A 199,538-nucleotide genomic window follows, 5' to 3' on the forward strand; every position below is an offset into this window, starting at 1 on the left:
CAGTATTTCTTTCCCCAGTTTTCAAAATTCCACTCGTCGGAATAGGAATTGCATTCATAGTCAATGTAGTACAAAAGACCGTCACGCACAATAAAATTAGTGGGATAATAATCGATGTTCAGTCCCAGAGGATAAAGAATCCGGCACATCTCCTCCGCCTGCTCAATATATTCAGGCATTAAAAGTCCGGACTGCGCCAGCGATTCAACCGTGGGGCCGTCGATAAATTCCTTTACAAGCCTTTCATTTTTTGTGTCGCAGGAAATCATGCGCGGAATCCTGATGCCGGAAGCCTTGAGGCGGCTGTAGTCATTCAGCTCAGACTGAATTTTGTCCCCGAAAGTATAATAGCTGCACGGCTCATGATGAATTTGCTTCACCACAAAAAATTCTCCGCCGCAGGACGAAAGATATGAATATCCGCCTTTTCCCTTTCCGAGAAGCTTTTCAAGTCTGTATGTTTTTCCGCCGAGAGAAACACACGAATTCAGCTCAAGCACAGTTTTCCTCCGGCTCAGCATTATATAGAGTTTTCGGGCAAAAAGCGATATCTTCATCCGTCAACAGAAGCCGCCAAAAAACTCTGTTTTTTCAAGGCTGGCTAAAATGTCTTTAAAAACAGAACTTTCTATGATACAATCAGGCTATGCAGATTATTCCAGTAGCAAGCGGAAAGGGCGGTGTAGGAAAAAGCCTTTTAAGCGCAAACCTCGCGATTGCCTTGGGACAGGCGGAAAAAAAAGTACTTCTCATTGACCTGGATTTAGGTGCGTCGAACCTTCATCTTGTGATAGGGCATCCAAGTCCAAAAGCGGGAATCGGCACTTTTCTTACAGGCGAAAACAAATTCGAGGATATAATTTGCCCCACAGACTACAAGAACGTTTCATTCATCGCCGGGGATTCTGAAATTCCAGGCCTCACTTCGCTCAAGGTCAGCCAGAAAAACGAGCTGATAAAAAGTTTCACTGCACAGGAATCCAAGTTTGACTATCTGATTCTAGACCTTGGCGCAGGAACACATCTTACAATTCTTGATATGTTTCTGCTTTCTCCGCAGGGAATTGTTGTTACAGCTCCGACTGTCACAGCGACACTGAACGGATACCTGTTTTTAAAGAATGTAATGTTCCGCATGATGTACAATACATTCAAAAAGGGAAGCGCAGGATACAAGTATCTTGAATCGCTGAAAAAGGATTCCATGTCGCTCCAGCGGCTTTATATTCCGCGCCTCATAGAAATTCTTGAAAAGGAAGATCATGATGGAACCGAGCTTTTCAAAAAGCGCATAAAGGAATTCCATCCGCGCCTTATCCTGAACATGATAGACGACCCCAAGGATGCTGACCGCGCCCAGAGAATCCGCAGATCGTGCCAGCAGTACCTTGATCTTGACCTGGAGCATCTCGGCGTGATTTACCGTGACACGCTTCAGGACAAGGCTCTTGCATCGCGACTTCCGGTGATTGTCTACAAGCCGCAGTCAATTATAGGCCAGGCAATCTATAGAATCGCTGAAAAAATAATACAGTCTGAAACGCTGAAATTTGACGAAAACTATGACATGACACAGGCTTCAGACACTTCATTTGAAATAGCCTCGGAAGAAGCAACCGATGACTTCGGGCAGAAAATGGCATACATTGAAGAGCTTGCCGGAACAGGCGCCCTTACACCCGGAGAGCTAGCGGAAACAATAAAGCTTCAGCAGTACGAGCTTACAAGGCTGAAAAACGAAAATACTTTCCTTAAGAAAAAACTTCTGGAAGCTGCGGAAAAAGGCTTCAAGGTGTAAAAAATGCAGAATTTTCTTTATATAAACTATCCCTTCTGGATTCATCCGGAACTGTTTCCCGGAATTCCGCTGCTTGGGCTTGTGCGCTGGTACGGGCTGATGTATATATTCGCATTCGCAACAGCATTTTCGGTGCTGCGGCATCTTCAGCGTGAAGGCGCGCTGGACACTCCGGACTCAAAGGCAACAGAGGACGATGTTTTAAGCTTTATTGGCTTTGGAATTGTTTTTCTGCTGATTGGGGCGCGCGTGTTTTCAACTCTGGTGTACGACACTTCGGGGCTGTACTGGAAAAAGCCATGGCTCATTTTCTGGCCGTTCGATACTGTGACAAACCGCTTTACAGGTCTTGCAGGAATGTCTTACCACGGAGGATTTCTGGGCGGACTTATAGGACTTGTCATCTGGTGCAAAAAACACAAAAAGCCCGCGCTGAAATGGATTGATGCAATGGCTGTTGCAATTCCGCTCGGATACACTTTCGGCCGCATAGGAAATTTCATGAACGGAGAACTGTACGGACGAATAACAAAAGCTCCCTGGGGAATTGTGTTTCCGCGCGCAGAAACTTTTTCAGCGAGCCTTGGATGGGTAAGGGAATTTGCAGATGAAATAGGAATGTCCATCGATGGCTTCAGGCTGGTGAATCTTCCGCGCCACCCGAGTCAGCTTTACGAGGCATTTTTTGAGGGCATTGTGCTGTTTTTGCTCATCTGGAGCCTGCGCAAAAAAAAGCCCTTTGACGGATTTTTAACTGCCTGTTATATACTCGGATACGGTGCCGTCCGCTTTTTTATTGAATATTTCAGAGAGCCGGACGCGGATTTGGGCTACAGAATTTCAGTCACAAAAGATGCTGCCATTTATACAAATTCTTCCATGCTGAATCTGAGCACTGGGCAAATTTTCTGCCTTATGATGATTTTCGGCGGAACACTGATGATTGTTATTCTTGGCATTCTCAGCAGATCCTCTCATAAAAAATGACGGAAATAGAAAAGCACTACAATAAGCACAGGGAAGAAAACCGCCTGGCAACACGCCACGGAAAAGTAGAATTCGCAGTGGCAATGAAATATATCCATGATTTTCTTCCGGCGGAAAACAGGGCTGAATTCAAAATCGCCGACATCGGAGCCGGAACAGGCAGATATTCTGTTGCGCTTGCAAGAGAAGGCTTTGACGTTACCGCGGTCGAGCTTGTGGAGCACAATCTTCGGATTCTGGAAGCGAAGCACGAACACGTAAAATGCTGGCCCGGAAATGCGATGAACCTTGGATTTCTACAGGATGAATTCTTTGACGTTACGATACTCTTCGGGCCGCTTTATCATCTTCACCAGGAAAAAGACAAGCTCAAGGCCCTGAATGAAGCCGCCAGAATAACCAAAAAAAACGGCGTAATTTTCACAGCATATCTTTTAAATGACTACAGCATTCTTTCATACTGCTTTGCGCAGGACAGAATTTCAGGCCTGATGGAAAGCGGAAAAGTTTCCCGGGATTTTCATATCCACCCGGACGAAAATGAGCTTTATGACTACGTGCGACTTGAAGACATCGACAGGCTGAATCAACTGAGCGGACTGGAAAGGCTGAAAATTTTTTCCCCTGACGGGCCGGCTGATTTTATGAGAAAAGAACTCAACGCAATGAGCGAGGAAACTTTCAACAAATTCATTGAATATCAAATGTGCAATGCGGAGCGCAGGGAAATTTTAGGCGCCGGCTCCCATATAGTTGATGTGCTAAAAAAACGCTGATTAACACTTAAAGCAATTAATCAGCGTCAGTGGCAAATTCTAGTGGTGGAAAAGCCTTATTCCGGTAAACGCCATCGCTATATTATACTTATCGCAAGTTTCAATGACATTGTCATCACGGATTGAGCCGCCTGGCTGCGCAATGACCTTTACACCGCTTCTATGAGCTCTTTCGATGTTATCTCCAAAAGGGAAAAAAGCATCGCTGCCAACCGCAACATCTGTATTTTTCGCAATCCATGCCTTGCGCTCATCACGGGTAAACACAGGAGGTTTTTCCTCAAAGAAATTCTGCCATATTCCTTCCGCAAGAACATCCTCGTAATCATCGCTTGTATAGACATCAATCGTATTGTCCCGGTCGGCTCTCTTTACATCCTTTCTGAATTTAAGGCTCAAAACCTGGGGACTCTGCCTGAGCCACCATTTGTCAGCCTTGTCCCCGGCAAGACGTGTGCAGTGAATGCGGCTCTGCTGTCCGGCTCCAATGCCAATGGCCTGTCCGTCCTTTACATAGCAGACACTGTTTGACTGTGTGTATTTTAAGATAATCAGAGAAATCAGAAGATTGTCCTGCTCTTCCTTTGAAAGCGACTTGTTTTTGGTCACAAGATTTTTCAGGCAGGAATCATCAATCTTTATAAAATTATGCCCCTGCTCAAAAGTTATGCCGAAAACCTGCTTTTTTTCTGTTTCAGCAGGAACATAGTTTTCGTCTATCTGGAGAACACAATAACCGCCTTTTTTCTTTTCACAAAGAATTTCAAGGGCATCCTCGTCATAGCCGGGAGCAATTATTCCGTCCGAAACCTCTTTTTTTATCAAAAGAGCAGTCGCCTTGTCGCATTTGTCACTGAGAGCAATAAAATCCCCGAACGAAGACATTCTGTCAGCACCGCGCGCCCGGGCATAAGCACAGGCCAAAGGTGTAAGCTCAACGTCATCAGTATAATAAACTTTTTTCAGAGTATCGCTCAAAGGACGTCCTACTGCTGCACCGGCAGGAGATACATGCTTAAATGAAGAAGCAGCCGGAAGTCCTGTGGCTTCTTTAAGCTCTTTTACAAGCTGCCAGCCGTTCAGAGCATCAAGCAGATTTATGTAGCCAGGCTTTCCGTTTACAACTTTTACAGGAAGCTCGCCGCTTTCCATGTAGACTCTCGCCGGCTTCTGGTTCGGATTGCATCCGTATTTTAACTCAAGTTCTTTCATTATAAACTCCAATGAATATTTCTATAAAAACATCGAAAAGCAAAGTTTCCGAGTTGACTTTAAAATGCGCCAAGACAACAAAGTCTTTTATTTTTTATGCCGCCTGTCAAGCTCATCGTAAACATCCTGCCAGGATACTCCTTCCTTGTACATGAGAACGCTCACAAAATAAAGCAAATCGGCAGCTTCCCAGATGACTTCGTCCTTTTTTCCGGCTTCTGTAAGCTCTTCTGCTTCCTCCATGATTTTTTCGCGCACTCGCTTGGCATCCAAAGTGGCTGTATAGCTTCCTGGACAGGGATTTGCAAAACGCCCGGCGATTATTCCGTAAAGCCGCTCCATGCTGCTCTTTTCTCCGGCCTCGCCTGAAAAACACGTAAAGCTTCCTGTATGGCAAACTCCTCCATGGGGAATAACAGTGGCAAGCAAAGTATCCCGGTCACAGTCTGCCCTGATTTTTACAAGCTCAAGATAATGGCCTGATGTTTCGCCCTTTGTCCAGAGCGTGCCGCGGGTTCTGCTGAAAAAAGTAAGTCTTTTGGTTTCAAATGTCTTTTCAAGGGCATCGCGGTTTGAATATCCCATCATAAGGACTTCTCCTGCCGGACTCTGGGCAATGACAGGAACCATTCCGCCTGTTTTATTCCAGTCCAGACATTCAATAAAGCTGTCCTTCAGGCTTACAGCTCCTGTGTAGAGAGCCATTCCAAGCTGAACATCGCAGCCAAGTTTTTCAAGCTGGGAAATCTGCTCCAGCGAATTCACGCCGCCGGCCGCAACAACACGGCAGCTGACTGCGTCACGAAGCTGCTTCACCATGTCCATGTCAGTTCCCTGCATGCATCCTTCTTTTTCCACGCAGGTGAACAAAAGCTCCGAGGCATATTTTTCAGCTTCACGGGCGCCTTCAATCAGGGAAATATCCGCGGTTTCAGTCCAGCCCTTCACGGCGATTTTTCCGTTTATGGCATCAACAGAAATTATTATGCGCTGTTTTCCTATGGCGGCCCCAAGCTCCTCAAGGAATTCTGTGTTCAAAACCGAAGAGCCGTTTTTTCTGTCCAAATTCCATGCAGCGGAGCCGATTATCACTTTTTCCGCTCCGAGGGAAACAAGTTCCTTTGCCTTTTTTACAGTCCTTATTCCGCCGCCCACACGGACATTTCCTCTGCGGAGCAAGGACTTCAAAAGCCCGGTGTTTGCAGTTACGCCTTTTTCATCGACATTCCCGAGGGCCGCATCCAAATCTATGACTGCAACTTCGCCATATATATTGAATTCCGAAATCAACGAGTCCGCATCATCACGCTGAAGCACAAGCTCCTTTCCGTTCTTCAGCTGAACAACATGACCGTCCTTTAAATCAATAGAAGCAATTACCATTCGCCTATCCTACCAAAAAAAAATGACTGTTACAATGACGAAAAATCCGGGGCATGAAAAACAAGCCGGCCGTTAAAAAATGTAGCCTCAACAGCGCCGAAAAGCTTTTTTCCCTCGAGCGGCGTATATTTTCCCCTGCTCATAAACGAAGCTCCGCGGACAATCCAGCACTTGTCAAGATTGACAACAACAATATTCGCAGCATAGCCTTCCTTCAAAAGCCCCTCTTTTTTCAGACCGAGAATTTTTGCAGGGTTTGCGCTCATCAGCTGTGAAAGCCTCTTCAGGCTTATTCCGAATTTCCGCGAAAGCATTGTGTAGCATGCAGAAAATGCAGTTTCAAGACCGCTGAATCCGGGGCTGCCGTTCTTTTTGTCCTGCAAAGTATGCGGAGCATGGTCAGTTGCAATGCAGTCCGCATCTCCGTTTTTAAGCGCCTGAATCAAAGCAAGCCTGTCTGACTCTGAGCGAAGAGGCGGATTTACAATATTGAAAATTTCCGGGGCTTTTCCGCCGCTCATAAAAATATGGTGGGGAGTAATCTCAAAAGTCACATCAACGCCTTCCTGCCGGGCTTTTTTTGCGGCTTCTACACTGGCTGAAGTGCTCACATGGCACAAATGTATATGACAGCCGGCATCCTTTGCAAGCCTGAGATTTCTGAAAGTAGCAGCATCTTCCGCGCAGGCCAGAATTGAATCAGCGGCCTTTAGCTTTTCCACAGCCTCTTTTTTTTCTTTTGAGCCGCCGCCGTTTTCCGCAAGAATTTCCAGGGCAGCTTTTCTAAAAGGACGTGCAGATTCCGCTAAAAACGGATCTTCGCAATGACAGCAGACAACTATCTTTTTTTTGGCGGCGATTTTCATGGCGCCGAGCATCACAGAGCTGTCACAGACTTCCTTTCCGTCTTCGCTTATGACAGGAACTTTTGCGCGCTCAAGGCGGTCAAGATGAGATGTGGTTTTTCCATCAAAATTTTCGGTGATTGAAACAGACTGAAAGACTTTGCACAGACCAAGTTTTTCCGCCTTGCTGTTGTTGAACTCCGCAAGCTCCTGGGAGGAAACAACAGGATTCGTGTTCGGCATGAGGACACAGGTTGAAAATCCTCCGGCCGCAGCAGCAGAAGAGCCGCTCTCGATGTCTTCTTTTTGCGTAAAGCCAGGATCGCGGAAATGGGAATGCATATCAATAAAAGAAGGAAGAACACAGCAGCCCTTCGCATCAAGCTTCAAAACTGAATCATCCTTCAGGATTTCCTTTAAAGCTGACTTGTCAGGGAATTCCTTTATTTTTCCGTTTTCCAGAAAAATCGCCGCATTTTTTTTGTCCATGGTGGCGTCAACAAGACGTGCATTAAAAATAACAACCGCATTTCGCATGGAAACAGTATAAAGCGAATCCACGCAAACAGCAAGAAGCCTTGGTTTGCAGGAAGCTTCTTTAGCTTATGCGCTGGAATTTTCTGTTGAATTCTTCAATTTCAGCCCCGGAAATAGGCTTGGAATAATAATAGCCCTGGATATAATCGCAGTGGAAAGACTTCAGCTTTTCGTTCTGCCACTGATGCTCAACTCCTTCAACAGTAAGCTTCATTTCAAGAGAGTGGACAAGGCGCACTATGTTCTTTATAAAATCGCCCTTTTCGTTGGACAGATAATTGTCAACAATAGATTTGTCGATTTTTACAATGTTAATCGGAAGGAAAGTGAGATAGCTGAGCGAAGAATAGCCCGTTCCAAAATCATCCAGCGCAAGAGAAATTCCGCGGCCCACAAATTCATTCAGCAGCTTTGAAACTGATTCCCTGTTTGAAATGAGCAGGCTTTCTGTAATTTCTATGCACACAAGCTCGCTGGGAATATTATAGCGCTTTAAAAGCTCGTCAAGAAAATCAACGTAATGAATATCCGCTATCTGGCCGTAAGAATAATTTATTGAAACTCTATAAAGAGGAATTCCATGGTCGCGCCATTCTGCCATCTGCTTGACAACTTTTTCCGTAAGAATTCTGTCAATCTTTATAATCTTTCCGGTTTCCTCTGCAATGGGAATAAATTTAGCCGGGGAAATATTGTAGTTTTTCAGGCGCATCAGGGCTTCGTAGCCGTGGATTTCTCCGGTTTCGGCATCAATCTGCGGCTGATAGGCAACCCAAATTCCGTCGTTTTCAATGGCATCGTCAATGATTTTTGAAATGCGGTTATTCTCAAAAATTCTGTCACGCATCTGCTCATCAAAGAACACCGTTCTGTTTTTTCCGGAATTCTTTGCGCGGTACAAGGCAATGTCCGCATTCTGAACCATATTTTCTATTGTGCAGTCCTTGGAAGTCACAACTCCAAAGCTGGATTGAATATGAATTGTGTTTTCGCCGAAGAGAATGCTGCCTTCAAAAGCATCGCGGAGCTCCTGGATTTCTATTGAATCCTCGGAGAGCAGTCCGCCGATATAGAGCACAAGGAATTCATCGCCGCCGAACCTTGAAACAAAAATATCCTTTCCGGCGGTATACAGTTTAAGGCGGCTGGCAATCGTCTTTAAAACAATATCGCCGCAGTCATGCGAATAAAAATCGTTGATATTCTTAAAGTCGTCAATGTCAAAAAGAATGAGCGTATAAGGCTTTCCTGACTTTTTAACTTCAGCAAAAACAGAATTCGCCTTGAAGCGGTTCGGCAAATCCGTAAGCGAATCATGCTCCAGCATATATTCCATTTTTAAATTTGAACTTTTGAGAGCATGGGAATTTCTTATCTCCGAAATTATAAAGAAGAGAGCCAGTATAATAAAAACAGAAAGCGAAACAATGATTCCAAGTATTCCTAAAAAAATTCCCCTGCTGTTTTTCTTGAACTGATCCTGCATATTCACAAACACAGAATTGACAGGAAAAGAAGAATGTTCCAGGCCGCGCTCTTCGATTGCCTCATAGTCAAAAATAAATTTTCCTTCACTTATTTTCTGAAGAGGAATATTTTTTTCGCCGTCCAGAACGGAAACAACCAGATTGGCGGCAAGAACAGCGGCTTTTTCGTAGTCAAGCATTTTTCCTCCGATAAAGCCAAGTCCCACGCCGTTCGCATTGTGGCTGAAAACAGGAGCGGAAGTGCTGCCCACAATAAATTCAGCCTGCTCCTGCATGGAATATTTTTTCCCGAAGCTGTCAAGCAGCGCGCCCAGATAAAACACAACGGAATTTTCGTCAAGCGCGGACAGGTACAGCTTCATTGTGTTCCTGGGCATTTTTGATGTGTTCATGCCGGACAATTTTATTCCTGGAATCTTTTTTACAGCGTTTACAAAAATATCATAATTTTCCCATCCGGCGTCAGTGCCATCGTAGATTGCAACATAATGGTTCGCGGAAGGATAAAGCTTTCTTACAACAGAAACAGTGTCCGACAAAAACCGCGTTGTTTCAATTCCCCAGAAATTTTCGCGCGCATGAAGAAGGTTTGCGTGGATGTTGCTTTCTATGCAGAAAAACACAACGGGAAGTCCCGAAAAAAGAGCATCGTAGTTTTCTTCAATAAAAGTGCAGGCCCAGCCGCCGCTCACAAGCACCAGATCATATTTTTTATTCTGCTTCAGATAGCTGATTCTTTCATTGAGGAATTCAGGCAGCTTGTCTTCGTAAAAATTATCAAGCTCAAAATATTCAATATCAACGCTTATTTTGTTTTTAAGAAATACTCTTCTGAAGCCTTTTTCCTGGAGCGAAACAGCATAGGGACTTGGCATGGAGCTTAAAAAAAGAACATTTGCCCGGGTAGAGTTAAACTGAGTGTCTACAAAAGTAGAAGCAAAGCGGTTTTTATACAGAAAAAAGCAAAGGGAAAGAACACTGCCTAAAAGGATGCAGGAGGAGACAGCCATAAGAATAGATAAAAAGCTTTTTTTTGCCATAACACTACTCCTGATAAAGAATTGTACTCGACAAAAAAAAATTTTACAAGTATCCCCCCCCCGTATACAATACGGAAATTTCTATTTTTGCGGAGGATTTAAAATCCTGATTTTTGCGCGAAATTTCTGTTCTTGCGCCTTGGAAATGCTCAGCGGAGAATTCCTATAAGGTCTTCTCTTTTTGCCTGAATCAGTGCCTCCCTTACAAGCGCCCTGTTTTCCGGCTTGTTGAACTGAAGCAATGCGCGCTGAAGTCTTCTTTCTCGTGCGCCGCGGGCCACATAAACCGTCTTGAACTGCCCGGCTTCATCTGTTTCATGCGGATTGAGGCCCGTATAATACATGCAGGTGGAAAGGCTTCCCGGTGTAGGGTAAAAATCCTGAACCTGATCCGGCACAAAGCCCGTCTTTTTCAGATAAAGAGCCGTTTCTATGGCCTCTGGAATTCCAGCTCCCGGATGGCCTGCAATATAATATGGAACAAGATACTGCGAAAGTCCAAGCTCCCTGTTCATCTTTGCGTATTCCGCTGAAAATTTTTCGTACACGGAATGAGTGCTTTTTCGCATAAGGGCAAGAACCTTGTCACTTACATGCTCAGGCGCAACCTTCAGCTGCCCCGAAACATGGAATTTGCAAAGCTCGCGCAAAAATGTCTTGTCCTTGTCCAGCATAAGGTAGTCAAACCGTATTCCGCTCCTGATAAAAACTTTCTTGACTTTTGGAAGCGAACGCAGCTTTCTTAAAAGCTCTATGTAGTCACGGTGGTCTGCACGGACATTCGGACAAGGGGAAACTCCAAGGCAGTCCTTGTTTTTGCAGGCTCCCCTTGTTTTCTGAAATTCACAGGCATCAAGCCGGAAATTTGCAGTGGGGCCGCCGACATCATGAATATATCCTTTAAATGAAGAATCCCGTGTCATTTTTTCAGCTTCCCGCAGAAGACTTCTGTGGCTTCTTGACTGAATCCGCCTTCCCTGATGAAAAGTTATGGCGCAGAAACTACAGGCTCCAAAACATCCCCGGCTGCTCGTAAGGCTGAATTTCACTTCGGACAAGGCCGGAACTCCGGTTTTTCCATTCGAGGCCGCAGAATCATACATTGGATGCCACCTGCGCTCAAAGGGAAGCTCGTAAACAGCATCGAATTCAGACTGGCTCAAAGGAAAGGCTGCGCGCTCCTGAACCACAAAACGGCTTTCGGAAGGCTCCGCTAGAACGCTTCCATTAATCGCATCTGTGTTTTCCTCCTGAATTTTATACGAAAGGGCAAAACTCCGGCGGCCTTCGGGAGTATCCCTGCTGACTTCTTCAAACGAGGGAAGAATCACCGCTCCGGGCGGAAGCTCCTCTTTTTTTCCGGCATACCAGCATGTTCCCCTTATTCCACGAATCTGATGGGCGGGAACACCCTGGCGCAAAAGGGAGGCTATTTCAAGCAGCGGCTTTTCGCCCATTCCATAAATCAGCAGGTCGGCTTTTGAATCAAGAAGCACTGAATGTCTAACCTTGTTTGACCAGTAATCATAGTGGGATGTGCGGCGCAGGCTGGCTTCAATTCCGCCGATAATAATAGACACGCCCTTGTACGCTGAGCGTATTCCCGCCGCATACTGAATCACAGCCCTGTCAGGGCGATGGCCTTTTTCTCCGCCGTGTGAATAGCAGTCCTCCGAGCGCGGCTTGTTGTTTGCAGTGTAATTGGAAACCATGCTGTCCATCGCGCCTGCCGTAACAAGAAAAGCAAGCCGGGGTCTTCCAAGAGCCATGAAGCTTTCCGCGGATTTCCAGTCCGGCTGGCACAGAATTCCAACAGTGTATCCGTTCGCCTCCAAGAGTCTTCCCAGAAGAGCTGCGGCAAAAGACGGATGGTCAACGTATGCATCCCCGGAAACAAAAACAAAATCAAGCTCGCTTATTCCACGCTCATCCAAATCCTTCTTGCAAACAGGTAGAAACATTTTTTCACTATAGCCGAATATCCGATGCGCCGCAAGAACTTCACTCGGACAGTGAATTGCGGCTTGCGATGCGGACATTCATTTTTTTTGCTTCCTGAAGACCGCGGATATACTCAACGACATGGACAATCAGAAAAACCGCGGCGACAGTTATTTCCATTCCTATAATCATTTTTCCATTTCCAATTTTGAACCAGCCAAGCTTATATCCGACCGCCAGCACCATCAAATTCACAACCAGAAAATAAACCGCCCTGAAAAAAAGAAGCGCCGCCTTTGAAAATTCCCTTCCAGAAAAAAACGGAATATAAAACACCGAGGAAAAAAACGAAATCAAAAACACGCCCAGAATATATGAGAGGCTCAGCTGAACATCAGGCCCCCAGCATATAAAGCAGTAAATTCCCGAGCACAAAAAAATTCCTGTTGAAATCAGACAAAAAATATTCAGCACTTTAGAAAACACAGCCATAAATTTCTCCAAAAAAATTATTAAAAGTTTCAGCCCGATGTCCTACATTCCAAGCTTTTCCTTGAGCAGGGGCAGATACATTCTTGAAATGATAATCTTGTATCCGTTTTTCAGGACAGCCTCAAACCTTCCGCCGAACGCCGGAACAAGCCTGGTTATTTTGTTTATGTTAAGAACAACAGCCTTGTTCACTCTTATAAAGTCCCTGGAAAGCAGAGAATTTTCCAGCTGGTACAACTTGCTTTTGGATTCATACACGGAATCCTTTGTATAGGCAAACACATTGTTGTCCACGGATTCAAAGTAGTAAATTTCCTCCGGGGAAACAACAACTATCTCCGAAGGCGTGGAAAAAAACAGCTTGTCCTTTCCCGCCTTAAATGAATTCAAAAGCCTGAGTATGTCCGGGCTGAGATGCGAACACTTTACAATTATCTCATCCTCTGCATCAGAATCCTTGTCCAGTATTGTTATTTTCATTGTTTTATTTTACTGCGTTTGGAAAATTTTTTCTGCATAATACGCATACATTTTTGCATCTTCATCAAGACCGGCTTTTCTGAAATTTTCCGCGGCGCAGATATAATAATATGCAGAAACAACGGCTCGCTCATAAGAATTTTCTTCCCCGTACAGACCCTTGCAAAGCTCAGCGATGCGCACATAGTCCCAGGCTGCCACAGCGGATTTTCTGAATACAGTTTCCGGAACTGACGATGCGACTCCTGCGCGGTTCAAGAGAACTTCGATTTCCTCTCCGGTTCCCTCTGAAAGTGAGGCCGCCCTGTCAAGATAAACAAACGACTGATTTACAAGCTTCATCGCAGAAAACACGTTGGATTTTCCGCCGCGGATTGCAAGACAGGAACCATAATAAGCATTGGCAAGAGCAGAGCCGCTGTCTTCCTTTACAAGCCGCTCCAGAATTTTTTCAGCTTTTTCATGCAGCCCCTGCTCAAAAACACATACGGCGTATTCAAGTTTCTGTGCGAATGAAGAATCGCTGGCGGGTTCCTCCAGCAACGGAACAATTTTCTGATCCTGAATTTTTCCGAACTGCTCCTTCACTTTGCTTTCAAAATCTGAATCGCACTGCGCGCTGCTTTCCTGCATTTTCACTTCCACAGGGCAAAAAGTCCGCGATGAAAACTGCCGCGCCCGGGAAGCTGAATCAAGAGAACCGTCAAGCAAATCGTATATTTTTTCATTTCTGTCAGCTGGCAAAAAACCGCCCGTGTCCCACTTTGAAAAAGCTCCGGCAGCAACATAATGCCAGGTGGTTTTTGAAGCGTATATTTTTCTTAGCTCCTTGTCGGCAAGAGGAATCCGCACAACTATTTTTTTTCCGCCGTGCTTAAAATAATTTTCTGTTCCGCAGACTGCGCTGTGCTTTTCGTTGTAGACAGTTCCGCTTTCTCCGCTCAGCCAGACTGCGAAATTCCACGGATGAAGGCTGTCGAATTCAATGTTCTCTGCATTGTCAAACAGCGGAACAGTTTCGCCTCCGGGAATACAGTCTACGCAAATGTAAACCATCACATTCCGAAGCTCCTGGCTTCCTGCCTTGAATTCAAAGTCAAGCTGCCAGTATTCAGGGTTCTGCTGCCAGACAGCTTTGTAAACAGGCTCATGCACAGTGTAGCGGACTAAATCAAGCGAGCCGGGAACAAACTGGCTGTAGCGCGGATAGTTCAGAATTCCGCTTCCGGCATCATCCTCAGTTTCATCAAAAAAATCAGCAGCAACAGGTCCGCCGTTAAATTCCGGTGAAGTTTTTAAGCGAAGGGATTTCACAAGGAATTCACTGATAATGTCACTGCTTATAAGCGAAAAAGAAATTCCTGCTGTGCATACAACAGCGCAAAAAGCAGCCTTCAAATAGTAAGTTATCTTCAGCATTTTTTACTCCAGTCAACAATTTTGCGCGGAACATCCAGAACCGCATTCAGCCTTCATTTTTTACAGGCTTCCTAAAATCCTTGAAATAGAATCAACGGCAAAATTTCCGGACATGACAGTTCCAAACGAAAATGCCGCAAATCTGAACAAATTCGCCGGATCAAGAAAACTGCGTATTCCTTTTTCAAATCCGGAGGACGGCTCGGGAATTTTGCATTTTGCGGCAAACCTGAATTGATAGGAAATAGCATGCGCCGGGCAGACTGAAATACATTCGCCGCACTTTGCACACGTAAGCTCCGGGGACGTTTTTTTCTGGCGGATGGTTGCTATGTCAATAGCGCCGAACGGACAGGCATTAGCGCATTTCAGACAACCTATGCATTTTTCAGTGTCAATGCCCATTTTGAAAATGCTCACTCTGTCTGTTAACGAAGCAAATGCACCGAACGGACAAAGGGAACTGCACTGCGTCCTGCGCTTTGTCAAAAAAGGAAGGACAACCGCAAGCCCCAGAAAAAGCCCTATAAAAACAACGCCGGCAATAAGCCCTTCAATAGTTGTCATCGGGCTGAATTCCGTAACAAGCTTGAACGGACAGAACCAGCTGCAATAAACAGCGGACATTGTTCCAATACAGGCCAGAACTATAAAGAACAAAAAGCCGAACTGAAAATCCCTTATTTCCCTGTTCCTGCTGAGCAGATTTACTCTCTTCTTTTTTGCAGCGCGGGAAAAAGCTTCGTCCCAGCCGCCGTAAAAGCAAACCCAGCCGCACCAGCCTCTGCCGATTGTAAGCGTGAACATCAGCCAGATTCCAAGCATGCTGGCAATGGAAGCGTAATGCCCTGAAACTCTCGCCGGAAAAATAATGCTGTTTGTAATAAGAAAGGGAAGAAGAACCTGCGGAATCACAATGTGACAGAATGGAAGCTCGCTGCCTGCCATTGCCTCCGACGTGATTGCCATGCTTCCGCGCTCATCAAAAAGCGAGCCTATAAATGAAATGCAGAACAAAACCGCAAATGTGATTAAAAAAATTCTTCTGAACACCGAGCCGCTTCCTTTTTTTCTTGCCTCGGAAAATGTCATTCCAGAATACAGCGCTAAAAGAAAGATTCCATAAAAAACTGAAACAAGCGAAAAACCGTTGCCGGCCAAAACAAAAAATGTGATAACCAGCGACATCAAAAAACAAAGCACAATAGATACAATCATTTAATTTCCCCTAGAAAAACAAATTCACCGCGCCTTCAAAAAACAAAAAATAAATTCCAAGCAGAAACTGGACAATCCTTGAAATCCGCTTTACAGCAGGAAGAAGTTTCTGCGCGAACGGAATACCAAGCACTGGAATAAAAAACGGAAGCGTGCCTGCATAAAAAAACAGAAGATAAAAAATTCCGCACGCTCTGCTTTCGGCAAAAACTGACCTTGCAATAGCCGTCCACAGCGGAGCGCAGATATGAAGCCCCACAGCCGCGCCTGTAAAAACCGCAGTCAAAAAATCATTGCCTGCAATTTTCAGAGCCGGGCATCTGCATCCGTTTTCTCTCCAGGGAAATTTCACTGCGAGCGAATTCAAAAGCAAGGATGCTCCGCAGAAAATATACGCATACACCGAAAGCCTTCTTGCAAAATACGGATCAAAAAATTCCGCGGAAAGAATTCCAAGCCGGCTCAGAAAAAATCCAAGCGCAAAATACACAGAGAGCCTTGAAAGCAGAAAAATTCCCGTCAGCAGGGCATTGCGCCTGTATGAAATTTTTTGTGTTCCGCACAGAAAGGGAATCAAAGCCGGGCCGCAGTACATTGCGCAGTAAGTTCCTGTAGAAAGCCCAAGAAGAACCGCCTCTAAAAACATTAAAACCTCCGTTGCAGGAACTCTATAAAATAAGCGAAGAAGAAAAAACCGTATTTCAGGCAAGATGCATAAATCTGAATGTAAGCTGCGGAATTCACCGGGTGAAAAATTCCGGCCGCAGTGAAAAGTTGAATTTTTTTTTTCTTGTTAATATAATGAGCTGTATTTTTTATTTTAGAGGCATTTTATGGCTATGGTAATTCTTACATTGAACTGCGGATCATCTTCTGCAAAATACCAGGTTTACGACTGGGACAACAAGGAAGTCCTGGCGAACGGTGTTGTTGAGCGCATTGGAATAGAAGGTTCATGCATCACACACAAGGCAAAAGGAAGCAAGACAGAAATCAAGAGTTCCTGTCCTACCCACAAGGATGCAATAGAGCTTATTTTGAACACAATCACAGACAAGCAGATCGGTGTGATTTCTGACATGTCTGTAATAAAGGCAGTAGGTCACAGAGTGCTGCACGGCGGAGACAAATTCACAAAGTCTGTTCTGATAACTCCGGAAGTGCTTGAAACATTCCGCTCTGTTGTGGATTTAGGCCCGCTGCACATGCCGGCAAACATAATGGGAATTGAAGCTGCTCAAAAAGTAATGTCGGATGTTCCGCACTGCGCTGTAATGGACACAGCATGGCACCAGACTATGCCGGAAGAAACTTTCATGTATGCTGTTCCGCGTGAATGGTACACAAAGTATGCCGCGCGCCGCTACGGATTCCACGGAACATCTTTCCTTTACACTGCAAAAAGAGCCGCTGTGCTTCTTGGCAAAAATCCAAAGGACACAAACATTATTATCTGCCACATCGGAAACGGCTCTTCAATGTGCGCTGTAAAAAACGGCGTGTGCTATGACACAACAATGGGAATCACTCCGCTTGAAGGTCTTATAATGGGAACACGCAGCGGAGATGTCGACCCGGCGCTTCCATTTTACATTATGAGAAAAACGGGAATGTCCGCGGATGAAATGGACAAGTCCCTGAACAAAAAATCAGGCTGTCTTGGAATCACAGAAAAATATTCCGACCGCCGCGATATTGAAATAGCAGCCTCAAAAGGCGACAAACTTTGCCAGCTCTGCATTGAAATGGAAGCGCTGCGCATAAAAAAATATGTCGGCGCATATATGGCGGAACTCGGACACGTGGATGCAATCGTATTTACAGCAGGTGTCGGCGAGCGCGGACCTATCACAAGATTCAAGTCGCTGAGCGGCCTGGAAAACTACGGAATAAAAATTGATGCGCAGAAAAATGAATGGTCATTCACAGGAAATGCGGAAACCTGCATTTCAGCTGATGACAGCGCGACAAAAATTTTCGTTATTCCAACAGATGAAGAGCTTGTCATGACAGAAGATGCCTTTGCGCTCATGCAGGGAACCTACGATGTCCACACAAATTTCACTTACAGCTTCCAGTCGCCTGAATATGTAAACAAGGCGCGCGAAGAAGGACTGAAAGGAGATCTTGAAAAGCGTCCGAATATCGCAAAGATTATTGCGCGGCCTCCAAAACAGTAATGCTTTTCTAAGCCATGGTGTCAGGGCACGCTGATGCTTAAAGCTTAAATAATACGGGCTTCTAAAAAATCAATGATTTTTTAGAAGCCCTTTTTTTTACCATTGAATTAAATTCAAGATGCGTTTTTATTCCACAACGACCTTCATGTATTCTTCGTCCAGAACATAAAGCATAAGCACAGTGCCTTTTTTTACGCTGTATGGAATTGTAAGATGGTTTCCCGGATGACAGAATTCCGCAAGCGAAATGCACTTTCCATTCTGATCCTGGGAATCAAGCCTGACTGGAACCGGGTAGGGGTATTCCGGAAGCTCCGCAGAAAAAATTCCCTGCACTGCCTGCGATTTTTCAGACAGCGGCTGAATTTTTAAAACCGCATTGACCCTTGAAAAATACTCAACTTTTTTTCCGGCGGACTCCACCTCAGAGATGATTCCATCAGCAGGACTTTTTGAATCCTCCTCAAGATCAAAATCAAACACAACTTTCATGTCCTTCAGCCTGGCAAGAAGCTGCCTTATGGAAAGCCCCTTGATGTCAGGAACTTCTGTTTTCGGAATTTCCATTCCGCTGCTCACCACAAACTGAATTCCTGTATTTTCCTCAATCGGCGTTCCCTCGGGCGGATACTGCACAAGGATTGTTCCAACAGCCTGCTCGCTCTTTTGGTAAACAGGCGGAAAAATTTCCACAGAAGAATTCGCGCCGCTGAACAAAAGCTCCATGGCATTTAAAACCTCGTCTATGTTTCTGCCGGAATAGTCTTCCATGTAATCAATCGGAACTCCGCGGCTCACAGTCAGATTCACACTGCGGTATGCCTTCACAATCGCTCCCGGAACAGGATTCTGATCAAGAATAGTTCCCTTGTCGCCGGGAATTTCCGAATACTTCAGCTGAATTCTTGGATAAAGCTCCTTTGCCTGAAGCTCAAGCTGCGCCTCTGCAAGGCTTTTTCCCCTTACATCAGGAACCATAACTTTTTCAGCCCCCTGAACCGCGATAAAAAACACAGCAAGGCAGGATGCGCCCATTATAAAAATGGCAAGAATCATAGTGATTACAACAGTTTTTCCGCCGTCCTTCAAATCATCGAGCCAGCCCTTGAACTGCACCCTGGTCTTTAAAAGGGCATCCTTCAGTTTGTCAATACGCATCATTCACTCCAAGACAGTGCCTATAAAATTCCTGGCACCGTTCATAAAAGATTTATAGTCCATGGCTTTTTTTGTCTGCCACTGAAGCTCTGTAGCAATCAAAACTCCGCTTCCTGTCTGAATAAGAATTCCGCGCTGCTTGTTGTACTCAAGCACTGTTCCCGGAACCGCCGAAGTGTTCTTTACAACAGAAGGATCCTGTGCCGCTATTTTTGTTGCCGCGCGCGCCTTCAGAATTCTCAGCTGCATATCGCCTGAAAAAGCAAAGCATCCCGGCCACGGAGTATAAGCCCGTATCTGGGCGTCAATCTGCTCCGCGCTCTTGTTCCAGTCTATTTTTCCGTCCTCTTTTTTTATTACGGAACAGTACGAAGGCTGTCCTTCCTGCGGAAACGACGGGGGAAGATTTCCGGTGCGTGCAATTTCGCGCAGAATCTGTGTTATGTTCATTCCTCCGTAAAGAGCGCTGTTTTTCAGAACCTGCTCGGCGGTTTCAGTTCCCGTAAGGCGTTCGGTCTGCTGATAAAGAATATCGCCTTCATCCATTCCGAGCGACATTTTTTGAATCGAAAAGCCTGTTTCGTCATCGCCGTTCAGAATAGCCGCATTCACAGGAGTTGCTCCCCGGTATTTGGGAAGCAGCGAGGGATGAAGGTTTATTCCCCCGAATTTAAACAGGGAAAAGAATTTAGGGCCGAGAATATGCCCATAGGCAAAGCAGACAAAAATATCCGGCTCAAGCGCAGCGATTTCCTCACGCTCGGGCTGCTTTATATGCTCAGGAGAAAGCACCTTTATACTGTCATTTCTCGCCCTGTTCCAGATAAGCGCATACTGCTCGACTTCAGTGGGAATAAGCTCCTTGTGCCGCCCCTGCGCGGACGGAGGATTTGTAAGAACCCCGACAATACGGTAGCTTTCCTCCGGCACAGAATCAGACATGGCGCTGTCTTTCAGAATAAGCTCAAGCGCCTTTGCTGCACAGGCAGGGCTTCCGCCAAACAAAACCTTCAGCATTCAGCAACCTTTCTTTGCATTTTTCGCCGCAAGCTTTGCCTCAAGGCTGCGTTTTTTGGCTTCTTTTTCCGCCAGCTTTTTCTGGGCGCGCTCAGCCTTTTTCTTGAACAGCTCCACGGCCTTGTTCTTGAATTCCTCGGTTCCCCTGTCGATGTAAAGAATTCCGTCCAGATGATCGTTTTCATGCTGGATTATTCTTGCAAGCAGACCGTCAACATCAGTCAAAACAAATCTCTTGCCGTTCTCATCAAGCGCGCTGACCGAAATTTTCACAGGGCGGACGATTTTTTCAGACAGCCCCGGAAGAGAAAGACAGCCTTCCTCGTATTCAGAATTTTCCACGGAAGTCTTTATAATTTCAGGATTGATAAACACACGGCGCACGTTGTCATCTGAAATGACCACAAAAAAACGCTTTGAAATTCCAACCTGAGGAGCGGCAAGCCCGACTCCATCCGCGCTTATCATCGTTTCAAACATGGCATCCAGTGTTGAGCGCAGATTACTGTCTATTTCATCCGCCTGCACAGGAGCACACTTCTGTCTTAAAACATCCTCTCCAAGCTTACATATACGCATTGCTTCTGTTCTCCGCTATTCAAGTCTAAGCCTTGCCGCCGCCGCATGCGCAGCAAGACCTTCCGCATCGCCTAGAAAACCTGCCGCTTCCGCTGATTTTCTTGCGCCTGGCTTTGTATTATCCGTACGCAGTGTTGTGACGGTTTTTATAAACGCCCTCACGCTCAGTCCGCCTGTAAATCTCGCGCTTCCAGAAGTTGGAAGAGTGTGGTTCAGACCAGCGGCATAATCTCCGAAAACCTCAGCCGCGCCGTGTCCGATAAACAGCGAGCCGTAATTATGGATTCTTGAAAGAAGTTTCTGCCGCTCAGGACTTTCGCTCATTGCAAGCTCCAGATGCTCCGGAGCCTTTCTGTTGGCGATTTCAGCCGCCTGAGCCAGGGATTCCGTTATTATTATCCGGCCGAAGCCGCTTATACTCTGCGCCGCAGTTTCCTTTGTAGGAAGCATCTCAATCTGCCTCTCTATCTCAAGCGAAACATTATGCGCAAGCTCAAGGCTGTCAGTTGCAAGAACGGCCTGCGCTACAACATCATGCTCCGCCTGGGCAAGAAGATCCGCCGCAATCCACTTTGGATTTGCCGTTTTGTCTGCGATTATAAAGACTTCCGTAGGCCCTGCAATCATATCGATTCCGACTGTGCCATAGACAAGCCGCTTTGCCTCCGCCACGAATTTGTTTCCCGGCCCCACAATTACATCGACCGCAGGAATTGTCTGTGTGCCGAATGCCATAGCAGCCACAGCCTGTGCGCCGCCGCATGCAAAAACAGTCCGGATGCCGCAGATAAAAGCCGCCGCCATTATATTTTCGTCAGCATAGGGGGAACCGCTCCCGTCCGGATTTTTTCTCGGGGGAGTGCAGAGAATGATTTCCTTTACACCAGCAGCTATGGCCGGAGAGCTCGTCATCACAACAGTTGAAACAAGCGGAAATCTTCCTGCCGGCACATAAAGCCCCGCGCGCTCAACCGGAATATTTTTCTGGCCTGTGAAAATTCCAGGCTCAAGCTCCACTTCAAAATCATCAAACGATTCTCTCTGGCGGCTTGCAAAACGCACTGCCAGATCCCTTGAATAGCACAGAGAATCATAAAGCTTCGGATTTTCCGACTGCATTTTTTCAGCAGCCCGCCTCAATGTTTCCTCCGGGATTTTCAGCTCGCTGGGGGAATCCATGTCGAATTTCTTGCTGTATTCATGGAGGGCTTCATCTCCCCTGAGCTTTACGTCTTTTAAAATACCGCGAACCGATTCTATGGACTCTCCGAAATTCCGGCCGCAGAAAAATTCATCCTCAATCTCGCCCGCCTTCTGAATTCGTATCACTTTTATTTCTTCCTCCCGCAAAAAACTGAAAACTAAAGGGAACTAAAAAAACCGCATTTCCCGAAAAACATACGCCTTTATCAGTAAAACAAAATTATATCAGAAAACCGCAGCTTTTACAATTAAGCCACTTTCTGAATTTCCTTTCAGCTGATATTTGTAGCGCCTGCGCACAGAATCAGACAGAACAGTCCTTCTAATTTGACAGCATTTGAAATTCGATATACTATTAAAGAAGCCTAAAAAAAATTCAGTATACTAGATTAAAACTGTATTTTGCCGGAGCATGCAATTTTATGGATAACAATGATTTAGTGCAAGGTTTTAATGACGAAAAAGACGGAAGCCTGGAAATTCTTCTGAGTAAAATAGAAGAATCCCCTTATTCCATATTGGTAACTCTCAGCGGATATATCGACACATATAATTCCGCATACTTCCAGAAGCAAATGGCAAAGCTGATGGAAAAGGAATTCAAGAACATTGTATTCAACTGCCAGAACCTGAACTATATATCATCCACAGGAATCGGCTCACTGACTTCAATCGAAAAAAGCGCAAAGGCAAAAGGCGGCGAAATTGTTTTTGTAGGAGTGCAGCCGAAAGTCCTGGAAGTGTTCCAGCTTTTAGGATTCAGCAATGTATTTAATCTGAAGGATTCCATAGAGGAAGCGGAAGAATATCTGAAAAAGGAAAGGGACGACGGGGAGTCTCCGTTTCCAAAAGTCTTTGAATGTCCCGTATGCGCAAAAAAACTGAAGGCAATAAAAAGCGGCCGCTTCAGATGCTCTGAGTGCAAGGCGATTATCGTTATCAAGCAGGACGGAAAAATTTTCCTTGGATAAGAGCCGCTAGCTTTCATGAATTTAGACAATATCGTTATCGTTTTAGCGCGCCCGGAAGAGCCGCGGAACATCGGAGCCGTATGCCGGGCAATGGCAAACAGCGGAATTCACCAGCTCAGGATTGTAGGAAAAAAAGAAGACATTGACATTGAAAAAGTCCATGTACTTGCAATCCATGCATCTTATATTTTTGACCAGGCCGGATTTTTCAGCTCAATAACAGAAGCCTGTGCGGACTGCGCCTGTATCTGCGGAACCACGCGCCGGAGAGGAAAAAAGCGCAAGGGAAAGCTTCTTCTTCCCGAGGAATTTGCGGAAACAGCATCGAGAATTTCAGGTTCGGAAAGCGCCGGCGGAAAAGTTGCAGTTGTCTTTGGAAACGAGCGCACAGGACTTGACGACAAAGAAATTCTTGAATGTGAAATAGGGGTTGCCATTCCCTCAAGCGAAGAATTCGGATCGCTCAATCTAAGCCACGCAGTCCAGATAATATGCTACACTCTTTTCAGGCACAGCGGAAAGACAAGCACCGGATACACGCCCATACAAAACCAGAGGCTCATGCAGACCGTGAACACAATCGCAGACAATCTCCAGAAAATAGGATTCTTTTCTGTGGCGGGGCGGAGCGACATGGAAATTTTCTGGCGTGACATTCTTGCCCGCGCCGCGCTGAGCGAAGGAGAAGCAAAATATATAGAAAAAGTTTTCAACAAGGCTGCCGGGCTTGCTAGAAAAAAATAATGTCCCTGGCAAAAATTGTATCGCCCTTTGTGCAGACACAGGCACATTCAATGCAGTTTTTCAGCTGGCGGATATTGCCCGGCCATGAAAAATCCACAAGCTTTTCTACAGCGCAGGAAGAAAGCTTCTTTTTGAATTCCGAAGCGGTTTTTTCCGCAATTCCAGCTATCTCGTCTTTCCGTTCACGCAGCGGAGGCACTGTTATAACAAGCACGCTGATTCTATAGAAAAGCTGCCTTTTAAAAAGATTTTTTTCCATAAGCTCGTGTATTCTGCCGTCAGTGGCAAATATAAGGCGTGCATTCAGCGGACGCTTTCGGCTGCTTCCAACCCTACAGAATTCCCTGGAGTCAAGCACGCCTAAAAATTTTCCCTGCCCGTCAAGACTCAGCGCCGCTATCTCGTCAATAAAAAGCGTGCCGTCTTCAGCCTCTTCCAGAATTCCTGTTTTTTCCGCCGCATCAGTAAACGAGCCTTTTGTCGAGCCGAAAAGAGAGCTTTCAATAAGATTTGGATTTATTTCCGCAAGATTGAACGGAGTGAATTTTTTGTTTTTTCTTTTTGAATTATCGTGTATAAAACGGGCGGTGTAGGTTTTTCCAGAGCCGCTTTCGCCAAGAAGCAGAACTGTGGAATCGCTCCTGCATGCCGCCTCAAGAAGGGCAGAGTAGCTCCGGGAGCGCGCCTCTCGCAGTGAATGAGAAGGGCTTTCCACTGATTTTTCGCCGCTGAACTCCATGTCCAGGGGCGGATATTTTTTTGTCCGTCCGGGAAGAGCAGAAACAAATCTTATGCAGTCGCTTTTTTCCCGGCATATAAAAACAGGCCTGTCAAGCGTATTCTTGAAAAATTCCGCCAGAAAAGAAATCTTCAGCGAAGAAAGATTAAAGGCATCCAGCAGAACCGCCGACACAAGAAAAAATTCCGGATGAATGAAATCAAAATTATCTGTCGCAACATTCAGAAAAATAAATCCGTCCTGAAACGCAGACTGGCAAAAAGAAACAAATTCATTCCTGCCTGAAACAAGTAAAATCCTCTCCCTTGACAAAACCCTCTCAGTCCTTTTTAAACAATTTTGTCCAGACAAGGAGAATTATATACCACATAAATGGAAAAATCAAAAAAAACTTCAGCGGATTTCTTAGAAGCTCGCCCCATATTTCATAGCCGCGCTCAAACACCTTTGGATTTACTCGCTTTATTCTCTTGCTGAGAATTCCCACCGCATCCCGGTAGTACATAAAAATTCCAGTGGAAAATCTGTTTCTTCTGGAATAGCTCCAGTAATCCCTTTTCTTTATTCCCTCGCTGACCAAAACCAGTGACGGGGAAGCTTTTGAAATCGCCTGCACGATGTTTTCTTCCTCGGATTTCTGGTAGTAGCCCACGCACCGGCCCACAATCTGAAGCCCCCGGAAAGTTGCCCGCATATTTTTTTCTGCGTCTGTCAGAGCTTTTTTCTTTCCGCCGAACATATAAAACGACTTGTAGCGGCTCTCCAGTATTGAAAGGACTGATATAAAAACATCAAACGGATTATGCCTGAAGGGAACAGTCTTGCAAAGAAATTTTGCCCCGAACAAAATGCTCTTTGAAACAGGAATCACCAGATCGGCATTCCTTATGCTTTCCGCGTACTCGTTTTTTCCCCTGGCTCTTATAAAATCCCAGATTGTTATAAACGAAATTTGAGAAGGCGCGCCTTTTTCCAGAAGCTCCAAAACTTTTTCCTCCAAGTCCTGGCTGGAACAGACATCCACAGGAACACCAAGCAAATCTATGCGTTGAACCGCCATTTTCATTCTCCCAGATTTAAAACAGTCTGCAAAGCCGCAATTCCGTATAAAGAAGCGGTTTCGCACCTAAGTATATTCGTGTCAAAATGCACGGGAACAAAGCCGCCTTCCTTCATGGCATTGATTTCATCCGGGGAAATTCCCCCTTCCGCACCAACGGCAACAGCAATGCTGGCTTTTTTCTTTCCTATAATGTCGGCATTTTTCAGCGCTGAATAAAGGGGCTGTGTGCCAATGCTGCGCTCATACAAAACAACCGCCGCCTTGTTTTCCGCTGACAGGCTGCTCCAGAAGCTGCATGCCTCCTGCACAGAAACCGACGGGAAAATTCTTGTTTCCACAGGGGAGCCGCTCTGCTGTCTTGCCTCGGTTATAATCCGCTCCCACCGTCCGTCCGCTCCATCTGATTTTTTTCTGGCGGAATCAATATTTCCGCGCTGGCAGAATTCGCCTTCCACCGGAACAATGCCAAAAACTCCGCACTCTGCAGCCTGCCTTACAATTAAATCCATTTTGGGCGGCTTAGCTTCAAACTGAAACAGCCACAGTTCCGTTTCAGGCTTTTCAAGAACAGGAGCGGCTTTTGTCTGCGAATCCTGAAATGCACGGACTTCCGCCGCCTGAAGAATTATTTTTTTTCCGCTGGAATCAATGCGCGCCACCGTCATCGGCTGAACCTGTCCGCCTGAAAGCCTTGCATAAACCATGTCGCCGCATTTTACACGCAGAACTGAATTCAGATAATGGTACTTCTTGCCTTCAATGCAGATGCAGCCATCAGCCCCCAGAGGCGAATCCACAATAAGCTGTCTCATTGTTCCTGCTGCTCTTTGAGGGTTTTCGCCGATGACATCAGCTGCGCAAAATTTCCTTTCCTTATAACATCTATCGCCGCATTGAGCTGGGTATCATAGTCGAGATCGTAAAGCCGCGGAGAACGTGTCCTGTCAAGCTCATTGCGCACCATTTTTCTAATCAGCCGCTCCTCAAGCTTGTATTTTTTTCTAAGAATTTTTGCATAGGCGGAAATGTCCGCTTCTGTCATGTTCGGATGCTCGTCAACATAGGCAGCTATCGCACCCGACTCCTCCAGTGCATGCCAGTCGTTCTGCTCTTCCTCTGTGAATTCAGGATAAAGCACTTCTAAATCCGGCTTGATTCCAATCTTGTCTATATTTACATCGCTCGGGGAATAATATTTTGCCACGGTGATTTTAAAACCATCGTTGTTGACAAGCGGGCGCGGAACCTGAACACTTCCCTTTCCGAATGACTTTTCCCCCACAACGTAGGCAATCTTGGAATCCTTGAGCGCACCGGTCAGAATTTCACTTGCGCTTGCGCTCGCCCTGTTTATCAAAACAACGATAGGAATTCCTCGCACAGCCGTTTTTTTCTTCATTGCATAGTAAACAGCATTTTCCTGGGGCAGACGGCTCTTTGTGGAAACAATTATTCCGTCGTCAATAAATTTATCCGCTATATTCACTGCGCTGTCCAGAAGTCCGCCGCCGTTGTTCCTCAAGTCAATGATAAGCCCCTTGAACGAAGATTCCTTGAATGAATCCAGGGCTTCCTGAACCTTTGCCGCTGTGTTCACAGAAAATTCAGTGAGGCGTATATAGCCTATTTTTTCGTTCTGGATAAAACCGTATTTCACCGAAGGGCTTTGAATCACGGCGCGCACAAGGGTCTTTTCAAATTCAATGGTTTTTCTTCTGCGGATTTTCACTGTAACACTTTCGCCCACAGTTCCGCGAAGCATGCTCAGAACTTCGTCCATTGTGATTGTGGATGTGTCCACACCGTCAATCGCTATAATCAAATCTCCGGACTGGATTCCGGCTTTTGCGCCCGGTGTATTTTCTATAGGCTCAGCCACTTCAACGTACGCAGGCTTTTCCTCAGTAGAAACAGGCGGCTTTGTTATGGAAAGCCCAACTCCTCCGAAGTTTCCGACTGTAATATCAGTCAGGCTTCTCCATTCGGACTGGGGCATATAAAATGAATAGGGGTCGTCAAGAGCGCCTATCATGCCCTTTAAAGCTCCCTCGTAAAGAACCTCAGGATCGACATCGTCAACATAATTCTGCTGAATAAAATAGTAAAGCTGATTTATAACCTTCAGAAACTCACGCTGCCTGGACGCATCAACATCAGAAGACAGTGACTTGGATTCAGAAAAACACTGCGATGCAAAAACAGAAAACAAAAAAAGCGCCGGGAAAACCCTCGCCAGCCTTAGAAATTTTTTTATTACATTCATTGTTCTATTTTAAGACCTTTTAAAACACTGTTCAAGGGCAATCTCAACAGAACTTCAGGCAGGGAATAGACTTTCAGCAAAAACTGATATATAATAAGGTTATCCTGAAAAATTCTTCAGGAATATCCACAGTTTTTAGGGCGCTGTCTGAAACCAGGCAGCGCTATGTTTTTCTGTGATTTTTTCACTGTCGTTGCGGGTGGGCTTCGGCAGTTTTTTTGTAGAGATGACGGCTAATAGTTTTCTACAGCATTAGCCATGCAATAGAATTCCCGAAACGCCAACTAAGAAGCAATAATCATTTTTCAGATTCAGAATCATTCCTGCACACACTTGAAATAATTTTTGTCTTTTTGAAAGGCTATGTCCTGAAATAAAGTGGTAATGTTTAAATATTAACTAATTATGCATGATTAAACTCACAGATTGCTTTTTTGAAGAAGTTTATGGTCTTGCACGCTTACAAGACCAGTAAAAAACAAGAAAACTGGAATAGCCTTTCACAAGATTATTTTGAAGGAAAGAGCCTTGACGAATTTAATAATAACATGAAAAAATCTTCAAGACCCATAGAGAGGTCTAAAATAGGATTGTCTGAACGACAGTCTGAAAGACTTTTATACTTTGTTATTGTTTATTCATTAGTTATAATTAAATCAGCCAATCCAGAAGAACATAAAGCTCTCTGGAAAATGGCTCGCTTTTCAAGTGAAAAAGAAATAAATCAGAAAATTTAACTGGCAACGGTCAGAATTCCCTCACATCAATATAAAGTGTGCAAGGGAATAATTCCGAATTTTTCAACTAGAGCATGGACACAGGAATTCTATAAACGCTTCCGCAGTTCCAGCAGACAGCTTCCACCTCGTCATCTTTTTTCAGCTTTTCAAGATCCGCCGCGGGAAGCACTCCAAGACGCGCCCTGAATGTTTCCTGGCTGCACGGACAGTCAAATAAAACCGAGCGCCTGACCGCAATCTCGGGATTGAATTCGCGGAAAAGACCGTAAACTATGTCCTCTGATTTTCCTTTTTCCGAAAACCACTTTCCAAGCGAAGGGCATGCGGAAAATGCATTTTCTATGCGCTCCACAAGCTCGTTGTCCGCCGCCTGATCCGCACTGCTGTCCGAAGAAGAGCCGCGCCGCCTTGTTCCGCCGGTTTCAGGCATAACCTGAACAAACAGACCGCCCGCGCCTGTAACACGTCCTTTTGGATCCATAAAAATGCTCGTGCTGAATGCAGTGCTTATCTGCTCCGACTGCTGAAAAAACCATGCAAGATCCTTTGTGATGTTTCTGTAAAGAATTTCCACGGAGCTTGTCTGCGGCGATTTATCTCCGGGATGAATTTTTGACACAGTCATTGTTCCATTTCCCAGAAAAGGACTTAAATCCCAGCTTTCAAGCGGCTTTTCCACCGGGATATGCTTTTCATACAAAAATCCACGGACATAGCCGGAAGAGTCCGCTTCCACTGAAAAGCCCTTTGCCGGCCCGTCTGTGTCATAGCGCCATGTAAGATGCTCTTTTCCCTTCATCGTGGGAATCATCAAAGCCACGCATATTGAAGCCTGTCCAAGAACCATCGTTTCAAGTATTCCAAGACCATGCTGCGCCCGCATCTGGTTTACAAATTTAGTTCCGTGAAAAAGCGCACCGCGCGCCCTTCCGTCCGCCATAACAAAAACAGACATGCCGTCATCTTCAAGCGAGCCTATATGCTCAATCAGCTCGCTGTCATTTATCTGAGCCTTAATCATGTGCCACATAATAATCGCAAATAGAATTTATGTAAAGGAAACTTCAAGAACTGAAATTTTCCAGGCTAGGCCGTCTTTTCTGAAGGCTGCAAAAAATCACTGAAAATCAGTTTTTAAAGGTAGCTTTAATTGAACTGACTGCGCTTTTGCATTAAAATGCAGACATGGACAATGAATCAATAAAACAGATGCTTTTGGATATTTTTCCTTCGCAGCTCGACTTCAGCGTGACAATGACAGGAAAAGAAAGCTGCCGGGTAAACGGACTTTACAAACCTGAAACAAGGGAAATCCTTCTGCACAACAAGAATTTCAAAACTGAAAACGAACTTGTTTATACCGCAATCCACGAATACACCCATCATCTGATAAACGAAGAAAAAATCGAACTTTCAGGCGGAAGAAATCCACCGGCACAGCAAAGAAGCCACACCAATTATTTCTGGGCAAAATTCCATGCGCTTCTGGACACAGCGGAGCAAAAGGGCTACTACAAGCTTGATGTTTCAATGTCGCCGGAGCTTGAGCAGCTTACAAAGGAAATCCGCGAAAAATACATAGAGCCAAACGGGCACATAATGCACGAGCTGGGAAGAAGCCTTGTAAAAGCCCATGCGCTCTGCGAGCAGGCAAATATCCGCTATGAAGATTATCTGGACAGAATACTTCAAATTCCGCGGACAACAGCAAAAACCGCCTCAAAAGTGGGGCTTCTCCCGGAAGAAGACAGCGCGCTCGGATTCGATAACATGAAAATCATAGCCGCCTGCAAAAAGCCGGACGAAAAAGCAAAGGCCGTTGAAGCCATCAAGAGCGGAAAAAGTCCTGACAGCGTAATCGCCATGATGAAGAAAAAAGCAAAAGAAATAGACCCCAGGGAAAAACTGGAAAAAGAGCGGGACAGGCTCACAAAGACAATCAACGAGCTTACACACCGCCTTGAATTTGTGGAGGAAAGCCTTGCAAATCTTTAAAAAGCACACTGCGCTGATTGTATCGGCACTTCTTTCCGCCGCACACGCCCAGACTTCCATAGGCTCTGTCACTTCGCCGTCAATGCCGGTCATATCTTCCCCGGAAATCGGAAGCGGATTTTATGCGCCCGGCTCGATCCTTGAAAAAAATTTCAGCGGCGAAAAGGATTCCAAAAATTCATCCGAAGAAAAAAAATCAGCTGAAAACGAGGCGGCTCAAAAAAAAGAAATCCAGACTGAAAAAGCCAGGCAGCTTGCCGCAGCCCTCACTGCAAACGACATGTCGCTTTTAAAAAACAGGGGACTTTCGGGAGATATAAATTCGCTGATTTTTTCACTTTCATCATCTGAAGGCAGCTATGAAACAAACGCGCTGCTGAATAAAATTCTTGCGGAAATAGAAAAGCTCAAGGAAGATTCAAAGCCTTCCGATACCGCCGCGGAAAAACAGATTGCCGCAAAAACTTCAGAACCTGAAGGCATAAAAAAGCCTGCCAGAATTCTCAGGTTCAGCGTGAACGGCTACAACATTCTCAGCACGTGCCGCGCAATTTACATTTCTGATGTTCAGCTGGACGGAACTTTTCTTGTCACCGGCGACAGAATTTACTCAAGCGATGGGAAAAAGCGCACGGAAACTTTTCATATTCTTTTTAAAAGCTGTCCGGGCGACGACGGAATTTCAAACTACACCGCCGCTGTAAAAGTCACCCAGGATTTTCTGAATGAGAATTCGTTTCTATACCAGATGTCAAAGTCGGGGGAAATACAGGCGATGCGCGTTGGGAATTTTGTTTCAGTGCGGACAGAAGATCCCGGCTGGAAGCTGGAGCTCTTAATTGATTTGGGAGAAAAACAGACGTGAACAAAAAGCTTTGCGACGGGCTTGAACGGCTCGCACTTGAATTTTCATCCGGGCAAATTGAACAGCTTGAAAAATACACAGACTGTGTTCTGGAATTCAATAAAACCTACAATCTCATGAAGGCCGACTCGCAGGATGATTTTATTGTAAACCACATCCTTGACAGCCTTGCCGCGGCTCCTTCAATTTCTGCGCTTGTCCAAAGAATTCAGGAGCGCAAAAAAAATCAGCAGCTGAATATTGCGGACATCGGCTCAGGCGGAGGATGCCCCGGAATTCCTCTGGCGGTGGCTTTTCCACATTTGAATTTTAAGCTTGTTGAGCGCATGGAAAAAAGATGCGCCTTTCTTTCCGAGACAATCTCAAAGCTGAATCTTTCAAACGCCGAAGTATGGTGCACACAGGCAAGCCTTGTAAAGCCAAATTCATTTGACCTTGAAGTGTTCCGCGCATTTCATCCGTTTGATCCAAAAAACACGCGGCTGCTTTTAAAAATGCTGAAGAAAGGCGGAATTCTAGCGGCATACAAGGCGAGGTCAGAAAAAATTTCCGCGGAAATGGAATCCGTGAAATTCCTTATTCCCGCGTATGAAAAAATAAAACTGGAGGTTCCTTTTCTGGAAGACCATGAAAGAAACCTCGTTGTAGTGGAAAAATTATGACTCTTGAAAATTTATTTTTTGCTTTGTTTTTGGCAGGGGCTGTTTTTGATTTTGCATCAGGACAGTTTCTTGAAGCCATTGATTTTGTGTTCAGAAAAAAACACGGGAAAAAAATTCCTGCAAGGCTAAAGGAATTCATAAATCCGCAGGAAACAGAAAAAATCTGCGCCTACGAAAATGAAAAATATTTTTTATGGGTGCCGCTGAATATACTTGAATTCCTGCTGAAACTCGCACTTGTTTTTTCAGGATTTTATGCTTTGCTTTTTACCGGGCTTTTAAACCGCTTTCAGAATATTTTTGCCGCGGCGATTGGCTTTGCGTTTATTTCGCAGCTTCCAAATTTTATTCTGGGTCTTCCGTTTTCGCTTTTCAGTGAATTCCGCATAGAAAAGAAATTCGGATTCAGCAACATGACTTTAAAAACCTGGCTTGGTGATCTGGCGAAATCCGCTGTTCTTTCCGCAGTTTTGGGTGTTCCGATTCTCTGCGCTGCCGTTGCCCTTATTTGCAGCTTCAATAAAATATGGTGGCTTTTATTCGCGCTCATTTATCTTGCGTTTTCGCTTGCTGTCAGCTACGTGTACCCAATCTGGATTGCGCCGCTGTTCAATAAATTCACTCCGCTGGAGCAGGGTGAAATAAAAGAGCGTCTTGAAAATCTTCTTGCGCGCACAGGATTCAAGTCAAACGGAATTTTCAAAATGGACGCCTCACGCAGAAGCAACCACAGCAACGCCTATTTCACAGGATTCGGAAAAAACAAAAGAATTGTACTGTTCGACACAATACTGAGCCAGCTTGAGCCTTCTGAAATTGAAACTGTCCTTGCCCATGAGCTTGGACACTTTAAAAAGCATCATATAACAAAAAGGCTGTGCGCAATGGTTCCGCTTATTTTTATTTCGCTTTTTATATCAAGCATGGCGATACGGCTTCCCGGACTTTACAGCACATTCGGTTTTGGGCAGGCGGAGCTTCCTGTTCTGCCGCAGGTTCAGCTTTTGGGGCTGTTTTTCTTTGGAATGACAGTTGAAGGCTACGGAAGAATTTTTGCGCTGATTTCAAATTTTTTCAGCAGAAGAGATGAATTTCAGGCGGACTCATATTCAAGAAAACTGTGCGGAAGCGGACAGCCCCTTGTGAGCGCGCTCATAAAACTGAATAAAAAGAACCTTTCAGAGCTTGAGCCGCCCAAAATTTATTCGCTGTTCAACTACAGCCATCCGCCTCTCATGGAAAGAATAAATTCCCTGGAACGCCAAGAAAACGCTGAATAACTCCTAAGCCTTTCTTGAAAGAAAAAGAATAGAAGCTGCCAAGAACACCGCTGTATAAAAAACCGCCGCCGCAAAAACTGCCCCGGCGCCAAGGCCTCCAACCAGAACGTAGCTCAGCATATTGAAAAAATACAGAACAGCGTTAGAAGCCACAAGCATCACAAAGCCAAAAAGCGGAACAAGCAAAAGCCACTTGAACCTAAACATTTCGCCCGGATTTTCAATTCTATAATTCCACCCGATGCACGCGCAGAAAATAAAAAGGATTAAAATTATAAACGAAAATGTTCCGCGCTGAACAAGATTCTGTGCAAAGACTTCCTGCGAAAATCCATAGCCCGAAGCCCTTGGCAGAAGCTTGAACAAAACAGGCAGCGACATTTCCCTGGCTCCAGCGGCAGCGGCATTTATCAGATTAAAATCCGAAAACTGCATTGGAAGAATCATCATGGAGCTGACAGGCAAATCAGACGCATTTTCAGCAAGCAAAGCGGACGGACCGTAATCCAAAATGCCAAGGTTTCCAGCATCGGACGCGGAAAGCCCCGTGAGCGTATATGAATACACCGGCCGCGAAATCAGCCCTTCAGTATTTCTGTCAACAGACTGAAGAATCACAAACGGAACATATTCCCAGTCTTTTTTGATTCCCAGCAGCTCAAGGTTTTCCTCCCCGAATTCCGAAACAGGCTGGGCAACGGCTTTTGCAAACGGCACAAAAAAGGAATACACGAATTTTCCGCAGCTGTCATAATGCACAACATTGAAATTTTCCATGTAGCGCACAAGGCTGCCTTCCTTTTTTATGTCCATGGCATTTGAAATATAAAATACATTTTTTGAACCGTCGGGATAGCTCAGGGAAAAATAAATTTTATGGCTGTCAGAAATTTCATCCATGTATTTTGTTTCATCAAAAAAGAAATACTGATTTTCCATTTCCTCTTCTGAAAGCAAAAGAAATTTCTTTACATCCGGGTCATTGTCCGCGCCGGGAACATTGTTCTTCAGCCCAAGAAATGTGTAATATGCCTTTAAAAAATCTCCGCGGGAAAAAGCAGTATAGCCTTCCTTTTTTATTCTGTAGTAGTTTCTTTCCTGTGAGTTATCAAAGGCGACAGGCTCGCTCAGCATTTTCCAGGCATAATTTGATTTTTCCGCCGCCGCATCACGGTTTGTGTTTTTTCCATCGCAGGCTTCAAGCGCAAGGCTTGCCCAGTAGTGCGCATCAAACCACTGATTTTTTAAAGCCGCCTCGTCAGATTTTTTTAAAAGCTCCAGAATACTGTATCCTCGGTCTTTTAAATGAAGCGGCATTTCCACTTTTTTTATATCCAGCACAGTTTTTTTTCCGTGCACTTCGCTGTCGGCAAGAAGACTTGCGGCATCCTCTGCAAGCTTCAGAATTCTTTTTGCATCAGCATCTTTCGGAGCAATAGAGGCGGCCTTCTTTGCATACTGAACGGCCAGAACCGGCTGATTCTGCTCCAGAAAATGCTCTGCAACAGAAAGAGCCTCGGAAAATTTCGCAGGAGCTTCCCGCAGAAAATCAGTTTTCTTTTTTATTGCCGGCCTGAAAACCTCTTCATTCAGCGAAAGAAAAAGAACCAGCACAAGCGATGTAAAAAGAACAATCCTGTACCTGCTGAACATCGCCTGAGAAAACCTGGAGCGGCTGTTTCCTGTCCGCTTCTGCCATAGAACTGCGCACGCAACTGTAAATCCGCTGAAGCAAATTCCCGGCAGGAAAATCTGAAAAATATACACTCCGCGCAGAAACACAAAATTTCTTTCAGTTCCCGGTATAAGGAATTCCGGACGCCTGATAAAAACAGAAAGCAAAAAGCTGAATATCAAAACAGCAACAGTATATGAAACTGCAATGGAAATAATTTTTTTCATATATCATCTCCGTAAGAATCAAAAACAGCAGGCGTTGTATCCCGCCTTGAAACCAGCCACAAAACAAATGCCGCAACACACACAAGCAGATTGGCGGCGCACATCAAAAGCAGGTTCACAGAAACGTCTTTCAGCGGAAACGGAATTTTTTCAAAAAATGAGCCATTCATTTCCAGAATATAAAAATCCATAAAAAAGACAGCGGAGCAGCCCATCAGAATAAAAAGAACATTCACAAGCCGCCATGCGGAAACATTTCTTACAAGAACAGAGGAAACAAACACAAGAATAATAGAAGAAAAAGCCAGCCATCCGGCAAAATTTCCGCTGCAATGAAAATATATTTCTGATATAAAACGCTGAAAATACTTTAGAACATTTTCCAGAATCACCGGCATCTCAACAGTATTTCTTATGAGAGGGTCGGAAAATCCATTCTGGAATGAAGCCGGCTTTTCGCCTGTAAAAGTAAAAACATTGCCGCTCGATTTCACAGTGTCAATGCAAACGCCGGAGCAGAGGTTTCCAGGACCGGTTTCAGAGTAATACAAAATATATCTTCCGTTCTCCGACATTCTGAAATATCCGGGCGAAAGCAAAGATGCCTCAGGAGCTGTTTTTGCTGCCTGGGTTTTCAGAGTCAATTTTTCGGCTGCCGCAGGAATAAAAAAAATCCAAAGCGCCAGATGCAGAATCATGCACACAAGGCTTGAATACCACGGAATTTCCTTATGGCGTATCAGATAGAATGAAACAAAAAGCGGACACAGCAGCAGAACCATGGGAAGAGATAAAACCACGCCTTTCATAAAATAAGCCAGGCTGAATGCAGAAAATCTCTGCCCCGCAACAAGAACCGTGCAGAGAGAATGTGTCATATACAAAAATGCGCCTGTGCAGACTCCAAGCAGAATCAATGCGATATAGGCGGCAAAAATTTTTATGGAAGCGATAAATTTCATTATTTAAAAAGAATAGCACGTATATGTGATAAAATCAAACTACAAGCGCGCTTAAAATTAAAAGCTGGACAGCATTTAAATTTTTATCCGCCCCTGGAAGCTCCGCACAAGCGTAAGACGGTCAGCATATTCCAAATCTCCGCCGGCAGGAAGACCCGATGCAAGGCGCGTAACCGAAACTCCGGTATCCTGCAGAACACGCTGAATAAAAAGGGCAGTGGTGTCGCCTTCCACAGTAGGATTTGTGGCGATAATGACTTCTGTTATTCCGCCTGACTTTACACGGTCAAACAGCTGCGAAATTCTGAGCTTGTCCGGAGTGACACCTTCAAGCGGAGAAATCACGCCGCCTAAAACATGAAACAGCCCGTGAAATTCGCGGGAGCTTTCTATTGTGGAAACATCCTGCGGCTGCTCAACAACGCAAATAACGGACTTGTCCCTTGCAATATCAGAGCATATAGGGCACGGATCATTTTCAGTCCATGCGCCACATATAGAACACGGCTTTATTCTTTCCTGGAGCGACAAAATCTGATTTGAAAAACGGATATTGAAAGCCCTGTCTGTCTTTAAAAGATAACTCGCAATGCGCGATGCGGACTTTTTTCCGATTCCGGGCAGATGGGAAAATGTTTCCGACAGCTCATCCAGAGCATTCATTGTTCACGCACCCATTCCAGGAATATTAATTCCCGCCATTATCGGGCCAAGCTGGGCTTTTATTTCTTCCTGCATCTTTTCAAGAGCCGCATGATGAGCCGCGCGTATCAAATCCTGCAGCATGGGAACATCGCGGTTATCAACGCAGATCGGATCCAGCTTGATGTCAACTATCTCAAATTTTCCATTAATAGTAATCCGAACCATGTTTCCGCCGGAAGACCCCTCGGCTTCAAGCTCCGCAAGCTTTTCCTGCACCGCCTTAAACTGGCTCTGCATTCCAGCAAGATTTTTCATCATATCAAAAGGATTCATTTTTTTCTCCAGAAAACAGGAATCTTCTAAACGGAAAGCGGTCAACGGGAGTCGAACCCGCCTATCAGGCTTGGGAAGCCTGTGTAATACCGATATACGATAACCGCAAATTTCAAGGGCAGCCCGAACTTCAAGCCGCTCAAAATGATTTTTAAAGAATACCGATATTCCCGTTTTTTTTCAACACCCGCGGATAAAGGTTTTTGGCAAAATCTATTCTACTAAACAGAAAAATTCATTATGATTACAGGAACCTTGAAAAATGCGGGCTGAAACTCGCAGGACATTCTCGGAAAATATATTCACGGAGAAGAAAAATGCAATACGGGTATTTTGACGATGCAGCAAAAGAATATGTTGTTACACGTCCCGACACTCCTGCTTCATGGAGCAATTATCTAGGATCAACTGAATATGGCGCTGTCATCACAAATAATGCCGGCGGCTACGGTTTTTATAAATCAGGAGCGCAGGGAAGATTTATGCGCCTCAGATTCAATTCAATCCCGATGGATCAGCCGGGCCGCTATTTCTACCTGCGTGACACAGACAGCGGAGATTACTGGTCAGCTTCCTGGCAGCCGGTTGGAAAGCCGCTTGAAAAATACAAGTCAGAATGTCGCCACGGAACGGCATACACAATAATCACCTCTGAATATGACGAAATAAAATCAGAGACAAAGTACTATGTTCCGCTCGGCCAGACCTTTGAATACTGGAGGCTCAAGCTCACAAACACAGGCAGCAGAAAAAGAAAGCTGCGCGTTTTCAGCTACTGTGAATTTTCCAATCAGTGGAACACAACGCAGGATCAGGTGAACCTTCAGTACTCGCTTTTTATTGTCAAGGGCGAAAAATCAGCTCCAAACATGCTGCGTTATTCCATCCATGAAAACCTGTATGTGCAGCACCAGAAAAATCCGGCTGTGGAAGATTTCATGAGCGAATGGATGGCGCTTGCCGGTTCCCCGATGACAGGATTCGACACAAGCAGGGAAGCCTTTATCGGAACCTACGGAAGCTACAAGGAGCCGGCCGCAGTTCTCAAGGGCGAATGTTCAAATTCAGAGGCATTCGGAGACAGCTCCTGCGGCACAGTCCAGACAGACATCGAGCTGAATCCCGGAGAAACACGTGAAATCATGGTTCTCCTTGGAATCGGAGATGCAAATGTTGAAGGAAAGAAAACTGTTGAGGAATTCGGAACAACAGAGCGCGCCGACAAGGAATTTGAAAAGCTTGTAAAAAACTGGCACTCAAAGCTCGGAAGCTTCTCCGCGGTCACACCGGACGAAGACATAAACCACACTGTAAACATGTGGGGGCTGTACAACTGCCTTATAACATTCGCCTGGTCAAGGGCAGCCTCTTTGGTATACAACGGAGAGCGCGATGGCCTTGGATACCGCGATTCAGTCCAGGACATACTCGGAGTAAGCGCGGCAATTCCACAGGAGGCGGAAGAGCGTCTTGTCCGTCTTTTAAGCGGACAGTTTTCAAACGGCGGAGCGCTTCCTGTAATCAGCAAGGATTTTGAGGCCGGAAAGCAGAAAATGATTCCGCCTGAAGAATTCCGCTCGGACGACTGCCAATGGTTCTTCAATGCCGTTCCATGCTTTGTTGCGGAAACAGGAAATTTTGATTTCTTCAATAGAATTGTTCCATACGCCGACAAGGGGGAAGCCACAGTTTACGGACACCTCAAGCAGGCTCTCCTGTTCAACCTTGAGCGCATGGGAAAAGACGGACTTCCGTGCGGGCTTCTCGCAGACTGGAATGACTGCCTCAAGCTCGGCTATCACGGCGAAAGTCTTTTTGTTGCATTCCAGCTCAGGCTCGGACTTACAACTTACGCGGATATTTCCAGAAGGCTCGGCAAAAATGACGAAGCTGAATGGGCTGAAAACCAGCGCGCAAAACTGGATGAAAATATCCAGAAAAAATGCTGGGATGGAAAATGGTTCATCTGGGCAATCGCAGAGGACGGCACCATATATGGAACGCATTCAATAGAAGAAGGTCAGATTTACTTCAATACACAGGTCTGGTCTGTTCTTTCCGGAGCTGCAACACCTGAACAGGTAAAAACCTGCCTTGACTCTGTAAAGGAAAAACTTGCAACGCCGTACGGACTTATGCTGTGCGCGCCGCCGTTTATATATGCAAGCCGCGATATAATGAGCTCAGTTGTATATCTTCCGGGAATAAAGGAAAACGCAGGAATTTTCAACCACACCCAGGGCTGGGGCATAATCGCAGAAATCATGAACGGAAACGGAGACCGCGCATACGAATACTGCAAGGCTGCACTTCCTGCCGCATACAATACAAAAGCCGAAATCCGCCAGAGCGAACCTTATGTCATCGGGCAGACAACATACTCAACCTACTCAAAGCGTCCGGGAAACACAAGAGTTTCCTGGCTTTCGGGAGCTGCAACGTGGAACTATTATTCAATAACACAGTACATGCTCGGAATCCGGCCGCAGTATAACGGACTTCTTATTGATCCGTGCATCAAGCATGACTGGGACGGATTTTCTGTTGAGCGCCGCTGGAGAAAAATGAATCTTCATATTGAAGTAAAAAATCCGGAGCACGTTTCAAAGGGAATCGAGCATATTGAAGTGGACGGCAAGCGCATCAGCACAGCTACAATTCCGGCTGAAATTCTAAAGGACGGAAGCACTATTGTCGCTGTCATGGGAAAAAATGCGCTTCCTGTGACAAACGAGCGAATGTAGAACACTCATGGCTTGCACTGTAATACGGTTCAAGCTATTCAGTGTTTCCACAAAAATTTCCAGGGAGCTTTCTAAAAACTGAAAATGAATTTCGCAAGCTCCCTTCGCACATTTTTAGGAAAGAATTATGGAACAGTACAAGAAAGATTTTATTGATTTTATGGTTGAATGTAATGTGCTGAAATTCGGCTCATTCACACTCAAAAGTGGACGCACTTCTCCTTTTTTTATGAATGCAGGCGCATATACAACCGGAAGCCAGCTTGCACGCCTCGGGGAATTTTACGCAAAGGCAATCCATGACAACTTCGGAGACGACTTTGATGTTCTTTTCGGCCCGGCATACAAGGGAATTCCGCTCGCTGTGACAACTGCTGTCGCCTATTACAATCTCTACGGAAAAGAAGTCAAATACTGCTCAGACAGAAAAGAAGAAAAAGACCACGGAGCTGACAAAGGCTCCCTTCTGGGCTACAAAATCAAGGACGGCGACCGCGTTATAATAATTGAAGATGTAACGACTTCCGGAAAATCAATCGAGGAAACCTACCCGAAAATAAAAGCGCAGGAAACAGTTCCCGGTGGAATAAAGATAGCCGGAGAAATTGTGAGCCTTAACCGCATGGAAAAAGCCCCTGACAGTGAAAAAGCCGCCCTGGATGTCATATCAGAAAAATACGGATTCCCAGCCCGCGCCATTGTTTCCATGGCTGATGTTGTAGAAGCCCTGTACACATGCGGCGACAAAAAAATAATAACAGACGAAATAAAAAAGGAGCTCGACTCCTATTACAGCAAATGGGGCGCAAAATAAGTGGGCAGACACACAGGCAGAATACACATTCTTTTAGCCTCATTATTCCTTTTATGTTTCAGCCTGAATGCGGAAACCGCCGCTTCTGTGCAGAGGATAGTCTGTCTGTCACCATCGGGCGCTGAAATTCTGTGCGCATTGGGCAGCATTGATAAAATAAAGGCCCGCACAGATTTTTGCGACTATCCGGAGGGAATAAAAACACTGCCCTCTGTAGGCGGCTTTGACGGAAAAACGCTCAGCATAGAAACAATTCTTTCGTATTGCCCGGATTTCGTATATGGCTCACAGGGAATGCATGACTTTTTGAAGAAGCCGCTTGAAAAATGCGGAGTAAAAGTATTTTTGAGCGACGCCAGCACAGGAATTCTTCAAACAGAACAGGAAATTCTCTATATTGCGCAAATCATGGAAAAGCCACAGGAAGGAAAAAAAATAACTGGCCTCATAGAAAGCCAGATAAAATCTGTACCCAAAAATCTGCACCCAAAAACAGTTTACTATGAAGTGTGGAACGAGCCGTTTATAACAGCAGGAAAACAGTCCCTTATAAACGAGCTTTTAGAAGCCGCAGGATTCATAAATGTTTTCAGCGCAGTAAAGGAAAGCTATCCAATGGTAAGCGAAGAATCCATTATTGCCGCCCAGCCGCAGATAATAATTATTCCCGATGCAAACACGGTTACAGAGCAGGACATAAAAAACAGGCGCGGCTGGAGCAAGATACCGGCTGTAAAAAACACCTGCATTTTTACTGTAAACGCAGATCTTGTTTCGCGGCCAGGTCCCAGAATCGGAGAAGCGGTCTTGGAGCTAAGCAAGCTGGTGCGCTAGGCGGAAAATGAAAAAAATCGCACTGTTTTCGATATTCGCAACAAGCATTCTTTTATCCCTTGTCTTAGGGGCAGAAAAAATAAATGCCGCGGATCTGTTTTGCTCCGGGGACACATTTTCAAAGACAATTCTTTTTGACATACGATTGCCGCGCGTTTTCCTCTGCATTCTGTCAGGAGCAATGCTCGGCGGAAGCGGCGCAATTTTCCAGCTGTTTTTCAGAAATCCTCTGGCAGAACCGGGAATAATGGGAATTTCATCAGGAGCAACAGCAGGAGCAGTTTTTGCAGCCTGCTTTGGACTTCCGGGGGCAGCAGGACTTTCCGCCCTGAGCACTGGAGCATTTATAGGCGCGCTGATTTCAGGAATTCTCGCTGTGGCGGTCGCCGGAAAAAAATCGCCTGCTACACTTCTTCTGTGCGGAACTGCCCTGGGAGCATTGTATTCAGCGTTCAGCTCGATTGCAATTTCCGTAAACAGCAGACAGCTTCATTCAATGTATATGTGGATGCTTGGAACTCTGAGCGGAAGGGGCTGGGATGAAGTTCTTTTTATTCTTCCATTATCAGCGGCGGCAGTTTTTCTTTCTGTACCCTGCATCGGAAAGCTCGACATACTTTCGTGCGGAGAAGTAACAGCGGTTTCCCTTGGGCTGTCTGTAAAAAAGCTTCAGTATGCAGTTATTATCTCCGGGGCACTTGCAGTTTCCGCGGCCGTGTGCGCAGGGGGAACAATCGGCTTTATAGGCTTAATTGCGCCGCATATCACAAGAAAATTTTTTGGAGCAAAGGCAAAGGTGACAGTTCCGCTTTCCATGGTTACAGGCGCAGCTCTTCTGGCTTTATCTGACACCTTATGCAGAACAATTCTGGCTCCATCAGAGCTTCCAGTGGGAACAGTTACTGCCCTGCTGGGCGCGCCGTTTTTTCTATCGCTTCTGCTTTCAAAAAAAAGGGTGACAAATGCATGAATTAAAGGTACAGTCGCTCAATGCCGGATGGAATAAAACTCAAATTCTTTTTGATGTAACCCTATCTGTGGGCAAAGGGGAATTTGTCTGTCTTACAGGCCAGAATGGAAGCGGAAAATCAACACTGCTTTCTATAATGGCAGGAATACAGACAGAGCCAGTCTGGGGAAACAAAGCCAAATCTGTACCCATTTTAGCCCTGCCTCTGAAGCAAAGAGCAAAAACTGTATCCTATATGCAGCAAAAGGAATTTCCGGCATGGAATTTCACAGTAAGAGATATTGTTCTTACAGGAAGATTTCCGCACACCGGCTTCACTGGGGTTTATACAAGCAACGACTTCTGCGCCGCTGATAAGGCAATCGAAACGCTCGGCATAAAAAATCTCGCGGACAGGAACATTCTTGAGCTTTCAGGCGGAGAATTGCAAAAAGCAAGAATAGCAAGATGCCTCGCCCAGGAAACAGAATTTATGATTCTGGACGAACCCACAGCCGGCTTGGATTTTACCTGCCAGGAAGAATTGATGGAGCTTTTAAAGCGCATCGCACAGGAAACGGACAAGGGCATACTCATTTCAATTCATGACATAAACACAGCCGCGCGCTTTTCGCACAGAATGGCTCTGCTTCCAAAACAAAAGCCCTGTATCACCGGAAAACCAGACCAGCTGATGACAGAATCCCTGCTTTCAGCCGTATATGGAGCGGATATAAAAATCTGTACCCATCCAATTTACAAAACTCCCATGGCTGTGTTTTAGGAAACAGAAAAACCTTCACACTTGGTAAAACCGCAAAAATCCATTAGAATATCCGCATGAAAACAATTCCAAGCTATACAGTTATTTACAGTGATGATGATATTGTTGTACTGAATAAAAAAAGCGGTCTTCTGGTGGCGGCTGACAGATATGATGCGGATGCGCCGAGGCTTGATATTCTTGCGGAAAAGGAATTCGGGTCGCTGTTCGCCGTTCACAGAATTGACAAGGATACAAGCGGAATAGTTCTTTACGCAAGAAACGCTGAAGCCCACAAGAAAATATCAATGCAGTTTATGGAAAGGACTGTAAAAAAAACATATCACTGCCTTGTAAACGGCCATCCGCTGTGGAATGAATTTACAGTGACACTTCCGCTTCTTCCCGATGGCGATGACAGGCACAGAACAACAATCAATAAAAAATACGGAAAGCCGTCAGAAACATACCTTCAGACAGTCGGAGCATGCGGGCCGTACACATGGATAAAGGCGTTTCCCAAAACCGGCAGAACACACCAGATACGCGCGCATCTTCAGTCCACGGGCTTTTCTATTGTGTGCGATCCGCTTTACTCAGGAAACCAAAAGCCCGTCCGCCTCAGCGATCTCAAGAGAAAATGGAACGGCGACACCTTTGAAGAAAGACCGCTTTTAAACAGGCTGGCTCTGCATGCGTATTCTATTGAAATTGTTCATCCTTCAACTGCGCAAACAGCCGTTTTTTCAGCACCTTATCCAAGGGATCTGGATGCAGTCAGAAAACAGCTCGCAAAGCTCTTCAAGGTCGATCCTCTGTCCTGAAAAAAACTGGTAAATAAATTTTACCTATTTTTGCTTAGTAAATCTCGACTGGAAAAAAACAGGCACTTCAAAAAGAGCAACTTTATACCCAAAGTCTGCATTTGAAATGAACGCCGGGCATAGCAAAAAAAATATGCGCCCTCCAAAAAAGTGTGATAAAATATAAAAATACAAAAAAGTCAAACTGGAAGCTGAAACTTCTTCACTGACTTTTTACAGGAGTCGCTATGAAAAAATATATAACAATCAGCCGTGAATATGGAAGCGGCGGACACACAATCGGAAGCATTGTTGCAAAGGAGCTTGAAATTCCGTTTTATGACAATGAAATAATTGACCTTGCGGCAAAAAATTCAGGGCTTCATCCGGATTTCATAAAAAAGAATGAGCAGAATATTTCGTCCGGCTGGCTTTACACTCTTTTGCTGGGAGCAAGCTACGCGGCTCCGGGAACAGGCTCCGTGCACATGGGAATGAATTCCGCGCCGGCTTCCACACCGCTAGCAGACCAGGTTTTCAATGCGCAGAGAAATTCAATAATTCAGCTTGCAAAAAAAGGCCCGTGCGTCATTGTCGGACGATGCTCTGACTATGTTCTGCGACACTGCGATGAAATCGACAGGAAAGATATCTTGAACGTCTTTATATATGCGCCGCTTGCAGACAAAGTTCAGTATGCCATAAAGACAAAAGGCCTTGACCCTGCAACAGCGGAGCGCGATGTAAAGCTTATAGACAAAAGAAGAGCCAACCACTACAACACTTTTACAGAGAGAACCTGGGGAAACAGGGCGCACTACGATCTGCTTGTGAACAGCTCGCTTCTGGGAATGGAAAAAACAGCGAAGATGATTGCGCAGATTGCAAGAGAGTCATAGCCTGATTCTGACAGTTTGAATCCGGCGCGCGCTCTGATCTTCAACAATGAATACAGTTCCATTTTTCTTATAGACAGAGCCTACAGCAGGAAGCTCATCAAAGCGTTCCAGAAGCCAGCCGCCGAGAGTGTCGAAATTTTCACTTGAAAGATTCATATAAAGAACATTGTTCAAGTCGTCAAGCCTCATATCTCCGGGAACAAGGAATTCGTTTATGCCCACAAGGCTTATCCGCTTTTCAGGAGGAACGTCCGCCATGCCATGCTCATCGGTGATGCGCCCGAATACCTCGCGCAGAATGCTGTCCAGCGTAACAATGCCCGTCATCTCGCCGTATTCATTTACCACAACAGCGAAGTTGTTTTTTTCAGCCTTGAATTTTTTCAAAAGCTCAACCGCGCTCAGTGTTTCCGGCACAAAAAGAACCGGCTGCATGCATTTCCGCACAAAATCCCGGCTGGCGCAGCTTTCCTTGTCAGCAAAAAGAATATCCTTGAAATAAAGCACACCCACAACTTCCTCGCTGCTGTCCTCAAAAACCAGAATTCTTGAGTAGCCGGTGTCCTCAAAAATTTTTATAGCTCCCTCAAACGACTCTGAAACAGAAATATGGCGCACAAGAGAACGGTGGCGCATGACATTGCGCACAGTCAAGTCAGAAAATTCAAAAATGCGCTCAAGCATCTTGCGCTCGTCCTGCTCAAGCGTGCCTTCATTTTCACCGATTGCAATGAGAGCCTTCAGCTCTTCTTCCGTAATCAAAGGTCGGTGCGCCTTTATGAGCTTTTTTTCAAGAAAATCAAGAAAGCGTGTAAACTGAAAAAACAGCCATATCACGGGGAAAAACATCCTCTGAACAGCAAGCACAGGAACCGCGGACATTTGCGCCACCTGCTTCTGGTTGAACCCGGCGTAAGTCTTTGGGATTATCTCCGCGAAAACAATGACCATAACTGTAACAACAGCCGTTGCAACTGAAATATATTCCGCCCCGAAAACACGTATGGCAAATGCCGTTGCTATCGAGGAATTCAGTGTATTTACAAAATTAGTTCCTATTAGAACTGTGGAAATAAGAAGGTCAAGCTCCGACTTTATCTTGTATACTCTTATTGAATTCCTGGCATTTTCCTTCAGCATCTGCCTGACTGAAATTCTTGAAAGGCTCGTGTACGAAGTTTCAGTCGCTGAAAAAAATGCTCCCAGAAACAGCAGGAACACCATCGCTGAAAGGCTCACCGATATATAAAGCACGCTCATTTTTCTTCCTTGTGCACATGGATTTTCTGTACACGGTTATCTTCCATTTTTACCACAGTGAATTTATAGCCTTCCGCCCGGATAAAATTTCCTGCCTGGGGAATCGCGCCCAGCTGCTCGCAGACAAAGCCGCCTATCGTTTCGCAGTTTTCGGACAAAAGCCGCACACCTAGCCGCTCGTTCAGGTCAATCAGCCGCGCAAGTCCGTCGATCTCACAGTCATGCGTATTTTCAATCAAAAGATTCGCCTTGTGGGCGCGGATATTCTTTCCGTCTGTAACAGGCCCGAAAATTTCCCGGACAATATCTTCCCTTGTAAGAATTCCATAAGTCCCGGAATACTCGTCAATTACAACCGCCATGCTCTGCCTGTTTTCCCAGAGCATCTGCTGTATTCCCGACATTTTTTTTGTTTCAAGTATAAAAAGGGGAGGGCGCATTGTATTCCGGACACTGAACCGTGAAGCGCAGGCTTTAAACGGAAGCATATCCTTTATGTATATGATTCCCACAATGTCGTCTATATCCTTCTGGTACACAGGGAAGCGCGAAAATCCCAGGCGCTGGGCTTTTTCTATTATACTGGAATACGACTCATCCACGCTGACAGCCTTTATATGCTTGCGGGGAATCATGATGTCCTTTGCCTCAAGGTCAGTGAATTTAAAAACCTGCGACATCATGTTTTTTTCATTCACTTTCAGAATTCCCTGCTCACAGCCCACATCAAGGAAAGTCTTTATTTCCTCCTCGGTGTACGAAACTTTTTTTACACTGATGTCCGCGCGGAAAATCCGGAGAAAAATTCTTGAAAAGGCTGTAAAAACAGAAACAAGCGGAAATAAAATAACTTCCGTGGCCTCAACAAAAAAACTGAAGAAAAACGCCACTGCCTCAGGATGGTGAGTTGCAATAATCTTAGGCGTGATTTCTCCAAAGACAAGCAGAAGAATTGTAACAAAAAACGTCGCAAAGCCGATTCCGGCAGTGCCAAAAAATCCAACGGCCGCAAATGTGAAAACCGCAGAAAGCGCAATGTTGACAATATTATTTCCGACAAGAAGCGTGTTTATAAGCCTGTCGCGGTTTTTAAGAAGCCGCCACACACGCATAGCCCGCTTGTCCTGCTTTCCGCGCAGAAGCCTTACACGGAGCTTGTTGACAGAAAAAAACGCGCTTTCCGCAGCAGAAAAAATTGTTGAAAGAACAACTAAAACCACTGCGGCTGCAAAAAGGGCGGGCAGGGGAACATCAGGAGAATCCACTAGTTCTGGTTCTCCTGAGATTTACTCACCGCTGAAAATCTGCGCACTCTATCAAGAGCTGTAAGAATTTCATTTGAATAATCTCCGTCCGGATTTATGTCATAGGCTCTTTTCAGATAGAGCAGCACACGGTCAAAATCAATCTCGGGAACATTCACAAGAATATATGCCGCCATATACAGAGCTTCCTGCCGCTCGGCATCTGTAAGATAATCTTTTTGCACAGCAATATCGAACGGCTCGGCCGGATCCTTGCCTTCAGAAAAAGCCTCAAGAGCCTTGTTGCGGGCATTGAGAATTTCATATTTTCCCAAAAAGCCTGTCTTGTTTTCAGGATCAAGAAGAATAAATTCCTGAATCAAATCCTTCAGCAGATATCCATGCTCTCCGGCGGTTTTTTCAACAAGCTGATTTATAGCCACAGCCTTGTCAATTCCCGAAGCGGAATTAATCTGCTCAACAACAGCTTTTATTTCCGCAGCGGACTTTTCAGCCTCCTGCATTTTCACTGAATATTCCTCAAACGTAGATGACTCTGTTTCCGCAAAGTCAATGAAGGACAGCACATAGCCTTCCTTTGAAACAATGTAGGCGCTCGGCCATTTCCGCACATTGTAAAGGCGCGCAAGAGATTCCTTTTTTCTGTAGGAATTCAGAATCTTTTCGGCGGCTTCGATTTCTTCCTTTGTTGCATTCTCAGGAAGCGATGTCTTTGCATATTCCGTCTGGGAAAAATCCAAATCCACAAGAACATATTTTTTTCCGTAGGATTTTTTGAATTCATCTGTAAGGACAATATTTTCCTTGAACAGACGGCTTGTATCAGCCCAGTCATCTCCGCTGAACAAAAGATAGATGTCCTTGTTCTGTTTTTCCGCCGCCTGCTTTGCGCTTTCAAAATCTGTATGCCAGCGCGGAGAACCGCAGGAGGCAAGCAAAATCAAAGGAACGGCAAAAGCTGCAAGAAAACCGCCGCGCCTAAAAATTTCAAATCTCTTCATTTTTTCTTCCTGTCCACAAAGGTTTCATTTATCTGAAATAGCGAACACCGGCCGCAAAAATATTCTGGCAGGAACTTTCGCTTGAATCCATTCCGGCAATATTCTTTATAAGATCACTGCTTAAACCGCCGCGGTCTGTTCCCATTGTGCGCTCGCTGTGTCCCATTTTTCCAAGAACACGTCCGTCCGGGCTGGTGAGACCTTCGATTGCAAAAAGGCTTCCGTTAGGATTGTCCGGCTCGGTCACAGACGGAATTCCATCTTCGCCGACATACTGCGTAAACACCTGTCCGTTTGCAAAGAGATTTTCCGCAAGCTCCGCGCTGATTACAATGCGGCCTTCGCCGTGGCTCACAGGAATGAGATGCTTTGCGCAATCCAGAATGCTCGGATCGTGCGCCCACGGACTTTTTGCGCTCACCATTCTTGTGCGGACAATGCGGCTTATATGGCGGCCGATTTTATTGTAGGTAAGAGTCGGCATGTCTTCGGAAGGCTCGCGGATTTCTCCAAAGGGAACAAGCCCCGTTTTTACAAGAGCCTGGAAGCCGTTGCAAATTCCAAGGATAAGACCATCGCGTTTTTTAAGCAGCTCCATAATGCTGTCTGAAATTCTGTGCTCCCTGATTACGTTGGCGATGTATTTTCCAGAACCGTCAGGCTCATCTCCTGCGCTGAATCCTCCTGAAAAGGCAAGAATCTGCGCCCGGTCAATTTCCGCCTTGAACAAATCAAGCGAATCCGCCAGGTCTTTTGGAGTCCTATTTCTAAAGACAAGAATTTTCGTTTCCGCGCCGTTCAGGTTGAAGGCACGCGCCATATCGTACTCGCAGTTTGTTCCCGGGAAAACAGGCAGCAAAACTGAAGGCTTGGCTTTTCCAAGTGAATAGTCAAATGTCTCCGATTTTTTTCTGGCTTCCGCAAGAGAAGGATGCTCCCCGAGCGCAAATGAAGGCAGAGGATTCTGAAGCTCCGCACCTGAAACCGGCGGGAACACTTTTTCAAGCTTAGATTCCCATGCGGACTCTATTTCATCAAGCGAAATGCTTACATTCTGAATTTCAACAGACGGACTTGCGATTGTCGAGCCGATTCTTGAAACTGTTCCCGGCGCAAAGCCTTCCTCCGCATCAAGGTTTTCGTCAGTTTCAACAATAACAGAACCGTAAAGCGGAGTAAACAAATCGTCAATTCCCGCTTTTTTCAGCCCGGACACCGCGGTAAAGCTCAATGGAATTTTTTCCACGGAAACGCCGATTCTGTTGCCCAGCGACATTTTGCTGAGCGACTCTGCGATTCCGCCGGCGCAAACCGGATACATTGCGCTTATCTTTTTTTCCTTGTTCAGCCTGTAAAGCACCGAGGAATTCTTTCTGAAAACATCAAAATCAGGAACAAGCTCCGCTGAATACGGAACTCCAACAAGGTACACTTTGCTTCCGGCCTTTTTAAATGAGCCGCTTGTAACATTCGCCACATCATCAACGTTCACCGCAAACGAAACAAGTGTATGCGGAACATTGAGATCTTCAAAAGTTCCCGACATTGAATCCTTTCCGCCGATTGATCCTGTCCCCATTGCAAGCTGGGCATCAATAGAACCAAGCAATGCAGCCACAGGATAGCCCCATGTTTTTTCTGTAACAGCGCGCCCGAAAAATTCCTGGAAAGTAAGACGGCAGGTGTCGGCTTTTCCTCCCATGCAGGAAATTTTTGCAAGGCTTGAAAGAACCGCAACCTGCGCGCCGTGCCATGCAGACCACTGCGAAATTCTAGGATCAAAGCCGTAGCTCATAAGACTGACCGTGGAAGTTTCGCGCGGGGAAACAACAGGAATCTTTGCGGCCATTCCAGCCTCGGGAGTTCCCTGGTATTTTCCGCCGTAAGGCATAAGAACAGAAGAAGAGCCGATTGAGCCGTCAAAGCGTTCCCCGAGTCCGCGCTGGCTGCAGCAGGCAAGATCATTCATAGCGCAAAGCCATGCTTTCTTTATATCAGGGTTCTTTTCGTCCTCGGCAAGAATTTTTTCCACTGACTCAAGCGGATGAACCAGAGGCGAATCTTTCTGCGCTGAAGGGCTTTCCACAAAGGCAACTGCATGATGCTCCGCGCCGGCTGCATCAAGGAAAGAGCGGTCGATGTCTACGATTGTTTTTCCGCGCCATTTCATTACAAGCTTATTTGTATCTGTAACAACCGCCACAACAACAGCATTGAGGTTTTCTTTTCCACATTCAAGAATAAATTTCTGGGAATCACAGCTGCGGACAACAACCGCCATGCGCTCCTGGCTTTCTGAAATCGCAAGCTCCGTGCCATCAAGGCCTTCGTATTTTTTGGGAACAGCATCGAGGTTTATATCAAGTCCCGGAGCAAGCTCTCCGACTGCAACTGAAACACCGCCCGCGCCAAAGTCATTAGAGCGGCGAATCATGCGGCAGACTTCCTTGTTCCTGAAAAGCCGCTGAATTTTCCGCTCCTCCACAGCATTTCCCTTTTGAACTTCCGCAGCTGCCGTTGAAACTGACTTCACATCATGAATTTTTGAAGAGCCTGTGGCGCCGCCGATTCCATCACGGCCTGTTCCACCGCCGATAAGAATAACAACATCCCCCGGCTCCGGCTCTTCGCGGACAACCTGATCACAGGGAGCAGCCGCAATGACAGCCCCCAGCTCCATGCGCTTGGCAACGTAGCCCGGATGGTAAACTTCGCAGACCTGTCCGGTTGTAAGTCCAATCTGGTTTCCATAAGAAGAAAATCCCTGGGCAGCCTCGCGTGTGAGCTTCATCTGGGGAAGCTTTCCGGGAAGAGTCTGGGCAAGCGGCACAGTCGGGTCTGCGGCTCCTGTAACACGCATCGCCTGATAAACCCACGCGCGCCCCGAAAGAGGATCTCTGATTGCGCCTCCGATACAGGTTGCGGCGCCACCAAACGGCTCTATTTCAGTAGGATGGTTGTGTGTTTCGTTCTTAAACTGAAGAAGCCACCTTTCGTCCGGCTCGCCTGTAGTATAATGGACATCTATAAAAACAGAGCAGGCGTTTATTTCAGCGCTGACTTCAAGATCATCAAGCTTTCCTGCCTTGCGCAGATACTTTGCTCCGATGCATGCCATGTCCATGAGCGTAACAGGCTTGTCTTTGCGGCCGGCATACAAATCCGCGCGCACAGCCTTATATCTGTCCAGCGACTGCCTCATCACGGAAGCATAGGGACCGTCTTCAATTTCAACATTATCCAGAACTGTAAGAAATGTAGTGTGGCGGCAATGGTCAGACCAGTAGGTGTCAAGAACACGGATTTCTGTAAAAGTAGGATCTCTGCCTATCGACTTGAAATAATCCTGCATAAATTTGACATCAGCCAAATCCATGGCAAGACCTAATTCCTTTCTATATGAATCAAGCTCGCTTTCGGACTTTGAAATAAAGCCGGAAACAACAGCAATGTCAGAAGGGGCAAGGGCGGAGATTTTCAGTGTCTTGGGCTTTGCGCTTTCTGCAAGGCGGCTGTCGACAGGATTCACAAGATATTTTTGAATTTTAAGGACATCATCCGCGGAAACACTGCCTTCAAGGAAAACAATCTTTGCGCATTTTACACTGGGAGGCTCTGAGCATACCGCGACATCCTGCTTCATTCCCTCGCGCAGAAGTGTAAGGCACTGCTCCGCGCTGTCCGCACGCTGGTCATACTGGCCCGGAAGATATTCCCATATAATCTGGGTTACATCCTGCGGAACTTCAAGAGATTCGTAGAAAACAAAATCGCTCTGAGGCTCAGAAAAAATCCGCACAGAGGAAGCGCGCGCAACCTCATCAGAGACATTTTCTATGTCATACCGGTTGAAATAACGGATGCCGGTAACTCCACCAATTCCTAAAAAACCTGTAATCTCGGAAAAAATCCGCGCCGCTTCATTTTGAAAACCGGCCTTTCTTTCAACATAGATACGAAACATTCAAATATATTATAGCAAAACAGAGGTTTATTCAACGCAGAAGAAACCGCCCGTTTCCCCGCAGCCTCCCTGCTTCCCTTGAAACAAAGCGTTTCTTTGAATAAATTCAAGGAATGAAGAAAAGAATCAAGCTTATAAAGCGCTTTATATACAGCCGGGTTGCTTTCTGTTTTCTGCTGCTTGCCATGCAGATTTTTATGTATCTGTTTTTTATCATCAGGTTTTCTCCATATATTTTTTACCTTGCCGGCGTAAACTTGTCGATGAGCTTTATGTTCATGGCCTATCTTTCAAACTGCGACGGAAAAAATGAATTCAAATTCGCGTGGCTGCTTCCGACCATGATTTTTCCGCTGTTCGGAATTTCGCTTTATATCTACACAAAAATGGCCACCGGAAATTCAAGGATGAAAAACAAAATCAGGCTGGCAGAGCAGAATACCTTGCAGGAAATTTCAACCGCGGAAAAAAACAGCGGCAGCTCAGAAATTCCCGGGCTTTCGTTTTACCTGCGCAAGAATGGAAATTTCCCTGCGTACACAGATTCCAGCGTGGAATATTTTCCGTGCGGCGAAAAATTCTTTGCAGATTTTATCGGGGAGCTTAAAAAGGCGGAAAAATTTATTTTCCTTGAATTTTTTATAATAACGCCTGACAGCTCGTGGAAGGAAATTCTAGCCGTGCTGAAAGAAAAAGCACACAGCGGCGTTGAAGTGCGTGTTCTCTGCGACGGAATCGGCTCGCTTATGGCTTCATCGAATGAATACCAGAAATACCTGAATCTTACGGGAATCAGCTCAAGAATTTACATGCCGCTTGCCCCTGTCTTCAATCTTCAGCAGAACAACCGCGACCACCGCAAAATCGCCGTGATTGACGGAAAAACCGCATACACAGGAGGCCTGAATCTTGCCGACGAATATTTCAACCGCGGACAGAACAAGTTCTGCTACTGGAAGGATTCAGCTGTAAAAATCAGGGGGAACGCGGTAAAAACTTACACGGCTCTTTTTCTCCAGATGTGGTCGCTTGCAAAATCCAGAAAAAAAAAGCAGAGCGAATCATACAAAAAATTTTTCCCGGAAGCGGAGAATTTTTCCTCGGGCGAAAATATCCTGATTCCATACGCGGACAACGCCTACAACGAAAAGGACATCGCAGAAAATATCTACCTGCACATTTTGTCCCGCGCAGAAAAAAACATCTGCATAACAACTCCGTATATAATAATCGATAACCAGCTGAAAAGCGCGCTTATCTTTGCGGCGAACAGGGGAATAAATGTGTCGCTGATTGTTCCTTCAAGGCCGGATCATTTTCTTGCGTTCTGCATCGGAAAAACATTTCTAAAGACGCTTGTTGAAAACGGAGTCCATGTCTATCTTTATCTTCCGGGATTCATTCACTCAAAGATTTTTGCAAGCGACGGAAAAATTGCAACGGTCGGCTCCGTAAACCTTGACTACAGAAGCCTTTTCCATCACTTTGAAGCCGGACTGCTTATCTACCGACATCCTGTTGTAAAAGAAATTCAGCGCGACTTTGAAATAACAAAGCTTTCCTGCAAAGAAATGAAAATTGAAGACTACAAAAAGCTTCCTCTCACTATCAGAATCACAGGACGAATTTTCAGAATATTTGCGCCGCTTCTATAGGGCTGCCTCAGAAAACCGGAATTCCCCGAGGCAGTTATTGAGCTAGCCGTTCAGCCACCATTCGTAAAGGCGCATATCGCCGTTCAGTTCCGGGTGGAAACTTATGGCAGTCTGATTTTTATAGCGGGCGGCGACGATGTTTCCGCGTACCTGCGCAAGAATTTCTACGCCGCTTTCAACGCTTTCGATATACGGCGCGCGGATAAACGTCATCGGAATTTTTCCGAGCTGCCCGAACTGCTCTTCAGTGTAAAAACTTCCAAGCTGGCGGCCGTACGCATTGCGCCTTACGCAAACCGGCATTGTGGCAAAGTGAACGCGGCTGTCATTTTCAATGCGGGCGGCAAGAAGGATAAGTCCTGCGCACGTAGCAAGAACTTTTGTTCCGCCTTCAATACGCTCTTTCAAAATGTCAAACATATCAAGTTCACGAAGCAGTTTTCCCTGCACGGTGCTTTCTCCGCCGGGAAAAATCAGTGCGTCAAATGATTTTTCAACATCTGACTTTTTGCGAAGCTCCAGGCAGGAAACACCCTGTTCCGCAAGCATTTTTTCGTGCTCGGCGAATGCGCCCTGCACTGCAAGAACGGCCGCCGTCATTTATTTGCCCCGCTCCGCCATCAGAACGGCAATTTCATTTTCGTTTATTCCGACCATCGCTTCGCCCAAATCTTCGGAAAGTTCTGCAATCAACTTTGCATCCTTGAAGTTCGTTACGGCTTTTACGATTGCCGCCGCGCGTTTTTCCGGATTTCCTGATTTGAAAATTCCAGAACCTACGAACACGCCTTCCGCGCCAAGCTGCATCATAAGTGCGGCGTCTGCCGGAGTTGCAACACCGCCGGCGGCAAAATTCACCACCGGAAGCCGTCTGTTTTCGTGTACATACTGCACAAGTTCAAAAGGAACCTGAAGCTGCTTTGCCGCCTCAAAAAGTTCGTCCTCACGCATAGAAACAATCCGCGCAATCTCTGAATTCATCTTGCGCATATGGCGCACTGCCTGAACGATGTCACCTGTTCCCGGTTCACCCTTTGTCCTTATCATTGAAGCACCCTCGCTTATTCTGCGGAGCGCTTCGCCCAAATCTTTTGCGCCGCACACAAACGGCACCTTAAAATCGTGCTTGTTGATGTGATATACGTCGTCCGCCGGTGAAAGAACTTCGCTTTCGTCGATGTAGTCTATTTCTATTGCCTCAAGAATCTGCGCCTCTGCAAAATGTCCTATTCTGCACTTTGCCATTACAGGAATTGAAACGGCATTCTGAATTCCCTTAATCATTTTCGGGTCGCTCATACGGGAAACTCCGCCTGCCGCGCGGATGTCAGCCGGAATACGCTCAAGCGCCATTACCGCGCACGCACCTGCCGCTTCCGCGATTTTTGCCTGCTCAGGAGTTGTTACGTCCATAATTACGCCGCCCTTGAGCATCTGCGCAAGATTTTTGTTCAGTTCATATTGTTTTGTCTGTTCCATAATTGCATTGACCTCCGTCTGTTTTGCTTTTGATATGAAGAAGATATAAAAAATCTGATATTATATAAATATTCAGTTTTAATAAATTTACATAATATCAGAAATTTTCCTAGAATCCTTCAGAAAAAGGACAATGCAAAAGCTTTAATTTTTTGAAATTCCCTTAAAGCCTTTTTCAAGGTCAGCTATTATGTCATCAATATGCTCTGTTCCAACTGAAAGCCTTATTGTATTCTGCGCAATTCCCTGGTCGGCAAGCTCTTCGTCCGAAAGCTGGCTGTGGGTTGTTGAAGCAGGATGAATCACAAGGGACTTTACATCTGCGACATTTGCAAGCAGGCTGAAAATTTCCAGGCTGTCTATGAATTTCCAGGCCTCGTTTTTTCCACCTTTTATATTGAATGTGAAAATGCTCGCTCCGCCTTCCGGGAAATATTTTTTGTACAGCGCATGATCTGGATGCTCAGGAAGCGAAGGATGATTCACTTTTTCAACAAGCGGATGATTCTTCAGAAAATCAACAACCTTCTTTGTGTTCTCCACGTGCCGCTCTATTCTCAGAGAAAGAGTTTCAACGCCCTGAAGAAGAAGGAACGCATTGAACGGAGAAATCGCAGCGCCGGTGTCACGCAGAAGAATCGCGCGGATATAAGTTGCAAACGCAGCCTTTCCCGCAGCCTGTGAAAAAGAAACACCGTGATAGCTCGGATTAGGCTCGGATATCCACGGATAGCGCCCTGATTTTTCCCAGTCGAAATTTCCGGAATCAACAATAATTCCGCCAAGAGTTGTTCCATGTCCGCCGATAAATTTCGTCGCAGAGTGGACAACAATATCCGCGCCGTGCTCAATAGGTCGTATAAGATACGGAGTTCCAAAAGTGTTGTCAATCACAAGCGGAATTCCGTGGCGGTGTGCAATCTCTGATATCGCATCGATGTCGGGAATATCGGAATTTGGATTTCCAAGAGTTTCAATGTACACGGCTTTTGTTTCAGGGCGGATAGCCTGCTCGACTTCAGAAAGATTATGCGCATCAACAAAAGTCGTTTCAATTCCATAAAGCGGAAGAGTGTGGGCAAGCAAATTATAGCTTCCTCCATAAATCGTTTTCTGCGCAACAATATGCTCGCCTTTTTTTGCCAGAGCCTGGATGGTGTAAGTAATCGAAGCCGCTCCCGAGGAAACCGCAAGAGCCGCAGTTCCGCCCTCCAGAGCCGCGATTCTTTTTTCAAGAACATCCTGTGTGGAATTTGTCAGGCGGCCGTAGATGTTTCCCGCATCCCTCAGACCGAATCTGTCCGCAGCATGCTGGGAATTATGAAATACATAGCTTGTTGTCTGATAAATCGGAACAGCCCTGGAATCTGTTGCCGGATCAGCATTTTCCTGTCCTACATGAAGCTGAAGTGTTTCGAATTTGTAACTCATAGTTTTCCTCCTGAAAAAGCCAAATGTTTTCTGTCTGCTTTCTTACGGAAAAAAGAATAACAAATTCCAGGGTATTTGAATAATACTAAGTTTTTATACAGAGCTATAGAAAAAATCTATAACTTGGCAAGGTAGGCCTTGAGCTGCCCTATGTATTCCTCGCCTGTCCTTGAAAGAATTATATTGCGCTTTACGATGTAGCCAATCTCCATGACACTGTTGGGATTTTCCCTGTCGGACTTGAAGGGAACAGCCACAAATTCAGAGCCGTTCAGCTCCTCGCAGATAATTCCGGAGCAAAGGGTATAGCCATTCAGACCGACCATGAGATTCAGATTTGTCGCGCGGTCGCTTGTCTTGATTGTCTTGGGATATTCGTTTTCAGTCAGAATCTCCTCGGCGAAATAAAAGGAGCTGTTTCCGCCCTGGTCGAATGAAAGGCACGGATAATCCTTCAGCTCATCGAGGGAAATGGAAGCTTTCTTTGCCAGCGGATGTTTTTTCCAGAGGTAGACATAAGCCTTGCAGTCGATAAGCTTTTCAAACACAAGGTCATTGGAATTCAGAATTTTCCGGATTGCCTTCCTGTTGAAGTCGCTCATATAGAGAATTCCAATCTCGCTTTTCTGTGTCGCCACGTTTTCTATCACATCAAGGGTTTTTGTTTCGTAAATTGAAAATTCATACTCCGAAGTTCCGAATTTCTTTACAAGCTCAACAAAGGATTTTGTCGCGAACGAATAGTGCTGGCAGGACACGCTGAATTTTTTCTTGAGCCTGGCCCCGTCGCCGAATTTGTCCAGAAGATTTTCGTACTGCGCGTAAATCTGCCTTGCATACTGGATAAAATCCCTTCCGTCCTGTGTCAGGGAAATTCCTCTGCTTGAGCGGTTGAAAATCGAAATATTGAATTCCTTTTCAACTTCCTTTATGGCGGCTGTGAGTGACGGCTGTGAAATATAAAGGCTTTCCGCCGCCTTGTTGAGCGAGCCGGCCTGGGTAACACCTATAATGTAGTGGAGCTGCTGTAATGTCATGAGCGAATCCTATAAAAACAACAAACTATCGTTAGTTTTTCAGCAAAAAATTACAAACTTCCGTTCGTTAGCTTATTAAAAAAGGCATTGCAGCCCTTCCAGATATCATCAAAAGTCTGGTCGAAATTTCCGGTATACCAAGGATCGGCAATATCTCCGGGGCAGGAAGTAAAGTCCAGCAGAAGAAAAACATTCTGCGAATTTCCGCCGAAAATACGGTTTATTCCGCGCAGATTGGAGCGATCCATTGCAACTATAAAGTCGTAGCGGCATTTGTCTTCCGCCTGAAGCTGCGATGCCCTGTGCGGAAAAACAGGAATTCCCTGCTGGCGAAGCTTTTTCACTGTTCCCGGATGCGTCGGATTTCCAAGCTCCTCTGAGCTTGTGCCCTTGGACTCAATCAGAAATTCCTTTTCAAGGCCGGCTTTTTGAACAAGATGCCTCATCACAAATTCCGCCATTGGAGAACGGCAGATATTTCCAAGGCAGACAAACAGAATTTTCGTCATGGCTCTATTCCAAAATCGTAATTTCAACGCGGCGGTTTTTGGCTTTTCCTTCAGGAGTTGAATTGTCCGCAATGGGCTTTGTTCCGCCTGAACCCTTGCAAATAAATTTTTCCCGGGGAATTCCACGCTGAATCAGAGCCTTGGCAACAGCTTCCGCACGCTCAGATGAAAGCCGCATTTCACCCTTTTCATAGCCAACGCTCGCAGTGTGACCTTCAACAAGGAACATCTGGTCGGGAACTTCCTTTAAAACCTGCGCAATCTGATCCAGGCGCACATTTTCCCCAGGAAGAAGCTCCGCGCTGTCCGGCTTGAAATTCAAATTCTGCATGGTAAGACGGATTCCTGCCGAAGTGTTTTCCACAACAACAGACTTGCCGCCGTCGCCCCCGGAGGAAGCTGAAGTTTTATTTGAAACAGCAGACTGAACATCCTCCGCGGATTTTCGCTTTTTCCGGGAAGAAGAATCCTGCACGGAATTTTCTGTTGCTCCGCCCTGTGCCGCCGAAGCAGACTTTGCAGAGCCTGCGCCGGCTTGCTGCCCCTGTCCTGCGTCCGAGCCCAAATTCGAGCCGGAGCCAGCAGAAGCAGCGACTGATTTTTTTGCGCTTTCCTGTGACTTGGAATTTTTTTCCGCGGAAGACTGCGCAGTTTTTTCAGGGGAAGGCTTTTCCAGAATATTCCTGAGTTCTTCCTCTGAAACAGACGCAATCCGCTGAAGGGCAGGGTAGAGCTTTCTTCTGTCGTAAGCCGGAGGATATTCTGTAAACAGGGAAATCGAGCCTTTGAACGAGCATGTGTTTCCGTCCGCGTAAACAAAAGTTTCATCCACCATGTCGCGGACAACCAGAGCAGTTCCAGTGCGCTTGCTGACATACATTGTGGCCCTGTGGCTTCCCTGCGCCGACTTCAAATCCCTGTCGCCGCCAAAATCCCAGTAGGAAATTCCGTAGCGGGTCGCCCATTCCGCGCTGAAAACGCAGACTTCCTCGCCGTTTAAAACTTCATCCTTGAGATACGTATACTCAACAAGAATCGGCATTTTTGTAAAGACACCCTTGTTCAGCGGATCAACTGTGCGCTCAGCCTTTGCCTGCCACTTGTCGCCTACACGGATATGCCCAGTTGAAAACGCCGGAAAACTCCTGAAAGTCGGGTAGCCATTGTCAACCAGCATCACAAGCTCTCCGCTGGCGGAAATCCTGAAGCTTGACGGAACCGCTCCGTTTATTCCAAGCGCAGTTTCGCGCAAATTACGCCTTGTTGATTCGTCAACAAAAAAACTTCCGTCGTAGTACCTGTCCCCGGCTGAAGCTCCTACAGGGGCAGACACAGGCGCAATGTACGAACGAACCTCACGGCTCACAAGCCCCGTGTATTTTCCATTGTCATAACGCCTTACATCAGTCCGCTCAATATAGACATAACTTCCGCTTCCGCTGTATTTCAAAACTGTTTCCTGGCAAAAGCCTTCGCGAACAGAGCCGACAAAAAGCATCGCCATCATCAAAAAAAATATCCGCATAACAAATTTATCGGCAGCAATGACACAATCTTTTATTTTTTATAAACTGAAGCCCTTGCGGAAACTTCTGCTTTAAGTTTCTAAAAACAGCTTAAAAAACCGGACACAGGGAAATGTCAAACATCATCTTCGAAATCAACAACGAAAAGCTTTTCAGACAGGCGGAAATTTTCATAGCTCCGCACGAAAAAAAATGCTGCCAGCTGATGCAGTCGCTGTCCCGGAAAAGCGCGGATCTGTATATAATCCGGAACAAAAAAACTGAAGGCGTATTCAGCCTGGGACAGGGCGGAACTCTCACCGGGTTCTTCCCGAGGCTCTCAAAAAAATCAGAAGAAGAACTGGGAAAATTTCTTGGCGGAAAAAAAATTCTCTGTGTTTCAGCTGACAGACAGACCGCGGAAAAAGCCAGAAAAATAATCCTAAAGAAAAAAAATATCTCCCCTGAAAAAAGCAGGGAAATGTTTTTTATGGAATACCGCGCAGAAAAAAATCCGCCAGTCCGCCTCAAAGCAGAGGAATGTTCCGCGCAGGACGCAGAAGAACTTTTTCCGCTGCAAGTTTCATACATAAAGGAAGAAGTTCTGCCGGAATGGAAAAAAATAAATCTTCCGCTTGAAAGAATGAATTTCGAGCGCATACTGAAAACGCAGAGAGTTTTCGCAGTAAAAATCGGAGGCACATTCTGCGCAAAGGCACAGACAAATTCCGCATCTGGCTCTACAGTTCAAATCGGAGGTGTGTTCACAAAACCTGAATTCCGCTCAAAGGGAATCGCCAGCAGCCTTGTAAAAAAAATGGCGCAGGAATTTCAGCAGGAAGGAAAAACCGCAGTCCTGTTTGTGGACAAAAAAAATGCACCGGCCATCCGCGCATACAGAAAAGCCGGCTTTAAAATATTCGGAAAATACAAAATTCTTTACTACAGGCCGGAGATTAGATTTTCTTCAACATGATTGCATCAATGCTGGAAATGCATGCGCCCCGGAGCCCGCTTTTTTCCAGGGAATCCACTCCGCATATTGTTGTGCCGCCGGGAGAGCAGACGGCATCTTTTAATGCGCCCGGGTGGCTTCCGGTTTCAAGCTGAAGCTTTGCCGCGCCCAGCATTGTCTTGGAAACAAGCCTGTACGCAGTCTGGCGGGGAATTCCGTATTTTACAGCGGCATCCGCATAGGCTTCTATTATCAAGTCCATAAACGCAGGACCGCATCCGCTGATTGCGCCTCCGATTCCCATAAGCCTTGTCGGAAGCTCCTCTACAATTCCCACGGAAGAAAACAAGTCCTTTATTTTCTGAAGCTCCCCGGGAAGAAGGGAATTCACAGCCTCAAAAAGCATAACGCCTTCACCGACCATCGCAGGAGTATTCGGCATAACGCACTGAATGCGCACTCCATCTCTCAGAATATCCTGAAATTTCTGAAAGTTCCAGCCAGCCGCAACAGAAACCAAAACCTTTCCGCAAAGGGCTTCCTTTATTTCAGAAAGGACATCTTCTATCTGGTAAGGCTTGCATGCCATTATCAAAACATCGCATGACTGCACCAGCTCAAAAAGTCCGCCGCACGGAACAAAGCCGATTTCAGCTGAATTATTCCTAAGCTTTTCCTGATTCGGCGCAAAGGCAAAAACTGAATTTTTTTCAACCCGGCCGGAGCTGATAAATCCGGCTGCAAGAGCCTTCGCCATGTTTCCCATTCCAATAAAGCCAAGTTTCATTTTTCCCCCATTATCGCTTTGAACAAAGCATTTTCATCAGCGGTAAAAACCGTCGCCTTCAGCTCGCCGCAGCAAAGCTTTTCGAGCGCCTTTTCCTTTTTTCCGTTTGCAAGAATAAGCGGAATTCCCGAGGCCGTTGTTTTTTTCGCAGCTTCGATTTTTGTGGAAATTCCACCCGTGCCGAATGAGCTTTTTCCGTTTATGCTGATCCGGCTCTGAAGCTCTGTGATGTTGTCGACGATTTCAACAAACTGGGCATTTTCATTCGTCTTAGGATTATCCGTATAAATTCCGTCGATGTCGCTGAAAAGAATCAGAAGATCCGCACTCCAGAGAACGGCAGTAAGCGCGCTCAAATTGTCATTGTCGCCGATGCAGACTTCATCTGTGGCAACGGAGTCATTTTCGTTTATGACAGGAACCACCCCTTCATCCACAAGCGTAAACAGTGTGTTTCTGATGTTCAGCGACCTGTGGGAATCCATAAAATCTTCCTTTGTAAGAAGAAGCTGAGCGGCATGAAGTCCCTGCCTGCCAAAAGCCTCGCGCCACTTGTCCATAAGCTCAACCTGCCCGATTGCGCAAAGAGCCTGCCTGTAATGAATGTCGCCCTTGTGCGCCCATCCGCTGATTGTGGAAAGCCCTGCAACCTGCGCGCCGGAAGAAACAACCATCACCTGCTTTCCCCGGGAAATCAAAGCCGCACATTCCGCTGCAAACGAATCCATAAACTCAGCGTTTATTGTTCCGTCGGGCTTTGCAAGAGTGTTGCTCCCGATTTTTATTACGATTTTACGTGCCTTTTCTATAACATCCTGCGCCGTCATAAGCAATTCCTAAAAATAAAATACTCTATATGGAAGCCCGGAAAACTAAAGTCCGCCGAAGCTCCGCACCACGTAGAATTTATATCACAATGAAAACTTTTATAAAACAGGAAAAATCCAAAAACTCATTTTCAATGCTTTTTAAAATTTCCAAAGTGAATCTATATCAGCCCCGCAAACACAGGAGCAAGAATCACTGTCAGAATTCCTGCAATTCCTATTGAAAGCCCGCTCATAGCGCCTTCAACTTCGCCAATCTCCACAGCCTTTGAAGTTCCAAGCGCATGGGATGAAGTTCCGATCGCAACGCCCTTTGCAACAGGATCCGTTATCCGGAACACCCTGCATATCTGGACGGCAAAAAGATTTCCGAGGTTTCCCGTCAAAACAACCATCACAACAATCACCGGGACAATTCCATGCAGCTCCTCTGTTATGCCGAGCGCAATGGCTGTTGTTATAGACTTGCCAAGCAGCGAAACATATTCAGTATGCCCGATTCCAAAGGCAAGGCAGAGCAGAAAAATCAAAAGCAGATTCACAGCAACACCGCACAGAATTCCCGCCAGAACAGCAAGCCAGTTTTCCTTGAGTTTTTCCACCTGCTCATACAGAGGAATCGCAAGGCACACGGTAGCCGGCGTAAGAAGACAGCTTATAAAATTCGCGCCAGAAGCATAGATTTCGTAGGGAATTTTCAAAGCCATCAGGGCAGCAATACAAAGCACAATAGAAACAATCAGCGGACTGAAAAGAAAAAAATGAGTCTTTCTGTTCACGGCAATTCCAACAGCGTATGAAACCAAAGTGAGAAACACTCCAAAATACACAGAATTCACAAGAAACGCGCTCACTGTTTTTTCCTCCTACATTCAGCATTGCGGCGCAGCCTGATTATAAACTGAACAGCATGGCCGGTAACAACCATCACAGAAAATGTTGTAACAACAGCTATTATAACAAAACAGACTCCGTACCTGCGCATAACGGGAAAAGCATTCATAAAGCCAACGCTGGACGGAACAAACATAACGGGCATTACTGAAAGAAGAAATCTCCCTGCTTCCTTCACCTGGTGCAATTTTACAATTTTCAGCTCAAGACAGAAAAACAAAATCACAAGTCCATAAATGCTTGCGGGAACAGGCAGCGGAATTATCCTGTTAAGAATTTCCCCTGCAAAGGAAATCGAAATTATCAGCGCAAACTGAAGTACATATTTCATTTTTTCTCCCTAAGCACACTCGCAATAAAATTGGAATGTGCGGTTGATAAAAAAAATTTGCAACGCAAACTTTAAGCAAATAAAATCCGGGCGGTTTGTATTTTACACTCACTTAAAATTTCATTCAAAGCCTGCCGAAAACCCTTAAAAATTCCGGTTCAAAAAGCCCTAAGCAAGCTCTGCGATTTTCTCAATCAGAAGCCCCGGTGTCAACGAAAAAGAAACTGCAATTTTTTTTGAAGCAAAACTGTGCGCCAGAGAAGCTGAAATCGCGGCATCAAGACAGCCGTATCCCTGGGCAAGCAGCGAGCCTGCAAGTCCCGAAAGAACATCCCCTGAGCCGCCCTTTGCAAGCGAATTCTGCCCATGCGGATTCAAGTAAACCATCACACGGTTTTCTTTTTCCGACCACGCGCAAATCATCACAACCGCGCCCTTCAGCACAAGAACTGAATTTTTGTAGCGTGAACAGAACAAGCAGGAAAGCTCGCGTTTTTTTTCTATAATTTCAGAAACACTGTATTTTCCAAGCCCGCAGATTTCAAGAAGAGAAGAAAATTCCTTTGGATGCGGAGTAAGAATCATAAGTCCGCGGCTGTCCAACAAAGAAGAAATTTCCCGGCGGTAAAAAATGTCAGCGTCAAGGACACAAGGAATTTCTTTGTTCTTTGCAAGAAAATCAAAGTACATTTTCACACCGGGATTTTCCCTTCCGAACCCGGGACCAAGAACAAGCGCAGAAGTATTTTCAGGAATTTCCATGGAAGCCATAATATCCATAAAGCCTGAATCCCGCTCGCCGACAACGGTAACAAGCCCGGCTCCAAAAGAAAATGCGGAACGCGCGGCAATCTGGGCAGCTCCCTTTTTTTCCCCGGAAGCAACCGCAACATGACCGAAAATTCCCTTGTGAACATTCTGCTTCAGCCTGTGAGGAAGAGCCATGTCGGAGTTTTCAAGAAGAAAGGCATCGGCGGAATCAAGAGATTCAAAAAGCTGTCTTTGCACACCCAAACCGCAGACCTTTATTTTTCCGCAGAAATCTTTTGCCTTGTCACTGAACAAGCTGAATTTCAGCGCGCCCATAGCCACAGTTTCGTCCGCCTGAAAAACCGTATCTCCGTTTCCAAGAGAATCAAGTCCGCTCGGAACATCGCAGGAAATTTTAAACGCATCAATTCTGTTCGCGCGGGTAACAACAGACTCGGCTTCTGTGTCCAGCGGAAGATGAAAGCCGCTTCCATAAATGCAGTCTACAACAGCGCAGATATTTTTTTCCTGCTCACTCAAAAACGAATCCAGATTGCAAAACGGAAAAAAACAAACGCCGGGAAGGGCAGAGCGTTTTTTCTGAAGGGCGGCAATCTCCGAAGCAGGCTCTCCTGAAAAGCACACCGCAACAGAGCATCCTGAGCCTGCAAGCCGACGGGCAAGAGCATAGCCGTCAGCGCCGTTATTTCCGCGGCCCGCAAGAATAAGAACAACAGAACGCACGCCATCATCGATATGCGGAAAAACACAGTCCTCAAGTCCCCTGGCGGCATTTTCCATCATGAGATCTTCTGTAAGAAAAAATTTTCCGCGGCATTTGCTGTCAAGATTTCTGGTATCAAAAAAAATTTTCTGCATAAAAAAATTATATCACCCTAAAAAAATTAGGCTATGTTATGAAAAAGTATTGGTGCTAAATAAAATTATTTTACTATAAAAACAAGAATACTTAACCTTGATTTCTATCCAGTGCTGTCTTTTATAGGCTCATACTAACTATGTATGAATAATAATACAACCAATTATTTTATGCAACTTGGACAATTCTTTTGCGAGGTATTCAATGAGGCTAATAAGCGGCAAAAGAAACGAATTCCAGATACGCCCAAAAGTGCATTTTTCAAAAATGTTTATCACAAGGTAAAAAAGTATACACAAAAAAAGTCAAAAAATAAACAAATACCAAATTTAAACTTTTTAAAAGACTATTACGAAATTAAGTTTATCAATAGTTTTGACAAAGTTTATTGTTCGACTACACTGATACCCCATCCACACCATTTATATAGGTCACGGCATAAATGAGGCTAGACAAAAAATATCCGCTCAGCGATTTTTCTTTCAAGCGCAGAAGGATTTTTTCTGTCTTCATCTGAAACCGCAAAAGTTTCCAGAGGGCGCATCGGATGCGCAGAATAAAGAATTATCCTGTCAGAAAAAAGAACGGCTTCCCTTATTTCGTTCGCGGCAAAAATCACAGTGCGCCTGTTTTTGTTTTGGCAGTCCAGCATATAATCCATGCATTTCCGCTTTGCCGAAACATCAAGAAACTGAAATGACTCGTCAAGCAAAAGAATTCCGCCGGGAAAAGCAGCCGCACGCGCAAGTGAAACCCTCTGCCTTTCGCCCCCGGAAATTTTTTCTATGCAGGCATTTTCCTTTCCGCCAAGACCGAATTCCCCAAGAATTTCCAAGCTCATCAGACGCGAACGTTTTCTTCCAAAAATATTCAAGAGAGGAAGCTGAACATTCTGAAGAACATCAAGGCTGGAAAACACGGCCGGAGTCTGCATCGCATAAGACACAGACGGAAAACCGCGCGCAATAAAATCAAGGAGCGTTGTCTTTCCGCTTCCGCTCGGAGCAACAACCGAAGTCACTTCCTTCTGCGGAAAAAGCTGCGAGTAGTTTTCAAAAATTTTCTGGCCGCTATAATCAACGCAGAGATTTTTTATTTCAACTAGAAAATTTTTTTCTGAATCCTGCCTGATTCCTGAATCAAGAAAATCCGCTGTAAAATAAATGCCGGTGAATTTTTTTCCGAGCTTCTTTAAGGCAAGAAAAAAAATTTTCAAAAGCCTTTCGCTCACAAACCCCAGAGCCGCAATAAAAACCGTCACCGCAAAAACCCGCTGCATTTCAAGAACAACCTGCGCGCTCTGAAGATAGCTTCCAAGTGAAAAAGCCGGAACAGAAAGAACTTCCGCAGCCGCCACCGCCTTCCAGATCATTCCGCAGGAATTCACCATTGCATCCTCCAGAAATTTCCAGGCGCATGGAAGCCTTAAAAACATAAAACGCTGGGCAGCCGTAATTTTAAAAACACTGCATGCAAGCTCCGTCCTTTTTTCCCTAAACGAAAACCCTGTAAAAGCCGACGTAAAAATCACAGGAAAACTTAAAAGCACGGCCGCAAACACCGGCACAGAATCCGACCCGAGCCAGAACAGCACAACAAGTATAATAGAAACAAGCGGAACCGAGCGGATAACTGCAAGCGGAATTTCAACGAGCGTTCCAAAAGACGGAATCATGGCAGAAAAAAAACCAAGCAGAATTCCCAAAAAAGCTGAAATGCAAAATGCAGCCAGAACTCTCAAAAAAGAAAAAAGTCCGGCCGCTAAAAAATGAGGCTGCCGCAAAAGAGAAAAAAACTCACAGGCAACAGACTCAGGCGGCGGAAGAACAAGAGGAGAATCAACCGCCAAAGACAGTATTTTCCACAGGAAAACAAGAAATACAGCTGAAAAGACAAAAAGCCGCTTTTTACTCAAAATAAAATCCGCCGTCAGGAAGCTTTCCGCCCACAGAAGACGGATCAAATTCCATGAACACTAAAAGAAGGCTCTCAACACCGCGCCGCGCAGATTCCCCGGTTTCAAAGACAAACGCACATTCAGGAATTGCTTTTTCAACAACCTGCCTGTTAAGCCCCAGCTGAAATTTTTCCACAAGAACACCAGCTTCCCCGGGATTGCTCAAAGTCCACTCCTGCGCCTCTTTGTACCGCTCAAGAAATTTCCGCACTTTTTCAGGCTGTGACTTTGCAAATCCTGAATTAACCGCGATAACCGTCATAGGAAAACTTTCAAGCCCGGAAAGCGTTTTAAATTCCGCCTGAAAATCAACTGCCCTAAAAACCGCGCTGTCCTTTTCACATGCAAGGGTCGAAAACGGCTCCGGCAGCACAGCATACTGAATTTTTCCAAGAATAAGAGCAGGCGCAATTTCCGCGGCCGGAAGCGAATATGAAAGCCGCACATTATCCGATGCGCCGTCAAACGAAATTCCGTTCTGCTTTAAAATATAGCGCATCATAAAATCAGGAGTCGCACCCTGACCGGCAACAAAAATTTCCCTGCCTTTCAAGTCCGCAAGATTTTTTACAGAGCTGTCTTTTGTCACAAGGCTCACCATTCCGTTTCCGCAGACACCGGCCATCACAACCGCGCCGCCGCCTGCATTGTAAGCTTTTGCCGCAACATTCGGAGGAAGAAAAGCAATGTCCACTTCGCCCTTTATAAGCCCCGGAAGAAGAAAATTCGCGCCGGAAAACAATTTATAGTCCGCGGAAAAATGCTCCATTAGATAGGCTGAAGGAATTCCGCTCGGCCCCTTCAAGACACCGATTTTCTGTGAAAAGCCTGAAGCAATCACCGCAAATGCAAAAGAAATCAAAAACGTTATTTTTTTCATGAAAACATTTTAATATTTTTTGAAATTTTGTAAAGTTCAAAAAATGTCCTTTTGCACACCTGAATTTTCCTCTTGAAACAAACCCGAATCTCGGATAATATACAGCGTAATGCAGAATTTTCTGCGCAAGGGGTATTAGCTCATCTGGTAGAGCGATTGGTTCGCAATCAATAGGTGGTCGGTTCGAGTCCGATATACTCCATATTCAAAAAAGACAGCAACTCTTTTCAGGAATCATGCCGTTTTTACCCTAGGAGAGAAAATGCTAAAAAAAATCGTAAAATTCTTTAAAGCCCTTAATTCAAATTCCAAGCCATCTGAAATTGCTCATGCATTATGCCTCGGATTTATGCTTGGTTTCATTCCTAAAAACAACGCTCTGTGGTTTCTTATCTTTGTTTTTTTCAGCTTTGTCAGAATAAACAAGGCGTTCTACTTTATAACGATGCTTGTTGTCTCATGCTTTGCAGGGCTGCTTGATCCTGTGTTCCACACAATCGGACTGAAAGTTCTGTGCTATGAGCCGCTCGGAAAAATTTTTTCGCATCTCATAGACATTCCGTTTGTCGGCTTCACAAAGTTCAACAATACCATCGTCATGGGAGCCTTTGTTTTTTCTCTTCTGATTTACATTCCATGTTTCATAGCAGGAATTTTCCTGATAAAACTCTGGAGAGCGCACGCTTCGTCATTATTCGCACGCACTCCGATTTCAAAGCTGATTGCAAAGCTTCCTTTCGCTGAAAAAATCGTAGAATTCATAAGGGATAAAAGTGTATGAAAAAAGAAAAAAAGGAAAAAGTTGTTTCAGCAAAAAAACTTCCCGGAATCTTCAAGAAAAAATATCCAGCCCGCAAACTAGAAAAAAAAGTCTACAAGCACATTTTTATTCCGTCTGACCTTGAGCTTGTAAAATCGCTTTTTGAGCCGGAGCCGCAGAAGGAAGGATTTTTCTTTGTTCCGCGCGAAAAAGAAATTCCGGCAAAGCAGCTGAAAAAACTGAAGGCAATCGCAAAAGAAATCAGGAAGCAGAAGCCGGCGTTCAAGCTTGTGCCCTTTGCCGCGACAGCCGGAATACTGACATTTTCGGTTCTCCTTGTTATCTCCACAAAAAATATAATCGCAAAAAAAATTATCACCGGAACGATGCAGGGAATTTTCGGAGCAAAAACAGACATAGATTCACTCAACGTGGAATTCTTGGGAGCAAGCATAACAATAAAAAATCTCCAGCAGGCAAACAAAAATTCCCCTATGAAAAATCTGTTTCAGGCTGAAAAAATCGAAATAAATTTCAACCTCACAGAAGCCCTGCGCGGAAAATTCGATGCCGAAAATATCGAGCTTTCAGGACTTTCCCTGAACACAGAGCGGAAAATCTCAGGAGAGCTTCCGAAACAGAAAAAACAGCAGAAGAAAGACCAGGCTGCTTCCGCGGATTTCTCAAAGAAAAAAGAAGAGGCAATCGCCGCCGCAAAAAATTCAATTCAGCAAATATTCGCCGACTACAATCCGCAGAATATAATCGAAGGCTTTGAGCAGAACCTGAAATCTCCGGCAGCCGCGCAGCAGACAAAAGAAGAAGTCGAAAACCTTGTCGCAAAATGGAAGGAAAAGCCAGAGGAGCTTGAAACCCAGATAAAAGAATTCGACAAAAGCCTGAAATCTGTTCTTGACACCGACTGGGGAAATATTGACAACATCGAAAAACTTCGCCAGGCACTCGAAACCGTCAACACTTCAATAGAAAAAAGCAAGACACTCACGAACAGCATAAAAACAACTTCCGCCGAAGTAAAATCCGACTCAAAAAAAATAGAGGCTGTTTCCCAGCAGATAAAAAGCGCAGTGGAATCAGACCAGGAGCTTGTAAAAAAGCAGCTTGATAAAATCACTTCATTTAAAATTCCCGACGGAGAAAAAATTCTCGGAAATATGATTGACAGCTTTTTTTATTCAGCGGCCGGGGAATATTATCCGTATATAAAGCAGGCTTCCGATTTTGCAATGCAGGCAAAGGCAAATTCGTCAAAAACTTCAAAAGCGGAAAAAAAGTCAAAGCAGAAAAAAACAGGCGTTTTCCGCCAAAGACAGAAGGGAACCGACATTTACTGGAAAAAAGACAGAGTTCCTTCATTTTTAATTGAAAGAATATATTTCAGCGGAATCGGAATTTCTGCGGAAGGGCAGGACATCACAAACGACATGGACAAGCGCGAATGTCCTGCGGTGCTCACGGGAAGCTACGAAAATAAAAAGCAGCTCCACAAGGCAAATCTCACTGTTGATTCCCGGACAGAAACAGAAAATCCACTGGTCAGCGCAGAGTATTCGGGGAACAATTTTTCAGCGGCATTTTCCGCGCCGTATCTCAAGCTGAAATCGAATGCAGACGTAGCCGCACAGGGAACAATCAGCGACGATGGAAAAGTATGCATCAGCGCAAAATTCAATCTCCAGAGCATCTCGCTTTCATCAGAAGACTTTGAGCCGGAATTCGCTTCCAGGCTCTATAAAACTGCGCTTTCAAATATAAAAGACATTTCAATGGGAGCAACTGCGGTTTTCAACGGCGAAGAAAAATTCAGCATTGACATTGATTCAGACATAGACAAAAAATTCATAAAGGCGCTCAAAAAAACAGCGGATGCAGAAATCACCGGAATTGTCACAGAAGCAAAAAAAGAAATCATGAAAATCCTTCAGGAAAAAACCGGCGGTGTAACTGAAAAAATAAATGAATTTTCAAGCATAAAAAACAGAATAGATACCCAAAGCGCGGATATGGACAGGCTGAATTCCCTCCTCGAAAAAAAGAAGGCAGAACTCCAAAAGCAGATTGAACAGAAAACAAAGTCCGCCGCGGAAAAAGCTCTAAAGGATGCAGGCGTTTCTATTCCAAAAAATGAAAAGCTGGAAGAAGCCATTGAAAAGGGAACAAACTCACTGAAAGGGCTTTTCAACGGAAAACACTAAGAAACTTTCTGCAAACTGAAATTTTCGCCACAAAAAAAGCACTGAACAATCCTAAGTGGATTATTCAGTGCTTATAATCTTTTGAACTCAGAGCTTGCTGTTAAATTTCAACTTCGCCCTTGAAGCACATTTTTGTGTTTCCTGTAAGAAGAACTGTTTCGCCGGTGTATTTTACGATAAGATTTCCGCCGCGGACTTTGACCGTTATGTCCTGGTTCACAGAAGAAAATCCGTTTATAACAGCAGCTACAGCAGCCGCACAGGCTCCCGTTCCACAGGCAGGTGTTTCGCCGTTTCCGCGCTCCCATGTGCGCATCTTCAGCTCATTCGGCCCTACCACACGCACAAATTCCGTGTTTGTTTTTTCAGGGAAAAGCGGATGGTTTTCAAAAAGCGGCCCAATCTCTTCAACCGGCTCCTTGTCCACAAATTTGCTGAATACAACACAGTGCGGATTTCCGACATTCACACAGGTAACCTTATACTCGCGGTTTTCAATAATCAACGGCGCACCCACAACGGCCTTTTCCGGCATCATGGCGAAACCGGAGTCCAAAACAGCACCCGGAAGATCAACAGCAACAAGGTTTGTCGGAATTTCGCTGCTTGCAAAGAGCGGTCTTCCCATGTCAACGGTAACAGATGTAACTTTTCCATTCTGCTTGTACAAGAGCAGGCTTTTTACACCGCTTCCGGTTTCTATCGTGATTTTTTCCGTGGCATCGGTTTTCTTTCCGTGTTTTTCCTGAATGCCGTTTATGTTGTTGTCATAAAGGAATTTTCCGACACAGCGGATTGCATTTCCTGCCATCTTTCCTTCAGTTCCGTCCATATTGAAAAAGCGCATCTTGGCATCTGCCACCTTGCTTTCTTCAATAAGAACCAGAGAATCCGCGCCGATTCCGCCATCTCTTCTGTCGCAAAGCCGGACTGCAAGCCCCGCGGGATTTTTCACCTGCTGCTCCATTGCGTTTATCACAATAAAGTCATTTCCCGTAGAATCCATCTTGTAAAAAGAAATTTTCTGCTTTTCTTCCTTGAGCTGGTTTATATCAACAAGCTCCACGTTTTCCGCCGTATACTTGGACTTCAGGCAGTTTGCAATGGCATTCGCTGTATCAATCGCCGTAAGGCATGGAATGTCGCGCTCAACCGCGTGTCTGCGCATGCGGACTGAATCTGCGCGCGGATCGCGTCCCTTGGCGGAAGTCGAAATAACATAGTCAACTTTTCCTGAATCAAGCAAGGACAAGAGATTGTCATTCGGGTTTTCGTGAATTTTATTCACAACCTCCACTTCCATGCCAAAATCGCTTATTGTCTTTGCGTTTCCTTCTGTCGCATAAAGCTTGAATCCCATGTCATAGAATTTCTTGGCCAGATCAGGAAGCTCATAGCGGTCTGTTTTTCTTACGCTGAAAAGGACACCGCCGCTTCTTTTCATATTGTAGCCTGCGCCGATCAGTCCCTTGAAAATCGCCTCTTCCATTGTGGAAGCAATGCCAAGAACTTCGCCGGTGGATTTCATTTCAGGGCCAAGATGAGTATCCACATCCATCAGCTTTTCAAAACTGAACACAGGAACCTTGACGGCAAAATAAGGCGGCAGACGGTAAAGACCCGTTCCAAATCCCATGTCCTTTACTTTTCCACCGAGCATAGCGCGCACCGCAAGATCAACCATAGGAACATTTGTCACCTTGGAAATATATGGAACTGTGCGGCTTGAGCGCGGATTAACTTCGATGATATACAATTCATTGTTGTAAATGAGGTACTGTATGTTTACAAGCCCCTTTGTGCCCAGAGCCAAGGCAAGCTCCCGTGACTGGCTGATAATTTTTTCACGCAGAATATCATTTAGATTCCAGCTCGGATAAACAGCAATCGAATCTCCTGAATGAATTCCAGTGCGCTCAATATGCTCCATGATACCCGGAATAAGAATATCTTTTCCGTCGCAAATCGCATCAACTTCAAGCTCTGTGCCCATCATATACTGATCAATCAGAACCGGATTTTCAATTCCCTGTGCAAGGATAATTTTCATGTATTCCCTTACATCATCATCGTTGAACGCGATAATCATATTCTGGCCGCCAAGGACATAGGAAGGGCGCAGAAGAACCGGATAGCCGAGCTTCTTTGTAGCTTCAAGTGCTTCCTGCTCTGTAAAAACAGTGAGTCCTTTAGGTCGATTTATATGAAGCTTTTCGCACAATTCCTCAAAACGCTCCCTGTCCTCCGCCAAATCAATGGAGTCGGCGCTGGTTCCCAATATGCGGATTCCCTGGGAATCAAGGAATTTGGTGAGCTTGATTGCAGTCTGGCCGCCAAATGCGACAACAACGCCAACAGGCTTTTCAGTGTTTATTACTCCCATCACATCCTCAGGAGTCAGCGGCTCAAAATACAGGCGGTCGCTTGTGTCAAAATCCGTAGAAACTGTTTCCGGATTGTTATTTATAGTAACCACATCATAGCCCAGCCTTTTCAAAGCCCATACACACTGAACCGAAGCATAGTCGAATTCAATTCCCTGGCCGATGCGGATAGGACCTGAGCCAAGAACTATAATTGTTCCCTTTGAGGATTTTTTGCCTTTTTCCTTGCGCTCTTCAAGGAACAGGCGGGCTTCATTCTGGGAATCATAAGCCGCATAAAAATACGGAGTTTCCGCATTGAATTCGCCTGCACAGGTATCAACCATTTTATAGGAAGCGCAAATATGAGCCAGCTTTCCCTGCTTTACAAGCTTTGCAGCCTCCTTCGCCTCGGAAAGCACCCCGGAAGCTCCTACAATCTTCTGACCGGTAAGCTCCTGGATAACCTTATCCGGATACCCGGCATTCTTAGCGGCTCTATAAAAATCAGGGGTAAGCTCTTTTTCGCCGGACTTGATTTTTGCAAAATCCCGCTCGATAATGGCAAGGTTTTCCAGCTTTGCAAGGAACCACAGATCAATGTTTGTTATCTTGTTTATCTGGATAATTGAAAGAATGTTCCGCTTTATCGCCTGGAAAATGGCAAAAATCCGCTGATCGGTACATTCTCCAACGCGCTTTTCAATTTCCTCATCGCTCATCTCCACAAAAACCGAATGATTCAAACTCTGCGCGCCCACTTCAGCACCGCGGACAGCCTTCATTATAGCCTGCTCAAAAGTCTGGCCTATAGCCATAACTTCGCCGGTGGCCTTCATCTGCGTGCCCAGATCACGCTTGGCATAAACAAACTTGTCAAACGGGAATTTCGGCATTTTAACGACAACATAATCCAAAACCGGCTCAAAGCAGGCGGCTGTTTTCTTTGTGACAGCATTCGGAATTTCATCAAGCGTATATCCGATTGCTATCAGTGTCGCAACTTTTGCAATAGGGTAGCCGGTCGCCTTTGAGGCAAGCGCAGACGAGCGGGAAACACGCGGATTCACTTCAATAACCGCATATTCAAATGTATTCGGATTAAGCGCAAACTGGCAGTTGCATCCGCCTTCCATTCCGAGGCTCGAAATAATATTCAGGGCGGCGGAACGGAGCATCTGGTACTCCTTGTCGCTCAGTGTCACAGCAGGGGCAATTACAATAGAATCCCCTGTGTGAACTCCGACCGGATCAAAGTTTTCCATTGAGCAGACAGTAAGCACATTTCCCGCGCCGTCCCTCATAACTTCAAATTCAATCTCCTTCCAGCCGGAAATACATTTTTCAACAAGAATCTGATGAATAGGGGAGCGGTGAAGACCATTGTGCGCAATCTCATCCATTTCAGCGTCATTATGGACAATTCCGCCGCCTGTTCCGCCCAGAGTAAATGCCGGACGGATAATCGCAGGATATCCTATTTCATTCTTTACAAAATCCAGGGCATCCTCATAAGTCGTGACAACTTTTGAAGGAATACACGGCTCGCCTATAGACAGCATTGTGTCCTTGAACATCTGGCGGTCTTCAGCCCTGTCGATAGTTTCCGGCTTTGCGCCCAGCAATCTGACACCATGCTTTTCAAGAAATCCCGATTTCGCAAGCTCCATGCTTAAAGTAAGCCCTGTCTGTCCGCCGAGCGTCGAAAGCAGGGAATCAGGCTTTTCCTTTTCGATTATGCGCTGGATTGTTTCCGGAATAAGCGGCTCTATATAAATCTGGTCAGCCATTGTATGATCTGTCATGAGTGTAGCAGGATTTGAATTCACAAGGACAACCTCAAGCCCCTGTTCCTTTAAAGCCTTGCACGCCTGGCTTCCTGCATAATCAAATTCAGCAGCCTGTCCTATAATAATAGGGCCAGATCCAATAACCATGACCTTGTGAATGTCTTTGTTAAGCGGCATAATTTTTGCTCCCTAATAAATCAGTTTAAAAAAAAACTGAATTCACCAAAAGTAAATTCAGTTTGCTAAGTCGAATTCAAAAACAGCATGAATTAACAGAACGTTTTTTTTACAAAATGTCGCAACACTATATTTCATACTGAAAAACAAGTATACCATAGAAGAAAAATATATTCTAGTACAGGCAAAATATTGCCTCCTCTATGGAAATCTGTTTTAAATCGCGCCATTGCAGCGACCTAAAATCCCCGGAAACGCTAAAGGCTCTTTTTCGATGATTTTTTAGAAGTTCCCTTTATGGTTTTTGCAAAATACTTGATTGAGTCAATCCGCTTGAATTCCGCCTCAAATCCTTTAAAGTAAGCATGGTTATTTATGAGGCGGACAAAATCGTCAAAGAGAAAGCCTGTATCAAGAGGACCGGAGCAAGCTTCAGGATGAAACTGAACACTGAACGCAGGAATCTTTGTATAAACAATTCCCTCGCAGGTTCCGTCATTGGTATTTACAAAGCTCAGCACTGCGCCGCTCGGCAGAGTGTCATTCTTTACAGCATATCCATGATTCTGGCTTGAAATATAAACACGCCCTGAAGCAAGGTACTTTACAGGCTGGTTTGCTCCGCGGTGTCCATATTTAAGCTTGGAAGTGTCCGCGCCCATAGCCAGCGCAAGCAGCTGATGACCAAGGCAAATTCCAAAAATCGGAACACCTGATTTTGCAAGTTTTTTTATCTCCGCAATAATTCCCTTGTTTTCCTTAGGATCTCCCGGGCCGTTGGAAAGCATTATTCCGTCCGGCTTGAGCGCAAGAATTTCATCAGCAGTAGCAGCGCCTGAAACCGTAACAACCTCAAATCCTCTCTTTAAAAGCTCGCGCCTGATATTTGCCTTTGCTCCAAAATCCCACAGCACAACCTTTTTTCCCTTTCCGTCTTTCATAGCGGCAACAGGATCATTTTCCTTTGTGCCGTCAGAGCGGACAGGAACAAAACGGTACTCCGCAGACTCCTTGAACACAACATCAGCCGGCTCTTCTATCTTGGCTGCGCTGCACGTTACGCTTTCAACAGCATTTTTTATCTTATAAGATTTTATTTTCTTTAAAAGCTTTTCCTTTTCAGACTCTGACTTCAAGGACTTTAGAACACTTTTAGCTTCTTCGCTGTCGCCGGAAACAATCATTCCGTTCATAACGCCTGTTTCCCTCAGGATTTTAGTAAGCGCCCTGGTGTCAATTCCAGACAGCCCTATGATTTTCCTTGCAGCCAAAAAACTGTCCAAATCATACTCGCATCTGAAGTTAGAAGGAATTTCGCAGACAGAACGCACAATATAGCCCTTTACATGAATATCTGCGCTTTCAAAATCCTTTGAAATAACTCCATAGTTTCCAATCAATGGAAATGTCTGGGTTACAATCTGACCATAATAGCTTGGGTCTGTAAGGGTTTCCAGGTAGCCGTTCATGCCAGTGGTAAAAACTGTTTCACCGATAACACAGCCTTCAGCGCCAAAAGACTTGCCTTCAAAAACCTGTCCATTAGCAAGAATCAAAAATGCTTTAGTAGAATCTGTCATACTAAAATATTAATATACAATTTTTTTCAATTTATGTACAGACTACAGTTTTTCAGTATACAGCCAAAGAATATATCCATTGCCAGTTTCAAAGAACAAAATAGCGCTATTATTATCCTTTACAAACTGTATTTGGGATGAAGTCAAACCGTCTTCTCCGCCAAGCTCCTTTTCCAAATCGCTTTCCGCCACAATTTGTTTTTCATAGGTGCCGTCTTCCGTGTAAAGCAGACATTCCTGCCTTGCGCTCGACGGACTGCTTTTATAAAGTATGTGATTTTTGTAATTAGTTTCCGTAACAAGCCCATACTCACACTGATATTCCTGTTCATCATCGTCATCATCATTTTTGCAAGAAAAAAATGAAAATGAAAGTAACATAGCCGCTAACAATGCTGAAATTTTTGCAAATTTTCTCATAATTCACTCCTGAAAAAAATATTGCCTTTCATTTTACCCCCCCCCGAAATTTGTCAAGCCATTTTACCGGCAAAGTCTAGAATTCATAGTGCGGACAGCGGTTGATTCAAAGCCTAAAACGCTCTACACTCTGAATGTATGCCTATTTCACCTGAATTAAAAGAAAAGCTTGTTTTTCTTGCGGACAAATACGAAACACCTTCCTTTCTTCAAAAAGACCCTTCAAAATTCATGCACAGGTACAGTTCTGTCAGAGATCAGGAAGCCGCCGCATTTCTTTCAGCGAATATAGCCTTTGGACAAAGGGCACAGATTCTGTCACACATCGAGCTTATTCTATCACAGACAGAAAACAGCCCCGCGGACTGGATTCAAGGCGAAGGATACAAAAAATTCTTCACTGAAGGGGACAAATCGTTTTACAGAATGTATACCCATAATGATTTTCTGTCTTTTTTTGGCACCGTAAAGACAATGCTGGACACATCTGGCACCATTGGCGAATACATCTGCAACCATTACAGCGGCGGTTTTCTTCATGAAACAATCTGCTCCCTTTTTCCGGCCGAGTGCGCCATAATTCCTTCTTCAAAAAACAGCGCGGCAAAAAAAATGAACATGTTTCTGAGGTGGATGGTCAGGGACAATTCTCCTGTTGACCTTGGATTATGGAGTTCCTGGTACAAAAAGGAAAATCTTCTGATTCCCCTGGACACACATGTAATGCAGGAGGCCACGAAAATGAACCTTCTAGCCCCATCTGCATCCGGAAAACCAAAATCTGCAACCATAAAAACTGCTCTCGCCCTTACACAGGCAATGAAGGAAGTTTTTCCATCTGACCCTGCAAAAGCAGACTTTGCGCTTTTCGGACTTGGCGTAGACATTTGACTTTAAGTTGATCCTCGGATAATATATATTCATGTTAGAAATCACAAGCAAGCAGCGGAAAGCTCTTGAAAAAGCCGCCCACAGCTTAGACCCTGTAGTTATAATCGGACAGAATGGCGTTACAGAGCCGCTGGTAAAAATGGTTGCTTCCTGCCTGGAAGCGCACGAGCTCATAAAAGTAAAATTCAATGAGTACAAGGAAGACCGCGCTGACTACGCAAGGGACATTGCAGAGCGCACAGATTCCACGCTGGTTCGGGTAATCGGAAACATCGCAATATTCTTCAGGCAGAACGATAATCCTGAAAAGCGGAAAATAAAACTGAAAAAGGCATAAAAATGGCAGAAGAAATTCCTTTGAAAACCCTTATCAAAAAAGCGATGGAAATGCTCGAATTCAGCTATGCTCCATATTCAAATTTCCATGTGGGAGCAGCTCTTCTGGCGGATGACGGCAAAATATACACAGGCTGCAATATTGAAAATTCAGCCTATGGACCGAGCAACTGCGCAGAAAGAACCGCTGTTTTCAAAGCCGTAAGCGAAGGGTGCAGAAAGTTCCGGGCGATTGCAATCGTCGGCGGAAAAAACGGCAAGCCTGAATCGTTTTGCAGCCCGTGTGGAGTATGCAGACAGGTTTTAGCTGAATTCTGCGACAAGGAATTCAAAGTTGTAATGGCAAAATCCCCCGATGAATACCGCGTAATGACATTGGGGCAGCTTCTGCCGGAAAGTTTCAGCCTTTAAAAGACCCTGTCTAAGGGTACAGATTAGAGCGGGGTGGCTTTGTGAACAATCTTGAAATAAAACTAGACAAAACAAGCAAGGTAAAGCTTTATCACCAGCTTTATCTGTTTTTCACAGAATCAATCGAAAAAAAACTTCTGCCGGAAGAAACAAAACTTCCTTCAATAAGAACACTTTCTGAAAAATACGGCATAAGCAGAAACACCGTTACAAAGGCATACAGCGAGCTGGAGGCCGCCGGATATATTTATTCGCTCTCAAAAAGCGGATTTTTTGTGAAAGGCGCAGAACCCACAGCGGAAACCGTCCAGAAAAAACAGAATTCCGCTAGCGAAATTCCCACAGTTGAGTCCGTTCTAAAGGGATGTGAAAAGGAGCAAAAAGAGGAATCCGCAGGTTTCGTAACAGAAAATATTGATGCTGATGAAAATTCCATAAAGACAGCCGGAACATTTGTTCTTCCTTATCCTTTTTCAGCCGAACAGCAGGAGCAGATTCAAAAAAAGGAGCTAAAGTCCATTCCCGGCAAAGAAGAAAATGCAATTCTCATGAACACTGGAGACCTTGTAAAGTCTTCGCCTGAAAAAAGAAAAATAGTCTCGCCGATAGATGATTATGTTGACTCCATGCAGACCGCCATCAGGGAAAACCGCAAGCTTCTAGAAGGGGGCCAGATTCCCGATTCCATGGGAGAATCCACCCTCAGAATCGCCGCTGCCGCTTTTTTCTATAAATTTCATAAAATGGAAGTTAATCCGTCGCAGATAGTTGTTTCATGCAGCAAGGCAGACATTCTGTTCAAGCTGCTGCAGCTGGATGAATTCAGAAAGCCCAGAAACAATCCGCATGGTCTTCTTCAGCTCGCGGAAAAATCAATCAGCCCGAAAGATACAAGGCCACGAATTGCCGTTCCACGCGATTTTCATTCGTCCATGAAGGATGTTTTTTTGGCAACAAATATAGCGACAACAGAAATTCCGTTTGACTCCAGCGAATCCCTGTCGGCTCTTCTTGAGCAAAGCCAGGCAACCTCTGTTTTCCTTTATTCAAAGAACATAACTTCCGCAAAAAAGAAACAGGAAATTCTTGAATGGGCGGAAAAAGAAGATTTCAGATACATAATTGAATACGACACCTCAACTGAAATTTCCAATGCAGATTTTATCTATACACATGACTGTAGCGGAAAATGCATATTCATAGAAAATTTCTCAAACCTGATTTCCAAGTCAATAAACGCAACAGTTTCTGTTCTTCCCAAAAAAATTCTCGAAAAATACCGGAAACAGTATCAAAATTTCGGCTGCCCACTTTCAATACTGAACCAGATAACGCTCACTGATTTTCTGATAAAAGACAAGCTCATAAACTATCTATCGCAGATTGAGCAAATCTAGGGGGGGGGAGGATTCTTCAGCGCTTTACTGGCAGAAAATTTCCTCTTTGTGCAATTCTCCGATTTTTTCAAGGCAGACTTTCAGCGGAGCATCGCAGTTTTTTCTGAATTCATTCAGGTCTACAATAAATCTGTTCATGGAAAAATGCTGATAAACAAACACTTTGCTCCAGGATTTTTTTCCTTCGTAAAGCCGCTTTAATTCATCACGGTAAATGCAGAAAATTCCGTTTTTTTTCAGTTCTGAATATCCCACAAGCCACAATTCAGGCTCAAAACCATCTGAACAGGAAAAAAGTCCGTCATGAAGCTCAAATGCAAGCCGGGCCATCTGTTTTTGGCTTTCTGAAATAAGCTCTTTTATTTCCGGGCTGCCATTTTTAAAAACTGACTTGAGCTGAACTGTCTTTGCGGTGTGAACAGGCGTTTTGTTCAAAATCACAGCGTTTTTTCTGAAATCCGCGCCCAGCTCCGCATTGCGCCTGAAAAAGCCCTCCGCGATTCTTCCGCTTTGCCCCACAAGATATCTCTGGTTTCTATGAAGCTGCTCTTCTTTTCCGGGGTTGTCGCCGATAACTATAAAGCGTATGTCATCGGATTTTTCAACTTCGTCATAGGACTTGTTATATACAACCGGTGTTTCCAAACTGTACCCGGGAACAGACTGCGCCGCCGAAAGCTGCAATGGGTACAGTTCAGATGAAAGCTGGCTCCATTGGCTGCAAAGCTTTTTGAATACATCTCTAAACTCTGAAAAAATCTTCCACTGCGAATCATTCATTTTACACCACCGTTTTCCGCATAAGAATTCCATCGGATTTTTTTCCCTCGGCTGAAAAAAAATTCTTTATCCGGCTATATTCTGAAAATCCGAATTTTCTGTATATTTTAACCGCAGAAATCCACTCTTCATTGACAATAAGAACCATTTCTTTTATCTGCGGAAATTTTTCCAAGATGCTCGAAACACTGTCCTGAAAAAGCTTGTTTCCAAAGCCTCTGCCGCGGTATTTTTCCCAGACAGCAACAGAGCTTATATAGAGTATTTCGCCGTTTTTCCTGTGAAATCCAGAGGCAGAATGATTAAGAGAAAAGGAATCGGAATTTTCAAGAACAGCTGAATCCCATAATTCAGAGCAGAAATATCCAGCGGCGGAATTTTCTTCCTCCAAAATGAAAAATCCATCGGGAAAAATCTGAATTCGCTCTGCAAAAACAGATTCCGACTCCTGAATTCCGTTTTTAAAGGAATTTTTTTCAATTTCCATGATATTTTTTAAATCTGAAATGCAAACTTTCCTTACAATCGCCATATTCTCTAATTTTACTCTACATAAATTTACTGAATTTTCCACACCTGTGGAAAACCTGTGTAAATTTATGTGCATTTAAAGGGAATTTTCCACAAATTTATGTGCATAACTTGCTATCTATTGTGGAAAACTTTGTTGAAAAATTGTATATAAATCTATTTTTCAAGATTACATAAAAAAAAGCACGCTGCAAAACAACGTGCTTTCCGTTCAAAAACATCCTTATTTTATTTTCACCAGCTCAATATCAAACGCAATATAAGCGCCGCCCGGTATAACTCCCGGATAGCCTGCATCGCCATAAGCCAGATCAGAAGGTATCACAACTGTTCTTTTTTCACCAAGCTTCATATCCTGAACCATGATATCAAAGCCAGGTATCATTTCTCCTGCGCCGGTTTTAAACTCAAGCGGACCTCTGCCTTTCGACTGGTCAAAAACGCTTCCGTTCACCAAATAGCCTTTATATTCCGTCGCAACGAATTTTCCTGCGCCGCATTTATTGCCGGAACCAGCCTTTGTTTCCTTGTAAAAAATTCCATTGCTGTCTTTGTTGAAACCAGGAAATTTTTTTTCAACCTCAGCTATTTTTGCAGCATTGGCCTTTTCCTTTTCTTCCCGGGCTTTTTTCTGAACTTCCGCAACAAGCCTGTCAAAATCCACCTGTGAAGCAGTGAATTTTTCAGCCTCTTCTCCACGGCGTATGATTTTTACGCTTTTTATCACATCATTCTGGGCAACTGCATTTACAGCAGCCTGGCTTGCCTCGTCAACAACATGACCGAAAATAGTATGATGTCCGTTGAGCCATGGAGTTTCAACATGGGTTATAAAAAACTGGCTTCCATTTGTTCCCGGACCAGCGTTCGCCATCGCAAGAACTCCCGGGCCTGTGAATTTCAAACTGTCCACAATTTCATCCGCAAATTTATATCCCGGACCTCCGCTGCCATTTCCCTTTGGATCTCCGCCCTGAATCATAAAATCAGCTATAACACGGTGAAATTTCAAACCGTCATAAAAAGGCTTTCCCTTTGAAGCATTCAATGTTCCTTCTGCAAGTCCAACAAAGTTTGTCACTGTCAAAGGAGTCTGCTTGTAATACAGCTCAAGCACAATATCGCCTTTATCTGTAGCTATTACAGCAAAAAGCCCGTTTTTTCCTTCCAAAGATTTCATAGATTCAGATCCTCCGTTAAAAATAAGCGCACATGCAAAAATAAGCGCTGCTATAAACTTTTTCATTTTTCCTCCCGTTTTTTATTCAGCAATCTGACCGGAAAACCAGGTGAAAATCGCATCCAGCCTATTCAAAAGCGACTTCTTCATTCTTTTTTCCACAACTCCAAGAGAGAAAAAGCTGGCCTTTACATTCATATACACAACAATGTAGTCATCGCAGATTGTCATTACAAGATTTATGTGAATATTTCCCGGCTTAACAGCTTTTAAAAACTTGTAGTACACAGGAGTTGTATTTACAAGCTTCATTGAAATTTCATTTTCAGTCTGAAAATATGAAACCTCATAATTTGACTTTCCAAGCGAATTGTCATTTAAAAGACAATACTGCACAAGGCCATCCGCGCTTCCGTCGGTTTTGTCGTCAACTCTTGTTCTGTCCTGGGGACCGGCAATGCAGTACGCATCATGATAGAGCGTAGTCCATTTTTTTTCACCGTTGGAATAATACTGCATTCCCTGCATTTTGCTTACTGAACGCAGAATTTCAGAAGCCTTGTCCAAGCCGATGTTCCCTTTTGGAATCAGGTATACATTTTCTCCAATAAGAGAAGGTATTTCCTCATCAGCGCTTGAATTCAGTTCTTCCGCTATTTTCCCGGCAAGCATGGTTTCTGGAAGGAGCTGAAATTCCGCCTTTTCAGGTTTGAATATATTAACCTGAATTTTCCCCTGGCTTTTTAAAATCTCAAAATTCTCAGAGCCGAGAATTTCCTCCGCAGAATAGGCAGACAGAAACGATATAGGCAGAAAAAGACCTAAAAAAAATACTGAAAGTCTATAAAAACAGCTTTTCAAAATTTTCTCCAAATCAGCGCACACCCTTGTAAATGACACGCACCTGCTTATATAAACCTTCGCCTTCAGATTTAGTTTCAACATCAGCGATGTCATTCAACGTTGTATGAATAAGGCGTCTTTCAAACGGATTCATAGGCTCAAGAAGAACAGAAGTTTTCTTCTGGCGCACTTTATCTGCTGTAACATAGGCAAGGCGCACAAGGCTCTCCTCGCGGCGGATTCTGTAGTTTTCAGTGTCAAGAATAATGCGGATATCTTCCCTTCCAAGGTGACCCGCATAAACATTTACAATAAGCTGCATCGCATCGAGATTTTTTCCCTTTCTTCCGATAAGAATTGAAGAGGACTCGCTTGAAAGCTTTATTCCTATCTTTTTTTCCTCGCGGAACATAATCTCAACTGCGGCCTCGTATCCCATTTTTTCAATAAGGGATTTTACAAAGGCTATTATTTTTTCCTCGATTTCATCCTGCGGAAGCGGATTGGAAAAAAGGGCAGGGTCATTGGCTCTTTTTGTTGCGTTGGGAACTTTTCCGTCAAATTCGGGCGAAACCTGGTTCTTTGAATCAACTGTGTGAACCCTTATTTTTACATATCCATTCTTAAACAGAGTCTTTTTCTGGGACTCAAGAATTTCAACATCAAACTGATCTTTTTCAAGACCAAGCTCAGCCGCGGCTTTTTCAATAGCCTCTTTTTCTGTCTTTCCTTCATACTCGTAAGTCATATATTACCTCTAAAAATTTGATTCGCTTGGAAGATTTTATAGCCTCCGCCCTGCGCACAGAAAAGGCTATAAAACCCAGTTGCCGTGCTTTGCAAAAAACACACTAAAACAGCATTTAAGAAAACTCTATCTTGTTCTCTTTTTTCCGCCCTTGAATTTCAAGACGTTTTTATCAACGGCATTTTCCTTTTCAATCTCGGAAAGCTTTTTCTTCATAACCTTGTTTATGACAAGCTGCTGACCGATCTGAATAATGTTGCTGACAGCCCAATAAAGCAAAAGTCCGCTCGGAACATTATAAAACAGGAAGAAGAACATCAGCGGCATTCCGTACATCATGAATTTCATCTGCGACTGGCTTGCCCCGGAGCCGGCATTTGCATACTGTGTAATCTTTCCGTTCAAAAGCTGGGACGCTGTATAAATAAACGGAAGCAGCCTTAAATTGTTCATTGTAAACGCAGATATAAAAGGAATATTTGTTTTCCAGCTCCAAACGCTGTCGCCTGTGGAAAGATCGTCAATCCATCCCTTTATAAAGCTCGCTCCTCTGAATTCAAAGTAATTATTGAACACATTATACAGGGCAAACAGTATAAACATCTGCACAATCATCGGAAGGCATCCTGACATCGGATTGTATCCGGCTTCCTTGTAGAGCTTCTGCATTTCAACGCTCATCTTCTGCTGGTCATTCTTATATTTTTCCTGGATAATTTTCATCTTAGGCTGAATCTTCTGCATTTTCAGAGAGCCTATAGCTGCATTCTTGTTCAGCGGGAACAATACAATCTTTAAAAGTATTGTAAGTATTATTATTGAAATTCCCCAGTTGTGAGAAACAAGATTTATTTTTTCAAGGCACCATTTAAGAATTATTTCAATAAACGAAAGAAATCCTGTTGTCTGAAGAGCTTCGTTGAATTTTGCATTTGAAATTCCCCAGGCGTTCTTTGTCTGGTCATTGTACTTTATAAGCTCCCGTTCATGGCGCGGTCCCACATACACATAATAGGTATCGTTAGAAGACTCCTCGCTGACAGGCTTTCTTGACATAAAAATCTGGCAGTTGCTCTCATGCTCAGAGCCGGCAGATACTTTTACACGGCCTGTCATATCAGAAGGCGAAACAGGCTTCACAAGCATTGTAAAATATTTTCCGCCTGCGCCTGCCCAATCAACAGAAGACAAGTCATACACTTTGTCTGACACATTTTTTCTGATTCTTTTTCCTGAATTCAAAGCAAGAAACTGCCTTACATCGTAGCGGTTTTTCTTGTCGTAATTCGGGCCTATCTGAGGAGCCGTTCTCAATGTGTAAGCCGCGCCTCCTATGCCGAATTCTCCGCCGTCTTTCGCTATAACAGAAACATCAAGTTTAAAAACATAATCATCAGGACTGAATGTATACCGCTTTCCAAGTGTGAATTTGCTTACACTTCCATCAGAATTCTTTACTTCATAATCACGGTAAAAAAGAATCGTGTAATCATCCTTTCTTGAAGTATTGAAAATTTCATTCAGCGCAGGATTTTCTGTGCCGCCAAAAGAAAGGCTGAAAGCTCTGTTTAAAGGCGAAATTTTATCCGCCATCTGAACTCCAGCTCCTGTATCTTTATCCTTATGATCAAGAAGCTGATAGCTTACAATGTCTCCGCCCTGATTTGTAAAAGTAACCTTAACTTTTTCCGTGGAAATCTCATAGAATTCAACTTCATTGGCATTTTCTGAATTTTCTTCCGCCGCAGCCGAAATCATTTCATTTTCCGCCTTTGATTTTTCTTCCTGCGCCTTCCTATCCACTTCCAGCTCAACAGCCTGTTTCATGGCCTTTTCCTGCTGTTTCGGAATAATATACTTTGTCTGAATAAACAGAGATACCACCAGAACAACCGTAGAAAGTGCTATTGCCAAAATAGTGTTTTTTTCCATATTTTTTCCTTTTTTCGCCTTTTACGGAACAGGATCATAGCCTCCCTTGCAAAAAGGATTGCATCTGAGAATTCTTTTTATGGCGAAATAAAGCCCTTTTACAGGCCCGTATTTTAAAATTGACTCCATTGCATAGGCAGAACAACTGGGAGTATATCTGCAGCACGGAGGAAACAGAGGAGAAATACAAACTTGATAGAATCTTATAAAAAGAATAAGAAATTTTATAAAAAAATTTCTTATTCCCTTAACAAGCCAGCTTTTTTGCATAATGTCTTAAATTGTCTGCACCGCGAAAGGAACGAGTCATTTCCGGGATATACTAAAAAAAGAATATCAAAACCGGTGTTCAGGTGCGATTTAAAAAAACGATATGTTTCACGGCTATAGCGCTTGGATTTATTTCTTTCAACAGCGTTTCCATAGCCACGGGGAAGAGGAAAAGCAATTCTGTTAAAATTCATATTGTTTCTGGCGAAAAAAATTTTCGCGCCAACTATACTGAATCTCTTCCCTGTTTTGAAAAGTTTCTGGATGTCGGCAAAGCGCTTTATATGCTCTTGTCTTCTAAAACGCCCTGTTTTATTCAAGTCCGTATCCATCCTTTTTTCTGATAAATCAGTAAGGCTTCTTTTCGTCAGAAACAGTCAATTTATAGCGGCCTTTTGCTCTTCTTCTGGCAAGAACCATACGTCCGCCGCGTGTTGCCATGCGCGCACGGAATCCAAATTTTCTATTGCGCTTTACTTTGCTAGGCTGATATGTACGTAACATAATAAGACTCCTATATAAATAAAAATATTTTCAAAATTAGTAGAGCAGATATTATCATTATTTTTCAACATTAGTCAACATACTTTTTTTCAAATCGTCAAAAAGAACTTTCAACTCAGGAGGAAGCTCCTTTCTTTCTTTTTCCGCGGAATTTTTGGCTTCGCTGACTCCGTAACGCCTGTTTATATTTTCCTCTTCCTCCATTTGCATTTCCATTTTTCTAAAAACACTGTCACACTCATTTTTGGGCTGTGAATTTTCCTGTGATTTCAAGCGGAAAGCGAGCGTCTTGAATTCTATTCTGGGAAATTTCATTTTGAGTCCGGTGAGAATATATTTTTTATGCATCTGTATAAGAGAAATCCATCCAGGATGATCCGCCTCTACAAAAAGAATTCCGTTCTTCAGGTCAACAACCCTGCTGTGTCCCGCCATGTTGGCTCCTTCATTCGGATTTGAAGAGCTTTTTATTCTTGAAAGAATTCTTTTCCACTCATCATAAATATTGATGGAATTTACAGCATCTTCAGTTTTAAGAGAGCCGAATACATCTGAAATCACTTGGCCAAACGAAAGTATATCGCCATTCATTCTGAATCCATCCATTCGCCGTTTTTTATCTGATAAACTTTTGTGTTTTCCCTTTTGTAATTTGAATAAGGCTCTCCCGGAAGAAAAGTGCAGAAAAGCTGGTCATATTCAGGAAGAAGAGAAGTAACTTTCTGTCTTTTTTCAGGGTCAAGCTCAAGCATGACATCATCCATAAGAAGAACCGGCTTTCTTGAAGTAATCTGCCTATAAAAAACAGCCTGTCCTGTTCTTAAAATCAGGGCTATAAGCCTTTTCTGCCCGGTGGAGGCAGTAGGAACAAAAGGCATTTTATCCTTTTCAAATACAATTTTATCTCTGTGGGGCCCGCTTAACGATGAGCCCATAATTTTTTCCTGCTCCCTCGATTTTTTCAGGCCGAAAACGACTTCATCAACAGAAGGTACATTTTCCTGGCTTTTCCATGAAGGAATGTATTTTATTGAAACTCCGCTGATTCCTGTAACCTGCTCATACAGATTTCCAAAAAACTGGTTAAACCTGAACACCGCGTTTTTTCTTTTTTTCTGTATTTCAAGTCCGTTCTGCGCAAGCTGAAAATCATAGGCATCAAGAAGACCAAACTGTCCTTCCTTCAGGCTCATATTGCGGCTCTTTAAAATTCTTTTATATTTTCTCATGACATCGATATAAAAAACATCATACATGCTGAGGGACTGGTCTATAAAAAAACGCCGCCTTTCAGGAGAGCCGACAGCAAAATCCAAATCCTCGTGGCTGTAAAGAACACACGGAACTGTATTCACAAGCTCTTTTCTGTCATGAATAATTTTTCCGTCCTTTTCTATTTTCTTGGATTTTTCTTTTATTATGATTGAAGTTGTATGAGAATTTCCTGAATCCTCTCTGAAAAGACACCTAACGCTCATTTCAGATTCATTTTTTCTTATGATTTCCGAGTCGACATGAGTTCTGAAAGAAGAAGCGTATGCAGAATAATAAAGGCTTTCAAGAAGATTGCTTTTTCCCTGTCCGTTCTTTCCTACAAAGAAAACTTCCCTGGAGGACAAGTCTATAGTTCCATTGAGAAGATTTCTGAAATTATAGGTGGAAAGAGAAAGAAACGGCATCTTCCGCTTTTTCTATTCCTTCTGCATAGGCATTATTATGTGGAAATAATCCTCTGACGGCTCAGGGCGCATAGTAACAGCCTTCATTTCCTCTGTGAATTCAAACATTATTTTTTCTGAGCCCATGAATTTCAAAGGCTCCTCGATGTAGCGGAAATTCACTGCGATTGTGTAAGACTGTCCCTGGTACTGGCACGGAATTTCCTCATCCGCGCTTCCCATATCTGACTGCGAAGAAGTGATTTTTAAAATTCCATCAGAAATATTGAAGAAAATTCTTCCTGCCTTTTTGTCAACCATAAGGGAAACACGCTTCATGGCATCCACTAAATCCGTCTTGTAAACCAGAAAACTGTACAGCTGCTGGCTTGGAATAACCCTTTCATAATTCGGAAACTGTCCCTCAAGAAGAACCGCGCCAAATTTATACTGTCCAAACTTGAAGAAAATCATTTTATCAACAACCGCGATAAAAATGTTTCCCTCCTCAGGGGCATGCTTCTGTATTATGTTAAGAATTTTAGGATGAACTATTGCAGATGGAAATTCGCTTATTCCGGCAAGAATCGCCTTTGAAATAAAACTCAGCCTTCTTCCGTCCGTAGCTACCATGTTGAGATTATCGCCTTTTTTCTCAAAGAAAACACCGTTCATGAAATAGCGTGTTTCATCCTCGCTTACAGCAAACGATGTCTGGGAAATCATTTCCTTTATGTCCTTTGAAGAAACCTCAAAATAAGGCACATTCTCGGCTGAATAAAATTCCGGGAATTTTTCCTGGGACATGCTTTTCATCTGGAATTTTATTTTTTTATCAACAGGCTTTATAATTACATTTATGGACTGATCTTCGCCTTCCTTTTTTTCCTGGTTGAATTCAATTTCTCCGGAAGGCAGCGAATTCAAAATTCCAATGAATTTATCACAGTAGACAGTCGTCGTTCCCTCGGAAATAACCTGAACCGGAATCTGCGTTTCAAAGTTGACTTTTATATCAGTGGCCTTTATAACCAGCCTGTTGTCAGCTGCTATTATGAGAATATTTGACAAAATGGAGCCTATGTTCTTTGTAGAAATTATTTCCTGGGCTATGGAAATTTCTTTAATCATCATGTCTCTGTCAAATGTAAATTTCATATATTTCTCCCATAAAAAAATTTTATATAAATTTTCTAAAAATTTCAGTTTTTAATTACAGCTATACAAATCTGCATAATTATGCAGACAGATGAATTTTTATGCACATCCTCTTAAATTTATAAATTTATAAATTTTAGTAATAGTAGTAATAGTGCCTGTGGATTTATGGAAAAGTAAGTTTTCTTCTTGAAATAAAAGAAAATAAGCTGTGCAAAACTAAGCAAAGTTAATTCACTTTTTTTCCACAAATTCACTTTTTTTATAAAACTGCTATTTTTTCCACAGGATTGTAACATATTTGAAAATAGTTTTCCACTGAAATCAAAGCCTCTTGTATTCTTTTATTTCCTTGATAAGGAGCTCTACTGTTGAATTCAGGCTTTCGTCAGTTTTAAGCTGGGTATCTATGGTGTTGAAGCTGTGCATTATAGTTGAGTGGTCTTTTCCCCCGAATTCAGCTGCTATTTCATTAAATGACGATTCTGTGAGGATTCTGGATATATATATAGCGATATGCCGGGAATAAGCGATTTTCTTGTTTCTCTTTACGCCCTTTATGTCGCTCAGTGAAATATTGTAGTGGTTTGCAACTACCTTTTGAATTGTATCTATTGAGATTGAGCTGTCTGAAATTTTGCTTATATTGTCGCTCAGGAGTTTTTTTGCAATGTCGATTGTAAGATTTTTCTGAAGAAGCTCAGCATAGCCTATCATCTTGTCAAGACAGGCGCCCAGCTCGCGCACGTTTGACTGTATGTTTTTGGCTATGAAATCTGTCACTTCTTCTGGCACTGTTTTATTCTTCAGCTCGAGTTTTTTCAGAAGTATTGCCTTTCTTATTTCATAGCTTGGAGGCTGAAGATCTATTGTTGTTCCCATTGAGAATCTTGATTTTAGCCTGTCTTCAATTCCGTTCAGTTCCGAGATTGGACGGTCGCAGGTGAATACAATCTGCGCGTGTGTTCTGTAAAGCTCCTCGAATGTATAGAAAAGTTCTTCCTGCGTTTGAATTTTGTCTTCAAGAAAATGTATATCGTCCAGGAGAAGAACATCAAGTTTTCTGTATTTATTCTTGAATTTTTCAGAGGTTCCATCTCTTAAAGAAAAAGTGAATTCATTTAGAAAATTTTCTGCGCTTATATAGCATATTTTTATGTTGTCTTTTCCCTCTGGAGGATTATTGTAGATGTAGTTTCCTATTGACTGCATGAGGTGGGTTTTTCCAAGTCCTACACCTCCGTATATTAAAAGCGGATTAAACCTTCTCCCCGGTTCTTTTGCAGCTGCGAGGGACGCGCTGTAGGCGAATTCGCTGTTTTCTCCCTTTACGAATTTTTCAAATGTGTAGTCTTCGCTCAGCTGAGGATGAATTTTAAATGAGGGTACAGAATTTTGAATTGGTTCTTTTTCTTCATGGATGGGTTTATTCTGTGAATTATCGGGTACAGTTTTGGGTACAGAATTCATGGAAACAGATGAATTCTGGGGGCTGCTTGTTCTTTTTTTCACTATATATGAAAGATTTATGTTCTGGCCTGTTAGTTCAGCTATCTTTGTTTCAACTGCGTTTATATAGCCTCTGTTAACCATGGTTGTCCACATGAAATCAGAGGGTACAGATACAGTTATAGTTTCTATTGTGTCCTCTACATATTCCATATTGAACCAGAGCTTGAATTCTGATTCAAGTCCTTTCTGCTTATATTCTTCATGGATTTGTTTTAGTGCTTCCTCCCAGAAAGCAAGGTAGTTCTGTTCGCTCATAACATACAATTATACTCTGTCTTTACTTTTTTCTTCAATATGAGTATACTTATTTTTCAATTTATTTCTATTTTATATATATCTCATTTTGAGAAATTTTGGAGTTTTTCATGTCTGAGGAGAATAATCAATACGGAGCTGGAAGCATTCAGGTTTTGAAAGGGCTTGAGGCTGTTAGAAAGCGCCCTGGAATGTACATAGGTTCCGTATCAATAGACGGTCTTCATCATCTTGTGTATGAAGTTGTGGACAACAGCATTGATGAGGCAATGGCCGGATATTGTAAAAAAATAACTGTTGCCCTTGAAAAAGACGATATATGCAGGGTTGAAGATGACGGACGTGGAATTCCGGTTGACATTCACCCGACAGAGCACATATCTGCCCTTGAGCTTGTTCTTACGCGCCTTCATGCCGGAGGAAAATTCGACAAGTCAAACTACAAGGTTTCAGGAGGTCTTCACGGAGTAGGCGTTTCCTGCGTGAATGCTCTTTCTGAATGGATGGAAGCTTTTGTATACAAGGACGGAAAAAAATATCAGCAGAAATATTCTATGGGAATTCCTAAAAGCGCTGTTGAATGTGTTGGGGAAACTTCTCTTCATGGAACTATAATAAGGTGGAAAGCGGACTCGTCTATCTTCAAGGAAACAACTACTTACAATTTTGATGTTCTTTCTTCAAGGCTCCGCGAGCTGGCTTTTTTGAATCCCGGAATAACCATAGTTTTCCGCGATGAACGCCTTGAAAATCCAAAGGAAGTTGTTCTTCAGTTTGAAGGCGGAATAAATGAATACATAAAATTTCTCAATAAAGAAAAAAAAGTCATTCCGGAAGAGCCTATTTTCATTTCCGGGGAACAAAATGATATCATCACAGAAATTTCAATGCAGTATAACGAAGGTTATGAAGAAAATATTTATTCCTATGTAAATGACATAAACACTCACGAAGGCGGAACTCATCTTGATGGTTTTAAAAATGCCCTTACTTTCGTTTTGAATAAAGCATTAGACAACAACGAAAGTCTTTTTAAAAAATTAAATCCAAAAATAAACAAAAACAAAAAAAATAACGATTCGGACAAGAAAAAAGAATTAAAAATTGAACGCCTTACTGGTGATGATGTCAGAACTGGTATTTCAGCAGTTATTTCAGTAAAAGTCCCTGACCCTTTGTTTGAAGGCCAGACAAAACAGAAACTCGGAAATACAGAAGTTCGTACAGTTGTTTATTCGCTTGTTTCAGAAAAGCTTACGCTTTGGTTTGAACAGAATCCTCAAATTTGCAATATGATTCTTGAAAAAGCCGTTAACGAAGCGTTAGGAAGAATTAAAGCGCGCAAAGCTATTGAAACAAACCGTAAAAGCGGAATGGATTCTTTCGGGCTTCCTGGAAAGCTTGCAGATTGCTCTTCTAAAAGACCAGAGGAATGTGAAATATACATCGTCGAAGGAGATTCTGCCGGCGGTTCAGCAAAGCAGGGCCGAAATCCAAAAACACAGGCAATTCTTCCGCTTTGGGGAAAAATGCTTAATGTTGAAAAAGTCAATTCTTCAAAAGTCATAAGCAATGACAAACTTATGCCTGTAATCGCTTCATTAGGAACTGGAATCGGCAAAACTTTTGACATCGAAAAACTTCGCTATCATAAAATCATCATTATGGCCGATGCCGATGTCGATGGTGCGCATATTTCAACCTTGCTCATGACTTTCTTTTTCCGTTTCATGCCTCAGCTTATTGAAAACGGATATGTTTATATTGCCATGCCTCCTCTTTATCGCGTCGAATATAAGAAGCAGAAATTCAAAAAATTTGTTTTCTCTGATGAAGAAAGAGATTGCGCTCTCGAAGAACTCGGAGAAAACCGCGTTAAGGCAGAAGTTCAGCGTTACAAAGGTCTCGGTGAAATGGAATGGCAGGAGCTGAAAGAAACTACAATGTCTCCTGAAAATCGCAAAATGAAACAGGTAAAAATTACAGATGCCCAAAAGGCAGACCAGATTTTCTCTGTTCTCATGGGAGATGACGTTGACCCTCGCCGCAAATTCATCGAAGAAAATGCTGAATATGCAACATTGGATGTTTAATAAAATAGTTAGGATTTGAAAATGATTGAGAGAATTAAATATGAAGAAAAACAGACGCCAGAAGGCGGTTTTGTTTTAACTGCACCGATTGAATACGAAATGCAGCGTTCTTTTATCGACTATTCTATGTCAGTTATCGTTGAACGCGCTTTGCCTGATGTTCGTGACGGTTTAAAACCTGTTCATCGCCGTATTCTTTACGCTATGTCAGAAGAAGGCCTGGTATCTGGCGGTAAAACAAAAAAATGTGCAACTGTAGTCGGTGATGTACTTGGCCGTTACCATCCTCATGGAGATGCTTCTGTTTATGATGCGATGGTTCGTCTTGGACAGGCTTTTTCTTTAAGATACATGCCTGTTACAAAGCAGGGAAACTTCGGAGGAATTGACGGTTCTCCTGCGGCCGCATACCGTTACACTGAAGCAAAAATGTCAAAAATTGCCGAAGTAATGGTTGAAGACATAAAAAAAGATACAGTTGATTTCAACCCGAACTTCGATGATACAAGAGTTGAACCAAAAGTTCTTCCGGCGGCATTTCCGTTTCTTTTGTGCAACGGTTCAACAGGTATTGCTGTTGGTATGGCTACAAATATGCCTCCCCATAATCTCAGGGAAATTGGAGAAGCAATCTGCGCATATATAGATAATCCTGAATGTACCATAGAAGATTTAATGCAATATGTTAAAGGCCCTGATTTTCCAACCGGAGGAATAATTTTTGGTAAAAAGGGAATCATTGACGCTTATAAAACAGGTCGCGGAAAAATCTTAATTCGAGCAAAATTTACAATCGAAGTCGACACCAAAGGAAAAGAAAAAATTGTATTCACAGAAATTCCTTATCAGACAAGAACTACAGATCTTGTTTCAAAAATAGGTGAACTTGCTCACGAGGGTGTAATAGAAGGTATCGAAAGAGTAAACGACGGAAGCCATGGAGATGAAGTCCGAATTGAAGTTGACCTTAAAAAATCTGCGATTGCGAAAATTGTCATAAATCAGATTTTTGCTAGAACCGCTTTACAGTCCAGTTACGGTATAATAAATCTTGCTTTAGTTCCTTCAGGAAACGGACTTGTTCCTAAGATTTTAAATTTAAAACAATTAATAAAGCATTTTGTTGAGCATCGTGATCAGGTTATCACACGCCGAACAAAATTTGAGCTTGCCGCTGCAAAGAAAAAAGAACATATTCTTGAAGCGAAAATCATTGCGGTTGATTGCGTAGATGAAGTTATTAAGATTATCCGTTCAAGTAAAGATGAAGCTGAAGCCAAGAAACGGCTTGAAGAAAGATTCAGTTTTGATGAAGAACAGAGCCAGGCAATTATAGATTTGCGACTTGGTGTTCTTACATCTTTGCGCATTGATGAACTGAGATTTGAATTGGAACAGGTTCGTTTAGAAATTAATCGCCTTGAAGATATTCTTGCTCATCACGAAAAGATTTTGGCTATCATAAAAGAAGAAACAAATTCCATTGTAGAAAAGTTTGGCGATGACCGGCGGACTGATATTATTTCAAACGAATTGGAACAGATTAATGTTGAAGATATGATCAAAGAAGAAGGCATGGTTGTTATGATTTCCAAACTTGGTTATATAAAGCGTGTTTCTGTGAGCCAGTACAAGAGCCAGGGAAGGGGAGGAAAGGGAACCATATCTGCCAAGCTTGTTGAAGAAGATTACATAAACCAGATGTTTGTGGCTTCAACTCATGACTATCTGATGTTTATAACAACTGAAGGAAAGGCATACTGGATAAAGGTTCATGAAATTTCAGAGGCTTCAAAAACAAGCCGCGGCATCAACATAAAGAGCCTTCTTTCAGTGAGCGCAAATGAGGATATTACTGCAATAGTAAGCCTCAAGGAATTCTCGGAGCAGAACTACTTGTTTATGGCAACCGCCAACGGAGTTGTAAAGAAAACTCCTACAATCGATTTCAGAAATGCAAAGTCCCGCGGAATGCAGGCGGTTCGCCTTGATGAAGGGGATACTCTTGTAAGTGCTATTCTCTCCACCGGAAAGGACGAGCTTCTTCTTGTAAGCCGCCGCGGACAGGCTCTTAGAATCAGCGAGGAAGAAGTCCGCCCTATGGGAAGAGCCAGCCGCGGTGTCGCAGGCTTGAAACTGTCAGAAGGCGACGAGCTTTGTTCTGCCATAAGGATTTATACAGAGCCGGATTCAAAAATTCTTGTGGTCACGGAAAAGGGCATAGGCAAGAGAGTTGATTCAGCTGAATTCAATGCCCATGGCAGAGGAACCAGCGGACAAAAGATATTTGGAAATGTAGAGAACAAGGGGGAAATTATCGGAGCTCTGTGTGTGCGTGATACTGACAGTGTTATGTGCATTACAAGCCAGGGAACTTCTGTCCGTGTCGCCGCCAGGGATATAACTGTCCAGGGACGAAGCGCCAGCGGAATAAAGGTTGTTTCCATAACTGATCCTGACTATGTTGTTGGCGTTGACCGTATTGCCAATGATGAAGAAGAAAAAAAATAAATTTCTTTATCAAAAGATACTGATTAACTTTTAAGCCATATTGAATACTGGATAATCTGAGTGCAGGTTATTCAGTATTTTTTTTGCTATGTCCGTAAAAAGTGTTGCTATTTAAAAGTGCGATTTGCCAAGCCTTCATTTACAAGTTCTTGAATATCCCTCCAAGAACTTCTCATAGCGTCCCAGTTTGTTTTATCGCCTTGTGTATAAGAACGTGTAGGGGTTTCTTTTGCCCATTCAATTATGTTTGAAGCAATTTTTGTTAATGGTTCGTCGCTTGAGTCTACAACTTTTAGGTCTTCTGGGGTTTCAGGACACTTTTCATCAACGATTTGAAAACGACTATGTATTTTCTTGTCTGCCGACCATACATGTGCATGTGGTGGATTACTATTATTCTTATCAATCGTACTTCCAACAGTAACAATTATTCCATACTGGTCGCTTGGTAAGCAGTGCACCGCCATTTCTGTAAAATGTAATGCATTATTTATTTGATTTGTTTCATAAACTTCTTGAAACAGTTTTTCTTTTTCCATACTATCTACCTCTTCCAACTTTAAATATTAACATAGTGCGAATTTTCTAATTGTCAACTAAAAAACAACACTTTTTACGGACATAGCCTTTTTTATATGAAGATGATATTGATTTTATACTAAATTTTTGTGAAATTTATTAAATTCAAATTTGTTTAAATTTTGTATTAACTTTATTTAAATATAGTTGTTTTTATCCCTGTATGTTTCACATGAAACATTTTTCCCCATGTTTTCCACAAAAAGAATAGTTTTAAGTTAAAACTGAAAAATAAATATACTTTGTTGTATTATAAGGAATTAGAAAGTTTGTTTTATTAATTTCTGTGATTTTACTGAGAAAAATCCATAGTTTTTCCACAATATAGGTGTTTCACGTGAAACATTTTGAATTTGAAGGAAACTTTCGGAATGACTCTGTAAATTTTTCTTTTTTGATGTGTTTATTTTTCAAAGAAATTATATCTGGCATTTTAGGCTAAAAAAGAAATGTTTGTGGATGTTTTAATATTCCGAAGCTTGCATCGTATGAGGGTTTCTTTTTAAAAATCAACATATCTCAGTGCTTTCGGCAAGGTTGTTAATTTGTTGTTTAGAGAAATGTTATTGGAAGTGTAAAAAATGTTTTGTGATTTTACTGTTATAGGAAAACTGAATTTCTTTAATATTTATGCAAATAAAAAAAACTATGTTTCACATGAAACATAGCTTTTCATAAAATCAGAAAGTTGATACTTTAACAGGGGAAATCCTAAAAAAGCCTTAATACTTTTGAGCACCTTCCAGGATTCCATTTTTCCCTGCGTTCATTTGGGAGAGTTGATATATTTGAAGGTTTGAATCCTAAATTTTCAAACCAATCTGCCGTTTTTGTTGTAAGTAAAAATAGCCCCTTGGATTTTTTCTCTTGTGCCTGTTTCACAAGAAACTGAATTATTCTAGGCCCGATTCCTATGTGTGAACAGTTTTTCTCTACTGCAACGCCTGCAATTTCCATTTGTCCATCAGGGTAGGGTATGAGAGATGCACAGGCACGGATTGCTCCGTCGATTTCATATACAATAAAATTTTCCAGCTGAAGCAAAAGCATTTCCTTGGTTCTTGGAAGAAGAATTCCAGAGTCGACAAATGGCTGCATTACACTTAATACAGCTGGAATGTCTTCTTTTTGCATTGGCCGTATTTTTCCATAGTTTCTGCTGTATATCATTGTTCCTGAGCCTAGATCGCTGAATATTTCACATGGAACAACTCCATCTATTGAGCCGTTTAAAATATGAACTCTGTCCACTCCCTGAATACAGGCTTTTTTAGCTTTTCTTAATAGGTTGAAAATTTTTTCTCTGGAATATTCACTGTTTGTTTCACGTGAAACTTTTTCATCATATATTACCAAACGTTCGGTAGAATTTGCATTTTTTTCACTGGAATTTACCGATAGTTCGTTTGTTTTCAGGAATAATTCAACTTCCTCAAGGTTTAAGGCTGGAATATTGCCTTCGGGAGAAAGACCTGTGTTTTTGGGAATTATAAAATTTCTTTCGCTTATTTCTGCGCCTGGAGCAAGAAAAAAGAGTTTGTCAGCGTTTAGATTGACTGCTATCTGCTCCGAAAGCTCTATGGAAGAGATGTTGTAAGGCTTTCCTGCTATGCTCCATCCAATGCATGGAAAAATAGGGATAAAGCCGTTGTCCAGGATGGTTCGGATTGCATCGTCTTGCAGTTTTTCTATTTCTCCGCTTGTGCCGTAGTCGAATCCGTCAATGACACCTTTTCCTCTTGCCCTGACCCAGTTTCCGATAACGGCAGTCTTCTTTTCTCCTGCAAGCGCTGTCATAATCTGGTTTGAAACTTCAAAGGCGGCTGTTTTTATAAGTGGCATCGCTTCCTGGCCTGTAACCCGGCAGTCACAGTGTGTTTGCCATTTTATATGGGCTGAAGAAAGAACATTGTCTATTTTGCGGCTTGCTCCGGGAACAAGTATTATTTTCAGTCCGGCTTCGTGAATCAGGCTTATATCCCGTATGTGGTTTAGGAAATGAGGGCTTTCAATAAGGGCATCGTCCATGTAGATGACAACGAGCGCATCCTTGAATTTTTTTATGTAGCGGATGACATCGCGGATTCTTTCCGCTTTTTCATGAATAATTGTTTCTTCCATAATTTCTAGTATTGCGAAGGTTGAAAAAACTGTCAATCATTGAAAATATTGGTGAAAGTCTAAAAAATTCAGTTTTGCAATGGATTTATAACAAATTGTTATAAATTAACTTTTGCCTGTTATAATGACAGCCTTGAAATCATATTTATCCCTGAAAAAACAGATAGCCCTATAGACACATAATCTGAAATATGATAATATTAAAACCCTAAGGGCTCTTAGCTCAGCTGGTACGAGCGTCTGGTTTACACCCAGAATGTCGGGGGTTCGATCCCCTCAGAGCCCATAAAGACTTCATGCATTGCATGGGGTCTTTTTTTTCGCATTTTTAGAATTAGAGCAATTTCAAGGCCGGGAGTAGTTTCTGAATGAAAAGCCAGCTTACAACTTTGTGCTATATTGAAAGAGATGACAGCTATCTGATGCTTCACAGAATTTCCAAGAAAAATGACATAAACCATGACAAGTGGATTGGTGTCGGAGGACATTTTGAGCCGGGAGAAAGTCCCGAGGATTGTCTTCTGCGCGAAGTAAAAGAAGAAACAGGTCTTGTGCTTCGTTCTTTTTCTTTCCGCGGAATTGTCACTTTCTTATCTGATGATGATCCTGCGGAATATATGTGCCTGTATACAAGCGATGATTTTTCAGGCGAATTGATCGAGTGCGACGAGGGGAAGCTTGAGTGGATAAAAAAATCTGATTTCAAGAAGCTTGAGCATTGGGAAGGCGATTTGATTTTTCTTGATCTGATAGAAAAGGGCGAGCCGTTTTTTTCGCTGAAACTTGTCTATAAAAAAGGAAGTCTTCAGCAGGCATTTCTTAATGGAAAAAAGATTCGCTGAAGAAAATAACAGAAGGATTTTTTTATGAAGCGCTGAATATCAGAAGCGATAAATCAGCGCCTAAAATGAAGCTACCGGTTTTTCAGAAGGGCTGCAAATGGATTGTATGTTTCACCGTCATCGTCATTGCTGTGCGCGGAAAAATAGGAATCCGCATTGTCCTGCTCTTCGCTTGATGAAGTCGGGGCAAGCGAAATTCTTTTTTCCTGGGCATCGACTTTTTCAACGGTGACAGGAAAGATTTCTCCGGGGGTATACTTTTTCTTCAGGTTTGTGCCTCTGTCGACATTCAGTTTTGATATATGCACAAGCCCGTCGATTCCAGGCGCAAGGTTTACAAATATTCCGAAATCCGCCACACGCGAAATTTTTCCTTCGGTTTTTAATCCGGCGGGAAACTGCTTTTCTGCGTTTTCCCAGGGGTCTGTTTCAAGCTCCTTTGCTGAGAGGGAGACTTTTTCATGCTGCCAGTCAGCCCTGATGATTTTTGCTGTTATCTCCTGTCCTGGCTTCAGAACATCAAAAATGTTTTCCACCCTTGCATGCGAAATTTCAGAAACCGGAAGAAGCGCCTGGAATCCGTTTAAATCCACAAAGGCTCCGTAGGATTCAACTGACAGGATTTTGCCTGTAACGGTCATGCCGGCTGTGTATTTCTGCGAGAGAGTTTCAAGCTCTGCTTTTGACTGTTCCTCAAGAAATGCCCTGTTGGAAAGCACGATGTTTTTTCCGTCGTTCTTGTACTCCTGGATTTTAAAAGTGAGGTGCTGTCCTATATATTCCGCCGGCTCCTTGCGCTGTCTGTATCCCATCTGGGAATAGGGACAGAATGCGCGGGTTGTACCCACTGTCACTTCAAAACCGCCTTTTATTTCCTTTGTTACATTGCCTTCTACGGGTACACCGTTTCTGAATGCATTTTCAAGAAAATCTTTTCCTGCGTTCTGTCCTGAAAGTTTTGTGGTGAAGTGGAGCTCATCGTTTTTTCCGCCGAGAAAGTAAACCCGAATTCTGTCACCTTCTTTTACGGAGCAGTTTCCGTTTTCATCGCAGAATTCAGCCTTGCTCACAAAACCTTCGCTCTTGAGTCCAAGGTTGATAAAAACTGTATCACCTGAAACTGCGGCTACAGTTGTTTCAATCATCTGTCCCTGCTCATATAAATTTTTCATTTTTGTTTCCTTGTTGATAAAATTTTTGGATGCGCTTATTCAGTGTCAACCTGCGCTTCCCTGGAATTGTAGAATGAATTTGAAAGAAATTCAATTTCGGCGGAATCAGAATTCCCTGTAGTTTTCGCTCAGGTCTTCTTCAAGCCACAGAGAGATTTTTTCTATGGTTTCTGAAAGCTTCTTGCTCCGGTTTTTTCCTGTGATTGAACATTCCCACACGACGGCGACTCTGTAGCATCTGTCGAGATATGCGGCGGCTATTTTCCTGTCGCGCTCGATGTTTCCGCTGATTTTTTCTTCCCAGTAGGAAATGTTTGTCTTTGGAAGGCGGAACAGTTTGCAGCCTCTGTGTCCATGCCAGAAGCATCCGTGGATAAAAAGCACTGCATTGTACCGCGGAAGAAAAATGTCAGGAGTTCCAAGATAACGCCGGTCGTTTTTTCTGAATCTGAATCCAGCCTTGTGAAGCGCGCTTCTGAGGAAAATTTCAGGCTTTGTATCCCTGCTGTGAATTCTAGACATGTTTAGGCTGCGCTGTTCCCGGCTTACAGTGTCCATGGCATTTTTCCAATTAAAAGCGATTTTTAGAAGTTTTCTTATGGTACTTCCGGGCGGAGGAAAATGCAAGTGCCGCTTTTGTCTTTTCTTGTACAAGTAAACATAAAGTGTTAAAATGTCATCATGAATACATTTGTTGCTCTTTGTGCTGTCGGCGCGGAAAAAATTCTTGGAAATGAAATAAAGCATCTGGGGTATACTCTGGCAGGAAACGCTCCTGGCAGGGTTTCTTTTATCGGCGACGATGATGCCCTTTACCGCTCGAATCTTTGTCTTAGGACAAGCGACCGTGTGTATATGCAGATGGCCCGCTATAAAGCTGATACATTTGATGATCTCTTTGAAGGCTGCTTCCGTGTTGACTGGCAGGATTTTTTCAGGAAGGATGTGCGCGTAGTTGTGGACAAGGTGCGTGTTTACAAGAGCCGTCTGAACAGCGAGCATACAATACAGTCAATGATTCAAAAGGCGATTTATACAAAGCTCAGCGATGTCTGGAGAATGTCTTCTCTGCCTGAATCCGGAGCTGAGGCGGATGTGCGTGTGTACATGGAGCGCGATGAAGCTGTGATTCTTCTTGATACCAGCGGACAGCCTCTGCACAAGCGGGGATACAGAACAGAAAGTGTCAGCGCTCCCCTTAGGGAAACAACCGCGGCCGTTCTTCTGCAGGAAATGCTGTGGCGCAGGAAAATTCCGCTTCACGATCCTTTTTGCGGAAGCGGAACAATTACTGTGGAGGCTGTTCTCTATGCGCATAATGTGGCTCCGGGGCTGGGAAGAAATTTCGCCTATGAAAATCTTCCGATATACAATGAAAAGCGCGCGCTCGATATAAAGCGTAAGGAAGCCGGAAAAATCAGAACGGATGTTGAGTGCCATATATCCGGCAGCGATGTGGATTCATTTGCAGTTGAGTGCGCTAGAAAAAATGCCGAGCATGCCTGCTCAATGGCGGGAAGAGCTCTTCAGCTTATAGGAAGCGATATGCGGATTGAGCGCCCTGAGTTTTTTGTATCCGATTTTTCTGATGTTCATCCAGACAGGGAAAACGGCCTTGTGCTCTGCAATCCCCCGTACGGCGAGCGTCTTGGAGATGAAAAGCACGCGGAATCTCTTTACCGCAGCATGGATTCTCTTTTCTTGAATTTCAAAGGCTGGCAGATGGGCGTAATAACAAACTGCAAGTCTTTTGAGGATTTCCTTGGAAAAAAAGCTTCCGCTGTAAAGCCTCTGAAAGCTGGAAATTTGGACACTTCACTTTATATTTACAGGTAGAACTATGGCGATTGTTGTTGAGCATGAAAAGCGCAAGCGGGAAATTCTTGAAAAGTCATTTCAGCTTTTTATAGAAGACGGCTACGAGGATGTTACTTACCAGAAAATCGCGGACAAGTGCGGCATTACCAGGACAACTCTTTATATTTATTTCAAGAACAAGCGGGAAATTTTTCTCTGGAGCATAAAGCAGCTCACAAATGATGTCGAGCAGGAAATTGTAGACATTATCAGGGATGAGCAGATAGATTCTGTGGAATGTCTGAAGAGAATTTTTCTTAGGATAATAGCAGTCGCTGAAAAGAACAGGGAATTTTTCCAGGTGCTGAAAATGTATCTGGTTCAGCTTGAGAAAAGCGGCGTTGATATAAATGACCGCGTGACAAGACGTGTAATCCGCATCCAGCATCTGATGACAACGGTTCTTATACGCGGACAGAAAAGGGGCGATATAAAAAAGCTTCCGCTGAAGGAAATGAATAATCTGCTTTACTGTCTTCTTGAAACTTCTATTTTCCGGCTTGGAATTCTAAGCCAAAAAAATCTTGACGAGATGCGCGGGACTGTTCAGTTTGTCATAGAGCAGTTCAGGGCGGAGCAGGGGGAAAAATGAATTTTACGGGCTTGATTCCATCGTTTTTAATCTGCACAATTCCAATTCTTGCCGCTCTTGCATGCATGCTTGTTCTGATGAAGGACTTCCGTCTTGTATATGGATTCGGCGCTGTTTTTCTGGGGCTTTTTTCTGTTGTTCCGATTGCCGTGATACAGTTTTTTCTGGACATCAAGGCGGATTCTTTGTTTTCTATTCTATTGAAAAGCATTCTTATAAACGGTTTTGTGGAAGAGTTTATAAAGATGATTTTCCTTTTTCTTTTTCCGTGCAAGAAGATGTCCCTGAAAGTTTTTTTTGCCTGTGCGCTTCTGAGCGGACTTTCCATAGGCTGCTTTGAAACTCTTGTCTATATAGCTTCAGGAATTCACCGCCTTGAGCTGAGATTTTTTACAGCGGTTGTGATTCATTCATGCTGCGCGGGTCTTTCTTCGCTGTTTGTCTTCAATATAAAGAATGGCTCTGTGCGGATTTATCCTTTTGTTCTTTCAGTTCTGCTTCACGGCGTTTACAATTATTTTGCGGGCTTCAGGATGGACAGCGTGTTCTTCTGGTTTTCGCTTGCTGTTGTGGTTGTTTCTGTTGTGGAGTGCAGAATCCGCTACAGGGCGATGGCTCCGGAAGGGCTGCTGCTTTTCAGCTGATTTCATGAGCAGCCGCTGCATGTTCCCCAGATGTTTGTCTGGACTTTTTTTGCAGTGAATCCGTGCGGAAGGAAATCCTGCGGGCTTCCTGTTGAGCCTGCTATGTCAAATATTTTTCCGCATTTTGTGCATTTGAAGTGCAGATGATTTGAAGTGTCCGCGTCATAGCGCAGTTCACCGTCTTCGATTGTGATTGTCTGCACAAGTCCGCATTCGGAAAACTGCCTTAAAGTGTTGTAGACTGTGGTGCGCGATAAAGTCGGCATTTTGGGCGAAAGCGAAGTGTAAATTGTATCTACTGTCGGGTGAACAGGATTTTCTGCAAGAAATTTATATATCGCCATTCTCTGGATTGAGGGGCGGATGTTTTTTTCTTCAAGCATGGCTGCGATTTTGTCTTGGTTCATTTTTTTTATCCTGTTTTTGTTATGATTGTCCTGGAAAATTCTGTTTTTCCGAGGCGGGGTTGAAATTTTGAAGCTGCGCTCCGGCAGTGTTCCGGAGCACAGACAAGTGTATCAGCTGAAATAACGCTTCATTATTCCGTTGAATCCTGCTCCATGGCGAGCTTCGTCTTTTGCCATTTCATGGACTGTATCGTGAATAGCATCGTAGCCGAGTTCCTTTGCGCGCTTTGCAAGCTGAAGCTTTCCGTCACAGGCGCCGGCTTCTGCATCTGCTCTCATCTGGACATTTTTCTTTGTTGAATCTGTGAGAACTTCTCCGAGAAGCTCTGCGAATTTTGCGGCATGCTCTGCTTCCTCAAATGCATAGCGCTTGTATGCCTCTGCGATTTCAGGATAGCCTTCGCGGTCTGCCTGGCGCGACATCGCAAGATACATTCCGACTTCTGAACATTCGCCCGCAAAATTTTCACGCAGACCCTTTACAATTTCCTCATCAAGACCCTTTGCGGAGCCTACCTGGTGCTCGCATGCAAATCCCTTTGTTTCCTCCATTTCTTTAAATGCATTTTTCGCGTGGCAGACAGGACATTCTTCCGGCGCATTGTCACCTGTGTGAACATATCCGCATACTTTGCAGACCCATTTCTTCATAATTTCCTCCTGAGATTTTATAAACTTTTGAGTGTTTATAAATTTGTATTGATTACAATAATATTATTATAATCAATTCGCCCTGTCAACAAAAATTTGACAAATTCATATTATGCCCTTAGAATAAAAGTATCGGAAAACGCTTGTTTTTCATAAGATTCTCCTCGTGAAGGGATTGTCTGATAAGTACACAATGTTTGATTTACGGGAACCTCGAAAAATGCATTGTACTTTTTAGGCAATCCTTTCTTTTAAATTCGTCCTCCTTTCTTTTCTTTGGATGAAACCCCTGGAATGTTGTAACCATTCAAAATTAAGTATATAATGCTCAAATATGCCTGGAATCGAAAATCCCCTGATTGTTCAGTCTGATAGAACTCTTTTGCTGGATGTACATTCTCCGCGCGCCGGGGAGTGCAGGGCTGCTTTGATTCCGTTTGCTGAGCTTGTAAGTTCTCCGGAGCATCTCCACACATATCAGATTTCTTCTCTTTCACTTTGGAACGCGGAAAGCTCAGGATTTACGGGAAGCCAGGCGATTGAGGTTCTGAGGGAATTTTCGCGCTATGAAATTCCTGACAGCGTGGCGGTCTGGATAGAGGAAACTTCCTGCCGTTTTGGAAAGCTGCGGCTTGTTCCAGGACCTTCTGTAAAACCTGAAGGCTGCGGAGAGGCCTGCGAGGAATATCTTTATCTTGTTTCGAATTCGGAATCTGTTTTCAGGCAGATTGAGATGAATGCGTTTGCCCGGAAATTTCTTGTTTCGTGCGAATGTTCCGCTGAATTTTCGCAGGGGCTTTCAGAAAATGAAAGGCAGTTCTGCTTCAGGCTTCTTCTTACAGACCGGGGAATTGTCAAGCAGAATTTGCTGAAGCTTGGATGGCCTGTGAAGGATGATGTTCCCCTTCAGGATGGAATTCCGCTTGATATTTCCATAAGAACTGAAACATTGTCGGGAAAGCCCTTTGAAGTCCGTCAGTACCAGAAGGAAGCTGCCTGTGCGCTTGTTGGAAACAGGGGGCCTGGAACGGGATTCGGCACGATTGTGCTTCCGTGCGGCGCAGGCAAGACGATTGTCGGCATGGAAATAATGAGCCTTTTAAAGACAAACACACTTATTGTGACAACGAATATTACTGCTGTGCATCAGTGGATCAATGAGCTTCTGGACAAGACATTTTTGGATGCGTCGCAGATTGCAGAGTACACAAGCGAGTGCAAGGAAATAAAGCCCGTGACTGTGGCCACTTACCAGATTCTTACATGGCGCCCAGACAAAAACGGGCCTTATCCGCATTTTTCCCTTTTCCGCAGAAACAACTGGGGGCTTGTGATTTATGATGAGGTTCACATGATTCCGGCTCCGGTTTTCAGGATTGCGGCGGAGCTTCAGGCTGTAAGGCGCGTTGGGCTTACGGCGACACTTGTGCGCGAGGACGGATGCGAGGGGCATGTGTTTTCCCTTGTAGGGCCAAAAAGATACGATGTTCCATGGAAGGAGCTTGAAAAGGCGCAGTGGATTGCCAGGGCTGAATGTGTTGAAGTACGGCTTACGCTTTCCGGCGAAAAGGAGCTTGAGTATGCTGTTGCTGGAAACCGCGAAAAATATAGGATTGCAAGCGAAAATCCGCTGAAAATCAAAGTTGTCCAGGAGCTTGTGGAGCTTTTTCCGGGAGAGAAGATTCTTATTATCGGGCAGTTTTTGTCCCAGCTGGAAAAAATTGCGGCTCTTTTATGCGTTCCGATTATCACGGGAAAAACAAAAAATTCCGAGCGCGACAAAATTTATTCTGATTTCCGCACGGGAAAAATCCGGGTCCTTGTTGTGAGCAAGGTTGCAAATTTTGCGATTGACTTGCCGGACGCGAGCATGGCTATCCAGATCAGCGGTACATTCGGCTCCAGGCAGGAAGAGGCTCAGCGGCTTGGAAGAATTCTTAGGCCAAAGGAAAAAGTTTCAAGATTTTTTACGCTGATTTCGCGCGGAACTATTGAAGAGGATTTTGGAAGCAACCGCCAGAAATTTCTTGCTGAGCAGGGCTATTCATACAGGATAATACGCTACGACGGAAAGGAAAGCTTTGCGGAGCTTGACGAGCCTCTTGGCATTGAAGGATGCGGCCTATGAGTTTGGATGAGAAGGTTCAAAAAATAATCCAGTGGCGTGAAAGCTTCTGCACGTTGCCCGACACCTTTTTTTTTGACATAGTCCGCATTTATCTTGGCGAAGTTAAAACTCCGTATAACAAGCAGAAGCTGGCGGAAGAGCTGGGGGCTTTTCTGCGCCGCCCGGAAATCAGGAGCGCAATAATTCAGCTTTTGGATGACTGTGACATACAGATTCTTTCTGCGGTTAAATTTCTGAATGAGCCGGATGTCGCCAAGCTTGAGCGTTTTTTTTCCTCTATGCCGCAGAATTCTCTTTACCGGACTATAGCAAGCCTTGAAGAGCGGCTTTTGATTTATCCTGTGAAAAATGAAAATTCCGGCAAAATTGAACTGCGGATAACTCCCTATCTTGAGGAGGAGCTTTCCACTGTTCTGAGCCTGGGGATTTTGATAAGCCCCGAGCGGAAATCGGATTTCCCGGCGCAGCAGGCAAAAATTTCCCCGGAGCTGATTGCGGCATTTTTTTGCTATATTTCAGAGCATCCTGATATCTGCAAATACAGCGGCGGCCTGAAAAAAAAGGCGGATTCAGAGCTGGCGGAAATATTCCAGGAAAACTACAGCAGGGAATTTTTTGAGCTTCTCTTCAGGGCTTTGAAGAATCTTCATCTTGTAAATGAAAACAGCGGGGACAGGGGATTTTCTGTTGACTGGCGGCGGCTTGAGCAGTTTTCCTCCCTGAATTTTGGAAACCAGCTTTCTTATATCTGCGCGGCCTGTGCTGGCTCTTTTTCCCGGAGCACGGTTTTGTCAAATGCGGCGGTTTTTTTTGAAACCCTTTCAGCGCTGGGAAGCGGAGTCTACACAAGACAGAAAATTCTTCAGACTGCATTTTTGCTTGAGGATAGAAATTCACGCGGCAGGGGAACTTCTGTGAGCCGGTTTTCTCGGATTGTCGCGCAGGGCTCTGCCAGCATTGTTTTTTCTTCCTCTGTGAATTTTATGGAAGTGATGCTTGACTGCGCGGAGGAGCTTGGAATTATTGATTCTGCCTTTGAAAACGGAAGGGAAGTTTTTTCTGTGAATCCTGTTTTTGCAAAAAATGAGGCGCATGGAATTTTGAGTATCGACGCCGGATTTTCTGTGACGGTAATGCCGGGCTTTCAGCTTTGCGAGCTTGTTCCGCTTGTGAAATTTCTGAGCGTAAGGCACTGTGATACAGCCGCCAAATTTGAAATCACCAGGCGTTCTGTTCTCAGGGCTTTTGATCTTGGAATGAAAAAGGAGCAGATTGTCAAAACGCTGGAATCTCATTTTTCTTACGGGCTGTCCCAGAATCTGCTTGTTTCCATTGAGGAGTGGTCGGAGTCCTACAGCTCTGCATCGCTCTATAAAGGCTATGTTTTGAAGCTCCGTCCTGAAAACGCTCCTCTTTTTGAAAAAAAGCTTTCTTCGTTTATAGCCGAAAATCTTGCGCCGGGAATTTATCTGATGAATTTTTCTTCGGATGAGCAGGCCCGGGAATGTATGGAAAAAGCCGGCTTTGATTTTGTGGGGAATATAAAGTCTGCGGAAAAGCCTTCGGCGGCGGCGGGTTTTCCTGCGATTTCCGCTGACAGACAGCCCGCTGAATTTTCATCCGGCATTTCGGCTTCTGAAGAAAAAAACGGAACGGCTGCTTCGGAAATTCTCGGCGGTCTTGAAAAGCATCTTCTGGAGCTTTCTCTTTCTTCCGAGCAGAAGGAAGGGCTTGAGGACAGAATCAGGCGGCGGGTTGTTCTGAGTGCGGATCAGCTCCGCCCGGAAAGTGTCAAATTTGAGCTGACAGAAGCCAGCGGAATGAATTTCACGGGAAAGCTCAGAATTCTTGAGAGCGCGATTCAGGACAGAAATCTGGTTGAGCTTGAAATGTCGACCACAAGGGAAATTCTTGTGGGGCTTCCAAGGGCTGTTTCAAAAAATTCAGCTCTTTTTCTGGCATGCAAGAATCCTGATACAGGGGAAACAGAAAATTATGAAATATCAATCGCTCTGATTTCAAAAGTAAAAAAAATCAGAAACTCTGCTTCGCTTTTGAATTTAAGCGCAATGCAGGGAGGATAAAAATTGCATTTTGAGATTTTCTAAAAAATTTTGTCTTTAAAAAGTTTGCGTTGCAGGCTTGATGTATGGGAAAAATAAACTGTTGCTTTTTGTTGGAGTTGAAAAATGGAATCACCGAAGGTATGTCTTACGCTTACAGGAAAAACACTTGCGGAGGATCTTGAATTTCTTAACAAGTACAGAAGCTATGTTGATATGGCAGAGCTCCGGGTTGATTTTTTAAATCAGGATGAGCGGCTGTATGCAAGGCGCTTTCCGTCCATGGCAGGAGTTCCGTGTATTCTGACAATACGGCGCGAGGTGGACGGCGGAAAATTCGTGGAAGGGGAATCTGCCCGCACAATTCTTTTTGCCCGCGCGCTTTCTTTTGCGGATGAGGACAGGACAAAGAATTTCGCCTATGTTGATTTTGAGGAGGACTATCATATTTCAAGCCTTGAGGATGCGACTCTTGCATTTGAAACCAGAATAATCCGCAGCTTTCATGATATGAAAAATCCTGTGAGAAATATCCAGGAGAAGCTGAAATCGCTGAATCCTTCCGGCTTTGAGATTCCCAAGATTGCCTTTATGCCGCACAGCCTGGATGATGTGACAAATCTGTTCAGGGAAGCTTCCCGGCTGTCTGGAAACAACCAGATTCTGCTTGCAATGGGCGCAATGGGAATTCCAACGAGAGTTCTGGGCGGCAAGCTCAAGAATTTTCTGACATACACTTCCGCGCCAGAGTCAATCCAAAATACATCGAACATTGCCCATCTGGACGCTGTGACACTCGGCGGCCTTTACAGGATGAAATCTATCAACGAGGCTACAAAAATTTTTGGAATAACAGGCTGGCCTCTTTCCGGAACATCAAGCCCGGAGCTTCATAATACAGGATACTGCCGCCACGGAATGAATTCGGTCTACATTCCTTTTCCTGCTGAAATTTTTGAGCAGGCGCTTGAATTTTCAGAGCAGGTCGGAGTGCAGGGATTTTCTGTGACAGTGCCGCACAAGGAGGCTGCTCTTGCCAGGGCTGATACAGTGGATGGAGATGCAATGGAAATCGGCGCGAGCAATACGCTGGTTTGCAGGGACGGAAAATGGATTGCCTACAATACTGATGCGGAAGGCTTTTTGAAGGCGCTGCTTGAGTTCCTGAATTTGAAGAACCTGAAGCGCAGGAAAGTTTCTATAATCGGCGCAGGCGGAGCTGCCCGTGCTGTGGCCTTTGCTGTCCATAAGTCCGGCGGAAAAGCCTGTGTTTTTAACCGCACATTGTCAAAGGCCAAGAATCTGGCTGAAAAATACGGCTTTGACTATGCTCCGCTGAATTTCGAGTCATCTCCGATTATCAGGAAATATTCTGATGTGATTATACAGACAACATCAAAGGGAATGCATTGCGAGGAGCCTTCAAATCCTGAAAATGATCCTCTTTATTTCTATGATTTTTCCGGAAAGGAGGCGCTTTTTGATATAATCTATATGCCGAAAGCCACTCCGGTCATGATTCGTGCGAGGGAGGCTGGATGCAAAATCTGCAATGGATTCAGCATGCTGCTTTATCAGGGATATAAACAGTTTGAATTATATACAGGAGTTGAATACTGATGTGTATTTCCAAGGATGAACAGAAAGTTCTTGCGGCTTCAACTGCGGTTGATGCATTGATTGAAGAGGGGCTTATTTTCAGCGGAATGAAAATCGGTCTTGGCACAGGCTCTACTGCGATGCCGGCTGTCCGTCGTCTTGCCCAGAGAATTTCCGACGGAACTTTGTCAGATGTAAAGGCGGTTGCAACAAGTTTTCAGACAACGCTTGCATGCGAGGAGCTGGGCATTCAAGTCTGCACTTTGAACGACAGGGCTGTGGGCGGCTCTCTTGATCTTGCCATTGACGGCGCGGATGAAATCGACAGGGAGAACAATCTTATAAAAGGCGGCGGCGCGGCTTTGCTGCGTGAAAAAATTATTGCCTACAACTCGCTTCATTTTGCGGTTGTTGCGGACAGCTCAAAGGATGTTCCTTCGCTTGGCACCGGGTTTGCGCTTCCAGTTGAAATAATAGCGGAGGCAAGAGTTCCCGTGATGCGCGAGCTTGAAAAACTTGGCGCGGAATGTTTTCTCCGTGAGGGAGTAAAAAAAGCAGGACCTGTGGTTACCGACAACGGAAATCTTATTGTGGACTGTAGATGGAAGTCGCCTGTAAATCCTTCAGAGATGGAAGATGCAATAGACCGCATAACGGGCGTTGTTGAATGTGGATTTTTTACAAAGAACAGGCCGGTTGTGTTTATCGCCCAGCCGGATGGAACTGTTGTGCGCCGCTAGGTTTCAACTTGAATTTAGGGGCAACTTCAATTTATAATCGGTTATTATGGAAAAATTAAAGATTTTATTGGCTAAAGGAAGAATTTACGAGTCTGTGTATGAGCTTTTAAGCGATGTAGGAATTTCTTTGAAGCTTCCGGACAGAACATATTTCCCTATTACAAATCAGAAGGATCTTTCGTTTCAGATTGTAAAGCCTCAGATTGCCAGCGTGCTTCTTGCGGCTGAAAAGGCTGATGTCTGCTTTTCTGGAAAAGACTGGGTTTTTGAAAACGGCGTTGAGGATTCCCTTGTTGAGATAATGGACTTGGGCTTTGATCCTGTGCGCGTGGTTGCGGCTGTTCCGGAAGATGTTGACTATGATGCGCTGTCAAAGAAAAGCGTTACAATCGCCACGGAATATCAGAATTTGAGCAAAAAGTGGATTGAGTCAAAAAAGATTGACGGAACAATTTTCCGCACATGGGGAACGAGCGAGGGTTTTGTTCAGAATACTTCAGATTCAATAGCCCAGATTCTTATTGACAATACAAGCACCGGCTCTTCGCTTAAAGCAAACCGCCTGAAAATTGTTGACACTCTCATGGAAAGCTCCACAAGAATGTATGCTTCAAAAAAGGCTATGGAAGATTCTGAAAAAAAGCAGAAAATTCTTGAGCTGAAAATGCTTTTTGCGGCGGTTCTTGATGCGCGCGACATGGTTATGCTTGAGATGAATGTTTCCAAGGAGCGTTTTGATGAACTGGTCAGCGCGCTTCCTGCTATGAGAAGCCCTACTGTAAGTCCGCTTTTTGGAGATTCAGGCTATGCTTTGAAGACTGCTGTTAAGAAAAGCGAAGTTCCAGTTCTTCTGCCGAAGCTCAAGGAATTCGGCGCAACGGATATTCTTGAGTACGAGCTTAGAAAAGTAATGTCTTGAAGAGGAATTTTATGGAAAGAACTGCAAGCATAAAGCGTATAACCGGAGAAACCCAGATAGAGCTTTCTCTTTCTCTTGACGGAACTGGAAAATGCTCAGTAAAAAATCCCATCGGTTTTTTCGGCCATGCGCTTAATTCATTCTGCAAGCACGGGCTGTTTGATTTGTCCGGCGAGCTGAATGGGGATCTGGAGGTTGACCAGCACCATCTCATAGAGGACACAGGAATTGTTCTTGGACAGTGCTTTGCCGCCGCGCTTGGAAACTGCGCAGGAATTTACCGCAGCGGATTTTTTATTTATCCGATGGACGAAACTCTTGTGCAGGCCGCTGTTGACTTCGGGGGCAGGCCGTTTTGCGTGGTGAATGCGGATCTTTCAAATATTCCCCTTGTTTCAATAGGGCAGAACGGGGTGTCGTCTTCGTTTCAGACTGACTGCTTTGTGGATTTCTGGCAGGGATTTGCAAGCGGCGCAAAATGTAATCTTCACTTGGATACAATCCGCGGCCGCAGCGATCACCACAAGATTGAGGGGCTTTTTAAAGCGGCTGCCCGTGCTATCCGTCAGGCTGTGGAAATTGACAGCAGGCGCAACGGAGAAATTCCAAGCACAAAGGGAATCATTTAGAATCCGCCGGGAACGGCTTTCCGGGGGTTCTGCTTTTCAGATATTGATTTTTAGGAAGGAAAATATGGATAGCACAGAGGAAATTTTGAATTTGCTGCGTGACAATGCGCGCATTTCCGTGGAAGACATTTCCGCGATGACAAAAAAAACTGTTGAAGAGGTAAAGTCTATTATTCAGCAGCTGGAAAACGACGGTGTTATCATGAAATATGCCGCAATCATCAATCCTGAAAAGGACTCCAAGGCAAAGGAGCATGTTTGCGCCGAAATTGAAATTCAGGTTGCGCCGGAGCGTGAGCATGGCTTTGACGGAATAGCTGACCGCATTTACAGATTTCCCCAGGTGAAATCCCTTTATTTGATGAGCGGCGGATATGATCTGAAAGTGATTATTGAAGGTGAAACTCTTCAGGAAGTCGCCCTTTTTGTGGCAAGAAAACTTTCAACTCTTCAGGGGGTTCGTTCCACAAAGACACATTTCATCCTGAAGACTTACAAGGAAAATGATATTGTTTATATAGAGGAAAATTCCGACAGCCGGGAAGGAGCAATGGCATAAATGAATACACGTGAAGACAGATTTAGCTTATCAATGGTGCAGACTCCTCCAAGCGGAATCAGGAAATTTTTTGAGATGCTCATCGGGCATGATGATGTTATTTCGCTTTCTGTCGGCGAGCCTGATTTTCCGACTCCATGGTGCATAAGGGAGGAGGCTTTTTATCATCTTGAAAAGGGGCACACAAGCTATACTTCCAACTGGGGTCTGCTTGAGCTTCGCGAGGAAATTTCAAAATACATGCAGACTTATGGCATGTACTATAATCCGCAGAAGGAAATTCTCATAACGGTCGGAGCAAGCGAGGGTGTGGATGCTTCCCTGCGCGCTATTCTCAATCCGGGAGATGAAATTATTGTATGCCAGCCATGCTATGTGAATTATGTTCCCCTGGCGCGCCTGTGCGAGGTTACTGTTGTGCCTGTTGATACAAGTGTCAACGGTTTTTATCCATCAGCGCAGCAGATTGAGCAGGCTGTGACTCCTAAAACCAAGGCGATTATGATTTGCTCTCCAAACAATCCCACAGGAACAATGATTCCAAGGGAGGAGCTTGAAAAAATAGCGGAGATTGCAAAAAAACATCAGATTTGGGTCATAAGCGATGAAATTTACTGCGAGCTGGTCTATGATGACGCGGAGCATGTTTCTATAGGCTCTTTCCCTGGAATGAAGGACTATACGATTATTTTGAATGGATTTTCAAAGGCCTTTGCAATGACGGGATGGAGAATAGGCTTTATAGCAGCCCCTTCGGATCTTCTGTCGCAGATAGTGAAGCTTCATGGCTACAACACGATATGCGCTCCTATTTTCAGCCAGTATGCGGCAACTGAAGGGCTTCGCAACAGCTGGGCGGAAGTTGAAAAAATGCGTGTAAGCTACCAGCAGCGCAGGAATCTTATGCACAAGGCGTTCTGTGACATGGGGCTTCCTGTTCCGGAGCCTTCGGGCGCATTTTATATGTTCCCTGATATTTCCTCAACAGGACTTTCCAGCGAGGAATTCGCCACAAGGCTTTTTAAGGAATATAATGTCGCTGTTGTCCCGGGCAGCGTTTTTGGCGCGGGCGGCGAAGGCCATATAAGATGCTGCTATGCGACTGCTGTGGACAAAATAAAAATTGCGCTCGATAAGATTTCAGAGTTTGTTCAGAATTGCCGAAAAATTTAAGGGAGCCTCTGGAAATTTCAGTTTTAGGGGCAGCCTGTTACGGTGAGCACTGGATAATTACATTCGTTTTGTTCAGTGTTTCCTTGAATTTATAGGAAACCTCGGAAAACTGAAGTTTTTCTAAATAACTATAAGCAGAAAAAATCCGATAAACAAAGGTAAAAAAGTTGCTTGAGTTTTTTGCCCTGAAGATTTTTTGGAATTTCTGAATGGAAGGTTCTTTATATGTCATACCTTATTGCCACTGTTATAACGATTGCGCTTGCTGCTGTGCTTAGTTTGTTTCTGGGCGGCGGCAAAAACTCTTCAAAAAAGAAAAACAGCACAAACAGAAACAAGGCACAGATTATAAAAGAAGCGAATAAAAAACTTGCAAAGAATCCCCATGATCCGGCCGGTCTTATTCCACTGGGGGACGTTTATTTTTCAAGCCAAATTTGGGATAAAGCCTATTCGATTTACAGTGATCTTTCAAAGCTTGATTCGAAGGGCGGAACGATCAATCTTGAGCAGTGCTTTCTGCGGCTCGGTGTAAGTGCGCTGAAGCTTGGAAAGAACGCTGAGGCTGTGCAGGCGCTTTTGAGCGCATACAAGATTAACTCGCTGGGCTTTGACAACAATTTTTATCTCGGGCAGGCCATGTTCAACCAGAAATTCTATGACAAGGCTGCTCCGCTGTTTAAAAAAGCGATTCTTGCAAATGGAGAAGCGCCGGGTGTGTATTTTTTTCTTGCCCAGAGTCTTTATTATGCAAAGAAATACAAGGAATGTCTTGCGTTTTTCAAGAAAGCCCTGGACGAAGATCCTGCCAACAAGGAAGTTCTTTTCTGCATGGCGGATGCGATGTTCCAGGAAGGCCGCGGAGATCGCGCTATAAAAATTTTTATGCATCTTAGAGCCGACCCTGTTTACGGGGCAAAATCCTGTCTTAGGGCTGGAATTTTCCATGTAAGGATGAATGACCTTGATGCGGCGATTCAGGATTATGAAATAGGGCTGAAGCATGAAAATTCCGCGCAGGAGCTTCGTGTGGAAATCGAGTATAATCTTGCCAGATGCTACTTTGAAAAAAAACAGATTGCAAAGGGACTTTCGCTTTTAAAGAATATCCGGGATTCTGTGCAGAATTACAAGGACGTAAATTCCCTTATCAACCGCTACCAGGAGCTGAGCCAAAACAGCAACCTGCAAATTTATATTTCTGCCAACAGCAATGATTTTGTGGCCCTGTGCCGGAAATTTATTCTGACAAAATACAAGAATTCAAATATAAAAATACAGAGCATTGAGCACGATTCCCTTTACACGGATATTCTGACTGAAATTTATGCTACTACATGGCAGGATGTTGTTTTGTTCAGGTTCTTCAGGACAACTGGTTCAGTCGGGGAAATTTATATCAGGGAATTCCACGAGCACATGAATGACGTCAATGCCGAGAGGGGTTTTTGTGTTTCCGCGGGATTGTTTTCAGCTGAAAGCAAGAAATACATTGAGGGCCGCCCCATTGATTTGATAGAAAAAACTGAACTTGCAAAAATACTGAAACTGATTGCTGTTTGATTTTAAGAAATTCCGGAAAACAAAAAAGGCTGCCCGTTAACAGGACAGCCTGTGTTTTTTTTTAGAATGCGGCTACAACTTCGCCGTCTTTGAATTTTTCTGATATATACTTTTTGATTTTGTCGCTCTGCAGGGCTTTTACGATTGCCTTTATTCCGGCTTCGTTCTGTCTTCCGTCCTTTACAGCAATGATATTTACATACGGAGAATCTTTTCCTTCAACAAAAAGCCCGTCCCTTGTGGCGGAAAGTCCTGCTGGAATCGCATAGTTTCCGTTGATAACCGCAGCGTCGACATCGCTCAGAACTCTTGGAATTGAAGCCGCGTCAAGCTCCTTGAATTTCAGTTTCAGCGGATTTTTTGTTATATCAAGCGGTGTGGCAGTGATTCCCGCATCCTTTCTGAGTTCAATCAGTCCAGCTTTCTGAAGAAGCAGAAGCGCGCGTCCTCCGTTTGTAGGGTCATTTGGAATTACAACAACAGCCTTCTTGCCCAAATCTGAAACCTTTGAAAATTTCTTTGAATACAGCGCAATCGGCTCGATGTGGATTCCGCCGGCGTTTACAAGGTGATAGCCTTTTTCCTTGTTTGTGGATTCCATGTACGGAATGTGCTGGTCGAAGTTTGCATCAAGCTCTCCGCTTTCAAGGGCATCATTGAGAATAACATAATCTGTCATTTCGATGATTTGAAGATCAACACCCTGCTCTTTGAGGTCGTCTTTTATAAGGCTGAGCATTTCCGCATGCGGAACAGGTGTGGCTCCGACTTTTACTTTTGTCTGGGCATTTAAAAGGGATGCTGCAAGAATGGCAGCCGCCAATGTCGCTATTTTTTTCATTTTTTTCCTCCGGAATATTTGAGATATGGTAAAAATAGCTTTTCTTTGTTTTGATGTCAATTATTATATTTTTATACTCAGTTATAGTTTTTACCTATAGGAAAAGCTTGAAATCTGCCTGCTTAATATTGCTTTGCAATACTGAAACAGTCATGGTATAATATTTAAATAATTTCATTTAAAATTTACTGCTAATCTGGAGAATACCATGGCTTTCGATGATGATAAAATTGACCCGGGCATTGCCGCTTTGCTCGCTGATGATACAATTCCTGAAATGGAATTCGATGTTTCAAAGAAAAGCAATTTTTCCTTCGGCGGAACCAAGAATAATGACTTCAATAATTTTGTAGCGGAAAAGACATCTGGAAAACCCAAGATGACCGGCTGTGTTCCGGAAGTTGACCTCAATATAAAATCATTCAGCCCGATTGAAAAATTTTTTGAGGAAACACCGAATACTTATTATGACGATCCGGCATATTATAAAAAATGCCTTACCGGCGAAGGAAGCAGCTCACAGAGACTCCATTCGCTTATGCTGAAATATCTTAACTGCCAGGATAAAAAGGACCGCACTGTTTACCGCCAGCAGATAATCACTGCGTACTGGGAATTTTTAAGAACTCTTGCGCCTAAAATGGCAAGTCCTTCTGTTGAAAGCTGCAAGCGTATGGCCATGCGCTTTGGAATTCTTCTGCCTTCCCTGGCGACTCCCGAGCAGAAAAAAATGTTTGCCAGCTCAATTGATAAGAATGTTACCTATGAGCCGGTTCTCTACATGGATGAGTGGATACGTTCTGTTGCGCTCGGACACATGAAGCCCAGCACGACAGATGAAGTGCCGTCAAAGGGAATAGCAAAAGGCCCCGCCGCGGAGCAGCAGCACATAATGGCTTTGAAGAGCAAGAACAGCGGAAAAATTCAGACGGCAGAAAGCCTTTTGAATGCGAGGGAGGCGGAAAGGTCTACTCTTGAGAATTCCGTTGAAAATAAAATCCGTGATATTTTTCAGCATGACTCTATTCCGGGGCTTGAGCCGCATAAGACTCCGTACACTGACATACAGAGAAAAATGTTCAGTGATATTATAAATGACTTCAGGCAGCTTCAGAAAATTGACAAGGATCTTTCAAAGCATCTTGAGGATTTTAAGGAAGCGAAGCAGACAGAACTGAGCCTGAATGACAAGTCAAGCGGCTTTGTGGAAGAAGTGAATGTCGGCAAGGAAGAAATTCTCGGCGAAATGAGCACAATCCGGCAGATGGCAAAAATGACCTGCGGCCGCCAGGGAAACCAGTATCCGGTTTTTACAAGGGAATTTTTCCACTGCACGGAAAAAGGCACGGGGTTCCGCGAGAATGTAATACAGGAGCTTGCATGGATTGAATCGATAGATCCACAGTGTTTCTGCCGAATTCATAAGAATATTCCCCACAGGATTGTTCCCTATGTTCTGCTTGTTCCGACTTATGGCGATGTCGGGTTCTGCTGGGAGCCGTTTGACCGTTACAACAGGCTTTCAAGCCGCGGCCGCATTGCAATTCCCATGTATCCGCGTGACCTGAGGATTGCATGTCTTACCGCAGTGGCTGACTTGAGATGGCAGGTTGCCAAGGAAAAAGCTTCGTTCGACTGGATGAGCGACGGTCTTACCGGACACTATTATCAGTATCTTGAAGAGCACAAGATGAAGGGCGACATAAAGCAGTTCTTCATAGAGGATTATATTCTTTGGATGACAAAAGAGTCCATGGGCACACAGAAGCTTGAAAAAGAAGTCCGCGGAATTTTCTGGCGATATATTCCGTTCCCGCAGGAAATAAAGGATGATTTAAAGAAACGAAGCCTTGTCTATCAGGAGCTTTACCAGAGGGATATAAACAGAAGCATGAGCGATGGCTATTGATTTTTCAGTGCTTGCCTGATGCGGCCCGGCAGCTGAAAAATCCGTTGTCCCGGCGGAAGTCTTTATTCCTGGCTTGAAAAGAGATTCCAGAATTCCCGGTCTTCCTGACCTATTCTCCAGAAGCCTGCGTTTGGAACGCTCTTTTCCATGAGCATGCGGCATCTTGCCTCAAGAGACTGGCAGTCGTCAAACCAGCCTTTTACAGTGACTTCAGTTTTGAATTCAAAGTGAGGAATTTCTTCTGTGCGCTGAATTTCAGGGTTTGAGTTTTCAGACAGTATCCGTGTGATTCCGCTGTGGTACCATGCCTTTGAAAAGTTCGGCTCTGCCCAGGTTCTTCCGTAAAAAGGCAGCCCCATTATTGCTTTTTCCGCGGGAAGCTCGCTGAGTGTATGCTCCGTTATTCTTTTTAGCCAGTCCATTCCTGAAACAGGCCCGGGCGCGCTTGTTGCCCAGTGCTGGTCGTAGGCCATTATGAAAATTCTGTCCGCATAAGGCTCAATCAGTGAATAATCATAGACATCATTCGAAACTTTTTTTGTTCTCGCAGGAACGCATACTGAAAGTGTTTTGTTTCCGATGCTTTTTTTCAGTGCTTTAAGGAAATTCCTGAAATTTTCTGCATCGCGGGCGGGAACCAGCTCAAAGTCAATCTGAAGCCCGTCGAAATCCTGCGCTGCCTCTGCGAGTGTCCGGATTATTTTTTTTGAAACCCGGTACTTCGGGTCGAGCACAAAATGGGTGAGCGAGCGGCTTTCGCATATCGCAACAAGATGGACATTTCCGTTGTATTCAGCAGGAATTTTGCTTCTGTCCGGAATAGAAGGAATTTCTCCGTATTCATTTATTTCCGCGCTGAAATAGCAGAGATCTGTTATCGGCATGTCAGGTGAAAATTCATTTTCCCGGCCTGCGATGACATAGCTCCAGGTTTCGCTGAATTTCAGGTTTTCCTTTGAAAATGCAAAAAATGATAGCGCCAGTGTTGCCAGTATTGCGATTTTTCTTTTCATTTTTTCCTCTGTTTTTATGGTATGTGTATTAGTTCACGCGGCTTGGAACCGTTTGCCGGCCCTACAATTCCGCGCTCTTCCATTTCTTCCACAAGGCGCGCTGCCCGGTTGTATCCTATGCTCAGCCTTCTTTGAATGTAGCTTGCGCTCGCTTTTCCAGCCTGAACCACAATGTCCAGGGCTTTTTCGTAGAGCGGATCTTCGCCTTCTTCCCCGAAAAGAGAAAACTGTTCTGCGCCTTCCTCTTCCTCATCGTCGACAAAGATTTCATCGTCGATATATTCAGGCTCGCCCCATTCTTTTACAGCATCAACAACATTTTCGACTTCCTGGTCGCTTACAAAAGCTCCCTGTATGCGCACCGGGAAAGGATCGGTTGAGCTTGTGTACAGCATATCGCCCTTGCCCAGAAGTTTTTCGGCGCCTATCTGGTCTATGATTATGCGGCTGTCTGTTTTTGCGGCGACCATAAATGCTATGCGGCTTGGAATGTTTGCTTTTATAAGTCCCGTGATGACATCCACAGACGGACGCTGGGTTGCAAGCACAAGGTGAATTCCAACCGCGCGGCTCATTGCGGCAAGCCGGGCCACAACACCTTCAAGCGCTTTTCCTGTTGTTGCCATCAGGTCTGCGAATTCGTCGATTATTATAACCATGTACGGCAGTTTTTCTGTTGCAATATGCTGCTCTGTTATTTTTCTGTTGTAGTTTGAAATATCCCGGCAGCCCATGCTGTCCAAGACTGCGTATCTCCGCTCCATTTCGCACAGACAGTATTGAAGAGCCTGCATTGCTTTTTTAGGCTCCGTTATAACAGGCGTCAAAAGATGGGGAATTCCATTGTAAAGCTTCAGCTCGACAATTTTCGGGTCGATTAAAATCAGCTTCACTTCGCTTGGATTCCGCTTGTATAGAATGCTCAGAATCATGCTGTTCACGCAGACTGATTTTCCTGCTCCTGTTGAGCCTGCAATCAGGAGGTGAGGAGTTTTTACTAAATCCATAATCTGAGTTTCGCCCTCGATATCCTTTCCGAGTATGACAGGAACAGCCATTTTCTTCCATTCATTTCTCTGCTGCTCAATACATTCCCTGAAGGACACAATGGCGCGGTTCATATTTGGCACTTCAATTCCTACTGCGCGCTTTCCGGGAATGGGAGCCACAATACGCACAGAGCTTGCAGCCAGCCTGAGCGCAATATTATCGGAAAGAGTGACAATTTTGCTCAGTTTTACACCCGGCGCAGGCAGAAGCTCAAACATTGTTACCACCGGTCCTTTTCTGATTCCCGTGACTTCTGCATCAATTTTAAATTCGCTGAGTGTTTCCTTTAGGCTTTTTGCAGCCTGTTCTGTTTCCTTGTCTATAATCCAGTAGCTGTTTTCGTTGTAGGCTGTCAAAAGATCCGTTGAAATTTTGTATGGTCCGTAAGGTTTTTCCTTTGCCGGAACAGGCGGCGTGGTTTTGGATTCTGACTTTAAATCTGAAAACTCAAGCGGCTGTGAGCTTGTTTCCTGCGGTGAATTCCGGAGGTTTTCTATCTGGCTTCGGGCATCTTCTTCCATGCGCGAAAAAACGCTTTCAAGGTTTGACGGAGAGCTTTTTTTTTCCTGCGGAATAAAGGTTTCTTCCTCTGCGGAAAAATTCTGCGCCTCTTCTGGAGGCTCGTCCTCCTGAAATTCCGTGGTGAAGTTTTCCTGCTCTGCTGGAATTTCTTCCTCGCTGAATGGAGCGTATTCTTCGCTTTCGTTTATTTCAAATTCAGGCTCGATGTCTTCTTCCTGTGAAAATTCCTCGCCGGGCTGAATTTCAGTTTCCTCATCTTCGTCAATTTCAAAAATGTCCTCTGTTTGTTCCTGGTAATTTTCAGGCTCTTCAAAGTCAATGTCATATTCAATCTGGGAATTTTCTGCTTTGCTTTCGCTTTCTTCCTCGAATTTAGCCGGTGAAACTGCCTCTGAAATTTCTTCGGTCAGGGACATGGAATCCCTTTCAAAAAGATCGATGATGTCTTCTGTTTCAGTTTCCTCTGGCTCAGGCTCGGGTTCCGCTTCTGGCTCGATGTCCTCGCTGGGTTCCTCCTGGGTTTCAGTTTTTCCCTTTATTTTTCCGTCCGCATCGATTGACCATATATCGCTGTAGTTTTCCTGCGGAATCTTTGGTTCGGGTGTTTCTTCAGTGATTTTTATTTCCTCTGGAATTTCCCGCTCCGTCTTGGTATCTGAATTCTTTTTTGCGGCTGCGATGGTGTTTGCAAGGAGTTCTTTTATTTTTTGAGGGCTGATGCAGATTTTGTGATCCATCACTTTTTCAAGATAGGATGCGGCGGTTACTGCAAGAAGATATTCCAGCGCAACAAGAAGAAATGCAATGGCGGAAAGCGTGAAAATTTTGGCGAATGCGATAGGGCTTGTGTCCTGCGCTGCAATCGCTGTGGAAGTCCGCTCTGCGATCACAAGCGTAAAGAAGGGAACAATGCTTATCAGCAGAACAAAGGCTCGCTGCACTGACCATTTTGCGCTCAGACAGAATGAGCCTGCCACAAAGAAAAATGCTGGAATCAGAACAGAGCAGATTCCATATACAGATACAAGCATTTCTCCTGTGATGAGCAGCAGATTTTTCTCTGATGTAAATCCAAAATCCAAGGCCCCAAGAAAAAGCGCTATGGAAAACAGTGCAGCCACAGAATACAGGACAATTCCCGTTAATATTGCAGCGATTCTTTCTTTTTTTGTCATTGTATAATCACCTTTATAATATGCTGGAAAGTTCTCTTTATTATCGGTTTTTTTTTTAGGAAGTTAAGGAAGTGCCGTCTAAGAGTTGAAGCGGCATGGTTCTATTTTTTTACATTGCAAAAAAAAAGCAATAATTGTATACTATAAATACAGTGTCGGAATTATATATTGTTGCAACGCCTATTGGAAATTTGGGCGATATGACTTTTAGGGCTGTGGAAATTTTGAAAAGCGTTGATGTTGTTGCGGCGGAAGACACACGCCATACGCTTCAGCTGTTGAACTATTTTCAAATAAAAAAGCCCTTGGTCAGCTGCAGGGCGCAGAACGAGCAGGCTGCATCTGGAAAAATTATAAAGCTGCTTGATGAAGGCCGCAAAGTTGCCTATGCAAGCGATGCGGGTACTCCGGGAATAAGCGACCCGGGAGCAGTCCTTGTGGATTTTGCCAGAAAAGCAGGGCATACTGTGATTCCTGTTCCCGGAGCAAGCGCATTTGCCGCCTTGGTGAGTGTTTCCGGCTCGGGAGGAAAAACTGTAATTTTCGAAGGTTTCCTTTCGCCCAAGCCGGGAAGAAGAAAAAAACGTGTGAGGGAGCTGCTGGAAACGGGAGATGCAGTTGTTCTTTATGAAAGTCCGTTTAGAATTGTCAAGCTTTTGGCTGATATTGCTGATATAGAAGGCGGACGCAGGGTTGTTGTTGGACGTGAGCTTACAAAGCTTCATGAAGAGATAACAGAAGGAAGCGCACAGGAAGTTTTTGAAGACTACAGTTCACGCTCAAAGGTTCTCGGTGAATTTGCAGTTTTCATTTCGGGAAATAAAAATATCAAGAATTCAGAGGATTCTTCCGATAAAATAAGTGAGGCAAGATATGATGATAAACAAGATTTCAGAGCTTAACGCTCTAAACACATTGCAGAATACAAAGCGCTCAAATAACATTCCTAGTTCTCACTATGAAGATGAAATCAGTGTTTCCGATGAGGCTAAGGCTATGGCAGAGGCTATGTTTATGCAAAAAGTGGCAGAGGAAACTCCAGATGTCCGCTCAGAGCTGGTGGAGCAGATTAAGCTTAAGATTCAGGATCCGAATTACCTCAATGAAGCTACGATTGCAGCGACTGCGGATCAGATTTTAAGCGCTTACGGTTTGTAATTTTCCGTATTTTTTTGCAGGGGATAAATTAGGGCGGAATAATTCCGCTCTTTTTTTTTGCAGGAGTTTTTATAAATGGCAGATTTTATATTTAAAATTTCACCGAATATTGTGCTTGGATCATATACAGCGTCGCGGCTTGGACAGTATGCGCTGGAGTATGGCACTAAATTTATGGTTATAATGGATCCTGTTTTAAAGGAATCCGGAATTGCTTCTAAAATAACCGATTCTCTTTCGGAGAGAAGCGTTGATTACTTTGTGTTTGATGAGATTCCTCCTGTGGCTGATTCAGAGACTGCCGTGGCTGCCCTCAAGCTTGCAAGAAATGCGAGGGTTCATGGAATTATCGCTGTGGGCGGCGGAAAGACAATTTCGATTGCCCGTGTTGTGTGCGCCCTTTATTATGAAAATGTAAAAAGCCTGTACGATTATATAGATGAAAAGCTGCCGCCGCCGGGAAAAATGCTTCCGCTTATCTGCCTTCCCTCCACATGCAGGGATGATTTTGTTTTTACCGACAGAGCCTTTTTGGCTGATGCGAGGTCTTCAAGGATTCAGCTTGTAAAAACCCAGAACGGACTTTGCCGCCTTGTGCTCTGGGATCCAAACCTTCAGGTTTCCCTGACAGAAAAACAGGTTTCCTGTATGTCAATAGAATCGCTTGCTTTTGCTGTTGAAGGCTATCTTAGCCCGAGGTCTACATTTTTCAGTGATATGATTCTTGAAAAGGCAGTTCAGCTTTTAGGCTATGCAAATGACGGCGCACCGGGGCTTTCCGTTACGACACCGCAGGAAGTTCTCTTGACACAGGGGGGCTGCATGGCTTCCTTGGGGGCTGCCTCAAGCTCATTCGGCGCGGCTCATATTCTTGCGCTGGCTATCAATTCACGCTACAAAATTTCAAGGTCGCTTGTTTCTGCTATTTTGCTTCCGTATATTATAGAAGATGCGTCTTCGTTCAAGGCGGAAAAACTGGCTGTTTTAGCGCGGCTTTTGAATATTTCGCACCAGGAGGATTCAGTCGCTTCTTCTGTTTCTTCCCTTGCTGACTATGTAAGGCAGAAAATCGCCAAGGTGAATATTCCTGCCAGGCTAAAGGATCTTTCTCTTTCTATAGATCAGCTTTCATCCGCGGCGGAAGATGCAGGGGATCTTGAGCTTATGAACAGCCTTCAGCGGAGCATGACAACAGATGATTTGTTTGAGCTGATAAAGAAGGCGTACTGATGATAAATCCTGCTAAACTCTTTCAGCTTGAGCCGGGACAGAAAAGGCGCAAACTGGCTCTTACTTTTGGAGAGCTTGAGCGCGATATTGCCGGAATCGCAGAGCATGGAATGGAATACCGGTTTTCAGGAATGTCCAGGCAGGACTATACCAAGACAGTTGCCCGGATTGTGCTTGAGGATCCCAAGCTGCCTGAAGCTGCCGCCGCGGAAATAAAGAAGCTTATCGAGGCAGAAGATTTTGATGAGCGGCGGCTGTGCAATGTCGCCAGGAATTCCCTTCTTGCCGTTATAGGAACTTTTCCGGCTGAATGGGATCTTGTTATTGCTCCCCATGCTGTTTCTGAGCTTTCTGTCGAGAGCAGGTCTTTTTTCAAGGGTGTAAATGTGTATGCTGAGGATATACGCTCTCCGTTCAACATAGGCTCTATTTTTAGAACTGCGGAGGCGATGGGCTGCGAGCATGTCTATATTTCCCCGAACTGCACTGATCCGTATCAGCCGAGGGCTTTAAGAAGCGGAATGGGCTGTGTGGAAACCATGGGATTTTGCCGCTGTCCGCTTGAAGAGCTTCCGGGTGATATGCCTGTTTTTGTTTTGGAAACGGGCGGAACTCCGATAACTGAATTTTCGTTCCCAAAGGAAGGAATTGTGATAATCGGTTCAGAAGAGCTTGGAGTAAGTCCCGAAGCCCTGAAGCGCGCCACCTGCGGAATAGTTTCAATTCCGATGACGGGACTGAAGGCTTCCCTTAATGTTGGCGTTGCGTTTGGAATTCTTATGCAGGCCTGGGTTCAAAGCCTTTCATCTGAAATTCATTGAAAACAATTCATATTTGCATTAAAGTGCTCTATAAATAGGAAAGAAGAATGAAAGTTGCTATTGTACATGACTGGCTTGTAAATTACGGCGGAGCTGAAACCTGGGTTGAATATATGCTTCGTCTTTATCCTGATGCAGATATTTTTACTCTTGTGTATGACAAAAAGAAGATGGGCTCGCATTTTTCAGGCAGGAAAATTTACACTTCATATATACAGAAGCTGCCTTTTGCCTCCAGGCTCTATACAAAGCTTTTGAAATTTATGCCGCGCGCATTTGAATCCTTTGACTTTTCCGGATATGATCTGGTTTTGTGCTCTTCTTCGTGCTGTGCAAAGGGTGTGGTGACTCCGCCTTCAGTTCCCCATATCGCCTACATTCATTCGCCTATGAGATATGCATGGGATCTGTTTTTTGACTACAGAAAAAGAAGCGGCCGGCTGACACGCTTTTTTATGAACCGCTGGATTCCTGCGCTCAGACAGTGGGATTATATTTCAAGCCAGCGTATTGACACTGTGGTTGCGAATTCGAATTACATTGCGCGGCGCATAAAGAAATTCTGGAATGTAAACGCAAAAGTTGTATACTGCCCTATAAACACCAGCCGTTTTTTTCCGTCGGATGAAATTTCTGCTCCGGAAGATTTTTACGTGGCGTTTTCAAGGCTTGTTCCCTATAAGCGCGTTGACCTTGCGATAACTGCCTGTAAAAAACTGGGGCGCAGGCTTGTTGTAATAGGGGCCGGCTCTGAGATGGACAGCCTGAAAAAGCTTGCCGGAAAAACCAGCGATATTGTTTTTACAGGAAGAGCTTCCGATGATGAAGTCCGCTCTTATTTGCAGCGGTGCCGTGCTCTTATTTTTTGCGCGGAGGAAGATTTGGGACTAACTCCATTAGAGGCTCAGGCATGCGGACGTCCTGTCATTGCATTCGGAAAGGGAGGCAGCCTGGAAACTGTTGTGGACGGAAAAACCGGGGTTTTCTTTGCGCGCCAGGATACAGACAGTGTGGCAGATACAATACTCCGCTTTGAGCAGCTTGATTCGCAGGGGATTTTCAAAAAGGATGATATTGTTGACCATGCGCGGCAGTTCAGCATAGAAAAATCACTTGAGCAGTTTCAGGAAATTATCAGGGAAACTCAGGAAAGAATAAAATGACAAACCAGGTTTTAGCGGATTTGCTTGTCCTTGCTCTGCTTTTTATTGGAAATGCGCGGTTTCTTTTTGTGAATCATTCGCAGAAGGATACGCTGTCAATTCTTCCGTTTGCGGGGCTTTTTGTTTCAGTTGTGAATATTTTTGTATTTACACTTTCATTTGAAAATTTTCTGATTTTTATTTTGGCTTTATTCTCATCTGTCTGGAATGTTCGTTCTGTGCTTAGAATGTTTTCAGAGGTTATCCTGGATCAATATGAGATTAGGCTGATTTCGATTTGCTCTGTGAATGCGCTTCTTGCTGCCTTGATGATTTTTGCCGTGATTTATTTCCGTCCAATGAATCCCAAGAAAATGCGCCTGCCCGTAAAGCAGACATCTGCGCTTTATTCTGGAAATATAAGCGAAGGCTTTTCCGAAGTTAATGCTCCCTTTGTATTTCCCGGTTTTCGGCTTTTCTCCTTTGGGCCTGAAACTGAAAACGCATCCGGAAGAAAAATCATATTGTTTGCCTCTCCTGAAACTGCAAATTCAAGTTTGTACAATGCATTTTTCTGCAAGCTCGCAAATAATGGATTTTACGTTTATGCCGTTGATGTTTTAAGGAACAACTGCCTGTCTTCTGAAACTGATGTGCCTTTGAATTTTACAAGACGTTTTTCTGCGCTCAAACGGAAAATTTTTAATTCGGCCGCTTATGAAGAAAAGCAGAAAAAATCCTCTTTTGCAGAAGATCAGTTTTGGATTTTGCTTTCTCTGTGCAATCCTACAGAAAAGGATACAGTTTTCTTGGTTACAGATGAAGACTTGTCTGGCTCCATGCAGTCTGTTATTCAAAAAAGCCTTATAAAAATCTTCGGATGCTTTGATCTGGCATATATAGATGGTTACAGAACCAAGGGAGCTGGCCCTGTTGAGAACACAGATCCGTTTTTGGCATCGATTTTAGGGGTGCAGATGGACAGAAGCGGCTATATGTCGAGTCATTTGGGTACAGTTTTGTCTGACTTTATAAACACTCAGATGATAAATGAATATTAGCCGATGTTGTAATATCTGCGGCTTTTAACTATAATATTCTCATGAATAAAATCACAAAAGAAAAAATTTTGCCGCTTTCACTGAGCCTTGCGGTTGTTTTGCTGGATCAGATAACGAAATGCATTGTTGTAAAAAATATTCCCCGCCTTTCAATTTTTTCAGATGACGCTGTGATTGAGGTTTTCGGAAAATATCTTCGGCTTGTCCATGTGCGCAACAATGCGATTGCCTTCAGCATGGGCTCAGGGCTTTCTGACACTCTGCGCGGATTTCTTTTTGCGCTCCTTCCGCTGCTTGTTGTTATTGCAGTTTATGTGATTTATTTTAGAAACAACGAATTTACAAAAATCCAGCGCTGGGCTATATGCGGAGTTCTCGGCGGCGGAATAGGAAATCTTATCGACCGTTTTTTCCGTCCGGAAGGTGTTGTTGATTTTATAGATTGCTATTTTTTCGGTCTATTTGGAATGGAAAGATGGCCTACGTTTAACATTGCGGACAGTGCGGTTGTTGTTTTTGGAGCCGTGTTTTTTGTGGCTTTTCTTCTTCAGTCTAAATCAGGCGGTGGAAAGGAGTAGGTGATGAACAGAAAAGTTTTTTATCTTTTATATGTGTTGATTTCCAGCGCTGCGAGCATTTTGTTTACGTTGTTTTCCATTGGCGCGCTTTTTGGAGTTTGCTTTCTTCTTTTGAAATTCGTATTCCATGCAGGAATTGAAGCCTATGCGAATGCTGTTTTTGGCTGTTTTACAATCGGCTTTGTGCTGAGTTTTTTTCTGTATTCAAAAATCACCACGAAAATTATAAAAAAATATTCGCTTTATGAAAAATTTGGTGTGCGCGCAAAAAAAGGCGGCGATTCCCCTGAGAATTCCGACCTGGCAAATAAAACAGTTCTCCCTGATTCTGTAAAGGAAATTCAGGAAGACGAAAAATGGAGAGAATAGGAATCTCAGGCAACTTTAACAGTATTTTCAAAATGCCCCTGGAGCTTATGGCTTCAAGGGCATTTTTTATGTCTATAACAGTGCGGCTCCGCGGAATTCTTCTATTTTTTTGTAGCCGTGGGAGCGCATGAAAGTTTTCAGGCCTTCGATTATCTGCACCATTGCCTTTGGGTTTGAGAATGTTGCAGTTCCCACTTGAACAGCGGAAGCTCCTGCCATTATGAATTCCACTGCATCCTGCCATTTTTCAATTCCGCCAAGCCCGATTATAGGAATCTGTTTTTCCTGCGGAAGGGAGCGAACTGCCTTTGCGACATCATAGACCATTCGGAGCGCAATGGGCTTTACCGTCGGTCCGCACAGACCCGCTTTTATATTGTCAAACACAGGGCGGCATTTTTCAATATCGATGGCAACAGCCTGTATTGTATTTATAAGGCTGAGCGCATCTGCTCCGGCTTCTATGCAGGAAAGAGCCACGGAAACTAAATCAGGGGCATTCGGGGAAAGCTTTACAATCAGGGGCTTTGAAGTTGCTTTTCTGACTGCGCTTACACAGGCAGCTGCGGCTTCAGGATTTATTCCCCATGCCATTCCGCCGGCTTTTACATTCGGGCAGCTTATATTCAGTTCGATTGCAGGTACAGATGTTTTGTCCAGAAGCTCTGCACCCTTCACATAGGAGTCCAGATCGTGTCCTGCGAGGTTTGCTATTGAAATGGTGTCAAGCTTCAGCATCTCGGGAAGTTCATTCTGTATAAAATGCGGAACTCCGGGGTTTTCAAGGCCTATTGAATTTATGTCGCCGGAAGGCACTTCGATTATCCGGTCTCCCGAATTTCCTTCACGTGGATTCAGAGTAAGACCCTTTGAGCAGATGCCGCCCAGCGCCGATACGTCAAAAAATCCCCTGTAATTCTGGCCGAATCCGAATGTTCCGCTGGCTGCTATAACAGGATTCTTGAATTTCAGTTTTGCGATTTCAACGCTCAAGTCCGGCTCCATTGTTTCTGCAAGCGGCTCTCTGCGTGCAAAATCCGGTTTTTCAAATTCCAGAATATCTGCATTAAAGACAGGACCGTCTTTGCATACGCGGCGGTTTCCTTCTTTTGTGCGTATTGTGCATCCGAGACAGGCTCCGACTCCGCAGAGCATTTTCTTTTCTATGCTCAAAAAGCATTTTACGCCGGCTTCCTTTGCGATTTTCTGTATATAAGCGAGCATTGGAGATGGTCCGCATGCATAAATTGTGCTGTATCCCTGCGCTTTTATGGTGTCAGTTGTGAGCGCGGCTGTTATCATTCCGTGAATGCCTTCTGAGCCGTCATCTGTAGTTATGACAAGTTTGTCAGGGCGGATATTTTCCAGACCATAGCTTCCGGTTTTGAAGCTTGCATAAAAGTCATAGGTTTTTTCTGGCAGGGAGGAAGCAAAATTGGCTACGGGTGCAACTCCGATTCCTCCGCCGCAGATACAGATTTTTCCTTCTGATTTATCAAATGTGTTTCCCAGCGGCCCTGTCAGCTCCAGTTCTGACCCTGTTAAAAGGTTACAGATTTCAGCTGTCCCCGTTCCTTTTTTTAGAATTAAAAACTGAACCCTTAAAACAGTGTCGGATATTCGTTCTGAATGAAAAACGCTTATCGGGCGGGCGAACTGCACAGTGCTTTGAACTGGTTTTATCAGGTAGAACTGTCCTGGCAAAGGGGAAACTTGGGTTTTTCGCTCAAGATGAATTTCTGTTTCCAGAAAAAATATGTCCGGGCGAATCATTTTTGATTCTGTAATCAGGGTCTTCCCTGAAAAAAGAATGCCGTTTCCGTCTTTGTCAATTTCAGGCTTATCCATTGTTATTTCCTTAAAAACTATCGGTAGTTTGTTTTTGCAATACTAACTAAAGTTAGTTAATTCGATTTTTGATGCTATGGCAGCTTTTGCGGCGGCTTCGACTAAGTCATCAAATGAAAGCGCTTTTCCGCTTTGCTGTTTTTGGATACAATCAGAATCTTTTTTCCATGCGCATAAAATTCCGCGGGAAGAATTCACAGTTCCGCCTGCATTTTTCAGCAAGGTTGCGCAGATACTTGCGGCTCCCCCCTGTGCGCCGTATCCTGGAATCAAAAAGAAAATATTTTTATATGCCTGCCGCAGGGAAATTGCATCGCTTTCTTCTGTGCATCCTACAACTGCGCCTACCGGGCTACAGGTTTGCTCTGGATAAATTTTTTCCATCTGGGATCTTATTGATTCAAGTTCTTTTCCAACTTCATCAAGAACGCGTCCTCCCTGCTTCAGTTCCTTTTGCTCAATGTCTGTCATTCCGGGGTTGCTTGTTCTCAGCAGAACGAAAACGCCTTTTCCCTTGGATGCGCAGAATTCTGTAAAGGGCTTCAGTGTGTCAAAGCCCATGTATGGATTTATTGTTATTATGTCTGATTCAAAGTCGCCGGAAAAATGCGCCCTTGCATACGCTGATGCCGTGGCTGCAATGTCTCCGCGTTTTATATCGGAAATGCAAATCAGCCCTGATTCCTTTGCCAGCTTCAGAGTTTTAGCATAAACTTTAAGACCTTCAATTCCCATTGCTTCATAATAGGCAATCTGGACTTTAAAGCAGCAGGCGCTTTTGTCATGCTTGATTCGTTCTATTAGCAGCTTGTTGTATTCAAGCACTGCCTGGGCTGGTGAAGACTGATCAACCAAATTGGCGGGAATGTAGGACGGATCTGTGTCCAGTCCAACGCAAAGAGGTCCGTTTTGGACGGCCAGTTCCTGTAAAATTTGCATATTGTGTTTCATGCGTTCATTATAGCACTTTTATAGTAAATCTGTAAAATCCTTTATATATTTAGTCAGCCCCCTGATATGTATATGTTACGTAATCTGCCTGCCATCCACAGGCACCAGAACGACAGTTCTGCACCCTGCGGAATGGCTTATCCACAGACAGTGGAATAGCGAGGGTGCGGTGTGTGGAAAATGAAGCATGCGCTTTCAGGGTGCCGGCTAGGCTAGTTTCTGAATGAATGAATCGGTGCTGGAATTCTTCCGCCGCGGTTTATAAAATCCGCACAGCTGAAGGAATTCACGTCGATGACAGGGCAGCCTCCAAGAAGTCCTCCGAATTCCACCCATTCACCCGCCTTTTTTCCAGGAGCAGGAATAAGCCGGACAGCGGTTGTCTTGTTATTGACCATTCCGATTGCCATTTCGTCTGCCATAATTCCGCTGATTGTGGTTGCCGGTGTGTCGCCGGGGATTGCAATCATGTCGAGGCCCACAGAACATACGCAGGTCATTGCTTCAAGTTTTTCAAGAGTGATGGAGTGCTGTTTTACGGCATTTATCATTCCTTCATCTTCGCTTACTGGAATAAATGCGCCGCTTAATCCGCCTACATTTGTAGAAGCCATTACGCCTCCTTTTTTCACCATGTCGGTTAACATGGCAAGCGCGGCGGTTGTTCCAGGCGCACCAGCTCCCTCAAGTCCAATTTCTTCAAGAATGCGGGCAACGCTGTCTCCCACTTCCGGAGTCGGTGCAAGGGAAAGATCCAGAATTCCAAAGTTTACACCCAGGCGTGCGGCGGCTTCAGTTCCGACCATCTGACCCATGCGTGTGATTTTAAATGCCATCTTTTTGATTCCGTCGGCCAGTTCATTGATAGGGCGGCCCTTGTATTCACGTGCGGCGGCGAGGATTACTCCGGGACCTGAAACGCCTACATTGATTACGGCATCTCCTTCTCCCGGTCCGTGGAATGCTCCTGCCATAAAGGGGTTGTCTTCCGGCGCATTTGTAAAGACTACAAGCTTGGCGCAGCCGTTGACTTCGCAGTTGCGTGAAACTTCAGCCGTCTTTTTTATGGTTTCGCCCATGAGCTTTACAGCATCCATGTTTATTCCGTTTTTTGTGGTTCCGACATTCACGCTTGAGCACACAAAACTGGTTTCTGCAAGGGCTTCTGGAATTGAATCAATAAGAATTCTGTCAGCAGGGGTAATTCCCTTCTGCACAAGCGCGCTGAATCCGCCGATGAAATTCACGCCTAATTCCCGGGCGCATTTGTCGAGGGTTCGGCAGTATTCAACGTAGGATTTTTCTCCGCTGGCTCCTGCAACAAGCGCAATCGGTGTTACGGAAATTCTTTTATTGATGATCGGAACTCCGTATTCCTTTTCTATGTCCTGACCTACGCGCACAAGATTTCCTGCATAGCGCATGATTTTGTCATAAATTTTTTTGTTGGCTTTTTTTGCGTCTGAATCTGCGCAGTCTAGAAGCGAAATTCCCATCGTGATGCATCGGATATCAAGCTTCTGGCGCATGAACATGTTTACTGTTTCTTCAATTTCTACAGGTGAAAAAATCATACATTCCTCAAAATTCTAAGGAAACACTGGACAATCCGGATACGGCTTATTCAGCATTACCATAAATAGGACATTCTCTAAAAGTTGTCTGCGACGATTTTTGAAAATGCCAGCGGGTTTTATTCTACTTTATTGCACTGAATATTGCAATTATCGGCGCACGGCCTGATTTGCCCGGAAAACTGAATTTTTTCAGCACAGCCTTAATTAGAGCCGTTTATGCTCTGCGCAATCCTGAAGCCGAACATTGTCGGATAGCTCCGGCAGATTATATATAAATTGTTTGACGGAAGCTTTAGGTTTGCGTCATCGTTTGAATAATGTCCGCCGAGCGCATTCTTGATGAAGCAAATTTCGCTTACATTTCCTGTCATGTCATAAATTCCAAGTCCATTCGCTTTTCTGGAGGCGCATGCTTCGGAAGCATCTCCCACAACGGCGACTTCTTCAAGAGTGTCGCTTCCGCTGTATTTAAATGAACGGTTATACTGGTTTTTATCTTTGTATGCGCCGTATGCCGCATATTCCCATTCGGCGGTAGTTGGAAGTCTGTAGCCATCTGAGCTTTTGTCCACGTGTATGCCGGAAACTGCATCTGAATCTGAAAGCGACTTTATCTCCGTTTCTAGTGCCTCGTCGGAATAGTAGACCGGGCGCAGCCCTTTCATTCTGGAAAGCGCATTGCACCACACGATGCAGTCTGCGTGCGCTATGCTTGTTACCGGCTTGTATTTTCCTGCTGTCGGAGATTCGCTTGTGTTGCTTCCTTCACGCCCCGGATTTTCAAAGGAATAGCCGTGTCCTAAAGCCCACTTGTACACTTCATGCCACAGCGTATACGTTGTTTCGACATAGTTTATTCTGTACGGAGCAAGAAGCGTGCCTTTAAGGTTGGTAGTGCTGGGATTATCGTGATCACGTGTTTCAATCCAGCAGTTTTCCGGGAATGTTGTTTCTTCCTCAAGAATGCAGATCATTTTAAGGCTGTCAATAACGTGGGTTTCTGTTCCTATTGAATCTTCAAGGTCGTGAAGCATGTCTCTGCACGATGTGACAAAAAGTGCTGCGGTCAGAATGAATGTGGAAACAAGGGTTTTCATAAACAGGGGGGGGGTAATTGTGTTTCATTTTTTCACAGCATCCGGCATGAAATTAAATACAAAGCCTATTTTCGGCCCTGCTGAAAAGAAATTCCTGCTTTCTTCCTGCTGATAGGAAAAGCGCGCTCCGGTATCAAGAGAAACTGTAAGATGTTCCGTTTTGACGAAAGCTTTTCTTACGCTCAAAGCGCCTCTTGCAAGAAAATCGTAGTACACATCGTCAATTACTCCTGAGCTTGCTGTAAGAACTTTCAGCCTGGATATGGAAATTCCGGCTCCGGCATCTGCCTGTATGCTTATATCCTGCGGAAGCTGCCAGCGGTACCAGATTCCCCACAGCAGGTTGTACATATCAAGGTTTTCAACTTCTTCTCGCACTGGAAAATAATACAGATAGTCAAAATTAAAAAGAATGCCGATTTTTGCATTTTGGACAATGCCGCGCAGAATTTCACATTCGACTCCGACACCAGCTCCAGCGGCGCTTTTTGAATAGTCTTCCATGTCGCCGAATGGAAAAGCTGAAACATAATAGGCAGAAAAATCAAGATGTGAAACCGCATCTGAGAGTATCTGGTTGGAAGCACTTTTTTCCGCAGTTTTCCTGCTGCCAGGATTTTCTTTTGCAAACCCGGCAGAAAGAAAGAATATTAAAAATGAAAGGACGGTACAAATTTTTATTTTCATGTGCATATTATAAGGATATCTGCAAAAAAATAAAGCGCATCTATAGAGAGTGTCTGCGAGTTTTAAGTCGTTGTAATAGCACGACTTAAAACATCGCCTTTTCAAAGTTATCTCTAAAAATTGCAATTTTTAGAGATAACCATTATTGTTGAGGGAACCTCTAAAAAAATCATTGAAATTGAATTTTCTGAGGTTCTACTGGATTATTTTTCCGTGATTTCTTCAAGCGCGCTTTCCGCTGCGATTTTTCCGTAGATACAGATATCCGCAACAGCATTTCCGCCGAGCCTGTTCGATCCGTGTATTCCGCCTGTTACTTCGCCTGCCGCAAAGAGTCCCGGAACAGGATTTCCTTCGTTGTCTATTACCTGGGCTTTTGTGTTTATTGTGAGTCCTCCCATGGTGTGGTGAACCGCGGGGCCGACTTCAACTGCATAATAAGGCGGATTTTCAAGGGCGCACGGCATTTCTGTGGGCTTGCGTCCGAGGGGATCTTTGCCGGATTTTTGAATCGAGGCGTATTCTGACAGAGTTTTTTCAAATTCATCCGCAGGAATTTCAAGCTTTTCTGCGAGTTCCGCCGCGGTTTCTCCCTGTGTAATCAGGCCGTTTTTTATGTAGGTTTCGATAGCCTTTAAAGATCCGCGGACTTCCTGGTCGAACACAAGGAACGCTGTGCCGCCCTTCTGGCTGAGGATTGCCTTTGACATTTCGTCTCTTGTTGCCATTTCAGTGCAGAATCTTTTTCCGCTGCGGTTTACAAGAATTGCTCCGTTTCCGCGCACAGCCTCGGTAATCATTGTGCCGTTGCCTGGAACGACGGTAGGGTGGGTTTGAATTTCGTCCATCTGTGTAAGCTGAACGTTGAATTTCTGCACCCAAGAAAATGCATCTCCTGTGGCTCCCTTGTGATTTGTTGTTCCGAATCCTTCAAATTCCGGCTTGTAGGAAGAAACCATTTTCGGGTTTGCGCCGAAGCCTCCCGTTGCGATAATTATGGATTTTGCGTTTACGATGTATTCGCCGCTGTCTGTCTGAACCACAGCGCCTGTGGGTCTTCCGTCTTTACTGAGCAGGTCTATGACTTTGCTTGAGCAGCGGATTTCAGCTCCTGATGCCAGAGCGGCTTTTTCTAGAACCGGAATGATATTGGAGCCTACCGCGCTTCCTCCCTGCGGACGGTGTGTGCGCCTGTTTGTGGAGCCTGCCATTTTTCCCACGTCAGTCAGATCTGCGCCAAGGGAAATAAGCCAGTCAACTGTTTCAGCGGATTTTTCAGTTAGATTGCGCACAAGTGAAGGGTCGTTCTTGTAGTGTCCGCCTTTCATTGTGTCCTCAAAGAACTGTTCGTTTGTATCCTGAATTCCAAGCTTTTTCTGCACGGAAGTTTCGCTTGCGTTGAGGCCTCCTGTTGCGGCTATGGTGTTGCCGCCCACATTTCCTTCTTTTTCAAGAACGATTACGCTGGCTCCCTTTGATGCTGCTTCTGCCGCCGCTGAAAGTCCTGCGCCTCCGGCTCCGATAACCAGAATATCGCATGAAGTGTCGGACACAGGCTGCGCATTTTGTGCGGATTTTTTTCCGCGCGCGGAATTCACTGCATTTTTCAGGGCGGAAATAGTTGCCTTTGAGGTTATGGTTGCCCCTGATACAATGTCTATGCCGTCTGTTTTTCCTTCAGCTGAAAACTGCTCAAGAATTGAATTTATAGCGGCCTTTGCATAGTCGGTTTCCTGTTCCTCGGTTACTTTTGCCGCTGTGATTTTTCCATTTTCAACTGAAAACGAAACTGCGATTGTTCCGTTCCGTCCTTCTGACTTGCCTGAAAATATTCCATCGGGCAGCATCTGCTTTTTTGCATTGACTGACAGGGCCGCTATTGAGATTCCTGATGCAAGCAGAAATGCCGCTGCCGCCAGTGAGTTTCGTGTGTTTTTGCGTTTCATATATTCCTCCGGAAATTATATTGCCGGTTAAAATATAGCGTAAAAACACAGGTTGGAACAGGCTGTTTCTTTAGAATTCCTCGTCAGCAAGCTGGACAAAGCCTGAATTGTTTCTGCACCAGTTTTCCGCGTAAGACGCTTTTTTGCACAGGATTTTTACAGAGGCTCCGAACGCGTTGCTTTCAATATAGTCCACGGATTCAGGGAGTACGACTTTTGCGTTCTGTCCGCACTCTGCAAAGGCTTCCTCGCTTATGCTTGTTACGCCTTCTGGAATTCTTATTGACTCCATGTCTGTTTTATAAAAGGCTCTTCTTCCGATTCCCTTTACGTCTGATGGAATGGACACGTTTTTTCTTTCGCCGCTGTAGAACAGGAGCATGCAGTTGTGCGTGTTTATCATCATTCCGTTTTCGTATCTGTAGTTCTTGTTGATAGGCAGATATTTCATGCTGTTCGGAAAGGCTGTTTTTGCACATGATATGAGGTTGTCCGGGAACACGAAATTCTTTATTCCCGTGCAGTTTGCAAAGGCGCGGTCGTTTATTGATTTTATGTTTTCATGCAGAACTATTGACTGGATTTCCTCGCAGCCTTCAAATGTCTGTTCCTCAATGGTTGTTATGTTCTGGGGAATGTCTATTGATTCAAGCGAGATGCAGTTGTAGAAGGCTCTTTTTCCGATTGCCATGAGGTTTGCCGGAAGCTCTATTGTTTTTAAGTTTACACAGTCAGCAAAGGCGTTTTCGCCTATAATAAGGACACTGTCAGGAATTTTTATTGAAGAAACCATTCGGTGATTGTGAAAAGTTGTTTCCGTTATTTCTGTTGTTCCGCTTGGAATTTCAACATCCATCAAAGAAAAATCCATTTTTGCAGCTCCGTAATTTTTAGTTTGTTGCCCTGTGGAAATTCCTGGAATTTTTCAGGGCTTTACTGTAATACTATCATTCTTGCTTTTAGTTGTCTAATGATTTTTCTTGTTTGAAGGAATTGTTTGAACTTTGTCTGCATTATCGATATTATTTCAGCATGAAAGAAACACTGCATTATGTAAAGGCCAGCACACGCTACAAGCGGGAACACAAGCCTGACTACGGCAAGGAGAAAATTGAAATTCTCTACGAGGACAAGGATATTGTTGTTGTGAACAAGGATTCCGGCTTACTTTCTGTTCCTTATCCCGGAAGCAAAGCGCGCACTGCTGTGGAGCTTCTTGAAAAGATTATGCGTAAAAACGGTACTTTTGCCGAGAACCACCGTCCTTTTGTTGTTCACAGGCTTGACCGTGATACAAGCGGAGTGATGATGTTTGCCCTGAATGAAAGGGTACAGAAGAAAATAATGTCCGCCTGGAAAACTATGGTTACAGAACGGCTTTACCGCGCAGTTGCCGAAAATCCACGCAGACATCATCCTGAGCTGCCTGATTCAGGGCTTATAGATGAGCCGCTTGCAAAAAATGCCTGCCACCAGGGTTATGTTCCTAAAAAAATTGACAGCAGTGTTGAAATTTGCGAGGCGAGAACGAATTTTACTGTGATTCTCAGGGGCAGAACACATACTTTGTTTGAGCTGTCACTGGATACAGGGAAAAAGAACCAGATAAGGGCGCATCTGGCCTCAAAGCATTATCCGCTTGCAGGAGATGAAAATTACAGGGCCAGAACTGACCCCTTTCACCGGCTTGCGCTTCATGCAAGAACACTGGCCTTTGTGCATCCTGCAACAGGAGAAAAGCTCCGGTTTGAAATTCCTGAGCCTGAAAACTGGGCAGAGTATGTTCAAAAGGGTGATCCGCATCCTGTGCCGCCTGTATGGGCAGAAGAAAAAAAGAGCATAGATGTCTACAATGCAAGAGTGGAAAATATAAAGGGTTCTGGACATTCTCTAAGAAAACAGGCAAGGAAAATGGATTTTATTTCCCGTGGAAAAAGCGGAATAAGATAAAAAAACAGCAAACTAACGTTTATTATTTTTCAACGACCGTTAGTTTGCTAGGGTAAAGCCTCAAATCGCAGGAATATTATTAAAACGATAAAAAACCTTGTTGTATTTATAGAAAAAACTTCTTGTAGCAAGGCTTGAATTTCACTATTATTTTGGTATGCAGATAAAACTTGATAATCTAAAGAAGACATATTCCGGGCCATCGGGAATTGTCACTGCGGTGAACGGGATTTCGCTTGAAATTCCTGAAAAAAATATTTTTGGAATAATCGGAAGAAGCGGCGCTGGAAAAAGCAGCCTTGTGCGCCTGATAAGTCTTCTTGAAAAGCCGGATGAAGGTCAGGTTTTTTATGGCGACAAGAGGGTTGACAATTTAACAAATCATGAATTGATTCTGCGCCGTAGAAAAATCGGCATGATATTCCAGAATTTCAATCTTTTTACATCAAGATCTGCGGCTAGAAATATTGCCTATCCCCTTGAAATTTGCGGGGCTTCAAGCAGCTTTATAAAATCCCGGGTGGAGGAAATGCTTGCTCTTGTTGGGCTTGAGGACAAGGCGGATTCTCCTGTAAGCGCATTGTCGGGCGGACAAAAACAGCGGATTGCGATTGCCCGTGCTCTTGCAACAGATCCTGATGTTCTTTTCTGCGACGAGGCCACAAGCGCGCTGGATCCGCAGACTACAATTTCTATTTTAAACTTGATTCGTGATATTCAGAAAAAAATAGGCTTGACTGTTGTTATGATTACGCACCAGATGGAGGTTGTCCGCGATGCCTGTGAGCAGGTTGCTGTGGTGGACGCCGGAAGAATTGTAGAGCAGGGCAAAGTCAAGGATATTTTTAACTGCCCGAAATCAGAAGTCACAAGGGAATTTGTGCGCGGCATGTCATGGAATTCAAAAAGCAGGCTTGTGCGCTGGTCTGATGAAGGCGGACAGTTTGTGCTTCATTTCAGGGGAGAAAAAACGGGAAATCCTGTGATGAGCACTCTTGCAAAAAAATTCGATGTTGAATTCAACATTCGGGCCGGAGGAATTCAGCATATAGAAAGCGAGGACTTTGGAACTATGCTTGTTGATTTTTCCGGCAGCAAAACAGAGATTCAGAAAGCCCTTTCATTTTTAAAGGAACAGGGAATTATCGTTGAGGACATTTCGCAGTCATAGCGGCGGCTGATAAGCCCGGGTTTTATAGTTTTTTATCAGGAGGAAGAAAATGAGCCAGATTCTTATTTTAGTACGGGAGGCATCGCTTCAGACACTGGAGATGGTTTTCTTTTCAACTGTGATTTCTCTTGTGCTTGGCTTTCCTGTCGGCGGGCTGCTTTATGTTACAAATCCTGGCGGAATTTCTCCGCGGCCGGTGCTGAACCGGATTTTGAGCAGAATAGTAAATGTTCTGCGCTCGTTTCCGTTTATCATACTGATGATTATTCTTTTTCCGCTTTCCAAGCTTATACTGGGAACAAGAATTGGAACGGAGGCTGCTATTATTCCTCTAAGCATCGCTGCGGCGCCTTTTGTTGCCCGTATTATTGAAACTGCGCTGAGCGAGGTTGATCCGGGAATGATTCAGGCGGCTCGGGCTATGGGCTCTACAGACTGGCAGATTATATGCAAGGTTGTTATTCCAGAGGCGTTTCCTTCTATTATTTCAGGAATTACGCTCACTGTTATAAATCTGATCGGATATTCTGCAATGGCTGGAACTATTGGCGCAGGCGGACTTGGCGATCTTGCAATACGCTATGGCTATCAGAGATTTCGCACTGATGTTACTTTTGCCGCGGTCATTGTTATTCTTGTTCTTGTGGAGCTGGTTCAGTTTGTAGGAACATTTCTTGTGAACAAAATAATCAGCCGCCGCTAGACGGTTTTGCCTCCCCAGAAGGCTGAATTTTCTCTTTCGCGGCGGATTGTTTTTTCAAAGTCTGCTTCCGGCTCGCAGTTTTTTTCTATTTGAAGTGCTGTGGCATGAAGCCTGTTTATGCACTTGCTTTTGTCGCTGTAGCCGAGCTTTGATTTTTCTATGGCATCTCCAAGAATCCTTATGCTTTCGTCGTAGATTTTGAGCGGAACAGGAAAGGGATGTCCGTCCTTTCCGCCGTGGGCGAAACTGAATCTTGCAGGGTCTTTAAATCTGCTGGGTGTTCCGTTTATGACTTCGCTTATCAGTGTCAGTGATTGAAGTGTTCTTGGCCCGAGCCCCGGTGTCAGCAGGAGCGACTCGAAATTTTCAGGCGGCGCTTCATAGGCTGTGGCAAGCACTGCTCCAAGGCGCTTCAGGTCTACGTCTTTTTCAGTTACATTATGGTGAAAGGGAAGCGATATGCTTCTTTCGTCCTGTGCAAGAACAGATTTTATTTCCTTTATAATTCTGTCCGGGTGTTCCCTTGAAATTGAAAGTATTGAATTCCGTGCGCCATCAGCCTTGGAGTCGGTCAGGTTCAGAATTTCACCTTTGTTTTCTCCTGTTACCCCGGAATGAGGCTCCTGCACAAACGAAGTCAGGTTTTGGGAACACCAGTGGTAGCGGCGGGCTGTTTTTGTCTGTGTGTTCATTCCCTGCTGGACAACCGCCCAGTCACCCTGGTCGCTTAGAATAAAGTTATGCTGATAAAGCTGGAATCCGTCCTGAACAGCGGCTCCGTCAACTTTTGCAGTGAGCCGGCTTGCGTTTACAAGCATGTTTCCGTCGAGACCCGTTGCATCGCTTAGGTACATAAGCTCTTCCGGCGTTTTCCGGGAGTATTTTCCCCTGCCGCCGCAGATGCACAGCCCGAATTCCCTGGCACGTGGATTTATTCCGCGCTTGAGCGCATACATTACGCTTGTAGTGATTCCCGAAGAATGCCAGTCCATTCCCAGAACTGCGCCGAAAGACTGAAACCACAGTGGATCACTGAGCCTGCGCAGAACTTCTTTTTTTCCCTGCTGAATCAAAAGCGATTCCACAATGAGCGTTCCAAGCTCCTTCATTCTGTCCGCGAGCCACATTGGAACTGTGCCTGTATGAAGCGGAAGATCAGCGTGTCCTGTCCGAGACGGCATTTAGTCCATTGCTCCCATTGCATTCAGAATGATGGCCGCCGCTGATGTTGAAGCTGTTTCTGTGCGAAGAATCCGCTTTCCCATGCTCAGAAGGGAAAATCCGCTTTGCTTTAAAAGTTCTCTTTCTGAATCAGTCCAGCCGCGTTCGCTTCCGATGGCAGCTGTGGCTTTTTCGGGCGGAATTTTCAGCGCGGAAAAGAGGCTTTGCGATGGATTTACATTGTCGAGCGCAAAAAGCTCTCCGTCAAATTCGGCTTGCTCAAGGCAGGCTTTGAGCGACGGATAGATAAAAAGTTCTGGAATATGCGTGGAAGCTGCCTGTGTGCTGCCATCCATAAGAAATTTCCGGGCGCTTTCCTTTGCCGCAAGCCCTGAATTCAAATAGGATTTTTCTCCAAGCTCCGTGCCTGCAAGATGAACTTCCTGCACCCCGAGTGAAGCCAGATCTCGCAGAATCCGCTTGAGCTGTATGGGCCGCGGAAAGCCTATGATCATTTTCAGCGGATAAAGCTTTTTGCCGTCTGATTCCGGCGTGAATTCAAAAAAAAGTTTTCCTTCTTTGCCGTTTTCGTCCGTTATTTTTTTTATTACAGAAGTTCCTGCCTTGCCCCCGATAATTCCAGATGAAAAGGTGTCGCCTTCCTTTTTGTGCAGAATTTTCAGTATATGCTGGGCGCGTTCATCCTGGATGTTGAGCGGCGATGAAATTTCTTCCGGGGAAAAAAGGCAGATGTTCATTAAATAAATTTCCTCAGTTCCTGATGGTGTATTGTCTTTGTTTTTACAGCGATTATGTAGCTCCCGAACATTGCGGTTAATGCATCGATTCCGGCGGCATAGGCGCAGATAACGGGAACAGCGTTTTTCAGCAGCAGATAACCTGATTCAAATCCGCGGCCGTACAGAAGGCACATTGAAGTTATCGCCGCAAATGGACCGCCCATCGGAATTTCCGCCAGCGCAAAAGAAAGCGCAAATGAAACTCCTGCAATCCACATGACATCCAGCATAGGAATTCCCAGGCTTGAATATGAGCGCAGAATAAGGACAAAGCCGGCCGCCTGAACCAGTGCTGCCCCTCCGCGTCCGAAGATTGCAAACAGCGGAAATGAAAATGCATTGACTCTCCGCCTGATTCCAAGGCTTTCCTTTCCGTGGCGAAGGCTTGTTGCAAGCGCAAGGTTTGTATCTCCGCTGAAAAATGCAACCAGAAAAGGACAGATGGAGGCATACAGGACACGGTAGGGATGCATTTCGTGGCAGAGAATTCTAAGTGTCAGAGGGTAGATTACAAAGGCCACAAGCAAAAGGTCTGCGGTCAGCATGATAAGAAGTCCGTTGTAGACTCCGCTTCCCACAGCCGCAATAAAATCTAGTGTCCAGCGGCACATGACTGCAATCATTCCGACTGCAAAAACTTCAATAAAGAAGCTCAGAACTATATAGAAAACTTTGCTCAGCGAATCAAAAATTCCCACAGCTGCCTTTGAGGCGTTTTTATCGCTTGCCGCCCCGGCTCCTGCAAGTCCCGCAAAAACAAAGCATGGCAGCAGATAGGCGCCGTCAATCAGGGATTCAAAGCCTGAATACGGAAAAAGCTTTGTCAGCAGGGTTTGCCATGCAAATATCACAGTTTCAGAGGCCTTTTCTGTGGTGATTGGAATTCTCGGAAGATTTATGATAAGCGCAGACACCAGCCCTAAAAGCATGAGCGCAAATGATGAGGCCAAAATCACGGCGAAAGTCCATGCTGCTGTTGATGCCAAAAGCTTTTCGTCCCTGAGCTTGAAAAAAGAAACTGAAACAGAAAAAAACATGACAGGAAGAAGCGAGTATCTTCCAAAGCGCACTGCGATTTCTACTATAAAATTCAGAACCGCCTGTCCTTTTACTGTCATCGGTGAAAGAAACAGGGCAAAAACCAGTCCGATTGCAATGCCGATTAAATATTTAAGCCAAATTCTCATGGAAACAGATTATAACAGGGCTAAAGAAAAAAGTGAACCTCTAAAACTCCGGGTATCCAGTGTTTCAGAGGCTCGCTTTGAAAATGAAATAAATGCAGGGAAGATTTTTTGAATCTTCCTTTTTTTATTTGTTTTTTGAGATTTCCTTGTATTTGTCAAATTCCGCAAGCATTTCAGGATCCTTGTTTTTGTCAAGAAGGCTTACGATCACAGAAAACAGGAGGCACGCGGAAAAGCCGGGAAGAATTTCGTAAATGCTGAAAATTCCGCCGCTCATATTGTGCCACAGAACTACGGTTATTCCGCCGGCTGCAAGTCCAGCTATAGCGCCCTTGTTTGTCATTCCGCGCCAGAACAGTGCAAGCAGGACAAGCGGGCCGAACGTTGCTCCGAATCCTGCCCATGCATAGCTTACAAGTCCGAAGATTGAGCTGCTTGGGTTCAGGGAAAGCACAAAAGCCACAGCCGCAATAGCAAGAACTGTAATTCTTCCTATATTCAGCACAGATTTTTCATCCGCATCTTTCTTGATGATTCCCTTGTATAAATCTCTGCTCACCGCGCTTGCCGCTGAAAGAAGCTGGCTGTCCGCAGTGCTCATTGAAGCTGCGAGAATCGCGCACAGGAAAATGCCGGCTATAAAAGCAGGATACATCTTGAGCATTGTTTCGCTGAAGACAGTTTCCGCGGCGGCTCCTGAAAGAACTTTCGGCAGAAGGTATGCTGTTCCGAGTGTTCCGATAAGGAATGTTCCTATGTACGAGATAATCATCCATGTGGTTCCGATCCGTCTGGCTTTTGTAAGCTCTTCTTCTGAGCGGATTCCCATAAAGCGCACGATGATATGCGGCATTCCAAAATATCCAAGTCCCCATGCGAGCGCAGAAACCACGGAGCTTGCGCTGAAATGCTTGTTTTCCGTGAATTTTGTAAGCATTTCTTCCCCGAATTCTCCCTGAAGGGCTTTTCCGCTGAATTCGGCTGCCTTTGCAAATGCCTCAGAAGGGCCTCCGAGCGCGCATATTGCAAACACAGATGAGATTACAAAGGCTGAGAATATAAGAACTCCCTGCAGAAAGTCTGTTGTGCAGACCGCAAAATATCCTCCCATTATTGTGTATGAAAGAATTACAATCAGTCCTATTGCAAGCCCCGCATGGTACGGCAGCCCGAAAACTGAATTGAACAGCTTTGCGCAGGCTACAAAACCGGATGCGGTGTAAATAGTAAAAAAGAGAACAATAAAAAGAACAGAGATAAGCGAAAGAAGGTGTGTTTTATCCTTGAAGCGGTTCGTAAGAAATTCAGGAATTGTTATGGAATCTCCGAATGCTATGGTGCATCTGCGCAGAGGCTTTGCCAAAAACAGCCAGTTCAGGTATGTTCCTGCGATCAGTCCGATTGCTGTCCAGAAGGTTTCCTTTATTCCTCCGAGATAGCACAGGCCGGGAAGTCCCATTAAAAGCCAGGCGGAAGAATCCGATGCCTCTGCGCTCAATGCTGTAACCCAGGGGCCTACCTTTCTGCCGCCCAGAAAAAAGTCGGACGAGCTGTTGTTTCGTTTTGCGTTCTTCAGCCCGATGTAAATCATAAATCCGAGGTACAGGGCAAACGCTGCGATTTTTGCAATCATTTGTGCGGTCATAAAAACTCCAATTTAAAATGTCGAGTTATTTTAGTAGATAAATGGTATGTTTTCAACAAGGCTGCTTGTAAAAATCCCGTGCAGAGGGCTTTTATGTTGAAACGGAAGTGTGTTTTTTCAAGTTTCCATTTCAAATTTTCATTCAGACTTCTCAAAAAAGAGCTGATTTATAGGAACGTTTCCATAGAAAATATAACGAAATTCTTTAAAAATAAAAATTATTTCATGGAATTCAAAAAAAGAAAAAAGAATTTGACAATATTTTGCGGATGTGTATACTGAAATTATGGAAACGTTTCCACGTTTTCATATATGTTATTTATGCGTTTTTTTTAGTTTTTAGGAGGAAAAAATGAAAAAAATTGTCAAAGTTGCAGCAGTAGTTGCAATGGCAGCATCTTCAGCTTTTATGCTTGCTTCATGCGGTGGAAAAAAACAGCTTACTGTCCGCTATTTGAATTTCAAGCCAGAAGTAGCAGGTGTTTATCAGGAACTTGCAGAGGCATACGAGAAGGAAACAGGTGTAAAGGTTATTGTTGAGACTGCAGCTAACAATGCCTATGAGTCAACACTTATGTCAAAAATGTCTACAAAAGAAGCTCCTACACTTTTCCAGATTAACGGACCGCGCGGATATGCTAACTGGAAATCTTACTGCGCAGATCTCTCAAACACAGAAATCTACAAGCATCTTTCTGACAAGTCTTTGGCTGTAACTTCAGGAGACGGAGTATACGGTGTTCCTTATGTTGTAGAAGGCTACGGAATTATTTACAACAAGGCTCTCACAGACAAGTACTTTGCTCTTCCAGGAAAGGCTGTTCCTTATTCAAGCATGGAAGAAGTAAACAACTTTGAAAAGCTCAAGGCTGTTGCAGATGACATGCAGAAGAATGCGGCTGCTCTCGGAATCGACGGCGTGTTCGCTTCAACTTCTCTCAAGGCTGGAGAAGACTGGAGATGGCAGACACACCTTGCAAACCTTCCGGTTTACTATGAATTCAAGAACAACAATGTTGACCTTGCTTCTGACGCTACAAAGAAAATCAGCTTCCAGTACGGAAAAGAATTCCAGAACATTCTTGATCTCTATCTGAACGATTCAACTGTTGACAAGAAGGCTGTTGGAACAAAGACTGTTACTGACTCTATGGCTGAATTTGCTCTTGAGAAATGCGTGATGGTTCAGAACGGAAACTGGGCATGGGGACAGGTTGCCGGTGTAACAGGAAATAAAGTTCTTCCGGAAAATGTAAAGTACCTTCCAATTTATACAGGTGTTGAAGGCGAAGAGTCACAGGGTCTGTGCATCGGAACAGAAAACTTCTACTGTATCAATGCAAAGGCTTCACCGGCAGAGCAGAAGGCAACAGCTGACTTTATTTACTGGCTCTATTCAAGCGATTTTGGAAAGAACTACGTAACAAACAAGCTTGGATTCATTGCTCCGTTTGACACATTCTCTGACAGCGAGCGCCCGACAGATCCTCTTGCAGTTGAAATCAGCAAATGGATGAGCAAGCCTGGAATCACTTCTGTTGCATGGAACTTCACATTGTTCCCTTCACAGACATTCAAGGACAACTTCGGAGCTTCTCTGCTTAGATATGCTCAGGGCTCTAAGAGCTGGGCTGATGTTTCAGCAGAAGTTGTTTCTACATGGGAAAAAGAATCTAATATGTAAGCAGTTGCGGAGCCTGAAAAGGTTCCGCGGTGTGATATTTTCTAAGTCCTTCATTTAGTTAAAAATATACTTGTTCCTGCGGTGGAGCTTATCATGCAATTGGTTTTGCCGCAGGAATTTTTTTTCAGATCTTCAGAGGTGAAAAATGAAAAAACCATTGGCTGGGTATTTCCCTATATTTCTTTTGCCTACTTTGTTGGCATTTGCAATGTTTTTTATGATTCCGTTCCTAATGGGAATCGGGCTTTCTTTCACGGATTTTCCTACTGTTACAGATGCTACCTGGGTTGGAATTGAAAATTATATCAAGGCATTTACCGCTGACAATGAATTCATCCACGCTTTGGGATTTACTTCTCTGTTTACCCTGGTTTCAATTATTACTGTAAATGTTTTTGCGTTTTTTCTTGCGGTTCTTCTTACAAGGGAACTGAAGGGAGTCGCTGTTTTCCGCTCGGTTTTCTTTATGCCGAATCTTATAGGCGGAATTGTTCTGGGATATATATGGAATCTCCTTATAAACGGAGTTCTTTCCCACTTCCAGATGGATATAACATTTAAAACGCAGTTCGGATTTTGGGGACTTGTAATTCTTACAAACTGGCAGCTTATCGGATACATGATGGTAATCTATATTGCGGGGCTTCAGAATATTCCGAATGACCTGATTGAAGCTGCTCAGATTGACGGAGCTTCTTCAATGACTGTCCTTTTCAAGATAAAAATTCCGATGGTAATGCCTTCAATTACAATTTGTACATTCCTTACGCTTACAAACACATTTAAGATGTTTGACCAGAACTTGGCATTGACAGCAGGTGCTCCAGAAAAAACAACTGAGATGCTCGCTTTGAATATATATAATGCTTTCTACGGACGCAATATGCATTGGCACGGAGTAGGACAGGCTAAGGCTGTTGTTTTCTTTGTTATAGTTGCGATTATTGCATTTATTCAGCTTAAACTTACAAACCAGAAGGAGGTTGAACAATGACACTTTCAAAGCAGAAGACCTGTAGCAACACAATAGCTTTTGTTTTTCTTTGCTTGCTTTCGGCTATATTTTTAATTCCGATTTTGCTTGTTTTGCTAAACTCCTTTAAGTCTCGTCTTTATATTTCTAGTGCGCCGTTCGCAATGCCGAATGAGGAAACTTTTGTTGGATTTGAAAATTACATAAACGGTCTTTCGTCTTCCGGCTTCTTTATTTCGTTTGTGCGCTCGGTGTGGGTTTCCATTGCTTCGGTTATTGTCATAATTGTCTGCACATCAATGGCATCCTGGTTTATTGTGCGTGTAAAGAACAGATTCACAAAGGCTATTTATTTTCTCTTTGCCTTCAGCATGATTGTTCCGTTCCAGATGGTTATGTACACAATGACCTTTATTGTGAACAGAATAAGCTTTGACAATGTTTTTGGAATTGTCCTTGTATATCTTGGATTCGGCGCAGGACTTTCTGTGTTCATGTTCACAGGATTTGTAAAGGCTGTTCCGCTTGAAATTGAAGAGGCTGCTGAAATTGACGGCTGCAATCCGCTTCAGACATTCTTTCTTGTTGTATTCCCAATCCTGAAGCCGACAATTATTACTGTTGCAATCCTGAATTCCATGTGGGTCTGGAACGATTATCTTTTGCCATACCTTATTCTCGGCACTGACCACAAGACTGTTCCTGTTGCGATTCAGATTGCCATGCAGGGCGCCTATGGTTCAACAGACTACGGCGGATTCATGGCGATGCTTGTTCTGGCGATAATTCCTATTGTTATTTTCTATATTGCTTCTCAGAAGTATATTATAAAGGGAGTTATTTCCGGTGCTGTCAAAGGCTGATCGCTGTATTGCTTGATTCTGCCGCATCTTTACTTGAATTACGCAATGAAAAAGTTTCAGCTTTCGAGTTGCGTAATTTATCCGCGCAGGCTCGATAATCAACAGACTCTTTAATATCAAAAGATTATTTAAAAATACAGGAAGGTTTTTATGACAATTAAGGATATTGCAAAAGAGTGCGGCTGCGCTGTTGGAACTGTTTCCCGGGTATTAAACAATCAGCCGTATGTAAGCGAATCAATGCGCAGTAAAGTCCTTGAAGTTGTGGCGAAATACGATTTTGTCCTCAACAAGAATGCAAGGGACTTGAAGTCGCGGGTGAGCAAGACGATTGTCATTATTGTAAAGGGAACCAACAACATGCTTTTTTACAATATCCTTGAAGTTATCCAGAAGCGGATTGAAAAGCTGCCCTACAATACGAGCGTTGTTATTCTTGACGAGTATGATAACAGGATTGTCGGAGAGTACAGCAACGAAGCCCAGTGCGCCCTTAATATCTACTATGAAAAAAAGCCGCTCGGCTTTATTTTTCTTGGCGGAAATCCCGAGCGCTTCAATGACGATTTTCAGAAAATAAAAGTTCCCTGCATTCTTATCACAACAAAGCCGAAAAAAGAAGGATTTGAAAATCTTTCAAGTGTCAGCACTGATGAATTTCAGGCTTCGCTGTATGTTGCCCGCTATCTTGTGAAAAAAGGCCACAGTAAAATCGGTCTGATTGGCGGCGACTTTGAAAGCTCTGAAACTTCAAAAAACCGCTACAACGGATTTATAGAAGGCCTTGAGCTTGCGGGCCTTGACTTTGACTTTGAAAATTCCTATGTGACAACCCGCTACAGTTTTGAAGGCGGAGCTGCCGCGGCGGAAGAGCTTATCGCAAAATATCCTGGCCTGACTGCGATTTTCTGCATGTCTGATGTCATGGCGATTGGAGCCTGCTGTAGGCTGAAGCAGCTGGGATATTCAGTTCCAGGGGATATTTCCATCATCGGATTTGACGGACTTCCCATAGCGGATTTTTACTGCCCCAGGATTACAACAATAAAGCAGTCGAGCGAGGATCTGGCTATACAAGGATTGAAAACTTTTATAGACTGTGTTGAAAAAAAATCTTCAGCTGTCCATAAGATAATTCCATTTGAATTTATTGAAGGCGAAAGCGTAAAAGCGATTGCCGGCAAATAATTTTAATAAACGAGGAAATATATGTTGAACAAACGAGCGTCTGGTGTGCTTATGCACATTTCATCTCTGCCTGGAAAGACAGGAATTGGAACAATGGGCAAGTCTGCCTATGAGTTTATTGACTATCTGAAGAGCGCCGACCAGAAATTCTGGCAGATTCTTCCGGTTTGTCCTACCAGCTACGGAGATTCTCCATATCAGAGCTTTTCCACCTTTGCAGGAAATCCGTATTTTATCGATCTTGACTTTCTTGCTGAGCAGGGCTATCTCCAGAAATCCGACTACGAAAATGTGAACTGGGGCGGCAATGAGCGCTATGTTGACTACGGAACTCTGTATATCGAGCGGCATAAGATTTTTTCAATAATCCAGAAGAATTTCAATAAAAATATTCCGGCGGATTTTGATTCCTTCTGCGCTGAAAATGATTTCTGGCTTGAAGACTACTCGCTTTTTATGGCGGTCAAGGATGCCCACGGCGGAATTGCGTTTGATTTCTGGGAAGAAGATATCCGCTGCAGAAAGCCCGATGCTGTTGAAAGCTGGAAAAAGAAGTCCGGGGAGCGCATGCAGTATTACAAGATGCTCCAGTATTTTTTCTTCAAGCAGTGGTATTCGCTCAAAAAATATGCCAACGAAAAAGGCATTCAGATTATAGGCGACATTCCGATTTATGTTGCGGCCGACAGCTCCGATGTTTGGTCTAATCCGAGTCAGTTTATGCTGGATGAAAATTACAAGCCGGTTGAAGTTGCCGGTTGCCCTCCTGATGGCTTTTCCGCGGACGGACAGCTCTGGGGAAATCCTGTATACAACTGGGAATTCATGAAGCAGACCGATTATGCCTGGTGGAAAAAACGCCTTGAAAAGAGCCTTGCAATCTACGATGTTATAAGAATTGACCATTTCCGCGGATTTGATTCTTATTATTGCATACCTTACGGCTCGGCGGACGCAAAAGTCGGTGTGTGGCGCCAGGGTCCGGGAATGGACTTGTTCAATTCACTGAAAAAGCAGTTCGGGGAAATGCCGGTTATCGCTGAAGACCTGGGCTTTCTTACAGACAGCGTAAAGCAGCTTTTAAAGGATTCGGGATTTCCTGGAATGAAAGTTCTTCAGTTTGCGTTTGACTCCAGGGAAACAAGCGACTATATTCCTTACCGCTACATCCGCAACTGTGTTGTTTATACCGGAACACATGACAATGATACAATTCTTGGCTGGACAGAAACCGCTTCCAAGAAAGACGTTGAAAATGCGCGGGAATATCTGCGTATCCAGGACAACCGCGATATGCCAAAGGAAATGATGATTGCCGCTCTTGCAAGTGTTGCTGACACCTGTGTTCTTACAATGCAGGATTTGATTGGCCTTGGAAAAGAAGCCCGCATGAACATTCCGTCTACTGTTGGAAACAACTGGAAGTGGAGGGCAACAAAAGATCAGTTCTCCGAGGAAACAAGAAAATTCCTTGCGCATTACACCCATCTTTACGGAAGAGCATAGCCGAACCTGAGCTTTCAAAAAAGCAATGGATAATCCGGATGTGATTATTCATTGCAGATTAAATGGGACTGTCCAAAAAATTTATTGGGCAGTCCTTTTTTTTGCATGGCTATGTCCTGAAATAAAGGGCAAATAAATTTGACGTTTGTAAAAAACGCACTATGTTATAAAGTGTAATGACAGACGCAATAACAAACGAAGTCATAAGCAAAATAAAGACCTTGCCAAAATGAATAGCAAAAAGGTGAAAATAAAATGACACCGAAAGAAAAGAACGAGAAGAAAACAAAGAAATGATAAAAAGACTTCACAGTATTGCGTATGCGTATACCACGATTGTTGCAAAACTGGAAAATTTTTATGATTTTGTAATAGCCAACGATGGGAACTTGCGTAATGAATTCATAATTTCAATGGAAGAATGTGCGGCGCACAAATTTCAGCGCGCTTGCAGTAACAGCGTAAGAATTTCTTTCGGAGGAGATAAAAAAACTGTTTTTTTGACTAGTAAATGTGATTTTTTTCAATTTTTCTCTGTAAAAAACGGCCGCTGCTGATGTGAAAGCGGTTTTTTTATTTTTATCTTTGTAATTTAAGAAAAACAGATTATAATTTAAGAAAATATCAAAAAAGTGCTTTTGCTTGCCTAAAGTTTGCGTTGCAAATTTCCTCATCGACTTTTATTGGAGTGCTTATGAAAAGGCTTATTTTTCTTTTTGCGGTGTCTGTTTTTGTCTTGTTTTGTGGTTTCGCCAAGACTTTGCGCCAGGATGACGAAAGCGAAGAGCCGGAAGCTGTTTCTAACCTCATAAAAAACGGCGGATTTTCCGAGGGGAAAAAATTCTGGGATATATTCCTTTCCAACGGCAGCGCAGACCAGCTTATAACTCAAGACGGCGAGATGGAAATCCGCATAAGAAATCCCGGGCCTTACGAATATGCTATTCAGCCGTATTTTGACGGTTTTTCACTGTACCGCGGCGGAGTCTACAAATATTCGTTTGATGTTCATTCTTCGGTGGAAAGAACTTTTGAATGGCGGCTTCAGGTGAACGGCAGGGACTACCACGCTTATGCGGGCGGCTGGGAATCTATCGGAACTGAAAAAAAGCACATTGAGGCTGTGTTTACGATGCGGGAGCCTACGGATTTTTCTCCGCGCCTTGTTTTGAATGTCGGCAAGGGAAAAGGCTGCCCCGATGACTTAAAGGCACATTCTGTGTTTTTTGACAATTTTTCTCTGGAGCTTGTTGACGCTTCCGGAATAACTGAAATTGTAACTTCCAGAAAAAGCTCCAATGTGAATTTAAATCAGATTGGCTACGTTTCTTCCTCCCGGAAAACTGCTGTTGTTCGTTCAAGAAAAAGCGCGAAAGTTGCGGGAAATTTCAATGTTGTGGACGTCAATACAGGCGCGGTTGTTTTTTCCGGCAAGCTGAAAAATGCTCGGTACAACGAAGTTTCAGGTGAGCAGACAGCCGTTGCTGATTTTTCTGCGCTAAGTGCCGAGGGAACATACAAGATTAAAGCTGGAAAATACGGCGAGTCGTTTGAGTTCAAGATTTCCGGCGGAAATATGTATGATGAGCTTCTTTCGGATGCGCTTCGGTTCTTTTATCTTCAGCGGTGCGGCCAGGAAATTTCAGATCCGGATTTTGCGCATCCTGAATGTCATAAATCGCTTGCGGTTGTCTATGGAGATATTGAGACTAAATATGATGTGTCCGGCGGCTGGCATGATGCCGGCGACTATGGGCGCTATGTTGTTCCTGCGGCAAAGGCTGCCTGTGATTTGATGCTTGCCTGCGAGCATAATGCAGATTCTCTTGATTCAGCTTCTGTTCTTGCGGAAGTGAAGTACGAGCTTGACTGGATGCTGAAAATGCAGATTCCTGAAACCGGCGCTGTTTTCCACAAGGTTTCATGCAGGGAATTCCCGGGGGAAGTGCCGCCTCAGGATGAAACAGACAGACTTGTGCTTTGTCCGGTTTCTACCGCCGCCACTGCTGATTTTGCCGCTGCTATGGCAATGGCCGCAAGAATTTTCAGCAGCACCAGTGACGGGAAAAAATACCTTGCCGCTGCGGAAAAAGCCTGGGCTTATCTTGAAAAAACTCCCTTTGACGGCAAAGGATTTTTTAATCCTATTCTTTTTACAACAGGAGCCTACGGAGATTCCCAGGATGCAGATGAAAGATTTTGGGCGGCCTGCGAACTTTATAAAACCACCGGCAGCGAAAAGTACCTTGTGCTTTTAAAAGAATATGAGCCTTCGGATGTGGGACAGGGATTTGGCTGGCAGCAGGTGGGGCTTTACGGACTTTATGCTTATCTTTCCAGCGGCGCGCCACAGGATTCGTTTTATCAGAAAGCGCGGAAGGCTTTTATTGCAAAGGCAAATGAAAAGCTTGGAAATGTCTGTGCGGATTCATACAGCGTATCTCTTTCGATGTACGAATATGAATGGGGAAGCAACATGAGTGTTGCGAACAACGGAATGTTGTTTCTTCTTGCGGACAGGATTTCTCCGAACAAGAAATTCAAAGAGGCGGCGGAAAGTCAGCTGAATTATCTTCTTGGAACAAATACAAATTCATACTGTTTTGTAACCGGATTTGGAACGCTTTGTCCGATTCTTCCGCATCACAGGCCTTCGCAGGTTGCAAGAAAAACCATGCCGGGAATGTTGGTCGGCGGTCCTGACTCGAAGCTGGAAGACCCCTTTGCGCGCGCAAACCTTTCGGATGCTCCTTATGCTGCCTGTTATATTGACAGTGTCCAAAGTTATTCCTGCAACGAAGTTACGATATATTGGAATTCTCCTCTTGTGTATCTGATTTCGGGGTGCAGGAGTTTTTACCAAGAACTGTAGGTAATGCCTATGAAAAGACGCTTTATTAAAACATATCTGGCAGTTCTGTTTGTTTTGTTTGTTGCCGTGTCGGTTTTATTTGTGAAATTTGCAGCAGCAACCCAGGTATTAAAAGACAATGACATTTCCTCTGATATAAATTTTTCGATTGGAAAGCGCCGGCTTAGGGGAGATCTGTGGACTACAAGCGTGCCTTCAATAAATTATATGTCACCCGGCAAGGGCAACCTTATCGGCGGAATTTATGAAGGCGTGGTAAAGAACATGAGCACCCATTCGGTAAAAAAATGGAATCTGGAAATCACTGTAACGCGGCCCTGCTATTTGAACAATGCGTGGAATGGCTTTGTTGAAATTTACAGGAATGACGGACTTTTATTTCAGCCGAAGATTGACCTGAAAAAAGCGCGCGAAACGGATTTTTCAATTCCCACAATAAAAAATCTGAATAATATTCTTATTCCGCTTGAGCCTGGCGACAGAATTATTTTTGAGCCGTACATGGGAAAATTTATTCCGGGCAAAGTGCAGGATGTGAACAGCGTTTACATAGGTTTTATTTTCTACACAGAGGAAACCAGCGGGCTGATGAGGTTTGATACATGGAAAATAAACTATCAGTTTGAGCATGCTATATTTTTTCATCCGCTTTTTTATGTCTTTGTGGTTTTCTATATTGTGTGGCTTTATTTTGTTGCTTCCGGATTTTATTTTATCGCTGTAAAAAGGTCGGAGGAGCATGACCGCAAAAGGGACAAGCTTACCATTGAGCAGGTTATAAAAGTCTTTACAAGATTTATTGATGCAAAGGATTTTTATACGGCCGGACATTCCGAGCGCGTGGGAAGATATTCGTTCAAGATTGCAAAGGAAATGGGAAAATCCGAGGACGAATGTATGAACGCCTATTACTGCGGACTTCTGCATGACTGCGGAAAAATTGCTGTGCCGGATGAAATTATAGCAAAACCGGATAAGCTCACTGACGAAGAGTACGTCCTTATGCAGGAACATACAATCATGGGCTATGCGATTTTAAAGGATCTCACCTTGATTCCGGATGCAAGTTTTGCGGCTTTTTATCATCATGAAAGATTTGACGGCGCAGGATATCCTAACGGCTTGAAAGGTGAAGAAATTCCTGAGATTGTCCGCATTGTTTCTGTTGCTGATGTTTTTGACTGCATGAGCCGCGACAGATATTATAGAAAGGCATTTCCGCTTGAGGCGATTATCGAAGATTTCAAGAAAAACAGCGGCAAGCAGTTTGACCCTGTTGTTCTAAATGCATTCTTTGCGCTTGCCGAAAAGGGAGAATTCAACGAAATCCTGAAAAAATAAAATTTTCCAGCCTGGATAAAAAAAGCCACTCTGAAAATGAATTTCAGAATGGCAGTAAAAACAAAATGTTTGTATGTGCTTTAGGCACTGTCAATCAACTTATTCTTCAGGGGCTGTTATAGTGATGTGCAAATCCCTGAGCTGCTGCGGATCTACTATGCTTGGACATTCATCCATCGGGCTCATTGCAAGATTGTTTTTAGGGAACGCAATAACCTCGTGGATTGATTCCTCGTGGCGCATAAGCATTACAAGGCGGTCAAGCCCCGGGGCAATTCCACCATGAGGCGGCGCACCAAATTTAAATGCCTGAACAAGAAAGCCGAATGCCTTTTCTGCGCGCTCACGGCTGTAGCCTACGATTTCAAAAATACGCTCCTGCAAAGCCGGGTCGTTAATACGCATACTGCCGGAAGCAAGTTCGTAGCCGTTCAAAACGAGGTCGTACAAATCGCCTTTTACTTCGCCCGGGTCGCTTTCAAGAGTATCCCAGTATTTTTTCTGCGGAAGGGTGAACATGTGGTGCTCGGTTTCCCAGTGATTTTCTTCTTCGTTCCAGGCAAAATACGGAAAGTCAATAATCCAGGCAAAATGGAATTCGTCGTTCGGATTGTAAAGGTTCAGGTCTTTTCCAAGCTGTTTGCGGACTGCACCAAGTGCCGTACAAGCCGTCTGCCAGTCCTCGTCCGAAACAAACAAAAGCAGGTCGTTTTTTTGTGCGCCGAGTTTTTCGCAGATTACGCTTTCATTTCCTGCATAGAATTTTGAAATGCCGCCTTCAAATTTTCCTTCTGCATCAACTTTCATCCAGGCAAGTCCTTTTGCCTTATACGTTTTTGCAACGGCTTCAAGGGCTTCAATATTTTTACGGCTGTATTTGTCTGCAACATTTTTTACTACAAGTGCTTTAAGACCGCTTCGCTTGTGGCGCTGAATTTCACGGCCGGAATTTGCCGCACCTGCCTTAAACGCATTAAAATCTGCCAAGTCTGCCATAAAAGCCGCATCCTGCATTTTCAAGTCAAAACGCAAATCAGGCTTGTCGCTTCCGTAAAAGTCAAAGGCATCTTCCCAGGCAATGCGGTCAAATTTTGCAGGCAAATCATAATTCAACGTCTTTTTGAAAATATGCTGCATCAGGCCTTCTGTAGTTTCAAGGACTTCCTCGCGGTTTGTAAAACTCAGTTCCATATCAATCTGAGTAAATTCCGGCTGACGGTCACCGCGTGCATCTTCATCACGATAACAGCGCGCAATCTGGAAATACTTGTCAAAACCACTGACCATCAAAAGCTGTTTATAAAGCTGAGGCGACTGCGGAAGTGAATAAAATTTTCCCGGATGAACACGGCTAGGAACAAGGTAATCGCGCGCTCCTTCCGGCGTTGATTTTATGAAAGTAGGAGTTTCAATTTCAAGAAATCCTTTTGAAGTCAAATATTCGCGTGTAGCAAAAGTTACCTGACTTCGCAGAATGATGTTTTTCTGCATAGGTTCACGGCGCAGGTCAAGATAGCGGTATTTTAAACGCAAATCTTCGTTAGGGATTACAAGCGTTCCGTCTTTCTGGCGCACTTCTTCAATACTGAACGGAAGTTCCTGACTTGTCGTAAAAATCTCGATGTCAGACGCTTCGACTTCAATTTCGCCAGTTTTCATATCAGGATTAATGTCTTTTTCTGAACGTGCTGCAACAATTCCTTCTACAGCAATACAATATTCACTTTTTAAGCCGGCAGCAATTTTTTTAACTTCGTCAGAAGCATTGTCGCCCACCATAACCTGAGTAATTCCGTAACGGTCGCGCAGACGAATAAAAACAAGTCCGCCCAAATCACGAGTGCGGCTTACCCAGCCATTTAATACAACTTTCTTGCCGACGTCCGCCTTTGTAAGCTCGCCGCAAGTAACTGTTCGCTTTGAATTTTCCATAATAGCATATTTTAGTATTTCGCAATGATTTTTACAATAATGGGCATAATTGAAAGTAAGTTTTTACAGCTATATAATCTAGGGAACTTTTAAATTCATTTCCGATGTTTTTTTTGTTTTGCGGAGGTTCTATGCTTTTTTTGCGCTGGATTTTTGTTTTGATAATTTCATTTATACTCGGAAAATTGGTTTCAAAGTTGAAGCTTCCGGCTATTTTAGGCTGGCTTATAAGCGGAATGTTTTTGGGGCCTCATGCGCTGGGACTTCTTCCGCAGACTGTGCTGAATGTCCAGTGGTACAGGCTTGCAATCACCTGGATGCAGTGCGCCTTTGGACTTATGCTTGGAACTGAACTGATCTGGAAAAAAATCAAAAGCTACGGAAAGGCTCTGGCGGTTACAACGCTGACACAGTCGCTTGGAACATTTGTGCTTGTTTCCGCTGTTTTTGCGGTGCTTTTTTATTTTTACAAAATTCCGCTTTATATGGCGTTTGCCTTTGGAGGAATTGCGCTTGCAACAGCCCCTGCTCCGGCGCTTTCGATTGTTCAGGAATTTCATACAAAGGGGCCGGTTACAAATACACTTATTCCAATGGCAGTGCTTGATGATGTGGTGGGCATTGCGGTTTTTTTTACGGTTAATTCAATTATCGCACAGAGCGTTTCAGGCGGCGCAATTCCCCTGTGCATGATTCCTGTGATGATTTTTCTTCCTGTGCTGGTCGGGGGAATTTTTGGGTTTTTATGCGGAATTTTTCTGCGGAAGGAATTGCCAAGGACGGCGACTCTCATTTTGCTTGCGGCGGGAATTACTTTCACAGCAGGCACAGGGCTTTTTTTAAATAAGAAGATTTTTACACAAATTGCGCTGAATTATATGCTCATGGGCGTTTCGTTTTCTGAGGTTTTTTCGAACATGGTTTGCGAGCGGCGGCTTGAAGAAATTATGCAGTTCTTTCGCCCGGTGCTGGCGGTGAGCCTTTTGAGCGCAATCGTTGACCTTGGCGCGCCTCTGGATTTTCACCTGATTTTCGGGGCTGGGCTTTTTACCTTTGTGTATATCGCATCAAGGGCTTTGGGAAAATATTTCGGGGCAAGGTTCGGTGCAGGAATTACAAAAATGCCGGATTCTGTAAAAAAATATTTGGGGCTTACTCTTCTTCCACATTCGGGAGTTTCTCTTGTGTTCACGGGAATAATAAGCAGCTCGCTTGTCGGGTCAAAGCCTGAGCTTTCTAGTATTATAACAGGCACAATAGCCGCCGCCGCTGTGATAAATGAAATACTTGCCGTGATTGCCGCAAAAAAAGGTTTCCAGTGGGCAGGAGAAATAGAGAAGCAAAACGCTGATTTGTAATTATCTGTGTTTTTTACTTGAGTGATGCAAGGCGCCCTTTAAAACAATTCCAGCTGGGCGGGCGGTTCTTCCGGGAAGTGGCGCAGATAGGAAAAACATTCGTCCGGGGTGCAGAGAATTTTGTGCGCGCGGCATTCGGAATAAAAAAAGCGCATTATTTCTTTGTTGTTCGCGCTTGTAACTTCGTATCTTTCTCCGAATTCCGTCCTGTATTTTGCGGAAAGTCCCGGAAAATGTGCATCCAGCGCATCGTAAAAATATTCGCGGTTTCCGTTCCTCAGCGTAAGCCCGATTCCAAAGCAGATAATTCCGCGCACATCTGCCTGAATGCAGCTTTTCATAAGGGAAGAAAAATTTTCCATCGTGTCGTTTATGTGCGGCAAAAACGGGTCAAGCCACACAACTGTCGGAATTCCACAGTCGCGCAAAATGTTCAGCACTTCAATGCGCCTGCTTGTTGCGCAGACATTCGGTTCGATTATGCGGCATAAACTGTCGTCCGCAGTCGTAAGCGTCATCTGGACAACGCATTTTCCCTTTCTGTTGATTGATTTCAAAAGGTCAAGGTCGCGCAGAATTCTGTCCGATTTTGTCTGAATTGCAAGCCCGAAACCGTACCGTTCGATAATTTCAAGACATCTCCGCGTAAGAAGCAGGTCGTTTTCGCAATGCATATACGGGTCGCACATTGCGCCTGTTCCGATTACGCACTTATGGCGTTTTGAGCGCAGCGCTTTTTCCAGGAGCTCTGGCGCATTCTGCTTTACTTCAATATCTTCAAAAGGCTTGGGCGTGTGGTAGCAGTCCGAACGCGAATCGCAGTAAATGCAGCCGTGCGTACACCCTCGGTAAATGTTCATTCCGTTCTGTGCGGAAAGAATAGATTTTGCTTCTGTAAAATGCATAGGATAATTATATCACGCAAAATGTGACAGCATAGTGTCATATTTAATTCCGGGAGCTTTTCTAGGAAACAATTTTCTTTAGGTTTTCATGGTAGTCCTGCCACCACTTCAGCTCCTCTGAATTCTGCTTTGCTTCTGTTTCCTTGAATTGGTTGTCGATTTCTATGATTTTGTTTCTACAGTCCACGACTGCCTTTGAGATGGCTGGCTCAAAATGGATTCCGCTTGTGTTTTCAAAGATCACGAGCGCGCTGTCTACGTCCATTGCTTCTTTGTAAAGTCTTTGGCTTATAAGGGCATCAAGCACGTCCGCCGCCGCCATGATTCTTGCGCACAAAGGAATTTCGTATTCCCGCAGTCCGTCAGGGTAGCCTGTGCCGTTCCATTTTTCGTGATGCCAGAGGCACATCTGCTTTGCAATCTTGTTGAATTCTCCGTTGCCGATTGAGGGAAGAAATTCAAGCAGCTTGTGGCCTTCAACCGGATGTGTCTTCATCAGCTCGAATTCAGCATCTGTGAATTTTCCGATTTTATTCAGAACTCCCTCGGGAATGTGTATTTTTCCTATGTCGTGAAGAAAGGCTGCGTTCTGAAAAAGATAAATATTTCTTTCAGTCAGTTCCGCCTTGTAGTGTCCGCTTGCAACAAGCTGGCGGCATATCATTTCCACATAAACCTGGGTGTGCGCAACGTGGTGTCCGGTAAAAAGGTCGTGGCTTCCAAGGCACTGCGATACAAACTGGATTATCTTGTACTGAGTTTTGTCAAGCGATCTGTTTTTTTCAATGAGAATTTCGTTTAGATTGTTGTATTCATTTTTTGTTCTGTTCAGCTTTGTCATTGTGCGGTGAGTACGCTTGCATAGCTGGTTTATTGTAAAGAACAGGAATGCGAATTCAACTGTATATCCCATGCACATCTGGATAATCCAGATTTCCCGGGTGAATCTTCCGACGATGACATCGAATATGGTGTACGATTTGTAGATGACTATGAGTATAACAAAAATGTAGTTGTAGATTGTCGTGAGCCTGGAAAGCCTCTTGTTGTAGTAGAGGCAGCTTATGATTGGAATAAGCGCATACGAAATACTGAGCCTTATTGCTCCGGAATATGCCATTGCCGCAACGAAAATAGAAGCGGCGATTGTTTCAAAGTACATGGAAAAATACTGGAATTTTTTATTTGATACCCTGTTGATAAAATGGCTGATGAGCGAAACTATAATTTCCTGGAAGAAAAGTGAAACTGAAAAAGCATGGGGAACTTCCCACAGCCCGATAACAGTAAAGATGTAAAAAACAACAGGAACTATGATTGTGCCGAAAAGGATTTTTTCAGTAGTCCGGTTTACATTTACAATATTCTCGATGAAAAATTCCTTGTCGTCTTCTTTCATAGTGCAATTCCTAGTACAAGAATTATACAGTGTTTTTGCTTTTTCTTAAAGGAAAATTTTCTTCATACGGCAATATTTAACACCATTTTAAATCCTTTACTTGAAAATTGAAATGCAACATTGCTATAATAAAAAGTCTTGAAAATTTATTCACAGGAGGAGCAGATTGTTCGGAAAAAAGGAAAAAAGCCCGGCGCAGACTGTAATTGAGGATGTCTGCAAGGTAAAAAAAGGCGAAAATGTTCTTATAATAGCGAATCCTGAAACAAGCGGCATTGCCCAGGAGCTTTTTACTTCGGCGCTGGAGGCAAAAGCTTCGCCTGTGCTGGTTTATCAGGAAAAAAAGACTTCCTCGGATTTTGCGGAAAAGTCTGTTGTGGGGGCAATAAAATCAGAGCCGGATGTTATTTTTTCAATTTCCGCGGTCAAGCTTGGAAAGGACAGGGAAGCGATTGCCAGTCCCTACCGCATGCAGGATGGAAAAGTGTACGACAATACATTTGACTGGCTTTTATCCGGCAAAAAGACTATCCGTGCAGTGTGGACTCCGGGGCTTACAGAGGATATGTTCAGCCGTACAGTAAACATTGACTACAAGCTCCTGGGAGAGCGGTGCCGCAAAATATGCGAAAAGTACGAAAACGCGGTTTCAGTTCATGTTACTGCTCCTGGCGGAACCGACATTTTTGTGGGGCTTGAAGGAAGATGCGGCATGACTGATGACGGAGATTTCAGCAAGCCTGGCAGCGGCGGCAACATTCCTGCCGGGGAAACTTTTATAAGCCCGGTTGTTGGAACCTGCGAGGGAACGATTGTCTTTGACGGGAGCATGACTTTCAGCGACGGAGATTCGATTTTGCGAACCCCGATCCGCGTAAAGGTTGAAAAGGGCTTTGTTTCCGATATTTCCGGGGCGGAAGAGGCAAAGCGGCTTTTAAAGGATATTCAGCAGGCGGAAAAGGACGCTGTTTCCATGGAGGAAGCCGGAAAAATTCCAGAGGGGCAGGGCTCGGTTTATGCCAGGAACGCAAGAAACATAGGCGAGCTTGGAATCGGGCTGAATCCTGCTGCAAAAATCACTGGAAACATGCTTGAGGACGAAAAGGCGTTTAGAACATGCCATTTTGCTATTGGAGAAAACTATGACGGAGATGCGCCGTCTTTAATTCACTTTGACGGAGTGGTGCGCGAGCCGACTATAACCGTGCGCTACAAGGACGGAAGTGAATGTGTTATTTTAAACAATGGAGATTTGCAGATATGAAAAAAATTATATTTTTGTTGCTTGCTTTTTCGGCATGTGCCTTTGTTTTTTCCGAGGAAAACAGCGATGAAGGAAATGTGGACAAGGTAGCGAAAAAACTGAAGGAAATCGGACAGTCAATCGAAGTGGAAGTCAAGTCCGCTTCCGAAAAAACTGAAAAAGCTATCAATAACACGGAGAAAATAAAAGTTTCCGGCGTACTGAAAGTTGAAGACCTTTCGACACAATCATACGTTTTGAGCACTGACAGGGGAACTTTCACGCTGCATACAATCACGCAGTCTGAAAATTCCCTTGAAAAGCTTTCAAAGTACAAGGATAAAAATATTCTTGTTTCCGGAATTTTAAATAAGGAAACTAACGTTATTACAATGACCAGCTACAAGGAGCAGTAGGCCGCTTCAGACATTCGGTTTTTTCTGAGGCGACAGGGCTTCGGATTGCTGTGAAAGAATTTCCCTTGTCATGTCCTCGCTGTGCTTGAGCATTGCAGCCGGAATCCCGTATGCTTTTTCCAGTTCATCGCTGGTCATGACTTCATCCGGTGTTCCGTAGGACATATCCTTGTTTGGATGGATGAGCAGGACTTTTTCTGAATATTTTTTTGAAAGGTCAAGCTCATGCATTGAAAGGAACATCGGCGTTTTAGTTTCCTGGGAGTAGCTGCGCAGATATTCAAGCGCGCTTTCCTTCTGGCGGTTTTCCATTGCGAACATCGGCTCGTCCATGAAAATTCCTGCGCTTCCGTAAAGCAGGCTGAACGCAAGGAGAATACGCTGGTTTTCCCCCTTGCTGATTTCTGAAAGTCCGTGGTTCATAACAGAAGAAAGCTCGAACTGCTCCACAACTTCGCTGAAAAGATCCTGGCTTTTTATTCCCTTCGAATTCGCCTTGAGCGCGCCGTTTTTATATACAAACGAAAGCAGGTTTTCAACTTTGTCGTTGCTTTCAAATTCCATGTTCTGGTAAATAACAGAAGCCAAGAGGCATCGCTGCTCTTCGCCAAGAGACGCTATGTCCTGTCCAAGAAGGCGGACTTTTCCGGATGAAGGAACAAGCCTTCCGCTTGCAAGCAGCATGAGCGTGGATTTTCCGCATCCGTTCGGGCCGATTATGCTTGTGAATGCTCCGGGAATTCCCCCTGAAAAATGCTCAAAAACTGCGGCCGGAACAATCTGGTTTCCGTTTTCATCAAGATCGCCTTCCACCGGCGGATATGAAAAAGTGACATCTTCAAATTCAATAAAATTCATGCGACAAGCCTATTGCAATTTTAAAGAAAATGCAATGTAGAAATTTATCAGTGTCTGTGCTAAAATCTGAGGCATGAAATCTATTTGGTACAGAAATCCTGCCGGAAATTTTGACGAAGCTTTTTCCGTTGGCAATGGAAGAATCGGCGCAACTCTTTTTGGCGGAACAGGCCGTGAAGTTATATATCTGAACGAAGAGTCAGTCTGGTCTGGACGATATTCAGACAGAAACAACGAAAGCGCATTGAAATCCATAGGAAATATAAGGGCTTTGTTAAAGCAGGGACGCGAATACGAGGCCCAGGAGCAGGTTTTTGCTGGTCTTTCGGGCTGTCCGTGCTCGCAGGCTGTTTATAAAGCGGCTGGCAGAATTTCGATTGATTTTTACGATGCCGAGCACCAGGGGCTTTCGGGGCCGGACTCGGGCGACAAGGGAACATTTTCTTCCTACGATTCTTATAGAAGGGAACTTGATTTTTCAAGCGGAATCTGCTCGTCAAGTTTTTCACTTGAATCTGCCGCTCCAAGCACTGCGGATTTTTCCAACAGTCCAAGCGGAAGCTATATCACTTTCTCGCGCGAATGTTTTGCCTCCGCTTTGTCGGATGTTCTTGTCTATCATATTTCAGCTTCAATACCCAAGGCAATTTTTCTCAGGCTCAAGATAGAAGGCGACAGTTTTCCAAAAAAATACAGTCTTGCAGAGGACACTGTTGTTGCCCTGTGCGACTGCGGAATTCCTTATTCCGTGATGGTGACTGCGGTTGCTTCCGGCGGCTCTGTTTTTATCCAGGGCGATAATCTGGTTGTTGAAAAGGCGGACGATGTTACGCTTTACATTGATGTTGAAAGCGCCTATAGAAAAGGAAGCTACAAGAGAAAGGGCGGAAACACCTATAGAAATCCGATGGTTTTTGCTTCCAAGTGCGCTGACATTGCCCTGAAAAAAATCTGCTTTGCTTCGGGCGCATCCTACGAAACTTTGCGCTCTGACCATTCGCAGGAATTCGCCACATGGAACCAGCACGCGGTTCTTTCCCTGGAGAATTTGGAAACTGACGGCAAGTCCGCCGATGAAATCCGCCAGAATCCGGCTTCGGCGCGCTTTCTTGACTGGAATTATTCACGGTACAGGCTTGTTTCAAGCTGCCGGGAACAGGCGACTCTTCCTTCTGTGGGCGGCGGAATTTGGACTGCGGAAGCTCAGGCAGGAAATTTCAATTTGCGCACGCAGGATTTTTATAGGCGCAGCGCAGGAATTCTGGGGCTTGAAAGAATGAATCTTCCGCTGTTTGCCCTTGCAAAAAAAATGTACCGGAATGGAAAAGCCACCGCAAGGAAAATGTACGGCTGCCAGGGATTTGTTCTGCACGGCTCAACCGATATATGGGGAGATTCTGTTCCGTGCGGTTTTGACCTGACATCTTCCTATTCACCGCTCGGCGCATGTTTTCTTGCGCAGTCAGTGCTTGATTACTATGAATATTCTCTTGACCGCTCGTTTCTCCGGCGGAATTTTTACCTTTTGAAGGATGCCTGTGATTTTTTTGCCGACTATCTTGTTCCTGTTGAAAGCAAGAAATTTCTTTCACTCTGCCCGGCCTTTACAAGCGGCTACGAAACCAGAGCCGGAACTGTTGCCTATGCTGCCCTTGAAAGCGAGTCTGAAAACCGGACAGTAAAGCGGCTGTTTGAGTGCGCCCTGTCAGCGATGAAGTACCTTGGCTTCAAGGCTTCCTCGGGGCTTTTTATACGCTATAATTCAGCTCTTCAGCGGATAAAATGCGGTGAAGAGGAAAATGCTCAGCCGGCGCATCCAGAAGGCGGATTTGACGGTTTTATATTTGATGCGGCGCAGTCGATAATTTCAAGCAGAATAAAAGACGGCTGTGTTGAAATATCCCTTCTACCGAATTTGAATGGCGAATGGAGCAGCGGCTCGCTCACAAAAGTATGCCTCCATGGAAATATTCTTGCCGACATAAAATGGAAGGATGGAAAATTTGAGGATGCCCGGCTTTATACAGAGCCTGGAACCGTGTTTATAAAGCAGATTGTTGTCTGCTATGCAGGAAAAAAATACCGATCGCAGCTTTCAGACGGTTCTCTCGATATAAGAAATGTTCTTCCGACAACAGTTTAGAGCTTTTCTTAATCTATTTGCATAAAATTTGCCCTTATGCTATTATAGCGGAAATTCAGGGGGCTTTGAATGTTAAAGGGAAGACATCTTATTGAGCCGGCGGATTTGACTGTCAGTGAAATTGATGAAATTTGTTCCTTGGCGGAGCAGATGATTGTGGATCCTGTTTCTTTTCAGGACGTGTGTCGCGGGAAAATTCTTGCGACACTTTTTTTTGAGCCAAGCACAAGGACAAGGCTTTCTTTTGAGGCTGCGATGCTTCATCTTGGAGGAACTGTCGAAGGATTTGCTGATGCAAGCTATACTTCTTCCACAAAGGGAGAAACTTTGGCGGACACGATCAGGGTTGTAAGCTCATACGTTGATGTGATTGCAATGAGGTCTCCCAAGGAAGGGGCTGCGCTGCTGGCTTCAAAATTCAGCTCAGTTCCTGTGATAAATGCGGGCGACGGCGGACATTCTCATCCTACGCAGACTTTGACAGACCTTGTTACTATCCGCGCGCTCCAGGGCGGCTTTGAGGGGCATACAATAGGTTTCTGCGGTGATTTGAAATTCGGAAGAACTGTACATTCCCTTACCCAGGCACTGAGCCGGTACCGCAACAACAAATTTGTGTTTATCAGTCCGGAAGAGCTTAGGATTCCGTCATACATAGAGGATCTGCTGAAACCGGCTGGAATAGAATTCATCGAAGCGGAGCGGCTTGAAGATGTGATCGGCCAGCTTGATATTCTCTACATGACACGTGTTCAAAAGGAAAGATTTTTCAACGAACAGGATTACATCCGGCTCAAGGACAGCTACATTCTGAACAAGGATAAGATGAAGCTTGCCAAGCAGGACATGATAGTTCTGCATCCTCTTCCGCGTGTGAATGAAATTTCGCCTGAAGTGGATGACGATCCTCGCGCCGCATATTTCAAGCAGGTAAAATACGGAATGTTTGCCCGCATGGCATTGATTGCAAAACTTACAGGAGCTATCTGATGATTAATATCGCTGAAATCAAAAACGGACTTGTAATTGACCATATTCAGGCTGGAACCGGCTGGAGAGTTTTCAAGTGGCTGGGCTTGGACAAGGTCAGTTTTTCAACTGCGCTTATCGTGAATGCCTCTTCAAAAAAAACCGGAAAAAAGGACATTATAAAAATCGACAATATCATAAATATTGATTACAGCGTTCTTGGATTTATAGATTCAAATATAACTGTCAATGTAATTCAGGATTCAAAGATAACACGAAAAATAAAAATGGAGCTTCCTGAGAAAATTGAGAATGTCATTGAATGTAAAAATCCGCGCTGTATTACAATTACAGAGCGGTACGTTCCGCAGGAATTCCGGCTTGTGAACAGGAATAAAAAGGAATACCGCTGTGTTTACTGCGATTCTCTCAGCAAAGGCACGCTTGCAGTTGAATAGCAGAAATCGTTTTTAAAGCACACCATAGCCCAGCTGTTTCAGCATGGATATGTCTTCTTCATTCGTTGAGCCGGATGTTGTCAGAAAATCCCCTGAAATAAGTGCGTTTGCCCCGGACAGGAATGCATCTCTTCCGTTGTCCCCGAGGCTTTTTCTTCCGGCGGCGCATCTTATTGTCTGGGCCGGCATGATGAATCTGAACACTGCGATTGTTTTAAGGATTTCTTCGCGCGGAATTTTTTCCATGCTTTCAAATGGAGTTCCCTTTACCGGCATGAGAACATTTATTGGAACAGACTGCACGTCAAGATTTCTAAGCTCAAGAGCCATGTCTATTCTGTCTTCTCGTGTTTCTCCCATGCCGATTATTCCGCCGCTGCAAATTTCAAGTCCGGCTTTCTTTGCATTCAGAATTGTCTGCACGCGCTCTGTGTATGAATGTGTTGTGCAGATTTTGCCGAAGTAATTCTGGCTGGTTTCAAGATTGTGGTGGTAGCGTTCAACTCCTGTCTTTTTAAGCTCCTGCATCTGCTCAGGCGAAAGAATTCCAAGTGAAGCGCAGAGTTTTATTTTGTCATGAAGGCAGTTTTTTATCGCCCTGAAATTTTCAAGCGCGGCCTCGAATTCTTTTCCTGACAATCCGCGCCCTGATGTTACAAGCGAAATCCGCCGGATGCTGTTGTCCACTGCGCGCCGGCAAAGCTCCACCGATTTTTCCGGCTCGATGACTTCTGAAAAACTGTGCATGCTTTTCCAGTGAGCGGACTGGGCGCAGTATTTGCAGTCCTCTCCGCATTTTCCGCTTTTGGCATTTATTATGGAGCAGATGCTGGTTGTGTTCGGGCAGAAATTTTTTCTTATTCTGTCTGCCGCTTCAAAAAGCTTTGACGGCTGTTCTTCTTTGTAGAGCTCAAGGGCTTCTTCCCTAGTAACCTGATGGCTCTGGTGAATAACTGCGTTTTCAAGTTCCTCTGTGAATGTGTTCATTTTTACCGTGCACTCCTGTTTAAAACTGCCATTCTTTTTATTTCCGCGCTGTGAAGAAGGCATGAAAGAAAAGTTGTAAGCTGCTGGCTTAGAATTCTTATGCTGGCTTTTGATTTTCCCGGCATTCTTGCTTTTACGGCAAGCTCGACTCTGCTCCAGGTTGAAAAAATTTCCGGAATGAAATTTATTGCAAGCGACACTGTGAGCGCAGGATTCAGCCTTGCGATTTGCGGAATTATTTTTGCAATGCCCGACTGCAAGTGTTCAAGTGTGTTCTGAATTTGAAGAGGCGATGTTGTTTCAAAAACTATCTGCGCCGCGAGGGAAGTTATAAAAAATCTCGCTGTGTAAAGTATTCCGTAGGCAAGGGCATCCTTGTTGAGCCTGAAGGGAATGTCCGCAAGTTTCAGCAGAGTTACAAATCCGCCTATCACAAAAACGAATTTCAGCTGAAGAAGCGAATTCCATTTTGCCCCCGAAAGAAAAAATGCCGCAAACCCCAATGCAAGGAAGCCTAGAATTCTTAGGGCGATTCCGGTTGAAAAAAGCTCTTCCCATGAAACGGAAGTTCCGCCTGAATAAACAAAAATGCACAGAATAAAAAGCGCGCAAAGCTTTACAGCCGGAGGAAGCCTGTGTATTACGGAAGTTCCCTTTCTGTATGAAAACAAGCTTAAAGCCACAGCATGTCCTCCAGGGTTGAATAGTGCGCCGCGGGATTTTTTATGCTCCACTGCTCAAGGTTTTGCCTCAGGCCTTCTTGCGGCGTGCCTTCAAAGCGGATTTTTCCCTTGTCCAGCACAATAAATTTGTCTGCGAGCGCAAGTATTTTTTCAAGCTCATGGGTCAGAACTATGATAGTCTTTTTTTCGTCTTTGAGTTTTTTCAGAACCGCGCAGACTTGCCTTACTCCAGGCCAGTCTAAATTTGCAAACGGCTCGTCAAAAATAATAAGGCTCCGGTTAGTCGCAAGAATTCCTGAAACAGCAAGCCTTCGTTTTTCGCCGCCGGAAAGGGTTCTTGCGTATGCGGATCTTTTATGCAGAAGTCCTGTCTGTTCAAGCGAAGATTTTACGCAGGCTTCAAGGGCTTCTTTTTTCAGCCCGAAATTTTTTGCTCCAAACGCAACATCTTCTTCAGGTGTTTCACCTAGAATCTGGGAATCCGCATCCTGAAAAACAAGCCCCGCTGAATTTCCAAAAAGATTCACGCTTCCGCCTGTAGGCTCATCAAGCCCTGCAATCAGCGACATAAGCACACTTTTGCCTGAACCGTTCGAGCCTGCAATCACGCAGAATTCTCCCTGGTCAATCGAAAAGCTGATGTCCTCAAGCGCGATTGTTTTGTCAGCGAATATTTTTGAAACGCCTGTTACTTCAAGTGCTTTCATGCTAAATTTGTGTACCTGAAAATTACCGGGCGGAATTTGAAGACTGCCGGAATCATGATGAGTATTTTTATGATGTTCCCCGGAATAAACGGAACAAGAACTGCGGCGAGTGTTTTTTCAATTCCGCTTCCCGTTACGTGCATAAAGCCCAGAATTCCGCCTGCAAAAATAACGGCTGTTGAAACAACCGATGCGACTGCTATTGCTGTTATTGATTTGACTTTTGAATGTTCCTTGCTGGCTGGAATTATGAGCGCAAGTATCAAGCCTGAAACAACTGCGCCGGCTACGTAGGCAAATAAAAATCCTCCGGTTGGGCCTGCAATCAGGTGCTGGACTCCGCCCTTGCCTGAAAACACCGGCAGCCCGAGACACCCCAGAATCAAGAATACTATTACAGACAATGCTCCATATATCGGCCCCAGCAACATTCCTGAAAGCATGCACATCATGTCCTGTATAATAATCGGAATTCCTCCTGGCAGCGGAATCTGTATAAAGCAAGCCGCCGAGATGAGGGCTGCAAATAAAGACGTAAGCACAATGCCTGTTCCCTTTTTTGTTTTCATATAAAATCCTTTTCGTTAACTATGATTTTTAACAGGTTAACATAAAATGTTAAGGTGGTCAATATTTCTCCAGGAAATGAAAAAATGGAATTTTCTGTGTCTTACTTTAAAAAAGAATCCTGTCCGGGAATCAAAGAAATCTGTGCCGCTTCCGATTTTAGCTGTGCAAACCCGAATTCATTTATGCCTGAAAAAATAAATTCACTGCCTGACTCAAGGCGGATTTTTTTTCCAGTGTCAAAGCACAGGCTGTTCCATTCGTTGACAAGCGATGAATCTTTCTGCATTGCGTTTTTTTCTACTGTTTTGAATTCCTTTATAAATGCCTGCAGAAATTCACTCCGCGTGATTTTTATTCCGGATTTTTCAACACAGTCAGCTCCCTGAATTTTCGGGCACGACGTCAGGTTTATTCCGATTCCAAGATTGAGCCATGTGCATCTTCCTCCGGTTGCAGAAAAGTCATCAAGAATTCCGCCGATTTTTCCGCTTGAAGACCAGATGTCATTGGGCCATCTCACATAGAATTTTTTTTCTGTGAGTGAATTCAAAATCCGGACAGCCGCAATCTGGGCCGCCATTGTTTCCCTGTGCGTGTATGCCGCGGCGATTTTGCTGTGGGTAATCAGGGTACAGGCGATGCTTCCTTTTGTTGTTGACCAGCTGTGCTTTGCCTGTCCGCGGCCTTTTGTCTGCTTGTCTGCGGTTATAACTTCCAGCTGGCTGTGCGAAGAATTTTCCTGTGCGATTTTTCTTGCCTCTGTCATTGTGGATTCTGTTTCTGGAAAATGAAAAAACGAGCTTTCGTCCATTCCGAATTCCCACGGGAACAAGCTGTCCTTTAAATCTTTTTCCAGAAGATAGCCTGCGCGGGAAGTTGAAATCACATATCCTGCCGCCTGAAGAGCCTGGATGGCTTTCCACACTGCGACTCTGGAAATTCCTGCGAGCTTTGCAGCGTCTTCGCCGGAAACAGGAGAATTTTCATTTCTGAGAATTTCAAGAACTTTATGCTTTGTAGAAAAATTTTTTGTTGCCATTTGCAAAAAAGGTATCAAAAAAAAGTTGCAGCGGTCAATAGTGTTTGGCGGTGCTGGCTTTCTTTACATAGGATGTCAGAAACTCGTAGAATTTTTCAGTCTGCGAGCAGTCGGATTTGTTCCGCTTGTATGAAATCAGAATGTCCCTGCTGCACGAAGGCTTGCTTATTTCAAGAAGAAGAACTTTGTTTGTGTCGAGTTTTCCCCACGAATATTGCGGCCAGAATCCTATTCCGAGATTTGCTCCGATTATGTTTTTTACAGCTGAAATATTGTCGCTCTCAAAAATAATGTTCGGAGCAATGCCGGCTTCCTGGCAGTATTTGTCGCAGATTGTGCGCAGGTGCTTTGAGCCTGACAGCGCGATGAAATTTTCGTTTTTAACTTCCGCAAGCGATATTGATTTCAGCCCTGAAAAGCGCGGAATGTTTGGAACAGCAAGAAATATTTTTTCAGAGCAAACAAATATGCTGTCTTTTTCGTTTTTGTCCTGCTTGTAGAAATGCTTTGTTGTAACGCATATATCATACAAGTCTGTTTCGTCATTCTGGTTGAGGCGGATGTGTATTTTTTTATTTGTCTTTTTGTATTCAATTATTGCGCTTGTAACAAGGCTTGAAGCTGCCAGAACATTCAGATGAATCGTTGAATTTTCCAGGTTTGCCATTGTCTTCATTTGCTCGGGAAGTTCATTCAGTTCATTTACAAGCGGCAAAAGTTTTTTGTAGAGCCAGTCGCCGTAAGGAGTAAGCCTTATGCTTCTTCCTGTGCGCTTAAAAAGAGGAACGTTCAGTTCTTCCTCAAGTCTGTGGATTGCCTGTGTGAGGGCAGGCTGGGCTACATGAAGAATTTCCGCGCTTTTTGTGACATGCTCATTTCTTGCGACTTCCATGAAGTATCTTATCTGGCTCAATTCCATTCGATAAGTATAGCTTATTGATTTGATAAAAACAATATATTAGTAGTTATCATAAAAAAGTGCTATGTTTTTTGTGTTTGGAGGTTTATATGCCGGATATTTTAGAGGCATCAATGCTTATATGTTTTGGACTTTCATGGCCGATTTCAGTTGTGAAAAATATAAAGTCAGGAACGGCAAAGAACATGAGCCTGCGCTTTATACTTTTGATTGTCGCTGGGTACATTGCAGGAATTTCAGCGAAGATAATTCTTGGAAGCTTCAATTATGTTCTGGGAGTTTACATTCTGAACCTTGCGATAGTGAGCATAAATATTCCAGTTTATTTTATCAACAAAAGAAATGACAAAGGACTTTTAAAAATTCGTTTCCAATGATTTTGCCTGTGGAATACCAGGGCTTAAAGCATTGCGTTTTAGAGTTTTACATAAAAAAATACTTTGTGCGGGAAGGCAGCAGGATGAATAACAACGAAAAATTTATTGCGGAAAAAATCAGCGATTTCAGGACTTTGAATGAAGCCGGAAGGAGCGGCGGAGTTGTGTTCTTTGGCTCTACTTATTTTTCACGGATGAATATAAATGAGCTTGCGAACAATGACGAGATGGGCGGAAAAATTTACGACAGAAGCATGCAGGGCTTGAAACTTGCCGATTCTTTCAGGCTTCTTGAAAGCGCAGTTTATGAGCTGAATCCGTCAAGGATTTTTGTCAACTTCGGCGAGGAAGAATGTCAGGCTGAAAATTTCAATGCGGATGAATTTTTGGACAAATATAAATGGCTTTTGCTGAGTCTGCGCCGCAAATGCAGGAACTCAAGAATTTATATTGTGTCTGTGGTTTCTCCAGAAAAAAATGCGGCGGCTGTAAATAGCGGGCTTGAATTTCTTGCAGGAGAAACGGGCTGCGGATTTATAAATGTAACAAAAGAAGCTTTTGAAAACATGGGCTTTGAAAAAGTATTCAATGCGCTAAAACCTTTTGTGCGGATTTTTCCCGTAAGCTTTGCACAGGCAATGCAGATGGCTTAGCGCAGAATTCTTCCGCTGGAATCTCCATTGACCAGATGCTCAACTTCTTCCACAGAAACCATGTTGAAATCTCCTTCAATGGAGTGCTTGAGGCAGGAGGCCGCGCTTGCAAATTCCACAGCTTTCTGTCCGTCTTCGTTTTTAAGAAGTGAATGGATTAAGCCGGCGCAAAAACTGTCTCCGCCGCCGAGCCTGTCCACAACGGCCATGTCGTATTCCCTGCTGAAAAAACATTCCTTTCCGTCATAAAAAAGGGCAGACCACTTGTTTCTGTTTGCATTTATAGAAGAGCGCATTGTTATGGCGACTTTTTTGAATCCGTATTTTTCCGCAAGCTGGAGCGCGACATTTTTGTAGCCTTCTGCGTTGAGCTTTCCGTTTTCAATGTCGGTGTCGGCCGCGGCTATTCCAAAGACATCCTTTGCATCTTCTTCATTTGAAATGCAGATATCAACATAGGGTGCAATTTTTTCCATAGTCTGCCGCGCCTGGTTTTTTGTCCACAGCTTGCTTCGGTAGTTCAAATCGCAGCTTACAGGAATTCCCCTTGAGTTTGCGGCTGAGCATGCCTCTATGCAGATTTCAGGGAGCTCTCCGCCGAGCGCCGGTGTTATTCCAGTGAAGTGAAACCATGATGCGTTTTCAAGAATGAGATTCCAGTTGTAGTCCGATTTTGTGCTCATCGCAACAGACGAGCCTGCCCTGTCATAGATGCATTTTGAAGGACGCTGGCTTGCTCCGCGCTCATTGAAATAAATTCCAACTCTGTTTCCGCCGCGGGAAATGTATTCTGTGCGCACCCCGAATTTTCTCAGGCTGTTGACTGCGCACTGACCTATTTCATGCACTGGAAGCTTTGTAACAAAAAAAGATTCCTCCCCGAAATTCGCAAGGGAAAGAGCAACATTCGCTTCCGCCCCTCCGAAAGTCGCAGTTAGTCTGTCTGTCTGTACAAAGCGGTAATATCCTTCCGGCTGTAAACGAAGTAGAAGCTCCCCGAATGTAACTGTTTTCATATTATTCCTTTGACAGAAGCTCTGAAAACGGTGTGTCGTGCAGAATCAGGTAGCGGCTTGCATATCCGTTGAAATAATCATCTTCTGTGAGTGTGTAGGATTTTATGTTTCTTCTGCTTGTGTCGGAGTCCTGGAGCTTTCCGTTTTTGGAAACTGTCTTTGAGTTGTATTCCCTGATTCCGTACTTTGCGTTTCCGCGCGGATAAACTTCAAGGTTCATGTCATCATCCCAGAGAAGCTCCGGTGCGAAAATGTCGGAAAAAATGCAGTTTATAAATGCAATGCTGTTCCAGTCTTTTGCGCTTTCTGCTGTTCCGTCTGTGCGACATGCGAACACGGAAGTTTTCTTGCGCTTTTCCCCAAAGAATCGGCAGCCCGTAAAGACAAAGCCGTTTTTTTCGGCGACTGCATGGCTGTTCACGGCAAATCCGTTGAAATCGCCGCGGTTGTCTGATATCACTTCTACTGCGCAGTTTTCAAAGAGGCAGGTGTCAGGCTCCCCGTAAATAAAGTCCACATCGCCGCTGACTGTTGAATTAAGGAACCAGCTGAATCCCTTTAAAAAGAGAGTGTTCTGTTTTCCTTCGATTTTCATTCCCTCGCAGAAAAGTGTTCCGGATGAATTGTTCCACACAAGGGCTTCCGCTGAATCAGAGGCGGCTATGGGCTCTTCGGATGTTTTTATATGAGTGTTTGAGATTGTGAAATTCTTGAGGGAAATATTTGTTGCGTTCGGCCCGATTGAGAACACTGCCCGGTTTTGCTGTCCTTTGTTGTAGGCCTCGCAGTTGTCAGCCAGGATCACACAGTTTTCCGCCTTTGTTCCCGGCGCGCTTTCTATTAGAAGAGGATTTGAAAGATTATACCTTATTGTTTCTCTGTAGAATCCCGGCTCAAGAACCAGATGAACAGGAGTGTCTTTTGCGACAGTTCCTGTGGAAATCATTTCCTTTATTTTTTTTAGGGCAGCTGCTATAGCTGCTGGCGATTTATTATTGACATTTAATTCCAGCATAAAACATCCCGCGTTTTTTTTGTATTAAGGCAGCCCCTGAAAACTCAAGGTTTCCGGGGGGGGGTTCTTGATTATACCATGGAATATGCAAAAAAAGCAATTTTTACACTGGAAAGTTTCCGCTGAAAAAAAAGAGATAAGAAAACCTCTTGAAAAGGAATTCTTATCTCCTTTATGTGCTCCAAATCAGGCTAGCCTGCAAGATATTTGTTTATACTCGCGGCAGCTTTTCTTCCCTCTCCCATGGCAAGAATAACTGTGGCCGCTCCAAGAACAATATCACCGCCTGCCCAGACTTTTGTCATGCTTGTTTCCTGGCTTTCGTCGACCGTGATATGTCCATGGTCATCCACTTTTATTTCCGGCGTTGTAGCAGGAATAAGAGGATTCGAATTGTTTCCGAGCGCAACTATTACTGCATCGCATGGAATTTCATGCTCGCTGCCTTTTATTTCAACAGGGCGGCGGCGGCCTTTTTCGTCTGGCTCGCCAAGCTCATAGGACAGCGCCTTTATTCCTGTGACTTTTCCAGTTTCGCTGCTGCCAAGAATTTCAACCGGGTTTTCAAGGAATTTGAAAATTACTCCTTCCTCCTCCGCGTGGTCTACTTCTTCCCGGCGTGCTGGCATTTCTGTGCGTGAGCGGCGGTAGACAACGTAAACTTTTTCCGCTCCAAGCCGAAGCGCCATTCTTGCCGCATCCATTGCAACGTTTCCGCCTCCGCAGACTACAACTGTCTTGGCATGATAATATGGAGTGTCGGCATTTTCTGTGTCATAAGCCTTCATCAGGTTTGCGCGCGTGAGATATTCGTTTGCGCTGAATACACCGATATAGTTTTCGCCCGGAATCCCGAAGAATTTTGGAAGTCCTGCGCCTGTTCCGATAAAGGCGGCGTCAAATCCTTTTTCTGTGAGAATCTGCTGCACTGTCATTGTGCGCCCGACAAGAGTGCTCATTTCAAAATGAACGCCCATGCGCTTCAGGTTTTCAACTTCATTTTGAACAATGGCTTTTGGAAGGCGGAATTCAGGAATTCCATAGACCATAACGCCTCCAGCCTTGTGGAAAGCCTCGAATACTGTAACGTCATGACCTGCGCGGCGGCAGTCGGCTGCAACAGTAAGTCCCGCAGGACCTGAGCCTACAACAGCCACTTTTTTGCCGGTTGAAGGAGCTGTCACAGGCGCGCTTGAAAGTCCGTTTTCACGCTCATAGTCAGCGACAAATCTTTCCAGGCGGCCGATGCTTACAGATTTTTCTGCGTTTTTGTAAACTTTACCGACAGTGCATTGTCCCTGGCACTGCTTTTCCTGCGGGCATACACGTCCGCAGATTGCAGGCAGAAGATTTGTTTCCTTTATAATATCAACAGCCGCCTTGAATTCGCCTTTTGCGACCTGCTCAATGAATTTTGGAATCTGGACATTTACAGGGCAGCCGGAAACACAGGGCTGGTTTTTACACTGAAGGCATCTGTTTGCTTCTACAATAGCCTGCTCTGCTGTGTATCCGAGTGCGACTTCTGTCATCTGTCTTGCGCGGACCAGTGGCTCTCCTGAAGGCATCTCCATCTGCGGAATAGCCATGCGCTCCTTTGCTGAAAGTTCTTTTCCCTTTATTTTGCTGTATTCGTTTGCAGCGGTTTCCTCCAGCTGCTTCAGTGTCTTGTGTTCGCTCATTTGTTTCTCCGTCAGTTTACATTCCGATTTTGCACTTGTGCTTTTCTTCTTCATCCTTGAAGCTCTTCATGCGTGTCATCATGTTCGCCCAGTCAACCTGGTGTCCGTCAAAGTCCGGGCCGTCAACGCATACGAATTTTGTTTTTCCGCCTACGCTTACACGGCAGCCGCCGCACATTCCTGTGCCGTCAATCATGATTGTATTAAGCGAAACTGTGGTCTTTACGTTGTATTTTTCAGTTGTGGCGCATACAAATTTCATCATTATAGGAGGCCCGATTGCAATAACTTCAGCCGGCGGTGTCTGTGACTGGCACAATTCTTCCACGGGAACAGTTGAAACTCCCTGGCGTCCGGCGCTTCCGTCATCGGTCATGATTATAACTTCATCTGCGACTGCCTTCATTTCATCAACAAAAATAAGAAGATCCTTTGTGCGCGCGCAGATTACAACAATAACTTTGTTTCCTGCGGCCTTCAGAGCCTGGACAATAGGGTAGAGCGGGGCTGTTCCAATTCCGCCGCCTACACAGAGAACGGGAGCATCATATTTTTCGATTTTAGACGGTGTTCCCAAAGGTCCGAGCACAGCGGCAAGATATTCACCTTCGTTGAGCCGGGAAATTTTCATTGTGCCTGCTCCGACTGCCTGAAAGACAATGGCGACCCAGCCTTCTTCTGCATTTGCGTCTGCGATTGTGAGCGGTATTCTTTCGCCCATTTCGTTATCATACTGGACAATCAGGAACTGTCCTGCCTTTCGGTTTTTTGCGATGTCAGGAGCTTCAAATTTCATGTAGTAAACGGTTTCTGAGAGTTTCCGCTTTTCTAGAATTTTGTTCATCTTTCTATCCTTACACAAACTGAATTTATTTGAATATTTCTACAACTATAGCACAAATATGAGTTTTAGTGAAGTGTTAGACATAAACAAAGAAAATGTCATGCAAAATTTCTTTGAATCCATGGAGCAAAAAAAAAGCCCCGGCGTTTTGCTGGAGCGGTTGCATGTAATTTATGCTTTAGTTAACTTCTACAAGGTTTGTGTAAAGAGTTGCTGTGCGCCATTGTTTTACTTCTGGGCAGGCAGGCACTTTAAATGTAAAACTATACTGGGCAAAGAATGTTTTTGCTCCGAAATCTTCCAGACTGCGTCCGTCCTGATGTTTAAGCTCAATAGAGCAGGATTCTTTTATAGTTTCTTCGCTTTCATAGTTGTTGAACCAGTCTGTATTTTTACCCCAGTCTTTATCGCCATAGAAAATGTCAATATAAGTGCCTACATCCTGTACAACAGTATCCTGTGGAGGAATAACGTTTTCTATCCAGACATTTGCGTTTTCACCATTGCAACTTGCAAATGCCCATTCTCCGTTTTTCAGATTGGAATAGTCGATGTCGCCAATTCCACCTTTTGCTTTGACTGTTAGGTAATAGCAATAAAATTTATCTCTGTCTATTTCTATGCTGCTGTCTCTCCGTGGCTCAATCTGAACCCTGAACTTGTATACTTCGTTTTCCTCGCAAAGCGGATATATAAAATTGATTTCTTCTTTAGTGCTGTCTTCGGAGTATTGTGGATCAAAATACCAGGTGTTTAATACAGCGCATGTTGTATCCATTTCTATTCCGTTTATTTTTTCAATGCGGTAAACGGCAATATAGTTGCTTCCGTTTTCGAAATTTTTATCTTCAAGTGCAAATAAAGGGTTCTTAATTGTAAAATGCATTCCGTCTTCTTTTGCTTCAACAATTACAAGGTCTGTTTCTACTTTATAGGAAGCAGACGAGCCTTCTTCTTTCACTAATCTTGAAGAGTCGGCTATTGTTCCGTTGTTTTGAATTCTAAGATCAAGAACCCCCTTGTTTCCGTCTGAATTAGAACTGTCAGAGCTTCCATCAGAACAGCCAGCAAGGCACAGTGCGGAAATCAGCACAATCCCCAGCACAAATTTTGAGTATTTCATAAAAATCTCCTAATAAAATAAAATAGGAACCAAAAAAACTTCCGTTTCTATTTTACCGGGGGGGGCGATTGTCAAGACCTTTTTGTGTTTTTGTGTTTTTTACATAAAATGAAAAAATGTCATGTAAATTTGTAGCTCCCAGAGGCTTTTTATGAGTTTCCGTTTCCGTTTATTGTATTCGCAGAGCCGTCGTTCACGTATTTTTCAAGTTGAATTTCCGCCTGTTTTACAGTGGTTATCACGGAAGGCCCTGCTATGCATCCGCCTTCGCAAGACATTACTTCTATGAGGTTCGGGGTGTCCGGCTTTGATGGAATTTTCCCGGAATTTATGAGGCCGTATGCATTGAGCATTTTCATTCCGCTTTTGCTGAGTCCGTCTATTTTTGCAGGGCGCAGAATTGACTTGTCTTTTAGGCGAAGCGCAACGGCTTCCATTACACCGCCTGTGCGAGCGAAATTCCGTCCGCTTGCAGTTGGAATTATTGATTCATGCCGCTTGTCCATTTCCTCGACATTTATTCCCTTTGCCTCAAAAAGCGCGGAAATTTCTTCAGCGGTGATAACATAGTCAACAAGCTCATCTCCGAAGCCTTCGCGTTTTTTTGCAAGGCACGGGCCGATAAAAACTGTGATGCAGTCAGGGTCGGCTTTTTTTGCGATTTCTGCGGTGTAATGCATAGGGCTTCTTGTTTCTGAAACACAGGGAATGAGAGCCGGAACATGCTTGTACACAGCGCGCACATAGGCGGAGCAGCATGAGGTTGTCATCATTTTGTCTCCGCGCGCCATTCGCTCTTCAAATTCCTTGGATTCCTTGTCTGCGCAGATGTCGGCGCCCACTGCCACTTCCCATACGCGGTTGAATCCGGATGCAAGCAGGGAAGATTCGATTTGCCCCGGGCTGACCTTGAACTGCGAGGCTATGGACGGAGCATAAAGAGCCACTACTTTCCGGCAGTTCATTATGTGCTTTATTACGTCCACAATCTGGCTTTTGTCCATCATTGCTCCGAACGGACATTCGCGCATGCATTTTCCGCAGAATATGCATTTGTGGTAGTCGATTTTTTCGTGGCCTTTTTCGTCTTTTGAGATTGCGCCTACAGGACAGGCTTCTTCGCACGGAACCGGGATTTTTATAATTGAATGGTAGGGACAGTTTTCCATGCACTTTCCGCAGTTTATGCATAGCTTTTCATCTATGGAAGCTCTTTTGTCTACGGTGATTGCCTTGCGCGGACAGTTGATCATGCAAGGGCGCGCATAGCATCCTTGGCAGGCATTTGTTACCATATAATGCGCTTTAACACAGCCGTTGCATGCTTCGTCCAGAACGGTGAGCATTGGCCATGTGGGCTTTTCGCGTTCAAGAGCCTGCCTTGCAAACGAGGCGAGGGTTGCTTCCTCGTCGATATTTTCAACTGAGATTCCCATCCGGGCAAGAACTCTCATGCGGAGAATTTCGCGGTCGTGGAAAATGCAGCATCTGAGCGGCGGCTTGTCACGCGGAGCCATTTCGCGCGGAATAAAATGCACTCCCTCTTCGAGCTTTCCTTCCAGCTGAAGTTTTATGATTCTCACAAGGATTTCATGTTTTATGTTTGATGTGTTGTTGTTGATATTAAGCATTTTTATTCCGCCTGTTTATTCAAAATTTTATTGCCGCCTTGTTTTCTAGTCCGTTACCGAGAATTCGCTCAGGCTGCCCAGTTTTTCAATGGAAGAAAGCAAGTGTGAAAAATCATATTCAATGGGCGCCTTTACAATGTAATGAAGTATCAGCTGCCTGGTTTTTATAATCCGGCTCATGTTCATGTCCGCTACAATCAGACCGTGCGAAGTGATTGTTTCCCTGAGTTTTTTTATGTCAACAATTTCATTCTCAAAGCACAGATGAAGGCTCTTTGTTCTTTCCGCTGGAAAATACTTTGATTCAAGCTTTTCAAGAAGCATGAGCAGAAGAAGAACCATCGCAAGAGCTATTCCCACCTGGATAAAAAGCCCGGCTCCTATTGCAAGCCCGAATGCTGACACAGTCCAGATTATCGCCGCGGAAGTAAGGCCTCTTATATTCAGCCCCTGCTTCATGATAGCGCCGCCGCCGAGAAATCCTATTCCGCTCACAACACCGGCCGCAATTCTTGTTGGGTCGCCTCTGCCCGGAATAGATATTTCATTTACCCTTGCCATGTAAACTGAAAGGATTGAAAGCAGCGTTGAAGAGATGCATATTAAAATCAGCGTTCTCATTCCAATCACCTGGTTGTGGGTTTTCCGCTCAAGCCCCATGAGACCGCCGCATACTGCTCCCGCAATGACTTTTATAATGCTTTCGGTTAAAAAATCCAATTCCATCTGCACTACCTTTTAAATATCCTGCTGAATCCGCTGGACGGTTTTGCTCCGGGCTTTACCCACTGGGCTTTTTTGCTTGACTTGGAGCCTTCAATAGAATTCAGGTATGTGCAAAGCCATCTTCCGGTTTCGTCATCTCGCCTGAATCCTTCCATTGAGCTGTCTCCATGCACTAAAACTATGTTCACAAAAATCGAATCGCTGTAGACCGCCGCAAGATTTTCTGCAAATGAGGAAAATGCCGCCGCTCCTGCCGAAACCAGCGGAGATGCGATTGCGCTGACTCCGTTTTTCAAGGCCGGGGAATTCAGCACGTCCACCCTTGACGGAGTTTCCTTTAAAAGGAACACAAGGGTTCCGGGGCCTTCCGCAGCATCCCTTTTCTTGAAGCTTGAAATCACCTCAAGCGCAAGATACTGGTAGCAGGAAATCATTTCATCGCATCCCCTGGCAATTTCCTCGCTGTCCATTTGCTCAGCCTTTGATGCGAACCATTCTTCGTCAAAATAAAGCACAGCCTCGTCCAGCCTGTTGAAAATTGTGAGTGTCTGAAGCACAAGCGACCGAGCTGAAAGCGGTGATGACTTGTTCCATTCTATGGTGCAGATTCCGGATTTTGCCTCGATGTTTTTTTCTTCCTCGTAGGCCGCCTGGTTTGCTTTTCTTTCAGCGATTGTAAGCCTTTTCGGCGGCTGCTCGCTGTCTGTCTGCGGACCTGTTATGATTATGTTTCTTCCTGAAAATGCCACTCCGTCTGTAAATCTTCCTGCTTCGGGCATGCTTTTTCCGGCGATAAGAATTGTTTTTTCCATGCCGTGATTATAGCATAAAATATGTTACATGTCATTTCCACAGCGAAGGCATTTGCGGTAATTGCAGTTTTGGCACTGATGTAATATAATCTGTAGAAATCTCTGGAAGCCGCGGTTTTTAGAGATTTCCTGAAAATGCACAATATTTTATAGAGGAAAACATGCCAAAGATTGAAGTCAACGAAAAACTGTTTTTTAATTTGCTTGAAACAAAATATGACTGGGATACTTTTGAAAAAAAGCTTACTTTTGCAAAGGCGGAGCTTGACGAAAAGCCTGATGAGTCTGCCCCTGAAAACGAGCGCGTTATAAAAATTGAACTGAATGATACAAACCGTCCTGACTTGTGGTCCACAGGCGGAATTGCAAGATGTCTTCGGGAGCACGAAGGAAAAAAACATTCAGATTACAGCTCTTTTATGTCTGAAGGCGGAAATTTAAAAGACACAGGGAACAGGCTTGCGCTTGTAGATCCTGCGCTGAAAAACATACGTCCGTTTATGGTTGCTTTCGTTATAAGCGGAAAGCCGCTGGACAACGCGATGCTCATTGACATCATGCAGACACAGGAAAAACTTGCCTGGAATTTCGGGCGGAAGCGCAAAACACTTTCCATGGGAGTTTACAGGGCAGCAGCTTTAAAGTGGCCGGTTCATTTTGTTGCCGCCGACCCTGACAAAGTGAGTTTTGTTCCTCTTCAGGGCCAAGAAAAGCAGACTTGCCGTGAAATTCTTCAGTCGCACCCAAAGGGAAAGGAGTACGGCTGGATTTTAAAGGATTTTGAAAAATATCCTGTGCTTCAGGATGATTCCGGTGAAGTAATGAGCATGAGCCCTGTTATAAACAGCGCGACCTTGGGGCAGGTTGAAGTCGGCGACAAGGATTTGATGGTTGAGCTTACCGGAGCTGACATGAAGGATTTGATGCTTGCCGCAAATATTGTTGCCTGCGATTTTGCTGATGCGGGCTACGAAATTCTTCCTGTGAAAGTGCACCATGAGTATGACACAGGATTCGGCAATGATGTTGTTGTTCCGTATTATTTCCAGCAGCCGGCAAAAGCTACGCTTTCCGCAGTGAACAAAAAGCTTGGAAGCAGCCTTTCCGCTCAGGATGTGGAAGATGCGCTTGTCCGGATGGGCAGCAGTGTTGATGTGCGTCAGGAAGGCAGTGAAACTGTTTTTGTGGTTCATCCTGCGCCGTATAGAAATGATTTTCTGCATGAAGTCGATGTAATTGAAGATGTCATGATCGGCAAGGGTCTGGATTTCTTTAAACCGGAAAAGCCCCGGGACTTTACAATCGGAAGGCTTTTGCCAATCACCATTTATAGCCGCAAGGTAAAAAATATAATGGCTGGCATCGGCTATCAGGAAATGATTTTTAATTATCTTGGCTCTAAAAAAACGTACATAGATAATATGGGAATTGACGGAAAGAATGTTATTGAAATTGCAAACCCCATGAGCGAAAATTATCAGTTTATCCGTCCGTCGATTATAGCTTCTCTTTTTGAAGCAGAGGCGCAGAGCGGAAATGCCGTTTATCCGCACAAGATTTTTGAAGTCGGAAAAATCGCCTTTATTGATGAGTCTGAAAATACCGGAACCAAAACAATTCAGAGCCTTGGATTTCTTACAGCTTCCGGCAATGCGAATTTCAATGCGGCTGCAAGCGAAGTGAGCACAATACTTTACTATCTTGACCACAAGTATGAAGTTCAGGAAACAAATGATCCGCGGTTTATTCCGGGGCGCCAGGCTGGAATAATGGTGAACGGAAAGCAGGTCGGAATTTTTGGAGAAATCCATCCGCAGGTTCTTGAAAACTGGCAGATTAGCGTTCCGTGTGTTGCCGGCGAGATTGATTTGGAATATCTTATGGCTTTTGAGCCGAAGGAACACAGCCAGTCTGTTCAGAAAAACGAGCCGGCGAAGGATTCTGGAAATTCAGCTTCCCGGATAGACCCGGTTGACTATTTTAACAAGCATATAGAGCTGAAGGTCGCAAAAATTTTAAGCGTGGAAACAAATCCGCAGGGCGACAAGCTTTACATTGAGCATCTTGATGACGGAAGCGGAACAGAGCGCATTATCCAGTCCGGGCTTCGTCCTTACCTGAAGGAAGAGGAGCTTATTGGAAAGCATGTTATAATCGCTGCGAACCTGGCTCCTAGAAAAATGAAGGGTGTTGAAAGCCGCGGAATGCTGCTTGCCTGCGACTATGTTGAAGACGGAGCTGAAAAAGTTGAGCTTTTGACTGCTCCCTGGGCTGCGCCTGGAACACAGGTTGTTCTTGATGGTTTTGAGCCATGCGAAAAGCCTGCTAAAATAGACATAGATAAATTCTGCAAGGTTGAATACAAGGTTGTAAACAAGATGGCCCAGGCTGCCGGAAAAAATCTTGTTGCGGCTGGAAAGCCTATTGTAATGGAAAAAACTCTGAACGCGGAAATAGAATAGTGTCTTGCTAAAAAGTTTGCCCGGTTGCTGTTTGCGGCTGCCGGGCAATTTTTTTTACGCTGAAAAATCAGCGGACTTGACCGTCGCCTTCAATAAGAAATTTGGTTGTTGTCAGCGCTTCTGCTCCCATAGGGCCTCTGGCATGAAGCTTCTGTGTGCTGATTCCCAGTTCTGCGCCAAATCCAAAAACTCCTCCATCTGTAAATCTTGTGCTTGCATTTACATAGATACAGGCAGCGTCAACCTGCTGCTGGAACATCCGCGCTTGAAGCCGGTTGTTTGTGACAATACATTCGCTGTGCTTTGTGTTGTGGGCATTTATGAATTCGATTGCATTTTCCGTGGATTCCACCTGGCGCACAGAGGCTATAAAATCAAGAAATTCAAATCCAAAATCTGATTCCGCAGCTTCCCTGAGGTTTTTGTAGCCGGCATTTTTCAGAACTGAAAAACATTCACTGTCTGCGCGGAGCTGCACTTTTTCATTGAATGATTCCGCGAGCTTTGGAAGAAATTCAGCCAGAATTTCCCTGTGCACAAGAATTGTTTCGATTGCATTGCATGCGCCTGGACGCTGCATTTTTGAATTCCTGGCAATCTGCGCGGCCTGGTTCAAATCAGCGTCCTTGTCAACGTATAAGTGGCAGACTCCTGCTCCTGTCTGGATTACAGGAATTTTTGCATTTTCAACAACAAGATTAATAAGCTTTGCCGAGCCGCGTGGAAGCACAACATCGATTTTTCCGACTGCGCCAAGAATTTCGTTTACTTCAGAATGGCTGCCGGATGTGCAAAGGTACACCGCAGATTCAACTCCGCTGCTTCCTGCGTTTTTCAAGCCTTCGCGGATTGCGCTGACAATCGCCTTGTTTGAATTCAGGGCAGATGATGAGCCTCGCAGAAGTATTGAATTTCCGCTTTTATATGCAAGGGCGAAAGCATCTGCCGTGACATTTGGGCGGCTTTCATAGATTATGGCGGCAACTCCGAGCGGAACCCTGACCTGTCTGATTTCCATTCCCTGCGGAGTTTTCCAGCCGCTGACAATTTTTCCAACAGGATCTTTTTGCTGAATTACAGTTTTTATTCCTTCAAGAATTCCGCTGAATTTTTTTTCGTCCAGGGCCAGCCGCTCAACAAGAGGCTCTGTCATTCCGCTGGCTCTTGCTGCTTCCACATCTGACTTGTTCGCCTCGAGAATTTCAGCCTTGCGGTTCTGGATTGAATTGAAAACGGATTCAAGCGCGCAGTTTTTCTGCTGCTCCGTATGAATTGCAAGAACGGCGGCGGCTTTTTTCAGTCCGCTGCATATAGTATTCAGCTCCATGGAATTTTCTCCGCTTGAATTAAAATTTGAATTTTCCGGGCAGCTCTAATAGTTCGCCAGAAAATATATTCCAAGCAAAAGCGCATTTCGTGTCCTGTCGCTTGACCACTGCGCATCCCGCGGAAGGCTTTTTACGTACCACCAGAAAATTCCGAATTCCGGGTCTATGCGGAGGGCGTATTCTGGAAAGTCCTTTGCTCTGGCCTGGTTTCCGAACATCAGGTAAACAACATTGTCAACAATAGAAAAAAACTGCGGATATGCCTGTCCGTAGGATTTTGAATTCAGCTGCGCGCAGAATTCCTCCAGCTGATACAGTATCTGGGCCTTCATCTCCTCGTCCGATTTTTCAACCCATGTCTTTTGAATTAAAAGAACCAGATTTTTATTGAAGCTGAATACAAGCTTGGTTTCAGCCTCTGAATCCATTGATAAAATTTTCTTGAAAGTTTCTTCTGCGCTGAATATGCCTGCTAGCTGCTGAACGGCAGAAGCGGCGGCTGTGTCTGTTTCTGATTCCGTGAGTGTTTCAAGGGCTTTGATTGAATCCTTGTCGATAAATTTTTCTATTAGGGTTTCTGACATGATGACATTATAAATTTTTAATTTCTTTGTTGCAATGGGTCTGTAAACCCAGGAGCAGCCTGGCACAGTCAGAAGTTTCTTAGTATGCGCTGATTTTTGGAGCCCCTGAACTGAAGGGAAATGTCTTTTAGTTCTTCTATAAATGGCCCGTCCACAAGGACATCGATGCAGCTGAGCATCTGTTCTGTGAAGCGGCAGTGCTTTTTTCCGTCAGCAGGAAGAATATCCTTGTCGTAAATATATCCTGTGTAGCACCAGATTGTTTTTTCAGGGAACAGGGATTTTATCCTTGAAAGGAAGGGCGCAAGAGTTTCCTGATTTTCCGGCTCAAACGGCTCTCCTCCAAGGACGGTGAGGCCTGAAATAAATTCCCGTGACAGGGCTTCTATAATTTCAGCTTCGGTCTGCTCAGTGAAAATTTTTCCATAATGGAAATCCCAAGTGCATTTGTTAAAGCAGCCCGGACATTGAACCCTGCACCCTGAAACAAAGAGAGAAACCCTTACACCTTCGCCATTTGAAATGTCGATTTTTTTTATTTCACCGTAGTACATTTATAGATGCAGCACGCGGTCTTTGATTTCCTGGGTGCGCCCCTGGTTCCAGTATTGTGTTCCGATATAGCCGCAGGTACGGCGCGCAACATTCATTGTCGTCTGGTCATGGTTATTGCAGTTTGGACACTCCCAGATAAGCTTTCCGTCGCTGTCAGTCGCAATCTGTATTTCTCCGGTGTAGCCGCACTTCTGGCAGAAATCGCTTTTTGTGTTCAGCTCCGCATACATGATATTGTTGTAGATATGCTTTAGCAGCGCCATAACCGCAGGGATGTTGTTTTCCATGTTTGGAACTTCAACATAGCTGACAGCTCCTCCCGGCGAAAGCTTTTGAAATTCGGATTCAAAGGAAAGCTTTGTAAAGGCATCTATTTTTTCTGTGACATTCACATGATAGCTGTTTGTGATGTAGTTTTTGTCTGTAACGCCTTCTATTATGCCGAATCTCCTTTTAAGGCATTTTGCGAATTTATAGGTTGTGCTTTCAAGCGGAGTGCCGTAGACGGAATAATCTATGTGCTCGGCTTCTTTCCACTTTTTGCAGGCCTCATTAAGGGCTTTCATCACGTTGAGCGCAAACGGCTTGGCATCAGGGTCTGTGTGGGATTTTCCTGTCATATAGCGGACACATTCGCACAGTCCAGCATATCCAAGGGAAATTGTTGAGTAGCCGTTGTACAGAAGCTTGTCTATCGGCTCGCCTTTTTTCAGCCTTGCAAGCGCTCCGTTCTGCCAGAGAATTGGCGCGGCATCGGATTTTGTTCCAATCAGACGGTTGTGGCGGATTCTAAGCGCTCTGTGGCAAAGCTCCAGCCTCTCCTGGAGAAGCTGCTGGAATTTCACCATGTCGCCGCCGGAAGAGCATGCAATGTCAACAAGATTCAGCGTTACAACTCCCTGATTGAATCTTCCGTAGTATTTTGGTTTTCCGGTCAAATCAAGATATGGTGTCAGGAAAGAGCGGCAGCCCATGCAGGGATAGCAGTTTCCGTTTCCGTTCGCATCGATTTTCAGCTCCAGCATCTTTTTTTCGCTGATATAGTCCGGAACCATTCTTCTTGCAGTGCATTTGGCGGCAAGCTCTGAAAGGTAATAATACGGAGAACCCTGTTCCACGTTGTCGTCTTCCAGAACATAGATAAGCTTCGGGAATGCAGGGGTAATCCATGCGCCTTTTTCATTTTTTACGCCCTGATAACGCTGCTTCAGGACTTCTTCTATAATGAGGGCAAGGTCTGATTTTTCCTGCTCGCTTTTGGCTTCGTTCAGATACATAAAGACTGTCACAAATGGAGCCTGGCCGTTTGTGGTCATGAGCGTTATAACCTGATATTGGATTGTCTGAACGCCGCGCTTGATTTCATCCTTTACACGCTGCTCAACCATATAGTTGAACTGCTCCGATGAAACCTGAAGCCCCGTTGCCTTTATAAGCTCTGTTGTTTCCGCCATGATTTTTTTGCGGCTGACATCTACAAACGGAGCAAGGTGCGTAAGAGTGATGCTCTGTCCGCCGTACTGGCAGCTTGCCACCTGTGCTATAATCTGTGTGGCGATATTGCAGGCTGTGGAAAATGAATGCGGCCGGTCTATTTTGGTGCCGCTTATTACAGTTCCATTCTGAAGCATATCCTCAAGGTTCACGAGGTCGCAGTTGTGCATGTGCTGGGCAAAGTAATCCGCATCGTGAAAATGAATAATTCCTTCGTCGTGCGCCTTGCATATATCCGGATCCAGAAGGAATCTGCGTGTAATATCCTTGCTGACTTCTCCTGCCATGTAGTCGCGCTGCACAGAAACAACAGTAGGATTCTTGTTTGAATTTTCCTGCTTGACTTCCTCGTTGTTTTCTTCAAGAAGGCTCATTATCTGCTGGTCAGTTGTGTTTTCCTTGCGCAGAAGCTGATGGCGGTAGCGGTAAGTGATATAAAGCTTGGCAACTTCATAGGCTCCGTTCTGCATGATTCCGTTTTCAACAAGATCCTGGATATCTTCAACATTCAGAGCATGGCCTGAATTGTGACATTCTATTTCAATATCATCAACAATGGATTCAATCTGGCTTTCTTTAAGGCGGAGGGATTCCCGAACCTGTTCGTTTGCCTTTTTAATTGCCGTTGAAATTTTAGTGCGGTCATAGCTTGCTTCTGCGCCGCTTCTCTTGATGATTTTCATGTTTTCCCCTTTTAGAAACACTATTCTGCTGACTGAAGTTTTAGAGACGGCCTGCGGAAATGCCGGGCAGCACTTGAAGCAACCGGCCGCGTTTCTCTATATATAGTGTTGTAACAACATCTAGTATACTAGCAGTAGTGTTTTCAGTCAATAAAATCGAATGAAGATGAAATTTCAAAAAGCCTATAAAAAGCAAGCTTTTTTTGTGATTTGAGGGGTCAGATTTTTTTTCATTTTTTTTCAATGCCGAATTATGGGAAGAAAGCGGAAACAAAGGGTACAAAAATGAAAATATTCCTAAAAAAACAGCATAATGGGTATAATTTTCATACTTTTGGCTTATCCTGTGTTTCATTGGGGAAAAAGCATCTTACTTTGTGGTTTTCTGAAATATGCTCCAGGGGTGGAATCTCGCAAAGGCATTTTTCCCGGGCTTTAGGGCATCTGTGTGCGAACGGGCAGCTGGACGGATGCTCAAGAAGGGTTTTCATTTCGCCGCTTTTTTCAATATGGAAATTTCCGCCTGCAAAAAGGGTCTGTGTGTATGGATGAAGCGCATCCCTGTAAAGATTTTTCGCCTCGGACTCTTCTACAATCATTCCGCGGTACATCACACCGATTGTGTCGCAGAAATAGCAGGAAACTTTCAGGTCATGGGCAATAAACAGGAACGAAAGCCCGCGTTTTTTCCTGAGGTTCTGAAGAAGATTCAGAATTTGCGCCTGGACAGAAACATCAAGCGCGCTTACAATTTCGTCGCAGATAAGAAGCTCCGGCTCAAGAATCAGACCGCGCGCAATGGAAATTCTCTGCCTTTGACCGCCTGAAAATTCCTGCGGCCGCCTGTCAAGATCGCTTTTGTCCAGTCCGATTTCCTCAAACAGTTCGGCGGCCTTTTGCCTTGCATGCTCCTTTCCCTGCCACAGCGATGAATATTTCAGGGGCGAAGTCAGTATTGTGGAAATTGTCATGCGCGGATTCAGCGAGCGCGACGGATCCTGGAAGATATATTTTACTTTTTCACGGTAAGCGGCAAGCTCCTTTTTTTTCAGGGCGCAGGCTTCCACAGGGCTTTGCGAATTCCGGCCCCTGAACTGGATAGACCCGGAGTCGGCCTTGTACATTCCCACCAGCAGCCGGGCGGTTGTTGTTTTTCCGCAGCCGCTTTCTCCTACAAGGCCATAGGTTTTTCCGCGCTCTATTTCAAGCGAAACTCCGTTTACGGCATATACCAGCTTGTCTTTTTTCGCAAAAAATCCTGCGTCCAGCCCAAAATGTTTCTGTATGTTCTCAGCCTTCAGGATAATGTCTTTTTCCATAAAAAACCGCCTTTATAGCAAACTTATTATTGTGAATTCGAAAATCTTCAGTGAGGCTTTTTATTCACCGTTTGCTTTGTAGCATCTGAAATTTTCTTTTTCACATTCGTCTTTTCTGAATGTGCATCTTGGAGCAAACGGACAGCCCGGTTCAGGAGAGGCGGGATCTGTTACCCGTCCCGGAATTGAAGAAAGGCTCTGCTCCGTGTAATGCATGGAGAATTTCGGAATGGAAGCCAGGAGCGCTTTTGTGTAAGGGTGCCGCGGATTTTTTGTTACCTGGGAAGCCGGGCCTTTTTCCATGATTAGACCGCCGTACATGACAATTATATTGTCGCACAGGGAAGCAACAACATCGATATTGTGGCTTATAAAAATTATAGAAAGCCCGCGGGTTTTTCTTAGCTCCGCAAGAAGAGATACAATCTGCGCCTGTATTGTGACATCGAGCGCGGTTGTAGGCTCATCGGCTATGAGAAGCTCGCAGCCCTGAGCCAGCGAAAGCGCGATGCTGATTCTTTGCAGCTGCCCTCCCGAAAACTGGTGCGGAAAATTCTTCAGCCTTTTTTCAGCATTCGGAAGACCGACTTCAGACAGAAGCTTTACGGCGCGGCTTCTACATTCTTCCTTTGAAAGATCCGGCTGTGAATTTCTGAATGTTTCGGCAAAAACGCTTTCCATGTTTTGAAGCGGATCAAACGAGCGTCCTGGCTCCTGGAAGATGCATCCGATTTTCCTTCCGCGGAGTTCTCTTATCTGTCCCTGGCTGATTGCCGTAAGCTCTATGCCTTTGAAGAATATGCTTCCCTCAACAAAGGCGTTTCCCGGAAGCAGCCCCGTGATTGCCGTTGTTGAAACAGATTTTCCTGAGCCGCTTTCTCCGACGATTCCAAGAATTTCACCGCGCTTCATGGAAAAGCTCACGCCGCGCACCGCCTGAATGAGAATGTTCTTGTTTTCCGCTATGGCGTCAAATGTTACAAACAGATTCTGCACTGCCAGAAAAGAACGCTGGAGTTCCGCTGTTGAAAGCCTGTGCTGCACCGTGCGGGGCGCAATCTGCTTTCTGAGTTTCTTTTTCTTCCATGAAGGGAAAACTGAATGAAACGGATCATAAAAATCCCTCAGGCTGTCTCCGAGAAAGTTGAATGAAAGTGTTACGGCTAAAAGAAGCCACACCGGCGTTAAAAGCCATGGAAAATTCCTCAGGTTGCTCAGCGTGGAAATGTCCCGGTTTATGAGCGAGCCCCAGCTTACGGCCGGATCATTTATGCCAAGCCCCAGGTACGAAAGCGTTGTTTCGCTCATGATGAAGCCGGGGATTGACAGTGTTGTGCTGACTATCAGAAGGCTTGCAATCTGCGGAATTATATGGCGGAAAATTATCACCAGCGACGGTGTTCCCTCAAGGATTGCGTTCTGCACGAATTCCTCGCGCTTGATTGAATGTATTATTCCCCTGAGTGTGCGCGCGCTTCCGGGCCAGCCTACAAGCGAAAGAATCACCGTTATGACCATGTAAGATGTGCCGGAATCCATGTTTGTGTTCAGCAGGGAGCGCAGGAACAAAATCAGATAGAGGCTTGGAATCAGCATAAAAAATTCGCTGAATCTCATTATGAGCCAGTCAGTGGAGCCTCCGTAGAATCCTGCAAGCCCTCCGAACAGAATTGCGAGCAGAAGCGAAACTGCGCTTGCGATAAATCCTATTGTAAGTGAAATTCTGCTTCCGTATACAATGCGCGAAAAAAGATCCCGCCCGAGATTGTCTGCTCCGATTAAAAACACCGGATATTGATTTCCGCTGCTGTCCGGCTGTGCTCCAAAAAGGTGAAGGTCGCACGGTATAACGCCGAGTATTTTATATTTGTGTCCATGCACAAAAAAATTCAGATTGTGGCGCAGATCCTTTACCTTTGCGTATTTCCATACCGTGGTTTCGAGAACCCGGAATTCCCTGACTTTTATTCCAGCGGAAGTCAGCTCTATGTTCGCCGGGTGGAACGTGTCTTCCGGAAACGAAGCCGTGGCTGGATACGGAGCGAAAAAATCCGCGAAAATCATTACAATATAAATTGTCGCAATCACAATAAGGGAAGCAAGTGCGATGGGTCTTCTTATAATGTGTCTAATCAGCTGCTTCATTTTAGTTTTCCTTTCCGTAGCGGATTCTTGGGTCTACAAGGGCAAGCGCAATGTCGGAGATAATCATTCCTGCCAGAACCAGGGAAGAAACAAGCATGCTGTTTGCCAGCACAAGATTTACATCCTGCTGCGTTACAGCTTCGTACATCAGCCTTCCGATTCCCGGGTATGAAAAGATAATCTCAAGAATCAAGCTTCCGCTGAACAGGCTTGCAAGAAGATTCGCGCTTCCTGTTATGTAGGGGTTCAGGGTGTTTTTGAACGCGTGGTTCAGGTAAATTCTGCGCTCACAGATTCCGCGGGAACGCAGAGCCATTATGTAGGGAAGCCCCATCTGGTCGAGCATGGTTGAGCGGATCATGCGCATAGTTCCTCCGACACCGCCCAGAAAAGATGCCAGCAGCGGAAGAAAAACATGATGCACATAGCTGAATGAAAACCTGAGCGGATTTTCGGCAAACGGAAATGCCGGATAGCCCGTTACCGGAAAAAGCCCCGTGACAGAGGCAAAAAGCTGCAAAAGAATTAAAAGCAGAATTCCCGGAAACGCATGGAAAAACAGCGCAAAGAATGTTGCCGCCACATCTGTGCGGGTTCCTGCCTTGCTGGAAAAATAAACTCCGAGCAGAAACGAAAACGATGTTATAAACACAAGCGAAATCAGGTTCAGCACCAGCGAATTTTTCAGCCGCGACAAAATCAGAAAGCTTACCGGCGCTCTTGAAATCAGGCTGACACCAAGATCGTGGTTTACAAGAACTCTCTTGAGCCAGTCCATGTACTGTGCGTAAAACGGCTTGTCCAGTCCAAGCTCCTTTCTAAGCAGAGTTTCCTGCCCAAAAGTAAAGCTGTTGTCCCTGGCAATCTGCGGGCTGGCGGGAGCGGAGGAATTCATGGAAGAGGCCAGCTGCTGTGTCATCATCTGGTCTACTACATCTCCGGGGGCAAGCTCCATGAGCGCGAACAGGGCAAGCCCCAGAAGGAACAGGAGAACTGCCATGGTTGTGATTCTTCCCGCTATAAATGAAGCGAGCGGACTTTTCTTCTTTAAGTAGTTCCACGGGAAGCACAATGTTTGCCAAAGTTTTTTCAAGAATACTGCCATATTTTTTCCTCACTGGACATCCGCCAGAAAAATTCGTTCTGTCATAGCTCCGTTTATATTGTCATAAAAGAAATTCGAAATGTCCCATTTGTTTTGAAGCGCAAGAAAATTCTTACGCCCCACAAGGTAAATCACAGGGCACTGCTCAAGTATGATTGACTGGTATTCATCCCAGATTTTTTTTGCCTGCGCAAAGTCATTGGTAAAGGAGCCCTCGTTGTACAGAAAATCGATTCTTGCTTCCCAGTCAGTGGCAGGAGTTTTCTGCTCGGGATACCATAGGTGCAGATTTCCGCCTGAAGGCCACACATTGCTTCCCTGCGTTGGAAAAATATTCATGCCCAGCCCCACGAACACAGACTGCCATTCGTAGGTTGAAGTCAAAAGCTCAATCATTTTCTGGAAATCAACCTGCCTGACATTTACGGTAATTCCAATGCTTGCGCACTCGTCCGCCACAATCTGCGCCATGTCGTTTGCGGTTGTGCTGGAGGACGAAATTGTCAGGTCGAATGAAATTTCATTTCCGGCCGCATCGCGCATTATCCCGGCGGAATCCCGGTTTATTCCTATTTTGGAAAGAAGGTTCTGGGCGCTTTCCTTGTTGAAGCGGTATTTTAAAGAAATGGCGCTGTCGTAGTACGGATTTACGCTCGGAAAGAAACTGTATTTTGGCTCTGCAAGTCCGCGGTAAGTCTGGGTGATTATGCGCTCGCGGTTTAAAAGGCAGCTCATTGCCTGGCGGAATTCCTTTTTTGTGAACCAGCTGTAAAAAGGCTTGTCGCTGTTCTTGGGGTTCTGGTTGAAGCTCCACAGCGAGGCGCCGCTTTCTCCTTCAGAGCGGAAAACCGTGTAGCTGTCCTTTTGGTTGTTTATTACATCATCTATTTCTTCCGGGGCAGGAGAATAGGATTCAGCTTTTCCCTGCTTGAACAAAAGATATTCTGTGCGCGGATTTCCGACAATTTGAAAAATCTTTGTGTCTATGTATGTTGTTGTTTTTCCCTGTGTGTCTTTTTCCCAGTAGAACGGATTTTTTTTGTATACAATTCTCTGGCCGGGAACGTATTCTGTTATGTACCATCTGCCCATGGAAGGAATTTCCCGGACATTGCAGGATGCGTTGAACAGTTCCTTTACGCCCTCGCTTCCGTTTTTTTCCTTTGCCGCCTTATAGATAAACGAAGGGCAGAAGCTCATGTTTGTGGAAAGCAGCGGATCGGCTATAATACGCGGAAACACAAAGTCAAACTGACGGTCATTTATTTTTATACATTCAATCCGCGCTGTTGTTCCGTCCGGCATAGAAACAAACTGGTTGTTGTACCCGGAGCTTTGGAATGACGGATCGCCTGCGATTTCGTTGTACCAGAAAACAATGTCGTCTGAAGTCACGGGGACTTTTTTGTCTGAATTGTACCATGTCCAGTAAAGATTTTCCCGGAGCGTGTAGTGCACGGTGAGAGTGTTTTTTTCAGTGTTTGTTTCAACTTCAAAAAAAGCAGCCTGTGGAAACCATTTTTTTTCGGCGGTGTCATAGTTTACAAGCGAATCAAGGGTCTGGCTTATAATGCCCGCGCTTTCAGCATCCCGCTCCGCAATATACTGGTTGAATGTTTTTGGGTCTGCGCTGACGGACGAAAGCCATTCTCCGCCCTCTGTTCCGTCCTTGAAATTTCCGCCTTTCCAGGGCTTGCATGCGGTTTTTTCAATTATTCCTGAGCCGGCGTTTTTTTTATATTCGGCTATTTCCTCAAGCGTCATTTCCGGCGATTTCTGTCCGCAGCTGAAAAACAGGACAGCGCAAAGCAACGAAGCGAATATTATTTTCATTTTACACTCCAACAGTTATAGTTCCCTTAAAGAAATCCCGGAGAATTGTCACTTCCTTTGGAATTTCCTGCCTGTGCCCTTCATCCGCTTTGTTCCGGAGGACAACTTCAAAACTCACCGGCTGCCTGTATGCCTTGCTCAGGTAATCAGTGATTTTAAAAACCTGCTTTTGAACCTGTATCTGCTCGAAGGGATTTTCGGCGGCTGCCTGTACTTTTCCGTTTTCGAATTTCCAGTCTTTTACATTCATCAGTGTGCTTGCAAGCAGAGCATCGTCAATGGAAAAATCCGATATCATGGCTTCCTTTATTTTTTCTATTTCCCGGGTGTCCAGGGAATTCAGCAGAAGCTCTGTTTTTGGCGGTTCGTTTTTGTGGGCGGCTTCAGGGATTTTTTCTTCCTGCGCTGAAATTTCTTCCGGCGGTTCAGCTCCGCCATCATAAAAAGAATTGCCGGTGCTCTCCAGCGCGCTGAATTTTGGAACTGAATCTGAAATATTCAGGAATGAATTTCTTGGCGCATAGGCGGCTGAAATGTCATTTTTTTTTTCAGCGGCGATATTTTTCTGGGCGGCGGAATTCATGAAAAGCGGCTTTACTGCATCAACTGCTTTTTTTACTTCCGATGCGGACACATAATCCTTCAGCCAGCAGAGCCTTGAAACAGCAAGCTCGAATTCGTAGCGCGGGCTTAGTGAATAGCGGATGTCCCTGTAAAGCTGAAGGAAAATTCCAAGCGCCCTTTCAACCTGGATAGGTGTCCATGCATCCAGAACTTCCCGGGAAAATCTTGCGGCGTTCTGTCCGAGCAGCGATTCTTTTTTTACACCGCTTTTTATAAGAAGAATTGAGCGCAGATAGTCAGCGCAGTTTGAAATGAGCTGCTCTATGCTGACCCCGTTCTGAAGATATTCATCAAGCCTGAGCAGGGCTGTTTCCGGGCTGCCTTTAACGCACTGCTCAAAAATTTCGTTTAGCCGGTCAACCCCTACAAGACCAAGCTTGTCGCGGATTTTTTCATAGGTTATTTCGCCGTCAGAAAAGGCTGCAACCTGGTCAAACAGCGTGTACGAATCTCTCATTGAGCCGGTGGATTCTCTCGCAATCCAGTAAAGGGCTTCGTCTTCCGCCTTGATTCCAAGCTCCTGTGCGGCCTGGGCAAGCTGCTCCTTTACCTTTTCAATAGGAACAAGCCTGAAGTTAAACTGCTGGCACCGTGACTTTATTGTTGCCGGAACTTTTTGGATTTCCGTAGTTGCAAAAATAAAAATGCAGTATGGCGGCGGCTCTTCGATTGTTTTCAGGAGCGCATTGAATGCGGAGGTTGAAAGCATGTGAACTTCGTCGATTATGTAAATTTTATACCTGCACGAATTCGGCGGAAAAAGAACCTCGTCCTTTATCTGGCGGACATCGTTTACACTTGTGTTTGAGGCGCCGTCTATTTCAATTACATCGAGCGAAGAGCCGGCGGTTATTTCTGTGCAGGCTGGACATTTGCCGCACGGGAACGCTGTGGGGCCGCTCTGGCAGTTCAGGGCCTTTGCAAGAATTCTTGCGGTTGATGTTTTTCCGCAGCCGCGCGGGCCTGAAAAAAGATATGCGTGCGCTATTTTTTTGGACTGAATTGAATTCCTGAGGGTTTCGGCAACAAATTCCTGGCCGATAAGATTGTCAAAATTCTGCGGGCGACGTCTTGTCGCTGTAACTTCATAAGCCATATTTTATAGAATACATTAAAAAAGCCATATTTACAATGGAAGTTTTGTGAAACACCGGATAATCCGGATTGTGTCTGCGCCCTTATTATCTAATTTTTTAGCATCTTTTGCAGACAGACCGCCGGTGCTTTCCTTGACGGAAGTGTGTGTCAGCGACTCCTCAGTTTTTTCAAAAACTACAGAGTTTGATGAATCGCCTATTACGTATTCTCACTTACTGTTTTTTATAAAATTTATAAAATCCTGAATAGAAAATACAATAAATACAATCGCAGCCAATATAAGAAAAATAATTTTAAAAATTTTTAAATATTCACTTGCTTCATTTTTGTAAGTGAAAAAAATTCCAACACATGCCATAGCAGATGCAAATAAATATGCCAAGCTTCTCATTATAAAAATCATAGTTATTCCCCCCCCCCACCTGTTTTGCATTTCCAACAACACCAGAAATTTCGCAAAAGAATCTATAGCTTTATTCAAGTTGCCAAGATTCATTGATATGGCTATTCAGCAAGCTGTATCAAAAATATCAAAACTAATATAATTCAAACTCATTTGCTGATATTTTCTTAATTTTTAAAAAATCAATTTTATAAGGCTTCTCAATATTCACATCTATTACCAAATTTAGTGTTGACAATGCTTTATAAAACGGATGAATTATATAAATATTTGCATTTTGTTTATCATCTACAATTAACAAAGCCGTTTCCCAAAATTTTACAAACCATCTACAGAAATTGAAGCGCCAATTTCTGAAAATTTGTTTATATTTTCTTTTGACAAATCAAAATGTACATACTCACTATCATGATTTCGTATCACAAAATACACCAGCAAATCCGAATCAGTTTCCTTTATATAAGCATTTAACTTATCTTTTGTTTTATAGATTTCATAAAAAAAAACTGTGGCTGCTTCATTCATATCATGAGTTTCAATAGGATCAAATGAATAATTCCATTGACTGTAATCCAATAAAATTCCTGTTTTTGATTTATCTCCAATTCTATGCATTTTCCCTTTTACATTAAGAAGATTATTCAAGTTTACATTATGAGTTTTTGAAGAAATTTGTAAATCTATATATATTTCCATAAATTACTCCATGTTTTATAATTTTTAGAGAAATTGTCAAATGTTGTGGATGAAAAATCCTGAGATTTGCTTAGGCTGCAAC

Annotated in this window: 175 protein-coding genes and 3 tRNA genes (1 of these 178 cut by a window edge); 71 read left to right on the top strand and 107 right to left on the bottom strand. The window is 44.3% G+C overall.

Features of this window, described 5'->3' with window-relative positions:
• Positions 1-500, bottom strand: partial view of a hypothetical protein gene (locus ACI4L0_RS07280; protein WP_439799502.1) — the 5' portion only. It extends 34 nt beyond the left edge of the window; the window shows 500 of its 534 coding nt (coding positions 1-500); the start codon lies at positions 498-500; its stop codon lies off the left edge, out of view.
• Between the two features lie 146 nt (positions 501-646).
• Between ACI4L0_RS07280 and ACI4L0_RS07285 the strand changes: the two genes are divergently transcribed.
• From ACI4L0_RS07285 to ACI4L0_RS07295, 3 genes are read left to right on the top strand one after another with little or no spacing between them, the layout of a single operon-like run.
• Positions 647-1,798 (top strand): AAA family ATPase, encoded by a 1,152-nt coding sequence (locus tag ACI4L0_RS07285; protein ID WP_439799503.1) that lies wholly within the window; start codon positions 647-649, stop codon positions 1,796-1,798.
• 3 nt (positions 1,799-1,801) lie between these two features.
• Positions 1,802-2,785, top strand: a complete 984-nt coding sequence (gene lgt / locus ACI4L0_RS07290; protein ID WP_439799504.1) for a prolipoprotein diacylglyceryl transferase — start codon at positions 1,802-1,804, stop codon at positions 2,783-2,785.
• Positions 2,782-3,561, top strand: coding sequence for a class I SAM-dependent methyltransferase (locus ACI4L0_RS07295; RefSeq protein WP_439799505.1), 780 nt, complete (start codon positions 2,782-2,784; stop codon positions 3,559-3,561). Before lgt ends, ACI4L0_RS07295 begins: the two co-directional genes overlap by 4 nt.
• A gap of 39 nt (positions 3,562-3,600) precedes the next feature.
• Here ACI4L0_RS07295 and ACI4L0_RS07300 read toward each other — a convergent pair whose 3' ends face one another.
• The 10 genes from ACI4L0_RS07300 to ACI4L0_RS07345 form a co-directional block, all read right to left on the bottom strand.
• On the bottom strand, positions 3,601-4,773 hold the full coding sequence (locus ACI4L0_RS07300; RefSeq protein ID WP_439799506.1) for a phosphoribosylaminoimidazolecarboxamide formyltransferase: 1,173 nt from the start codon (positions 4,771-4,773) through the stop codon (positions 3,601-3,603).
• Between the two features lie 87 nt (positions 4,774-4,860).
• Positions 4,861-6,156: a bifunctional phosphoribosyl-AMP cyclohydrolase/phosphoribosyl-ATP diphosphatase HisIE gene (gene hisIE / locus ACI4L0_RS07305; RefSeq protein WP_439799507.1), complete on the bottom strand. Its 1,296-nt coding sequence runs from the start codon at positions 6,154-6,156 to the stop codon at positions 4,861-4,863.
• 29 nt (positions 6,157-6,185) lie between these two features.
• Entirely contained in the window at positions 6,186-7,538 is a 1,353-nt protein-coding gene (locus ACI4L0_RS07310; protein WP_439799508.1) for a dihydroorotase, read from the bottom strand.
• A gap of 61 nt (positions 7,539-7,599) precedes the next feature.
• Positions 7,600-10,065, bottom strand: coding sequence for an ABC transporter substrate binding protein (locus ACI4L0_RS07315; protein ID WP_439799509.1), 2,466 nt, complete (start codon positions 10,063-10,065; stop codon positions 7,600-7,602).
• A gap of 149 nt (positions 10,066-10,214) precedes the next feature.
• Positions 10,215-12,026: a YgiQ family radical SAM protein gene (locus ACI4L0_RS07320; RefSeq protein ID WP_439799510.1), complete on the bottom strand. Its 1,812-nt coding sequence runs from the start codon at positions 12,024-12,026 to the stop codon at positions 10,215-10,217.
• 40 nt (positions 12,027-12,066) lie between these two features.
• Positions 12,067-12,498, bottom strand: a complete 432-nt coding sequence (locus tag ACI4L0_RS07325; RefSeq protein ID WP_439799511.1) for a DUF3021 family protein — start codon at positions 12,496-12,498, stop codon at positions 12,067-12,069.
• Between the two features lie 42 nt (positions 12,499-12,540).
• A complete protein-coding gene (locus ACI4L0_RS07330; RefSeq protein WP_439799512.1) occupies positions 12,541-12,978 on the bottom strand; it encodes a LytTR family DNA-binding domain-containing protein in 438 nt (145 codons plus the stop codon).
• Between the two features lie 9 nt (positions 12,979-12,987).
• Positions 12,988-14,397: a glucodextranase DOMON-like domain-containing protein gene (locus ACI4L0_RS07335; RefSeq protein WP_439799513.1), complete on the bottom strand. Its 1,410-nt coding sequence runs from the start codon at positions 14,395-14,397 to the stop codon at positions 12,988-12,990.
• Between the two features lie 60 nt (positions 14,398-14,457).
• On the bottom strand, positions 14,458-15,615 hold the full coding sequence (locus ACI4L0_RS07340) for a 4Fe-4S binding protein (protein WP_439799514.1): 1,158 nt from the start codon (positions 15,613-15,615) through the stop codon (positions 14,458-14,460).
• A 10-nt stretch (positions 15,616-15,625) separates the two neighbouring features.
• Entirely contained in the window at positions 15,626-16,261 is a 636-nt protein-coding gene (locus ACI4L0_RS07345) for an urease accessory protein UreH domain-containing protein (protein ID WP_439799515.1), read from the bottom strand.
• 193 nt (positions 16,262-16,454) lie between these two features.
• Here ACI4L0_RS07345 and ACI4L0_RS07350 point away from each other — a divergent pair, with 193 nt between their 5' ends.
• Positions 16,455-17,795: an acetate kinase gene (locus ACI4L0_RS07350; protein ID WP_439799675.1), complete on the top strand. Its 1,341-nt coding sequence runs from the start codon at positions 16,455-16,457 to the stop codon at positions 17,793-17,795.
• 126 nt (positions 17,796-17,921) lie between these two features.
• Here the strand turns inward: ACI4L0_RS07350 and ACI4L0_RS07355 are convergent, their stop codons facing one another.
• From ACI4L0_RS07355 to hisD, 4 genes are read right to left on the bottom strand one after another with little or no spacing between them, the layout of a single operon-like run.
• On the bottom strand, positions 17,922-18,953 hold the full coding sequence (locus tag ACI4L0_RS07355) for a PASTA domain-containing protein (protein WP_439799516.1): 1,032 nt from the start codon (positions 18,951-18,953) through the stop codon (positions 17,922-17,924).
• A 3-nt stretch (positions 18,954-18,956) separates the two neighbouring features.
• The gene (gene fmt / locus ACI4L0_RS07360) at positions 18,957-19,970 is read right to left on the bottom strand and encodes a methionyl-tRNA formyltransferase (protein ID WP_439799517.1); all 1,014 of its coding nucleotides are present in this window, start codon (positions 19,968-19,970) and stop codon (positions 18,957-18,959) included.
• Complete coding sequence (gene def, locus ACI4L0_RS07365; RefSeq protein ID WP_439799518.1) at positions 19,971-20,549, bottom strand: peptide deformylase; 579 nt, start codon at positions 20,547-20,549, stop codon at positions 19,971-19,973.
• Between the two features lie 15 nt (positions 20,550-20,564).
• Complete coding sequence (hisD, locus tag ACI4L0_RS07370; RefSeq protein ID WP_439799519.1) at positions 20,565-21,878, bottom strand: histidinol dehydrogenase; 1,314 nt, start codon at positions 21,876-21,878, stop codon at positions 20,565-20,567.
• 296 nt (positions 21,879-22,174) lie between these two features.
• Here hisD and ACI4L0_RS07375 point away from each other — a divergent pair, with 296 nt between their 5' ends.
• Together ACI4L0_RS07375 and ACI4L0_RS07380 are read left to right on the top strand one after the other, a co-directional pair.
• The gene (locus ACI4L0_RS07375; RefSeq protein ID WP_439799520.1) at positions 22,175-22,723 is read left to right on the top strand and encodes an anti-sigma factor antagonist; all 549 of its coding nucleotides are present in this window, start codon (positions 22,175-22,177) and stop codon (positions 22,721-22,723) included.
• Positions 22,724-22,738: 15 nt separating this feature from the next.
• On the top strand, positions 22,739-23,467 hold the full coding sequence (locus ACI4L0_RS07380) for an RNA methyltransferase (protein ID WP_439799521.1): 729 nt from the start codon (positions 22,739-22,741) through the stop codon (positions 23,465-23,467).
• On the opposite strand, the gene ACI4L0_RS07385 is transcribed toward ACI4L0_RS07380, so the two are convergent.
• From ACI4L0_RS07385 to ACI4L0_RS07400, 4 genes are read right to left on the bottom strand one after another with little or no spacing between them, the layout of a single operon-like run.
• Entirely contained in the window at positions 23,454-24,518 is a 1,065-nt protein-coding gene (locus ACI4L0_RS07385) for a sigma-54-dependent transcriptional regulator (protein ID WP_439799522.1), read from the bottom strand. The genes ACI4L0_RS07380 and ACI4L0_RS07385 overlap by 14 nt on opposite strands.
• A gap of 7 nt (positions 24,519-24,525) precedes the next feature.
• Positions 24,526-25,266 carry a WecB/TagA/CpsF family glycosyltransferase gene (locus ACI4L0_RS07390; RefSeq protein WP_439799523.1) on the bottom strand — a complete coding sequence of 247 codons (741 nt, stop codon included), beginning with the start codon at positions 25,264-25,266 and terminating at the stop codon, positions 24,526-24,528.
• Between the two features lie 2 nt (positions 25,267-25,268).
• Positions 25,269-26,081 carry an RsmE family RNA methyltransferase gene (locus ACI4L0_RS07395; RefSeq protein ID WP_439799524.1) on the bottom strand — a complete coding sequence of 271 codons (813 nt, stop codon included), beginning with the start codon at positions 26,079-26,081 and terminating at the stop codon, positions 25,269-25,271.
• Positions 26,078-27,532: a S41 family peptidase gene (locus ACI4L0_RS07400; protein ID WP_439799525.1), complete on the bottom strand. Its 1,455-nt coding sequence runs from the start codon at positions 27,530-27,532 to the stop codon at positions 26,078-26,080. Before ACI4L0_RS07400 ends, ACI4L0_RS07395 begins: the two co-directional genes overlap by 4 nt.
• A gap of 434 nt (positions 27,533-27,966) precedes the next feature.
• Between ACI4L0_RS07400 and ACI4L0_RS07405 the strand changes: the two genes are divergently transcribed.
• Positions 27,967-28,269, top strand: coding sequence for a hypothetical protein (locus ACI4L0_RS07405; RefSeq protein ID WP_439799526.1), 303 nt, complete (start codon positions 27,967-27,969; stop codon positions 28,267-28,269).
• A gap of 67 nt (positions 28,270-28,336) precedes the next feature.
• Here ACI4L0_RS07405 and ACI4L0_RS07410 read toward each other — a convergent pair whose 3' ends face one another.
• On the bottom strand, positions 28,337-29,293 hold the full coding sequence (locus ACI4L0_RS07410) for an Hsp33 family molecular chaperone HslO (protein ID WP_439799527.1): 957 nt from the start codon (positions 29,291-29,293) through the stop codon (positions 28,337-28,339).
• A gap of 164 nt (positions 29,294-29,457) precedes the next feature.
• On the opposite strand from ACI4L0_RS07410, the gene ACI4L0_RS07415 reads away from it, so the two are divergent.
• From ACI4L0_RS07415 to ACI4L0_RS07430, 4 genes are read left to right on the top strand one after another with little or no spacing between them, the layout of a single operon-like run.
• Positions 29,458-30,267, top strand: a complete 810-nt coding sequence (locus ACI4L0_RS07415; protein WP_439799528.1) for a hypothetical protein — start codon at positions 29,458-29,460, stop codon at positions 30,265-30,267.
• Positions 30,254-31,132 carry a hypothetical protein gene (locus tag ACI4L0_RS07420; RefSeq protein WP_439799529.1) on the top strand — a complete coding sequence of 293 codons (879 nt, stop codon included), beginning with the start codon at positions 30,254-30,256 and terminating at the stop codon, positions 31,130-31,132. Before ACI4L0_RS07415 ends, ACI4L0_RS07420 begins: the two co-directional genes overlap by 14 nt.
• Positions 31,129-31,794 (top strand): 16S rRNA (guanine(527)-N(7))-methyltransferase RsmG, encoded by a 666-nt coding sequence (gene rsmG, locus ACI4L0_RS07425; protein WP_439799530.1) that lies wholly within the window; start codon positions 31,129-31,131, stop codon positions 31,792-31,794. Before ACI4L0_RS07420 ends, rsmG begins: the two co-directional genes overlap by 4 nt.
• Entirely contained in the window at positions 31,791-33,074 is a 1,284-nt protein-coding gene (locus ACI4L0_RS07430) for a M48 family metallopeptidase (protein WP_439799531.1), read from the top strand. The genes rsmG and ACI4L0_RS07430 overlap by 4 nt, the downstream gene beginning before the upstream one ends.
• Before the next feature lie 3 nt (positions 33,075-33,077).
• On the opposite strand, the gene ACI4L0_RS07435 is transcribed toward ACI4L0_RS07430, so the two are convergent.
• The 5 genes from ACI4L0_RS07435 to ACI4L0_RS07455 all read right to left on the bottom strand — a co-directional run bounded on the left by ACI4L0_RS07435 (position 33,078) and on the right by ACI4L0_RS07455 (position 37,023).
• Positions 33,078-34,976 (bottom strand): hypothetical protein, encoded by a 1,899-nt coding sequence (locus tag ACI4L0_RS07435; RefSeq protein ID WP_439799532.1) that lies wholly within the window; start codon positions 34,974-34,976, stop codon positions 33,078-33,080.
• Entirely contained in the window at positions 34,973-35,938 is a 966-nt protein-coding gene (locus tag ACI4L0_RS07440) for a hypothetical protein (protein WP_439799533.1), read from the bottom strand. Before ACI4L0_RS07440 ends, ACI4L0_RS07435 begins: the two co-directional genes overlap by 4 nt.
• A 75-nt stretch (positions 35,939-36,013) precedes the next feature.
• The gene (gene recR / locus ACI4L0_RS07445) at positions 36,014-36,601 is read right to left on the bottom strand and encodes a recombination mediator RecR (RefSeq protein WP_439799534.1); all 588 of its coding nucleotides are present in this window, start codon (positions 36,599-36,601) and stop codon (positions 36,014-36,016) included.
• 3 nt (positions 36,602-36,604) lie between these two features.
• Positions 36,605-36,916, bottom strand: a complete 312-nt coding sequence (locus tag ACI4L0_RS07450) for a YbaB/EbfC family nucleoid-associated protein (protein WP_439799535.1) — start codon at positions 36,914-36,916, stop codon at positions 36,605-36,607.
• A 36-nt stretch (positions 36,917-36,952) separates the two neighbouring features.
• Positions 36,953-37,023: transfer RNA gene (locus tag ACI4L0_RS07455), tRNA-Gly, on the bottom strand.
• 210 nt (positions 37,024-37,233) lie between these two features.
• Between ACI4L0_RS07455 and ACI4L0_RS07460 the strand changes: the two genes are divergently transcribed.
• The 7 genes from ACI4L0_RS07460 to ACI4L0_RS07490 all read left to right on the top strand — a co-directional run bounded on the left by ACI4L0_RS07460 (position 37,234) and on the right by ACI4L0_RS07490 (position 44,722).
• Positions 37,234-39,660, top strand: a complete 2,427-nt coding sequence (locus ACI4L0_RS07460) for a GH36-type glycosyl hydrolase domain-containing protein (RefSeq protein ID WP_439799536.1) — start codon at positions 37,234-37,236, stop codon at positions 39,658-39,660.
• A 127-nt stretch (positions 39,661-39,787) separates the two neighbouring features.
• Entirely contained in the window at positions 39,788-40,474 is a 687-nt protein-coding gene (pyrE, locus tag ACI4L0_RS07465) for an orotate phosphoribosyltransferase (protein WP_439799537.1), read from the top strand.
• Entirely contained in the window at positions 40,475-41,308 is an 834-nt protein-coding gene (locus ACI4L0_RS07470; protein WP_439799538.1) for an ABC transporter substrate-binding protein, read from the top strand.
• 7 nt (positions 41,309-41,315) lie between these two features.
• A complete protein-coding gene (locus ACI4L0_RS07475) occupies positions 41,316-42,278 on the top strand; it encodes a FecCD family ABC transporter permease (RefSeq protein ID WP_439799539.1) in 963 nt (320 codons plus the stop codon).
• Positions 42,271-43,041: an ABC transporter ATP-binding protein gene (locus tag ACI4L0_RS07480; protein WP_439799540.1), complete on the top strand. Its 771-nt coding sequence runs from the start codon at positions 42,271-42,273 to the stop codon at positions 43,039-43,041. Before ACI4L0_RS07475 ends, ACI4L0_RS07480 begins: the two co-directional genes overlap by 8 nt.
• A 56-nt stretch (positions 43,042-43,097) precedes the next feature.
• On the top strand, positions 43,098-43,844 hold the full coding sequence (locus ACI4L0_RS07485) for an RluA family pseudouridine synthase (protein ID WP_439799541.1): 747 nt from the start codon (positions 43,098-43,100) through the stop codon (positions 43,842-43,844).
• Between the two features lie 227 nt (positions 43,845-44,071).
• Entirely contained in the window at positions 44,072-44,722 is a 651-nt protein-coding gene (locus ACI4L0_RS07490) for an AAA family ATPase (RefSeq protein WP_439799542.1), read from the top strand.
• Here ACI4L0_RS07490 and ACI4L0_RS07495 read toward each other — a convergent pair.
• Genes ACI4L0_RS07495 through ACI4L0_RS07510 form a run of 4 tightly spaced genes read right to left on the bottom strand, consistent with a single transcriptional unit; the run spans position 44,717 to position 52,212 of the window.
• Positions 44,717-45,982 carry a hemolysin family protein gene (locus ACI4L0_RS07495; protein WP_439799543.1) on the bottom strand — a complete coding sequence of 422 codons (1,266 nt, stop codon included), beginning with the start codon at positions 45,980-45,982 and terminating at the stop codon, positions 44,717-44,719. The genes ACI4L0_RS07490 and ACI4L0_RS07495 overlap by 6 nt on opposite strands.
• Entirely contained in the window at positions 45,979-47,247 is a 1,269-nt protein-coding gene (locus ACI4L0_RS07500; protein WP_439799544.1) for a hemolysin family protein, read from the bottom strand. Before ACI4L0_RS07500 ends, ACI4L0_RS07495 begins: the two co-directional genes overlap by 4 nt.
• The gene (locus tag ACI4L0_RS07505; RefSeq protein ID WP_439799545.1) at positions 47,247-48,248 is read right to left on the bottom strand and encodes a thioredoxin family protein; all 1,002 of its coding nucleotides are present in this window, start codon (positions 48,246-48,248) and stop codon (positions 47,247-47,249) included. Before ACI4L0_RS07505 ends, ACI4L0_RS07500 begins: the two co-directional genes overlap by 1 nt.
• 28 nt (positions 48,249-48,276) lie before the next feature.
• A complete protein-coding gene (locus tag ACI4L0_RS07510) occupies positions 48,277-52,212 on the bottom strand; it encodes a phosphoribosylformylglycinamidine synthase (protein WP_439799546.1) in 3,936 nt (1,311 codons plus the stop codon).
• 113 nt (positions 52,213-52,325) lie between these two features.
• Here ACI4L0_RS07510 and cls point away from each other — a divergent pair, with 113 nt between their 5' ends.
• Positions 52,326-53,867: a cardiolipin synthase gene (cls, locus tag ACI4L0_RS07515; protein WP_439799547.1), complete on the top strand. Its 1,542-nt coding sequence runs from the start codon at positions 52,326-52,328 to the stop codon at positions 53,865-53,867.
• A 42-nt stretch (positions 53,868-53,909) separates the two neighbouring features.
• Here the strand turns inward: cls and pdxT are convergent, their stop codons facing one another.
• The 6 genes from pdxT to ACI4L0_RS07545 all read right to left on the bottom strand — a co-directional run bounded on the left by pdxT (position 53,910) and on the right by ACI4L0_RS07545 (position 59,848).
• On the bottom strand, positions 53,910-54,467 hold the full coding sequence (gene pdxT / locus ACI4L0_RS07520) for a pyridoxal 5'-phosphate synthase glutaminase subunit PdxT (RefSeq protein WP_439799548.1): 558 nt from the start codon (positions 54,465-54,467) through the stop codon (positions 53,910-53,912).
• Positions 54,468-55,346, bottom strand: coding sequence for a pyridoxal 5'-phosphate synthase lyase subunit PdxS (pdxS, locus tag ACI4L0_RS07525; RefSeq protein ID WP_439799549.1), 879 nt, complete (start codon positions 55,344-55,346; stop codon positions 54,468-54,470).
• A gap of 144 nt (positions 55,347-55,490) precedes the next feature.
• Positions 55,491-56,777 carry an O-acetylhomoserine aminocarboxypropyltransferase/cysteine synthase family protein gene (locus tag ACI4L0_RS07530; protein ID WP_439799550.1) on the bottom strand — a complete coding sequence of 429 codons (1,287 nt, stop codon included), beginning with the start codon at positions 56,775-56,777 and terminating at the stop codon, positions 55,491-55,493.
• Positions 56,778-56,893: 116 nt separating this feature from the next.
• Entirely contained in the window at positions 56,894-57,814 is a 921-nt protein-coding gene (locus ACI4L0_RS07535) for a LysR family transcriptional regulator (RefSeq protein ID WP_439799551.1), read from the bottom strand.
• A gap of 50 nt (positions 57,815-57,864) precedes the next feature.
• The gene (locus ACI4L0_RS07540) at positions 57,865-58,323 is read right to left on the bottom strand and encodes a low molecular weight protein-tyrosine-phosphatase (protein ID WP_439799552.1); all 459 of its coding nucleotides are present in this window, start codon (positions 58,321-58,323) and stop codon (positions 57,865-57,867) included.
• Between the two features lie 4 nt (positions 58,324-58,327).
• Positions 58,328-59,848: an OmpA family protein gene (locus tag ACI4L0_RS07545; protein WP_439799553.1), complete on the bottom strand. Its 1,521-nt coding sequence runs from the start codon at positions 59,846-59,848 to the stop codon at positions 58,328-58,330.
• Between the two features lie 113 nt (positions 59,849-59,961).
• Between ACI4L0_RS07545 and ACI4L0_RS07550 the strand changes: the two genes are divergently transcribed.
• The gene (locus ACI4L0_RS07550) at positions 59,962-60,804 is read left to right on the top strand and encodes a GNAT family N-acetyltransferase (RefSeq protein ID WP_439799554.1); all 843 of its coding nucleotides are present in this window, start codon (positions 59,962-59,964) and stop codon (positions 60,802-60,804) included.
• Here ACI4L0_RS07550 and proC read toward each other — a convergent pair.
• The 7 genes from proC to ACI4L0_RS07585 form a co-directional block, all read right to left on the bottom strand.
• Positions 60,785-61,570, bottom strand: coding sequence for a pyrroline-5-carboxylate reductase (proC, locus tag ACI4L0_RS07555; RefSeq protein ID WP_439799555.1), 786 nt, complete (start codon positions 61,568-61,570; stop codon positions 60,785-60,787). The genes ACI4L0_RS07550 and proC overlap by 20 nt on opposite strands.
• Entirely contained in the window at positions 61,567-62,397 is an 831-nt protein-coding gene (gene proB, locus ACI4L0_RS07560; RefSeq protein ID WP_439799556.1) for a glutamate 5-kinase, read from the bottom strand. The genes proC and proB overlap by 4 nt, the downstream gene beginning before the upstream one ends.
• A 161-nt stretch (positions 62,398-62,558) precedes the next feature.
• Positions 62,559-63,251: an LrgB family protein gene (locus ACI4L0_RS07565; protein ID WP_439799557.1), complete on the bottom strand. Its 693-nt coding sequence runs from the start codon at positions 63,249-63,251 to the stop codon at positions 62,559-62,561.
• Positions 63,248-63,622 (bottom strand): CidA/LrgA family protein, encoded by a 375-nt coding sequence (locus ACI4L0_RS07570; RefSeq protein WP_439799558.1) that lies wholly within the window; start codon positions 63,620-63,622, stop codon positions 63,248-63,250. The genes ACI4L0_RS07565 and ACI4L0_RS07570 overlap by 4 nt, the downstream gene beginning before the upstream one ends.
• Positions 63,623-63,790: 168 nt before the next feature.
• A complete protein-coding gene (locus ACI4L0_RS07575; RefSeq protein ID WP_439799559.1) occupies positions 63,791-65,251 on the bottom strand; it encodes an NAD(P)H-hydrate epimerase in 1,461 nt (486 codons plus the stop codon).
• A gap of 449 nt (positions 65,252-65,700) precedes the next feature.
• Positions 65,701-67,167: an ATP-binding cassette domain-containing protein gene (locus ACI4L0_RS07580; protein ID WP_439799560.1), complete on the bottom strand. Its 1,467-nt coding sequence runs from the start codon at positions 67,165-67,167 to the stop codon at positions 65,701-65,703.
• Complete coding sequence (locus ACI4L0_RS07585; RefSeq protein WP_439799561.1) at positions 67,160-68,089, bottom strand: ABC transporter substrate-binding protein; 930 nt, start codon at positions 68,087-68,089, stop codon at positions 67,160-67,162. The genes ACI4L0_RS07580 and ACI4L0_RS07585 overlap by 8 nt, the downstream gene beginning before the upstream one ends.
• A 129-nt stretch (positions 68,090-68,218) precedes the next feature.
• On the opposite strand from ACI4L0_RS07585, the gene ACI4L0_RS07590 reads away from it, so the two are divergent.
• From ACI4L0_RS07590 to ACI4L0_RS07600, 3 genes are all read left to right on the top strand, one after another.
• Positions 68,219-68,291: transfer RNA gene (locus ACI4L0_RS07590), tRNA-Ala, on the top strand.
• Between the two features lie 60 nt (positions 68,292-68,351).
• Complete coding sequence (locus ACI4L0_RS07595) at positions 68,352-68,870, top strand: TIGR03546 family protein (RefSeq protein ID WP_439799562.1); 519 nt, start codon at positions 68,352-68,354, stop codon at positions 68,868-68,870.
• A complete protein-coding gene (locus ACI4L0_RS07600) occupies positions 68,867-71,065 on the top strand; it encodes a TIGR03545 family protein (RefSeq protein ID WP_439799563.1) in 2,199 nt (732 codons plus the stop codon). The genes ACI4L0_RS07595 and ACI4L0_RS07600 overlap by 4 nt, the downstream gene beginning before the upstream one ends.
• A 100-nt stretch (positions 71,066-71,165) precedes the next feature.
• Here ACI4L0_RS07600 and carB read toward each other — a convergent pair whose 3' ends face one another.
• The 3 genes from carB to ACI4L0_RS07615 all read right to left on the bottom strand — a co-directional run bounded on the left by carB (position 71,166) and on the right by ACI4L0_RS07615 (position 77,395).
• The gene (gene carB, locus ACI4L0_RS07605; RefSeq protein WP_439799564.1) at positions 71,166-75,395 is read right to left on the bottom strand and encodes a carbamoyl-phosphate synthase large subunit; all 4,230 of its coding nucleotides are present in this window, start codon (positions 75,393-75,395) and stop codon (positions 71,166-71,168) included.
• A gap of 257 nt (positions 75,396-75,652) precedes the next feature.
• A complete protein-coding gene (locus ACI4L0_RS07610) occupies positions 75,653-76,975 on the bottom strand; it encodes a carbamoyl phosphate synthase small subunit (RefSeq protein ID WP_439799565.1) in 1,323 nt (440 codons plus the stop codon).
• Positions 76,976-77,017: 42 nt separating this feature from the next.
• Positions 77,018-77,395 (bottom strand): hypothetical protein, encoded by a 378-nt coding sequence (locus ACI4L0_RS07615; protein WP_439799566.1) that lies wholly within the window; start codon positions 77,393-77,395, stop codon positions 77,018-77,020.
• A gap of 138 nt (positions 77,396-77,533) precedes the next feature.
• On the opposite strand from ACI4L0_RS07615, the gene ACI4L0_RS07620 reads away from it, so the two are divergent.
• Genes ACI4L0_RS07620 through ACI4L0_RS07635 form a run of 4 tightly spaced genes read left to right on the top strand, consistent with a single transcriptional unit; the run spans position 77,534 to position 80,430 of the window.
• Positions 77,534-78,286, top strand: a complete 753-nt coding sequence (locus ACI4L0_RS07620) for a TIGR02757 family protein (RefSeq protein WP_439799567.1) — start codon at positions 77,534-77,536, stop codon at positions 78,284-78,286.
• 31 nt (positions 78,287-78,317) lie between these two features.
• Entirely contained in the window at positions 78,318-78,623 is a 306-nt protein-coding gene (locus ACI4L0_RS07625) for a YhbY family RNA-binding protein (RefSeq protein WP_439799568.1), read from the top strand.
• Positions 78,624-78,625: 2 nt separating this feature from the next.
• A complete protein-coding gene (locus tag ACI4L0_RS07630) occupies positions 78,626-79,033 on the top strand; it encodes a cytidine deaminase (RefSeq protein ID WP_439799569.1) in 408 nt (135 codons plus the stop codon).
• A 41-nt stretch (positions 79,034-79,074) separates the two neighbouring features.
• On the top strand, positions 79,075-80,430 hold the full coding sequence (locus tag ACI4L0_RS07635) for a GntR family transcriptional regulator (RefSeq protein WP_439799570.1): 1,356 nt from the start codon (positions 79,075-79,077) through the stop codon (positions 80,428-80,430).
• A 24-nt stretch (positions 80,431-80,454) separates the two neighbouring features.
• Here ACI4L0_RS07635 and ACI4L0_RS07640 read toward each other — a convergent pair whose 3' ends face one another.
• The 13 genes from ACI4L0_RS07640 to dnaA all read right to left on the bottom strand — a co-directional run bounded on the left by ACI4L0_RS07640 (position 80,455) and on the right by dnaA (position 91,801).
• Complete coding sequence (locus ACI4L0_RS07640) at positions 80,455-81,210, bottom strand: hypothetical protein (protein ID WP_439799571.1); 756 nt, start codon at positions 81,208-81,210, stop codon at positions 80,455-80,457.
• A gap of 1 nt (position 81,211) precedes the next feature.
• Positions 81,212-81,742, bottom strand: a complete 531-nt coding sequence (locus tag ACI4L0_RS07645; protein WP_439799572.1) for a GNAT family N-acetyltransferase — start codon at positions 81,740-81,742, stop codon at positions 81,212-81,214.
• 222 nt (positions 81,743-81,964) lie between these two features.
• Complete coding sequence (locus ACI4L0_RS07650) at positions 81,965-82,987, bottom strand: peptidylprolyl isomerase (protein ID WP_439799573.1); 1,023 nt, start codon at positions 82,985-82,987, stop codon at positions 81,965-81,967.
• A 15-nt stretch (positions 82,988-83,002) separates the two neighbouring features.
• The gene (locus tag ACI4L0_RS07655) at positions 83,003-83,782 is read right to left on the bottom strand and encodes a DUF6675 family protein (protein ID WP_439799574.1); all 780 of its coding nucleotides are present in this window, start codon (positions 83,780-83,782) and stop codon (positions 83,003-83,005) included.
• A 13-nt stretch (positions 83,783-83,795) separates the two neighbouring features.
• Positions 83,796-84,512 (bottom strand): RNA-binding cell elongation regulator Jag/EloR, encoded by a 717-nt coding sequence (gene jag / locus ACI4L0_RS07660; protein WP_439799575.1) that lies wholly within the window; start codon positions 84,510-84,512, stop codon positions 83,796-83,798.
• Positions 84,513-84,638: 126 nt separating this feature from the next.
• The gene (gene yidC / locus ACI4L0_RS07665) at positions 84,639-86,444 is read right to left on the bottom strand and encodes a membrane protein insertase YidC (protein ID WP_439799576.1); all 1,806 of its coding nucleotides are present in this window, start codon (positions 86,442-86,444) and stop codon (positions 84,639-84,641) included.
• A gap of 21 nt (positions 86,445-86,465) precedes the next feature.
• Positions 86,466-86,714, bottom strand: a complete 249-nt coding sequence (gene yidD / locus ACI4L0_RS07670) for a membrane protein insertion efficiency factor YidD (RefSeq protein WP_439799577.1) — start codon at positions 86,712-86,714, stop codon at positions 86,466-86,468.
• Positions 86,684-87,046, bottom strand: a complete 363-nt coding sequence (gene rnpA / locus ACI4L0_RS07675) for a ribonuclease P protein component (protein ID WP_439799578.1) — start codon at positions 87,044-87,046, stop codon at positions 86,684-86,686. Before rnpA ends, yidD begins: the two co-directional genes overlap by 31 nt.
• A 16-nt stretch (positions 87,047-87,062) precedes the next feature.
• A complete protein-coding gene (gene rpmH / locus ACI4L0_RS07680; protein WP_013700286.1) occupies positions 87,063-87,218 on the bottom strand; it encodes a 50S ribosomal protein L34 in 156 nt (51 codons plus the stop codon).
• A 57-nt stretch (positions 87,219-87,275) separates the two neighbouring features.
• Complete coding sequence (locus ACI4L0_RS07685) at positions 87,276-87,809, bottom strand: DUF721 domain-containing protein (protein ID WP_439799579.1); 534 nt, start codon at positions 87,807-87,809, stop codon at positions 87,276-87,278.
• Positions 87,806-88,897, bottom strand: a complete 1,092-nt coding sequence (recF, locus tag ACI4L0_RS07690) for a DNA replication/repair protein RecF (protein ID WP_439799580.1) — start codon at positions 88,895-88,897, stop codon at positions 87,806-87,808. The genes ACI4L0_RS07685 and recF overlap by 4 nt, the downstream gene beginning before the upstream one ends.
• A gap of 12 nt (positions 88,898-88,909) precedes the next feature.
• Positions 88,910-90,034: a DNA polymerase III subunit beta gene (dnaN, locus tag ACI4L0_RS07695; RefSeq protein ID WP_439799581.1), complete on the bottom strand. Its 1,125-nt coding sequence runs from the start codon at positions 90,032-90,034 to the stop codon at positions 88,910-88,912.
• A gap of 324 nt (positions 90,035-90,358) precedes the next feature.
• Entirely contained in the window at positions 90,359-91,801 is a 1,443-nt protein-coding gene (gene dnaA, locus ACI4L0_RS07700; protein WP_439799582.1) for a chromosomal replication initiator protein DnaA, read from the bottom strand.
• Between the two features lie 110 nt (positions 91,802-91,911).
• Between dnaA and gyrB the strand changes: the two genes are divergently transcribed.
• Together gyrB and gyrA are read left to right on the top strand one after the other, a co-directional pair.
• On the top strand, positions 91,912-93,894 hold the full coding sequence (gene gyrB / locus ACI4L0_RS07705; RefSeq protein ID WP_439799583.1) for a DNA topoisomerase (ATP-hydrolyzing) subunit B: 1,983 nt from the start codon (positions 91,912-91,914) through the stop codon (positions 93,892-93,894).
• Between the two features lie 21 nt (positions 93,895-93,915).
• Complete coding sequence (gene gyrA / locus ACI4L0_RS07710) at positions 93,916-96,405, top strand: DNA topoisomerase (ATP-hydrolyzing) subunit A (RefSeq protein ID WP_439799584.1); 2,490 nt, start codon at positions 93,916-93,918, stop codon at positions 96,403-96,405.
• Between the two features lie 107 nt (positions 96,406-96,512).
• Here gyrA and ACI4L0_RS07715 read toward each other — a convergent pair whose 3' ends face one another.
• Together ACI4L0_RS07715 and argA are read right to left on the bottom strand one after the other, a co-directional pair.
• Positions 96,513-96,944, bottom strand: coding sequence for a hypothetical protein (locus ACI4L0_RS07715; RefSeq protein ID WP_439799585.1), 432 nt, complete (start codon positions 96,942-96,944; stop codon positions 96,513-96,515).
• 751 nt (positions 96,945-97,695) lie between these two features.
• Complete coding sequence (argA, locus tag ACI4L0_RS07720; RefSeq protein ID WP_439799586.1) at positions 97,696-99,105, bottom strand: amino-acid N-acetyltransferase; 1,410 nt, start codon at positions 99,103-99,105, stop codon at positions 97,696-97,698.
• Positions 99,106-99,317: 212 nt separating this feature from the next.
• On the opposite strand from argA, the gene ACI4L0_RS07725 reads away from it, so the two are divergent.
• A tRNA-Val gene (locus tag ACI4L0_RS07725) sits at positions 99,318-99,391 on the top strand.
• Between the two features lie 82 nt (positions 99,392-99,473).
• Positions 99,474-99,947 (top strand): NUDIX hydrolase, encoded by a 474-nt coding sequence (locus ACI4L0_RS07730; RefSeq protein WP_439799587.1) that lies wholly within the window; start codon positions 99,474-99,476, stop codon positions 99,945-99,947.
• Positions 99,948-100,018: 71 nt separating this feature from the next.
• On the opposite strand, the gene ACI4L0_RS07735 is transcribed toward ACI4L0_RS07730, so the two are convergent.
• Together ACI4L0_RS07735 and ACI4L0_RS07740 are read right to left on the bottom strand one after the other, a co-directional pair.
• Positions 100,019-101,119, bottom strand: a complete 1,101-nt coding sequence (locus ACI4L0_RS07735; protein WP_439799588.1) for a 30S ribosomal protein S1 — start codon at positions 101,117-101,119, stop codon at positions 100,019-100,021.
• A 105-nt stretch (positions 101,120-101,224) separates the two neighbouring features.
• Positions 101,225-101,677 (bottom strand): very short patch repair endonuclease, encoded by a 453-nt coding sequence (locus tag ACI4L0_RS07740; RefSeq protein WP_439799589.1) that lies wholly within the window; start codon positions 101,675-101,677, stop codon positions 101,225-101,227.
• 123 nt (positions 101,678-101,800) lie between these two features.
• On the opposite strand from ACI4L0_RS07740, the gene ACI4L0_RS07745 reads away from it, so the two are divergent.
• The 3 genes from ACI4L0_RS07745 to ACI4L0_RS07755 are packed head-to-tail and all read left to right on the top strand — an operon-like array spanning position 101,801 to position 104,212.
• Positions 101,801-102,955 (top strand): THUMP domain-containing class I SAM-dependent RNA methyltransferase, encoded by a 1,155-nt coding sequence (locus ACI4L0_RS07745; protein WP_439799590.1) that lies wholly within the window; start codon positions 101,801-101,803, stop codon positions 102,953-102,955.
• Positions 102,956-102,959: 4 nt separating this feature from the next.
• Positions 102,960-103,568, top strand: coding sequence for a TetR/AcrR family transcriptional regulator (locus ACI4L0_RS07750; protein ID WP_439799591.1), 609 nt, complete (start codon positions 102,960-102,962; stop codon positions 103,566-103,568).
• Positions 103,565-104,212 carry a PrsW family glutamic-type intramembrane protease gene (locus ACI4L0_RS07755; RefSeq protein ID WP_439799592.1) on the top strand — a complete coding sequence of 216 codons (648 nt, stop codon included), beginning with the start codon at positions 103,565-103,567 and terminating at the stop codon, positions 104,210-104,212. The genes ACI4L0_RS07750 and ACI4L0_RS07755 overlap by 4 nt, the downstream gene beginning before the upstream one ends.
• 2 nt (positions 104,213-104,214) lie before the next feature.
• Here ACI4L0_RS07755 and ACI4L0_RS07760 read toward each other — a convergent pair whose 3' ends face one another.
• Positions 104,215-104,619: a Fur family transcriptional regulator gene (locus tag ACI4L0_RS07760; RefSeq protein WP_439799593.1), complete on the bottom strand. Its 405-nt coding sequence runs from the start codon at positions 104,617-104,619 to the stop codon at positions 104,215-104,217.
• Between the two features lie 111 nt (positions 104,620-104,730).
• Entirely contained in the window at positions 104,731-105,270 is a 540-nt protein-coding gene (locus ACI4L0_RS07765) for a ferritin family protein (RefSeq protein ID WP_439799594.1), read from the bottom strand.
• A gap of 334 nt (positions 105,271-105,604) precedes the next feature.
• On the opposite strand from ACI4L0_RS07765, the gene ACI4L0_RS07770 reads away from it, so the two are divergent.
• The 9 genes from ACI4L0_RS07770 (at position 105,605) to ACI4L0_RS07810 (ending at position 116,643) form a co-directional block, all read left to right on the top strand.
• On the top strand, positions 105,605-107,398 hold the full coding sequence (locus ACI4L0_RS07770) for a DNA repair helicase XPB (RefSeq protein WP_439799595.1): 1,794 nt from the start codon (positions 105,605-105,607) through the stop codon (positions 107,396-107,398).
• Positions 107,395-109,482, top strand: coding sequence for a helicase-associated domain-containing protein (locus ACI4L0_RS07775; RefSeq protein WP_439799596.1), 2,088 nt, complete (start codon positions 107,395-107,397; stop codon positions 109,480-109,482). The genes ACI4L0_RS07770 and ACI4L0_RS07775 overlap by 4 nt, the downstream gene beginning before the upstream one ends.
• Before the next feature lie 105 nt (positions 109,483-109,587).
• Positions 109,588-111,081, top strand: a complete 1,494-nt coding sequence (gene aroE, locus ACI4L0_RS07780) for a shikimate dehydrogenase (RefSeq protein ID WP_439799597.1) — start codon at positions 109,588-109,590, stop codon at positions 111,079-111,081.
• A 5-nt stretch (positions 111,082-111,086) separates the two neighbouring features.
• A complete protein-coding gene (gene rpiA, locus ACI4L0_RS07785; RefSeq protein ID WP_439799676.1) occupies positions 111,087-111,800 on the top strand; it encodes a ribose-5-phosphate isomerase RpiA in 714 nt (237 codons plus the stop codon).
• A gap of 46 nt (positions 111,801-111,846) precedes the next feature.
• The gene (gene hisG, locus ACI4L0_RS07790) at positions 111,847-112,719 is read left to right on the top strand and encodes an ATP phosphoribosyltransferase (protein ID WP_439799598.1); all 873 of its coding nucleotides are present in this window, start codon (positions 111,847-111,849) and stop codon (positions 112,717-112,719) included.
• A gap of 11 nt (positions 112,720-112,730) precedes the next feature.
• Complete coding sequence (locus ACI4L0_RS07795) at positions 112,731-113,348, top strand: imidazoleglycerol-phosphate dehydratase (RefSeq protein ID WP_439799599.1); 618 nt, start codon at positions 112,731-112,733, stop codon at positions 113,346-113,348.
• 64 nt (positions 113,349-113,412) lie between these two features.
• Positions 113,413-113,907, top strand: coding sequence for an Lrp/AsnC family transcriptional regulator (locus ACI4L0_RS07800; protein WP_439799600.1), 495 nt, complete (start codon positions 113,413-113,415; stop codon positions 113,905-113,907).
• Positions 113,908-115,080 carry a pyridoxal phosphate-dependent aminotransferase gene (locus ACI4L0_RS07805; protein ID WP_439799601.1) on the top strand — a complete coding sequence of 391 codons (1,173 nt, stop codon included), beginning with the start codon at positions 113,908-113,910 and terminating at the stop codon, positions 115,078-115,080.
• A 225-nt stretch (positions 115,081-115,305) separates the two neighbouring features.
• Positions 115,306-116,643 carry a tetratricopeptide repeat protein gene (locus ACI4L0_RS07810; RefSeq protein WP_439799602.1) on the top strand — a complete coding sequence of 446 codons (1,338 nt, stop codon included), beginning with the start codon at positions 115,306-115,308 and terminating at the stop codon, positions 116,641-116,643.
• A gap of 61 nt (positions 116,644-116,704) precedes the next feature.
• Here ACI4L0_RS07810 and ACI4L0_RS07815 read toward each other — a convergent pair whose 3' ends face one another.
• Entirely contained in the window at positions 116,705-117,484 is a 780-nt protein-coding gene (locus ACI4L0_RS07815) for a MetQ/NlpA family ABC transporter substrate-binding protein (RefSeq protein WP_439799603.1), read from the bottom strand.
• A gap of 208 nt (positions 117,485-117,692) precedes the next feature.
• Between ACI4L0_RS07815 and ACI4L0_RS07820 the strand changes: the two genes are divergently transcribed.
• Positions 117,693-119,393 carry a hypothetical protein gene (locus tag ACI4L0_RS07820; RefSeq protein WP_439799604.1) on the top strand — a complete coding sequence of 567 codons (1,701 nt, stop codon included), beginning with the start codon at positions 117,693-117,695 and terminating at the stop codon, positions 119,391-119,393.
• Positions 119,394-119,455: 62 nt separating this feature from the next.
• On the opposite strand, the gene ACI4L0_RS07825 is transcribed toward ACI4L0_RS07820, so the two are convergent.
• Both ACI4L0_RS07825 and ACI4L0_RS07830 read right to left on the bottom strand, forming a co-directional pair.
• Positions 119,456-120,406 (bottom strand): glycosyl hydrolase family 18 protein, encoded by a 951-nt coding sequence (locus tag ACI4L0_RS07825; protein WP_439799605.1) that lies wholly within the window; start codon positions 120,404-120,406, stop codon positions 119,456-119,458.
• A 14-nt stretch (positions 120,407-120,420) separates the two neighbouring features.
• Positions 120,421-123,153, bottom strand: a complete 2,733-nt coding sequence (locus tag ACI4L0_RS07830; RefSeq protein WP_439799606.1) for a DNA translocase FtsK — start codon at positions 123,151-123,153, stop codon at positions 120,421-120,423.
• A 152-nt stretch (positions 123,154-123,305) separates the two neighbouring features.
• Here ACI4L0_RS07830 and rsmI point away from each other — a divergent pair, with 152 nt between their 5' ends.
• From rsmI to ACI4L0_RS07870, 8 genes are all read left to right on the top strand, one after another.
• Complete coding sequence (gene rsmI, locus ACI4L0_RS07835; RefSeq protein ID WP_439799607.1) at positions 123,306-124,055, top strand: 16S rRNA (cytidine(1402)-2'-O)-methyltransferase; 750 nt, start codon at positions 123,306-123,308, stop codon at positions 124,053-124,055.
• The gene (locus ACI4L0_RS07840; RefSeq protein WP_439799608.1) at positions 124,027-124,311 is read left to right on the top strand and encodes a flagellar biosynthesis anti-sigma factor FlgM; all 285 of its coding nucleotides are present in this window, start codon (positions 124,027-124,029) and stop codon (positions 124,309-124,311) included. Before rsmI ends, ACI4L0_RS07840 begins: the two co-directional genes overlap by 29 nt.
• A gap of 75 nt (positions 124,312-124,386) precedes the next feature.
• The gene (locus ACI4L0_RS07845) at positions 124,387-125,541 is read left to right on the top strand and encodes an iron-containing alcohol dehydrogenase (protein WP_439799609.1); all 1,155 of its coding nucleotides are present in this window, start codon (positions 124,387-124,389) and stop codon (positions 125,539-125,541) included.
• Entirely contained in the window at positions 125,541-126,362 is an 822-nt protein-coding gene (locus tag ACI4L0_RS07850; RefSeq protein WP_439799610.1) for a TrmH family RNA methyltransferase, read from the top strand. The genes ACI4L0_RS07845 and ACI4L0_RS07850 overlap by 1 nt, the downstream gene beginning before the upstream one ends.
• Positions 126,363-126,409: 47 nt before the next feature.
• Positions 126,410-127,525 (top strand): glycosyltransferase, encoded by a 1,116-nt coding sequence (locus ACI4L0_RS07855; RefSeq protein ID WP_439799611.1) that lies wholly within the window; start codon positions 126,410-126,412, stop codon positions 127,523-127,525.
• Complete coding sequence (locus ACI4L0_RS07860) at positions 127,522-128,565, top strand: hypothetical protein (protein ID WP_439799612.1); 1,044 nt, start codon at positions 127,522-127,524, stop codon at positions 128,563-128,565. The genes ACI4L0_RS07855 and ACI4L0_RS07860 overlap by 4 nt, the downstream gene beginning before the upstream one ends.
• Before the next feature lie 41 nt (positions 128,566-128,606).
• Positions 128,607-129,143 carry a signal peptidase II gene (lspA, locus tag ACI4L0_RS07865; RefSeq protein WP_439799613.1) on the top strand — a complete coding sequence of 179 codons (537 nt, stop codon included), beginning with the start codon at positions 128,607-128,609 and terminating at the stop codon, positions 129,141-129,143.
• Positions 129,144-129,146: 3 nt separating this feature from the next.
• Positions 129,147-129,512: a hypothetical protein gene (locus ACI4L0_RS07870; protein ID WP_439799614.1), complete on the top strand. Its 366-nt coding sequence runs from the start codon at positions 129,147-129,149 to the stop codon at positions 129,510-129,512.
• A gap of 72 nt (positions 129,513-129,584) precedes the next feature.
• Here ACI4L0_RS07870 and ACI4L0_RS07875 read toward each other — a convergent pair whose 3' ends face one another.
• The 7 genes from ACI4L0_RS07875 to ACI4L0_RS07905 all read right to left on the bottom strand — a co-directional run bounded on the left by ACI4L0_RS07875 (position 129,585) and on the right by ACI4L0_RS07905 (position 138,489).
• Positions 129,585-131,360 carry a dihydroorotate dehydrogenase gene (locus ACI4L0_RS07875; RefSeq protein WP_439799615.1) on the bottom strand — a complete coding sequence of 592 codons (1,776 nt, stop codon included), beginning with the start codon at positions 131,358-131,360 and terminating at the stop codon, positions 129,585-129,587.
• 42 nt (positions 131,361-131,402) lie between these two features.
• Positions 131,403-132,311 (bottom strand): orotidine-5'-phosphate decarboxylase, encoded by a 909-nt coding sequence (gene pyrF / locus ACI4L0_RS07880; protein ID WP_439799616.1) that lies wholly within the window; start codon positions 132,309-132,311, stop codon positions 131,403-131,405.
• A 212-nt stretch (positions 132,312-132,523) separates the two neighbouring features.
• Complete coding sequence (locus ACI4L0_RS07885) at positions 132,524-133,885, bottom strand: PFL family protein (RefSeq protein WP_439799617.1); 1,362 nt, start codon at positions 133,883-133,885, stop codon at positions 132,524-132,526.
• A 203-nt stretch (positions 133,886-134,088) separates the two neighbouring features.
• A complete protein-coding gene (locus ACI4L0_RS07890) occupies positions 134,089-134,985 on the bottom strand; it encodes a formylglycine-generating enzyme family protein (RefSeq protein WP_439799618.1) in 897 nt (298 codons plus the stop codon).
• A 24-nt stretch (positions 134,986-135,009) separates the two neighbouring features.
• Positions 135,010-135,672 (bottom strand): hypothetical protein, encoded by a 663-nt coding sequence (locus tag ACI4L0_RS07895; protein ID WP_439799619.1) that lies wholly within the window; start codon positions 135,670-135,672, stop codon positions 135,010-135,012.
• 203 nt (positions 135,673-135,875) lie between these two features.
• The gene (locus ACI4L0_RS07900) at positions 135,876-137,618 is read right to left on the bottom strand and encodes a flavocytochrome c (RefSeq protein ID WP_439799620.1); all 1,743 of its coding nucleotides are present in this window, start codon (positions 137,616-137,618) and stop codon (positions 135,876-135,878) included.
• Positions 137,619-137,688: 70 nt separating this feature from the next.
• Positions 137,689-138,489, bottom strand: a complete 801-nt coding sequence (locus ACI4L0_RS07905; protein ID WP_439799621.1) for a leucine-rich repeat domain-containing protein — start codon at positions 138,487-138,489, stop codon at positions 137,689-137,691.
• A gap of 161 nt (positions 138,490-138,650) precedes the next feature.
• Between ACI4L0_RS07905 and ACI4L0_RS07910 the strand changes: the two genes are divergently transcribed.
• The 3 genes from ACI4L0_RS07910 (at position 138,651) to ACI4L0_RS07920 (ending at position 141,442) form a co-directional block, all read left to right on the top strand.
• On the top strand, positions 138,651-139,568 hold the full coding sequence (locus tag ACI4L0_RS07910) for an RluA family pseudouridine synthase (RefSeq protein WP_439799622.1): 918 nt from the start codon (positions 138,651-138,653) through the stop codon (positions 139,566-139,568).
• A gap of 157 nt (positions 139,569-139,725) precedes the next feature.
• The gene (locus tag ACI4L0_RS07915; protein ID WP_439799623.1) at positions 139,726-140,739 is read left to right on the top strand and encodes a methionine ABC transporter ATP-binding protein; all 1,014 of its coding nucleotides are present in this window, start codon (positions 139,726-139,728) and stop codon (positions 140,737-140,739) included.
• A 49-nt stretch (positions 140,740-140,788) separates the two neighbouring features.
• A complete protein-coding gene (locus ACI4L0_RS07920; RefSeq protein ID WP_439799624.1) occupies positions 140,789-141,442 on the top strand; it encodes a methionine ABC transporter permease in 654 nt (217 codons plus the stop codon).
• Here the strand turns inward: ACI4L0_RS07920 and ACI4L0_RS07925 are convergent.
• The 4 genes from ACI4L0_RS07925 to putP all read right to left on the bottom strand — a co-directional run bounded on the left by ACI4L0_RS07925 (position 141,439) and on the right by putP (position 146,235).
• On the bottom strand, positions 141,439-142,623 hold the full coding sequence (locus tag ACI4L0_RS07925) for a DUF763 domain-containing protein (protein WP_439799625.1): 1,185 nt from the start codon (positions 142,621-142,623) through the stop codon (positions 141,439-141,441). The genes ACI4L0_RS07920 and ACI4L0_RS07925 overlap by 4 nt on opposite strands.
• Positions 142,624-143,361 carry an RsmE family RNA methyltransferase gene (locus tag ACI4L0_RS07930; RefSeq protein WP_439799626.1) on the bottom strand — a complete coding sequence of 246 codons (738 nt, stop codon included), beginning with the start codon at positions 143,359-143,361 and terminating at the stop codon, positions 142,624-142,626.
• Positions 143,361-144,590, bottom strand: a complete 1,230-nt coding sequence (locus tag ACI4L0_RS07935) for a dicarboxylate/amino acid:cation symporter (protein ID WP_439799627.1) — start codon at positions 144,588-144,590, stop codon at positions 143,361-143,363. Before ACI4L0_RS07935 ends, ACI4L0_RS07930 begins: the two co-directional genes overlap by 1 nt.
• A 124-nt stretch (positions 144,591-144,714) precedes the next feature.
• Entirely contained in the window at positions 144,715-146,235 is a 1,521-nt protein-coding gene (gene putP, locus ACI4L0_RS07940) for a sodium/proline symporter PutP (protein ID WP_439799628.1), read from the bottom strand.
• 352 nt (positions 146,236-146,587) lie between these two features.
• Between putP and ACI4L0_RS07945 the strand changes: the two genes are divergently transcribed.
• From ACI4L0_RS07945 to ACI4L0_RS07975, 7 genes are all read left to right on the top strand, one after another.
• Entirely contained in the window at positions 146,588-147,919 is a 1,332-nt protein-coding gene (locus tag ACI4L0_RS07945; protein ID WP_439799629.1) for an ABC transporter substrate-binding protein, read from the top strand.
• Between the two features lie 145 nt (positions 147,920-148,064).
• On the top strand, positions 148,065-148,913 hold the full coding sequence (locus tag ACI4L0_RS07950) for a carbohydrate ABC transporter permease (protein WP_439799630.1): 849 nt from the start codon (positions 148,065-148,067) through the stop codon (positions 148,911-148,913).
• A complete protein-coding gene (locus tag ACI4L0_RS07955; protein WP_439799631.1) occupies positions 148,910-149,755 on the top strand; it encodes a carbohydrate ABC transporter permease in 846 nt (281 codons plus the stop codon). The genes ACI4L0_RS07950 and ACI4L0_RS07955 overlap by 4 nt, the downstream gene beginning before the upstream one ends.
• A gap of 150 nt (positions 149,756-149,905) precedes the next feature.
• Positions 149,906-150,943 carry a LacI family DNA-binding transcriptional regulator gene (locus ACI4L0_RS07960; RefSeq protein ID WP_439799632.1) on the top strand — a complete coding sequence of 346 codons (1,038 nt, stop codon included), beginning with the start codon at positions 149,906-149,908 and terminating at the stop codon, positions 150,941-150,943.
• A gap of 21 nt (positions 150,944-150,964) precedes the next feature.
• The gene (gene malQ, locus ACI4L0_RS07965; RefSeq protein WP_439799633.1) at positions 150,965-152,449 is read left to right on the top strand and encodes a 4-alpha-glucanotransferase; all 1,485 of its coding nucleotides are present in this window, start codon (positions 150,965-150,967) and stop codon (positions 152,447-152,449) included.
• A gap of 694 nt (positions 152,450-153,143) precedes the next feature.
• Entirely contained in the window at positions 153,144-155,321 is a 2,178-nt protein-coding gene (locus tag ACI4L0_RS07970) for a glycoside hydrolase family 9 protein (protein WP_439799634.1), read from the top strand.
• 9 nt (positions 155,322-155,330) lie between these two features.
• Positions 155,331-156,662 (top strand): HD-GYP domain-containing protein, encoded by a 1,332-nt coding sequence (locus ACI4L0_RS07975; RefSeq protein ID WP_439799635.1) that lies wholly within the window; start codon positions 155,331-155,333, stop codon positions 156,660-156,662.
• Positions 156,663-156,761: 99 nt separating this feature from the next.
• Here ACI4L0_RS07975 and aspS read toward each other — a convergent pair whose 3' ends face one another.
• Positions 156,762-158,594, bottom strand: a complete 1,833-nt coding sequence (aspS, locus tag ACI4L0_RS07980) for an aspartate--tRNA ligase (RefSeq protein WP_439799636.1) — start codon at positions 158,592-158,594, stop codon at positions 156,762-156,764.
• A 131-nt stretch (positions 158,595-158,725) separates the two neighbouring features.
• On the opposite strand from aspS, the gene ACI4L0_RS07985 reads away from it, so the two are divergent.
• Positions 158,726-159,952, top strand: a complete 1,227-nt coding sequence (locus tag ACI4L0_RS07985; RefSeq protein WP_439799637.1) for a cation:proton antiporter — start codon at positions 158,726-158,728, stop codon at positions 159,950-159,952.
• A 38-nt stretch (positions 159,953-159,990) separates the two neighbouring features.
• Here the strand turns inward: ACI4L0_RS07985 and ACI4L0_RS07990 are convergent, their stop codons facing one another.
• Both ACI4L0_RS07990 and ACI4L0_RS07995 read right to left on the bottom strand, forming a co-directional pair.
• Positions 159,991-160,857, bottom strand: a complete 867-nt coding sequence (locus tag ACI4L0_RS07990; RefSeq protein ID WP_439799638.1) for an SPL family radical SAM protein — start codon at positions 160,855-160,857, stop codon at positions 159,991-159,993.
• A gap of 61 nt (positions 160,858-160,918) precedes the next feature.
• Positions 160,919-162,256 carry an HD-GYP domain-containing protein gene (locus ACI4L0_RS07995; RefSeq protein ID WP_439799639.1) on the bottom strand — a complete coding sequence of 446 codons (1,338 nt, stop codon included), beginning with the start codon at positions 162,254-162,256 and terminating at the stop codon, positions 160,919-160,921.
• Between the two features lie 166 nt (positions 162,257-162,422).
• Here ACI4L0_RS07995 and ACI4L0_RS08000 point away from each other — a divergent pair, with 166 nt between their 5' ends.
• Together ACI4L0_RS08000 and ACI4L0_RS08005 are read left to right on the top strand one after the other, a co-directional pair.
• On the top strand, positions 162,423-163,520 hold the full coding sequence (locus tag ACI4L0_RS08000) for an aminopeptidase (RefSeq protein WP_439799640.1): 1,098 nt from the start codon (positions 162,423-162,425) through the stop codon (positions 163,518-163,520).
• Positions 163,517-163,915, top strand: a complete 399-nt coding sequence (locus ACI4L0_RS08005) for a hypothetical protein (RefSeq protein WP_439799641.1) — start codon at positions 163,517-163,519, stop codon at positions 163,913-163,915. Before ACI4L0_RS08000 ends, ACI4L0_RS08005 begins: the two co-directional genes overlap by 4 nt.
• Before the next feature lie 6 nt (positions 163,916-163,921).
• Here the strand turns inward: ACI4L0_RS08005 and ACI4L0_RS08010 are convergent, their stop codons facing one another.
• Positions 163,922-164,773 (bottom strand): ATP-binding cassette domain-containing protein, encoded by an 852-nt coding sequence (locus ACI4L0_RS08010; protein WP_439799642.1) that lies wholly within the window; start codon positions 164,771-164,773, stop codon positions 163,922-163,924.
• 73 nt (positions 164,774-164,846) lie between these two features.
• On the opposite strand from ACI4L0_RS08010, the gene ACI4L0_RS08015 reads away from it, so the two are divergent.
• The 3 genes from ACI4L0_RS08015 to ACI4L0_RS08025 all read left to right on the top strand — a co-directional run bounded on the left by ACI4L0_RS08015 (position 164,847) and on the right by ACI4L0_RS08025 (position 168,343).
• On the top strand, positions 164,847-166,916 hold the full coding sequence (locus tag ACI4L0_RS08015) for a glycoside hydrolase family 95 protein (RefSeq protein WP_439799643.1): 2,070 nt from the start codon (positions 164,847-164,849) through the stop codon (positions 166,914-166,916).
• A gap of 69 nt (positions 166,917-166,985) precedes the next feature.
• Positions 166,986-167,906 carry an aspartate carbamoyltransferase gene (gene pyrB / locus ACI4L0_RS08020; RefSeq protein WP_439799644.1) on the top strand — a complete coding sequence of 307 codons (921 nt, stop codon included), beginning with the start codon at positions 166,986-166,988 and terminating at the stop codon, positions 167,904-167,906.
• On the top strand, positions 167,906-168,343 hold the full coding sequence (locus ACI4L0_RS08025) for an aspartate carbamoyltransferase regulatory subunit (RefSeq protein WP_439799645.1): 438 nt from the start codon (positions 167,906-167,908) through the stop codon (positions 168,341-168,343). Before pyrB ends, ACI4L0_RS08025 begins: the two co-directional genes overlap by 1 nt.
• 12 nt (positions 168,344-168,355) lie before the next feature.
• Here the strand turns inward: ACI4L0_RS08025 and bioB are convergent, their stop codons facing one another.
• From bioB to ACI4L0_RS08055, 6 genes are all read right to left on the bottom strand, one after another.
• Positions 168,356-169,330 carry a biotin synthase BioB gene (bioB, locus tag ACI4L0_RS08030; protein WP_439799646.1) on the bottom strand — a complete coding sequence of 325 codons (975 nt, stop codon included), beginning with the start codon at positions 169,328-169,330 and terminating at the stop codon, positions 168,356-168,358.
• A gap of 2 nt (positions 169,331-169,332) precedes the next feature.
• Positions 169,333-170,013: a CbiQ family ECF transporter T component gene (locus ACI4L0_RS08035; protein ID WP_439799647.1), complete on the bottom strand. Its 681-nt coding sequence runs from the start codon at positions 170,011-170,013 to the stop codon at positions 169,333-169,335.
• A complete protein-coding gene (locus ACI4L0_RS08040) occupies positions 170,004-170,720 on the bottom strand; it encodes an energy-coupling factor ABC transporter ATP-binding protein (RefSeq protein WP_439799648.1) in 717 nt (238 codons plus the stop codon). The genes ACI4L0_RS08035 and ACI4L0_RS08040 overlap by 10 nt, the downstream gene beginning before the upstream one ends.
• Positions 170,717-171,289 (bottom strand): biotin transporter BioY, encoded by a 573-nt coding sequence (locus ACI4L0_RS08045; RefSeq protein WP_439799649.1) that lies wholly within the window; start codon positions 171,287-171,289, stop codon positions 170,717-170,719. Before ACI4L0_RS08045 ends, ACI4L0_RS08040 begins: the two co-directional genes overlap by 4 nt.
• 101 nt (positions 171,290-171,390) lie before the next feature.
• A complete protein-coding gene (locus tag ACI4L0_RS08050) occupies positions 171,391-172,329 on the bottom strand; it encodes a biotin--[acetyl-CoA-carboxylase] ligase (protein WP_439799650.1) in 939 nt (312 codons plus the stop codon).
• A gap of 34 nt (positions 172,330-172,363) precedes the next feature.
• Positions 172,364-173,248, bottom strand: coding sequence for a LysR family transcriptional regulator (locus ACI4L0_RS08055; protein WP_439799651.1), 885 nt, complete (start codon positions 173,246-173,248; stop codon positions 172,364-172,366).
• 89 nt (positions 173,249-173,337) lie between these two features.
• Here ACI4L0_RS08055 and ACI4L0_RS08060 point away from each other — a divergent pair, with 89 nt between their 5' ends.
• Both ACI4L0_RS08060 and ACI4L0_RS08065 read left to right on the top strand, forming a co-directional pair.
• Positions 173,338-173,625, top strand: coding sequence for a hypothetical protein (locus tag ACI4L0_RS08060; RefSeq protein WP_439799652.1), 288 nt, complete (start codon positions 173,338-173,340; stop codon positions 173,623-173,625).
• An 83-nt stretch (positions 173,626-173,708) separates the two neighbouring features.
• Positions 173,709-174,278, top strand: a complete 570-nt coding sequence (locus ACI4L0_RS08065) for a hypothetical protein (protein ID WP_439799653.1) — start codon at positions 173,709-173,711, stop codon at positions 174,276-174,278.
• Here the strand turns inward: ACI4L0_RS08065 and ACI4L0_RS08070 are convergent.
• From ACI4L0_RS08070 to ACI4L0_RS08105, 8 genes are all read right to left on the bottom strand, one after another.
• Complete coding sequence (locus tag ACI4L0_RS08070; RefSeq protein WP_439799654.1) at positions 174,275-175,294, bottom strand: PfkB family carbohydrate kinase; 1,020 nt, start codon at positions 175,292-175,294, stop codon at positions 174,275-174,277. The two genes, ACI4L0_RS08065 and ACI4L0_RS08070, sit on opposite strands and share 4 nt — an antisense overlap.
• 1 nt (position 175,295) lies before the next feature.
• Entirely contained in the window at positions 175,296-176,309 is a 1,014-nt protein-coding gene (locus ACI4L0_RS08075) for a pectinesterase family protein (RefSeq protein WP_439799655.1), read from the bottom strand.
• 191 nt (positions 176,310-176,500) lie between these two features.
• Positions 176,501-177,991: an NADPH-dependent glutamate synthase gene (gltA, locus tag ACI4L0_RS08080; protein ID WP_439799656.1), complete on the bottom strand. Its 1,491-nt coding sequence runs from the start codon at positions 177,989-177,991 to the stop codon at positions 176,501-176,503.
• Positions 177,992-178,007: 16 nt separating this feature from the next.
• Positions 178,008-178,835 carry a sulfide/dihydroorotate dehydrogenase-like FAD/NAD-binding protein gene (locus ACI4L0_RS08085; protein WP_439799657.1) on the bottom strand — a complete coding sequence of 276 codons (828 nt, stop codon included), beginning with the start codon at positions 178,833-178,835 and terminating at the stop codon, positions 178,008-178,010.
• A gap of 178 nt (positions 178,836-179,013) precedes the next feature.
• Positions 179,014-179,958, bottom strand: a complete 945-nt coding sequence (locus ACI4L0_RS08090) for a hypothetical protein (protein WP_439799658.1) — start codon at positions 179,956-179,958, stop codon at positions 179,014-179,016.
• A 149-nt stretch (positions 179,959-180,107) separates the two neighbouring features.
• Positions 180,108-181,589 carry a monomeric [FeFe] hydrogenase gene (locus tag ACI4L0_RS08095; RefSeq protein WP_439799659.1) on the bottom strand — a complete coding sequence of 494 codons (1,482 nt, stop codon included), beginning with the start codon at positions 181,587-181,589 and terminating at the stop codon, positions 180,108-180,110.
• A 45-nt stretch (positions 181,590-181,634) separates the two neighbouring features.
• On the bottom strand, positions 181,635-182,315 hold the full coding sequence (locus tag ACI4L0_RS08100; protein WP_439799660.1) for an MgtC/SapB family protein: 681 nt from the start codon (positions 182,313-182,315) through the stop codon (positions 181,635-181,637).
• A gap of 5 nt (positions 182,316-182,320) precedes the next feature.
• Positions 182,321-183,127, bottom strand: coding sequence for a hypothetical protein (locus ACI4L0_RS08105; protein WP_439799661.1), 807 nt, complete (start codon positions 183,125-183,127; stop codon positions 182,321-182,323).
• 161 nt (positions 183,128-183,288) lie between these two features.
• Between ACI4L0_RS08105 and pheT the strand changes: the two genes are divergently transcribed.
• The gene (pheT, locus tag ACI4L0_RS08110) at positions 183,289-185,589 is read left to right on the top strand and encodes a phenylalanine--tRNA ligase subunit beta (protein ID WP_439799662.1); all 2,301 of its coding nucleotides are present in this window, start codon (positions 183,289-183,291) and stop codon (positions 185,587-185,589) included.
• A 67-nt stretch (positions 185,590-185,656) separates the two neighbouring features.
• On the opposite strand, the gene ACI4L0_RS08115 is transcribed toward pheT, so the two are convergent.
• From ACI4L0_RS08115 to ACI4L0_RS08165, 11 genes are all read right to left on the bottom strand, one after another.
• Complete coding sequence (locus ACI4L0_RS08115) at positions 185,657-186,916, bottom strand: glutamate-5-semialdehyde dehydrogenase (RefSeq protein ID WP_439799663.1); 1,260 nt, start codon at positions 186,914-186,916, stop codon at positions 185,657-185,659.
• 45 nt (positions 186,917-186,961) lie between these two features.
• Positions 186,962-187,501 carry a hypothetical protein gene (locus tag ACI4L0_RS08120; RefSeq protein ID WP_439799664.1) on the bottom strand — a complete coding sequence of 180 codons (540 nt, stop codon included), beginning with the start codon at positions 187,499-187,501 and terminating at the stop codon, positions 186,962-186,964.
• Positions 187,502-187,569: 68 nt separating this feature from the next.
• The gene (gene nrdG / locus ACI4L0_RS08125; protein WP_439799665.1) at positions 187,570-188,055 is read right to left on the bottom strand and encodes an anaerobic ribonucleoside-triphosphate reductase activating protein; all 486 of its coding nucleotides are present in this window, start codon (positions 188,053-188,055) and stop codon (positions 187,570-187,572) included.
• Positions 188,056-190,233 carry an anaerobic ribonucleoside-triphosphate reductase gene (gene nrdD / locus ACI4L0_RS08130; RefSeq protein ID WP_439799666.1) on the bottom strand — a complete coding sequence of 726 codons (2,178 nt, stop codon included), beginning with the start codon at positions 190,231-190,233 and terminating at the stop codon, positions 188,056-188,058.
• Positions 190,234-190,559: 326 nt separating this feature from the next.
• Positions 190,560-191,552, bottom strand: a complete 993-nt coding sequence (locus tag ACI4L0_RS08135) for an oligopeptide/dipeptide ABC transporter ATP-binding protein (protein WP_439799667.1) — start codon at positions 191,550-191,552, stop codon at positions 190,560-190,562.
• A 60-nt stretch (positions 191,553-191,612) separates the two neighbouring features.
• Positions 191,613-193,697: a dipeptide/oligopeptide/nickel ABC transporter permease/ATP-binding protein gene (locus ACI4L0_RS08140; protein ID WP_439799668.1), complete on the bottom strand. Its 2,085-nt coding sequence runs from the start codon at positions 193,695-193,697 to the stop codon at positions 191,613-191,615.
• Between the two features lies 1 nt (position 193,698).
• Positions 193,699-194,802, bottom strand: a complete 1,104-nt coding sequence (locus tag ACI4L0_RS08145) for an ABC transporter permease (RefSeq protein WP_439799669.1) — start codon at positions 194,800-194,802, stop codon at positions 193,699-193,701.
• 9 nt (positions 194,803-194,811) lie between these two features.
• A complete protein-coding gene (locus tag ACI4L0_RS08150; protein WP_439799670.1) occupies positions 194,812-196,635 on the bottom strand; it encodes an ABC transporter substrate-binding protein in 1,824 nt (607 codons plus the stop codon).
• Between the two features lies 1 nt (position 196,636).
• Complete coding sequence (dnaX, locus tag ACI4L0_RS08155) at positions 196,637-198,355, bottom strand: DNA polymerase III subunit gamma/tau (protein WP_439799671.1); 1,719 nt, start codon at positions 198,353-198,355, stop codon at positions 196,637-196,639.
• Positions 198,356-198,565: 210 nt separating this feature from the next.
• On the bottom strand, positions 198,566-198,853 hold the full coding sequence (locus ACI4L0_RS08160) for a hypothetical protein (protein WP_439799672.1): 288 nt from the start codon (positions 198,851-198,853) through the stop codon (positions 198,566-198,568).
• A gap of 225 nt (positions 198,854-199,078) precedes the next feature.
• Entirely contained in the window at positions 199,079-199,456 is a 378-nt protein-coding gene (locus ACI4L0_RS08165; protein WP_439799673.1) for a DUF4279 domain-containing protein, read from the bottom strand.
• Positions 199,457-199,538: the final 82 nt, after the last annotated feature.

Source organism: Treponema sp., from assembly GCF_051883275.1.
In the GTDB taxonomy this organism is placed as follows: Bacteria; Spirochaetota; Spirochaetia; order Treponematales; family Treponemataceae; genus Treponema_D.

Coding starts and splice junctions, on each gene's coding strand:
- ACI4L0_RS08085 (WP_439799657.1), bottom strand. CDS start 178,835: ATGAACAAAATTCTAGAAAAGCGGAAACTCTCAGAAACCGTTTACTAC.
- ACI4L0_RS08105 (WP_439799661.1), bottom strand. CDS start 183,127: ATGGAAAAAACAATTCTTATCGCCGGAAAAAGCATGCCCGAAGCAGGA.
- ACI4L0_RS07970 (WP_439799634.1), top strand. CDS start 153,144: ATGAAAAGGCTTATTTTTCTTTTTGCGGTGTCTGTTTTTGTCTTGTTT.
- rpmH (WP_013700286.1), bottom strand. CDS start 87,218: ATGTTACGTACATATCAGCCTAGCAAAGTAAAGCGCAATAGAAAATTT.
- ACI4L0_RS07640 (WP_439799571.1), bottom strand. CDS start 81,210: ATGAATGATTCGCAGTGGAAGATTTTTTCAGAGTTTAGAGATGTATTC.
- ACI4L0_RS07955 (WP_439799631.1), top strand. CDS start 148,910: ATGACACTTTCAAAGCAGAAGACCTGTAGCAACACAATAGCTTTTGTT.
- ACI4L0_RS07315 (WP_439799509.1), bottom strand. CDS start 10,065: ATGGCAAAAAAAAGCTTTTTATCTATTCTTATGGCTGTCTCCTCCTGC.
- ACI4L0_RS07930 (WP_439799626.1), bottom strand. CDS start 143,361: ATGAACATCTGCCTTTTTTCCCCGGAAGAAATTTCATCGCCGCTCAAC.
- ACI4L0_RS07770 (WP_439799595.1), top strand. CDS start 105,605: ATGCCTGGAATCGAAAATCCCCTGATTGTTCAGTCTGATAGAACTCTT.
- ACI4L0_RS07400 (WP_439799525.1), bottom strand. CDS start 27,532: ATGAATGTAATAAAAAAATTTCTAAGGCTGGCGAGGGTTTTCCCGGCG.
- ACI4L0_RS07960 (WP_439799632.1), top strand. CDS start 149,906: ATGACAATTAAGGATATTGCAAAAGAGTGCGGCTGCGCTGTTGGAACT.
- ACI4L0_RS07945 (WP_439799629.1), top strand. CDS start 146,588: ATGAAAAAAATTGTCAAAGTTGCAGCAGTAGTTGCAATGGCAGCATCT.
- gyrB (WP_439799583.1), top strand. CDS start 91,912: ATGTCTGAGGAGAATAATCAATACGGAGCTGGAAGCATTCAGGTTTTG.
- ACI4L0_RS07550 (WP_439799554.1), top strand. CDS start 59,962: ATGTCAAACATCATCTTCGAAATCAACAACGAAAAGCTTTTCAGACAG.
- ACI4L0_RS07575 (WP_439799559.1), bottom strand. CDS start 65,251: ATGCAGAAAATTTTTTTTGATACCAGAAATCTTGACAGCAAATGCCGC.
- ACI4L0_RS07510 (WP_439799546.1), bottom strand. CDS start 52,212: ATGTTTCGTATCTATGTTGAAAGAAAGGCCGGTTTTCAAAATGAAGCG.
- ACI4L0_RS07325 (WP_439799511.1), bottom strand. CDS start 12,498: ATGGCTGTGTTTTCTAAAGTGCTGAATATTTTTTGTCTGATTTCAACA.
- cls (WP_439799547.1), top strand. CDS start 52,326: ATGAAGAAAAGAATCAAGCTTATAAAGCGCTTTATATACAGCCGGGTT.
- ACI4L0_RS07380 (WP_439799521.1), top strand. CDS start 22,739: ATGAATTTAGACAATATCGTTATCGTTTTAGCGCGCCCGGAAGAGCCG.
- ACI4L0_RS07375 (WP_439799520.1), top strand. CDS start 22,175: ATGGATAACAATGATTTAGTGCAAGGTTTTAATGACGAAAAAGACGGA.
- ACI4L0_RS07490 (WP_439799542.1), top strand. CDS start 44,072: ATGAAAAAATATATAACAATCAGCCGTGAATATGGAAGCGGCGGACAC.
- ACI4L0_RS07545 (WP_439799553.1), bottom strand. CDS start 59,848: ATGCGGATATTTTTTTTGATGATGGCGATGCTTTTTGTCGGCTCTGTT.
- dnaN (WP_439799581.1), bottom strand. CDS start 90,034: ATGAAATTTACATTTGACAGAGACATGATGATTAAAGAAATTTCCATA.
- lspA (WP_439799613.1), top strand. CDS start 128,607: ATGAATAAAATCACAAAAGAAAAAATTTTGCCGCTTTCACTGAGCCTT.
- ACI4L0_RS08050 (WP_439799650.1), bottom strand. CDS start 172,329: ATGGCAACAAAAAATTTTTCTACAAAGCATAAAGTTCTTGAAATTCTC.
- hisG (WP_439799598.1), top strand. CDS start 111,847: ATGGAAAAATTAAAGATTTTATTGGCTAAAGGAAGAATTTACGAGTCT.
- ACI4L0_RS07985 (WP_439799637.1), top strand. CDS start 158,726: ATGCTTTTTTTGCGCTGGATTTTTGTTTTGATAATTTCATTTATACTC.
- ACI4L0_RS08095 (WP_439799659.1), bottom strand. CDS start 181,589: ATGCTTAATATCAACAACAACACATCAAACATAAAACATGAAATCCTT.
- proC (WP_439799555.1), bottom strand. CDS start 61,570: ATGAAACTTGGCTTTATTGGAATGGGAAACATGGCGAAGGCTCTTGCA.
- ACI4L0_RS07905 (WP_439799621.1), bottom strand. CDS start 138,489: ATGGATTTTTCTTTGATGGATGTTGAAATTCCAAGCGGAACAACAGAA.
- pyrB (WP_439799644.1), top strand. CDS start 166,986: ATGTTAAAGGGAAGACATCTTATTGAGCCGGCGGATTTGACTGTCAGT.
- ACI4L0_RS07610 (WP_439799565.1), bottom strand. CDS start 76,975: ATGACAGATTCTACTAAAGCATTTTTGATTCTTGCTAATGGACAGGTT.
- ACI4L0_RS07390 (WP_439799523.1), bottom strand. CDS start 25,266: ATGGCGGTTCAACGCATAGATTTGCTTGGTGTTCCTGTGGATGTCTGT.
- ACI4L0_RS07450 (WP_439799535.1), bottom strand. CDS start 36,916: ATGAATCCTTTTGATATGATGAAAAATCTTGCTGGAATGCAGAGCCAG.
- ACI4L0_RS07860 (WP_439799612.1), top strand. CDS start 127,522: ATGACAAACCAGGTTTTAGCGGATTTGCTTGTCCTTGCTCTGCTTTTT.
- ACI4L0_RS07910 (WP_439799622.1), top strand. CDS start 138,651: ATGAAAGAAACACTGCATTATGTAAAGGCCAGCACACGCTACAAGCGG.
- ACI4L0_RS07340 (WP_439799514.1), bottom strand. CDS start 15,615: ATGATTGTATCTATTGTGCTTTGTTTTTTGATGTCGCTGGTTATCACA.
- gyrA (WP_439799584.1), top strand. CDS start 93,916: ATGATTGAGAGAATTAAATATGAAGAAAAACAGACGCCAGAAGGCGGT.
- yidD (WP_439799577.1), bottom strand. CDS start 86,714: ATGCAAAAAAGCTGGCTTGTTAAGGGAATAAGAAATTTTTTTATAAAA.
- ACI4L0_RS07810 (WP_439799602.1), top strand. CDS start 115,306: ATGTCATACCTTATTGCCACTGTTATAACGATTGCGCTTGCTGCTGTG.
- carB (WP_439799564.1), bottom strand. CDS start 75,395: ATGCCGCTTAACAAAGACATTCACAAGGTCATGGTTATTGGATCTGGC.
- ACI4L0_RS07295 (WP_439799505.1), top strand. CDS start 2,782: ATGACGGAAATAGAAAAGCACTACAATAAGCACAGGGAAGAAAACCGC.
- ACI4L0_RS08090 (WP_439799658.1), bottom strand. CDS start 179,958: ATGAAATACTCAAAATTTGTGCTGGGGATTGTGCTGATTTCCGCACTG.
- putP (WP_439799628.1), bottom strand. CDS start 146,235: ATGACCGCACAAATGATTGCAAAAATCGCAGCGTTTGCCCTGTACCTC.
- ACI4L0_RS07890 (WP_439799618.1), bottom strand. CDS start 134,985: ATGAAAACCCTTGTTTCCACATTCATTCTGACCGCAGCACTTTTTGTC.
- ACI4L0_RS07345 (WP_439799515.1), bottom strand. CDS start 16,261: ATGTTTTTAGAGGCGGTTCTTCTTGGGCTTTCTACAGGAACTTACTGC.
- ACI4L0_RS07765 (WP_439799594.1), bottom strand. CDS start 105,270: ATGAAGAAATGGGTCTGCAAAGTATGCGGATATGTTCACACAGGTGAC.
- ACI4L0_RS07735 (WP_439799588.1), bottom strand. CDS start 101,119: ATGAAAAATTTATATGAGCAGGGACAGATGATTGAAACAACTGTAGCC.
- ACI4L0_RS08040 (WP_439799648.1), bottom strand. CDS start 170,720: ATGAAAGCACTTGAAGTAACAGGCGTTTCAAAAATATTCGCTGACAAA.
- ACI4L0_RS07800 (WP_439799600.1), top strand. CDS start 113,413: ATGGATAGCACAGAGGAAATTTTGAATTTGCTGCGTGACAATGCGCGC.
- ACI4L0_RS07320 (WP_439799510.1), bottom strand. CDS start 12,026: ATGTTTCTACCTGTTTGCAAGAAGGATTTGGATGAGCGTGGAATAAGC.
- recR (WP_439799534.1), bottom strand. CDS start 36,601: ATGAATGCTCTGGATGAGCTGTCGGAAACATTTTCCCATCTGCCCGGA.
- ACI4L0_RS07530 (WP_439799550.1), bottom strand. CDS start 56,777: ATGAGTTACAAATTCGAAACACTTCAGCTTCATGTAGGACAGGAAAAT.
- ACI4L0_RS07650 (WP_439799573.1), bottom strand. CDS start 82,987: ATGAAAAAGTTTATAGCAGCGCTTATTTTTGCATGTGCGCTTATTTTT.
- ACI4L0_RS07540 (WP_439799552.1), bottom strand. CDS start 58,323: ATGACGAAAATTCTGTTTGTCTGCCTTGGAAATATCTGCCGTTCTCCA.
- ACI4L0_RS07915 (WP_439799623.1), top strand. CDS start 139,726: ATGCAGATAAAACTTGATAATCTAAAGAAGACATATTCCGGGCCATCG.
- ACI4L0_RS07615 (WP_439799566.1), bottom strand. CDS start 77,395: ATGAGAAAATTTGCAAAAATTTCAGCATTGTTAGCGGCTATGTTACTT.
- ACI4L0_RS07850 (WP_439799610.1), top strand. CDS start 125,541: ATGATAAATCCTGCTAAACTCTTTCAGCTTGAGCCGGGACAGAAAAGG.
- ACI4L0_RS07595 (WP_439799562.1), top strand. CDS start 68,352: ATGCTAAAAAAAATCGTAAAATTCTTTAAAGCCCTTAATTCAAATTCC.
- ACI4L0_RS07415 (WP_439799528.1), top strand. CDS start 29,458: ATGGACAATGAATCAATAAAACAGATGCTTTTGGATATTTTTCCTTCG.
- ACI4L0_RS07485 (WP_439799541.1), top strand. CDS start 43,098: ATGAAAACAATTCCAAGCTATACAGTTATTTACAGTGATGATGATATT.
- aspS (WP_439799636.1), bottom strand. CDS start 158,594: ATGGAAAATTCAAAGCGAACAGTTACTTGCGGCGAGCTTACAAAGGCG.
- ACI4L0_RS07990 (WP_439799638.1), bottom strand. CDS start 160,857: ATGCATTTTACAGAAGCAAAATCTATTCTTTCCGCACAGAACGGAATG.
- ACI4L0_RS08145 (WP_439799669.1), bottom strand. CDS start 194,802: ATGGCAGTATTCTTGAAAAAACTTTGGCAAACATTGTGCTTCCCGTGG.
- ACI4L0_RS08140 (WP_439799668.1), bottom strand. CDS start 193,697: ATGAAGCAGCTGATTAGACACATTATAAGAAGACCCATCGCACTTGCT.
- dnaA (WP_439799582.1), bottom strand. CDS start 91,801: ATGAGCGAACAGAACTACCTTGCTTTCTGGGAGGAAGCACTAAAACAA.
- ACI4L0_RS07815 (WP_439799603.1), bottom strand. CDS start 117,484: ATGAAAAAAATAGCGACATTGGCGGCTGCCATTCTTGCAGCATCCCTT.
- ACI4L0_RS08055 (WP_439799651.1), bottom strand. CDS start 173,248: ATGGAATTGAGCCAGATAAGATACTTCATGGAAGTCGCAAGAAATGAG.
- ACI4L0_RS07975 (WP_439799635.1), top strand. CDS start 155,331: ATGAAAAGACGCTTTATTAAAACATATCTGGCAGTTCTGTTTGTTTTG.
- ACI4L0_RS07585 (WP_439799561.1), bottom strand. CDS start 68,089: ATGAAAAAAATAACGTTTTTGATTTCTTTTGCATTTGCGGTGATTGCT.
- ACI4L0_RS07285 (WP_439799503.1), top strand. CDS start 647: ATGCAGATTATTCCAGTAGCAAGCGGAAAGGGCGGTGTAGGAAAAAGC.
- ACI4L0_RS07625 (WP_439799568.1), top strand. CDS start 78,318: ATGTTAGAAATCACAAGCAAGCAGCGGAAAGCTCTTGAAAAAGCCGCC.
- ACI4L0_RS07570 (WP_439799558.1), bottom strand. CDS start 63,622: ATGAAATATGTACTTCAGTTTGCGCTGATAATTTCGATTTCCTTTGCA.
- ACI4L0_RS07630 (WP_439799569.1), top strand. CDS start 78,626: ATGGCAGAAGAAATTCCTTTGAAAACCCTTATCAAAAAAGCGATGGAA.
- ACI4L0_RS07330 (WP_439799512.1), bottom strand. CDS start 12,978: ATGAAAATAACAATACTGGACAAGGATTCTGATGCAGAGGATGAGATA.
- pdxT (WP_439799548.1), bottom strand. CDS start 54,467: ATGACGGCGGCCGTTCTTGCAGTGCAGGGCGCATTCGCCGAGCACGAA.
- ACI4L0_RS07925 (WP_439799625.1), bottom strand. CDS start 142,623: ATGCCGTCTCGGACAGGACACGCTGATCTTCCGCTTCATACAGGCACA.
- ACI4L0_RS07855 (WP_439799611.1), top strand. CDS start 126,410: ATGAAAGTTGCTATTGTACATGACTGGCTTGTAAATTACGGCGGAGCT.
- ACI4L0_RS07480 (WP_439799540.1), top strand. CDS start 42,271: ATGCATGAATTAAAGGTACAGTCGCTCAATGCCGGATGGAATAAAACT.
- ACI4L0_RS07310 (WP_439799508.1), bottom strand. CDS start 7,538: ATGCGAAATGCGGTTGTTATTTTTAATGCACGTCTTGTTGACGCCACC.
- ACI4L0_RS07875 (WP_439799615.1), bottom strand. CDS start 131,360: ATGGATAAGCCTGAAATTGACAAAGACGGAAACGGCATTCTTTTTTCA.
- ACI4L0_RS08045 (WP_439799649.1), bottom strand. CDS start 171,289: ATGAAAACAAAAAAGGGAACAGGCATTGTGCTTACGTCTTTATTTGCA.
- ACI4L0_RS08150 (WP_439799670.1), bottom strand. CDS start 196,635: ATGAAAATAATATTCGCTTCGTTGCTTTGCGCTGTCCTGTTTTTCAGC.
- pdxS (WP_439799549.1), bottom strand. CDS start 55,346: ATGGAACAGACAAAACAATATGAACTGAACAAAAATCTTGCGCAGATG.
- nrdD (WP_439799666.1), bottom strand. CDS start 190,233: ATGAAAATCATCAAGAGAAGCGGCGCAGAAGCAAGCTATGACCGCACT.
- bioB (WP_439799646.1), bottom strand. CDS start 169,330: ATGAACACATTCACAGAGGAACTTGAAAACGCAGTTATTCACCAGAGC.
- ACI4L0_RS08025 (WP_439799645.1), top strand. CDS start 167,906: ATGATTAATATCGCTGAAATCAAAAACGGACTTGTAATTGACCATATT.
- ACI4L0_RS07395 (WP_439799524.1), bottom strand. CDS start 26,081: ATGAGACAGCTTATTGTGGATTCGCCTCTGGGGGCTGATGGCTGCATC.
- pyrF (WP_439799616.1), bottom strand. CDS start 132,311: ATGAAACACAATATGCAAATTTTACAGGAACTGGCCGTCCAAAACGGA.
- ACI4L0_RS07775 (WP_439799596.1), top strand. CDS start 107,395: ATGAGTTTGGATGAGAAGGTTCAAAAAATAATCCAGTGGCGTGAAAGC.
- ACI4L0_RS07505 (WP_439799545.1), bottom strand. CDS start 48,248: ATGAAGAGATTTGAAATTTTTAGGCGCGGCGGTTTTCTTGCAGCTTTT.
- ACI4L0_RS08060 (WP_439799652.1), top strand. CDS start 173,338: ATGCCGGATATTTTAGAGGCATCAATGCTTATATGTTTTGGACTTTCA.
- ACI4L0_RS08005 (WP_439799641.1), top strand. CDS start 163,517: ATGAAAAAAATTATATTTTTGTTGCTTGCTTTTTCGGCATGTGCCTTT.
- ACI4L0_RS08160 (WP_439799672.1), bottom strand. CDS start 198,853: ATGAATCTTGGCAACTTGAATAAAGCTATAGATTCTTTTGCGAAATTT.
- ACI4L0_RS07645 (WP_439799572.1), bottom strand. CDS start 81,742: ATGGCGATTGTAAGGAAAGTTTGCATTTCAGATTTAAAAAATATCATG.
- ACI4L0_RS07935 (WP_439799627.1), bottom strand. CDS start 144,590: ATGAGAATTTGGCTTAAATATTTAATCGGCATTGCAATCGGACTGGTT.
- ACI4L0_RS08010 (WP_439799642.1), bottom strand. CDS start 164,773: ATGAATTTTATTGAATTTGAAGATGTCACTTTTTCATATCCGCCGGTG.
- yidC (WP_439799576.1), bottom strand. CDS start 86,444: ATGGAAAAAAACACTATTTTGGCAATAGCACTTTCTACGGTTGTTCTG.
- ACI4L0_RS08075 (WP_439799655.1), bottom strand. CDS start 176,309: ATGCTGGAATTAAATGTCAATAATAAATCGCCAGCAGCTATAGCAGCT.
- rnpA (WP_439799578.1), bottom strand. CDS start 87,046: ATGGATACGGACTTGAATAAAACAGGGCGTTTTAGAAGACAAGAGCAT.
- ACI4L0_RS07950 (WP_439799630.1), top strand. CDS start 148,065: ATGAAAAAACCATTGGCTGGGTATTTCCCTATATTTCTTTTGCCTACT.
- def (WP_439799518.1), bottom strand. CDS start 20,549: ATGCGTATATGTAAGCTTGGAGAGGATGTTTTAAGACAGAAGTGTGCT.
- ACI4L0_RS07300 (WP_439799506.1), bottom strand. CDS start 4,773: ATGAAAGAACTTGAGTTAAAATACGGATGCAATCCGAACCAGAAGCCG.
- jag (WP_439799575.1), bottom strand. CDS start 84,512: ATGACTTACGAGTATGAAGGAAAGACAGAAAAAGAGGCTATTGAAAAA.
- ACI4L0_RS07460 (WP_439799536.1), top strand. CDS start 37,234: ATGCAATACGGGTATTTTGACGATGCAGCAAAAGAATATGTTGTTACA.
- ACI4L0_RS07920 (WP_439799624.1), top strand. CDS start 140,789: ATGAGCCAGATTCTTATTTTAGTACGGGAGGCATCGCTTCAGACACTG.
- ACI4L0_RS07845 (WP_439799609.1), top strand. CDS start 124,387: ATGGCAGATTTTATATTTAAAATTTCACCGAATATTGTGCTTGGATCA.
- ACI4L0_RS08135 (WP_439799667.1), bottom strand. CDS start 191,552: ATGGAAAAAGACATTATCCTGAAGGCTGAGAACATACAGAAACATTTT.
- ACI4L0_RS08120 (WP_439799664.1), bottom strand. CDS start 187,501: ATGTCAGAAACCCTAATAGAAAAATTTATCGACAAGGATTCAATCAAA.
- ACI4L0_RS07600 (WP_439799563.1), top strand. CDS start 68,867: ATGAAAAAAGAAAAAAAGGAAAAAGTTGTTTCAGCAAAAAAACTTCCC.
- ACI4L0_RS07840 (WP_439799608.1), top strand. CDS start 124,027: ATGATGATAAACAAGATTTCAGAGCTTAACGCTCTAAACACATTGCAG.
- ACI4L0_RS07755 (WP_439799592.1), top strand. CDS start 103,565: ATGAATTTTACGGGCTTGATTCCATCGTTTTTAATCTGCACAATTCCA.
- hisIE (WP_439799507.1), bottom strand. CDS start 6,156: ATGGTAATTGCTTCTATTGATTTAAAGGACGGTCATGTTGTTCAGCTG.
- ACI4L0_RS07535 (WP_439799551.1), bottom strand. CDS start 57,814: ATGACATTACAGCAGCTCCACTACATTATAGGTGTTACCCAGGCCGGC.
- nrdG (WP_439799665.1), bottom strand. CDS start 188,055: ATGTACTACGGTGAAATAAAAAAAATCGACATTTCAAATGGCGAAGGT.
- ACI4L0_RS07900 (WP_439799620.1), bottom strand. CDS start 137,618: ATGAAACGCAAAAACACACGAAACTCACTGGCGGCAGCGGCATTTCTG.
- recF (WP_439799580.1), bottom strand. CDS start 88,897: ATGCCGTTTCTTTCTCTTTCCACCTATAATTTCAGAAATCTTCTCAAT.
- ACI4L0_RS07620 (WP_439799567.1), top strand. CDS start 77,534: ATGCCTATTTCACCTGAATTAAAAGAAAAGCTTGTTTTTCTTGCGGAC.
- ACI4L0_RS07820 (WP_439799604.1), top strand. CDS start 117,693: ATGGCTTTCGATGATGATAAAATTGACCCGGGCATTGCCGCTTTGCTC.
- gltA (WP_439799656.1), bottom strand. CDS start 177,991: ATGAGCGAACACAAGACACTGAAGCAGCTGGAGGAAACCGCTGCAAAC.
- ACI4L0_RS07750 (WP_439799591.1), top strand. CDS start 102,960: ATGGCGATTGTTGTTGAGCATGAAAAGCGCAAGCGGGAAATTCTTGAA.
- ACI4L0_RS07885 (WP_439799617.1), bottom strand. CDS start 133,885: ATGATTTTTTCACCTGTAGAAATTGAAGAAACAGTAAACATGTTCATG.
- ACI4L0_RS07870 (WP_439799614.1), top strand. CDS start 129,147: ATGAACAGAAAAGTTTTTTATCTTTTATATGTGTTGATTTCCAGCGCT.
- ACI4L0_RS07350 (WP_439799675.1), top strand. CDS start 16,455: ATGGTAATTCTTACATTGAACTGCGGATCATCTTCTGCAAAATACCAG.
- ACI4L0_RS07795 (WP_439799599.1), top strand. CDS start 112,731: ATGGAAAGAACTGCAAGCATAAAGCGTATAACCGGAGAAACCCAGATA.
- ACI4L0_RS07440 (WP_439799533.1), bottom strand. CDS start 35,938: ATGAAATTTATCGCTTCCATAAAAATTTTTGCCGCCTATATCGCATTG.
- ACI4L0_RS08115 (WP_439799663.1), bottom strand. CDS start 186,916: ATGGAGCTGAATACTATATGCAGCGGACTGAAAAAAGCCGCCGCCGTT.
- aroE (WP_439799597.1), top strand. CDS start 109,588: ATGGAATCACCGAAGGTATGTCTTACGCTTACAGGAAAAACACTTGCG.
- ACI4L0_RS07895 (WP_439799619.1), bottom strand. CDS start 135,672: ATGAAAATAAAAATTTGTACCGTCCTTTCATTTTTAATATTCTTTCTT.
- ACI4L0_RS08065 (WP_439799653.1), top strand. CDS start 173,709: ATGAATAACAACGAAAAATTTATTGCGGAAAAAATCAGCGATTTCAGG.
- fmt (WP_439799517.1), bottom strand. CDS start 19,970: ATGCTGAAGGTTTTGTTTGGCGGAAGCCCTGCCTGTGCAGCAAAGGCG.
- ACI4L0_RS07355 (WP_439799516.1), bottom strand. CDS start 18,953: ATGCGTATTGACAAACTGAAGGATGCCCTTTTAAAGACCAGGGTGCAG.
- ACI4L0_RS07830 (WP_439799606.1), bottom strand. CDS start 123,153: ATGACAAAAAAAGAAAGAATCGCTGCAATATTAACGGGAATTGTCCTG.
- ACI4L0_RS07435 (WP_439799532.1), bottom strand. CDS start 34,976: ATGAAAAAAATTATTTCCATTGCAGTTTCATATACTGTTGCTGTTTTG.
- ACI4L0_RS07475 (WP_439799539.1), top strand. CDS start 41,316: ATGAAAAAAATCGCACTGTTTTCGATATTCGCAACAAGCATTCTTTTA.
- ACI4L0_RS07995 (WP_439799639.1), bottom strand. CDS start 162,256: ATGAAAGAAGACGACAAGGAATTTTTCATCGAGAATATTGTAAATGTA.
- ACI4L0_RS08165 (WP_439799673.1), bottom strand. CDS start 199,456: ATGGAAATATATATAGATTTACAAATTTCTTCAAAAACTCATAATGTA.
- ACI4L0_RS07745 (WP_439799590.1), top strand. CDS start 101,801: ATGAATACATTTGTTGCTCTTTGTGCTGTCGGCGCGGAAAAAATTCTT.
- ACI4L0_RS08100 (WP_439799660.1), bottom strand. CDS start 182,315: ATGGAATTGGATTTTTTAACCGAAAGCATTATAAAAGTCATTGCGGGA.
- ACI4L0_RS08070 (WP_439799654.1), bottom strand. CDS start 175,294: ATGAAAACAGTTACATTCGGGGAGCTTCTACTTCGTTTACAGCCGGAA.
- ACI4L0_RS07730 (WP_439799587.1), top strand. CDS start 99,474: ATGAAAAGCCAGCTTACAACTTTGTGCTATATTGAAAGAGATGACAGC.
- ACI4L0_RS07825 (WP_439799605.1), bottom strand. CDS start 120,406: ATGAAAAGAAAAATCGCAATACTGGCAACACTGGCGCTATCATTTTTT.
- ACI4L0_RS07740 (WP_439799589.1), bottom strand. CDS start 101,677: ATGGACACTGTAAGCCGGGAACAGCGCAGCCTAAACATGTCTAGAATT.
- ACI4L0_RS07430 (WP_439799531.1), top strand. CDS start 31,791: ATGACTCTTGAAAATTTATTTTTTGCTTTGTTTTTGGCAGGGGCTGTT.
- ACI4L0_RS07495 (WP_439799543.1), bottom strand. CDS start 45,982: ATGAGCGTGCTTTATATATCGGTGAGCCTTTCAGCGATGGTGTTCCTG.
- ACI4L0_RS07760 (WP_439799593.1), bottom strand. CDS start 104,619: ATGAACCAAGACAAAATCGCAGCCATGCTTGAAGAAAAAAACATCCGC.
- pheT (WP_439799662.1), top strand. CDS start 183,289: ATGCCAAAGATTGAAGTCAACGAAAAACTGTTTTTTAATTTGCTTGAA.
- dnaX (WP_439799671.1), bottom strand. CDS start 198,355: ATGGCTTATGAAGTTACAGCGACAAGACGTCGCCCGCAGAATTTTGAC.
- malQ (WP_439799633.1), top strand. CDS start 150,965: ATGTTGAACAAACGAGCGTCTGGTGTGCTTATGCACATTTCATCTCTG.
- proB (WP_439799556.1), bottom strand. CDS start 62,397: ATGACGGCGCAGGATGTTATAGAAAAGGCACGTAAAATCGTAATAAAA.
- ACI4L0_RS07805 (WP_439799601.1), top strand. CDS start 113,908: ATGAATACACGTGAAGACAGATTTAGCTTATCAATGGTGCAGACTCCT.
- argA (WP_439799586.1), bottom strand. CDS start 99,105: ATGGAAGAAACAATTATTCATGAAAAAGCGGAAAGAATCCGCGATGTC.
- ACI4L0_RS07335 (WP_439799513.1), bottom strand. CDS start 14,397: ATGCTGAAGATAACTTACTATTTGAAGGCTGCTTTTTGCGCTGTTGTA.
- pyrE (WP_439799537.1), top strand. CDS start 39,788: ATGGAACAGTACAAGAAAGATTTTATTGATTTTATGGTTGAATGTAAT.
- ACI4L0_RS07715 (WP_439799585.1), bottom strand. CDS start 96,944: ATGGAAAAAGAAAAACTGTTTCAAGAAGTTTATGAAACAAATCAAATA.
- ACI4L0_RS07410 (WP_439799527.1), bottom strand. CDS start 29,293: ATGATTAAGGCTCAGATAAATGACAGCGAGCTGATTGAGCATATAGGC.
- ACI4L0_RS08015 (WP_439799643.1), top strand. CDS start 164,847: ATGAAATCTATTTGGTACAGAAATCCTGCCGGAAATTTTGACGAAGCT.
- lgt (WP_439799504.1), top strand. CDS start 1,802: ATGCAGAATTTTCTTTATATAAACTATCCCTTCTGGATTCATCCGGAA.
- ACI4L0_RS07685 (WP_439799579.1), bottom strand. CDS start 87,809: ATGAATGGCGATATACTTTCGTTTGGCCAAGTGATTTCAGATGTATTC.